Below are 230686 nucleotides of genomic sequence, written 5' to 3' on the forward strand. Positions count from 1 at the left end.
TACCTGCGGAAGTAGCACCTGCATAGTTAATGGATGCATTATTCGATACATTTTCACCCGCGTTCGGGTCACCCATAAAGTACGTTTTGTATTTAATAATATAGCCCTTACCATCGACATTTCCTAAATCTAATGTAAAGGTACCATCTGGCTGTACTTGAATATCGCTAGGACTAATCGCAGTTGCTGTACCAACGTTTTGTGATTTTCCTGTGGCATTTAACTTAATTTCTTGCTTTGTAAATGTGTTTGTTAATAGCTTTTGGTTAGCTGAAGGCGTATCCGTTAACGTAATATTACCTAGCTTTGAGTTGGATTCGTTAATCGTGACTGTCCATTCAATCGTATCTGATGTTGGTTGAGGACTAGCTGTCTTAGTAATTAACTTGTTCGCTTTATCTGTAATCGTTGCGATTGCATCATACGAATATTTACCATTATCTGGAGTATCTAAAACGGCACTATTCGTATATTTTCGAGCATCCGTACTTCCATTTCCATAAACATCATCTGAATCTTTTGATTTGTACTCTATCAAGTACGCTTCATTATTTTCTGCAGCCGTTAACCCTGTAAATGTAAGTTCATAACTTGTCACATTGCCTTGGGCATCTTGTGTAACAGATTTCACATCCCATTTAGTAGGATCTAATGGCGCATCTTTTGTTCCTCTTTCATCATTCACACCTAATTTTAAAAGATTTACAGTAATAGCATCTTTTAAACTTTGACCATCTGGAACAATAATATGGTGTCCTGTACCTAATGTATCTATTAGTTTTGCACCTTCGATGTTTTGCTTATTAATGTTAATACCAATTTTCCAAGAAAATTCTTGTTTACTATTATCGACAATTGCATTGTCTTTATAACCATTTTTACCTGTAGGCGATGTTGCGGATGGTTTATAGCTAGCATTTTTTTGTGCTTTATTATTTGTACTTGTTTGACCATCCCACGTAGCATCTGCTACATTGTCATAGCTTTGTGCCACGCCACCGTTTGATTCAATATCAAACTTTGTTTTGTATTCAATTGTTACAGTTCCTGAAGGGATCGATGAGAATGTCATTGTAAATGCTTCGTCTCCGATTTCTCCTCCATTATTAATTGTTGGTGCACTACTATTTGTAACATGGAATACTTTACTCGAACCATCCCACGATGTTAACTTATGCTTCAACGTTTTACCGCTCGCATTTTTCGTTGAAATAGTATCTGCAATGACAAAGTTTGTTAATGGTTTTTCAGCATTAATTGTTAGTTTCCAAGTAATTGTTTTGTTGACATAGTCAATTGCGCCACGTTCTTTGCTAAAGATATTTGATACAATGCTTACAGTATCTGATGACGAACTATCATCATCTAAGCGCTTTACAGTATTTGTGATACTCCCTGCATTTGCATCTGTGACAAATTCTTGATCAAACTCTGTATTATACTTAATCAAATAAGCTGCACGCGGATTAGCAGCAACATCTTTAGAAAAATCAATAGTAAATCCTTGCGCAGTATCATCACTTAATGCATAATCTGTATCTTTCGTTAACAGTGTTTCTGACGCTGCTGTTTGACCATCATCATTTAACGTTACACGATACACTTGGAAATTAGCATCATATTGTATATTGTGCTTTGCCCCATTATTGTTTGCTGGAATGGTATCAGTTAATGATTGGGAAGATTTTTTGCTAAGATCTTCTCCTAACCAGTTATACTTAATCTCCCAAGATGCTTCGTATTTATTATTCGATTTAATAGTTTTTAGTAAAGCTGGGCCATACGGGATATTTACTTGTCCTGGACTTGTCTTAGTAACGCCGTTATTTGTGAATTCTGCTGTGTTCTTATACGTCATATTGGAGCTTGTTGGATCTGCTGTAACTTTCGTTTTATACGTTAGTTTGTATGCAAAACCTCCCGCATCCAAATTGACAGGGAATGCTGTTGAACCACTGTCATAACTTACTGGCGCTCCTGGATTACTTTTGTTAATACCATTTAAGCCGATTGGATATTTCTCAACTACTAAACTACCTGCTATAAATGCATGATTTGCATCTGGCGTATCGTCTACTGTAGCACCTGAAACAATTGGTTTACCTTCTGTGTTGACCCAGACTGTCCAATCAATTTCAGCGCCATCCGCTTCACGTGTAATTGCACCGGAAGATTTAGTGATTGGCTCACCACTACCAGTAGGCTGAAATATAAACGGTAACGTAATATCTGCTTTGCCTAACACAGGCATTACTAATTCTTGATCAAGTTTAGACTCGTCTTGGAAATTGCCAAACTTGGCCATAAAATCAAATTCAATCTCTCCATCAACACCGTCTTCGATGTCACTCTCTAATGTTACGAGTATTTTACCAGCAGAATAGCTATACGAATATGTAGCGTATTCCGTAGTTTTCGAACCTGAAAACGAGTTACCTACTTGCTCAATCATATATTGTGGTAAATCAAACGTAAATGTAGAACCTACACCATAGCCCTGCGTAGGCTTCACATCAAATACATAGTTTAGATAAACTGTGTCACCTTTTTTTGGTGCAGCGTCGGCTGGAATTTGTGATGAGTTCTCGATTACCTCGCCTGTTGGACCAGTTAGTCGAATACCCGCAGATAATCCACTTACATTACCTTGCATATCACCAGCAGTTAACGCTAATGGTGCTATGTTCATAGGTGCTATTTGCGGTGTCGTTGCGTCAGTCGCCTCTTCACTTGGCTTTGCTTCACCTTCAGCACCGTCAACTTTGTCAGATTCATCCGGTGGTGTCACGGTTGAATTATCCGTGCCCCCCGTATTAGCATCTGTCCCATCAACTTCCCCTGTATCACCAGGTGTTGGCACTGTTGCATCCGGATTACCGGTGTCACCAGGTGTCGGTACTGTTGCATCTGGATTGCCTGCGTCACCAGGTGTCGGCTCTGCTGCATCTGGATTGCCTGTGTCCGGCGAATTAGAAGTAGTTTCACCATTTCCAGCTTCAACTGCTGGAGGTACAGAAGAACCTGTATCTTCTGCAAATACGGAAATCGGTGACAGTACCGTTTGGAACACTAGCAACAATGTAATGATTGCTAAATTTAATTTTTTCATGTTTCTCTCCCTTTTTAAGTTCAGAGAGATCCCTTAAAGTGTTTGCGGACGACATGTAAGTTTTCACACTATGCGAAAACTTTGCTACAAACATTCGGTTTGCCCCTCTTCCCCTCTAATAACGTGTCGTCTCATTGATACATAAGAACCTTTCATCACTCGGTACACATACCGTTTTTGTATCGAAAACTGGTGTGTGGCGCCTCTGCTGTATAGAATGGCCTCACCCCCTTTTGGTTTTCATTCATTATAAGAAATGATTCTAAACAAATTCTAAACATTGCCATTTTTTTCATTAACAATTCCTATATTAATGACATCTTCACTAATCGAATATGTATTTGTGCACAAGAAAAAGCACTAAACCGTCACTATTTTTTAGTGAGTTTAGTGCTTTTGTATTACTTATATAAAATAAGGCGTTTATATATAACCAAATTAGATAGATTTACACTTGATTTTTAATGTATTTGTAATAACTTTATAATTTGCTGTTTCACTGATGCTTGTGTACTAGAATCCTCTAATATATCAAGTGGAAAATATACTTTATGATCTCGTTTCATGCGTCCTGAAATGGAATCAACGATAATAGATTCGCGTGATAATTCACGTAATTCTCCGTTTTTCATTTCTAAAAAGATAGGGACTCGTACTTCTTCCTCACCTGGTCGATAAAAATCGTAAGGGAGATCTGCCGTTGTATCATGGACAAGGTAGTAGTCTGGATTGATGTCTGCTTGTTTAAATAACGCTTGTAACTTTTGATATTTTTCTAGTTCTACTCCTGGATCTAAATCAATGTATTGGAATAGCTTACGATTCACAAAACGGCGACTTAAATCACTTAATATCGCATCATCCTCTTGCATCCATAATTGAAAATATGTAAACAGAATACTTTCATCTAGGGCAAGGTAATCTTCCAACGTAATCGTATTTTGGAAAAATGCCAAAAAATGTGTAGGCTCATGCTTAAACTTATAGCCTGCATTACTTAATTGCTTCGCTCGCTTTAAAATATTATTCAAAATTACTTCTGCACTTCGCGATACAGGATGGAAATAGATTTGTAAGTACATTTGATAGCGACTCATAATATAATCTTCTACAGCATGCATGCCGGTTGCTTTAATTACTACTTGATTTTTACGTGGACGCATTACGCGTAATATACGTTCCATATCAAAATGACCATAGCTTACACCTGTAAAATAGGCGTCACGTTGTAAGTAATCCATACGATCCGCATCAATTTGGCTTGATATTAAGCTAATGACTTGTTTGTTCGGATACGTTTTTTCAATTACTTGTGATACTTTTTCAGGAAAGTCGGGTGCAACTTTTTTTAGCACCGCATGTACTTCCGTATCCCCAAGCAAAATTTGTCTTGTGTAAAATTCATGATCTAACTCAAACACATTTTCAAATGCATGTGAAAATGGACCATGTCCTAAATCATGTAATAGGGCTGCACAAAGCACTAGCAGTCGCTCGTCTTCATCCCAATCAGGGCGACCTACAAAAACATCATCGATAATGCGACGCACAATTTCATAAACACCAAGTGAATGACTAAAGCGACTATGCTCTGCTCCGTGGAATACTAAAAACGTAGTGCCTAGTTGGCGAATTCTACGCAAACGTTGAAATTCTCTTGTTCCTACTAAATCCCAAATAACTTGATCTCGTACATGTACATAACGATGTACAGGATCTTTAAATACTTTTTCTTCTTGTAATTTTGCCTTTGCATAATGTGTCATTTGTACAGCACCTCCATTTCATCTTTCTTCTATTATATGCAAACATTATAGAACTAGCATAGAGATTACACTGTAATTATAGAGACTATCAACCTAATTAAACGTAATTTCCACTTCATACAGGTTATTATCGTCCTAAAACAAACAAAAACTACCTTCAGCCGTGTGAAGATAGTCTTTTATTACTTATTTTTTAATTTAGCTAAAACTTTTTCCATTAGTTCTTCTTCCGTTAATGCAGCAACAGGGCGACTATTTACAAATGTAAATGTTTTTTTACGACCTGGGCCACAATAAGAGTGACAGCCAATTTCGATGGTTGCATCAGGATCGATTTCCTTTAATTTTGGAATTAACGTTTTTAAGTTAACGGCCTGACATTCATCGCAAACTTTAAATTCGTTTGCCATTTTGTCAACAACCCTTTCTATATAGTATTTTTCAATAAAATTATCTAATGTCCGCATAACCTTCACATATTTAAGTATGTAGCATACGCACAAACCTACAATCGGTATTGTATCGTATTATTCCCCTTGTATTCAAGCATAATTCCTTTCACATAGATGAATAAAAGGTTAAAAGATTGGTCATGCTAGACATAAATAAAGAAATTCCAAATAAAGGTGGGAGGATTTTATAATGAGTAAAGTAAGACAAGATGCTTGGTTAGAAGAAAATGATGAATTGCTAGCAGAGGCAGTAATTCGTCACGTAACGGAAGGTAGTACACAATTAAATGCTTTTGAAGAAGCTGGTGATGCGTTAAATCGTACGGCGGCTGCATGTGGTTTCCGTTGGAATGCAGTTGTTCGTAAAGCTTATGAGGAGCAACTAGCTGAGGCGAAAAAAGAAAGAAAAGAGAGAATGCGAGTGTTGGGTGCACCAGCAAGACGTCGTTCCACAAATATGTTTACAATAAATAATAGTGATACAGATAGCAAGTCAATTCCTCTATCTGCCCTATCACTTGATATTGTCATAGCATATTTACTACGTTTACAACATTCTGGTGAAATAGGTAATGAGTCTTCAAAATGGAGACAACTTGTGCACGTAACATCCGAGGAAAATAAAAAGCTAGAGAAAACAATTGCTCAGCTTGAAGAAGAAAACCGTGCAATTCGCAAAGATTATGAGCAGTTTGTCCAAATTATGAACCGCGCTAGACGCCTTGTAACGCTAGATGAAGAGGAAGAACGTATTGCTCCGGTTTTTAAAATGGAGAAAAACGGAAATCTAGTTATTAGTGGTCCAACCTATCAAAAAGAAAATGGCGATGTGCTTAGTTAGCACCATCGCCTTTTTTGCTAGAAAATATGATTACATTTACTTCAACGCAAGCATTTTGGCATTTCGCTCTAATACCCGTTGTAAATAAAATGCATATAATGGTAATTCTTCATCATAAAATGGCTCTAACCGAACTTCTTCAGCCATTGTATGCAGCATTTGCTGTAAACGAATGACTACGTCTTTGACTGTTAAAGAGGCATCCACTAATTCACTTAACGAAGCCATTACATCTGGTAGTATTTGAGGATACGTAAATTTCGTTACCTCTCCTTGTAAACTTTCAGCGTAAAAATCACGAATTAGTGCCGCACGCTCCGCTCCGCTTCCTTCAATACATAAATAAATTTGCACTGCTACACCTTGTCGTAATCTTCTTTGGGAAATACCTGCAAATTTCTTGCCTTCAATACTTAAATCATAGGAACCTGGGCAATAGGAGCCGACTATTTCATAGGCTTCGATTTTATCAGCAGCTTCAGGAAATAGTGCTTTAATCAACGCAACCATGACATCATAGCCATCATTAATGCCTATGGCTGTTGTTTGTTCAGATAAAACAACTGATATATTTAGTATCCCTTCATCTAACACAACGGCAAGACCACCTGAATTGCGAACAATGGGATGATAGCCTCGCTTCTCAAGCAACTTCATGCCTTGCTGTACATAAGGTAATCGATGATCTTGAATGCCAAGTACCACCGAAGCATTATGTACCCATGTACGAATAGTCGGTGGTGATACGAGCTGTCCTACCAATTGACATAATGTATCATCTGTTGCAAATGATTCAAGGGGGCTGCTATTTTTCAAGCTAATAGATTGATCATAAAAACGCCAAATCGGCTGTTGTAAATTACTGTTCATGTATTTTAAAGCTCCTCTATTTCCATCATCTCTTCTCTTTAGCATACATCATCCATAGATGGTGTCAAATTGGTGAAAATCAGTCATGAATTTAGGGATTTTGTACAAACTATGATAAACTAAATTAAGAATGATTTTCACTTATAAAGGAGTGCTTTGCATAATGAATGAAGCAGCAATTACATTAGACGGTTGGTACGCTTTACATGATTTCCGCTCAATTGACTGGGCTTCTTGGAAACTTGTGTCCGCAGAAGAACGTCAAGCAGCAGTTGAAGAATTTATTGCTTATTTAGAAAAGTTAAATGAAGCAGATGTTGCTAAAACAGGTGCTCATGCTTTCTACGCGATTGTTGGTCAAAAGGCCGACTTTATGATTATGACATTACGCGAAACAATGGATGAATTACAAGAGCTGGAAGCGGAATTTAATAAATTAGCTATTGCTGATTTTACTATTCCTACATATTCTTATGTATCTGTTGTTGAGCTTTCAAACTACTTAGCTGGCGAATCAAACGAAGACCCATACCAAAATCCACATGTCCGTGCACGACTATACCCGGAACTACCTCGTTCTAAGTATGTTTGCTTCTACCCAATGGACAAGCGTCGCCAAGGGAATGATAACTGGTATATGCTATCAATGGACGAGCGTAAGTCATTAATGCGTTCTCACGGTATGATTGGTCGCGGCTATGCTGGTAAAGTAAAACAAATTATCACTGGTTCTGTAGGTTTTGATGACCACGAATGGGGCGTTACATTATTTGCAGATGACGTATTACAGTTCAAAAAACTCGTTTATGAAATGCGTTTTGACGAAGTTTCTGCTCGTTACGGTGAGTTCGGTGAATTTTTCGTCGGTAACCTACTTGATAACGAAAAATTGGTTAATTTCCTATCAGTTAAATAAAAAAACGCGAGTCCATATCGAATGGGCTCGCATTTTTTATACTTCATTTTCCTCACTGTATTCAGATTCTACTATTAAAATAATGGTATGAATAAAAAATCCAATAAGAATCATGAAAAATACTAAATACCAATCATATGGCTGATCATAATACTCAGCAATTCCAACAGCCATAAATGCACTTGCGATAATGGCTACAAACATACCGAAAATACGCATTGTACTACTCCTTTTTATAAAAACAATAATCAGTTTCACTTTAGTATGTCACAATGCATTTTCAATATACTTGCAAATCATAAGTTTTTTCACATTTTTTCGCAAAAAGATAATAAAAATTTTATCGCATTATTCAAGTGGGAAGAACAAATACATCTTCTTGTTAATTGTACTGAGGCTGGGACAAAACTAAAAAAAATTAAGGAGCAGAGGAAAGGGATTCATAAATTTTTGGTATATGGAGACTTAGCACACTTAGCTATTCTTGCTTTTGCAATAAATAAAAAATTAGAAGTGTTCACTAGTTGTTGGTAGCGGAGGCGGTGACTCCTGCGGGACAGCACAGAACGTAAGACGCGGGCATTCCGCGCGATAGCGAGGGTTGCGGCTTACTGTGCTGAGCGGAAAGCACCACCGAAGCGGACAACAACGGCGCAGCAAAAAAGTGTTAGATTGACTGCCATCAATTTAACACTTTTTCTCTTTTGTACCAGCCTCTTATGAATGGGACATTACGTAAAGCATTAAGAGCTTTCATCCTTCACTTTTAAAATAATAATAATCGTATTTATGAAAAAACCTACCAAGATTATTACTATAAAAAGATACCAATGGAGGGGTTGACCATAGATATTCCCAAGCAAAAATGCGAGCACTGCACTTACTAAAATTGCAACCCAAACACCTTTCTCCATCTCTCGTCACCTCACATGTATTCATACACATGCAATTTTCTCTTATAATCCCCTAATGTAATGTTTATTTTATCTTTACCCCATTGAATATAGTAACTATCGTAAAACCACCTTTTATTGACGGACTCCCCCGTTATTACTAATATATGCTTCATCATTTTGATTTGTGAATTTCTTTCTTATCAAAATTGAACATGTCTACAATACCTTCATGCATATACTGTTTGCGAGGAGGTTTGAAAATCGCTGTAATAAAGACGAATGATGCACAAACAGCTTTGCTTGCAAGGCTTATGCGTGCGGAAGCTGAAGGCGAAGGTGAATTAGGCATGCTGATGGTCGGCAATGTTGGCGTCAATCGTGTACGAGCAGATTGTCTAGATTTTGGTGATATTCGAACACTGGAACAAATGGTTTATCAACGACCAGGGGGGTTTGAAGCAACAACAAAAAGTTATTTTTATCAACGGGCACGTGAACAAGATCTTCGATTAGCAAAAAGGGTTATTGAAGGTGAAAGATTTCATCCGGCTACCCGCTCTCTGTGGTTTTTCCGACCTGCGGGTGACTGCCCTGCACAATGGTATGGACAGTGGAATACAGGACGTTTCAAATCGCATTGCTTCTTCTCTCCAACGGAAGAAGATTGCCCTCAAATTTAAATGAAAGAAGGTTGATACTTATGATGCCTTACTATTGGACACCGACAACACAGCAACAAATGACGCCTCCTCCAGTGACGCTTCCAAGCGGACGGCCACCTGGACGTGAGGAATCGTATATTGAAAACATCTTACGTTTGAATCGAGGAAAACCTGGTACTTTCCACTTTTCCTTCGAACATGCTGTTGAGCAAGGGAAAAATACCAAGACTGTACGAGGTGTTGTAGAAGCTGCGGGTCGGGATCACGTTATTTTACGAGAAATCAAATCGAATCATCGTTTTTTATTCCCAATGATTTACTTTGATTTTGCTGAATACGATGAGGAAATGTCTTATTTCAATCAAAATCCATAACTGAAATGAGGTTAGAAAAAAAGAAAAAGTGTTAGATTGACGCAATCAATCTAACACTTTTTTGCCGCGCAGTTGTTATCCGATTCTACAACTACCAGCAACTATTCATTTTCTTCTGATGTTTTTTGTAAATATTGTAAAGTCGCTTTTCCTAATGTTTTTGCTGCAATGAGCATTGCACGTTCATCAAAATCAAAGCGGGCATGATGATGTGGATAGGCTGTTTGCCATTCTGGCTTTTTGGCACCTGTAAAGAAAAACGCACCAGGCACTTGTTCAAGATAATATGCAAAATCCTCCCCAATCATAAACGGCGGACATGTAATGACATTTTCCACCCCTGGAATTTCTGCCGCAAGCTGGGCAACAAATTGGGTTTCATTTGCATGATTATAGACAGGAGGATATCCTCTTGTATAACGATATTCATAACTTGCTCCGAAGGCAAGACAAGTAGCTTTTAAGACTGCTTCAAGCTCTTGTTCCATTTGTGTACGCACCTGCTCCTCAAAAGTTCGTACTGTACCAGTTAATGCCACTCGTTCTGCAATAACATTAAATGGATTAATGGCTTCAAAATGCCCAATTGTCAAAACTGCTGATTTTAATGGATCTATTCGTCGAGCGACTAATTGCTGGGCATTGATAACAAATTGAGAGGCTAGTACAACCGCATCAATGGAATGGTGTGGTTCTGCACCATGGCCTCCTTTTCCTTGAATAAGAATTTCTGCTTTATCGGCGGCTGCCATTATCGCTCCCTCTCTTACTAAAATATCCCCAAGTGGTGTTGGAGCCCATAAATGTGTCCCAAAGATTACATCGACCCCATCTAGGCAACCATCTTCAATCATCGGCTTTGCCCCGCCTGGTGCAACTTCCTCCGCATGTTGATGAATAAACACAACATTACCTACTAGGTCATCCTTCATTGCATTAAGCGCTTTAGCCAACCCAAGTAAAGTAGCTGTATGTCCATCATGTCCACATGCATGCATTTTACCGTCGATTAATGATTTATAAGGCACATCATTTTCTTCTTGAATAGCTAATGCATCAAAATCAGCACGTAACGCTACTGTTTGTCCTGTCTTTGCACCGCGTAACGTTGCCACAACGCCTCGTCCACCTACTTGTTCCCGTACTTCATGCCCTAACGCTCTATGAAAAGCTGCTATGTATGCAGGTGTTTCCACTTCTTCAAAAGATATTTCCGGATACTGATGTAGATGACGACGAATTGCTACCATCTCCTCATAGCCATCATCCAATAACGTAAATAATTTTTCCATATACCATTAACCTCGCTTTCTACTGTCGTTCCTTTTTTTAGTAATACTAGTGTACCCTACAAATCCTTACAAAAACAATAGGAATTAATATAATGAAAATGCTGTTTCTATTGTGGAAAGACGTTCTATTGATAAAAAAATAGTATGCCAGTTTACCTAGCATACTATTTTAAAGTTTAGGGACATACCCTCGTTACATATTTTTTATACAAATAACTGTGAGGAAAAATTCATTTATCATTTTGCATGTTTTAACGCACTAACGATAATTAGCACCCAACCAGCTAAAAATAACACACCACCAATTGGTGTAATTGCCCCTAATACTTTAATGCCACTTACCGCTAACACATATAAACTTCCTGCAAAAAAAACAATACCTAAATTAAAGAAAATACCTGCTAACTTTAATTGTTTTACCTCACCTAGTAATTTAGAGCTCATTAAAAGACCGATGACTAGCAGACCTGTAGCATGGAACATTTGGTATTGCACAGCTGTTTCCCAAATGCTAAGACCGTATTCATCTACAACATCTTTTAATGCATGTGCACCAAATGCACCTAGTGCCACTGCTAAAAAGCCATGAAGTGCACCTGTGACAATAAATTTTTTCATCGTTATTTACCCTACCTTTTTTCTAATACTCAATTTTTTAGTCTAATGTTGCCAGCACTAATTAAAAATCAAAGATTGAATCACCATTTGCACCATCATCATGTTGGATTTTTGCGGTATATAAATTGGATGGCTTTTGTTCAGTAGCTAACATTTGCGGTATAGGTTTTGACTGAACATTGGAAGTTTCAATAGGTAAATCCAGCACTACATCGCATAATGCCCGAATAGCTGTCAGTGCTTCACGCATTTGCTGTTCATTCGTTGCATTTTTTACACTAGCTAATTGTTTTTCAAGCTGCTGTATGACAGCTTCATATGATATCATTGCGCTCTCTCACCTTCTGCTTTTGGCACGAATTTTAGGCAGTTCATACCAGACGATTGTTTAACAACAACTGATGGCATTTGCTTCGTTTTAAAGCTATATGCCACACAAGCACGCGGTGTTTGCGGGTCCCACGTTACTTTGAAATATTGACATTTAAAACAATTTACCTGCATCGCTGTGCCCCTCTTTCTTCTATTATAAACTGTACCATGATTTTTCTAGTGTATAAAGCAAACGATTTGTGCCACTTTATACTAAACACCAATCAATCGGTTGCTCTCCCCACGCCAGTAATTGTGCATTGACTTGTGAATACGGTTTGCTACCAAAAAAGCCTCTATATGCACTTAATGGACTCGGATGTGGCGCTTCTAAGATGACATGTGGGGTTGCGTACTGATGAATTATTTGCTTTTTACGCTGCGCAGGCTTGCCCCATAGCACAAAGATGATTGGTTTTTGTCGTGCTGCAAGTTTATCAATAACCGTATCCGTAAACTGTTCCCAGCCTTGCTCCTTATGGGAGTGAGCTTGTCCTGCTCTTACTGTCAGCACTGTATTTAAAAGCATTACACCCTGCTCCGCCCATTTCGTCAAGGTGCCATGCTGTGGTATTGGACAACCAATATCATCTTGTAATTCCTGTAGCATATTGCGTAAGCTTGGTGGATGTGGGACATTGGGCTTTACAGAAAAGCTTAGACCATGCGCTTGATTCGGTCCATGGTACGGGTCTTGTCCTAAGATTACCACTTTTACATCATGATAAGCTGTGCAATAAAATGCATTCATAACATCATGCATTGGTGGATAAATGGTCTGTGTCGAATATTCATGGGCCACAAATTGACGTAAACGTTGATAATATGGTTTTTCTAATTCTTCTGCTAGTATTGTTTGCCAATCATTTGGGAATACTTCTTTCATTGAAATGCCCCTTTCTTTTATTTACAACGGTACAAAAAAATAACGTGTTATTCAAGTTTCAATTGATACTGACCATATAAAAATATTGATTTCTGACTATTTTTACAGAATCAGATTAAGACTATACTAAACGGTAGATTAAACTATTCTTTCATGAAGGAGATCTTTCACATGGCTCTTAAAAAAACTTTAACAATCGCAGGTTCAGATACATCTGGCGGCGCAGGCATGCAAGCCGACCTTAAAACTTTCCAAGAACATGGCACATACGGGATGGTGGCATTAACAGTAGTTGTGACAATGGATCCAAATGGATGGACACATAATGTAACGCCATTGCCAACAGAGCTTCTTCAAAAACAAATTGATACAGCATTATCAACAGGCATTGATGCAGTAAAAACAGGAATGCTTTCAACTGAGGAGATTATTCGTATAGCTGGTGAGGCAATCGCCAAGTCTGGTACTTCAAATGTTGTGATTGATCCTGTTATGGTATGCAAAGGGGATGACGAGGTTTTAAACCCTGGCAACACTGACGCTATGATTCAGCACTTGCTACCGCTTGCTGCCGTGACAACACCAAACCTTTTTGAAGCTGGACAATTAGCTGGTACAGGTACACCAAAGTCAATTGATGAGATGAAAACAGCGGCCAAAAAAATTCATGAACTAGGTGCAAAAGCAGTTGTCATTAAAGGCGGAAAAGCATTAGCAACTGAAAAAGCAACAGACTTATTTTTTGATGGTGCAACATTCTACTTATTAGAATCAGAAAAAGTCGCTTCTACGTTTAACCACGGTGCAGGCTGTACATTCGCTGCTTCTGTGACAGCTAATCTTGCCAATGGACTATCTGTCAAAGAAGCTGTAATTGAAGCAAAAGAATTTGTATCGGCTGCCATCGCACATGGTTGGGCGTTAAATGATTATGTAGGACCAGTTATGCACGGTGCTAAGTCTCGATTTGGTGCTCCAGCAGTTACTGTAACTGAAATTTAATAAACCGTAAAAAAGAAAAAGAGGCTAGGGCAAAAGAGAAAAAGTGTTAGATTGATGGCGGTCAATCTAACACTTTTTTGCTGAGCAGGAGTCACCTCCTTCGCTACCAACAACTAGTGAACCCTTTTAATTTTTTATTATTTATTGCAAAAGCAACAATAACTAAGTTAGCTATGTTCTCCATATAGCAAAAATTTATGAACACTTTTCTTCTGTTCCTTAAATTTTTCTACTTATGTCCCAGCCACTTTTTTGCGTAAATCGGTAGACGCTTGCCGAAAGGTTTACCAGCGTTTTTTTCTAGCTTATCAGCGATTTATGAGCTTTTACCAGCGTTTTCTCGTCGCTTACCCGCGAAGTACTGGCTTTTACCGGCGTTTCCCCTCTATTTACACTTTACATGTAATTTTCCATCAGTTCGAGCCGATAATCCCATGGATCATTCATGGATATAAAACTAGCTAATGCCTTGCTTTCTTTTTTGCGCTCAGCCCGCACTTTTGCTCTTTCAGAAGCAGTCTCGTGCAATTTTGTTTCCTCAACTGTTTCAGGTATAACGCGTGGTACTGCAGCAGGCCGATTTTGTTCATCTAGTGCTACAAAGGTTAATAAAGCAGTGGCTGCAACTTTACGTTCACCTGTTTTTAAATTTTCGGAGATGACTTTCACAAACACCTCCATCGAGGAAGTTCCAGTCCATGTTACATATGACTCAAAATAGACAGAATCTGTAGGACGAATCGGATGTAAGAAATCGACCGAATCGGTGGAAGCAGTGACACAATCTCTCCGACTATGCTTAGCAGCGGAAATTGATGCGACCTGATCAATATCGCTCATTAAACGACCACCAAAAAGAGTATTATGATTGTTTACATCATTCGGAAAAACACGACTTGTCCGCATAACCCTTGATTCCTTACAAAACTTATAATCTTTTATCACATCAATTCCCCCTATTACTTTTTTCTACTATAATGCAATATATTTCTAAAAAAAGCAATTAAATTATCTGAATATTACAATACTTTACATTTGCATAATAAAAGCGGACAAGATACCGTAGCACAACACATGCCATATATTAGCTGTATATGGGAGGGAGACGTATGAAAAAACATAAATCTGAGGAGACAACTGAAGAATCACGCTTGTTAGCTGGAGAAATAACATCTTCTAAAATGGAAGTAATCGCTTCAATTGTATTAACCCTCGGGTATTCACTATCCACCCTCGCAACGATATTAGCGTTACAAGAGGAAGAGGAAGATGCGCAATTACTCGCTTCCAATTCACAAGATCAAAATCAACAATTTAAACAAATGTGTAAACAACTACAAAATGTTAATAATCGTTTAGAATCCATTGAAAAGAAACTTAATCGTTTTTAAAAGAGACATATCTTACTCCCACACGCTCCGCGATTAACCTTAGGAAACTTTAAGAGCAATCTGATTTTGATTCCCATTATTGCAAAAAAACCACAATTCTCCGTCATAAAAGAGAATTGTGGCTTTTTTACTATACTATGATAATGAGCTTTCATGTCTTCTTTGCACGCTACAGCCCTATACCAGATGGAGAAGGACGTCATCTATTGTACCAAGATAGAAATCGTTTTTGTCTAGCTTATATTCCCCTTCTGCATGGTGAACTGTCACTCTACGTGTGAAGAAGTCAAATATGCAACATCTTTTCGTATTGTGAAACCGCATACAAAATAAAACGACACTTTTTGTACAAATTTGCTTTCACACTTTATATATTGATACATCGCAATAACTTTTTCAAGAATTTTGCTTAAAGAAATTGCAAGGGAATTATAGCCATTTTCAATCCCTATTTCTATCCAATTTTCAAACACTCCACAAAAGAACCCAACATAAATTTGTCATAAAAAGGACATTCAATTTCCCTTTATGACCTTTTTTGACTATACTTAATAAAGAAATAATCGAGAGGAGTGTTAAGATGCAAGAAGTACAAGTAGAGACGTTGCAGGAATTATTGAATTCTTTCGCCAACAAAGACGTTTATATTCATCTTGAGACGACAAACGGTTCTTACGCAGCACACTACGATGAAAAATTTTTTAATGCTGGGGCTTTTATTCGTAATGCCAAAATTAATTACGAACTGGCTAAAGTAGTGGATGACTCTCCACATCGTGTCGGTTTAAAAATGGCACATGGTTGGGTTTATGCTCAAGGTATTACACATTATGAATTAGATGATTTAGGCCGTTTGTTAATGGCTGGACTAGACTATTCAGGTAAATTGGCGATAGCACTGGAAATTAGCGAAACGCCATTTACTTATTAAGGGGGACGACTATTTGAATTTACAACCACAACGTCATATTTTAATTGTTTACCCTCACCCAGATGATGAGGCTTTTTCAGTTGCTGGAACGATTGCCTATTATACTAAAAAGATGAATACACCTGTTACATATGCCTGTTTAACATTAGGTGAAATGGGTCGTAATTTAGGAAATCCACCATTTGCTACGCGTGAATCGTTGCCAGAAATACGCCGCAAGGAGCTTGTCGCTGCTGCTGACGCTATGGGCATTCAAGATTTACGTATGCTAGGCTTACGCGATAAAACAATTGAATTTGAAGACGACGAAAAAATGGTCAAGCTTGTAGAAGGTTTAATTGAAGAATTAATGCCGTCGCTTATTTTTACTTTCCTTCCTGGCTTCGCGGTGCATCCTGACCATGAAGCAACTGCACGGGCCGTTGTAGAGGCTGTGCGTCGCATGCCTAAAGCAGCGCGACCTCAAATTTTTGGCTGCGCCTTTGCTAACGATACAATTGCTAAAAATGGTGAACCACATGTCGAAATCGACATCCGTGAAATGAAGATGGATAAAGTAAAGGCTTTACAAGCGCATGCTTCTCAAACTGGTTGGATGATGCAAGAAACAGAAAAACGCATTGATGACGGCGAGCCAATGAGCGAGAGCTGGCTGAATGTTGAAAAGTTCTACATTGTTAACCCTGATAATTATGTAAAATAATACAAAAAAGCGGTTGTAACCTTTTAAGGCACAACCGCTTTTATTTAGCTATTTTTAATTTATTAAACACATGGATAATCATCGTCAAACCAAAGGCAATGACTAAAATAATAAAAAATAAATAATGCGGTACATATATACCAAATACAGTCACTAACATTTTAAGCGCAATAATCCCAATTATGATAAATGCCGTCGCCTCAAGCTCTGGAATTTTTTCGATAATAATTAAAAATAATCCTGCAATTGTTCGCATCATTAATATACCAAGCATGCCGCCTATTAATAACACCCAAACCTGATCAGATATTGCAAAGGCAGCAAAAATGGAATCAACCGAAAACGCAATATCCATTAGCTCTACAGAAATAACAGTAGCCCAAAATACGCCAAATATCCGCACCATTATTCCAGACTTTTTTACTTCTTTGACACTGTCCTCTTGTCCTAGTTGTAAAAAATGCGCAATACTAATCCACCCTAAATACAACGCTCCCAACACTTTAATAAACCAAAACTCTACTAAATACACGCCAATTCCGATAAATAAAAAACGGAAAAAATAAGCCCCTAGCATACCATACATTAACGCCCGTTTACGTTGCTTATCGGGTAAATGTTTGACAAGTACCGCTAGTACGAGCGCATTATCTGCCGACAGTAATCCCTCAATGACAATGAGCGATGAAATTAATCCCCACGATACTGGATCTGCTAATACTTTTTTCCACATATCCCAATCGAAAAATTGCATATATGTAGAAAGTATCCCATGAATAATGTCCAAATGCTTACCCCCTACTTGTCCTAAACTAATATATGCTCGGCGTTCTTCGTTATGAAAGTTTCTCCTTCTGTCATTTTTAAAAAATTTTTGATAATTCAATTTCTAGAAAACTCGAACAATAGACGTTTTTTCTCGAACATCATAAATTATGCTACTTCCATGTAATAAGATAAGAAAATGGACACCGAAAATTTAGAATTTACTAAAAATTTATAACAAAAATCGAAAAAAATATGCTATCATAGATGAATGTTTTACACGTAAAACGGAGGATGAATACTATGGAAGTTGCTGACACTAAAACAGTGCAAGTAGAGAATATCTTAATTGCACATCACTTTTTAAAAGATGTAGTCGTGCATACGCCACTACAGAAAAACGATTATTTATCAGAGAAATACGGAGCTAATATTTATTTCAAACGTGAGGATTTACAGCATGTTCGCTCATTTAAACTTCGCGGTGCTTACTATAAAATTAAAAAAATCGAGGAAGAAGCACGCATTAACGGCGTTGTCTGTGCCAGTGCGGGAAATCATGCACAAGGTGTTGCTTATGCCTGCGCACAGTTAAAAATTCAAGCGAGCATCTTCATGCCTCAAACAACCCCAAAACAAAAAATCGACCAAGTGCGTATGTTTGGCCGTGATTACGCTGAAATTATTTTAGCAGGAGATACGTTTGATGATGCTGCTGAAAGTGCAATGGCCTACTGCGAAGAACAAAGTAAAATTTTTATCCACCCATTCGACGATTTTGACGTCATCGCTGGACAAGGCACAGTTGCTGTTGAAATTATGAATGACATGGAAGAACCAATCGACTATGTTTTCGGAAGTATTGGCGGCGGTGGATTAATGTCAGGTGTTTCAGCTTATGTGAAAAACCTTTCCCCAAACAGTAAAATTATCGGTGTAGAGCCAGCCGGTGCAGGCAGTATGAAAGCTGCATTTGCAGAAGGTGGCGCAGTGGCACTCGATTGGATTGACAAATTCGTTGACGGTGCTGCCGTAAAATGCGTCGGTCACCACACTTATGATGTTTGTCGCCGTTATTTAGACGATATCGTGCTTGTTCCCGAAGGAAAAGTATGTACAACCATATTAGATTTGTACAATAAACACGCGATTATAGCTGAACCCGCTGGCGCATTATCAGTTGCTGCTCTTGACAGTTATAAAGAAGAGATTAAAGGCAAATCTGTTGTAGTTATTATTAGTGGTGGTAATAACGATATTGGGCGTATGCAAGAGATTAAAGAGAAATCTTTAATTCACGAAGGATTACTATACTACTTTATCGTAAGTTTCCCTCAACGTGCAGGTGCACTTCGTCAATTCCTAACAAGCGTCCTTGGACCAAATGATGATATTACAACTTTTGAATATACGAAGAAAAACAATAAAGAGAGCGGTCCTGCATTAGTGGGTATCGAGCTAGGCAATCGCGATGATTATGAAGGATTGTTAAAACGCATGAAAGAGTTTGGTTTCAACTACAAAGAAGTAAATAACGACATCCAATTATTTGGCCTACTCGTGTAAGGGTCTTTGAGGGCTACTAAAAGGAAAATAGCGCACTAGAAATAGTTCTAGTACGCTATTTTTTATAAGTGCCAGGCACTCAAACAATTCTGAATTCTGACATAACGAAGCTCCCTAGATTACAGCATGGAATTATTAACAGTAGCATAGACCCACAAAACAAATAAGAACAATACGAGTCCTAGAATACAAAATCAAAATACAATTTTTCTTGCAAGAGAATCCTCTTTTAACCTAAAATCATATTTGTTTGCATTTTGATATTTCGGATCTATATAGCTAGACTTCTCATCACTTTTTGAGGCTTTTTGAAATTTAGGAAAAGATGTATATTCTTTCTCTTTCCATATCCAAATACCCGTTTCTCCTTTTTCTTTATGGAATACATTCTTTTGTAGTTTATTTTTTTGATTGGCTGTAAAATAGTTGGAGATAAAAATCCGCGATGGTCCAGCGGTTAAAACATTTCTTTCTATCACATTGTTTTTTGTATCATATTGTAATAATAGCTGTCCCCCATCTAGCCCCTTCGTGTCATTTCGATAAAGAATATTTTGAGAGATAGTAGAATTAATCGTACCTCCCCGATTTTCATCATACCCACCAATCGATATCCCAGTGTAAAAGTTTTCATAAATAATATTGTTTATTATTTTAATGTTATCAGCGTATTTTTTAGCATGCTCAGAAGTTGCTTCTATTCCAATATCACTTTTATAAACGGTATTCTTTTCAATGGTTATATTTTTGCCACCATCTACATAAATTCCGCCAGCAGCATAATCTTCCCCATAAGCTGGATTGCCATAAGAGGATATTTCATAAACTATATTATTCTTTACGATGCCATTCCGTACAAAGTCCACTTTTTTATCATTTGAAATGCCTTCATAACCAATTAGGTCAATTCCGATATTATCAATACGGCGAACTATATTATTTTCTACTTTAAAAACGTCAATATTGCCATTTAGAACAAGAGATTCACTTGCCCCTAGTTTCAAATCTTCCAACGTATTATTTGAAATATTTATATCTTTCATTGTGCCAGTCCCGTATATAGCAATCCCATGGCCATTCCCATCATCTGCATGGGTTTCAATGCGCTGCACATGATTATTGTCTAGTGTAATATGGCTACTAGAACCTGTTACATAAATCCCCATTATTGTTTCGCCTGCTAAATCAGTAGATAAATCCTGGATAGTTAGTCCACTGATGGTCACGTAATTCTTATTATTTATCACCACTAAGGCTACATCCTCTTCAACATCCTTCAAGTCCTTTCCACTAAGGACAACCTTTTCCTTGTTGTAGGATTTAAATGTAATTGGTTTTGACTTGGTGCCACTATGTTTTACGACAAGTTTTTCATGATAATTTCCTTTTCGTATGAGGACGGTAGTACCGGCGCTTGCTTCTAAAGCCGCTTTTTTTAATGTACGAAATGGCTTTGATTTTGTACCAACATTATCATCATGTCCATTTGTCGCAACGTAAATAACTTGATCCTGCTTATCTTCATTATTGTTTAAAACAAAGACAATCACCATAGCAACTGCTACCAAGAGGATAAAATAAAATTTTTTCATCAAATCATTCCTTATTGAATATATTTCATAACTTTAATAATACAAGTAACAGGCACCAAAACAATTCAGAATTTTCACTAGCACAATAAAAAACGCCCATACCTATGTATGGGCGTTTAATCATTAACCTAGCAATGCACGGTCAGAATTCATTTTTTCACCGCGAATGCGTTCGAATTCAGCCATTAAATCAGGAATTGTCAGTTCATGTTTGCGATCCTCGCCGACCTCCAAGATAATCTGACCTTTATCCATCATAATAAGACGGTTTCCTAAATCCAATGCTTGTTGCATATTGTGCGTGACCATTAGCGTCGTAAGATTGTCCTTTTCAACTAAATGCTTCGTAATACGCGTAATAAGCTCCGCACGCGAAGGGTCAAGCGCTGCGGTATGCTCATCTAGCAATAGAATGGATGGCTTCGTAAACGTAGCCATTAACAGTGATAATGCCTGACGCTCACCGCCCGAAAGCAAGCCAACCTTTGCGGATAAGCGACTTTCTAAGTTTAAGCCTAGCTTTTCTAATGATTCCTTAAAAAATTGTCGACGTTTCTTATCAACGCCAATACGTAGACCGCGACTTTTGTTTCTTGAATACGCAAGTGCTAAGTTTTCTTCAATCGTCATAGTCGGTGCTGTTCCCGCCATTGGGTCCTGAAACACGCGACCAATGAAATGAGACCGTTTATATTCTGGCAAACTTGTGACATTATTACCGTCTATTAATACGGAACCAAAGTCTGGTGTTAACGCACCAGAAATCATATTCATCATCGTAGATTTACCCGCACCATTACTGCCGATAATTGTAACAAAATCGCCTGGTTTTAAATGTAAGTTTATTTCAGCAAGTGCAATTTTCTCATCGGGTGTACCTTCATTAAAAATTTTATTAATACCGTCTAATTTAAGCAAGGCCTTTTCCTCCCTGCTCTACCGTTTTCACTTGCGAACGTTCTGCTGCCCGTTTTGCTTTGCGCTTTCGTTCTTTGTTTTTTTCGACAAACTGAGGAACGACAAGTGCTAAAATAACAATAATAGCCGTAATGAGTTTCATATCACCTGAATCAAGGAAATCGACGCGCAATGCTAACGCTAAAATAATGCGGTAAATAATAGCACCAGCGATTACAGCCAATGTAGTACGCATAATTGTTTTTGTACCAAAGATGGCTTCCCCTATAATAACCGAAGCAAGACCGATAACAATCATACCGATCCCCATACTAACATCCGAAAACTTCGAATATTGTGCGATTAAAGCTCCAGAAAATGCGACAAGTGCATTCGAAAGACCAAGACCAAGAATAATAAGCGTATCTGTATTCGCAGAGAAACTACGAATCATACGTTTATTATCACCTGTTGCTCGAATAGCTAGCCCGACTTCTGTTTTTAAGAACCAGTCCGCAATAAATTTAATTAAAATCGTGATGAGTAAAACTACAATCAACGTACCCCAAGTTGACGGTACTTGCTGAATGCCGATGCTTTTTAATACGTTATTTAATGCCGCATCGATACCTAAATTACTCCAAAATGTTTGAAACTTTGAAAACAAGGTTTCAGAGTTTAATAATGGAATATTCGGACGACCTATCGTATTTTCTGCAGTTAACCCCATGATGCGTAAGTTAAGCGAATACAAGGCAATCATCATTAAAATCCCTGATAATAGCGGATTAATCTTCCCTTTTGTGTGAAGAATTCCTGTCATACATCCTGCAATAAATCCAGCAACAATTGCCACTAAAGTCGCTAAGATTGGGTGGTAGCCAAGCAGAATCATTGTTGCTGCCGTAGCCGCCCCTGTTACAAAGCTTCCATCAACCGTTAAATCCGGAAAGTCTAACACACGGAATGTTAAGTAAACACCGAGTGCCATAATTGCATAGATGATTCCTTGCTCCACTGAGCCAAATATTGCTGTAAACATTGTTGAATCATCTCCTAAAAATTATCGTATCAATTATACCGAGCCGTCATTGCGCCAAGATGTTATCTAGCTTGTTCAAAAGCTTCTCTTAAAATCTGTAAAATTTACTTGGAACTCAAATCTCTTATTGATAAACGTAAAGATTGTCTGCTTTAACAAGTTAAAATGAAGAGAAAGCGGGGATAGTTCTCCCCCGCTTCAGCTCAAATGTAACATGACTTATGCATTATTTTTCTAAAAGCTCTGCGCCCCAAGAATCTTTAATTTCAATCCCTAATTCATCAGCAACTTTTTTGTTCACTACTAATTTTAAGTTTTGTGGATATTGAGCTGGTGTATCAGCAGGTGTTGCTTCACCTTTTAAGATTTTGACAGCCATTTGACCAGCTTCATAGCCGATATCATAGTACTCAAAGCCGTATGCAGCTAAGCCACCACGTTCTACAGAATCAAGCTCACCAACAATAAGCGGTAATTTATTTGCTTTTGCTACATCAATAACAGATTCTAATGCAGAAACAACTGTATTATCCGTAATAATATAAAAAGCCTCTACTTTACCAATTAACGATTCAGCCGCTTGTTTAACATCCGCTGAAGTTGCAGCTGAAGCCTCTTTTACTTCAAGACCTTGTTCAGCCATCACTTTTTTCACTTCTGTTACTTGTGCTACTGAATTTTGCTCACCAGCATTGTAAACCATACCGACGTTTTTAGCGCCAAGTTCTTTTAATAATGCTACCGTTTTAGAAATCGTATCAGGATGTAAATCAATTGTTCCCGTTACATTTTTCCCTGGTTTGTCCATCGAATCAATTAACTGCGCGCCCACTGCATCTGTCACAGAAGTAAAGATAATTGGAATATCGCCCGTTGCCGTAGCTGCTGCTTGTGCAGAAGGTGTAGAGTTAGCAAAAATTAAATCTACGTTTGCACTTACTAGGTTATTGGCAATTGTTGTATTTAAGCTGTTATCACCTTGTGCAATTTGTGCATCATATTCCACTTTTAAGCCAGAATCCTCAATCGCTTTTTTGAACCCTTCTGTTGCAGCATTTAAAGATGGATGCTCTACAATTTGAGTAATCCCGATTTTATATGTTTTTTGATCTACACTACCGCTCTCACTTGCACTATTTTTTTCGTCACCTTTTGCATCTGATGAACTAGAACTACCGCTACCACAAGCAGCAAGCAATAATAATAATCCAAATAATAGGAACGAAAGCTGTTTCATATTGCGCTTCACAAATAATCCCCCCGACTAATACTCTATTATCTATCACACTTCACTCGAGCAAAGTGTGAATGTATCGCTATATTATCGTTATTATCGCTATTCGTCAACAACATTATGAATGTTCTGACTTTTAAATTTGACAAAATATTTTACTTTTTCACTTAATTTGTCGCTTTAAACCGCTAAACTACTACATTTCTTAATTTATAATTCTTTTGTAATATAATAATAATTGTATGGCAATTTTTCGAAAGTTAAAGGTTGCCTTCATAATCCAAAAATCGATAAGAGCATAATAGAATTTGGGACAAAAGAGAAAAGCGTTAAATTGACCGCAGTCAATCTAACGCTTTTTTACTATATCGTTGATGTCCACTTCGGATGGTGATTTCCGGGGGCACACCGTAAACAGCAAGAATGCGAGGTGTCCTCATCTTGCATTGAGTGCACGTCTTGCCTTCACTGCGCCATTTAATTAACTACTTACAGATTCAATAGTAGCAAAAATTTGCGAGTAAACATCTTGAATATTCTGTTTCTTTTCCAACTTATATCTCCATGTATGTTCTTTAATTTTCTCATCAGTTCCTAAATCGAGAAACCCTGTTGCGACATTAGCAGTGTCAACATCAATAATATCATCATACTGAACACCTTCATTGACAAATGGTACATGTACTTTAGTCGATTGCATAAAAAATGTAGGAATTTTTAACGACCTATAAGCAGCTACATATTGGTCATCATCTGCTTCATGTAAAAATTCTTTCATAATCATAATGGCATCTAGCTCTTTAGATAGGGATTCCGTATTATTTTTTAACTTCTCAAAAGTAATATCTTGAAAATCTACATTTTCTTCCCTTACTTCTGGAATCGCCCCAATTACCCCAATTTTTAAATCCCGCCCTTGGTAAATTCCAAATTCTGTATTGTTACACCCAACGAGACAGATTAAAACCCAGATAAGCAAAGATGCAATTTTCTTCAAACGACATCCCTCCAGTTACGGATAATATCATTTTACTTTATCCTATCTAATAACCTAACACACCCCGTTTTGTCCTTAAGATTGTTAATTATGCATAATATTACTAGTTGAGGCAACCGAATAAGTAGCACTAAAAACTGTAGTAACTCCAGCAGTGCCTGTATGTGTAGTTGATGTAGATTCATAAAAATTTCCATTCACTGTATAATAAAAGTGACCATTGTATAATTCAACTACTATTGTACCTTGAAAAGATATTGGGTTTGCACGAAACTCTTGAAGAAGTGGTTTCGTATTTGTATCTATATATTGCGCACCACCACGGCACAACACATTCAGATACACAAGAAGAGTTGGTTTATAGGATCTATTTGGAATTGTTACTGGTGTACTTGTAGCTAACCATCCACAAGACGGATTTGATGTAACAGACCTTGCTATTGGCTTAGCTTGTGCTAAACTATCTGACATTGCCTGGTAAGCTTCGTCTAAAGAAACACCTTTTTTTCTGCATAATGTTCAGCGACTTGTTCATCAGTTAGTTCTATCGTAATTTCTTCACCTGAGCTTAAGATTGCATCCAACTCTGCCTCACTCATATTTTTCCCATCTATAATTATGTTTGAATTAGTTTCATCATTAGCCTTTACATCTGAATCAATTAATGAAAAAAAATCAAAGGAAATAGTGTGAGTTTAAGTATCCTCATCTTGCTTTGCGCCCCTTTTTCCTTTTTCAAATTCATCTTAAAATTATTAAGTCCTCTGAATGGTTGCTATAGCAAATTTGAATATACTCGAGTTAATTTAATTTTATCGAGAACAGTACCGACATTTCAACCGACATTTTTTCTGTCGGTACACCCGTTCTTTATCCTTAAAAACAGGAAATTTTTACATCCCACACAAAAGATGAAATACTACGAATATTCGTGCTATATCTATTTTTCATAGAGCTATTTACAAACCCGCACCATTACTGCTATGATTGCACTTGCTTTACGTGGTTCGTAACCATCCCACGAAAAAAAACTAAGGAGAAATGAATATGAAAGTGAAATTTTTAGCAGCAAGTGGCATTATTGCCGCGCTCTATATTGCTGTTACAATGCTCGTCGCACCATTTGGTTTTACAGAGGTGCAATTCCGCGTATCGGAAATTTTTAATCATTTAGTTGCCTTTAACCCTCGCTTTGCCGTTGGGATTATTATGGGTGTGTTTATTTCAAATCTATTTTCACCACTTGGTGCCTATGATTTAGTGTTTGGCGTTGGACAGACAATGATTACGCTTGGCTTGTTAATTGTGATTTGTAAATTTGTCCAAAATATATGGGCGCGTTTAATCATAAACACATTTTTATTTACATCCACAATGTTTATCATTGCCTTCGAGCTGAACTTAGCATTAGAATTACCATTCCTGTGGACATGGTTAACTGTCGCAGCCGGTGAATTTGTTGTATTAGCAGTCGGTGCACCGATTATGTATATGCTCAACAAGCGCCTAAATTTCAAAAATATGATTTAATAGACGAGTCTTTTCGATTCGTCTTTTTTTTACTTTCGGGCGCACTCCCCCTGCTTTTCCTCTTACAATTAAGGCTACAAAAGTATTTTTTCTTTTTCTTGACACTATTCTGAAAATATATTAAAATTTTTCAATAATAAATGTGTAGAAGAAGAGGAGTAGCAAGCAATCGTACTTTTAGAGAGCTGATGGTTGGTGCAAATCAGTAGTATGGACTTGTGAATGGACTTCGGAGCAGCCTTACTAAAATAAGGCCGAACTAACTCCCCGTTACAGGAGTACAAGCGCGCATTTTTGCGAATAAAGGTGGCACCACGGTTACTCGTCCTTTTTATAGAGGATTGGAGTGACCTTTTTTTATGGAAAATTTAGAATAGAGGAGTCGAGAACAGATGGGTACAGCAGTAGAGCAAAAAGGATATTTTGGTGAATTTGGAGGCAGCTTCGTTCCTGAAGAGCTTCAAAATGTATTAAATATTTTAGATGAGAACTTCCAAAAATATAAAGATGATGAAGCGTTTAATCAAGAACTAGACTATTATTTCCGTGAATATATTGGCCGAAAATCGCCACTGTATTTTGCAGAAAATTTAACGAAGCAACTTGGCGGCGCTAAAATTTATTTAAAGCGTGAAGATTTAAATCATACTGGTTCACATAAAATCAATAATGTACTAGGTCAAATTTTACTTGCAAAACGCATGGGCGCTAATCGTGTTATTGCTGAGACGGGCGCAGGTCAACACGGTGTTGCAACAGCAACTGCTTGCGCTATGTTTGGCATGGATTGCACAGTCTACATGGGACTAGAAGATACAAAACGACAAGCATTAAATGTATTCCGTATGGAGTTATTAGGTGCTAAAGTTGTTGCCGTTGATAAAGGCCAAGGTCGTCTGAAAGATGCCGTAGACGAAGCATTTGCTGATTTAGTAGAAAACTATGAAACAACTTTCTATTTATTAGGCTCTGCAGTAGGACCGCATCCATTCCCTTCGATGGTGAAACATTTCCAATCAGTGATTAGCCGTGAGAGTCGTGAGCAAATTTTAGAAAAAGAAGGCAAACTCCCTACAGCAGTTCTTGCATGTGTCGGCGGCGGTAGTAATGCAATCGGTGCATTTGCAGAATATATCGCTGATGAAGGCGTTCGTTTAATCGGTATCGAACCAGAAAAAGCAGCAACATTAAATGAAGGTACTCCTGGTGAATTGCATGGTTTTAAATGTTTAGTATTGCAAGATGCACAAGGTAATCCATTACCAACATATTCAATTGCAGCTGGTCTTGACTACCCTGGGGCTGGCCCTGAACATAGTTATTTAAAAACAATTGGCCGCGCTGAATATGTAATCGTATCAAATGACGAAGTGCTAGAAGCATTCCAAGTACTTTCAAAAGTGGAGGGAATTATCCCTGCGCTAGAGAGCTCGCATGCTGTAGCACACGCTATAAAATTAGCACCAACACTATCACCTGACGAAAGTATTATTATTAATATTTCAGGTCGTGGAGATAAAGACGTTGAACAAGTATTCAATATGTTAAAAAATAAAGCTACACTATAAATTACTTTTTTACATTCAGATGCGTTCCGCGTGCACATGGCAAGCCACAACTCGCATCATATCGATAAAAAAGACAAAGCAGGCTTGGACAAAAGAGAAAAAGTGTTAGATTGACTGCCATCAATCTAACACTTTTTTGCTGCGCCGTTGTTGTCCGCTTCGGCGGTGCGTTCCGCTCAGCACAGTAAGCCGCAACCCTCGCTAATGCGCGGAATGACAGCGTCTTACGGTGTGTGCGTTCTAAGCAGGAGTCATCGCCCTCGCTACCAACAACTAGTGAACACTTCTAATTTTTTATTTTTGCAAAAGCAAGAATGGCTAAGTTCCCATAATAGCAAAAATTTACGAACACCTTTCCTCTGTTCCTTAATTTTTTTTAGTTATGTCCTAGCCTCTTTTCCTATTACACAAGCATATTTAGCTTCGGATAAATTTCCGCTACATTGTCACGTAACTTAGCTTTTAAGAACTTTCCTACAGATGTTTTTGGGATTTCATCTAAAAAGACAATATCGTCTGGCACCCACCATTTCGCAAATTGACTTTCTAGAAATGCTAGCAATTCTTCTTCCGTTGCTGCCATCCCTTCCTTTAAAACGACACAGGCTAGTGGACGTTCTTGCCATTTGGCATGTGGAATTGCAATAACTGCTGCTTCAAATATAGCATCATGCGTCATTAGTGCATTTTCCAAATCTACAGAAGAAATCCACTCACCACCAGATTTAATTAAGTCTTTTGTTCGGTCAGTAATTTTAATAAAGCCGTCCGCCGTACGAACCGCAATATCTCCTGTAAATAACCAGCCATCTCGGTAGGCATCTTTTGTACGCTCATCTCGATAATATTCATGTGAAATCCACGGACCACGTAAACGTAATTCGCCCATGGTCTCACCATCCCATGGCACTTCTCCATGATCATTAATAATACTTGACTCAATCCCAGCCATTGTCATTCCTTGCGTAGCACGAGCTTCAATACGTTTTTCAATTGGCCATTCTTCCATCCATGACATATAATTTGATAACGCAACGATTGGCGTTGTCTCCGTCATCCCATAAACAACGATGTATGGAATACCGTATTTTTCTTCAAACGTACGGATTAAACGTGTTGGTGAAGCTGAACCACCACAACAAATCGCGCGAAGCGAACTGATATCTCGCTCACGCTTCTCCTGCTCTTGTAATGCTCCAATCCAAATGGTCGGCACACCCGCAGTCAATGTCACCTTTTCTTGCTCCACTAAATCTAAAATCAAATCAGAAGTAAATTGAGGCCCTGGCAGTACTTGTGTTGCACCGACATTGACACTCGCAAATGGCAATCCCCAAGCATTTGCATGAAACATTGGCACAATTGGCATCACAACATCGCGCTCTGAAATACCCATGGAGTCGGACATACTTAGCATCATACTGTGTAACACTAAGCCACGATGTGAATAAACCACCCCTTTTGGATTTCCTGTTGTGGCACTTGTATAACACATACCAGCAGGTGCTTCTTCCTCTAAATCATCTGGAAATTCGAAGTTTTCATCTGCAGCAGCTAATAATTCTTCATAGGATATAGCATTAGGTAACGTTGTCTCTGGTAACGTCTCTTCATCAGTCATAATAATATAATGTTTTACTGTTTTTAACTCACTAGCAATATTTTCTATGATAGGGAGCAAATCAACATCAATCATTAAAATCTCATCCTCGGCATGGTTAATGATATAAATTAAATGCTCTTCAGATAAGCGAATATTCACCATATGCAAAATGGCACCAGAACATGGCACTGCAAAATACGCCTCTAAGTGGCGATGCTGATTCCACGCGAAGGAACCAATCTTTTTCCCCTTTTCCATCCCCAGCTTTGTCAGCGCATCTGCTAAACGACGCGTCCTTTTCGCCCATTCTCCATATGTTAAACGGTGAATTTTATGTGCACTTGTACGCGACACGATTGTCTTTCTAGCGAAGTAACTCTCAGCTCGCTTAAAAAAGTTTGTTAATACTAATGGTGTTTGCATCATATTACATCCATCCCTTCTTCTAAGTGAATTCCCCCAAACACTTGTAGAACATCTATGTATTCTTTAACAGAATACTATTAATATTCTGAATATGATTATATTAGAAAATTAATCATTATGCTATATATTCCAAAAATTTTCTTTTTTATACTCTGTTTTTCTATCCTGTTTTTTATTGAATAGTGCCACGTCAACAAAAAACAGGTAAAGAAAAACAATGTCGTTTCTCTTTACCTGCGTTAATTTATTTTCATTTGAAAAAGCTTTTATTTTTATGAAATAGCCTTCTTTTGCAGTTTAATTTTTAACTTCTCCAACATATCGATAGTCATCTTGGCTAAATCATATTCTGCTTTAAAGCCCCATTCATTTTTGGCTGCATCAACATTGATAGAATTTGGCCAACTATCCGCAATTGCTTGACGAATCGGATCGACGTTATAATCCATTCGGAATTGTGGCAAATGTTTTTTAATTTCGGCTGCAATTTGTAATGGTTCAAAGCTCATCGCAGTAATATTAAATGCATTGCGATGAATTAGTTTACTACTATCAGCCTCCATTAAATCCACAATCGCTTGTAACGCATCTGGCATATACATCATATCCATATACGTTCCTTCTTGAATATATGATGTATACTTCCCTTGTTCAATCGCTTCGTAGAAGATTTCTACGGCATAATCCGTTGTACCACCGCCAGGAGGCGTTACATAAGAAATCAATCCTGGGAAGCGTACACCACGTGTATCTACCCCAAAACGATTGAAATAATAGTCACATAATAATTCTCCCGCGACTTTATTTACACCATACATCGTTGTTGGACGCTGTAATGTATCTTGTGGCGTATCATCCTTAGGTGTTGTTGGACCGAATGCACCAATAGAACTCGGCGTGAAAAATTGTAACTTCAACTCACGCGACACTTCTAATGCATTCATTAAACCACCCATGTTTAAATTCCAAGCAAGCAATGGATTTCTTTCTGCAGTTGCAGATAGTAGTGCAGCTAAATGCATCATCGTATCTGCACCAAAATCCTTAGCTAAATCATGCATCCTTTGTCCATCCGTCACGTCCAGCACTTCGAATGGCCCCTTTGTATGTTCAAGCTTTCGTATATCTGTAGCTAACACATTGTCCTCTCCATAAATACTACGAAGTTTTTCTACTAGCTCAGAGCCTATTTGACCAAGAGCACCTGTAACCATAATCTTTTCCATTTCTCCAAACCTCCACATATGAACAATTGTACTTCTCAGGAGTACAATATTTTATACTGAAACATTGATTTAATAACACTTCTGATGCATTTCATTATAATGTGTTCATATAAAAAATACAACAACAATCTATACGAGTTTCAAAAAAGGACGTAAATTTCCTTGTTATCAGTATATGGTTTTTGATAAATCTTGTGCTGTCTCACAACACAAAAATACATTTGTACTTTCCAAAAATACAATAATCTATTTTTCATAAAAAAAGAACCTCTTTACACATACATAAAGAGGTTCAACTTTTTTTCTTGTTCCATTAAATTGAAAAACGTTTAACAGCAATTTGCAACACCTTTGAAACTTTTCGTAATTCTTTAATCGTATGATGAAATTGTTGCTGTGCATTTAATTGATCTGTCGTTAACTTCGCTACATGTTTAGTCGAGGCTGCATTCGTATCTGAAAGAGCTGTTAACATACCTGCATCTTCGTTAACCTTCTTTGTATGTTCAGCTATATCTTGCACTGTCGTCGATACTTCTACAATATATGGCTGAATGATATTGACCTTTTCTAATATTTGATCGAAGCTTGTTGCAGTTTCTGACGTTACATTTACACCTTTTTCTGTAGCACTTAGTACACCTTCCATCATCTTTACAGCGTAGTGAGAATCGGTTTGGATATTTTGTACAATGGACGTAATTGTCTGAGTTGAATGTACTGTTTGCTCAGCTAGTTTACGTACTTCGTTGGCGACGATGGCAAACCCTTGTCCGTGTTCGCCAGCTCTCGCCGCTTCGATGGATGCATTTAGCGCCAGTAAATTGGTTTGGGCAGTTATTTTTTCAATCACTTCAACCATATGGTCGATTGTAGAGGCTCTTTCCACTAGTTTAAAAATAGCTATATTTGATTTTTCAACAGCGCGCTTTATGGCTTGAATTTGGGTTAAATTCGCCTGTACAATATCTGTACCACTTTCTGCTTCACGGGCAGTCTCATGTGCAAAGCTCTCTACAAGCTGCACTTTTTCTAAGACAATCTGTACACCGTTTAATACTTCTTCTAATGAGGCAGAATTGGACGCTAATTTACTAGTAGATGCAGTGGTCAAATCTGCAATACTTTGCACATCCTTTGCTATTTTTACTGTAGCTGTAGAAGATCGCTCCGAGGATTCTTGTAAATTTTCCGTCATTCCTGCAACCTCTTGCGCACTATTTGTAACCGTATGTAACAATCGCTTTACTTCTGTTGCCATCTGATTATATGACAATACAACTTCTCCGAGCTCATCATGCGCCACATAGCTCGCATTGGCTGTAAAATCACCTTGTTCTGCACGTTTTAATAGTGATTTCAATTGACGTGTCGGTACATTAACAGCCTTCGTTGCGATGAAACCAATGAAAACGACTAATAGTACGACAAATGTACAAACACTCCCCAATAACCAATAACCAAATTGCACATCCTTTTGGTACGCTTGTTGCTGTTCATCAGCTCTTTGAACTAAATAACTCTGCGTCTCTTCTAAAATTGCATGGCTTTGTTGGCTAACCGGTAAATAGGACTGCTCATAAAACTGCTGCCGTTTTTGCGTATTTAACTGTTGATAACTTTCAACTAATTCTATCTGCTGTGAGAATACCGAATTATACTTCTTTACTTGATGATTCATTTTTTTATCAATTACTATTTTTTCTAAATTACTTAAAGGCTGTTCAATATTTTTTAGTATAGCTGCCATCTCTTGATATTCGCCACCTGAATCCATTAAATAATCCAAGTGTCGTTGCGCTTCCTCAAGCTCATTAAGCCATCCAATCGGTACAAGTGCCTCGGTATAACTTTCGCTTGCATGCCATGACATTTTCCGTAAATAATCCACACTAAATATACCTAGTAGGACATTCGATAGTACACAAACAATCATGAGTACAAGCAGCTTATCTTTTACCTTAATATAACGAAAAAAATGCATTATTTTCGGCTCCTTCTCCAACTATTACCATTAATCATAGTATGGAGATATAAAGCTAGTGTTATGTTTTTGTAAAATTTTCTAACAGAATTATAGAACATTCGATTCTTTAATAAATTCGACACAATATAAAAACTTGCGCAACCTTCTTTACATTCTATCGTTTACTATTAATAGATAATTTTTACAATTATGAAGGAGAGGTGTTTGACTGTTGCAGTTAAAAAAATTAGATAGCAGTTTAGCAATAAGTCTATTGTTGCTAGGTATTACTAGTTGCCTCTTCGTACACTCTAGCAGTACAGCGTTTGAACAGTATGCAAGTTTGTTTATCATAAAGCAATTTATCTATTATAGTTTGGGCTTTTTAATGATGTATGGTGTAGCAACACTTGATATTGAGCAACTAAAAAAAATCGGCTGGCCCTTTTATTGGGTTATAGTAGCGCTAACATTCGGATTATTTATCGCACCTGAAAGCATCGCGCGCACCATAAATGAAGCAAAATCTTGGTATCAAATTCCACTTTTAGGGTCGTTACAACCCTCTGAATTTTTGAAGTTCGCATTTTTAATTGTTGTCAGTAAAGTGATTGTCGCCCATCAAGCAAAATATGTGCGTCCTTCCTTTTTATCAGATATGCGATTGCTATTGATGATTGGCATCATTACACTTCCACCAACACTCGCTGTATATAAGCAACCAGATACAGGCATGGTTATGTTATATATGGCGATGATATTACCGATGATTTACTTTTCAGGTATCCAAACAAAATTACTCGTCATTTTCACAGCTATTCCTGTGACCATCGTTAGTGCAATCGTTATTCTCTATGTAAAATTTAATGATTTTTTTACACAAAAAATACTAAGTAAGTTATCTGGGCATCAAGTTTCCCGTATTTACGGGTGGTTACAACCCTATGAATATACGGATTCCTCCTTTCAAACTAGACAAGGCTTTATGGCCATCGGTACAGGGGAATTTACTGGTAAAGGCTATTTACAAAATAATGTCTATGTTCCAGAAAAGCATACAGATTTTATTTTTTCTGCCATCGCTGAAGAATTAGGATTTGTTGGTGGAGCCTTTGTCATTACATTATTATTTTTTGTAATTTATCGTATTGTTCTTATTACAGTAGAAGCAAAGGATCCATTTATGACCCTTATGGGTGCGGGTATCTCCAGTTTATTAGCATTCCAAATTACACAAAATATTGGCATGACGATTGGACTTTTACCTGTAACCGGTGTAACGTTACCGTTTTTAAGTTACGGAGGTAGTTCACTACTATCAAATTTCATGTTAATGGGTATTGTTATGGTTATCCATAATTCTTATAGCGGGTATATGTTTAAAACCTCACAAGTTTAGGAGGACGCATTTATCGATGAATACTCATGTAAAGAAGCGAATTGTATTATTACTTTTCCTGACAGGAGGCGTGTTGTGCATACTCATTCTTCGCCTAGCCTTTCTGATGCTTTAAAAGCTGTCCTGAAAGCCCTTGATAGCGACTTTTAGAGACAGCTTTCTTTGTACATAATTATATTTTTTTAATATTTTCAATAACAACTTCAATTATTTTATCTAAATCATGTTGGACAATATTAAGTGGTGGTGATAGCGTTAGAACATTGTTAAACCCTGCTACTGTTGCACCATTTTTCCCTATTATCACACCCTGCCCTTTGCATGCAGCAATGACGGCGTTCACTTTATCCACTGGTAAGGGCTCTTTTGACTCTTTATCTACGACTAATTCAATTCCTATTAATAAGCCTTTACCACGTACATCTCCAACATGTGGATGTGTTTTCAAAGCTTGCTGAAGTGTTTGAAGTGTACTAGCCCCCACTACCTTGGAGCGCTCGAATAATGCTTCTCGCTCTAGAATTTCGATATTCTTCAATGCGACAGCACAGGCTACAGGAGAGCCACCAAATGTATTGACATGGCGGAAATAACCGTATGCATCTGAACCTGTAAACGCCTCATAAATTTCGCGTTTCACTGCCGTTGCTGATAATGGTAAATACCCACTTGTAATACCTTTAGCCATTGTAATAATGTCAGGCTTCACCCCATAGTTCATAAAACCAAACGGCTTTCCTGTGCGACCAAATCCACAAATGACTTCATCGACAATCATTAATGCCCCATGTTTTTGACAAACCGCCTCGATGCCCTTCATGTAATTTTCCGGTGGCATGATTACACCACCACCCGTAATAATTGGTTCTAATATCATCGCAGCAATTGTATCGCTAAGTTCCCATGTCATCAACTTATCGACAGCCTTAACACTTGCTAGCTCAACTGGAGCTGTTGCATCATTTTCTGGATCTCGATATTGGTCTGGTGGCGCGACATGAATAAATCCTGGTGTTAGCGGTTCATATTTATATTTTCGTTCTGCTTGCCCCGTTGCAGCTAAAGCTCCAAACGAACTTCCGTGGTAAGCCCGATAGCGTGAAACAATTTTATAGCGCGCACTTTGCCCTTTCTGCTGATGGTATTGGCGGGCAATTTTAAATGCCGTTTCATTTGCTTCAGAACCACTATTCGAAAAGAAAATAACATAATCGCCACCAAGCATTTGATTAATCTTTTCAGCTAATTCAACTGCAGGTAAATGCCCTTGCGATAGAGGTGCATAGGCGTTTTTCATCATCTGCTCATGTGCAACATCTGCTAATTCCTTCCGTCCATAGCCTGCATTGACACACCATAAACCTGCCATCGCATCAATGTATTCAATACCTTCCGTATCAACGATTCTTGCCCCATCCGATTTCTCTACTACATAAGTGGCTTGCGGATTATAAGGCTTCATTGAATGCCAGACATACTGTTCATCCTTTTTTAATACGTCACTCTTCAGATTTGTTTGAACCATTTACATGCACCCCTTTAATTTATAATGTTGTTCCATTATTAAAGCAGTTTGTATTGTTCTAGCGAATATAAAAAACGACCTGATGTCACCCCTTTTTCAAAATTACACTATTTCTTACAAAAAATTTTACAACTTTTAGCAAAACGAAGGAATAGACAACTTGTATAATTCTATGACTTTGTTTTTAACATAATGTAAAATTAGAATAAACTTTCTTTAAAGAATATATTTCGTAAACTACTAGCTAAATATTCACAGTTGTCGTAAGTTACTATTTTTTATGCAATACTTTGAGTGGAGGGCTACGATGAGTCAATTTAAACTTCAAGTGAAGGATGTATTAAAAAATGAACATTTTCAAAGTGCAGAGGTCATTGCAGGAAAAGAAGGATTATTACGCATTGTTAAGTGGGCACATGTTATTGAAATTGTGCAAGTGGATAATTTCTTAGCAGGGGACGAATTAATTTTGACGACGGGGATTAGTTTACAGCATCATCTTGAGGACTTTATCTTTTTCGTCGAGATGTTAATTAAAAAAAACTGTGCAGCACTGTGCATAGAATATGGCACTTACTTACAGACAATACCTGAAGCTATACAATCATTGGCCAATCGCCATGACTTTCCAATCATTGTATTTCATGAGACAGTGCCTTTTGTTCGGATTACACAGGATTTACATAGCCAAATTATGAATCAACAATATTTCATGATTTCTTCATTAGAAAATTACGCACAAACGTTAAACAAAAATGCCCTTCATGGACAAAGTACTGATGACATTTTGCAAACAATTTATCATACATTACGTACACAAATCATTTTTTCCATTAAAGACCGAGACGTTATCTTTTTCCCAAACATGCCTCTAGCGAAACGACAGCAATTATTAACGTTGCCACAATCAGCGCCACAATTTAAACATGCACCTATTTTTATTGTTGATCAACATTATGCCGATTTGACCCTTTATCGAACGGATGGATTATTTTCTGAATTTGAATTACTCATTTTAGACCGCACAGCAACGGCGCTCGCACAGCTTTTAATGCGTGAGTTCTATATAGAAGAAAAAAGAGATATTGAGGATGCCACTATTTTAGCAGATTGGATTGATCACAAGCTGACGAAAGAAGAAATCTATAAATTTATCGTATCCCATCATGCTAACTTTACACACTATAGTAACGCTGTCTTTATTTTATCGTCGCCTTATACAATGATGAAAGGTCAAGAAGATATTGTTTATAGCAAACTTTACTATAGAAATTTATTTGAACAAAATGGTTTTGTCCCCTTTTTGTTCGAGCGAAAGAGCTACGTTGTATTTATCTTACTCCACACTAAAGATTGTAAAGCGAGTCGTGATTTATTAAATTCGATCTTTTCTACGCTCCAGACAACGGATTTTTATAAAAAGCAGCAAGCACAGGGCTATCAACTAGCTATCGGTAAGATTGTGGCGGATGTCGAGGAAATTCCGAAGAGTTATCAAACCGCTTTGGAAACATTATATATTTGTCGCAAAGTTCAAACGACATCATTTTTTTATGATGACTTACATTTATATTACCTAATTTATAAATTACAAATGCAAGTAGACTTGCAAGAAGTCATTCAGGATTATTTACAGCCTGTGATTGAATATGATAAAAAATACAACAGCAAGCTATTAGAAACATTGCAAGTCTACTTACAAACGAATGGCTCGAAACAACAAACAGCAAATCAATTGTTTATCGTGCGACAAACACTCTATCATCGCCTAAAGAAGCTTGAAAATTTGCTAGGAGAAAATTTCATGAAAGGGCACAATCGGATTACACTTGAGTTTATGCTTCTAGCCCATTCGTTAATTGAAGATAAGAAATGAAATTAGTCAGAATTGTTCGGGTGACTGGCACCACAGCAGGCATCTTGCGGCTTACGTTACACGCGTTCCCATAGGGGTCTTTGTAAATTTTCAGAATTGTTTAGGTGACTGGCACATGCTATACAATCCTGGTCTGCGGTCATCGTACACTGGAATTCTGCCGCGCACTTCATCGACAATTGAAAAATCAACATCAATAACTGCTACTTCTTCATCGTCTGCTCCAATCCATAACACTTCTCCCCAAGGTTGAATTACCATGGATTGCCCATTGAAGTTTTCTACTTTGTTGGCAATACGGTTAACCGCAATGACGAAGCATTGATTTTCAATCGCGCGTGCCTGCAATAATGTTTTCCAATGGTCAATACGTGGTGTTGGCCATTGGGCTGGCACGAATAACACCTTTGCGCCTGTTAATGCGTGCGCTCTCAACCATTCTGGAAAGCGAATATCATAGCAAATAACGCCTGCCGCCTCAATATCTCCTAGTGCAAAGCGATTCATTTCATCGCCTGCTTCTAAAAATAGATGTTCATCCATCAAACGGAATAAATGTGCCTTACTGTATTCGCCAACTAGTTTTCCATCTTTATCAAACGTATACATCGTATTGAAAAATTTATCGCCCTTCTTCGTTGCCACAGAGCCCCCGACAATATGTACGCCAAGTTCCATTGCTAAACCTTGTAAAAATGCTTTCGCTCGTTCTCCATCCACATCTGCAAGCTCAGGTAATTTTTCAAGCGCGTAACCTGTATTCCACATTTCTGGAAGCACAATAATTTCTGCACCTAATGTTGCAGCCTCACGAATCTTTTCTTCAGCCCTTGCAAAATTCTCTTCCACTTTGCCAAATCCTACATTTAATTGAATACAACCTATTTTCATTTTTCATTCCCCCTGTGTAAAAAATAGTTTTTAAATTCGAGGTATAAATAGCTTTAAACATTTCCAAAAGCGCTGATCCTACTACCGCTTTTCTACTGTTCATTATACTACAGTTAAAAGTGCACTAATTTAGATTTTTTGCACAATTAGTCGATTAAGCTAACTAACAGGCTCCAATTTTACTTAGACCCACTTACACTAAGAATGTATTTTTTTAACGTATGTACGGTTGAAGAAAATCAAATCCGGATATCTGTTACTGCCCTTCCATTTTTAACGTTTAATGACAATAACCATGTTTATTGCTATATTTAATACATACAAAAACGACAGATTTCTCGATATTATACGAAGGAAGGTAACATCATTTATGGACAGTACATTAATCGCTTTTTTGCCTCTTTTAAGTTTATTCATCTACATAGCGCCCGTGATTTTTATTATTTGGTTTCTCCTTAAATTTCTTAAAGTACAACAGGAACAAGTACAAATTCTTAAACGTATATCTGATAAGTTAGATCAACGCTAAAAGGATGGGATTTCCCATCTTTTTTAGTTACTCTTCTATTTTTTAAAATACATATCAGTAAAATTTCTCTTTTCGTAATGACATACTTTTCTTCTATATACAAAGGGGAATATGGCTTTCCAATAGAATAAAGCACTATATTAAAAATGCTAAATGGAAAGAAGGCGTATGATGAAAAAGAAAACAATAATTATCGGGTCTGTATGGCTATTCGTTGCCCTTCTATTACTAGGAACCTATAAATTAATGAATTCTAGAACCTATCAGTTATTCGGGAATATAACTAAACAAGTAGAGACCACTCAAAAAGTGGTCGCTTTAACTTTTGATGATGGCCCAGCAGAAAACGTCAACATAATATTACCGCTATTAGCTAAGTACAATGCTAAAGCTACCTTTTTTCTAATCGGTGAAGAAATCGAAAAGTACCCTGAAGAAACAAAAAATATTGCAAAAGAAGGACATCAAATTGGCAATCACAGCTATTCTCATCATCGAATGGTTTTCAAAAGCCTTTCTTACTACAAGGCAGAGATTGAAAAAACAGATGTATTAATTCGAAATGCTGGATTTAACGGAGAAATCGATGTTCGTCCTCCGAATGGCAAAAAATTAATCGGACTTCCTTATTACCTAAATAAACAGCATCGAGACACGATTACTTGGAATCTCGAACCTGATAGTTATTTCAATACAGTTTCAGACAAAGTAAATGATGTAAAAGAAAATATTAAGCCTGGGTCGATTATTTTGATTCATCCAATGTATGATGACACAGACAAAGTACGTCAAACAATCGAAGGCATTTTACAAGCACTTTCAAATAAAGGCTATACATTTATTACCGTAAATGAACTGCAAGATATATAACATAAAAACAGCGTTAGTTTTGAACTAATCTTCTTTTCTAGCCTGCAATATAGTGAAGCGCAACTTATTTAGCTATCTAGGGTCTAGACAATCAGTTGAAAAAGTACTAGTATTTGCAACATATCTACAATAATTATTATATTCTGAAAAAGGTGAACATTCATGGAATTATCTAAAAAACTACAACAACTCCCTACTCAGTTTTTTGCAGCACTTGTGCAAAAGGTCAATGCGGCATTAGCAGAAGGACGAGACATTATTAATCTTGGGCAGGGCAACCCTGACCAGCCAACCCCTCCTCATATTATTAAAGCGCTACAAGAAGCGGCGGAAAACCCTCAGCATCATAAATACTCTCCATTTCGTGGTATAGCCGAATTACGGCAAGCTGCTGCTGATTTTTATAAACGCGAATACAATGTAACAATCAATCCCGATACAGAAGTTGCTATTTTAGGTGGTACGAAAATTGGACTTGTTGAGCTACCAATGGCTGTGCTAAACCCTGGTGATACAATGTTATTACCTGACCCTGGGTATCCCGATTATTTATCTGGAGTGGTCTTAGGAGAAGTTCAATACGATGTCATGCCACTTTTTGCGGAAAATAACTTCTTGCCTGACTATGATGCATTGTCCGACGAAGTAAAGGACAGAGCTAAGCTTCTTTACTTGAATTACCCTAACAACCCTACTGGTGGAACAGCAACGCTTGATTTTTTTGAAGAAACTGTACGTTTTGCTAAAGAACAGCAGATTATTGTAGCACACGATTTTGCCTATGGTGCAATTGGCTTTGATGGCAATAAACCTGTAAGCTTCTTACAGGCGGAGGGTGCCAAAGAGGTCGGCATCGAGCTATATACATTATCAAAAACTTATAATATGGCTGGCTGGCGCATCGGTTTTGCAGTCGGTAATGCTCAAATTATCGAAGCGATTAATCTTATTCAAGATCATTTATTTTGTAGCCAATTTCCAGCAGTTCAACAGGCAGCCGCTGTCGCTTTAACATCTTCACAAACTTGTGCACAAGAGCTTAGTGCGACATATGAGCGACGTCGTAACGTATTAATCGAAGAAGCACAGCGCATCGGTTGGCAAGTAACAGCGCCAAAAGGCTCGTTTTTTGCATGGCTCCCTGTTCCCTTAGGCTATACGAGCGAACAATTTGCCGATTTATTGCTCGATAAAGCTGATATTGCAGTAGCGGCTGGCAATGGCTTCGGGCAGTTCGGCGAAGGTTATGTACGTGTCGGTTTACTTGTAAGTGAGGAACGCTTACAGGAAGCGATTCACCGTATAGAAAAACTTAATCTGTTTAAACAATAATTCCACAATACAAGAAGCACCCGCCATATGACGAGTGCTTCTTGTTTCATTTTATTTACGATTTTTCATCCATTCTGGTTTCCCAAAGCCTTTGAAGTCTGCATCAATAATTTCTTCAAATTTAGCTGATTCTACAATTTCCACTAAATCCTTTGATAATTGCGAATCTTTATTCTCTGCCTTTACTGCGATAACGTTGCGGAATTGGTCAGGCATATTTTCTAAAAATACAGCATCTAGTAAATCTAATCCAGCCGCTAAAGCAAAGTTACCAGGAACTCCTGCTAAATCAACACTTTCTACTGTACGTGGAAGTGCTGCCGCCTCAATCGGTTGGAATACTAAATTTTTGTCGTTTTTCACAACATCTTTTTCTGATGCTTTTAATTCTTCGATTTTAGGATCAATCTCGATTAAGCCTTGTTCTTGCAATGATAACAATGTACGTGCTGCATTAGAAGGGTCATTGGCAATAGCCACTGTCGCCCCATTTGGAATTTCATCAATCGATTTATATTTGTTTGAGAAGAAGCCCATTGGCGCTGTCGGCACAATAATTAATGGTTCTAAATCCATGTTGTTCTGTTCTTCAAAGTTTTCTAAGTAAATTGTATGCTGGAATAAGTTTGCATCAATATCCCCATTATCTAAAGCTTTGTTCGGTTGTACATAATCGCTGAATTCTACTAATTCTACTTCATAACCCTTTTCTTCAAGTTGTGGAATAATAGCTTTTTTCAGCATATCACTATAAGGACCTGCTGTTGCACCTAATTTAATCGATTTGCTTTCCCCTGCTGCATCTGAACCTTTTTTTGAATCTGCTCCTTTGTCGCTTGCGCCACATGCTGCTAAAACAACAGCAAAGATGATTGTCAAAAATGCTAATAACGATTTTTTCATCTTATCAATCTCTCCTCTTTTTATCTTTTATCAATTGATTTTGCAAACCAGTCACCTGCAATTTGTATCGCTTGCACGAGCAAAATGAGTATCGCAACGGTAGCAATCATAATTGTATTATCATAACGGTAGTAGCCGAATCGAATGGCTAAATCACCAATACCACCACCACCAACTACACCTGCCATTGCAGAGAAAGCTACTAAACTAATCACCGTGACTGTCACTGCTTGAATAATGCTTGATTTTGCTTCAGGAATTAAGACATCCTTAATTATCATCCACGGCGTTGCTCCTACTGCAATAGATGCTTCTATTACCCCTTTATCAATTTCTCGTAACGACGTTTCCACTAAACGTGCAAAAAACGGAATGGCTGCAACCGATAATGAAACACTCGCTGCAATGGGTCCAATTGTTTGTCCCACAAGCAACTTCGTCAACGGGAATAAAGCAACCAATAAAATGATATATGGAATCGAACGAATCAAGTTCACCGCAAAGCCAAATACGCTTTTAATCAATCGATTTTCCCAAAACAATCCCTTATCCGTAACGAATAATAAAATACCCAGTGGTAGGCCTAATACAATCGACACAGATAAGGAAATACCAATCATAATAATGGTTTCTTGAAAGGCCTTTAATAGATCTGGAACCATATCTATAAAATGTGTAACATCAAACATGCAAAACCACCTCCACAATCGCACCACGTTCGGTCATATAGGCCCTAGCTTTCGCTAACTCGCTTTCCTCACCTTGTAGCTCCATTAAAAAAATACCCAGTGGTCGCTCTTGAATGTACTCGATTGTGCCATGAAGGAAATTCCCTTTTACCTCAAAACGTTGCATCGTATCTGAAATAACCCCTTCACCTGCAACATTTCCTTTGAATAAAATTTTAACGATTTGACCCCGTACATCTTTTAGAATTGTTTTTGGAATATCAAAAGATACAACACTACTAATAAACTCCTGTGTTAATATTTTTTGGGGACTGGCAAAAATATCATACACGTCCCCTTCTTCTATCACTTTTCCGTCCTGCATCACAGCCATACGATTACAAATTTCCTTCACAACATCCATTTCATGTGTAATAAGGATAATTGTAATGCCTAACTTTTTATTTATTTCCTTTAATAATCGTAAAATTGACACTGTCGTTTTTGGATCGAGAGCTGATGTTGCTTCATCGCATAGCAACATCGCCGGATTGTTTGCTAAAGCTCTAGCAATACCTACTCTTTGTTTTTGACCACCACTAAGCTGTGCAGGATAAACATCTCGTTTTTCTGCTAAACCAACCATCTCTAGTAGCTCATCCACTCGAGCAGGAATCGCATTGGCTGGCATACTCGCTGCTTTTAAAGCAAAGGCAATATTTTCACCAACTGTTTTTTGACTGATTAAATAAAAATGCTGGAATATCATGCCGATTTTTAAACGGGCTAAACGCAGTTCATTTCGGGATAGCTTCGTTAAATCCTTACCATTTATTAATATTTCACCACTAGTAGGTCGTTCTAGTAGATTTATACAACGCAGGAGGGAACTTTTCCCTGCCCCCGAATAGCCTACAATACCGAAAATATCACTACTATTAATTGTTAAGGATACATTATCTACACCAACAACCTCTTTTTTCTTTACGCTATAAACTTTTGATACATTACGAAATTCGAGCATATTGTTCTCCTTACTCAATTATTCAATATCTAAAAACCTACTATTCTAATATGTTTTATAGAATAGTTTGAATTATGTTATTTGTCAATCTCTTTCGACAATAAGCTTATCCCTCAATATCTAATTTCCGTTTAAAACGATGAATATTGAGCAATATCTCGAAATTTCACAGTAAAACTAACAATGCAAGAAAAAAAAGAGCACTATTGTTCAAATTGAACAATAGCGCTCTGTCTTTATTATTTAATTACACCTAGTTCACGACCTATTTTTTCGTAAATCGCCAATGCATTGTCTAGCATTTCTTTTGTATGAGCCGCTGTCGGCATATTACGGACACGCCCAGTGCCTTTTGGAACAGTTGGGAAAACGATAGATTTTGCATAAACGCCTTCCTCAAATAAACGACGTGAGAACGCTTGGGTTAGCTTTTCATCCCCAATAATACATGGTGTAATCGGTGTTTCAGAGTCACCAATATTGAAGCCTAACTTCGCTAATCCTGCTTTTAAGTAGTCGCCATTTTCCCATAGCTTATCATGTAGCTCTGTTGAGTCAATAAGCATTTGCACTGCTGCTGTAATGGCCGCAACATCGCCTGGTGGTAATGCCGTTGAGAATAAAAATGGACGAGAACGTACTTTCAGCCAGTCAATTAAATTTTTCTTACCAGCTACATAACCACCGACTACACCAATTGCCTTTGACAACGTGCCGATTTGGAAGTCGATTTCTTTTTCAAGCCCGAAATGTTTTACCGTACCTTTGCCTTTGCCTGTCACACCTGAACCATGTGCATCATCGACATACGTAATTAAATCAAATTCCTTGGCAATTTCTACGATTTCAGGCAGTTTGGCAATATCCCCATCCATTGAGAATACGCCATCTGTAATGACCATCACTTTATTATACAAACCTGATTCTGTCGCTTCTTTTGCCTTTGCGCGTAAATCCTCCATATCCGAGTGATTGTAGGCAATAATTTTCGCGCGCGATAAGCGACATCCATCAATAATCGACGCATGGTTTAATTGATCTGATAAAATCGCATCGTTTTTATCCATAACAGCTGAAATAGCCGCCATATTACAGTTGAAGCCCGATTGATAGGAAATCGCCGCTTCCGTTCCTTTAAATTCAGCGAGCTTTTCTTCTAATTTAACGTGTAGATCGAGCGTGCCGTTAATTGTACGAACAGCCCCTGCGCCTACACCATATTGTTCTGTTGCTTCTTTAGCAATTCGCTTTAATTGCTCATTTGTTGCTAAGCCGAGATAGTTATTAGAGGAAAGATTGATGAGATGCTGACCTCGAACCTGAATAATTGGTCCATTTGCGCCTTCTACTGCGTCAATTTCATTGTATAAGCCTTGATCTCGTAAGGCTTGTAAGTTTTCATCTAAAAATGCGTTTAGTACTTTAGACAAGAGTATCATCCTTTCTACAATTCATTTCTTCTCGGCGTCATAATATTCGGATTTTAGTACATGCATGCATTGTAAAATCCAAGGCTTCAGCCAGAGGCATTCTCTTCATTTAGCTGGCTTTTGAACATCTTTGCAACTAAGGGGTCACTTGCATCGATATTTCTTGAGCAATTAGCTATTAATTGAAGATCGACTAGTCTACCCATAGTGTAGCATAAGCGTGCAATTAGAATAAATTACTTTGCTAATCTTTCAAATAAAGGTGCTGTTTTTTCACGCCATATCGCAGTCGATACACAATGATCCATTAGCTGGCGAATCGTTTTCTCCGCTTCAGCATAACGCGTCGTATAGCCAATTGCATCTTGCATGGCGCTTTTATATTTCACACGGATATCTTCAATTTGAGCTTCGGCTTGCTCTGATAGCTTACAATGCTGACCCATATCAAAAATTTCATCGCCTAATCTTCCATCCTGTGGATTAAATACATGCGGTTCTGTGCTATCAAATATACAAAAATTTAATTCTGGTATGATGACCATATCCACTGATCCAGCATCTAAGCCACACCAAACAATTTGTGCATCTAATCCCCTTGCATTTGCTTCATCAGCCAATCCTTTCATTAATGAAGATTTACCTGTACCGGGCTTCCCTTTAATCATCAATCGTCTTGTTAAATTTTTTGTCATGCTGTCTACTGTATTTTCTGCTCCACGAGGTGTAAGTGTTCCTAATAATCGGTGTGTACGTCGGCCTGTTTTATTTAACACGATGGATTGAAAAATAGTTGACTTTAAACGGGCAACTTGTTCATCTAACGCTTGCCAATCCATGCAACTTTGCGTGACTACTTCCCAGTCATCATGTATTTTTTTTGCAATTTCAAGCATTGTAATACACTTCTCACGCCACAAATCTCGCTCTTTTATCGCAGCAGCCAACTTTTCACCTATTTTTTCAAGCTGTTGTTCTTCTAGGCAATCATAAAAGGACAGCACGCGATGCTTCGTACCAAGTAAAGTTGGTTCAATGCCCCATGTTGAAGTCCAAATAAAAAGTCGATTACAACCTCTAACAAATACTCCCTCTATTACGTTCTCTAACAATGCGTGTTGAAACCACTCTACTGCAAAGCCCTGTTTTACATAAAAATAACCAAGCTCCTTCAGAAGCTCTGACCCTTTAAACGTTGATGCGCCTTGCAGAACGTAAACAAGTTCTGCTTCGTCCATCATTTCTTTATATAAATGTTTGATTCCTTGCCCTGTAAGTGCGTGTCCAAAATAGTAGGTCACATTTCCGTTCAATGTCGCTCCTCCTTTTTTTATGCCATGACAGTATATGAACTATCACAGAAAAAAATGAAAGGGAGCTAGCTCTAATTGTATGAGAATTGTGTGAGTGCCTGACACTAAAAAACTATCCAAGATTATTCTTGGATAGTTGTAATTGGTGCCAGTTGCGCCTTTGTTACGGCGAGTAAATCATCTAGTTGTATATGCATTTGCATGCCGATTTTTCCTGCACTTACAATAATACTTCCTTGCTCCCGTGCAGATGCATCCACAACCGTCGGATACAGTTTTTTCATGCCGACAGGTGAGCAGCCACCACGAATATAGCCTGTATAACCTAGAAGCTCCTTTACTGCTAGCATCTCAATCTTCTTCTCTCCAACTACTTTAGCCGCAGCTTTTAAATCCAATTCTTCCGCAACTGGAATGACAAAAACAAATAGCTGTTGAGCGCTTGCCTTTGCGACTAATGTTTTAAAGACACAGGACACAGGATGACCAATTTTTTCAGCCACTGAAACCCCATCTACTTGACCATCACCTGTTTCGTATTCCAATACATCAAATTGTATTTTTTGCTGCTCTAATAGTCTAATCGCATTTGTTTTCGTATGCTTTCCCTTTGCCACAGTCAATTCCCCTATCTACACCATTAAGCTGTCATTGAAAACAACGCGTTATCCCCAAAAAGATAACCGTTTTTAGCCATTTTAATGTGTGCTGCATATGTTGCAGACGCCAGTTTAAATGTTCGTGCCTTCAACGCCTCTTCATAACTCTTACCGAAAATTGTATCTGCAAATGGGTCCAATTTCAATGCCTTCGCAAATCGCTCTGGCACCTTTACATCTACCATTTCCGTAACATAAGCTGGTTCTAGAGGCGCTTCTTCCAGCTCTAGTCCATTTAACATTGCCTGAATTTGTTGTATTTGAGTATCTGCACTATCCGCTACACGTAAATCCTGTGAAGATGGGGCAGTTGGCGCAAGTGCAGCACTTCGAACCTGCTGTAAAATTTGCAACGTATCAACATCACCACTATCTTTATCAAGTGCAACAATCGATGAATCGTCTAATGCTATAGATCCCTCAGCATTCACTTCTGAAGGCAATAACGAGTCATCAGCCTCACCGCCAACTGCTTTATAAGCTTGCTCATGTGCTCTTACACTTTTCTCTGCTTGTTGTAAGTCTTGAATCATAGCTTGTTGTTGTGGCGTTACATCTTTCGCTTCTTCTTTATGTTGCTCATATAAATCTTGATCTGTGCGTCCTAATAAAAGATTTTCGAGCTCTTGCAAAATGGGATTTTTTTTCGGTTGGAAATACTGTGCATTTTTACGATAAGCATCACCAGCCTCTTTACGCTGAAGAATCTTTTTTCGATTATAAAAGGCTGATTGTCTTTCTTGTTCTATTACATTTGATAGTTTCATAATATCACCTCGACTTTCTTTTTTAATATGCAAGTTACATCGTAAATATGAACAATTCACTCATAACGATTTTTATTCGAACAAAAGCATTCTGTACTCTTATTATCGGAATTTTCCATTATAAATTCAAGTACAAATTGATACTAACCTCCTAAAGAAACAATAATCCAATTATCATATAGGTAAAAAGACACTACATAAATCCATTTTTTCAGTGAACATTCCATTTCTTTATTACTTTATAATTTAGTTTCAATAAATTTTATCACTTTAAACACGTGGTAAATAGTGTAAACGTAACAATAAAAAACAGCCCATACATAAACGGACTGTTTTTTCTCTTCTTTTTTAAACGTTTCTTTTTGGAAAAATGAGAATACATTTGTAAGCTAAGTATCCAAACCAAGCGCCTAGCGTATTTAAAATCAAGTCATCGACATCCGCAGAACCTACCCTGAATATAAACTGGACTGTTTCCACAGCCAGGCTTGAGAAAAAGCCTGCGCAAACTACAATCCACACCTTCCGAAAGCGCTTTGATAGTAATGGTAACAAAAAGCCCATCGGTGTAAATATTAACAAATTGCCTAATAAGTTTAGGATAATTAAATCTAAATTAAAATATTGGGAGTAGTTGATATAACGTAAAATCGTTTCAAACGGTATAAAATTTGTCGTTACGCGCCAGCTACTATAATCAAATAAACCAATTTCACTTAAAGAATTTTCGCCTCGGAACAAACTAACACTGACATTCACTAAGCGATTAATGACTAATTTGTAAAAGGCGATAAATGTGTAAAAGCTGAAAAATACCCAGCCTATTACTTTAAGCTGTATGTAATACGTATCAATCCACGCGCGATATGGTAATGGTAGCTTGGCATCATCTTGAATACTAGGTATATTATTTTTTACCATGCTAATTCACCCACTTCCTCTTATCCATCCCATATTTTAATATGTCTGACCATCTCCATGCAAGAGGTGAAATATATCAAAAAATGCACACCAGCATGAACTGGGTGCATTTAAGTAAATCCTCTTAGACAGGATTTACACCATGTTTTCGTTGTGAAAATAACAAGTATTTTGACATATACAACTCCAAACGTGTTTCAAGTGCTCTACGTAAGTCATTCGGCTCAATGACATCATCAATAATTAGCTCAGAAGCTAAGCGATAAATGTCAATTTCCTCTTGATACTCTTTCCGTTTTTCCGCAATAAAGCTAGCTTGTTCTTCTTTTGGCAATTCAGCAATTTTATTGGCATATACTGCATTTATCGCTGCCTCTGGACCCATAACCGCAATTTGTGCGCTCGATAAGGCAATACAACAATCCGGTTCAAAGGCTGGGCCTGCCATAGCATAGAGTCCCGCGCCATACGCCTTGCGAACAATTACAGTTAGCTTTGGTACAGTTGCCTCACTCATGGCAAAAATCATTTTGGCACCATGACGGATAATACCCGCCTTTTCAACTTGTGTGCCAATCATAAAGCCAGGCACATCTACGAGGAAAATAAGCGGTATATTAAAAGCATCACATAACGAAATAAATTTTGCCGCTTTATCTGCCGAATCGTGGAACAATACGCCACCCTTCACACGTGGTTGGTTAGCTATAATCCCTACTGATTGTCCATTAATGCGCCCAAGCCCTGTTATTAATTCTGAAGCAAATAATTTCTTTATTTCACAAAATGAATCTTCATCAATCAATCGATCAATTAACTGATACATATCAAACGGCGAGTTCTGATTTTTAGGTATTAAGTCTTCAATTGATTTTTCAAAAGAAGCTGGTGGCTTTGGTGCTTCAACTTTGCTACGCTCAGCATAGTTATTTGGAAAATAGCTCAAGTATTTACGAGCATAAGCAATCGCTTCCTGCTCTGTTTTTACAAGCACGTCCCCACAGCCAGATACGGAACAGTGCATTTTCGCGCCACCCATTGTCTCTAAATCTACCTTTTCACCAATCACCATTTCCGCCATACGCGGTGACCCTAAATACATGGAAGCATTACCTTCCACCATCACCACAATATCAGAAAATGCAGGAATATAAGCGCCACCTGCTGCTGAAGGCCCAAACAACAAGCAAATTTGTGGCACTTTACCAGAAAGCTTCACCTGATTGTAGAAAATACGGCCTGCGCCACGACGCCCTGGGAACATCTCTAGTTGGTCTGTAATACGCGCACCTGCCGAATCGACTAAATAAAATAATGGACAATTTAGCTTCTCTGCCGTTTCTTGAATACGAATCATTTTTTCGACAGTTCGTTTTCCCCAAGATCCAGCTTTAATGGTTGAATCATTGGCTAACACACATACTGTACGACCATGGATTTTACCAATACCCGTAATGACACCATCTGCCGGTAAATCACCTGCTAAACAGTTTGCGTACAGGCCATCCTCTGATTGAAGTCCATCATCTAATAATAATTCCAAGCGCTCTCGGACAAATAGCTTGCCTTGTTGTGCATTTTTATCGTGATATTTTGGCAAACCCCCTGCTAAAATTTGATCTTTCATCGCATTGGATGTTTTTTCTGTAGAGATATTACTCATGTTCCATTCCCCCTTTGCAGTCCATTACTTCCCTAAGTATTGCGGTGCTCTTTTTTCTTGGAATGCTTGTAAGCCCTCCAAACGATCTTCAGTTGGAATAAGTGCACTATAGGCCAGTGATTCAATTTTCAAGCCTGTAGCCAAATCTACTTCCATCCCATTATTGATAGCATTTTTTGCCTGAATCAATGATAGCGGCGCATTTTTCGCCATATCCAGTGCAAGTTGAAGCGCTCTTTCCTGCACTTCATGCCCCTCATAGACATATTCCACAATACCAAAACGCTGTGCTTCCACGGCATCGATTCGACGTGCTGTATAAATGAGTTCCTTTGCTTTTCCAATGCCGATAAGTCGCGGTAAGCGCTGTGTTCCTCCTGCCCCAGGAATAATACCAAGAGAGGTTTCAGTAAGTCCCACTTTTGTATGTGTAGCTGCTACCCGTAAATCGCAAGCTAAAGCAAGTTCTAGCCCGCCCCCAAATGCAACGCCATTTAACACGGCAATCACAGGTTGCGCCAATGCTTCAACTTTAGCAATTGTTGTGCCGATTTGTTGCACAATTTGTTTTACTTGTCGGTCGGACATACCATTGCGTTCTTTTAAATCAGCACCTGCACAAAACGCCTTTTCTCCTGCACCTGTTAGTAAAACAACCCGCACTACTGGATCAGCATTTATTTTATCTAGTGTCGCACTAAGGTCGTTTAGTAATTGTACAGACATGGCATTTGCAGCTTCGGGTCTAGAAAGTGTAATAAGCCCGATATTACCTGGTAATACATCAAATTGAACGAGCTGTTGTGTCACGTGACATTCGCACTCCCTTCATTACGAACAATTGCCATTTGCTTAGATGCAACGTCCTTCCCTAGCCTCTGTTCGATAAATCGTACAGCATCTAGCAACTTTTCCATGTTAACGCTGGTTGCTATGCCCATGCCGTCTAATAGATACAGCAAATCTTCTGTGGCAACATTGCCGGTTGCCCCTTTTGCATAAGGACAACCTCCTAAACCACCAAGGGAACTATCAAATTTTGTAATCCCCATTTCTAAGGATTTCGTAATATTGGCAAGTGCTGTACCACGCGTATCATGAAAATGCATGGCAAATTTTTCAACCGGATATCTCTTTAACAGCTCTTCTAAAAGATACTCAACTTGTGTCGGTACGCCGACGCCAATTGTATCCCCTAGCGATATTTCATCAACGCCCATTTCTAATAATTTGTCTGTAACTTGTAAAACCTTTTCTGGGTGTATGTAACCCTCGTAAGGGCAACCAATTACTGTTGAGATGTAACCGCGTACGTGCTTGTTTGCAGCCTTTGCCCCAATAACTACTTCCTTTAAAATCGGCAATGTTTCAAGTATCGTTTTGTTAATATTTTTTTGGTTATGACTTTCACTTGCCGACATAAAAATGCTTGCTTCATCAATACCCGCTTGCAATGCACGTTCTAGTCCTCGCATATTCGGCACAAGGGCTGCGTACGTTATATCTTTTTCTCGTTTAATCGCTTGCAACACTTCTACCGCATCTGCCAATTGTGGAATCCACTTCGGATGAACGAAAGACGTTACTTCTATATAATTTAATCCCGACTGACTAAGTAAATTGACTAGCTGTATTTTATCTTCAGTTGCGATGTGTACCTTTTCATTTTGCAGGCCATCACGAGGACCAACTTCCTTCAACGTAACATGCTTCGGTAATTGCATAGAAATGCCTCCCTATTCAATTTCTAAAATATCATCATCTACGTTAATAAAATCGCCCTCATTCGCGATGATTTTTGTGACAATGCCATCCTCTTCAGCGGCAATCGGAATCTCCATTTTCATCGACTCTAAAATCGCAACATCTTGCCCAGCTGTCACCTTTTCTCCTTCTGCCACTACGATTTTCCATACTGTTCCTGCCATGCTTGCTTTTACTGTTGCCATATTAACCCCTCCAAATTGTTAATGACTGTATTTAAGTGCTTAAATCACACTTACATCCATACATTGATTATCATTTTGTAACGCACGCTTACTCAATCTACGCTTTGCATAAGCTACTCAGTATGAAAACATCTTTTCGTCATCTCGTACTTTAAAGCACACATGACGAATGCTCATATCTTATTTTGTTTCTGTTAATTGTGGTAAATAGAATTCCTCGACAAATTTTGTTGTTGTATGCCCTTGTAAAAATTGCTCGTGACTGACAGTTTTCAAAAGCATCGGTATATTTGTTTGAATTCCTTCAATTTTATATTCTTTTAGTGCCTGTATAAGGCGTTGACATGCAATTGTCCGCGTATCTCCCCAAACGATTAATTTACTAATCATTGGATCATAGAAAGGAGTTACCGTTGTGCCTGCTTCTACACCGCATTCATGTCGAATGCCTTCACCTATTGGCAATACCAGTTCTGTAATTTTGCCTGGAGACGGGAAAAACGTTGTAGGGTTTTCTGCATAAATTCGTACTTCAATGGCATGCCCCTGTTTATCAATGCTGTCACGCGTAAAGCTCACTGACTGTCCCGCAGCTACTTTCAATTGCTCTTCCACAAGATCTAGTTTTGTTATTTCTTCTGTGACGGGATGCTCGACTTGCAAGCGTGTATTCATCTCTAAGAAATAAAAATTTTGCTCTGCATCGACTAAATATTCAATTGTTCCTGCATTGATATAACCGATGTGCTTCGCCGCCTGTACAGAAGCTTCTAACATCCTTGCTCTCGTCTCTTCAGAGATGAATGGAGAGGGAGCTTCCTCCACCACTTTTTGATTGCGTCGTTGAATGGAGCATTCTCGTTCAAACAACGGAACGACATTGCCTTTGCTATCTGCAATAATTTGCACTTCCACATGATGTGGATTCGCAATAAAACGTTCCATATACATCGTGCCATCACCGAAAAATGATTGTGCACGTTTCTGATTACCCTCGAATGCTTTTGCGAGCTCTTCTGCATCTGCCACCAGTTGCATGCCGATGCCACCACCACCAGCAGAGGCTTTAAGCATAATGGGATAACCTAAGCGTGCAGCGATTTCAACTGCTTCTGTTACATCTTTAACAGGCGCTTCTACCCCTTCTACAATCGGTACACCCGCAGCTTTCATCGTTTTACGCGCTTCTAATTTACTGCCCATTGACGCAATCACAGTTGCACTTGGTCCAATAAATACGAGTCCTGCCTCCGTACAACGTTTGGCAAAATCAGCGTTCTCTGATAGTAAGCCATACCCTGGATGTATGGCATCAGCACCGCTTTCCTTGGCGATTTCAAGAATGCGTTCAATATTTAAATAGCTTTGTACAACAGGTGGTTTACCTACGCAGTATGCTTCGTCCGCATCTTTGACGTGTAAACTTTCTGCATCCGCCTCGGAATAGATCGCAACCGTTAGAATATTTAATCGCTTACATGTGCGTATAACCCGTCTAGCAATTTCACCACGGTTGGCAATTAATACTTTTTTAAACATTATGTTGCCCCCTTCCTATTTCACCTTCACTGCTGCCAAAAATTCTTCGCGTAGCTTAAATTTCTGTACTTTTCCTGAAGCAGTCATTGGGTAGCTATCGATAAAGAAAATATGTCTTGGAATTTTATGTTTAGAAATTTTATCGCGACAAAATGCTCGAATTTCTTCTTCTGTCGCCTGTTCCCCTTCTCGTAAAATAATCCATGCTGCCGCTTCTTCTCCATACTTAGGATCGGGAACACCAGCGACCTGCACATCTTCAATTTTTGGGAACGTGTATAGAAATTCTTCAATTTCACGTGGATATAAATTTTCTCCACCACGAATAATCATGTCCTTCAAACGACCTGTTACTCTGACATAACCATCCTCATCCATCGTCGCTAAATCACCCGTATGCAGCCAACCGTCTTGATCGATTGCAAGTTGGGTTTCTTCTTGGTTGTTATAATAGCCTTTCATCACATGGTAGCCTCTTGTACAAAGCTCACCTTGCTCGTTTATCGGCGCTTCCACATCTGTACCAGGAACAACAATTTTAACTTCTAGATTTGGTAATGCTCGACCTACTGTCTCTACTTTTAAATGGAATGGATCATCTGCTCGTGTTTGTGTAATAACAGGTGAAGATTCCGTTTGACCATAACAAATGGTTATGTCAGTCATCCCCATTTTTTCGATGACCGCTTTCATGACTTCGATTGGGCAATTAGAGCCTGCCATTACGCCCGTACGCAATGTCGATAAGTCGTATGACGAAAAATTCTGCAAATTCAATTCACTTATAAACATTGTTGGTACACCGTGTAATGCTGTACATTTCTCTTTTTCAACTGTTCGTAACACTTCCGCAGGTGTGTATTCTTGCACTGGGATCATTGTTCCACCACTTGTCGTAATGGCTAGTGTACCGATGACACAGCCGAAACAATGGAAAAATGGCACAGGAATACATAAACGATCTGCTGAAGTTAGACGCATACATTCAGCGATGTTAACGGCATTATTAACTAGGTTGTAATGTGTTAACATAACACCTTTTGGAAAACCCGTTGTACCTGAAGTATATTGAATATTAATGACATCATCATAATGTAATGAAGCCTGTATTTGATCTAATTGTTGCTCTGTTACTTGCTTTGCAGATGTCAATACATCTGACCAATTCAGGACACCTGGGTACTTTGTCTCGCCAATTAAAATAACATTTTTTAATAGAGGTAGTCGCTTCGATTGCAAATTACCTGGTTCACAATGTTCAAGCTCAGGACATATTTCTTGGAGTGTATGAATAAAAGAATGGTCACGAAAATTTTCGATTAAAATAATCGTCTTTGCATCGGATTGTCTTAGTAAATATTCCAGTTCATGGGCACGATAATTGGTGTTAACAGTGACAATTGGCGCACCCATTTTTCCTGTACCAAACTGTAACTGTACCCACTCTGGAACATTTGTTGTCCACACGGCAATATGGTCTCCTTTTTCAATTCCAAGGGCCAGTAACCCCCTTGCCACTAAACGACTTTGCTGGTTTAACTCCTCATAAGTCAACCGCAAGTCTCTGTCTGCATACACTAGCGCTTCATGTTTAGGATATTTTTTAGCCTGTTCATCGAGCAATTGACCAATTGTTTGATACACAAGTTCTGCCATGAAAATCCCCCTTCAATATGCTATTTAATTTTTAACAGCCAATTAGACGAGAAATAACGAGACGTTGAATTTCAGATGTTCCTTCACCGATTTCCATTAACTTAATATCACGCAAATGACGTTCTACATCATATTCCTTCATATAACCTGAACCACCATGAATTTGAATGGCTTGATTACAAGTACGGAAGCCCATCTCAGAAGCAAATAATTTCGCCATCGCTGCCTCTTTAGCAAATGGTTTTTTCTGATCTTTAAGCCACGCTGCTTTATGTACTAGCGTACGAGCTAGCTCAATTTCCATTGCCATATCTGCCAACTTAAACTGTATTGCTTGAAACTTGGCGATTGGTGCCCCAAACTGCTCTCGTTCATTGGCATACTTTAATGCTTTTTCATATGCAGATTGTGCAATGCCGACTGATAGCGCAGCTATGGAAATACGGCCACCATCCAATGTATTTAAAAATTGACTGAATCCACGTTTTTCGTCCCCTAATAAATTCGTTCTTGGTACGCGAACATTTTGCAAAATAATTTCACAAGTATTGGAACCACGCACACCCATCTTGTCATAATTACAATTGATTGTGACACCAGGCGTATTCGTTGGCACAATAATGGATGAAATGATTTTTTTGCCATCTTCACGTTTACCTGTTACTGCCGTGACAATAATTTGGCGCGCATGACCTGCATTGGTAATCCAGCATTTTTCTCCGTTAATAACGTAATCATCACCATCTATAACTGCTGTTGTACGGGTACCGCCAGCATCAGACCCCGCATTAGGTTCCGTTAAGCCGAAAGCACCTAATGTTTCCCCTTTCGCTAAAGGAACAAGCCATTCACGCTTTTGCTCTTCCGTACCAAAATTATAAATAGGAGCGGCGCCTAAACTTACTGCTGCTGCATAGCTTAAACCCGTACCACCACACGCACGTCCAATTTCTTCAACAGCTATTGCATAGGAAACCGTGTCTCCTCCAGAACCACCATATTCCTCTGGAAACGGGATACCTAATAAGCCTAGCTCAGCCATTTTTTCAAAGCTTTCTATTCTCATTGTTGATGTCTCGTCGACTTCACGAGCATAAGGTTTAATCTCTTTCTCTGCAAAATCACGTACCATGTCTCGAATCATCGCTTGCTCTTTCGTTAGTTCAAAGTTCATTCCCATTTCCCCCTAATATCCAATTTGCCATAGCGGAATTCATTCAGACGACAGTTACACAATATTTAGACCGACTAGTCGGTCTGTACTAAACATTAATAAAACCAGCTTGTTCTTCTGGCTTCATCTTTACCATAAATTGAGTTGCTTCTTCCATAGCTTGGTCTGTCACAATTGCTCGTAATATCATATCTGTAAATACTTCTGTAATTTCCTCCATTGTTAACGGACCCGTTTGTTTAAACCACATATATGTCCAGTTAATCATCCCTACAATGGCCATTGTTACAATTGTACAAGGCAATTCAGCACGAAAATCCTTTGTCTGTTGCCCTTCTTCAATCACCTTTTGTAAAATATCCCGATATTGGTCCCGCTTCTTATGAATGATTGCACTATATTCTTCTGATAAAGAACGGCTTTCCTCATAAAATACGGTAATATGAGATTGGTATACATCAAACACTTGGGTTAACGTTTGAAGCATTGCACATAAGCGTTTAATCGGTGTATCGTATTTGTCATAAGCTTCCTGTGACTGTTTAATCACATAGGAAATAAACACGTCATGAACCTCATACAACAGTTCATCTTTCGATTTAAAATTATGATAAAACCCACCTTTTGATGCGCCAATATACTCCACAATGCGTTCAACTGTTACATTGTGATAGCCATCTTGCTGAAACAGTACTACAGAAGCATCTACAATTCTTTGTTTTAACGTTTTTTTTACCATAGGCATCTATCATCCTTCTTTTATAACACTTACCCCTTTGTTCCCTATAACTAGGACTAACATTTTCTTAATTTTCCTAATTATAAAAACTATGACACTCTAAATATAGCATCACAAAAAATCACTGTCTAGTTTAAAAAAGAATTTTAATGACATTAAAAAGAAAATAAACTACATTAAACAGAATAAAATAATGTACCACTTTCACAAAACACATACAATAACTGTATGCACACCATTTAAAATTCATTACTTGCGTGCCAGTCACTCAAACAATTTATAAAAAATACCTCGAGGCGTTGGTGTCGATGCCGAAAGTAGCACGCTGATATAACCTTATACAAACAAAACCAGCAAAACATCTTTCCGATGTCCTACTGGTTTTGTTGAAGTCCCTCTTGAATTGTAGCTAGTTCAACGTGATTGCAAATTCCGAATTCGATGCACCAGCAAATACAACCGTTCCGTTCTTCGGCAGTTTTACTTTGTTATTGCCATTTACAACAGTAAAATTAATACATAATCCCTTGTCATCATACACCGCAAACGAACTATTTGATGGCAACTCCACCGTCATCGTTTTCCCTGCTAACGCTTCCGGGATTGTAAACCAGCTCGCATGTCCATTTGCTTGTAGTGTAACTTTGGATGATTGGCTTGCATCAAGCGGTTTTAAGTTGGATTCACTTACGTATAAAAATCCGGACATCTCTAAATATTCATCGTCACCTTCTGTATAGAAACGGGTTTCCGTCGTATCACGTCCACCCATCACAGGTATTTGGAGCTGATGCATCGCCGTGTTAGGACCTGTAATTTTACTGCTTCCCCAATAGCCTTCCATCGCTTCCTTGCTATTAATTTGGATAGGCACGATTGGTGCAAAATATAGCAAAGAACTAAATTTCTCACTCACAAGATAAAACTTGACACCTTCTCGCTTTGCCCATGCGGCAGCTGTTTCCTTCGGTAGCACATTGTCTTCAAGTTTCTCGGCTACATAATGCGTAATCGCTATTTGCCCTAAATCTGGCAGAGACGAATATGTGCTTTCCTTCAAATAAGTTCGTCCATTCTTCTCCGTGACGAAGTTAAGCTTGGCGGTACCATTCTCATTCATAAAGCTTCCATCGGCAGTATATATATATTTTTCTTCTGGATTAGTTGGCAAGATTAGTTCGTCATTCTTCGTAATTTCTATTTTGAAATGACCGGAACTATTGCCGTAAAAACCTGCATTCTTCGCTAGATCTTCAGGCATTTTGTCCTTGACTGGCTTGCCAAAGGATTTACTCGGCTTGATGTCCTTAATTGTGCCCTTCTCTTTAAGCGCAGCGAGCAGTATTTCAGTCGCCATTAGTTGATTTGTCATGCTGCTACCGCCAGATGATAACACAGCCATTGCCATCTTCTGTTCAGGAAGTACTACCAGTGAAGCATGTTGCAATCCCGTGTCGCCGCCTTTAGCCAAACCTTTTATCCCATATTCACTAAATGGATATAGTTTCACACTATCCCAACCAAGACCATAGTTGATAATACTATCTCCATCCTCTGGCCACATTCCTTTTTTATATTCCTCTTGCTCCATCGCCTGAACTGCCTTGTCAGAGAGGATTCCTTTTCCCTGTCCCATAAATATTTGTGAGAATTGCACAACATCTTCGGCAGTGGAAGAAATCCCTCCCGTACCAATCACATTCACTGATTCAGGTGGAAGCTGTCCTTGATATGTTGGAAAATAAAGTCCTGCCCGCTTATCATTTTCCCATTCGTCCTGTGGCGTTTTCGTATGATTTAGCTTTAAAGGTTCTGTAAACTGTTGATGGATAAATTCCGTAAAGCTCATACCGCTGACTCTTTCGACCATTATCTCGGCTAACGTAAAACCGTCGTTGCAGTATACTGAGAACGCGCCAGGATCAGCCTTCAATTGTTGGTTGGATAATTGGCGTAACAAGTTATCATGGGCATAAGTATCATTATCGTTAAATAAAAAAGTATTAGTAAACGTACTACCTTGCAAGCCAGAGGAGTGGTTTAATAGCATACGTGGCGTAATGCTTTTGTAACGCTCATCTTTCATCTTGAAATCAGGAATATAGTGGACAACAGGTTCATCCAAATCGACTTTTCCTTCATCGACCAATTTCATAACAGCTGCAGTTGCATACATTTTACTGACTGAACCAATCCCGTATAAAGTATCTTTAGTCAGCGGCAGTTTCCCTTCCATATCATTCTTGCCTGTCTGACCTGACAAAACAAGTTTACCATTATCAATTAGCGCATACTGCACGCTAGTCGTCTCATAGGAATTCGTAAGTAGCGCAGCCTTCTCTTCCGCAATCTTTTTTAGTTCTTGACTAGCTAATTCTTGGCTAGCCACAACCGCAGTCTGACTGTTAGAAAACGCCAACGCCCCAGTTGGTAGACTTATTGTTAATGCTAATGTAGCGGCTAACACCGCAGATAGTTTATTTTTCATAATTGCCCCCTAAGATAAGTAATCGATTTCATTGCTTCTACCTTGTTTAGCAGTATAGCTCAACTAATCTAGATCAGAACCTCTCCTTCCAACTAATTTGGTAAATATCCACAGCAAATCTGTTATACACAAGATAACACAGTTTTGTTATTACAGTCAAATATTTCTATTAATATAAATATCAAACAAAAAATCTCTCCACTATAGCGTGGAGATGATGTTAATTTTCTTATGTCCTCCGTTCACATAGTCTTTAAGTGCGGTGATTAAAATAACTGTTAGTGGAGAGAGTTGGTGTTTGAGAGAAATTGAAGAAGAACTAGCAGAAAAATGTGGACTACAAACTTCTTATTGAAAAGAAATGGAGCGTGGAGCTAAGAATATTACTTTACTAACGTTAGGCAAAATTCCTAAATACGGATTGGGGGGACGGAGATTTTCTACAAAATGCCCTCGAACATTGGTTAGGGAATTTTATTACTAATAATTTGTTGTTTCTACCTTTAGGTACATATAAAATATATAGCTTAATCCTAAAAAAATATCTCCCTGTTGGATAAACAGATTAATCTGGCTATCCAACAGGGAGCAAATCAAATGCATGCATTTCATTAAGAGCGCTACGTTAAATAGCGATTCTATGCCTCGTTTAGCTGCTTTGTTAGCGAGTAATATTCTATCTACCAGAAAATAATAGACCAACGATATTCTGCAAAGATTTATTTTTTACATCGAGAAGCTTCTGGTTTAGGTCAATTTATTAGTGGTACCGATATTGAAACATATTTGCCAGAATGAAAACTAAATTTCTACTAGTTAACAGTCTATGGGCAAATTCTATTGAATTTGCCTATAGTCCTAAATCTTCCGATGATTTAATTATCAGAGTTAAAGCCTTTTAATAGATCTGCAAACGGATTATTCAAAGGTTCTTCTTCTTTTGCTTGTTGTTTCAAATACTTTTGTACACTTCGCTTATCCACTTTTCCGCCACCTTCTTTTTTGCGACGAGCTTCAAAGGCAGATAATTTTTCACGATGTCCGCATTTGCATACGAAGATTTGACCATCGCCTTCACCACGTAACTCTAGTTTTTTCTTACATTGAGGACAACGAGCGTTCGTTATGCGAGCTACATTTTTCTTGTATCCACATTCACGATCTTGGCATACAAGCATCTTACCTTTCTTACCGTTCACTTCAAGCATTGGTTTGTTGCAATCAGGGCATGATTTCGTTGAAATATTATCATGCTTATACTTCTTATCGCTTGATTTGATTTCTGCAACTATTTTTTTCGTGTGTTGCTTCATTTCATTGATAAATACTTCTTTCTTCAATTTCCCTTTTGCAATCAACTCCAACTTTTGTTCCCATTCAGCAGTCGTTGCAGGTGAGCGTAATTCTTCAGGCACTAAATCTAATAGCTGGCGACCTTTTGAGGTAATATAAATTTCTTTACCGCCTCGTTGCTCAATCATAAAGGAATTAAAAAGCTTATCAATAATATCGGCACGCGTTGCTACAGTACCTAATCCCCCCGTTGATTTTAAAGTATCGGCTAACTGTTTATCATTACTCTCTAAATACTTTGTCGGGTTTTCCATCGCAGATAGTAATGTTGCTTCATTAAAACGTGCTGGAGGCTTTGTTTGACCCGTTGTTTGTGAAATTAAATGAACTTCTAATGTTGTGCCATTTTCGATTCGAGGGAAAACTTGCTCTTTTAAGTCGTCATTCGATTCCTCATCATCAAAGCGGTTTTCATATACTTCCTTCCAACCAGCTACAGTGATTGTTTTTCCTTTTGCAACAAAATTTTCATCACTAATTTTAGCGCGTAACGTTAATTGTTCAAATTCATGTGCTGGGAAAAATACCGCTAAGAAACGTTTTACAACTAAATCATAAATCTTACGTTCTTTATCATTAAAGTTTGCGAAATTTACGTATTCTTCAGTTGGAATGATCGCATGGTGATCAGAAACTTTAGCATCGTCTACAAACGCTTTAGTTGCTTTTATAGGTTTAGATAAAATTTTATTAGCAAACGGGCGGTATTCGCCAATTCCGCATGCTTTTAGACGTTCTGGTAACGTTGCTACAATATCGCTTGAAATATAACGTGAATCAGTACGAGGATACGTTAATACTTTATGTTGCTCATATAGCTTTTGCATAATATTTAAAGTTTCTTTCGCAGAGTAACCAAAAATTTTATTCGCATCGCGTTGTAATTCTGTTAAATCATACAGCCCAGGTGCAAACGATTTTTTAGGCTTACGCTCTACTTCAATTACCTTTGCGTTGTTGTTACCAAGTTTTTTAACGATGGTATCGATTTTACCTTTTTCAAAGCTACGGCTATTGCCTTTTGCATCTTGCCAAGTAAGTTTTAAATTATCTTTTGTTTTTGCTTCAATACCGTAATATGTTTGAGGTTTAAAATTTTTAATTTCTTCTTCGCGAGCTGCAACCATGGCAACAACAGGTGTTTGGACACGCCCGCAGTTTAATTGTGCATTAAAACGTGTTGTTAAAGCACGTGTTGCATTCAATCCGATATACCAGTCAGCTTCACTACGAGCTACAGCAGCATGATATAGATTTTCATAATTTTTGCCTGGTTTAAGATTGTCAAAGCCCTCTTTAATTGCTTTGTCGGTTACAGAAGAAATCCATAGACGTTTGATTGGCTTTTTAGTGTTTGCTTTTTCAATAATCCAGCGTGCTACTAATTCGCCCTCTCTCCCAGCGTCCGTAGCTACAATTATTTCTTTTACATCATTTCGAGTTAGTTGCGATTTCACCGCATTATATTGTTTACCTGTTTGCTTCATTACAACCAATTTCATGCGTTCCGGAAGCATTGGTAAATCTTCTAAATTCCATGTTTTATACTTCACGTCATATGCTTCTGGGTCCGCTAATGTTACAAGATGTCCCAGTGCCCACGTCACAATATATTTGTCGCCTTCTAAAAAAACATTCCCTTTTTTTGTACATTTTAGTACATTTGCGATGTCACGCGCAACGGATGGTTTTTCGGCAATTACTAAACTTTTTGCCATATTTTCATACTCCTTTACTTACATCTGTCATGTTAAATATACCACAAGTAAAGCGTTATATTTTTTTAGCCACTCTTACTTAGAAGTCCTACTAAGGTGATGAGTGGAATTTTCAAAAATATTAAAGAATGATTTTAAGTATGCATAGGAAGGCTGCTAGTTTATCAGGAGCAGCTAGGCAGTCTAGTTTAACGACAATTTTCATATGAAAATGTAGTTTCACATTGCAAACAACTGGTTCAATATTCAATGGGCTGTAGAGGAAAAGTTGTGTGAAATGATTAGTTGCGTCTTGAATTTTATTTTTTTCATCTAGTAAAATGTACATAAACTAGTAAAACTTTTAACTGTTGCATCATTCATCGTTCCATCCCTCATATTTGCCTATATTGTATTCCTTTAAGGTTTTATAATTAAACATTTACATAAAAAAGTATTTTTAAAACTGCATACTCCTATTCCCTTAACATATATTGAATTGCCATAATATTCTCAAAATTATGAAGGAGGAGAAGAAAATGCAAGCTCAAGACTTTAGACCACGAAATGTGATTATTATTACGATTATTGTTGTTTTGTCACTTATTATTGGTCACGCGATTTATGTAGATTATATTGATGTTTCTTCATATGTAAATGAAATCGTTGAATAAGTTCTAAGGTATTCCATTGGATTGTGTAAAACTGAATCAAGTGAAGCTTGTGGCAGTCATTAATATGTAAGTGGAATCATGCCATAAATTTATATAGTAATAAAAAGAAGAATCTGCATAGCACTCTTTACTGTTACGAGGAGGGGTATAGGCAGATTCTTTTTTCAACACTGTTGGGAGTTTATAGTGCTTTCGCGGGTAAAATGCTTTACTCCGCGAGTATTTCTCTCCCTTTCGCGGGTAAACACCTTTACTCCGCGGGTATTTCTCTCCTTTTCGCGGGTAAACCTCTTTACTCCGCGGGTATTTCTCTCACTTTCGCGCGTAAACCTCTTTACTCCGCGGGTATTTCGCAACCAGTCATTTGTGTAGCTGTTTGCGAAGATATTGTTGATGGTCAAGTATGCGTTGATCGTTTGGTTTATGGTGGCGTGCTGCTTCATTGTGTTCATAGGCATTTTCATAAAGCCGTAATCGATCATATAATAGACTTAATTGATAATGCGGTATCCATGTTGAGTATGCTCGTTTGTAAACGCCAATAGTGCAAGGCGTTACTTGTAAAGCTTGGGAATACCAATAAATTGCTTCCTTATTTTTCGATTGCGCCATAAAGTGTTGGCCGATTCGACAGCATGTTTCCGGTTTTGGTTGATCATACAATAATGATTGAAAAACAGCCTGTGTCGCATTCTTGGTATCTTGTAATTGCTCATAGCAATCTGCTAAATTTAAACAAGCTTGAACTTGGGCCTCAGATGTTTCGAGTGCTGTATCTAAAAATGTATGATAGTGATTAATTGCTTCTAAAAAACGGCTGTGTTGTTTTAATTCATTTGCATAATGGAAAAAATCTCTTGGCGCAAATGTATATCCGTCTGCTATTAACCGCTCATATATGCGTAGATTACGAGCTGTTTGTTGCTTTACTGGTACATGCACAACTGCTACATCACTTTTATAGATGTTACCTGTTACATCCAAAAACTCATGCACTGCTCCCCGCCACTGATAATGACGTGCTCGCTTTACTAATCGGTATTTTTTTTCACTCGTTGCGACAGTCCCATCCGCCTCTAGCGTTACAACATAATCCATTGAAACTGCATCGATGCTTGGATAAAGAAATTGCTTTAATTGTACTAACTTTTGCTGATGTTCAGATGTGAGCACATCATCTGCATCAAGCCACAAAATATAATCTTTCGTTGCTTGCTGGAAGGAAAAGTTCCGCGCCTTTGCAAAATCATCGCACCACGGAAAATCAAAAATTCTAGAGGTATAGTGCTGTGCAATATCCTTTGTACGATCAGTTGAGCCAGTATCAATAATATTGATTTCATCCACTACATGTTGGACGGAATCTAAACATCTTTCGAGCAAGCTTTCTTCATTTTTGACAATCATACATAAACTAATCGTTATCATTAGGACCCTCCTTTATGTAAGTAATATATGCAGGCTAGAAAATTTGCACGCTGTTATCTAAATGCACAAAAAAAACGAACGGCAACTGCGCCGCTCGTTCTCGCATTTATAAATATTGTGCTCGCCATTGTGGCTGCTCTTGGTCTGTAAGTTGCTGTTCTAGCTCTTCGTCCCATTTATTTAACAAAGTATTCCATACACGAACGTAGATAATATCTTGTTCCTTATCGTAAAGAAGAAATTCTAGACATGGAATATCATTGATTTGTTTCGCTTCTGATGTCACAATGGTTTCGATTATTTTCTGCGAGCTTGATGCTTCTTCCTCTCCCTGCTGTAAAGCTATAAGCAACATTGCCTCATCAAATTGTTCTTGCTGCTCTGCCTCTTTATCAACATAACGATAAGGAGCTGGCAACTCATCAAATTCCTCTATATCGTCTTCTCCAACAGGGAGAATCGCTTGGTGGCATGGACTAAATAACAAAGTCGCTGTTTCGACTTCTAACTCCTCTTCGAAAATGCCACGTACCAACTGTTGTTGTCCTTTAGGGGTTAATGTATAGAAGCCCTCTAATTGCTCGATAAGACGCACGCGAGACATTAATGATACTAAATCCTCAATAAACAGTGGGTCTACTAGTAAAAGCTCACTTAACTCCTGCACATTTTGAAAATTCGCTTCCTGCATGCTTATTAACAGCATTTGCATCAAGACATCCATCGTAGAGCGACGAATCGGCTCATATGTTACCTCAATGGTACGAATTGGAATGCACCAATCCGTTGCCTTTACTATTTTGACATGACGATTTTGTTGTAACTCTCTCATTAAACGTTGCTGTATTTTCAACACCCTACATCACCTGTCCTTTATGATTACGTAAGCCATTGTAGGATTTCACCGTTGTTAAAAGATTGCTGTACATATCACGTGTATCCTGATGTTTCGCACGTTTTGCAAACATATCAGCACTTCCGACAAGCATTAACAGTTCTCGCGCACGAGATAGCGCGACATTTAACCTGCGATAATCTCTCGCAAAGCCAATGTCTCCTCCCTTTGGCGTATTCCGCACCATACTCACTAAGATGACATCCATCTCCATCCCTTGGAACTTATCGACAGTGCCCGTTCTAAATTGGAGATGTGGTAACTGTAATTCCTGTTGGAGAAGGCGATTAATTTTCTTCACCTGCTCGCCATAGAAGCTAATAACGCCTACACTTTTCTGTGCATCCTGTGGTATGCGACCAGCCTTTTTCGCTTCCATTACAGCACTATTTAAGTCTGTTAAAATACTGCGGATTGTTTGTAGTTCTCCTTCATTATAACGACTTGTGCCACCCTTAACTTGTTCCTCTAAAAACGGTCTTTCCGCTGGCATATCAATCCATAGCAAATGATCATCACGACCGACAAATTGCCCTTCTAAGCCATGGTCACGGGCTGCATCCGAATCTGGTAATCCACATTGCAAGCCGTTTTCTTCCTTAGCGTAAAATGGTGTAATGCTGTGCATGATTTTTTCATGCATACGATACTGCAATGCAAGCATTTGCTTATGTGTTGAAGGTAGGTTATTAAATAATCGCTCAAATAGCGACTCACGAAGCAAGCTTTTCAACTCTTGCGCCCCATCAAAATTAGGATTTTCTTCTAGCATTCCTTTCAATGTTTCCTCCAACGTATCATCACCAAGCAACGGAGGTAATTGATGATGGTCACCCACTAAAATAATTTTTTTGCCTTTTAGCATTGGTAATAATAGCTCTGGCGGTGTAGCCTTCGATACTTCGTCGATTATTACAACATCAAACGTTGGATAGTTCTCCATAAACTCCTTGCTTGCCGAAGCAACGCATGTTGTGCCGATTACGTTGGCATGACGCACATACAATTTACGAATTTCATCTAAATCATATTCCGTAGCGTTTTGTAGCTTATCGCGCCATTGCTCTTGTAATTTCTTACGTAGAGGTAACTGCTGTTGTTTTCGATGTAGCTCTTCTAAACTTTCATTTGCTGTTTGAATAGCTTCCTTCACTTCTTCTAATGTTCGCTCTGGTGTAGCTTGTAGCAATGTTGTTAAAGCCGTTAGTTGTTTTTCCTTTTTTAGTCCTTCTATATTAATAGCTTTAATTTTTTCTTCTAATTGCGCTAGCTCTTCGTCAATCTCTTGTAAGCTTGCCTTAGCTGTTTGATGTGCCGCTCTTTTCGGTAAGAGCTGTGTATTTGCTTGTTCAACAGCCTGAAGCTGCTGACGGGCTGTTTTCACAGAGGATTGCGTTGTAGTTACGAGCATTTTCAACTGCTCTACAGATTCTTCTGGCATAGTCTCAGCTTGGAACGTATTTGCAAGTTGTTGTAAACGCTCGGTATGAGCTAAATACGGCTGCAATTGACGCTGCAAGCTTTGTACATCGAAGCTTGTAATTGCACATTCTTGGTGTATTAAACTCGCGATATTTTTGCGGAGCGACTCAAATTCACGATCTTTATGCTCCTGTTGTTGGCGAAGTGCCATCCCCTTTTGCCACACAAAATCGCGACGCATATACAGTCCCAGTAAATAGCTTTCTAACTGTTCCACTGACGGTGTTTGCCCTTCTTGAAATGAGGCATTTAGCTGTCCAAAAACGCCGTTTAAATTTTGTAGGGAGAACGATTGAACAGGCTGTTGACGACTTTTCGCAAGCGCCCGCTCTTTCCCATCAGGTGAAACCGACGCTTCAAGTTTTGCAATCGCTTTTTGTAGACGCGTATTTATGGTTGCCCATGCTTCTAAATCTTTCGCATCCTCTAAATGCTCTAGTCGTCGAATTTGCTGCGCTAACACAGGTGAAGGTTGAACTTGATAATGCTGTAAAAACCGTTGGATACGGTCATAGGTTGTTAATGAAGCGATATAATTTTGACTTTCCTTCATGAAAAGCAATCGCTTATTTTCTTGTTCATATTTCACTTGAATATCTTGAAACTGGGTTGTGAGCTCTTGTTTTTCTACAAGTAATTCTTTATATTGAATAGCCGCTTGCCATTGCTCTATTTTGATGGTGTTGTCTTGAATCGTTTGTTGTAACTGTTCAGCGGATGCGTATTCAGCTACTATAAGCTCCTGTGATTGAATAGCGGACTCTAACTGTGCAAGCTGTTTTTCATAATGCTCTTTTTGTGCTTCACTCGCTTCTTTTTCCGCTTTTGCCGTTTTTAACTCTTTTTTAAGCGATTGAATTTCTTTTTGTAAAATGGGTTCGTCGATTGCCGCTTGCTCCTTAGCAGCAATTTCCTTTGTTAGTTCTTCTAGCCACGCTTGCAATTTCGTTAGCTCATCAGTTGTTTTACTTATACTCGCTTGTAATTCTTGTTCACGTTCAGTAAAAGCCGTAATTTCTTCTTCAACAGCAGCTAATGTTTGCTCACGCCAATGTAGGGCAACATTTTCCTCAATGAATTTTTTCCCCTCTTCTTCAATACTTTCTGTTCGGCCATATCGTAAAATACGAATTTCTTGATTGGAGAGAAGTCTTCCTAAGGCATTATCAACAGCTAAGTTTGACTGTGAGGCAACGAGTGTTTTTAAGCCTGCTTTTACGTTTTGCTGGCAAATCTCTGAAATAACCGTTGTTTTCCCTGTTCCAGGGGGCCCTTGAATAACATACAAATCTTCTACAGATAACGCGCCGATGACAGCTTTCCGTTGATATTCATTTAAATTATTATGAAACTCAATATCTTCACGAAGCTTTGCTGTACGGACAGTCGGACGCTTTTCAAATAAAATCGTTTCTAAGCTAGCATTTACTGCTTCACCTTTTTCAAGCTTTGTAAAGCCGTTACGTAAGCGTCGAATTTGACTTAGTGTCGCAAAATTACTAAAGCTTACTTGTTTTGAGCGCAAATTTAGCTGGTCTTTGCGTGCTTGCTCCTGTGCAAAAGGCTTTAAGTCAACTTCCACTGTTTGCTTACCCGCATTCGCTTTTAACACTTGTCCAATTTCACCACGTACCCCTTGGATGCTCACACTTAAACCTTCAAGTTGCTTCCATTCCTTCGCTTTCACATAGGGACATACTAGTGTTAAACGTGAAAAATCTTCATTATAGTAGCTTTGTTTAAAGTCCGTATGAATATCATCGATCGTCGCATCACGTTCTTGAATTTTTAAATAGCCTTCCCAACTTGCAATACGCTTTTTCACATATTCTGTCCGTTCCTCTGCAATCGGTAACTCTCTAATTTTCGTGTGAAGATCAAGCGGGATACCAGCCCCATTATTGGGCTTTGTGACAAATTGCAGTGCCGCTGGTAAACGACGATTCGTACTAATTGGACCACGCATATGTACAAAACGTATATTTGTTGCTAATAACCCTTCCACTTTTAACACACAATCCATAATCGCTGTTTTTCCGGCCAATGTACTGTCTAACTTTTCATTATGCTCTGCATTAAAATAAATCGATAAAAACGTTTCGCCAATTGTTTTTGCTTTTCTTTTTTCAATATAGACGGTCAAAGTTTTTTGTAACGCAAAAAAGGCATGCTCATTTGCTGAGCATTCCTCTACCGCCTCCTTCGCCTTATTCGTCAAAATTAAATTACAGCGTTGTTTCTCTAGTAAAGCGATGTTCTGCATGAGCTGCCCTCCCTTCCGAATTCACTAAAGTACTATTTTATCATATCGTAAAAGGATTTCTGAAAAGAAAAATCCCCTGCACAGTGATTTCCTTCCACTGCACAAGGGACTTTATAATATTGCAAAATTACGCATCAGTGTGACTCTTGCTCGTCATAACTGTTTAGGAACAGTACTTACCTTTGTTTAATGTTGGTCTATTGTTTCTTTCGGTAATGATTTACTCATTTCACAGTACTGGACAAAAACGCGAGCCATTTCACGTAAACGATTATGAACATCCTCGTCTACAATTTTATTGTCTGCATCAAAATGTGATGTATGTGTATAGACATAGTTTGGTGTTACAAGCGCACGGAAGTAGTCTAAAATTGGTTTTAGTTGATTTTCAACTACTAAATGGTGCTGATATGTGCCACCATTCGCTACGATAGAAACAGGCTTATAACGCATCGTTTTCGGATGTAAGAAATCAAATGCATTTTTTAACACACCTGGAATTGAAGCTTGGAAAATTGGCGTAGCAATAATATACGCATCCGCTTCTTCAAATTTTTGTATCATTTTTTTCATATCATCATTTAATGGTGAACCATCGACAATTTGATGCTTATATTCACTAAAATGCATAATTTCTAAGTCGAAACTAGCATCGAATTCTTTAATATAATGCTCTACTTGCTCTAAAATAGCACCAGTTTTACGCCCAAACATTGTGCCATCAACGAGTAAAATTTTCATATTCATTTTGCCTCCACATTCATCTTCTACAATAATATTGTAACAAATGAATAGAGTCACGGGAAGAATTGTAGCAGTCAAAACATGAAATTCAGTCTTTAGGCGGAATGATATGAAAGGTACCTATTTTTCATTTTTGCGATGAAATGTTACCTCTTTGTCTACTACGCTTTCCTCCACTTTAAATTTATCTCGATTAATGATAACCTCTCGATTTACCTTGTCCGCTTCAGATACATCTGCACCTTTTCGCTTTTGCCAATTAAATAGCTCCTCACGTGCAAACTCTTCGTGAACCACTTTTGGAAAATCCATTGTAGCTAGCTGTTGGGAAGGATAGATGGTCACTGGTTGCTTCTTGCCATGTAACGCAATAACAAGCATCGCTTTTGCCACCTGTGAAGCATCGATAGCACGCATACGTTTTAATGGTCCTATTAGCAAAGGTTTAGCAAGCTTTAACACCTTTTCCCCAGCCTTCTCACCAAAACGAAACTCATCTCGTTGCCCTACTAACAGAGATGGACGAATAATGGATAAGCGTTGCATACCTAGCTCTATTAAAGCTTGCTCCAACTTCCCCTTCACCCGATTATAGTAAATTTTTGACCGTTCATTTGCACCCATTGCCGTTATAACAAGCAAATGGGGAATCCCTTGTTTTTTCGCTAATGAAGCAATAGCTAGTGGAAATTCAAAATCCACTTTTTCAAATTCTTCACGGGAGCCTGCCTTTTTGATAGTAGTACCTAAACAACAATATAACTCATGAGCAAATTCAATATCCTTTTCTTCTAGTGTGTCAAAGTTACGAATCTTGACCTCTAACTTCGGGTGTTCATAGTGAAGCTTTCTTCGCGCAATAACGATGACCGAAACGTATTCATCATTTTCACATAACTGTTCTATGAGCGAGCTTCCCGTTAACCCAGTGGCTCCCACAACAATTGCCGAACGCATACCCAATCTCTACTCCTCCTATCTGCCTTAACATAGACGGTTACTAGATATGTATAGTATGAATAAGAATATAGCTTATCCTCTCTATTATTCATCGGTATGACAAACGCCATTTTTGAAGTTTAACTACATACTTTCTTTATCTAATGTTAATTTTTACACATACTTGCCCATTTTTCACCATAATTTAAATAGACAGATGAAAGGATGGGATACATTTGCAAAACGAAACACAAACAATAAAACCGAAAAAATCGATTGTTTTCATAATTGAAAGCTGTATTGATAAAGGGCTGTATCCTTTTGAACGGGTTGCAACATTGGCTAAGTTGCTTGTGCAAGAGGACGTTTTCATATTCGTCAAAACCCCTTCTAATGATGGGATTCAAATTTTAATGCATCACAATCTTTCACCAATACTATTCGATCTTTTTGACGAATTACCTAAGCAAATCAAAGCCATACAGCCTGATTTAATTGTCAGGGACGGTCGTAACTCCGAAAGTTGGCAAGTGGAAAGTTTACGACCATTCTGTAAAACGATGATTCATTTTGATGATTTTGGTGATGGTGGCCAAGCCTGTGATTGTGTGTTACTCGCACTCTATCAAGAAGTGAAAGATTATTTTCCATCTCATTATATTGGTGGCAGTTTTGCCTTTGCATTACCAGAAGCCTATCAACATACGGAATCATTACCTGATGTTAAAGTCTCTGAAAACCCTCCTCATATTGTTGTTGCTTTTGAGGATGGGGACGAGCATAACTTAACATATCGAACTCTTCGCCACCTAACCCAGCTACAAATCCCACTACAAATTACAGTAATGATAGATGATAGCTATCGCCATGCGACGGATGACTTGCAAATGATGGTACTTAGTCGTCGTAATACTGCCCTATTGCGTGATAAAGACGCACTTCTCAAATTGTTACCCAAAGCCGATGTCATTATCTGCAATGCGAACTATACACCTTATAAAATTGCTTCTTACGGTGTGCCTTGTATTACACTTGCACAAACGGAGAACGAGCTATTACATGCTTTTCCTCGTGAGCATAACGGCTTTATACACCTCGGTCTCGGCCGTAAGATGAAACAATCACAAATACAAAATGCGGTGATGGAGTTTTTATTGCATGAGGCTCGTAGTGAGCGGGCTGTAAAAAAACAGCGACAGCTGAATCTCGCAAGTAATAACCAAACATTGGAATCATTATTACTCGATTTCGCTTATGATCGACATAATATCGCTTCAACTTAGTGATTCTTTTAAGGTGAATATGATACAATATATTAGAATTTTTCACTTCTTTTCCCCTTGCTTCTAGTTGAATGTAGGCTAGAATTTTCAAGGGAGTTTAAAGCATCAGTACCCGATTGATTTTAACAATTAAGCGGTGGAGGGATGATAAAACCTCCATCGCTTTTACACGCATTGGTAATACAAATGAAACGATAAAGGAGCGACAAACCATGCCAACAAAAAGCGATATTGAATATCAAATTAAAGAATTAAAAATGGATTATATGAATTTACAAGGCGACATTGAAAAACTTGAATCTACAGGCCATAATGACCAAGTCGCTAAAGCAGAGCAACGCCTAGCTAACATGGAAACAAAGCTAGCCGAATTAAACAAACTACTAGCAGAGCTTTAATATTTTGCATATTGCAACTGTATGTAATAACAGTCGTACAGCGAATCTATCTACACAAGACGTAATCGAAATTATGGAGGAACAACCTATATGGCAATATTAACAGTTGAAAACTTAGGTCATTCGTTTGGTGACCGCACACTTTTTAAAGATGTTTCTTTCCGTTTAGTTGAAGGCGATCATATTGGTCTTGTCGGCGCTAACGGAGTTGGAAAGTCTACTCTAATGGGAATTATTACAGGGCAAACAATTCACGATGCCGGAAAGGTTGAATGGCTACCTGGTACACATTATGGCTATTTAGACCAACATACTGTGCTGACTGCTGGACGTACTATGCGCGATGTATTGCGTGATGCCTTCCTCCCTCTATATAAAAAAGAAGAAGAGTTAAACGAAATTACAAGTAAGATGGCTGAAGCGACACCTGAAGAATTAGAAGAGTTACTAGAACAAATGGCAGATGTTCAAGATGCACTTGATGCTGGTGATTTTTATTCACTCGATATGAAAATCGAAGAGGTTGCACGTGGTTTAGGTTTGGATGCGATTGGACTTGAACGTGATGTAGCTGCCCTGTCTGGTGGTCAACGTACGAAAGTATTACTGGCAAAGCTTTTATTAGAAAAGCCAAAGGTATTATTACTCGATGAGCCAACGAACTATTTAGACGAAGAGCATATTACATGGTTAAAAAACTATTTAAAAAACTATCCACATGCTTTCTTATTAATTTCCCATGATACGGAATTTATGAATGAGACTGTAGATGTGATTTTCCAATTAGAGTTTTCAAAACTGACTCGCTATACAGCTACGTACGAGAAGTTTTTAGAGCTAGCTGAAATCAATAAACGTCAACATATTGATGCATATGAAAAGCAACAGGAATTCATCAAAAAACAAGAAGACTTTATCGCCAAAAATAAAGCGCGTTACTCTACAACGGGTCGTGCTAAATCTCGCGCGAAGCAGCTTGATCGTCTAGAACGAATTGACCGTCCTGAAACAGCAGTAAAACCTGAATTTGGTTTCAAAGAAGCTCGTACACCAAGCCGTTATGTAGTGGAAGCTGAAAATTTAGTCATCGGTTACGATAAAGACAAGCCTTTACTACCACCACTTTCATTTATGATTGAACGCGGCGAGAAAATTGCCTTAGTCGGTATGAATGGTGTTGGTAAATCTACATTATTGAAAACGATGCTCGGTAAAATCAATCCGCTAAGTGGTACAGTTATTCGCGGGGATTATTTAGCCCCTTCTTACTTTGAACAAGAAGTAAAAGCAGATAAAATTACACCGATTGACGATGTCTGGAACGCCTTCCCATCCATGGAACAGGCACAAGTACGCGCCGCATTAGCACGTGCTGGATTAAAAACAGATCACATCACTCGCCCACTTAATTCTTTATCTGGTGGTGAGCAAGCGAAAGTTCGTTTATGTAAACTCATGATGGAAGAAGCCAACTGGTTACTATTTGACGAACCGACAAACCACTTAGATGTCGATGCAAAAGAAGAATTAAAACGTGCTATGAAAGAATTTAAAGGCACAATCGTACTCGTTAGCCATGAACCTGATTTTTATGAAGGTTTAGTAACGAAAGTATGGAATGTACAAGACTGGTTCACATCTGGTCAACAAAGCTAAAGTGCAAAGCTAAAGTGCCAGTCACCCACACAATTCAAAATTGTGTGGGTGACTGGCACTTCCTCTAAACTTACATCATTGTAAGCTTATTTAATGAAACTTTTCCCTCTTCCCAGCGTATATTTAGTATAGATTAAAAAATATCATATTCTCTTAAAAGTTTTTTAAATAACTATTGATTTATATATAGCTTACTAGTAAGATATATGTATAACCTATTTAACTTACTGATAAGCTATTCATAAAATATAATCTAACAAAGAAAGCGGGGAATGAAGAATGACAGTTACAATTTACTCACAAGCGAGCTGCTCTTCATCCAGAAAAGCATTAAAATGGTTAAAAGAACACAACATTGAATATAAAGAAAAACGTATTACATCACATCCTCTTACACTTGCTGAATTTAAAGAAATTTTAAGCATGACAGAAGATGGCACTGATGAAATTATTGCTACAAACTCTAATGATTTTAAAAATCTTAATATTGATATTGATCAGCTTTCTATTCAAGAGCTATACGCGATTATTCAGGCGCACCCAAGAATGTTACGTAGCCCTATCCTTATAGATGAAAAACGTATCCAAGTTGGGTACAATGAGATGGACATTCGTCGTTTTATTCCACGTAAAGTACGTGCTTACGAGTTAAACGCGATGACAAGATTGGCTCAAGAAAGTTAAAACTGTTTTGGAGATGACCTTATATGGATCAAGAAAAACAACAAGCCATTACCTCATTATTTGAAGTTGTCTCTTCTATCGAGCGTAAATGGGCAAACGAGTGGAATAATCATAATGTACTCGGCTTTTCAAAATCCCATATTTTAATTTTAGACTACTTATCGCAGGAGGGACCAAAGCGCCCTTCTGCTATAGCTGAGCGCTTAAAAGTTACAACAGGTGGCGTCACGGTATTAACGACCAAACTGATTAATGCTGGCTTTATCGAAAAAACACAGCACGCTACCGATCGCAGAGCCTCGCAATTAGTTATTACGACCGAGGGTGAAGATATCCTTGAAGAATCACGTCAACAAGTTAGCGAAATTATTAACAATATGTTTGGCATGCTGTCAGCAGAAGAGCTGCAAACATTACGTGATATTTTTGCCAAGTGTTTACTAACTGTCGATACTAATCGTCAAGATTAAATTTTCAGCTTTGTATAGAAACACGAATAAGGATGTATTGCAAATTATTGTTTGCAATGCATCCTTATTTTGATTGGCCGAACGAATACTTCCGTCTAAGTAGTTAAGATAGTGCGACCAATTGTTTTTATTACGCTGGTAGCACAGCCTCGACGATTGACACATCAGCCATAAGCATTTCTTTTAGGCGAGCTTTCGCACGGAATAAACGAGATTTCACCGTCCCAATAGAAACTTTCATAATAGTAGAAATTTCAGCAAGTGAATATTGGTCTATGTAGAAATACCATAAAGTTTTTCTATAGATTGCATCTAACTGTCCCATTTTATCCTGTACTAGCTTTGTCACAATTTCTTTTTCAATTTTTTCTTCTGTTGAAATTTCATTATTGGGAACCAAATCTAAAATCGGTACGTCTAATGTTTCAGGTTGGTTCATCATGTACTTACTGCGTCGTACTTTTTTTCGATAGCGATCTCTAAATGTGTTCATTGTAATGGTTGTTAGCCAAGCTTTAATATGTTCTACTTCGGCAACGCTATCTTCGTAGCGTACGACTTTGACCCAAACTTCTTGCATCAGATCTTCTGCTTCTACATTATTACGAGTAAGTTTCAAACATAAATGGTATATATAACGATTATATTCCTCATATACGCCTTCTAATTTTTCATTCATTGTGTATTCCTCCGCTTCTTGTTCTTGCTTCTATACACATTCTCGCAAAATAATGTATTACACTCTATCGTATTGGCTTTCAATTTCATTACAATCGTGTAAGCTTAAATGCTTTTACTTGTAATATTCGTAAAAAATGTTTTACTACTATATCTCTTTTATACGGAAAAACCTATGAAAACCCTTCCAAATTCAAATTTACATAGTCGCATTTAATTATTGTAGGCTTAATATTACTTTTGCTTACATAAAGATTTGTTTATAACTAATAGCGAAGCTTTACACAGTACCTTTATCACTATCATCAAGATATACAAAAAGCTCTTAAAAGGTATTACCCGCTTTAAGAGCTTTTTAAGCTATTTATTGAAAATCTATAATGATTTTTAATGCATGCTCATCCGCCGCATTAGCAAAAGTTTCGTAAGCTTCCATCATGTCGTCAAATTTATAGCGATGTGTAGCTAACCTTTCTGGCTTAATCTTCCCTGTTTCTAACGTTTTTATTAGCATCGGTGTTGTGCTTGTCGATACTAAACCTGTGGAAATTGTCACGTTGCGAATCCATAAATCTTGTAATTGCAAATCGACAGGTTTACCATGAACACCAACATTAGCTAAACGACCTCCTGGTGATAAAATTCGCTGGCAAATATCGAATGTTGCAGGATAACCTACAGCTTCAATTGCTACGTCAACTCCACGACCATCTGTCATGTCAAATATTTTATCAATTGCAGCTTGGGCATCACGTGAATTGATTGTCTCTGTAGCACCAAATTTCTTGGATTCTTGTAAACGATTATCATCGAGATCAATCATTATAATTTTTGAAGGAGAGTAAAATTGGGAGGTTAATAGTGCTGACATTCCAATTGGACCTGCACCTACGATAGCTACTACATCGCCTGGTGACACTTGACCATTTAATACGCCAATTTCCAAACCCGTTGGTAAAATATCAGAAATCATAACAGCAGCATCATCGGATATTCCTTGTGGAATGTGGTATAGAGAGTTATCAGCATGTGGAATATGAACATACTCTGCTTGTGTTCCATTGATTAAATGACCTAAAATCCAGCCGCCATCTTCACAATGAGCATATAAAGATTTTTTACAATAGTGGCATTTACCACATGACGTCACGCATGAAATAATTACTTTATCGCCTACTTTAAAGTTTGATACGCCTGCCCCTACCTCTTCAACAATTCCAATACCTTCGTGACCTAAAATTGTCCCCTCTTTAACAGCAGGTACATCGCCACCTAAAATATGCAAATCCGTACCACAAATAGTTGTTTTCACAAGACGCACCACTGCATCGCTATCTTTCACTACACGAGGTTTGTCTACTTCACGTAATTCCTTTTTACCTGGTCCTGCAAATACTAGCGCTTTCATTTAGAATTCTCCTCTCTCAATAGATTTGTAGACTTAATATACTTTAAATATAATTAATTATTCAGAAAACGTCAATTAACTGGACTCTTTTTAGTTAATTTTTATAATTTTTTAGAGACAAAAAAGCCTTCTTAAATATCGCCATTTAAGAAAGCTCTCGTATTCGCATTATGCTCATTTATCTATGGAAGCATGGCCTCGACGCAATCGATATTGTGCACCCGTTAAAAATGGCACCATCGCTTGTAAACATGCATCATCATATAAATACTCTTTAAAAACAATTGGTGGTACTAACAGCTCTTTTTCTTTACAAGCTTCTTTACAATGTTCAATAAACGCTGGTTGTAGGCTAGTATACAAAACTAATGGCATTGGAAACTGGTCATACGCTTTCTGTATAGCCATTACCATTAAGTCTTCACTTAGTAATTGATCGAAGCTGAAGCCTGTTATTTTCTTTGTATGAACATCTATAATAGACGCCATATAAGCCCATCCTTGATGCCAAGTTGGTACGTAACTTATATTGATTACCCACTTTTCGTTAGCTTTTGTCGTTTCAAAGCCTACATTTACTATTGGTTCCGGAACTTCTTCTACATGTGCTTCCCTTGCCTTTTTTAATACGCGCTGGACCTTCCGCAAACTCCCTTGAAAGCCTCGCATTTTCAATATTTCATAAAGCTGTGCACCATTATAAAGCTGCCCATCTTCGATAAATATTTGTTCAATTTCCTCTAATAACTCTTCCGATGCCGACTTTCTTGATGACTGTTGCTTTTTTTGCAACCCACTATAGTAAGTACTTTTGGGCAAGTCTAATAGCTCACAGAGTACTTTAACAGCATGTTTTTTACTTTCCCGTTCTATATAATCAATTACATCTGTATCATCTAATTGGCTGCGAATATGGTAATAGCCTTTTTTAATATATCGACCTCTTGTTTTAATCGTTCGTTTTCTTTTTGAACGGTTAATACTTCTGCCTTCGTCATGTCAGTGACACCATCAACTGGTGTATATAACTTTATCCATTTATAAATGGTTACTTCAGATATACCATATTCGCTTGATAATTTACTGACAGCGGTGCCGAGGCGATATTGTTTTACAAGCTCTAATTTAAAGTCAGATGAATATCGTTTATTCCCCATACAACTCCCCCTTTTTTCTCCTATTTATAATAGTTGCTTGTCATAACAATGTCTAGGTTGCTGTAACATGAAAGGGGTTTTGTAGTTGTTGTGTTGCTATAACTGGGTTCATGTTTATACAAACACCTAAATCAAATAGTGCAGTTAAAATTTTTTTGAACGATTATTTGATAGCTTTGTCAATCGCAGCATCGAGCAAACCCACACATAATTATTTTAAATTAAATACATTTTGATTAATCATTTTATGAAAATAATAATCCATATCTTCAGCAGTTACACTTTCTCTATTCTCCAGCCACCACATAGTTAATTTTTCAATGGCCCCTGCATAAAACGTTATGACTAATTCTTTCGGAATCGAAGAATCCTTGAAAAGTTGATACATTTCATTTCTCTCTTCCATTTGATTATTTACATTCAGTGTGTTTATGTATTCTATAAATTGGCTATCCCCCATTTGTACGGCTAAAATTCCCCCTAACACTGGATGATCTAATAGCTGTTCAATCACTGTAAAAGGCTTTGTTACTCGATCATGAATAGGTATTTTTGCTATTTCTTCCCCTAATTGTTGAAGTCCAACTTTTAATAAATCATTTTTATCTTCAAAGTGTTTGTAAAAGGTTGTACGATGCACCATAGCACGGTCACATATTTGATTGATTGTAATTGAAGTATATTTTTGTTTATAGTCCGTCATCAGTTCATACAATGCCTGCCATAATAATTTATGTGTGCGTCTAATCCTCAAATCAATTTGTTCTTCATTATTTTTCATCTACACTTCTCCTATTTTGTTGTTTATCTATACATGTAAAATAATCTGATTCTTCCTAAATATAATCGACATATTTATATTAAATTACATACAGTAGTTTATCTATTGTCCATAAAAATTATATGAAAGCGAAGGTAATCATACATGAGCCTATCATCTACGAGTCCTGCTAACCCTAAGATTGATCTTAGAAACATAAAACAAGGTCCGATTGTTTTCGCATTAATATTAGGAGCATTTGTCTCCTTATTGAACGAAACATTGCTTGGAAATGCTTTACCGATCTTAATGAATGAATTTAATGTAACAGCGTCTACGATTCAATGGCTTACTACAGCCTACATGCTAGTTGTAGGTATTTTAGTACCAATAACGGCTTTATTGCAGCAATGGTTCACTACAAGACAGATGTTTTTATCCGCCATGCTAACATTTTTTATAGGAACTTTAATAGCAGCCATTTCTCCATCTTTTTTCTTTTTATTAATAGGTCGAATAATTCAAGCCTTTGGTACAGGCTTAATGCTTCCTCTATTAATGAATACTATCTTAACAATTTATCCATCTGAAAAACGCGGAACTGCAATGGGATTAGTTGGTCTTGTTATGCTCCTTGCACCAGCAATCGGCCCTACTTTATCAGGTGTTATTGTTGACTCTATGGATTGGCGGTGGCTATTTTATATCGTTATTCCGTTAACTATTCTGTCAATCCTTATTGCATTTAAATATCTACAAAATGTAACAGAACTCAAGAGACCTAAAGTTGATTATTTATCTATTATATTATCGACATTAGGTTTTGGTGGTATTGTATATAGTTTTAGTGCTTCTGGTGACCTGGGCTGGTCAGATATAAAAGTGCTATCTTCAATAATAATTGGCGTTTTATCATTAATCTTATTTTCTATACGTCAGTTAAAAATTGAAAATCCTATATTAGACCTGCGAGCGTTTAGCTTTCCGATGTTCACTTTACCCGTAGTGCTAATGTTCATCGTTATGATGACCATGTTTTCTACTATGGCGTTGTTACCTATGTTTTTACAAACAGTATTATTAGTAACAGCTTTTAAATCAGGATTACTCATGCTACCGGGTAGTATTATCAGTGGGATTATGGGCCCAATTTCAGGTAGACTATTTGATAAATATAGAGCTAAGGCAATTATTATCCCTGGGATTATGCTAGTAACCATTGGCGTATTCTTATTTACAACGAACAATGCAGATACATCAATTTGGAAAATTATTGTCATGCACAGTTTACTAATGGTAGGTATTATTTTTGTTATGACGTCCCAAACATTTGGCCTAAACCAATTAACACCTAATCTATATCCGCACGGCACCGCAATTTTCAATACTTTATCGCAAGTTGCTGGCGCAATTGGTACTGCTTTAGGGATTTCTAAAATGTCTTCTGGTACATCTGCTTATATGGAAGAATCCCTTGATCCAACCAATCCAATTGAAAAAATAAATGGCCTAACTGCTGGATTCCAAGATGCATTTACGATGGGATTATCTTTAATACTTATTGCTTTAATATTATCCCTGTTTATAAAAGAACAGAAAAAGAAGGCTAGCTGAAAAATCTCTAAGTTGGTTTTAATAAAACATTAGAAAGCATTGCTATAACAGGATTCCCCCACCACATTATGCTATACTATTTCTATTATCGAAATATTGAAAGAGGGATGAATGTATGACGCAATTACAGACATTAAATGCTTATTTTGCTGAACATCGTGAGGCGCACTTAAATGAATTAAATGAATTTTTACGTATTCCAAGTATTAGTTCATTATCTGAGCATAAAGGCGATATTCAGCATGCCGCAGAGTGGCTAGCTGATGCCTTCAAGAAACTCAACTTAGAAAACATTTCTATCACTCAAACTGCTGGTCACCCTGTTGTTTATGCTGACTGGTTACATGCAGAAGGCAAACCAACTATTCTATTTTACGGTCACTACGATGTACAGCCAGTTGATCCATTACATCTATGGGATAGCGAACCGTTCAACCCTACGATCCGTGATAACAAATTATTTGCACGTGGCGCAAGTGATGATAAAGGTCAAGTGTTTATGCACTTAAAAATGATTGAAGCACTATTTGCAACGACTGGTACTTTGCCAGTGAACGTAAAATTCATCTATGAAGGTGAAGAAGAAATCGGTAGCCCTCATCTGCCTGCCTTTGTTGAAGAACATAAAGAAAAATTAGCAGCTGATTTAATTTTGATTTCTGATACAGGTCTTTATGGCCCTGGTAAACCAGCAGTATGCTATGGTTTACGCGGTCTTACAGGCGTACAAATTGACGTGCGTGGCGCAAAAGGCGATTTACACTCAGGCCTATACGGTGGCGGTGTACAAAATGCCATTCATGCACTAGCAGAAATTTTAGCATCCTTCCGCGATGAACACGGTACAATCCAAGTAGAAGGTTTCTACGATAAAGTATTACCATTAACGGAAGAAGAACGTGAAGCTTATCGAGCACTAGGCTTTGACGAAGACTCCGTAAAAGAGGAAGTCGGCGTATCTGAATTGTTCGGTGAAGCAGGCTATTCTTATTTAGAGCGTACTTGGGCTCGCCCAACGTTAGAAGTAAATGGTGTATTCGGTGGATTCTCTGGTGAAGGCATTAAAACTGTACTTCCTGCTGAAGCTGGTGCAAAAATTACTTGCCGACTAGTACCAAATCAGGAGCCAGAAGAAATCGTTGCTTTATTAAAAGCACATATCGACAAACATAAGCCTGCCGGTGTAGACGTAACGATTTCAGAATTCGATAAAGGCCGTCCATTCTTAACACCATTTGATCATCCATTTATTCAAGCAGCCGGTCGTTCCTACGAAAAAGTTTATAATGTACCTACCGCTTACACACGTGGTGGTGGTTCGATTCCAATCGTTGCTGCCTTTGATGAAATTTTAGATTTACCAGTTGTTTTAATGGGCTTTGGTCTATCGAGCGAAAACTTCCATGCACCAAACGAGCATTTCCATTTAGAAAACTTCGATAAAGGTTTACGTGTATTAGGAGTCTATTTATATGAGGTTGCAGCACTAAGTCAATCGTAAACAACACAACTTATCCGCGATGTACTTTGCTTTACCCGCGAAATACCCGATTTTACCCGCGCTTTACTGCGGTTTACCCGCGATAATAAAAATCCCCTCGCCATCTGGCAGGGGATTTTTCATTTGTTTATTCACCAAAATTCGTTACAAACTGTGCTGATGTTTTTCGTTCTTTGCCTTTTGGTACTTCATCAAAATAACCGACCTGTAACATCGCTATTACACGTTCACCTGGCTGTACTTTTAATGCTTCACGGAATTTAGGATTATCTAAGAAGCCTGGTGTTTTCCAGCAAGAGCCAATACCTTTATCCCAAGCTAACAGCTGGATATTTTGAATAAAAATACTCGCTGCTGCGTAATCTTCTAAACGCTCTTTTTGACGTGCATCCTCTGGCACAATAACAAATGCATAGCCACCAGGCAATGTGAATTTTGCCATTTGCTTCGCTAAATCTTCACTCGAAAGCTCCTGCCATTTTGGAACAGCTAACTCTCGTAATAGCTGATGAAGTGCAACTAAATCATCATCGCAAGCAATAACTAAACGCCACGGTTCGCGATTACCATGGTTCGGTGCCCAGACAGCATCGTCAACAATGCCCAGTAAATCATCACGTTTCACCAATTGCCCATTAAACTTCTTAATTGAACGGCGATTTATAATTGCATCTCTTACCGATAAAAATTGTTCGCTCATTTTTTTCTATCTCCTTCTAATAATAGTAGTATATATCATTATTCTTCATTTCTATCTCCAACATTATCATAAAATGATGAGCTTTAAAACTGCTAACACTCTAAGCAAAACTATCATCTATATGATAAAAATAATAGGTCATATTTGGGGTATACGCCGTAGAATCCTGATAAAAATAAGCCCTATTAATACTATCTGATGTATGTGCATTGACATAGGGAATTCCATTTTGAATACTCGTAACAATGACCGAATGATCAATTCTGCCATCTCCTTGAAAATCATAAAATATAACGTCCCCAATGTCTAATTGTTCTGCCGTTTGCACGCGTGTTGCCTTTAAACCCGTTTTTGAGCCCTCTAAATACCATCTTAGAGAATGTGCCACAGACCAGCTAAAGCTCCAGTTTCCTTGCTGAATCCACCAGCCCCTTTCCCTATTTGGTGCCCCTCGCATCGGTGCTCCTCCAGCAAGTAAGCACTGTGAAATATAATTCGTACAATCGACATCAAAATTCGGAAATGCCGGATTACGACTATTCCACCATAAATTCGCATATTGTACAGCTGCCTGTCTGTTATACATTTTGGCCACGCTCCCCCTCCTTATGTCCATCATATGACTCCATCGTTCGTTCTATTAATTAGGCGATTCAACGCAAAATTGCTGAAAGCGGTCACATTAGGCGCTATCTTTTCCAATTTCAAGATAGTTTTTGCTACAATAAGATTAAACAAATTGGCATTTTTTTATTTTACGAACAGAAGGGATGTTGAATGTGAAGCAGCATGCTGAGAAAGAAATTTTACAGCCTACTCTTTTATGCGATAAAAAAGGGAATTTAAATCCAGCTGCTATTGGATTTGCACGAAAACCTCTCATAAATAGCAATTTAAGCGGACATATCCTGCGTAAAAAGAAATGGAACTATTGGTGCATCTATGGCGATGAGATTTTATTCTCCGCAACGATTAGTCATCTCGATTACGCAGCTGTGTGCTTCGTGTATTTCCTTGAATATGAAACTCAGCGCTATTTTGAAAAAACAATAACAGTTCCACTCGGTGGCAAGCTTAAAATGCCAACGCATGTACTAGAATCCGTATCTTTCACGAATAGTGAAATGACAATTGATATGACCTATATTCAAAACGAAACACATTTATCTGTTTCAATCCCTACTTTTGATGGCGATGCCTTGCGTGCCAATTTAATTATTCAGCATCCACCTTCAGACGAATCGTTAAATGTCGTCATTCCTTGGAATCGTAGGACATTTCAATTTACAGGAAAGCATCATATTCTTCCTACTTCAGGAGAAGTAATTATCGGCAACCGCCACTTTACGTTTACCCCTGAAGAAAGCTTTGCTGTACTTGATTATGGACGTGGTGTTTGGCCACGGGAAGCCACTTGGAATTGGGGCATGGCCTCTCAACGTGTTCGAGGTAGACGCATCGGGCTCAACTTAGGTGGTAAATGGACAGATGGTACTGGCATGACTGAAAATGCTGTTTTTGTGGATGGGAAGATGACAAAAATACACGAAGATTTGCTGTTCACTTATGATCGAGAGGATTATATGCAACGATGGACAGTCAAAACAAAATTTTCAAATCAAGTATCTCTAACATTCTCTCCATTTTTCGAACGGGTTGCCGCAACTAACGCAAAACTTGTTAAATCAGAAGTACATCAAATGTTTGGTTATTATGATGGAACGATTTTATTAGATAATGGTGAAACATTAGTTATTAAGCAAATGCTAGGATGTATCGAAGAACATCAAGCAAAATGGTAATAACTATTTCCCATTTCAACCTAAAACACAAAAAAATTCGCCCTCTTTTCGCCATCGATAAAAGAGTGTCGCGAATTTTTTTGTTTCCTTTGGAGTCATTAGTTGTCGTTCAGCAAAGGGTAACTTTGTTAATCTTTATTGATTCCATCTAGTATAGCTTCTGGGTCATCTGTAAATAGGGCTTGTATGCCGAGCTGTTGCAATTGCTGTGCATACTTAACATCATTAACGGTGTAAACACGCACGGTTGCCTCTTTCTCTAGTGCTGTTGCTATAGGTTTCCTAAATGCAGTAGGTAAACTAACATGAATCGCATTAGCAGGAATGGTTGCTGTATAGGTTGTAAAATCGACTAAAACCTCCGCAAATAAAGCAGCCGTTTCAATGTATGGCGCCATCTGATATACAGTTTGCAGCGATTCATGGTTAAAGGAAGAAATAATGACCCTCTCCGTCATTTGGTGCGTCGCTATTTCCTTTAATACAAGCGCCTCAATTCCTTCGTAAGGAAAGACATCCGTTTTTAACTCAATATTGATACGATGGTGTGTAGCGACAAAAAGCTCTAAAACTTCACCTAATGTAGGAATACTTTCACCTTGAAATTGTGCTGCAAACCACGAACCATAATCATATGCACGCAGTTGCTGAAGTGTAAAATCTTTTACATAACCAGAACCATTAGATGTTCGGTCAATTGTTTCATCATGAATCACTACAAGCTCACCATCTGCGGTGACATGAACATCCAATTCAATACCTGCAATTGGTAGCTTAGATGCTGCATAAAAAGCGGCTTTTGTATTTTCGGGATAATGAGCTGAAACGCCACGATGGGCAAATAAATCCAAATGCAAAACCTCCTTCTACTCTTTACTTCATAGTATAACAATAAGCTAAATAGAACGTTTACACTTGATAGGTAAAATTTTGTATAGTAGTATGAGAATCTACTTAAAATTGTAAGTACTTAGGAGGTGCTAAAAATGACTGCACAACACCCGGATTTTCAGGCTGAGTTAGAGCGCCTTGCATACACGCAAAATTATATGCAACAGATTTTAAATGAATCGCAACGAGACCTGCAATCTGCACAAGAAAATATACGAAAGTCTATGGCGGATTTAGATTATCTAGATTCAAGTTTAAGTTATTTAAACATTTTAACAAATGCTCGTTTTTTTGAAATGGCTCGCAATCAAAAAGAAGGTTTAGAGGCTGTACAAAAAAAGCCTTACTTTGCCCGCATTCACTTTCAAAAAACGGGCGATCCTGAAGAGTTTTTGTATATCGGAAAAACATCCTTATTTCATCGTGAAACACATGAACCTATTATTGTCGATTGGCGTTCGCCTGTAGCAAATGTCTATTACGACGGCCGTCTTGGTGATATGGAATATGATGTTCGCGGAGAAGTTCATAAAGGACATTTATTTGCCAAACGACAATATAAAATTGAAGATGGCGTATTGCTCGATATTCGGGATATTGACTTAACAACAAATGATGAATTACTACAAGAAGCATTGGCAGGAAAAGCAGATGTACGCTTAACAGAAATCGTCTCTACTATTCAAAAAGAACAAAACGATATAATACGCGCTCATCTGCGTCAGCCAATTATTGTCCAAGGTGCTGCCGGTAGTGGGAAAACAACGATTGCTTTACACCGTATCTCGTACTTCCTCTATACGATGGGCGAACATTTTAATCCTGAGCAGCTCATGATTTTAGCACCGAATAAGCTTTTTATTGATTATATTGGAGATGTCCTCCCAGAGCTTGGTGTTGATAAAATATGCCAAACAACATTTGCAGACTATGTCCTTGCCGCAACAAAACTAAAGTTAAAGCTACGCAATCCGAATGAACAATTGGAATCACTCGTAATAGGCGGTGCTGATCAGCCAACTGCTTGGATTTCTGAAGTGAAGGGCTCCCTTTATTATCGCGATATGATTGAACGATATTTACAAAAAATTGAATTGCAAATAGCTGAACAATTCGAGGATGTCTATATTGAAAAATATCGTATAATGCGGGCTTCACATTTAAAAAAATTATTCTTATATGAATTTTCTTATATGCCGATTGAAAAACGGTTAGCCCATATTAAAAAGGTACTTGCAAGTCATGTTCGGCAAAAGAAACAAGCCGTCTTAAATACGTTGCATGCAAAATACGATGAAGCCCTTGGAAAAGCGCTCAATGGTATTCGTGATGCTGAGAAACGAAAACACATTGTTACAAAATTTATCGATGAACGCGATGAACGTTTACCCGCCATTGAAAAGGAAGCAAAATCTACCGTTGCTGTCTATATGCGCCGCTTTACAAAATATAATGTAAAAACAGTCTATCGTACGCTGCTAACGAATGCTGAACTATTAGCAGAAATCGCACCAGAATGGCATTATATGGAACAACAACAATTTTTACAAGCACACGCTAAAGAGCAATGGATGTTAGAAGATTTAGCTGCCCTCTATTATTTACAAGCAAAGCTTAAAGGGATTGCAGATGAATGGAAAATGCGCGTTGTCTTTATCGATGAAGTACAGGACTACAGTCTATTCCAGCTAGCCGCTCTAAAAGCAGGGCTAGAAACGGATATGTTTACAATGGTAGGTGATTTAGCACAAGGAATTCATAGCTATCGTTCCCTAACCGCTTGGGAGCCTGTGCAAAATTTATTTCCCCGCGCTAGCTTTAGAACACTTCAAAAAAGTTACCGAACAACCATTGAAATTATGGAGGTCGCTAACAAAATTTTAATGCAAATGGATGAGCAACTGCCATTAGTTGAGCCTGTAGTCCGTCATGGAGATGCTCCAACATTTGTACAGGCAGCTTCCTTTAATACGCAGCAAATTAGAGAAATTTTTGCTTCCATTAGAGCAAATGGGCACCAATCAATCGCCTTAATTTGTAAAACTACGGCTGAAGCCAAATCAATGCAACAGGCTTTAACGAATGACGCGATTCCTTGTCAACTTCTCACAGAAGATGAATCGATTAATCAGCAAGTATTACTTGTTGTACCAAGCCATTTAGCAAAAGGTCTTGAGTTTGATGCTGTCATTGTTGCTGCCTTTGATACGCCCTTCTTTGATTCGAAAATTGATAGAAAATTACTTTATGTGGCATTAACTCGTGCCATGCATGAGCTATATTTAATTGGTCCTACGAAAAAGGCATTTCTATTAGAAAATTAAATAACACAATAAAAAATAGCACAGTAGGATACAGTCCCTAACATGCTATTTTAGCAGTTGGATAGCCGTGCTCATTCATAACGATTAAATACATACTGTAAAAATTATTTATGGCGCGGTGGTAATCTGTAAAACTTTCCTTTCGATAAATAAGCTTTCACAACCTTCCACCATGAGCGAGGTGCTTCCCTCGGAGGAGACTTTTTTTTCGGCAATGCTGGCATACGCATGACAACGCCCCCTTTCTTCATCCTTATTAATACTATATGGGCATAGTACACATTTATGATAAAAAGGAGGAATATAACAGAAACTTAAACTTCTTAGCAATAAAAAGGCTGGGACATAAGAGAAAAAGTGTTAGATTGAACCTAATCAATCTAACACTTTTTTGCTATGCAGTTGTTGTCCGCTACGACGGTGCTTTCCGCTCAGTACAGTAAGCCGCAACCCTCTGCTTGCGCGCGGAATGCCCGCGTCTAACATTATGTGCTGTTCTGAGCTGGAGTCACCGCCTTCGCTACCAACAACTAGTGAACACTTCTAATTTTTTTAATTGCAAAAGCAAGAATAGCTAGGTCTCCATATAGCAAAAATTTATGAACAGCTTTCGTCTGTTCCTTAAATTTTTTTAGTTTTGTCCTAGCCTCTCTTTACATTAATTTTTCACATAATAGTCTAGTTGCTGTGCTTTCATAAAGCCTGCCTTCTCATAAACAGAAAGAGCTTTTCTATTCTCGATTTCTACATCAAGCATAACAAATTTAGCGCTTTGTTTACTAGCATAGTCTTTTGAAAAGGATAATAAAGCTGTACCGATTCCTTGCCCTTGATACTGAGGATGAACTGCAAGTGCTGTCACCCATTGAATTTCATTTTCTTCTGCTGTGGTCACCGTACCTACAACGTGACCATCTTTATGTGCCACCCATAGTTTTCGGCCATGCGTTGACGTATTAAAGTCGATTAGCTCCCCCGATTCTGATGGCAAATCCCCAAACGCATCACTATATATAGCGATTAGTTCAGTCTGCTCCCCAGCGTATGGGGCAATTTGAATATCATCTCGAAGTTCAACTGGCTCTGCTTTCGTTTCCAATGTTGCTTCTGAAAAACTGTATGAATAGCCAAACTTTTCGATAAATGTATGCCCGTAAGGAGAGCCATCAATAACAACTGCTAACTGACCTTCTGCTCCTCGCTCTTCTAGTCCAGCTTGTAACACATTGACTAAAGCTGTTCCAATTCCTTTTTGGCGATAAGCTGGTGTCACTACTAACGACCATTCATACGTATGCAGCCCCATCAAATCAATGGCACTTGCAGCACCTACTAATACATCATTGTCATCTTCATAAGCAAGCACCATAAAACCTTTCGATTCAAAAGAACCTGCCGATGGTATATTCATAATCGTTTCATATACACGATAATCGTTTAAAGTTGCTTCTTCACATAATATTTTTAATTCATTCAATGTTTCCCCATCCAAAGGGAATGACACTGTAATCACTGAAATGTTCATTGTTTACTCCGTTCTTATATCAGACTATTGCCCTATTGTAGCAAGAAAGAAAATAAACTGGCAACAAATTATCATACCCGTTTCTAATAATCAGCAATTTTACTTCCAATACAGAATAAATAGAAAGATTTGTACTACTATAGGTCTTTAAAATAAATGAAATTTACTAGAAGCTATTAGTTATAAATCATTATATGGCTTCTCATCCTAAGAAATCGGATAATTACATTTATTGTAATTATTATAACATTAATACAAATAAATTACATTAATAAAAGTACTAAATTTCTACAATAAATTATTATACAACCATTACTATTGGCAGGTGCTTCCAATTAAAAAAGAGCGATTTCTAGAAAAATCGCTCTACAATCAAACTTATCCTACTTTCGTTTACCAGTAATTTGCGGTTCTTTTCCACCGCCATAGTTCTTCCAAACATTACTCTTCTAAATGATATGCGGAGGCGCTTAGCATCTGGGCGTAAATGCCCCCAGATTCAATTAATTCTTGCTGTAAACCTGCTTCAACTAGCTCACCCTTCTGCATAACGAGTATGACATCTGCATTATGCACAGTATTTAATCGATGTGCAATGACAAAGCTTGTGCGTCCTTGCATCAGTCGGTCAAGTGCCTCTTGGATTGCTAATTCTGTTACGGTATCAATGCTGCTCGTTGCCTCATCAAGCAATAAAATTTTCGGATTAGCAATCAGTGCCCGTGCAATGGATAATAATTGCTTTTGCCCTTGGGAAATTTCACGACCATCTGCTTTGAGAACAGTATCATAATTATCCTTTAGTTTCATAATAAATTCATGCGCATTAGCGAGCTGCGCCGCTTCTATAACTTCCTCATCACTAGCATCTAAACGGCCATAACGTATATTTTCCCTTACTGTAGTTTCAAACAAAAAAGGGTCCTGTAATACAAAGGCCATTTGGGAACGGAGTGCTTGCCGTTCAATTTGTTGTACATTTATACCATCAAATAGCACTTCGCCCTTCGTCACCTCATAAAATCTAGCAATTAACTGTAAAATCGTTGTTTTCCCTGCACCAGTTGCCCCTACCAAAGCAACCGTCTGCCCTGGCTCAACCGTAAAGTTAATATCTTTTAGTGTGTAAGATTCCTGTGCCACATCATATTTAAAAAACACATGTTTGAATGTTACCTGTCCTACTAATGGATGATTCTTTGCAGTAGACATTTCCATTTCAGACTGTTCATCGAGTAATGAAAATACACGCTCAGCTCCTGCAATAGCTGAGAGTACTGTATTAAACTGATTCGCCAAATCATTTAATGGTCGTGTAAATTGGCGAGCATATTCTGTAAAAATTACAATTACACCTATTGATACATGACCGTAAAGTGCAAGCACCCCACCAATACCCGCAACAATCGTAAAGCTCATATTATTTAAAAAGTTCATGACTTTTGGTATATATCCAGAGTACGTCTGTGCCCAAAAGCCTGTTCTTTTCAAACGTAAACTTTTGTCGCGAAATTCTGCTTTTACACGCTCTTCCTGTGAAAAGGCCTTTACAATTCGCTGTCCAGAAATAGTTTCTTCAATCATGCCATTGAGCGCTCCCATTGCTGATTGTTGCTCTTTAAATAACGGAGCAGTTCGACGTGTAATCCAGCGCATTGCCCAAAACATAATTGGAATAATTGTCATTGTTAAAATCGTTAACAATGGGCTCAAGCTTAGCATGATAATAAGCGTGCCCCCAAGCGTTAAAACGCTGGAAAACACCTGTATAAAAGAACTATTCAAAGTAGAGCTAACCGCTTCAATATCATTTGTCATGCGACTCATTAACTCGCCATGTTGCCGTCTATCAAAAAACGAGATAGGTAACTTTTGAAAATGAGTAAAGACACTTGTTCGCAGCCTATATATCGTCTGTTGGGCAATCCCAATCATCCAATAATTTTGTAAAAATAACGAGATAGCTAAAAGCACATAAATTCCGATTAACAGCGTAATTTTACTGCCTAGTCCATTGAGCTCGCCTTGCATCACATATAGATCGATTATTTTGCCGACTATATACGGTCCTAATAGCGCCAAAAGTGAGCTGACCATAACAAGGAATAGTACGATAACTAATAACATCCGTTGTTCATCGACAATTTTCCATAGACGCCATAATGTACTTTTCCAATCTGCTGCTCGTGGCCCTTTCTTTTTCTTTACAACCTGTTTTACATCATCTTTCGATAAAATCGGCTCATAGCCAAAAGGTTTTTGGAAAAATCCCATTATTTCACCTCCTGCTGGGAGATAGCGATTTTTTGATAGAGCTCAGAAGTTTGCAAAAGGTCTTCGTGTGAACCATAGGCAACCACTTTACCCTCGTCTATTAACAAAATATGATCTGCACCTTTAGCCGTACGAATTTTTTGTGTGACAACGAGCATCGTTGCACTTTCTTCACTAAGCGCATCCCATAGTGCCTGCTCTGTTTTAACATCAAGTGCACTTGTACTATCATCAAGCATTAATATATGCCCTTTTCTTAATAGTGCCCTCGCAATCGATAATCTTTGTTTTTGACCACCTGATAAATTAACTCCCTTTTGCCCAACGCGCGTATCATAACCACTCGGGAAGTCTTCCACAGATGCATGGATTTGTGCCTGCATCGTTGCATTTAACACTTCGTCCATTTCCGCTTTCGTATCCCCCCAACGTACATTATCAGCAATACTACCTGTAAATAATAAAGATTGCTGCGGAACATAGCCTATAATGTCGCGTAGTTCTTGCAAGTCCCATTGTTGAACATCTTTTCCTTCGACATATATCTGTCCTTCTGTCACATCATAAAAACGAGGAATAAGCTGTAGTAATGTCGATTTACCAGCACCAGTAGCCCCCATAATGGCTAATTTTTCACCTGACTTCACTTGAAAACTTACGTTGGACAAGACGGTCGCATCAGTACCTGGGTATTGGAAGCTGACATTCTGAAATACCAGCTCCCCTAATTTCAGGTCACTAGATGCCCCCACTATCGATGACGAAGTACTTTCTACTTCATTGTCAACAGCCAACACCTCTGTCATGCGTTCTGCTGAAGCTTTCGCACGGGCATAAAAAATAATAATAAAAGCAAACATTGAAAACGAACCTGTGATACGCATTGCATAGTTGACAATCGCTACAATATCTCCAAGCGGTGCTGTCCCTGTAGCAACTTGCTTTGTACCAAACCAAAGAACTGCCAATAAACTCATGTTCATTACGAACAATAAGACCGGCATAATATATTCCATCGTGCGCAGTGCTTTAACAGTATCCACCTTCAAATGTGATGCCACCTGCTCAAAACGTGAAGCCTCATATTTTCCACGTAAATAAGCTTTCACGAGGCGCATTGCTTGTAAATTTTCTTGAAGCACTCGATTTAATCGGTCTACACGCTTTTGCACTTTCCCAAAATAAGACACACCTTTTGCAACCATAAAAATCAGGAAAACAAAAATGATTGGTGCCCCAATAACTAAAAACAATGCTAGTTTTGCATTTACAACAAATGCCATAACAATGCTCCCCACAACAGCAAGTGGTGCTCGGAGCATAATACGAAGGCTCATAAACAACACTGTTTGAACTTGTGTGACATCATTTGTTAGCCGAGTAATGAGCGAAGCTGTAGAAAATTTTTGATACGTAGCCAATGTAAAAGATTGTATTTTTTCAAACAAAGCATTACGCAAATCAAAAGCAAAGCTTTGCGCAGTATGTGATGAAAAATATGAATTAATGACACCGGCTAAAAAGGCGATAAAAGATAAAATAAGTAATACGGCTCCCCATTGTATAATCATCTGTTGATTTTGAGCACGTACACCATCATCAATAATTTTGGCCATAATAAGCGGTTGAATCAGCTCTACGAATAATTCCATAAGCATCAAACATAATGCAATAACGGCTGTCCACTTATAAGGTTTTACATACGAAAAAATTACTTTCACATTCTCTCCCCCTTGTTTGAGAAGAACTAGTATTCTATAAACCTAGTCAAAAACACCTATACAAATAATATTTTTATGCCTTTTCTCCTGCGATTGATAGCCATGTTACACAAACAAGCATAACGAAAACTCCCACTAATTGCCACAATCCAAGTGATGTACCAAATACAATAACTGAGATCACCATCGCCGTTAACGGTTCGATACTTGATAAGATACTTGTCTCTACAGCAGTAATATACTTCATGCTACTTAAAAATAGAATGAAGGCAACTGTGCCCGTAACGATTAGCGCCAGCATTAAACCTGTAATTTTGAAATCTGTAAAAACCGTCCACTGATTGGATTGCCATACACGACTTACTATACCTAACGTCACACCACCGATTAGCATCCCCCAGCCTACGACAAGGAGCACATTCCACTCTTTCATCAGACGTGCGGGATACAATGTGTAAAAAGCAAACGTTAATCCAACTGCTACTCCCCACAATAAGGCTTTATTACTAACTAATAAAGATTCAAAAGAAGCGTTCGTTAGTAGTAGAAATAAACCGAGTAATGTGCCTATAATACCTAATACTTGATATTTAGGTGGCCATTTCTTTAAACTAAGAGATACATAAGCAACAACAAATATTGGCGCTAAAAATTGTAGTAACGTGGCTAATACAGCATTACTTTCATTTATCGCTCCAACGAAAGCATATTGCACTCCGAGCATTCCTACAATACCAAAGGTTATAAGCTGTCTACTCCAAAATTTTTGTTGCCATATGCTAAAAATATCTTTACCTGTTAACAATAAGTATGTAAGTAGAAAAATACCTGCAACCGATAGACGAATTGTCAACATAAAAGAAACTGTCAATGCTGTATGATTGAGTAACCATTCCATTAAAGGTCCTGTTGCTCCCCACAACATCGCTCCAGTGATAATAAAAAGTATACCTTTTAATCGTTCCATTCAATTCCCGCTTCCTATATACGTACTAAAAACTGTTATTTTTCTTCAAAACTTTTCTTTAATTTCGTTAGAAAAGTCCTATTTTTTCTCATTATCAAATATTTACAATTATATTCATAATGACTAATTCCCGATAATTATCTATAATATTAGTATATATTGATTACCCAAGGAGATCGAATACTCATGAGTCTTATGCATAAATCATTTACGATAGATGAACATTATATAAATTCACTTCCTTTTCCTGCAATTGTCATAAAGCAAAATGGACAAGCAACAATTTCGGGAAAACACGCTGAAGAACTATTTGGTTTCTCAGTTACTGACATTACAGGACATACTACTCCATCCATACATGAAAATCTACTAAGAAATCTTTCATCTGAGACGTTTCAAACGATTTTACACAATACAGAAAGTACATATATAGATAAAGTTCAAGTGTACACACATTCTGAAGAAGAAATCTCTTCAGCATTGCTGGCAAAACCATTTATTGAACAAGGTGAACACCTTATTTTAATTATGTTTATGTTACCAGAGTTAATGATTAATTCTGTTTCAAACAGCAGTACATATGTAGACTTAAAGCAAGGTTTAGACTCTACATTTATGACAGTGACTTTGGATCGTGATGGCTTTATATTAGAGTGTAATGCAGAATTTTTAAAAATTAGCCAATGGACACCAAAGCGAGTAATCGGCAAAACTTTCTGGCAACTATTCCCTGAAAACGAAGCGAGTGAAAAAATTACAAATACGATATGGCGCAATTTGAATAATGGCCATACGTGGCAAGGGGAAATCGAGAAGGTTACGAAAACAGGGCAGTCCTATTGGGTACTTCTCACAGCTATCCCAACTTTTAATTTAGAGGCAAATGAACAACAGTTTATTTTAATTGAGAAGGATATTACAAAATCTAAGACCATTCAACACCAACTTGAAAAAATTGCTTATATCGATACAGAAACAGGCTTAATGAATGCCCACCGTTTAGAAAAAGTGATTACAAAAATGATTGAGGAAGAAAAACACTTCTCCTTCGTCTATTTAAGTATCGATAAATTTTATACATTAAAGGAATTACACGATCAACAAATCAATCAAAGCCTAATTATCGAATTTACAAACCGCATCAAAATGTACTTCCAAGACAGTACGATGGCTCGTATTAACGAAAATGATTTTGTTGTCATTACGCCATTAAGTGAATGGTTTATACAAGGCTTCTTGTCCTATTTACAACAGCATCCAATCTATAGCAGCAATATCGCAGTACCTATTTCAATTAGTGGTGGTATTACACGCTACCCTGAGGATCAAACAACCTTCTCTCAACTAATGAAGGCCTCAATCGCAACGATTACGAATGTGCGTGAAGCAGGTGGTGACAAAATTGTCTCCCTTTCAAAAGCAACACATAAAGCATTAAATCGAAAAGCTTTAATTGAAAAACGTCTGCTACAAGCGCTAGACCAGAAAAACCTAAAAGTACTTTATCAACCACAAGTTGACATCTATTCGGGTAAAATTACAGCGGTAGAAGCGCTCGTTCGTTGGGAAGATGAAGTGATTGGTGTCGTTTCACCAGATGAACTAATTCCAATCGCTGAGGAAACGGGTCTTATTAACAATATTGGATCGTTTATGATAGAAAAAGCTTGCGAGCAAGCACTTATTTGGAAGAAGGCTGGTCATAATTTAAAAGTGGCTATTAACTCATCTGTGCGTGAATTCCGCGATAAAAACATGGCCAAATCCATTCTTGATATGTTAGCCAAAACAAATTGCCCTGCCAATCTCATTCAAATTGAAATTACTGAAAAATTCGCATTAGAAGCAGAAGCTGCTACCTTTATTACACAGCAAATGCGAAAACTTGAAAACGAAGGGATTGCTTTTGTTTTAGATGATTTCGGTACTGGTTATGGTTCATTCCGATACATGCAAATTTTACCAATCGAAACATTAAAGATTGATAAAACATTTACTAGTTCGTTATTAAAGTCCGAAAAAACACAAAAGCTTATGCATGGCATGGTACAGTTAGGAAAATCTATGGAGTTAAAAGTGGTAGCTGAAGGCGTTGAAACAGCCGAGCAAGCTGATCTATTAATCACTTACGGCTGCGATGCTATTCAAGGTTTTTATATTAGCAAACCTGTTACACCAGACGAAATCGAAGCATTACTTATAAAATAAATAATGTGATAAAAAGCTGTTCCGAAGTATCCAACACTTTCGGAGCAGCTCTTTTTATTCACCATATTTTATATAATGTAAAGTGATACTTTATTTTCGATAAGTTCTTTGCAACTTCGACTTGCTTGAGCGGATAGCACGAAATACAAATTGCATTAGGACCTCTGCAAACACTAAGCCCATCACGATTGCACCTGTAATTAAAAACGCCTTCAGCCCATATTGTAAGCCCTGTAAATAATCATCTTCCACAACATTACGCATTGCATTGTAGGCCATCCCCCCTGGCACAAGCGGAATGATTCCTGCCACAATAAAGATAATCATCGGCATTTTAAAGCGGCGTGCATATAAATGTGCAACAATTGCAATGATAAATGAGCTGAAAAACGAAGCGTCTACAACATCCAATCCCTGCTCAGTCAAAAGATAATAAATCATCCAGCCAATCACACCAACAAAACCACAATGAAACAAGGTTTTTCTTGGTACATTAAAAATAATCGCAATACCTGCTGTTGAAAAAAAGCTCACAATTAATTGTGTAATTATATCCATCTCTTCCGCCTCCTAAAACGATAGGATGACGGCAATCGCTGAACCAATAGCAAAGGCTGTTAAAAAAGCCTCTGCTCCCTTTGCCATCCCTGACATAAAATGACCTGCCATTAAATCCCTTACCGCATTGGTGATTAAAATACCTGGCACTAGTGGCATAACAGAGCTAATAATAATTTTATCGATTTCTGTACCATAGTTAAACTTCACTGCTAAAAAAGCAATAACGCCAATAATTAACGAAGCCGTAAACTCCGAGAAAAATTTCACTTTTGTTAAATGATTCATTAGAATAAGAGTAAGAAATCCTAGCCCACCTGCAATAAATGCTGTAGGGAAATCAGACCATCCACCCTTAAACATAATCAGAAAACAGCCACTAGCAAGTGCTGCTGCAAATATTTGTATATAAATTGGTAAAAAATAATTTGTTTTTTGTATCGACTTTAGCTCGTCATAAGCGTCTTCTAATGATATTATGTGAGATGTGAGTCTACGAGATACTGAATTTACCAAGGATATTTTTTGCAAATCTGTAACCCTACTGGAAATAGAAGTGATTCTCGTCGGCTGTGTCTTGCCTAACGAAAAAATAATACCTGTAGGTGTAGCATAACATTGCGCATCTAGCATATTTTGAGATTGTGCCATACGCAGCATCGTATCTTCAACACGATATGTTTCTGCACCACTTTCAATCATAATTCGCCCTGCAAGAAGCAAGCAGTCAATAGTAAGTTCATTATCCACTTCACGTGATAGCATTCCAGTTATCTACCTCCTTCAAAAGGTTCCTTGCATATAGTAACGAACTGTAAATAAAAACTCAACAAAAAATCTTCGATATTATCAATTATATTTTGTCATAATTGTATCTGTCGCTAAATGATACAATGCCTTCAGTACAAAATCCATTATCCGTCGAATTTCATTGAGCTAAAATGTGCAAAATACAGTTTGCTTTGAACGAGTCTTTTATAAGTTCTTGTCGTGATAGTTTTTAAACACTGTTACATACTATTTTTTATTGTATTTCTATTAAATTCAACAAAAACTTTGTAGATTTCTACAACTTTTCCGTTGACTCGCACGTCTGATTTTATAGAAGAATAATTATAGAGAGGAGCGTACCAACATTGATTCAGGAACGCAGAAAAAAACGCGGCCCTATGATTGACTTTCTGTTAATTGGGCTTATTGTTACATTAATATCCATCATCCTTGTCATTGTATTGTCTAAGGACCATTTTAAATTCCAAAAAATCAGTGCTTCCAAAGACACAAATAGTGAAGCAACTAGTAATCTATCCACTGAAAACTCTGCGTTTCCAGGTATACGTATTACATCTGACGTTTCTAAAGATAAACGCACACCTTTTGCCGTTCACTATCCACAAACAGAAAGTGAAGTTTTTAACGATGTCGTACTGCAGTATATAACAAAGGCAAAAGAAGACTATCTGTTATCTATGAAAAAAAATAAAGATAAAAAGGCAACAGGTGAGCTTACTATAAATTTAGAGACTTTCCCATATCAGGATCACTATTATTCTTTTGTCTTGACGAAAATGCTGTATTTAGGCGGAGCAAATCATGTCGTCTCCACTAAAACATTTTTCTTTAATAATGAAACAGGTGAAGCAATCAATATCCAAACATTATTACAGAACGACAACAATAACCTGACAACTTTAGCAGCCTATGTTCGCAAAGACTTACAGCAAAATCTTGAGCTAAAAGATCAACTCAATAATGATGAGCTACTGAAAGTAACTGAGCCGAAGTGGGAAAACTTTAATCGATTTGCTATTATCGATGATTCAATCCATTTTTACTTTGATGAGTACGAAATTGCCAGTGGCGCAGCAGGTGCACCTATAGTGAAGCTTGCTCTTTCACTTATTAATCCATTACTAGCATCTGATTTTCAAATTGCTATGGAAACAATGGAACCTACAAAGCCTGTTTCTCCAGGAGATCCAAACGCCAAACGTATTGCATTAACGTTTGACGACGGTCCACATCCGAAAGTAACCGAACAAATTTTAAATACGCTCGATAAATACCATGCGAAAGCGACGTTCTTTATGCTCGGAAGTCGAGTGAAACACTATCCTAATATCGCGAGAGATGTTCTCGCACGTGGTCATGAAATCGGCAACCATTCTTGGAATCATCCAGTATTGACTAAAATGCCAATGGAGCAAGTTTTAAAAGAATATACGTCTACTGCAAATGAAATTGAATTAGCGATTAATCAAGGCGCAACTGTTTTTAGACCTCCATACGGCGCTACTAATGACGACATCAATGCGAAAATACCTGTTCCTGTAGTATTGTGGAGCATTGACACTTTGGACTGGAAACATCGTAATTCACAATTATTACTGACATATATTAAAAAAAATATGCACAACAATGCCATTGTGTTAATGCATGATATTCACCAATCAACAGCAGATGGACTTGACGCTGTATTAGCCTACTTACAGAGTGAGGGCTATGAATTTGTGACTGTCTCTGAAATTCTCCCTTATCGTGAATAGCACGAATAGAAAAAGTGTTAGATTGACCGCAATCAATCTAACACTTTTTTGCTATGTCGGTGTTATCCGCCTCACCACGCACACGCTAGTTGCCTCTTACGTTGTGTGCGTTCTAAGCAGAAGTCACCACTCGATTTAATCTATTATTTAATAACCAGTGTATCTAGCGCTTTGAAATCTTTTAATTGGTAGCTCTTTACTTCATTGCGAGCAACGGTGTATAAAGTATCGCCAACATAGACAACACGTTGTACAACTTGCTCCCAATTCTCATATTGCTCATTTGTCTTTCCATTTATAATATTTCCTTTTAGCACAATGCCCTTCTCTGCTGTAATTTCGTAAATTTGTGCACCCTGACCTTGGTAGACTATCTCATCGCCTTTTCCTTCTTCATAAAGCACGACTGGGAAGCCGAAGTAATGATAGTCTTTATTGCGGAATAAAGCTTTTGGATTGTATTGTACATCAGAATAAGAGCCTTTACCGCCTATTTTAACGGTAGATTGCTCTTTAGGATTTTTAAAATCTGTCACATCAAACAAGGACATTTTCATATTCGTTGACACTGTGAAATTGCGTTTCGTATAAGCATCATAACGTTCTTCCGTATCATAACCAATGCCTATTAAGTGTGTATCATCAAGCGGATGTAAATAATTGCTATACCCTGGAATTTTCAATTCTCCTAGTATTTTTGGTTTTCGTGGATTAGCTACATCAATAACAAATAGCGGATCCACTTGCTTAAACGTTACGACATAAGCTTTCTCCCCCATAAAGCGGGCAGAATACACCTTTTCCCCTGGTGCCATATCCTTTACTGCACCAATTTCTTTTAAGTTCTCATCTAATATGAACAGATGGTTACGAGAAATATTTTTTTCATCCCACGTATTTCCTTCAGTCGTCACAATGCGGAATTTCCCGTCATACTCATCCATTGAATATTGGTTTAACACGGATCCTTTCACTTCACTCGTACCTACAAACTTCAAGACCGTTCCATCTAAGTCCCACTTAAACACTTGTGTATCATTTGATTGAGGCATCCAGATTCTATCCTTTATACCTCCCATTGGCGTTATTTGTTTATCGTCATATTTTGGTGTAGTTAAATAGAGGGCATCTTCTGACATATAAAGTCCACTACTACCACCTAAATAACCTTTCGTACTCGCTGATGTTTTGGCACCATTTTTTAAATCAATTGCTGTAATTAAACTATATGAGCCATCCATCGTGTTTGGTAAAATAGAAATTTTCTCGATAGCTAAGCTTTTGTATTCCTTACTTACTACACTATCATACGTTTTAGGTTTTAAATCTGGTTTACTTCCCTCTTGAAGTATCCAATAATTCGGATGCATGTTACCAATTAAATACAACGTATCATTCGTAATACGTATATCCTGTAAAGAGCCCTCCTGTGCAACTTCCCGTATCACTTTGGGATTTTTCGGATTTGAAATATCATAAAAAGTTGCCGTTGACATACTTGTGCCTGCTTGCTCAATATATTCTTCTCCAATAGCAATTAATAGCTGATCGTATAATGCTAATTTTGTAATATATTGGGATTCCTTTTGTTTAATTGTCGTTGCAAGTTTCAAATCTTGGGGATTATTAGCGTCAACAACCGTTATACTTTGATCTTTTATAGCGTAAATAAAGCCATCTTTAACAACGACGATATCCCCCTCCTCGACACCTTCTACTTGGTTGTTTGTTGTAGAAGAATTATCTGCAACTGGGGCACTATCTTTACTACTAGAAGCACTATCTTCAAGGACGTTTATTTCTGGTCCTCTATTTCCATTTGCCACAACGGCTTCAAAATATTGTTGTAACTCTTTTTCAGATTTAACAGCCTCTATTTTGTCAATAACAGTAAAGGCAATATCATGCGATGTTGCTTTCAATGTACTATAAGCAAAAGCTTCCTTTTGCACATGTAAGCGGTAACTCCCAGCAGGAAGGTTACTGACAAAAAGAGATTTTTTATCTTCTCCTAATGTAATCGTTGCCGTCACCTTTTTGCCCGATTCATCCGTAACATAGACATATTCATCTGTTACATTTTTTAATGTTTGTGAAAAGGAAGCTCGCCAACTTTGCGTTGTCATTATTGTACTTGCTGCTTTAGCTTGTGCCTCTGGGGAAATCATCAATGTAAAAATCCCTGGTAAAGCAGCTAAAACGATAATCATGAATATAGCTAGCCATTTACTTCTCATTATTTTCCACTCCTTCATATTACTTGTTTTATAATTAGACTACTAAAAGGTTATAAAGTTACATTACATGAAAAATTTTCATAAAAAATAAAAGTGACTACCACCAAATTCAGAATTGTTTCGGTGCCTGGCACCATAACAAAAGACATCTGGAATAGGTCATCCGGATGCCTTTTGTACAATAAATTTAAAATATCTGTCGTTTACTCATCAAATGGCCATTTCGGTAACATTTGGGCTAATGGCTTATCGTTTCTTCGACCAAGCACATAATCTGCTTGCATAATTGTATGGATTTCTCGTGTACCTTCATAAATAACGGGCGCTTTCGAGTTACGTAAATAACGCGCTACAGGATAATCATCCGAATAGCCGTACGCACCATGAATTTGCAGCGCGTCATCAGCCGCCTTATTGGCAAAATCACATGCCTGCCACTTCGCCAAGGACGTTTCTCTAGTATTACGAATACCTTTATTTTTCAACTCGCCAACCCGATAAACGAGCAGTCGGCTCATTTGATAGCCCGCTTCCATTTTGGCAATCATCTGTCCGACAAGTTGATGCTCGCCAATAGGCTTCCCAAATGTCTCTCGTTCATGGCAATATTTCACACTTGCCTCAAGACACGCTTGAATAAGCCCAACTGCGCCTGCAGCCACTGTAAAGCGACCATTATCTAGTGCAGACATCGCAATTTTAAAACCCTCTCCCTCTTCTCCTAAACGATTTTCAACTGGAATGCGTAAGTCTTCGAAAAAGAGCTCACCTGTATTGCCAGCACGAATACCGTACTTGCCCTTAATCGCCTTAGAAGTAAAGCCAACCATGGAGCGTTCTACAATAAAAGCACTGATACCGTGGTGCTTTTTTGCTTTATCTGTGTAAGCAAAGACAATAAAATGATCTGCTATATCACATAAGGAAATCCATGTTTTTTGCCCATTTAACACATAACAATCACCATCTCGTATGGCTGTTGTCGTCATGGCTGCTACATCCGAACCCGCACCAGGTTCAGTCAGCCCAAAAGCCCCAATCCGTACCCCCTTCGCCTGTGGTACAAGGTATTGCTGTTTCTGCGCCTCGGTGCCCCATTGCATTAACGTCATACTATTTAACCCGATATGGACGGATACAGCTGTTCGAAAGGCCGTATCCCCCCGTTCAAGTTCCTCACATACAATGGCTAGTGCGTTATAATCCATGCCGCTACCACCGTACTTTTCTGGCACGCAAACACCCATTAGTCCGAGCTCAGCTAGTCTTGACCAAATGCTTGTATCAAAACTTCCTGCGGCGTCCCATTTTGCAATATGTGGCATTATTTCATCATCCACAAACTGGCGTACGGTTTTTCGTAAGATTTCCTGCTCCGTTGTAAAATCGAAATTCAAGGACTTCACCTACCATTTCACAATCATTGCAGACTTATGTGATGTTTCTTTAATGACAACACCGCGCTTCGCCATTTCTTTAATATACGTCTCCCCTGGAACAATCGTTTCTGGAGCAAACACGCCACGTTCTGTAATCGCGCCATCACCAATCATTTGGGCAACGACAGAAATTGTATTCGCTGTTGCACGAGCCATCGCTGTTTCATTATTCGTCATATCTTTACGTACGACCATTTCGTATTCATATGTGACCTGCTGTTGCGCCTTTTCTCCTGAAACAATTACTCGTAATAACACCGCATCAGGCTTTGTTCCAAGTTCAAGCTTCTTCTTAAGCGCCTCCCTGACAACAGCTCTAACAGGCACTTCTAGGTTATCGACTTCTACATTATTACTTGCATCTAAAAAGCCTAAATCAGCTAGCAATTTAAACTTTTCTGCATGCCCTTTATATCGAATTGTCTTATATTCTAATGTGTGGACATTTGGGAATGTCTTATAAAGAGTGGATATACCACCCGATGTATAAAATGCCTCAAGCACACCAAAATCATCGAAATAGATAGGCTCAATCCCTGATAATGATGGGACTTCTTCAAGTTTCCCCTTTTGAATCATTTTAGAAGGCTCTGTATAGTGGTCAAATACACCATCCAATGAAAAGACACGTGTATAGTGCAACGGTGGCTTCGGCTCTGTTGGAATACCTCCTACATAGAGTTTAATAGATTCCACTTCATCTAGTTTTGTTGCGCCATAGCCCGCTAATATATTGACCATACCTGGAGCTACACCTAAGTCAGGAATAAGTGTCACACCTTTTGCCTTTGCTTCTTCATGTAAAGATAAAATCTTATCCGTTACACCGCCAATATGCCCCCCTAGATCGACAGAATGGACACCGGCTTCTATCGCAGCTCGTGCTACACGTTCATTGAACGAATAGAACAGTGCATTGACCACAACATTACCTTTCGCAATAACCGATGTTAAAGAGTCATCATTTTCCGCATGAAGCTCTACGACTTCAACTTTATCTGTCTTTAACGTCTCAACAAATTGTTGGGCTGTCTTTACATCAATATCCCCTAAAATGACCTGTTCCACTTTACTATTTTTTATTAAATCACGAGCAACCTCTTTCCCCATCAATCCTGCACCTAATACAACAACTTTCATCAAGAACATCCCCTTTCATTGATCTGTTACTTTGTATCGATTTGTGCTCTTTGTAATTTACCGCTGTAGTCAACGTAGATGCTCTTCCATTCTGTGTAAACGTCCAATGCTGCCACACCGGAATCTCGATGTCCATTCCCTGTTCCTTTCGTTCCGCCGAATGGCAAATGGATTTCTGCACCTGTCGTACCTGCATTGATATAAACAATACCTGTATCTAAGTCGCGTTGAGCGCGGAAAATCGTGTTCACATTTTGTGAGAAAATAGAGCTTGATAAGCCAAATTTCACACCATTATTGACTTCGATTGCTTCATCTAAATTTGCAACTTCAATAAGAGAGACGACCGGACCAAAAATTTCTTCCTGTGCAATAATCATATGAGGCTTTACATTTGTAAACAATGTGGGCTCATAGTAAAACCCTTTATCATAAGGTGCTTCATTTAAAATTTTGCCACCTGTTAATAAGGATGCACCTTCTTGTTTACCAATCTGTACATAATGATTAATTTTTTCTAATGCCGCTCTATTAATGACTGGACCGATTTTCACAGTTTCATCCAAACCGTCTCCAATTGTTAAAAACTGCATTGCTTCTAATAGACGATTTTCTAATTCTTCTTTTACATCTTTATGCACAATCACACGACTACATGCTGTACATCGTTGACCAGCGGTGCCAAATGCACTCCATAATATCGCTTCTGTAGCGAGCTGCAAGTCTGCATCCTCCATTACAATGACAGCATTTTTGCCGCCCATCTCTAGCGAAATTTTCTTTAAATGTTTGCCGCCAAGTTCCGCCACCTTACTTCCTGTTGAGGTAGAGCCGGTAAACGATATGACTTTTACATCGGGATGCTCTATTAGCGCCGTTCCGACAGTTGGCCCTGTACCAAAAACAATATTTGCTACTCCTTTCGGTAAGCCAACCTCTTCAAAAATTTTCCCCATTTCATAAGCCATCATCGGTGTTTCATTTGATGGTTTCCAAATAAATGTATTGCCAGCGACAATTGCAGGGAAGGATTTCCACGTAGCAATTGCCACTGGGAAATTCCAAGGAGTTATTAACCCTACTACGCCTATTGGTGCGCGTACACTCATAGCAAATTTATTGGCAAGCTCTGACGGTGTCGTCTCTCCAAATAACCGTCGACCTTCACCCGCCATATAATAAGCCATATCAATTCCTTCCTGTACCTCACCTCTAGCTTCTTCAATCACCTTACCCATTTCTTTTGTTAAAACGGTCGCCAAATATTCTTTCTTGTCTTTCATCTTTTGACCGATGGCATATAAATAATCTGCACGCTTTGGTGCTGGCACAAGTGCCCAACTTTTTTGTGCTGCCTTCGCTACAGCTACCGCTTCCGTCACTTCATTTGCAGTTGAAAGTGGTATTGTTGCTAAGTGCTCTCCGTTTGCAGGATTCGTCACTGCTATACTTTGTAAATGCGAATGTGTAACCCATTTACCACCGATATAGTTTTTAATCTCCATTACACACACCCCCTGATATATCTATGATGCCTTGGCTTCTTTGAACATGTCGCTAATGCTACAGAAAATATCCGTCGCTCTCGCCCTCTATGTGTACTGCATTATATATATGCAGATACAAAATGCCAAAATTCCGAATTTTCATAACAAAGATATGACTCGAATAATAATTTCGAAGCAATGTTAGGTTAAAATATCGGTGGCACTTGCCAAAGGCTTTATCTTCATTTCCAGTAATTTTAACTAGATGATGATACTTTCACCACTAGTAGTAAAACAACTGACAAAAGATAAATAATACACATTCTAGTTTTTTATATTCGACATTTTCTATCTTAATCCCTTTTTTTCTAAAATTATTAATTATGTAATGAAACTATCCTGCATAATAATCGTATACAATAACAACAAATGATATTGGAGGAATTACACGATGAATAACCATGAGATCGACTACAAAGTATTTGGGGATGACATGCAATATGTGCAAGTTGAACTTGATCCGCAAGAAACGGTGGTAGCAGAAGCTGGCGCCTTAATGATGATGGATGATGCGATTCAAATGGAGACAATTTTCGGAGATGGTTCGAAAGGCAATGGCCAAAGCGGTCTTATGGGGAAATTACTCGGCGCAGGGAAACGTCTAGTAACTGGTGAAAGCTTATTCATGACAACATTTACAAATAACGGTACAGGGAAACGTCATGTCTATTTTGCGTCTCCGTACCCAGGTAAGATTATTCCAATGGATTTAAGTCAACATAAAGGGAAAATTATTTGTCAAAAGGATGCTTTTTTAGCAGCTGCTAAAGGCGTTTCTGTTGGTATCGAATTCCAGAAAAAAATTGGCGTAGGCTTCTTCGGTGGTGAAGGCTTTATTATGCAAAAGCTTGAAGGCGATGGTATGGCTTTTGTACACGCTGGTGGGGCAATTCATCGAAAAACGCTACAACCAGGTGAAGTTTTACGTGTGGATACAGGCTGTTTAGTGGCGATGACTTCTGACGTTGATTATAATATCGAAATGGTTGGCGGCGTAAAAACGGCACTATTCGGTGGAGAAGGTATCTTCTTTGCAACTTTACGTGGCCCTGGTACTGTATGGGTTCAATCATTACCATTTAGCCGATTAGCAAGCCGCGTCTTCGCTGCAGCACCGATTTCACAAGGCGGTGGCGGACATTCATCAGGTGAAGGTGGTATCGGTGGTCTATTTGATATGTTCAATAAGTAACTAGCCAAATAGGTCTTAGGCTTTTCTTTAAAAAGGCTGGAACAAAAGAGAAACAGTGTTAGATTGACCCCAATCAATCTAACACTGTTTTGCTATGGCGTTGATGTCCGCTACGGCGGTCGCTTTCCGCTCAGCACAGTAAGCTGCAATCCTTGCTTTCGCGCGGAATGCCCGCTTCTTATGTTTTGTGCGTTCTTGCAGGAGTCGCCACCTCGCTACCATCAACTAGTTTTCACTATGTTTTATCATTGCATGGTGATTGGATAGCGTTTTATCCGCTAAACTTTTTTATATCGCTTTTGTTTCTTCCCTTAGCCATACTTGTTCTTCTTCGTTTAAATAAGGAGCTAACGTAGTGTATACCTCTTGATGGTAATGATTTAGCCATTGCTTTTCACTTTCTGTTAACATGTCTTGATTGATACCTGCTAAATCAATAGGACAATACGTTACTGCTTCAAACTTCATAAATTGACCAAATTCTGTTTTCTCATCTTCTACTACTGACATCATATTTTCAATTCGAATGCCATACTTACCTTCAAGGTAAATTCCCGGTTCATTCGTAATAATCATGCCTTTTTCTAATGGCACATGATTGGTATGGCGGATGCTTTGTGGCCCTTCATGAACATTCAAGAAAAAACCTACACCATGGCCTGTGCCACATTTATAATCCAAGCCATACTGCCAAATTGGTTGTCTTGCTAAAACATCTAAATTAGCTCCTGTTGCACCGTACAAAAATTTCACTGAGCTTAATGCAATAAACCCTTTTAACACTAAAGTAAAATCTCTTTTTTGTTCATCCGTAAGACTTCCTAAAACAATTGTCCGTGTAATATCTGTTGTTCCATCATAATACTGTCCGCCTGAATCAATTAAAAATAGACCTTCATTTTTCAGCGTATATTGTGTTTCTTTATTAGCTTTATAATGCATCATCGCAGCATGGTCTTGATAACCTGCAATCGTATCGAAGCTAGGCCCTACAAATCCTTCTTGCTCTCTTCTGAAATTTTCTAATCTTTCTTCTGCAGCAATCTCTGTAACTTCTTCTTTATCTACAACGTGTTTTAACCATTTTATAAATTTCACCATAGCTAAACCATCTTTTATTTCACACCATTTTAGATTTTTTATTTCCACCTCATTCTTAATCGCTTTTAAGTTAGTCGTCATGTTAGGACTTTCAATTTTCGTTACATGACTGTTAATGGCATTATACAATCTAATATTGGTTTTATTTGTATCTAGACTAACAGTATCTCCGCCCGAAAGGTTTGCTAAAAAAGTTTCAATTTCATGATACTCCCTTAACGCAATACCTTCCCCCTCCAGTTCCAATTTCAGCGCAGTAGGGACCTTGCAAGAATCAATAAATAAATAACATGTATGTTCTGCTACGATGACATTCGCTATAGCCACTGGATTGTTCGGTACATCTGCTCCTCTAATATTCAATAGCCATGCAATATCATCAAGAGAAGTTAAAATATAATAATTCGCTCCTTGATTTTTCATTTCTGCCCTTACTTCATCTAATTTCTCCGCACGTGATTTTCCAGCATAGTTAACGTCATGACTAAAAATCGTTCCTTTAGGAATTTCTGGTCTATCTTCCCATAACTCACCAATTAAATCTTGATTCATTTTGAATAAGATTGCCTTCGCTTTTAAATCTTTTTCCATACTTCTAACCATATCAATTGAAAAAACATTTCCATCAAAGCCAACATTGCTGCCTTCTTCAAGAACCTCTGCTAGCCATTCTGTATAAGAAGGCACCCCTGGATCCATCATTCTAAATAATCTAATACCTGAGTTTTCAAGTTGCTTGTCAGCTTGAATATAATATCTGCCATCTGTCCATAAACCAGCATCATTTAAAGTAATGACTACCGTCCCTGCCGACCCTGTAAAACCTGATAGCCATTCTCTACCTTTCCAATGTTCTGCTACATATTCTCCTTGATGTGCATCAAAACTTGGAATGATATAAGCATCCAGTTGATGTTTTACCATGAGCTCTCTTAACTTTTCGACTCTATCTTTACTATTCATTACGAATACCTCCATTTTCTTTTACATGCATTTTTTTATTTTCACGATCATACAGCCATAAGACCAATGCTATACTAATAGACCCTGCAGTCAGTTTTGCTACTATAAACGCACCTAGCATTTCCGGAGCTACTTCTGATACAAAACCAAATTGACCCCCAAATACAAATGCTCCACTTACGCCAAAAGCCGTACATACCACTTTTCCTTTAGGGTTCATATCCTTATATGTTCCAAATATTAATAGATTACTAGCTAAATTTCCGAGAAGGCCCGCTACTGACACAGCATTTATGCCAACTTTCTCTCCTAATGCTTTAAAACTTTTTTGGAAAATTGCACTTAGCATGGCTAGCATCGGATATGCTCCCGCTAAAATAAATGCAATTTTTCCTACTATAATAATCGATTCAGATAGCGGTGCTAATCCTGAAACAAGCTTTACACCAAATATCACGTCAATGCCTTGGAATAGTAATCCAACAGTACTTAACGTCACTATAAACTTTCCAAATAGATTAAAAGCTTTTATAAAAACATGTGGAGCCTTGAGTAATCCGACCCCTAACATAATAGTAAAAACAAATATAGGAACCAGATTCCATACAAGTAGAATGATATTTATTTTTTGCCATAAGCCTGCTACAAGACATCCAATTGGTATAGTAATAATGCCAATTAGCACACCTTTAGCAAAATATTTTTCATCCTCTTTAGCAAGCATCCCTAACGCAACAGGTATTGAAAAACTAACGGTAGCTCCTAAAGTAGATGCAATAATAATTCCTGAAAATGCTCCCATCTCATTTGACAAAGCAAGCTTTTCAGCCATTTGAAAGCCTCCCATATCGACAGCTAGAAATGCTGCTGGAATAATGGAAGGGTCCAGATGAAATACTTTACTTATTGGACTAATTTGAGCGGATAAAAAATTTGTTAATACAGGTGCTAAAGACAGTATTCCTATCATACCAAGCCCTAATGCCCCCATCGTTTTTATGCCTTCCTCAAATTTTTTGCCCAATTTCAAATGATTCCCAGTAATATAATCAATCCCACCGATTACAAAAAAAGAACCAATTAGGTATAATACAAATTTATCCATTCCCATTATCACTTTCTATAAGCTTTATTACTGCTAGCTGTAGTGTACATCCTACTATTTGAAAAGATAATTAGGTGTGTTAACAGCGATAAGCTTAACCTTTTTATTAGTGTAATTCGCCCAATTGTGAGAGATAGTTGAGTCCATATGAACACAATCACCAGGATACACTTCATGTCGATTACCATTTATGTAAACGGTTAATATACCTTCTAAAACGTAAATAAACTCTTCGCCCTCATGCTTATAAGATAAAATTTCTTCATCTTGCTTTTGCGGTAGAATTTCGATAAGCCTTGGAACAAGTTGTTTATTTTCCAAGTTGGTGCTTAAACTATACTTAATAAATCCACCTTCTACGGCTTCCATTATTTCTTGCTCATAACTCCTTAAAACGATATCTTTCCGCTTATGTGGATAATCAAAAAAATATGTTAAATGGACTCCCAATATTGTAGCTAGCTTTTCAAGTGAATCGACTGCTATCGTCGTAAGTCCCCTCTCTAATTGAGACAAAAACCCAACAGATAGTTCGCTTCTTTCACTTAACTCTTTCAAAGTAATACCTTTGTCCGTCCTCAATTTTTTTATTTCCATCCCTATATTCATCATCTCACCCCTATTTTTCATATTTGTGAATAATATAATATATATCAATCTTATTCGCAATAAATTGTGAAATAAATTCATAATAATGAAATTCATCTTCTAGCATTTCATTAAATATCCCATATAGTGTCTGCACTATCAATCTATAGGCACAAAAAAAGGCGCTTGATCCATTTAGATCTGCGCCTAGATTTATTTACTTTCTATGAGCCAAGCTCCATTCGTTAATCGATTCTATTTGAAAGTGGCTTACCCTGCCCATATGCCATTAGTGCATTGACATTAAGCATTAGCATAGCTGTTCTTGTCTTTAAAGATGCACTACCAATATGCGGTAATACAACAACATTTGGTAGGGTTAATAGTGGATGATCCAATGCAACTGGTTCCTGTTCAAAAACATCTAGACCAGCAGCCCATAGCTTGCCATTTTTCAAGGTGTTATAAAGGGCATTCTCGTCAATAATACCACCACGAGACGCGTTAATTAATACCGCATCTTCCTGCATTAAGGCAAGCTCCTTTGCACCAATTAAACCGACCGTATCTTTATTATAGGGTGTCATAATCACAACAAAATCAGATTTTGTTAAAAGCTCTTCAAGTGATGCATAGCAAAACCCATACATTTCTTCTGCTTCATGGCGACGTCTACGGTTATGATATAAAACTTTCATATCAAAACCTTTTGCTCGTCTTGCAACAGCCTGCCCAATCCGCCCCATTCCGATTATTCCAATTGTTGCGCCTGATACATCTTTTCCAACTAATTGCATAGGGTACCAGCTTTGCCATTTACCTTCACGTAAATAACGCTCGCTTTCTGGTATTCTACGTGCTGTAGCTAGCAATAAACCGAATACTAAATCAGCCGTCGTATTAGTTAACACACCAGGAGTGTTTGTTGCCATAATGCCTCTTTTACGTAATGCTGGCACATCAATATTATTAAAGCCCACTGCTAAATTTGTCACAAGTTTTAAATTGGGGGCGTGTGAAAGCAATTCCTCATCGACTTGATCCGCTATCGTTACCCACAAAACTTCACAGTTTGCAACGGCTGCTAAAAGTTTTGCGCGAGGTATAACGGTCTCCTCTTCCTCCCATTGTTCAATATCATAATGCTCCTCTAAAGGCTCGACAAACTGAGCCGGGAATTTACGTGTAATAAACAATTTCTTTTTCATCATCCAACACCCCTTATTCGTTTCCCCATTTTGCCTATAGCGTAACACTAATATGGGAAGGTCACAAGCAAGCTTTTACATTGATTTTCCCCACTAAATCCCTTTTTAAAAAGCGTTTTATTACTTTTTCATTCCATCCTTCTTTTTAGTAAATCTATCCTTCTGTTCAGGCATTCTATCCGTTTGCTTCAAAAATATCCCATCTAAATTCCGACAGTTCTAGGCAAAAAAATCCCTTTTGTTGTACCTAGCTCAAAATAATATTAAAAGGCATCAAGTAGTTGAACTTAATACCTTTAGTCATGTTTATGCTTTTTTATAGAAAATGAATTTTATATCCAATTGTTAATTGTAGTAAAATGCGGTGATTGTGCTACTTTAAACGTGCAGCAAAATGCTACGTGTTCCGTTAGAAATCTTTAATGGTCGTATCTAGACGACTCGCAACTCGTTCTAATTCCTCGGAAGATTCTCCAATGGATTCAATGACAATCGCCAATTCCGTTATTTGACTTCCGACATTTTGAAAGTTGACAATAGAGCCTTCCACCGAGCCGGATATTGCGTCAAAGGCTTTTAATGAATTCAAGTTTTGCTCGATACTATTATTAACAAGCACTTGAATTTCTTGAATGGCTTGTACAACGTGTTTTGTAATCCCATTGGACATACCGATTAACTCCGCAATTTGCTCTACAGATTCTTTCGTTTGGTCTGCCAGCTTACGCACCTCATCTGCGACAACTGCAAAACCTTTTCCATGTTCTCCAGCTCTTGCAGCTTCAATTGCTGAATTCAATGCTAGTAAATTGGTTTGTCCAGAAATGTTTTTGACCATTTCAATAACATTATTTATTTTTGAAGAGGAATGATTGAGTTCCTCCACCATCATTGCCATTTCAATCGTTTTATCATTGATTTTGCCTGTTTGCTCATTTAACAATACGATTTTCGAATAGCCTTCAGATGAAACCTTTTGCATCATTTTAGCCTCATCGATACTTTCTTTTAAGTATGCATTCACTTGCTTTGTGCTAGAAATAAGCTCCATTACTGACTCATTTGTATCATGTGACTGTGCCTCTAATTGCGTCGAAATCCCACCCACTATATCCTTTACATGTGTCCGTACACTCATTCGTTGCTCTTCTATTAAAGAATTGGAGTAGTTATTATATTCTTCTAGTACAATCTGTTGTTCGAAATTACACATTTTACTTACTGCATCACAATACTTCTCTTCTTCTTCTTTAGACAAATATAAATTATAAACAGTCTTGCGCAAAGATTTTTCTAAGTTTTGAAACGCAGCTAAATACCATTTGGGATATAAGTTAATCTTTACATGCATTTTGCCTACATTTCGCCTTTTTTCTATAAAGGCATTATCTATTCTTCCTTCAAACATTTCAATTATATGGTGGCGAAGTGTTTGGCGAAGGCGTTCACTCGAACTGTACTTTTGAATAACATCCCGTAAAGTCGGTACACTCTCAACAGCCTTATAAAATGTTTCAACAATATCCACAACATTTTGTTCGATATAAGGCTTTAAACTTTTTATTAACTGCAAGTCCTGTTTTGTGAGATTGACAAGGTGTAACTGTAGCAAACGTTCCTGATCTTGAATAATTACACCTGTATTTGACACATCATTCATAACAATTGTATTTTGCTTAGGTCTATTTCTAAATTGAAACATCTCTCCACCCCATAAATTAAAATATTATGTCTATTCTTTTTAAATGTTAAAACCTATTAGCTAAAATAAGTATTATGATCTTTTCTATTATTGATTATAAAGTGTATGTAATAATAGTTACAATAGTTCGGTAAATTTTATCTACTATACCACGATTTTACACTAATTTCACCCTTTTTATATATCCATATACCTAATAACTTTTATATTTATTATTATCAATTTGACAATAATAATGTTTAAGTAGTACTTATTCTAAATAAAAAGTTGTAAAATCAAAAAAAAGCCACTCATTGTTGTGACAAATGAGTGACTTTTTAATTACATAAATATAATAACACTAAGAATTGCTGCTAACACTAAACGATAGATTGCAAATGGCATTAGTTTTACTTTTGAAATAAGTGCCAAGAAAAACTTAATGGATAATAATGCGAATACAAATGAACTGATAAAACCAACTACATAAAACCCTAAATAATCCATTGAAAGCGTATCCCAGTTTTTCAATACTGATACAAGACTGGCACCTGCCATTATAGGAACTGCCATAATAAATGTAAAATCAGCAGCTACACGGTGACTAATCCCAAAAAGAACCCCACCTGAAATTGTTGCACCTGAACGAGAGAATCCTGGCCATAACGATAAGCACTGTACTAAACCAACTTTAAACGCCATGCCATAAGAAATCTCATCTAATGAATTAACTTTTGGTCTTCTTGGAGCCAATTTATCAGCCGCAATCATTAAAATTGACCCTGCAACTAATGCATAAATAACATGCTCTACTTTAAATAAATGGTCATCAATAAAATCTTTAAAAGCAAAACCTAGCACTACTGCTGGTAACATACCAACAATCACGTGCATTAAGTTAAAACGACCCGTCATCGATTTTGACTGTCCATCAATATTATAGAGACCAACTAGACTTAGCATACGCTTCCACATGACCACGATAACCGCTAAAATTGACCCTAGCTGAACAACAATTTTAAACGTATTAGCTGGATACTTTCCTAAAAACTCTTCTGTCTTCAACCACATATCATCGACAATAATCATATGACCTGTAGATGATACTGGTGCAAACTCTGTCATTCCTTCGACAAAGCCTAAAATAAGTGCCTTTAATAATTCTATTATCTCCACATTGTCACCTTACCTTTTAACGTTATTCTACTTTTGTTCTACGCGGGGGAATCAGAGCTTCCGCAACATAAAGAAATGCCACAAATGATAAAAAGGCTCTGTGTACGTTCCATTGACAATCACCTAGACTACATTCTTTTGTGCCCACGATATTTGAAAGACTTAGCTTTAAGCGATTTTTGCGCACACCAACTTATTATAAGCTACTCCTTTTTCTTATACTACCTCTTTTACTGAAAAGTAATATCAACTACCCATAGCTCAGAGCGACTGCCGATGCGCATTGGTGGTCCCCAAAATCCAAAGCCCGATGAAACAAGTGTATGCATTTGTCCCTTCAGCTTATAACCATAATCTAGTTCAAATACACGTGCCGTAATATACTGATTCGGCCATAGCTGCCCTTTATGCGTATGTCCAGACATATGAAGGTCTACCCCTGTACGCGCAGGTGTTGTCAAATCATCTGGTGTATGATTCATAACAAACCAAGGCAACTGGTCGCTCAATTTCAAAGCTTCAAGATGTTTCCTTTCTTTATTCGTTTTATCTTCTTGGCCTGTTATTATAAACGCATTGTTCACTCGAATTGTTTCATCTCGCAAAATTTTAACACCAGCTTTTTTCATTTCTTCTACAAATTCGGGAATTTTCTTTCCGTAATATTCGTGATTACCAAGTACTCCGTACACACCATAAGTCGCTGTTAGCTGTTTCATTACTTCAGCCATTCCCTCTTGAACAAACCATTTTGGATCATCATCCACAATATCTCCTGCTAAAAAAACCACATCTGGCTCCGCTTCATTTGATAACTTAACAAAACGTTGTAAATGCTTTTTGTTTGATAGCACGCCTAAATGAAAATCCGATGCAACGACAACACGCATCGAGGATAGCTCACTATCCTTTTGAGGCATTACAATATTTAAATGCCGGACAACTGGAGAGTATGCAAAATAAGAACCGAAAACCCATAATATAAAGAACATAGCAACTGCTAAACTACCAATTATGCGAATATTATGAAATGGCGTTAGCCACATTACAAGCTGTACAGTTAAACATAATAACAAGCCATATTCAAATATAAACATCCAATAGTTACCGATAACTGAAAATACGCGTAAAGACTCATGTAGCCTGCCGATAATAATGCTAAAAGAAACAATATAAAGTATGAGCCAATAAAAAATGGGATAGTGAAACCAATTCATTGCGTCAAGCCATTGCTTGATGCCCCAGCCCAAATAGAAAGTTAAAGCGCTATATATACTTATAACAACAAATCCTACAACAATTTTTGCCATATAGTAGTCCTCTTCTTTCATATATTCATTGTGATTATAGCATTCCATATAAGAATCGTATTTTTAAAAGCACTTTTATTTTGCACTGTATTTCAGTAACATTATAGATGTACTAGAAAATTTTTGCATAAACGAGCTAATAAAGGGGTGTTGTCTCAATGGGGAAGTACAAATTTGAATCAACTGAGCATGAGTTATTCCGTAAAACATTACGTAAGTTTTTAGCTGAAGAAGCAGAGGTACACTATGATCAATGGGAAAAAGATCACCTTATTCCACTAGAGTTTTGGCACAAGCTCGGACAATTAGGTTATTTATGTCCTCAAGTTGAAGAAGCGTACGGGGGCCTCGGGTTAGATTTCAGCTTTGGTGTTATTATTCAAGAGGAGTTAGAACGCGTAGGTTCAAGCCTGATTGGTGTCGGTTTGCATAATGATATCGTTGTGCCGTATATCGAGGCATATGGAAGCGCTGCGCAAAAATCGCGTTGGCTTCCAAAATGTGTAACAGGCGAGACGATTACTGCGATTGCTATGACTGAACCAGGAACAGGCTCCGATTTAGCCAATATCCAAACAACGGCTATTCGCGATGGCGATTATTTTATTGTCAATGGTCAAAAGACTTTTATCACAAATGGTATTCATGCAAATTTAGTGGTGGTTGCCGTAAAAACAAATCCTCATGCAGAGAAAAAGCATCGAGGTATTAGCCTTATCGTGATTGAGGAAGAAACACCAGGCTTTACAAAGGGACGCAAACTTGAAAAAGTAGGGATGCATGCACAAGATACAGCTGAACTATTTTTTGAAGATTGCCGTGTCCCAGTAGAAAATTTACTCGGGGAGGAAGGAAAAGGCTTCACCTATATGATGGAAAAGCTCCAACAAGAGCGTCTAGCTGTTGCAATTGCTGCCCAATCAGCAGCAGAAGATATGCTTGCTTTGACGGTTGATTATGTGAAATCACGTCAAGCTTTTGGAAAATCCATTAGTGACTTCCAAAATACGCAATTTAAAATTGCTGAAATGGCCACTAAAATAGAACTTGGCAAAACTTTTTTAGAATCCTTAATTGAAGAGCATATTGCGGGTCAAGATGTTGTGACAAAGGTCTCTATGGCGAAATACTGGATTACCGAAAATGCACGCGACATAGCAGCCCAATGTATGCAGTTACACGGTGGCTATGGCTATATGGAAGAATATAAAATTGCAAGACGTTATCGTGATATACCCGTAATGTCAATCTACGCAGGCACAAATGAAGTAATGAAAATGATAATTGCCAAAAATATAGGCTTATAAAAGCATTGTCGCTCCGAGCCAATGTGACTAGGACAAAAGGAAAAAGTGTTAGATTGCTTTAGTCAATCTAACACTTTTTTTGCTATGCCGTTGTTGTCCGCTTTGGTGGTGCTTTCCGTTCAGCGTAAGGCGCACCCCTCACTAACACACGTCGAGCAATCCTTCACTATAATCAATAAAGCTTCTCTCATATGAGTGGATATTTTACCAACACAGCTCCTTTGGCAACGTATTTCTCCAAAGTATTTCTTATCGCAGACGCTTTGAAGGGGAGGGAGTTTAATGTCACCGTAACATTTTTTAGCATAGGAGGAGGATAGGATAACTAGCAAGTTTACTAGTTGATTGGAGTGGAAGGTGCGACACTCCTTCAGGAACAGCACGAGCTGAAAATCCATTTTTTGTGGCGGATACTACAAAAATTAGTTGACGCAGTGCCTGCGGAAAGGGAGCGCTTGGAACGGAAATCAACGCTTTACCAAAATTTAAGCAGCGGCAAATAGATATGCCGCTGCTTTTTTATACTGCTGGAATTCGTACAATTACTTTAAATAAATCTCCATCTACTTCTATACTCATACGCGCTCCGTGCAAATCAACAATAGATTGCGCAATGGCTAAACCTAAGCCTGAGCCTTCTGTATGACGCGATGCATCAGCTCGCTTAAAGCGTTCAAACAATTCATCAGCATTTTCGCTTATTTCATATTTCGCAACATTTTTCACCGTGAATTCAGCATCACCATTTGCCACTCTTTTTAACGTAACATAGACACGTGTACCTTCTAATGCATATTTCAATACATTGACGATTAAATTATCAATCAATCTCCACCATTTTTGCCCGTCCACATAAGCGTAAATCGGCTCATTCGGCATTGTCATACGTAAGTCTAAGCGTGCCTGTGATAAATCCTCTTCATGCTCTCCAACTGCTTGCTGTACAAGCTGTGTGACATCCACACGACTTCGATGGAGCTCAATATTGCCACTCGCCATTTTGGATACTTCAAACAAATCCTCGATTAGCACTTTTAAACGGTCTGATTTTTTATCGAGAATATGAATATACTGCTTACGCTCCTCGTCCGTAATATCTGGATTTTTCAATAAATCCGTATACGTAATGATTGAAGTTAAAGGCGTACGTAAATCATGGCTAACGTTTGTAATAAGCTCTGTTTTTAAGCGTTCACTCTTTGCCTGCTCATGCATTGATGTACGAACACCTTCACGTAAGTGATTAAGATTTTCGGCATGAGCTGCTAATGGGGATTTCCCCTTCACTTTTACATCTCGATTAAGTCGCCCTTCTGCCATATCCTTTGTATCTTTCATAATGCGATTTAAATAGCCCATTTTAGATAGGAAGACAACCATTGCTGGGATACCAACAATCCCACAGATGCCGAATACCATAACCGGAAATCCTCCGCCCATAGAAACACTCGCAACAAAACTACCACCACCAAAAAAGGCAGCTGCGACCATGACAATCGAGTTTAGTGCGATTGATCGATTTAAAAATAAATCAGTCATGGATTCTCCAATTCCCCATAAATAACTGTCTTGTGCATGTTCACTTAGCTTTTCAACAGTATTAACGCGACCATATAACCAAATAACTTGCACGAAAAACGCAACACCAATAATGATCAAAATCAATGCTTTAAAAGCAAAGTCAATTAAAAAACGCACATAATTGTATTGATACATATATTCAATTGCTTCAAATGCAGCATATGAAGAAAACCAATAGATACAACCTGTAATAAACAATATGACAATTTGGATATCAATGCGAAACTTCGCTAGAGATTCTTTTTCTTTTAGTGCCCCAATCGTTGGCAGCAATTCTTTCCGCCCTTTCCAAGCAAAGAATGCCGCGATAAGACTTGATATCCAAATCATAAAGAACATATATTGATTGCGTTTAAATCGGTCATAGCCTTCCATAATTGCTGCGGATTGGGCTGCTTTTTTAGAAATCGTAATCGTCCCAGTGTAATCAGTCATTTCATTTAATACGTCGGATTCGATGTATACATCTGAACCGTATAATAAATTACTTGAATTGTTACTAATACTTCCTGTTCTTATTGGCGGTTCTATATATGTTTTTTTGTATACATTACTGTCAGTAATATTTCCTGAACGATAGGTTTCACCATTTTCATCTGTTAATTCATAAGAAAAATAATTATAATTTTTCGCGAAATCTTTTGCTTCATCTTTTACAGATTTTATATATTTATCAATAAGCGCGCCCTTTTGCGCCACAATTTTCTTACGAACATATTCATCATCTTCAAAGTTTTTCGTAATATCTTTTATTTTGGCATCTTGCTCATTTTCAAGCTTTGTCTTTAAATCATTGGCATTATTATCAGCTGCTTCTTGAATACGAGACTCATATTGACTTTTTATATTGTCGATTTGCGTGCCGAGTGAGCCATAATAATTTCGATGTTCCTCAATTTCATTTTGCGAAACTGTAATCTTGCTCTTCAATTCCTCTGCGGTTGGTATATTTAACGCGAGCGGTCCTATTTCTGCTAGGAAATTGTCCAGTTCATGTTGAAATTTTTCAGATTGAAAATAAGATTTCCCTACATACTGATAACCAATTTTTGAAAATGTAAACACACCGAATATAAACCACGTTAAACAAATAATTGTAAGAAGAGGTTTCCAATTTTTCATCATGTTTTTAACGCTCCTCTAAAAAATTTTTTCAAAAAACTGTAGCATTTCGGAGGAGCGAGCATTGACCATTTGATAGGCATAAATACCGAAATAAATTAGACCGATTACACCTGCCACAAACCCTGCTATCGTGGCATACTTTTCTATTTTATTTTTCCATTTTATAGCCAACGCCCCACACCACCTTTAAGTAACGTGGATTTTTCGGATCCGCTTCAATTTTTTCCCGTATTTTTCGAATGTGGACTGCTACAATATTTTCTGCATTATAAGCTTCCTCATTCCAGACACGTTCATAAATTTCTCGAATCGAAAACACACGCCCTGCATTTTTCATTAATAATTCTGTAATTTTGTATTCAATGGGTGTTAAGCGAACTGGTTCGCCTTCTAACACTACTTCCTTGGCATCTTCATCTAGCACTAAACCATCAATTTCCACCTTCGCAACCCCGTCATGATACGTCCCAAGTTGTACATAACGACGCAATTGTGATTTAACACGCGCCAACAGCTCTAGTGGATGAAATGGCTTTGTTACGTAGTCATCTGCCCCAACAGATAACCCATGAATCTTGTCTCCATCTTCAGCTTTCGCACTAAGCATAATAATTGGAATATTGCGTTCTGCTCGTATTTTAAACGTTGCAGTGATACCATCCATATTGGGCATCATAATATCTAAAATAATCAAATGGACTTCATTGTTTTCCAGCTTTTCAATCGCTTCCACACCATCTGCTGCCTTAATAACATGATAGCCTTCATTTTTTAAGTAAATTTCAATACCATCACGAATATCTTGATCATCATCTGTTACAAGAACTGTTAACTTCGTCATGATATACACCTCGCTCTCAATTAATAGTGTACAGTTTAAATCTTAAAAACCAACTAGGATAAAAATGAAGAATTTCTTAAGCTTTTACCTATTGTTCATCCTTATTTATTTTTTCTTCCAGTCAATGTTAGAACCACAATTCCTCCAAGCAACATGGCTACACCTACCCAAGATGTTGAACTTAGATGTTCTCCAACTAGCAATACCCCGAGCATAGCGGCAGTCAATGGCTCTGCAAGTGACAACGTTACAGCAGAGGACGAGCTAATTTTCTGGAGCCCACTTAAAAATAATAAATACGCTATGCTTGTACACATAACGCCCATAAAAATCATTGTCCATAAATTTTGCATCTCTGCAAGCCAGCTAAAGCCACTACTGATAGAAAACGGTAATAACAATACTGCACAAATCGAAAATGTCATCGCCACTGCAGGCAATGCTTCCTGCTGCGCCATTAATTGTTTACTCATATTTGTGTACACGGCAAAAGATAATCCTGCACAAACGGCTAGCCCAACCCCGCCTAAATGAATAGCACGATCACCACTATTGATGAATAATAAAATACAACCTGTAATCGTCATGATTGTGGCAATATCCCATATTTTAGAGGGGCGCGTTTTCCAAAATAACCACTCTAGTACGCCTGAAAACATAGGAGCACTCCCAATTGTCACAACGGTTCCAATCGCTACACCTGTTAAACGGATGGAAGTAAAAAAAAGACCTTGGAATAAGGCAATACTTGCGGCCGCTAATATTGTCCATTTCCAGGACCATGTCCGAAAAGAGATTTTACGTAATAACACGGCTACGACAAATAATACCCCCCCTCCAATTGCTGAACGAATCGTCGCTACAGCGATGGGAGATACACCTTTATCTAAAAAAGTTTGTGCTGTCCCTGTCATTCCCCATAAAATAGCTGCTAGAAGAACAAAAAAATATGGATAGACCATTGCTTATCCCTCCTGCCTATAACACGATTACTACTAACTATACAGATTTATCCAAAATCAAACAATTCCCAATTTCCTTTCCTTACATTAATCCATCATTATGCTTTCCATTCGAGAGAAGGTATAATAGGTACATCAAAAGGAGCGACCGCTTATGTATAAAACTATTGAAGAAACAGCCATTGATCTTGGCATGCCAGAGGAGCAAGTACTACGACTTGTTTATGAAGGACGCATCCGTTCCATATATGATGGTCATCAATTACTAATTAACAATGCACAATTTAGCACCTATTTTGAACAACTAGAACGGATAAAAGAAGAAATTGAAATTTGGCGTAACACACCCATTCCTGAAGATATCGACGTTAAAGATGAAGACTAAAGACTAAAAGTGCCAGTCACCCAAACAATTCAAAATTGTTTGAGTGACTGGCACCACATACTTAAATACTTACAACGAACCCAGCGCGTTTTCCGATAATTTCAGCGTAGTCTTCCACCATCACGCTTGCTGTTGGATACATGCCTGCACCTGGTCCTACCAATGTTAATGTACCAATATAGTTTGTTTCTAGCGCAACCGCATTATTAACATCATCTACTGGATAAAGTGGATGCTCTTTATCTACTAGTTGTGGCCCGACTTTTGCCACCACTTTACCGTTCGCTAATTTCTCCACTTCGGCTACATGGCGATAACGTAAGCCTTTTTCACAAGCATCTTTCACCTGTTCAGCAGAGATACAGTCAATACCAATTACTTCAACATCAGCCCAATCTGGTTGTTCACCAAATGCTAATGCACTTAAAATCATTAGCTTTTTAAAAGCATCTTGACCAGACACATCATTATAAGGATCTGCTTCTGCATATCCTAAGTTTTGTGCTTCTTTTAAGGCTTTCTCGAAGGACCAGCCTTGAGCACGCATTTTTGTTAAAATATAGTTTGAAGTACCATTCAAAATACCTTGAATTCGACTCACATCGTTTACAAGCAAAATATTTTTCATCGTTTTGATAACAGGCACACCACCTGCTGTAGTTGCTTCAAAGCCAACGAAAACACCATTTGCCTTTGCAAGCTCCTGTAACTCTAAGCCACGTTTGGCAAACATCACTTTGTTCGCTGTAATCACATGACATTTATGTTCAACCGCACGCTTTAAATAGCCAAATGCCGGCTCTTCATTGACAATCGCTTCGAATACAACTTGCATGCCAGGCTCTGCCAACACTTCATCCATACTCGTTGTCATTAAGTGAGCTGTGCCCGGAACACGTTCACGACTAGCATCCGTTACTAATATTTTTGCTACTTCTAACTCAATGCCTAATTTATGTTTTAGCTCTTCACGCTTTTCATTTAAAATATGATAAATCCCTTGACCTACAGTTCCAAATCCTAAGATCGCTGCCTTTATAGTTGCCATACTTGATTCCCTCCAACGTACATTTCTCCAGTTTTCTCTCTATATAAAGTTTGTGCCTACAAGCACATATTCAAATAATTCAAAATTTAACCTAAAGAAAATTGTAACGCAAATAAATCCATTGCACAAGAAAAATCTTTCTAGGATGGACATTTGTTTTCTCTAGGCGTGCAAAAGAAATCGGTTTCATTGCCTTTATTATACGTTTTTTTTATAAATCTATAATTTTTGAACAAATATTGACGATTCTTTTATAAAAAAAATGCCTTTCTTCTATTATATATGTACGAAGATACTACCTATAGAATGGCTGTCTTGAAAAGTCGAAACAAATTCAACAAATAACTTAGCACAACAAAAAGCTCATTCCCTATAGCAGTAGAGAATGAGCTAAAAAATATAAGGGAAAGTTAACTTGCTAGTAAAAATAATCGATAACGATATTGTGCTAAAGCTGATTGTACTAGTTTGATTTCTTCCTGTGTAAAGTTCGGTATGGCATATGTGCGCTCAATTAGTTGAAATGACCCATATTGTAAGTAATACTCTGTCGCAGGTAGCGCGATATGGTCTGTACCATGAACTTTATACTCTTCAAAAACTTCTTTTACAGTATAGCCTTCTTCTTTAGCATATACGATTTCTTCAAAAGCACTATGTCCAAAGGTTTGTTGCCATTTTGATTCAACTGTCGAAAGTAAGTATTGAATGGCCATATTATTTACAAAATGATGGCTTTCATTTAATTCATATATAAGATAAGCAGTTACATTTTGTGCACGATAAATATTTGCCATTGATAACACTCCTTTTTCGATCAGTTATGGAAAGCGAGAGTAGCTACTGGCTATGTAGCTACCCCCTTTCATGTATATATTCAAAAGTGGGGGAGCACTTATGAAAACAAGTTAGTTGTTTTCGCCTAATGAATGGCGGTGAAAGTTTAGTAACATCAACACTTTGTTCAAGGTTGGTAGCCTTTCGAACGTTTTACTTAATCCCTAGTATACAGCATGGCATTAACTAAGTCAACAATACTTATAAAATTACTAGGTATTATTTATAAAAAATTTCTGAAAACTCACCAAATGAGGTAAGGATTAATGTAGCAACGTTATACGCATTACCAAATGAGGCTTTTCGAATGAGAAAATACGTAAACGCTACAACATACATCTTTGTTTATCTAAATAGGTTATGCTTCTACTTTTTGTTCAGTAGTTGTTACTTGCGCAATAGCTTGTTCTAAATCTGCAATAATATCCTCAACTGCCTCTAAACCGATTGATAAGCGAATGAGCGACTCGGAAACGCCAGTTTGGATTAATTCCTCAGCAGATAACTGTTGATGAGTTGTAGACGCTGGGTGAATAATTAGTGATTTTGCATCGCCTACATTTGCTACGTGTGAAAATAATTTTACGCTGTCTATTAATTGACGGCCTGCTTCTCGTCCACCTTTAATGCCAAATGTAAGCACTGAACCGAAGCCATTTTTCAAATATTTCTTCGCTAAATCATGTGTAGCAAAATCTTCTAATCCATTATAGTTTACATACTCCACAGATGGGTGGTTACGTAAATATTCTGCAACTGCTAATGCATTTTCATTATGTTTAGGAATACGCAAATGAAGCGTTTCTAAACCTTGTAATAAGTTAAATGCAGCATCTGCACTTAATGTTGGTCCAAAATCACGTAGTAATTGCACGCGCAGTTTTGTGGCAAATGCAGCCGCTGCCGTATCAATACCGTATCGTAATCCATGATAAGATGCATCAGGTTCTGTAAATCCTGGGAATCTACCTTGAGTCCAATCAAATTTCCCCGCATCCACAACTACACCACCTAAAGTTGTACCGTGACCGCCAATCCATTTTGTCGCTGAGTGAACGACGATATCTGCACCGAAGTCGATTGGTGTTGAGCCATATGGTGAAGCAAAAGTGCTATCAATAATTAAAGGTAAACCGTTGTCATGTGCAATTGTAGCTACTGCCTCTACATCTAGCACTTTTAAGCTTGGGTTTCCGTAAATTTCAGCGAACACTGCTTTTGTCTTTTCATTAATGGCAGATCGGAAATTTTCAGGATTTGTTTCATCTACGAAAATTGTTTTAATACCGTAGTTTGGTAGTGTATTTGCTAATAAGTTATATGTTCCTCCGTATAAAGAACTTGCTGCTACGATTTCATCCCCTGCTCCTGCAAGATTTAAAATTGAAAATGCGATAGCTGCTGCACCTGATGAAAGTGCTACTGCTGCTGTACCGCCCTCCAATAAAGCGACACGTTTTTCAAAAACATCTACAGTTGGGTTTGTAATACGTGTATAAATATTGCCCGCTTCTTCTAATGCGAAAAGACGTTGCGCATGAGCAGTGTCTTTAAATACGAAAGCTGTAGAACGGTACACCGGTACAGTTCGAGAGCCTGTCACTGGGTCTGGCTCTTGGCCACCGTGTAATAGTAAAGTTTCTGGTTTAAAATTCGACATGTTTTCTTCCTCCTAAATGGGTTTTTACGATGGTACCGGAGATGAGGAGGATTTATGTGAGAAAACAAAAACCCCCTTCAGTTAAGAAGAGGGTTGCGGTTGCAAGTTTTCCTCCCCTTATCTGCCAGATCCAAGTAAGAATCTGTAGGAATTAGCACCTTAGCAAGTTCGTCACTCGCTGGTTGCCGGGCATCATAGGGCCTATCCCTCCGCCGCTCTTGATAAGAGTATGTGATTCAATTTCCATCGTTGTTACACAGTATAAACATAGACTTTTTTTCTGTCAACAGTAAAATTTATTTTTTTCTGAAACTTCTGTCTGCTCCTTTACGTAATAAGAACACATACACTATATAAAAATGTAGTTTGAAAGGAGTATTTTTATGGTAAAAGCCATGATTATTTTTATTATTATTGGTTATCTAATCGGCTGTATTCATGGCTCTAAAGTGGCACAGTTTCTATCTGGAGTAGATTTAAAAAAGACTGGCCATGGCAATGCGGGTGCCTCAAACGCAACGCTTTCTCTTGGATGGAAATACGGCATATTAGTAGCACTTATAGATATAGGTAAAGGCGTTGCTGCCGTACTATGCGCACTTTACTACTTTACCTCCAATGCTTCACAATTTACTGAAGTACAAATGTGGTTATTAACCTATGCTATAGCTGCTAGTGTAATACTAGGTCATAACTTCCCGTTCCATATGGGCTTCAAAGGCGGTAAAGGAACTGCATCAATCATAGGCATATTGCTCGCTATTGATTGGAAAATTGCATTATTTGCACTTATGTTATTTGTCATTTTATCTTTAACAACAAATTATTTAATCATTGGTGTGCTTGTATTTTATATTGTTTTTTGTACAGCAACTTACTTATGGATACCTGGTATTGGACCAACAATGATTGCAATTGTTCTTTTTGGTATCGCGCTTATGTTGCATATTGAAAATATTAAACGGCTTATCCAAGGGACAGAGCCTAAAGTAACATCTGCCTTTAAAAAATAAACTTAAACAAATTAAAGCCTTGAGAGACAACAAACAAACTCTCAAGGCTTTTTTATATCATTATTTTGCAAATGATGGATCTTGCATTGTACCGTTCTTAGCTAAATTGACATGCCAAGAAAGCGCTTTTTCTAAAATATGTGGTGTATGGTGGCCGCCTGTTGCCTCGTTCGCTTCGTTAAAGTACGCCCATAATTGTTCCTTATAATCTGGATGCGCACAGTTTTCAATAATACGTCCTACACGCTCTTTCGGTGCTAAACCACGCAAGTCTGCAACACCTTGTTCTGTGACAATAATATCTACATCATGTTCTGTATGGTCTACATGCGAAACCATTGGTACGATACTAGAAATTTTACCGCCTTTTGCATACGATTTCGTCACAAAAATACCTAACCGTGCATTACGAGCAAAATCACCAGAACCACCAATCCCATTCATCATTCGTGTGCCAGAAACATGAGTTGAATTTACATTACCATAAATATCTAGCTCAAGCGCTGTATTTACAGAAATTAAACCGAGTCGACGGATAATTTCCGGATGATTAGAAATTTCCTGTGGACGTAATACTAATTTATCAGCATATTTTTCAAAATTTCCATAAACACGGTTTCCTACCTCTTCCGATAGGGTAATAGAAGTAGCAGATGCAAAGCTTACTTTTCCAGCATCCATTAATTCAAAAACAGCATCTTGCAGTACTTCTGAATAAACTTCTAAATTCTCAAACTCGGAATCTTTGAAACCTAGTAATACAGCATTTGCTACTGAGCCTACACCTGATTGTAACGGGCGTAAACTTGTTGTTAAACGACCTACTTTAATCTCTTCGCGCAGGAAGTTCAGCAAATGATTTGCCATAATATCTGTTTCTTCATCAGCTGGAACAATTGTTGATGGCGCATCTAAAATATCTGAAATAACAATACCTTTTACTTTGTCTAAGTCTAGTGGAATGCCAATTGTGCCAAGACGATCTGACGCATTTAGCATTGGAATTGGATCACGTTTACCTTGTGGTCCTGGTACAAAAATATCATGCACACCCTCTAATGCATCAAGCTGGGCTACGTTTAGCTCGATGATTACTTGATCTGCTTCTTGTACGAAAATCGGAGAGTTACCAACTGAAGTTGTAGGAATTAATAAGCCATCTTCTGTAATTGCAGCAGCTTCAATAATAGCAAAGTCAATCGGACCAATAATACCTTGGCGTACTAGTTCCGCATTATGTGATAAATGGGCATCAACATAAGTGACTTCTCCACTATTGATCATATTTCGGATACCTGGGTCTCCTTGGAAAGGACCACGTTTGCGAATTACACCCGCTTCGGCTAAGTATTGGTCGACTTCTGGTCCAAGTGATGCACCTGTATATACATCTACTTTGAAGCTTTCTGTTTTCGCTTTCTCCACAAGTGCAAGCGGTACCACTTTCACATCGCCTGCACGTGTAAATCCGCTCATACCAAGTACCATGCCGTCCTTAATCCAAGATGCTGCTTCTTCTGCTGTTACAACTTTGTTTCGTAACTGTTCATTACGAAGCTTTTTTGCTAACTTTTCATCCATTCCTTATTCCTCCATCCCACATTTAATTGCTTCAACTAGATTATTTGTCCTATACATCCGTACACCCACAAATGTCAAAATACAGTAGATAAATAATCTGTCGCCATACATAATTTTACACTAAAGAGAACATTTAAGCTATATCTAACAATATATTTTACTTTACGAGGTATTTTTGTCCTAGCTCAAATTATTTAAAAATAGTTTTTTATAAATGATTTTAAGTTTTTTTATTGAAGTTTATTCGATTTTAGCGAAAAAGCGTGATATGCTCTTGGTATATTTAAGGGGAAAAGGAGAATTTTTAAATGGTGAAAGAATTATTGCGTAACCACTCTTCAGTTCGTATTTACGATGGAAATCCTATTTCTAAAGAAATTATTGAAGATTTAATTGCCACAGCACAGATGGCGGCAACCTCTCACTTTGTACAAGCCTATAGCGTAATTTGGGTAACAGACGAAGCGAAAAAAGAACAGCTCGGTTTGCTCTCTGGCAATCCACGTCAATACGAAACTTCGGGTGGTGCTTTTGTCTTTTGTGTAGACTTTAAACGTCTGCAAATGGCTGGGAAATTAGAAGGTGTTGATATTGTGGCAGACTCGGCTGAAAATGTCCTCGTTGGTGTAGCAGATGTTTCGTTATTCGCACAAAACTTTGTGATTGCTGCTGAATCAATGGGCTATGGCATTTGCTATATTGGGGGTGTACGTAATAAGCCTGAGGAAATTAGCGAATTATTGAATCTACCAGATTATGTATTCCCATTGTTTGGTTTAACAATTGGCGTTCCTGCACGACGCAATGAAGTCAAACCTCGCTTACCAGTAGCTGCTGTCCTACATGAAAATGAGTACAATTGTGATAAATACGAGGAACTTTTACCAGCTTACAATGAAACAATGGAAGATTATTACAATAGCCGCTCCTCCAATCGTAAAATTGATAACTGGACAAAGCAAATGGCTGATTTTTTAATTGAACAACGTCGTCCTTTCATCAATCGCTTCTTAGCACAGAAAGGTTTTAATTGGAAATAACTTTTTCTTTTGGAGTTACTATCGTATGATAATAACTCCACTTTTTTTATATTTTGAACCCTTTTTTATAGCTTATGTAGTATTTTTGTCTTGAATGGTCTGTTAAATTCAGGTACAAATTAAACGAAAAGACTCTTTCCTTTTCCTACCTTTTCATTAATATTAATAGAAGGACCCTATCTCGAAAGGAGTTATGCAAAAATGTCTTATGTTAATAAGCATCTTGCTCGTACCCTAGAACAACAACATAAGAGAAGCGTAAGAAGTTTATTTTTAAAAATACAAGACTTAAATAACGACTGTGTACTTTTAAGAAAGAGGCTAGAACAACATATTGATATCAAACAATACAAAGAAGCTATTGCCTACGTCGATCAATTCGTTTCCTATACAACCATTTTAAATTTAAAATTTGTCACGAATACGCAGAACCTAGAAGTGGTTGTGCTACACGCACTTTTATTGGAGCATATTATAGAAAGTGAAACATCGTTCTCTTTCGAATATGAAACGAATTTGTTACATGGTTATATTCAAGAGATACTGGCATTAAATGATCATGCCTCTACACTTTTTACAAATCATAAAGAAAAAATGCACCGTTACATTGAAACGCAAACTACATAAAAAAGACGATCAAGCCAACAAAATTCATTGTGCTGATCGTCTTTTGTTTATTGTAACCCTTTAATAATTAGCGAGCGTACTGGTAAAAACTGTTCTCCTGTTTCACCATACGTAATAACTACTTCGTCACCTTCTTGTAAATAAATCGCAAGAGGCTCCGTCTCTGCACTTACTGAATAGTTTTCACCATTATTCAGTAAAAACGATACAATGGTAAAGTCACCTAGGCGTTCCTTATAAACGCGTAGTACTGTTCCACTTGCATTTTTCTCTTCTGCATTCGAACTACCTTCAACCGTACTTCCTCCACGACTAAGCGCTGTTTTATATAATTTCAACGCCTCTTTTGGTGTTGTTGCATAGGCTGAGATTTCAGGATTTGCTGCGGAAACGATAAAATAATTTTGTAAGAAGCCATTCGCATCGAGCACTGCTGTTAACCAACTTGCTTCCCCGTAAAAGTTATACAATACAGGCATTTCTCCTGCCCACTTCTTCTCAATAAATTTCTTTTCAATAATTTGTAGATTTCCTTGTGAATCCATATATGAAGCATCTTGATTTCCTGTATAATATGTCGCTTCACCAGTTCGTGCATTCGTTAATGAATAGCCCAGCATTGAATCCACGCCCTCTTTTGGACTCGTGAAGTCTGTGAAATAGTACATTTCGCCTTCCTCATTAAATATCGGACTTACATTCGATTCAGTCCCTTCATCAGAAGGTAATTTGACATCTTTTTTGCCAAACATACTATTCCAGTAACCATGCACATATTTTCCGTAATAGCTATTTTGTAAACTTACTGTCTCAGGTGAAACAGCTCCATCAATAAATGCTGGAACATCTGCTAATTTCACAATTTCAGATTTACCTGTTAATGCATCTACAAGGACAATCCCTTGTACATCAAAGCCATTTCGAGCAGATATAAACTCCCCGTAGGAACGGATATAGTACGGTTTACCGTCATCATCGATTTCCAGCTGAACATCCCCATAGAAAATAAGGAAAGGATGTTGCAAGCGCATATGACGCTCCAAATTAGCATTTAAATAGGCAGAAGGAACATATTTCATTTCCTGTGCGATAAATTTTGGGTTATCCGCTGAGTCTGTCGCACTCATTGTAAAATAACCAGGTGTCGTTTTGCCGTTCATCCATTTAAAGAAACCTGAAAATTCAACAGGTGCAATATAAACATATTCACCATTTACCTTTTGGATTTGTAAGCGTCCTAGTTCATAATAGCTTGTATTCGGTACTTGGCCGAAAGCTTTTTTCATTTTATTGCGGACGAATTTTGGTGGAACACTCGCTGGCGTTTGTGTTTCATCAAACGGCTTGATTTCAACCTCTTCTTTCATTTCCGCGGATTTGAATTTATCGTTAGCATTCCATAGCGGTGCGGACAATACATACACGCCGACGAATAAGCTTGCTAAAAATAAACCACCTTTCACTTTTCTTTCAATACCACTTGCAAGAAATGCACCACTCAAAGTGAGTAGTATAATCACTGGCCAAAAGACAAGCCAGTTAACATCAATTTTTGTAACATATAGCGTAATACCTGATGCAATAAATCCTATAACAAAGACTCCGATAAAAAAGTAGCCAATTACTTTTTTCGATTGTCCATCTTCACGCTTTTTCGTTATTAACGGTGTTAATAATACACTCGCAATAATTGCAATGACTGCAGAAGCTATCAATAGCTTAGTCATTTCGTTCACCCTCTCCTCACTTACTGTCTTCTTATTTACGGTTACATACTAAAAAAGTTTCAAACATAAATTATACGGACACTTCTTCCCTTCTACTCTTCGGTAAAACAATTCTGAATAATACAGCTTAATGACGAATAAAGGATTTTAAGCATCGATAGAGAATTTCAAAGAAAAGGGGCTGAAAAATTTGGCGAAAAAATGGTTGTTAACGTGTATCATTGTGCTTGGTCTTTATTATATTTTTTTCTTCTCGCATATTGACCAAAATGTAAAACTGATATTCAAGGTCATACCGATGATTTTGATAATCTTTATGGCGATAACCCAAAAAGTACAATCGATTAAAAAATATCAACTATTCATTATTATAGGTCTAGTTTTTTGTATGATAGGAGACTACACATTACAATGGTTTCTTATTGGTCTTACAAGTTTCTTAATCGGTCATGTTTTTTATATCTTCGCCTTTTCAGGTACTAGTGAACAGCCAGTACCAACTTGGGCAAAAATCGGATTACTTCTATATGGTGCCGCAATGACTATCTGGATTGCCAGTACCGTATTTAAATCCGGAGAAACCGTACTTACTTTTGCAGTTCTTGCTTATATTTCTATCATTTTAACGATGGGCTGGACGGCTATTCGTACAGGTTCTCCCTTTGCTATTATTGGCGCTTTATTATTTATCGCATCCGATTCCTATTTAGCGATTAATAAGTTTATCATGCCATTACCTTTTGCGCATGAGGTTATTATGATGACCTATTATAGTGCGCAAATACTTATTGCATTGAGCATCCTTCAATATTCCGAAATCCGAAGTAAAGTGGTACAATGAAAGTGCCTGGCACTCAAACAATTCAGAATTGTTTGAGTGCCAGACACCTACAAAGGAGGCTGCATATACCTATGAAAGAACAAGTAATCGAGCGATTAATTCGCTACGCAAAAATCGATACACAATCCGACTTCACAAGTGAAACTACTCCTTCCACTCAAAAGCAATTTAATTTATTGCATGTATTGAAGGAAGAATTGGCTGCAATCGGCTTAACAGACATTACACTAGATGACAATGGCTATTTATTTGCAACACTTGAAGCAAATACAGATAAAGTAGTTCCCACAATTGGCTTTTTAGCGCATGTGGATACAGCTACAGACTTCACTGGTACAAATGTGAATCCTCAACGCATCGATCACTACGATGGCGGTGACATTCAATTAAACGAAAATTTAATCATGTCTCCAACTGAATTTCCTGAACTAAAAAATTATGTAGGCCAAACGCTAATTACAACAGATGGTACAACATTACTAGGTGCGGACGATAAAGCTGGCATCGCTGAAATAATGACTGCTATGGAATACTTAATAAATAACCCTGCTATTAAGCATGGTAAAATTCGTGTAGCTTTCACACCTGATGAAGAAATTGGCCGGGGCCCACATAAATTTGATGTTGCTGCATTCGGCGCTGACTATGCCTACACAATGGATGGCGGACCACTTGGTGAGCTACAATTTGAAAGCTTTAATGCTGCTGGCGTTAAAGTAACAACAAAAGGGACGAGTGTACACCCAGGTTCAGCGAAAAATAAAATGGTCAACTCTATCACGATGGCAATTGCCTTCCAAAATGAAATGCCTACAGATGCAGTACCTGAAAAAACAGAAGGTTATGAAGGCTTCATCCATTTAATGGACTTCAAAGGAGCTATTGAACATACAGAGCTTTCTTATATTGTACGTGACCATGATCGTCAAAAATTCGAAGAGAAAAAGCAATTAATGCGAGATGCTGCTGCCAAAATACAAGCACAGTTTGGCAAAGATGCACTGACAATTTCTATCGAAGATCAATACTATAATATGGGTGAAAAAATCGAGCCTGTAAAAGAAATTGTTGACATCGCCCGTCAAGCAATGGAAAAATTAGATATTACTCCGAATACATTACCGATTCGCGGTGGTACTGATGGTTCTCAACTTTCCTACATGGGTTTACCTACACCAAATATTTTTGCAGGTGGGGAAAACATGCACGGTAAATTCGAATATGTCTCTGGTGAAACAATGGAAAAAGCAACACAAGTTATTCTTGAAATCGTGCAACTATTTGAACAACAAGGCAAGTAAGTTTAACTTTACTTCGAGCAATAAGAAATATTAAAAAAGAAAGACTTTGTAAAAAGTCTTTCAGATACTAAAATCCGCTTGGCTCCCAAAGAGCAAGGCACGATAAGCACTGCTTACGCAATGTCGTGCATTTACTTTCTTAGGAGGCAACGCGGATTTTTACTTAAACTTCAGATATTACTTTTTCTGCCAAAATTAATGACTGAATTTTCAAACTACATAAAAGTTAAGGGTGATGAATTATGAAAGAAATTGCATTAGGCATCTTAGCCTCACTTTTTTTTGCGGTGACATTTATTTTAAATCACGCGATGGAAATGCAAGGTGGTAGCTGGCTCTGGAGTGCACCACTTCGTTATTTTTTCATGTTGCCGTTTTTACTAGCTATTGTCTTTTATCGTAAAGGCTTTTCACCACTTACCAATGAAATGAAAAACAAACCAAGGGCTTGGCTTTTATGGAGCTTCGTTGGATTTGTACTATTTTATGCACCACTTACATTTGCTGCAGCATTCGGCCCAGGTTGGCTCGTTTCGGGTACATGGCAATTTACAATCGTTGCTGGTGTCCTTTTAGCTCCACTTTTTGTATCAGTAATCGCTGGAAAAACAGTACGTCAGAAAATCCCGTTAATTTCCTTACTTATTTCATGTGTGATTCTAGTTGGAATATTGCTTATTCAAGTACCACAGGCACAGTCTGCCCCAACTAAAAATCTACTGCTAGGGATTTTACCTGTAGTGATTGCTGCTTTTGCTTATCCACTCGGTAATCGAAAAATGATGGAAATATGCGGAGGACGTATTGATACATTTCAGCGTGTGCTTGGTATGACTATCGCTTCCATGCCTGCATGGATTATCATGGCGCTATATGCTGTTTTAACGGTTGGTCTACCTTCACTAAACCAAGTTCTACAATCATTACTAGTCGGGATTAGCTCTGGTGTCATTGCAACCATTCTATTTTTTATCGCAACAGACCGTGTGCGCGAACATCAAGGCAAACTAGCCGCTGTGGAAGCAACCCAATCAACCGAAATACTATTTGTCATTATTGGTGAGGTGCTACTACTTAACATTGCCTTTCCTGATCCAATTGCCCTTGCTGGACTTGGTATTATTATTGTCGGTATGTTGTTACATAGCTACTATACAATGGTACTTGAAAAAAAGAATGTGGCCCAACACACCTCCCCATCTGAACAGTCTTCATAACATATGAGGGTGCTGCTAAAAAATAAAAAGGACGGCTCATTCATCATAGGAATAAGCCGTCTAGAGATTTTACGTTCCCAAAAAATGAGGGGGGTTTTAGGAGCGCTTTATGAACTAGCAAACTTCTGGAGAAAAGTAGCTAAAGTTCACCCTCTCTACACTCATTTTGTAGAGGAGGAATAATCTTTACATTGATAATGATAATCATTATCAATTAAATTGTCAACTATTATCTTTAAATTAACTTAAAAATTTTTCAAATAATTACAATGCCTTCTTAAGTGACCTTCTGTATTGCCACTGTTTTAGCTGAAAATGCAAAAAGCAACCGATACAAAAACCAGCAATAGCAACAGATGAAGCGATGGCTACCATTGTTGTCAATACATACCCTACTACATGCCAGTTAAAGAAAAACCCAACGAATCCTCCAGCTAAACATATGCTAGCAATACTAGAATTAAATTTTTGTTGTTGGCCGTCTTCAGGTATATAGGAAGCTGGTGCTTTTTTCAAAAACAGTTTTCCCAATCGGATAATGGGATTAAAATTACATAAAACACCAAGTAAATTAGCGACTAAAGGAATGACTAATATCCAAGCAAGCCCTGTTATCCATGTCACTATGACACTTAACAAAATGGTCCATTGATTGAGTCGTACAAGTGGTCTTGGAATTGCATATGGCAATGACATTTAAAAACCTACCTTTCAGATATGTTTAATGTATTTTACTATATCGCATTCCATTTGTGAAGTAAAAATGATTAATTTATAATGGATGTTAATGATTGAAAAGAAAAGGTGATGACAGTGCCAGCTTTAACGATGGATCAAGTAAGACAACTGAATTCCTACAGTATTTATACAACAGAACCAAAACGAACATTATTTACATTAGCTGATATACATAAAGACTTTTACCATCCCGATTTTTTAAACCTTATGATGGGTATTACGGATGCGGCAACGGAAACCGCAGCTATTTCCCATTTTGCACGTCGCTATGGTATGTTTTTTGCAATGCAGCTATATATGCTTGCTGCCTATGATGAAGTATGGGATGGAAAGCCAATTGACATTCGTTTTGATGCGGCCAAGGAATTCAATAGCTTTACAGTTGCCATGTTTGTGAACCCTAATGATTGGCGTTACGTGGATGAAGATGAAAGACAATCTGTGATTGAAAAAATTTTATATGATGGGCATGTCATCGTTCAGCAATTGCGCAAAGTAACATCCATCTCTCCTTTAACCATTTGGGAAAATTTCTTTGGTTATCTACTTTGGCATTATCATCAACTGTTGTCTAACCCTGGCTTAGCAGACCAGGCAATGGAAGACATTGAGGCTTTAGAGAACCCTAAAACTTGGGCCCGTTTTTCACAAAAATCTTGGTGGGCTGACTATACTGGTGGTCAAAGCCCTACAAATTTAGTTAACGTTCCTGTCCGTAAATCTTGCTGTTTTTCAAAAGATATCCCTGGCTTACTTGCTTGTGGATTTTGCCCACTCAAGAAATAAAAAAAGCCTTTCCTCTCACACTTTGTGAAAGGAAGGCCTCCTTTTATTCCAAGCTATTTTTCATAAAGTACGAACCAGTCATTTTGTTCTTCATACATGGCAGTTCCCGTATATCCCGCTTTTAACAGTTGCTGCTGCAGGGCAGTATCTCCCATCAAAACAGCTTGTTTTTCAGTATAAACTGGTTGTTCCTGTTTTAAATCTTTATAGAAAATATATCGCAATTTATCAACATACTTAATCTTCAAGCCCTTTATGACAAGCCCTTGTGAAAATTTATCTTTTAGGCTCGGTATATTATACGGTTTAACCGTAGAGCAAACATAGTCGTAGCAATCCAAATCAATAGCGTTCATCACAACCGTTGCTAATGTTTTTTGTAATCCGTAGCCGCGATAATGTGGGGAAACATTGGATATCTCTTGATATAAAACACGATGGAACTGATCCTCTGGAATTCCGCAATCATAGCCAAGGTGATCGTTATCAATAGGTGGATTTAATAATGCTCGAAAGCCGATTAACTCATGCTCTACATATGCCCCAATCATCAAACCATTTCCTTGCAAAATGTACTCGAATTCTTCCGTCGTTAAAGGCTGTAAAATGCTTTGGTCTGGCAAAGTCTCGTAAACTTCTTGCTGTAACTTCTCAATCGCAGGTAAATGCTGAAGTTGTAATTTCGTAACATAAAAAGGCGTTTCTCCTAGCATTCCTTCATAAATTCTATCCATGTTAACGCCTCCTTAAGCTGTGACTATTGTTGAAAATTCACATAGTTCCTTAAGTACTGTTTCATCTACATCGACACCTAAGCCTGGTTTTTCTGTTAGACAAATGAACGGTACATCATAGTGTAAATTACCAATATCCTTCGAGAATTTAAGTGGACCTGTTAATTCTACACTAGTCATAATTTTTTTCGAGAATGCTACATGGAAACCAGCCGCTGAACCTACAGATGACTCAACCATTGAACCAATTTGACATTCGATACCTGCCATTTCCGCCATGACAGCTAATTTCATAGCAGGATAAATTCCACCGCATTTCATTAGTTTAATATTTACTTTATCTGCTGCACGCTTTAAAATGATTTCACGCATCTCACGTACGCCTCGAAGTCCCTCATCAATCATTAACGTGACATCAGATTTAGATTTAATTTCTACCATGCCGTCAATATCTTCACTATCAACAGGCTGTTCTAACCAATCAATATTTAAATCTTTTAGTAAACGTAAACCTTGTAAAGTTGTAGAGGCGTTACCCCATCCTTGGTTGACATCTACACGAATGGCAATCTCCTCGCCTACACGCTCACGTACCGCTTTAATACGAGCAACGTCACGTCTAACTTCCGTTCCTACCTTCATTTTAAATGATTGATAGCCCATTTCTACGCGTCTAGCTGCTTCATTTGCCATTTCTTCAGGAGTGCCAATACTTAACACGTGGGTAATCGGGAATTTCTCATGATAGCGACCGCCAAGTAACTGATATACTGGTACTTGAAGCGCTTTACCCGCAATATCAAAACATGCAATATCAATTGCCGCTTTAGCAGCAGGTACATCCTTTACGATGTGATTCATTTTATCGTGGAGTTTTTCAAAAGCCATTGGATTTTCTCCAATAATCGCAGGGACAAGTTGGTGTTTTAACACTGCATACGTACTTTCCCATGATTCGCCTGTTACATGCTCATCAGGTACCGCTTCACCATAACCAACAATGCCTGTATCTGTTGTTATTTTCAAAATGATAGAAGGCATTGTATCATAAGTAGCATAACTAATAATAAAAGGATCGATAAGTGGTAATTGGATTGCAAAAATTTCTACTTGTTGGATTTTCATTTTATATCATACTCCTGTAATTTTATAGTTGTCGTTAATATGTCGTTAATTGCTTAAAAAATATAGAAAAGGAACGATGCCTATGCCTACAAAAATAGCAATTATATGTTCTAAAGCTTTTATGAAACGTATACTTAGTATCGCACAAAACATAGAGAATATTCAATTAGAATTTTACCTTTACAATCAGCCTTCCGAAGCACCGTCATTATTAAAACAAATCAAACCATGTGATGCTCTTTTACTCGGGGGAACATTACCCTATTTACATGCCCAATCATCCCTCGAATCATTGCCGATTCCTTGGAATTATTTAAAGCAAGATGAGGTAACCATTGCGACGACTTTATTATCACTTATTGCAAATAAAGCAATTTCTTTACAAAGGGTATCTATCGATGTCATGCACCCTATCTTTGTCGATAAGGTTCTATCAGAGATAGAATATACCGGAACAAAACCATATGTTCACCCCATTTGCATTACTGAAACATCAAAACATATTTTGAAAAAACATGTCGCTCTTTGGGAAGCCAACCAAATTGATTATGTTATTACAAGCATTCATAGTGTATTTGATGAATTACAGCTACAGAACATTCCTGCAATGCGCATGTTAGATGCAAAAAGTTCCATTATCCAATGTCTTGAAGAAACGAAATCAAGATCACTGCTTACTAAATCCGAATCGGCAAAAGCAGTAGTAGGATTTTTAGCTGTTCCTGAAAATAACCAATGCGCAGACATTGTACAGCAAATTACAGCAGCGATACGTGCAACCTATAAGGAAATTACCCCTCATTATTATGAGCTTTATACAACAGCTGGACATTTACAAAATGCACTCGACATGGAAAATTTATCGCACCTAATGCAACAAATAAACACGCCCTTTAGGCTCGCCTTTGGCTATGGACACTCCATATATGAAGCTGCTGAAAATGCGACATATGCATTAAAATTTTCCAAACCATATGAAATTTATATTTTAGATGAACAAAAAAATCTTTTGGGCCCATTTCCAAAATCAGCAGGTAAACTCTCTTTAAAAACAAAAGATCCGTATATTTTACAAATGGCTAAACAGACAAGCTTAAGCCCGTTAAATATCTCGAAAATTATTCAATTTAGTAGAGAACGACAATCTTCACAATTTACAGCGCAAAATCTTTCAGAATACTTACAAGTTACTCGTCGGACTACTGAACGTATTATCAAAAAATTAGTTGACCACGGTTATGCGAACATTGTTGGTGAAGAAATGACCCATCAGCAGGGGCGACCACGTACAATTTACGAATTAAATTTTGCAACCTATTCTTAGAACTAACAAGCCCCATCACAACACTTTCCTTGGCGAACGAGCACCTCATCTCATGGTATACATCATGATTACAAAGTCTCTTCTTGCCAACAGTTAGCTGCGTGATGGGGCTTGCCCTCTTTGGCTTTACTAAGCAAAATTCTTCAGAGTATTCCCTCTATTTGAGCAAAACTCGTTTTAATTTAGTCTGCTACGACCATATTATTCATTTCATTTTCTTGCGCATCTTTTTTACGTTGGTTTGCCTCTTCAATTTCTTCTGGTGTCATCTTAACAATGGCAAATCCGACATAACCATAAATAATTGAAATAATTGGCACAACAAAGTTTAGTATTGCATAAGGTGCATATTCCATTGCGCTAACACCTAACGTTGCTAATATAAATACACCACAAGTATTCCATGGGAAGAATACGGATGTTAACGTTCCGCCATCTTCAAGCGCACGCGATAAATTTTTCGAATGCAAGCCGCGGTTTTGATATACGCCTGCAAACATACGAGAAGGTACAACAATCGAAATATACTGTTCTGAACATGTTGCATTTGTTGTAATACATGCGGCAATTGTTGAAGCAATAAGGCTGCCTGTAGATTTAGCAAATTTCACAACGACATCCATCAGTGCTTTTAACATGCCTGAATATTCTAACACCCCACCGAATGTCATGGCTACAATCGTCATTGAAACCGTATACATCATTGAATCTAAGCCACCACGATTAAAGAGCTCGTCCACCATTTCATTTCCTGTCGAAATAGCAAATCCTTCTTGTAATGCTTGAACAGCCATCGTTGGCGATCCACCTTGCACAAAAATTTGTAATAAGAATCCTGAAATAATCCCAATAATTAATGCTGGTATCGCAGGAACCTTTTTTGCCACCATGACAATAACGCCAACTGGGACAAGTAATAACCACGGAGAAATCACAAAGCTTTTTTCCATAACATCAAGCGTAGTCAGTATTTTTTCAGAATTCATGGCTACGTCAGCAAAACTTCTGCCCATAAACCCAAATGCGACAAGTGTAATGATTAATGCAGGTATTGTCGTATATAGCATATGTTTTATATGGTCGAACAAATCTGTATTTGTTAAGCCCGCTGCTAGATTTGTTGTATCCGATAAAGGTGACATTTTATCACCAAAATATGAACCTGAAATTACTGCTCCTGCAATCATCGGTGCAGGAATCCCCATACTTAAACCGATACCCATACCAGCAACACCGATTGTTGCCATTGTTGACCATGAGCTACCGATTGCTAGCGAAACGATTGAACATAATAGCAAGATCGTTACTAAAAACCAAGCTGGCGAAATTAACTTTAAGCCGTAAAAAATCATGGTAGCAACGACTCCACCACCAATCCATGCTCCAATTGTCAAACCTACTAAAATAATAATGACAATGGCTGGAAGTGCTAGACGAATACCTTTATACATCATTTCCTCTATTTCCATCCACTTAAAGCCGTGTTTTTTGGCAACAATTGCTGCCACAATTGTTCCTACAATAAGTGGCACGTGTGGACTTTGCTCTAACATAACTACTGTCACTAGCATTGTCGTTATCATTATTGCAAAAGTCAGGAGCGCCCAACTTGCACTAATATCCTTTTTCATTGTCCCATCCCCTTTTTTTGCACCCAATTATAAATTTGCATTTCATCAGTGCAAATATATTTTTACGATTTTTAGCTTAATATTCAAAAAATATAAAGTCAACGCAAAAATTTTATGCTTCTATAGCAATTCTGAATATTAAAGGGCAAAAAAACGCTTCCAAATAGCAATTACAAACCATTCAAAAACGCGTATTTTTATGCATTTCTTCCCAAAAAGCAAGGAAAAAGAGGCTCTATCCAACGTGTAGAGCTTGGATAGAACCTCTTTGAATTACCTATTCATGGATGGGCTTTTTTTCTAATACACACGCAAGAACTTTCGATGCGTCTATTAATGCACTTCGTTCAAAAGTCATTTTTGGATGATGCAGCCCAGGAACTAAATTAGCACCAATGCCAATCATTGTCGCTTTTAGTTCGGGTTTTTTGACTGTATAAAAATGAAAATCATCGCTTCCTGGTGTTGTAATTTCATCCGCCAAAAATTGCTCTCCGAGTGTTTCTAAAATAGCATTTTTAGCCATTTCAGCAGCAATTGGTGAAACCTCTGCACCAGGTGTGAAATCGACCCATTTCCAATTCATTTCAATTTCAAACTGCTGTTGTATTGATTTTAGTCCCGATTCAATGCGGCTTCGAAGTAATTCTAACTGATGATTATGCTGCGCCCGAATATCCATTGAAAAGCTAGCACTACCTGGAATAATATTCGTGCTACCACCATCCGCAATAATCTTAGTTAGTTTGGCAGAGTGTGGCTCGAATGGAGATAAATGAATGCTATTTAACATTAATTGTATTGCCATAATGACATCAATCGCATTTTTACCTTGATGCGGTCTTGCACCATGGGCATCAATACCATGTATTGTTCCATCTAAAAAATAGGCAGCACCATGGTGGATAGCAGGTGAAACCTTTCCTAAAGGCAACTCTTCAATCGGTCTCAAGTGAACACCAAATAAATGCGAAACATCGTCAACTGCTCCACGGTCAAATGCTGCACAAGCACCATTTCCCACTTCTTCAGCAGGTTGGAATATAAATCTGACGCGATGTTGCAGCGGTCGATCTTTAAGCAATAATAGCGCTCCTAGTACCATTGTAATATTAGCATCATGACCACAGGAGTGATTCGCTTGCCATTTACCATCTACTTCTTGCCATAACGCATCAATATCTGCACGAACTGCTACAATCTCATCGCCTGTACCAATTTCAGCGATTAACCCTGGCACATCACCTAATAAACGGTAAGATACGTTTAAGTCATCTAAAATAGATGCAATTTTCTTAGTTGTTTCATACTCCTTCCAACTTACTTCTGGATAATTATGAAAATGTTCAAACCATTGATACATTGATTCTTCTAACATTGCTGCACTTGTCATAACCACACCTCGATATACCTTTTTTTCTCCCCCATTATACATGAAAGCTTTTTAGAAAAGTATATATGAAATTAGTACTATATCCATTTTAAAATCATATAACTTCATAATAAAACGCTTCAACACTTCTTACTATTTTATGTAAACTTCATAAAAAGGTGACTGTACTATACTTTTATGCAATAGTAAAAGGCTGTGTTAAAAGTAGTCGTTCCACTTTTAGCACAGCCTTTTTGAAAATGCGTTATAAACTTGAAAAAAAACCTTCTGGATATTCTTCATATTGGAGTTGATTTGTTTGCTCCTCAATATTTTGGTTTGATGTCAGGAATTCTGCCTCTTGATCCATCAAATACGTTTCAAATTTCGAGTTTAATAATTGTTCCATTCCTCGTCACCTTCCTTTGTTAATTGAATTTTCTGATAATTTTATTATATACTAACTTTTTATTAAAAATCAATAAATAATACTCATTATGCATAATATATATCGATTTCATCTCTTTTTGATATAAGATATACTTAAAATAAATTCGAATAAACAGCAATGGTCATCCCTCTCCATTTTTCCATATCAAAAAAGCATCCAAGTGACTACTTTACTTGGATGCTCTTACGATTTCCTTAAGCTGTTACGCTTTTATTATCATTGTCCATACCGTTACCGCCATACTTATGCTGTGTTAAAATTTGAATCACTACAAGCACAATAAAGATTGCGAGACCTGCCCAGTCAGAGAATTTTTCAGGATAGATGAGCAATAATCCAGCTACGATGGCAATCAGACGTTCAAACCACAACACTTTACGATACCAATAGCCAATTACGCCAGCACCAATTGCAACCATTCCCGTAACAGCCGTAAAGACTACCCATAATATTTGCGGTATCGTTGTATCAATCATTAATAAAGCTGGTGAGAAAACAATCATATACGGAATAATAAATGCTGCAATGGCAAGTTTTGCAGAGTTTACACCAGTCTTAATTGGATCGCCACCTGATATTCCAGAAGCAGCAAATGCAGCAAGTGCTACTGGCGGTGTAATATCGGCAATAATACCAAAATAGAACACAAAGAAGTGCGCCGATAATAAGACAACAACTGGCACTAATTCTTGTGGTGTATTAGGCGATAATAATGCCACAATCGCTGGTGCTGCAATGGTTGATGTAATAACATAGTTTGCCGTTGTTGGAGCACCCATTCCTAAAATTAGTGAAGCAATCATAACGAAAACAAGTGTTAAAATAATACTTCCTCCAGCTAAAGCTACTAAACTATTAGCTAAACTTAAGCCTAAACCTGTTTTAACCACTACCCCTACAATAATACCAGCGCAAGCTGTTGCCGCAACTACACCAAGTGCTGTACGAGCTCCTTCAACTAGTGCATCGATAATATCTTTCGGCTTTAAGCGTGTATCTTTGTTAAACATCGCGACTGCAATGGATATTAAAATCCCATACAGTGCAGCATGCATAACAGGCGTACCTGTTAGCATCAGTATAATAATAGAAACAATTGGTAGTAACAGGTAAATCTTCTTAAATACCTCTTTACGATTTGGCATTTGATCATCACGTAAGCCTTTTAAGCCGACACGCTTCGCTTCAAAATGCGTCATAATCCAAATACCTGTAAAATACAGCAACGCAGGAATAGCAGCTGCTTTTGCAATATCCCAATATGTAATTCCACGTCCAATGAACTCCACCATTAGAAATGCCGCAGCACCCATAATTGGAGGCATTAACTGCCCGCCAGTAGAAGCAGCCGCTTCAACTGCACCAGCAAATTCTTTACGGTATCCTAGCTTTTTCATCATCGGAATCGTGTATGAACCAGATGTGACTACATTGGCAACAGAGCTTCCTGAAATCATACCTTGTAGAGCACTTGAAAAGACAGCTACTTTTGCTGGCCCACCAATTAATTTTCCAGCGAATGCTACAGCCAGATCATTAAAATATTGCCCAACTCCTGTTTTTACAAGAAATGCCCCGAATAATAAGAATACAAAGATAAATGTAGCCGATACACTAATCGGTGTTCCTAAAATACCATCTGTCGTATAAAACATCAGATTCACAATACTTTCAAAATCCTGACCTCTATGCGCCATAAAGGCTGGGAAATAAGGACCGAAATAGGCATAAATTAAAAAACATACTGCGATAATCGTTATCGGTAAACCTACCGCTCGACGTGCAGCCTCAAGCACAAGAAAAACAGCTATTAAACCGACTATAAAATCCAACTGTGTAATGGTCCCATTGCGATTAACAAGTTCTGTATAATTCAATGCCCAATATGAACCGACTACTACCGATAATAACGATAAAATATAATCAAACCATGCAATTTTATGCTTTGGCGCCTTTCTACGGGCTGGAAATAATAAGAAAATCAGAGCTAAACCAAACCCTAAGTGAATCGTCCGTTGAATGGGTGCTGTAAATTGCCCAAAAATCGCTGTATACAATTGAAACAATGAAAATGCCAATAATCCAAAGAAGATTATATGTTTCATAATGCCTGATATCGTTCGCACATTGGATTCGATATCGTATTTTTCAAGTATCGCTTGTTGCGCTTCAGCGGATATTTGTTCAAATTCTTCTTTTACCTCGGTGTTACGTTCATGCTGTTTTGTCATTTCATCCTAACTCCTTTCCATCGTTCATAAAGCGATAATCGCTTCACCTCAAATAAATAGGACTTACCCCTTTGCAAATCTTTTTTTAAATCGTATTCTTGTTCCTTGTAAACAAACACAAGGTCTAAGTCTAAATCCCCGATATAAATTGTGAAGTTTTCAATGACTTCCTTGTCAAATCGCAAAAAATATTTACCATCTCGTTGTGTTAACGTTTGATTTTCCTCAGCGTAGCCAGGCATCCCAATTGCTAAGTCTTCATACTCCATTCCAATCATTTGAATACGCTGTTCTTCTATACAACGATAATATTCCAGTACATCTGATTTATGGATAGAGTGTGTGTACCTTATACGAAAATCCTCATCAGATGTTAGTGGAATATAATGTACGATTGGATCGTCTACCCTTGTTTCTGTAAATGCGAATACCTTTTGAAGAGGAAGAAAAATAATGATGCCGAGGCATATACAACATACGGCTATTACCAAACCTATTCTCCTCTTTCGCATCACATCTGTTCCCCCACTTTAAAAACTATTCGCTATTTTGCTAGCATCTTTATGTAACAAAAAGGGGCCCGAAGCTTTACGCAATCCGAGCCCCTTTCATGTTTAAGAAAATATAAAAAACCATTATCAATGTCCAAAAATCACCTTGTTAAACCACGAGCAAATGTTCGTTTTTCAATAGCTTGGAACATGTAAAGCGATGTTGTCCTATTTATTTTCATCAAAGTATTTTTGAGCACCTGGATGAATATCAATACTGATACCATCTAAAGCTGTTTCAGCTTTAATAAATGCACCTTTAGCATGTGAAATTTTGTCTGTATTACTATAAATCGCTTTTGTCATAGCATATACAACATCTTCTGGTAAATCCTTATTCACTGCTAACATCGCAAGAACAGAAACAGTCTCTGTATCATTCGCAATACCGTAAGTACCAGCTTTTACTGTATCTTTTGCATAGTAAGGATATTTGGCAATAAGCTCATCTGCTTTACCAGCATCTACACCGATAATATTAACTTTTGTCGTCGCATTTAATGCCTCTACAGCCCCTGTTGGTGTACCAGCAGTAATAAATGCCGCATCAATTTGGCCTGATTGAAGACCATCAGTAGACTCACCAAAATCAAGATTTTGCGCTTTAATGTCATCCATTGTTAAACCATGAATTTCAAGTAATTGTTCAGCATTGGCATAAGTCCCAGAACCCGGAGCCCCTACAGAAACTTTTTTCCCTTTTAAATCTGCATATGTTTTAATACCAGAAGCTTCAGTTGTTACTAATTGAACAGTCTCTGGGTAAAGTGCACCTAATGCCGCAATCGTATCAATTTTTTTACCTTCAAACATGAATTTACCTTCAGTTGCGTAATAAGCGATATCTGTTTGCACAAACGCAATCTCACCTTTACCTTCTTGCAAGGCAGTCATATTTGCTGCAGAGGCTTGTGAAACTTCTGCTGTCGTTTTAATACCTGTTTCTGTTGTAATTAAATCAGCAAATGTACCACCTAATGCATAGTAAGTACCTTGCGTTCCACCTGTTAATAAACTTAAAAATTTTGGCTTTTCAGAGCTAGCTGTATCACCATTCCCATTTTCCTTATCCGAACCTGTACTACTATCAGATCCACATGCCGCTAAAATTAATAGCGCAATGGCACTTAATAGCATGAATAATCTAAATTGCTTTTTCTTCATATTAACCTTCCCCCTTTGGTTATAATTAAGAATCAATTTAAAATTATCAAATTTAGTATAATTATGTCAACCTATTTATAGTAAATTCAGATAATTATAATTATACAAAATGACATAAATACGAACAACACCCAATTATAATACGCTGTTATTTACCCTTCTTTTTTCTCTAATAAACTAAAAAATACTCTACTACAATAAAATATACTAGTGTAGAAATGTATACATATTGTATAAAAATATACTCCTTGCTAGCTATTTATTTTTATTACATGGAAAATAGGATGAAACTCACAACCAACTACACAACGTAGTGGTGGAGGATGCATAAGCCCCGCCCGTCTATGCGAGCAGCCTGTAACGCAAAAAACCCCCCCACAATACGTAGTGGTAGGGTGTTTCAACTTTATGTTAACAAATTAGCCAACTAACTTCCTGACTGGATTGCTCCACATGCAATTCTTGCACCTGAATTACCAGCAGGGTCTGTTTTATAATCGTCTGCTGCTTCATGGATAACTAATGAAGTACCTTCTCCATCCATTAAGGAATTTTCAGCATTCTTTTGTAATGTTACACCTTCAGCTAAGAAATTTAAATCTACCGTCCCATCTTCACCAACTTCTAAATTTGGTAAATCACCTAAATGATAACCGTTAGGATTTAATTTTCCATGCTCCTTATTTGTTGGATTAAAATGCGAACCTGCCGATTCAAACTTAGGTGCTTCACACTTCGCTACTGAATGGATATGAATACCATGTGTGCCCGCTGGTAAACCACTTAATGCTAAAGTTACTTTAACCCCATTGTCTTCTTCCTCAAAAAAAGCATTCCCATAGCTCTCATTATTTGAACCAATTACTTTTGCAGTTGCCGTTAAAGACGAATTGGCATTAGAGTTAACGGCTACTTTTTCATCTTTCTTATCAAAAAGATTGCACCCTCCGACAAAGACAGTCAAAGAAATAATTAAGATAGATATTTTTTTCATGTTATTACCTCCTCTATTTCTGATGGTACCCATCTCTACCAATAGTTATGCAATACATACCGGTGTTTTCTCATCACACCATCAAAAGGTAATATCATGAAAACTGCTTGTAACAGTAATTAATGGCTATAGTCTTTATATTGAGCGTATTCGATTGACCCCAATCAATCGAATACTTACTATGCCGTTGATGGCCAAGCATAGTAAGCCGTAACCCTATGCTTACATTTGTACTGTTTAGCAGGGGGCACCACTTGCGTTTCCATCAGTTAGTAGTGAAACCTTGTTATCGGTGCAAACTACAACAACAAAGAGGCTGGGACAAAAGAGAAAAAGTGTTAGATTGATGGCAATCAATCTAACACTTTTTTGCAGCGCCGTTGTTGTCCGCTTCGGCGGTTCTTTCCGCGGGCACACACGTAAGCCGCAACCCTCGCTGTCCCGCAGGAGTCACCGCCTCCGCTACCAACAACTAGTGAACACTTCTAATTTTTTATTTATTGCAAAAGCAAGGATAGCTAAGTGTGCTAAGTCTCCATATAGCAAAAATTTATAAACACCTTTCCTCTGTACCTTAAATTATTTTAGTTTTGTCCCAGCCTCCTTTTCTATTATGATTGAATAACACCACATGCAATTCTTCCGCCTGATTCACCAGTAGGGTCTGTCATATGGTCGTCCTCGTTTTCATGAATAACAAGCGCAGTACCTTCCCCATCCATCAAAGAGTGTTCAGCATCTTTTTGTAACGTTACACCTTCTGCCAAGACACTCATAGTTGCAGTACCGTCCTCCGCTACCTCTAAATTCGGTAAATCCCCGAGATGATGGCCATGCGGATTATCCTTGCCATGCTCTTTCTGCGTTGGATTGAAATGCCCTCCTGCAGTACCGAAATCCGGCCCTTCGCATTTCCCTACTTCATGTATATGCATACCATGTTTTCCAGCAGGTAAACCACTTACCGTAACGGTTACTTTCACACCATCAGCCTGTTCTTCAAATTTGGCTTCTCCTAAACTTTTATTATCCGAACTCATTACTTTCGCAGTGGCAGTTAAAGCAACCGAGCTATCTGATACTGATTGTTGTTCCGCTTTCTCATCCTTATCAGCGCAGCCCACCAAAAAAACACCTAAAGAAATAATAAATAAAGTTGTCAATTTCATTTTATTACCGTTGCCAAAAATCTATAAATATCTATAAATCTTGTTTAATTCCCTGTTCAACAAGTCCGATTTCGATCGCTACAAGTAACCCATCTACTTTCGTTTGATATAACTCTCCGAGGGCGTAAATTCGGATACAACGCATCCTACATATTAGCGTTATCTTGTTGGTGATATTATGCTAATTTATATTTGGCAAGATTAATACTTGCATTTAAATCCCTATCAATACATAAGCCACAACTACAACTATAAACTCGATCTTTGAGTTTTAAGTCTTTGTTAATCTCCCCACAGTGACTGCAAGTTTTGGATGATGGATAAAATCTATCTGCTACTACGAACTCAATTCCTCTAAATTTACACTTATATTCAAGTTGTCGTTTAAATTCATAATAACCTTATTTTGAGATAACTTTAGATAGATGCTTATTTTTCATCATGCCTATAATATTTAAATCTTCTATTACAACTCTGTATGGCTTGGTTTTCACTATACTTGTTGTCGTTTGGTGAAGATAATTAGTCCGTATATTAGTCAATCTTCTGTGGACTAGTCGTATCCGATTTTCAAGTTTTATAATATTTTTAGTTTTGACATACTCCTTTCCTTTTTTATTTTGTTTATATTTTCTAGTTACTTGTCTTTGTAGTCTTTTTAAGCTCTTTTCATTTTTTCTAACTACATAAGATTTATTTTTCCTAAGAACTGTATCGGCTAAAAATTCGCCTCCATTTTTATAATTTTCTTCTTGTTTTGCAAGTGTCCAATTATAGATAAATCTTGCTGTTCCTACTGATTGCCACAACTTTTGTTCTTGCGATTCACTTGGGTACAATCTAACTTTCTTTGCCAGTATCATTCTCTAGCAACTCTCTTTTGAACTGTTTTGCCTATCTTATTTGCAACAATGCGATTACACTGCAACAACTATAAAATTAACTATTTTTGTATAGATTCATTTAAACTGTATCATCCTCCTTTTTTATAGTTTATCATTTATCAGAATACTCTCGCAACTCATAACTAGGTATTTATCCTCATTACAAATAAAGGGATTTCTCATAAAAATACTGAGAAATCCCTATGTTGTATTAATTTAAAATTTTTACCGTAACTGTTCGAACACCCCAATTACGAGCTTGTCCATCAGAAGGAATAAATACATCAATTTTATTTCCTTTTATCGCACCACCAGTATCAGCAGCTATCGCTTCGCCATAACCTTCTACCCACACCTTCGTTCCAAGGGGAATAACACGTGGATCAACAGCAATCACCTTTAAATTTGGATTTGAGCGTATGTCTGTCCCGTTTGCTGTAATACCTGAACAACCTTTACAATATGCTGTATAAGCTGTTGCACGCATTGTATATGTCTGACCATTTTGACTCGCTGGAGCACTTGCTGTTGTTGTCGCTTGTTTTGTTGTGGCCGTTTTTGTTGTAGCTTGTTTTGTTGCAGGCTTCTGTGCAATGGTTTTTGCTGTTTTTGGCTTTGCTGCTGAAGCTTTAACAGCTAACGTTTCACCAACTAAAATTAAATCTGATGTGAGGTTATTCCATTCTTTTAAATCGTCCACCTTAACATTATGAACTTTAGCAAGACTGAATAATGTATCACCGGCCTCAATAAGGTGGGTGTCATCTGTCTTTTCTTCCTCCAGTATTTTTTCCATACTCAAGGTCTGATCAGGATTAATCCATATCGAATCAAATTCGTCTAACTGTTGCAACTCGGCTAAACTCAAATTATAAATAGGTGAGATGCCCCAAAGTATGTTGCTCGTCTGACCAGTATATACTCCCTTAGCAGAAGTGGTACTCCCGAACATCCCCATACCAAGAGTCAATGCTACAGCTAATGCTATTGCCTTTTTCTTCATAATAAGTAATACCTCCAGTTGTTTTATATTTCTGCAATCTGTTGCTAGCACACTAGAGAATTAGGCTCTTAAGTATACAAGCATTATTGTAGAATGCATCCAAATATCACAGGACTTGGACCTGATATTACAAATTATTACTATTTAATCAGTAAAATATACAATTTCAATCAATTTTTTCTCCAATTAAACAATTATATGGAAAATTAAGATCAAATCTCTACAATCTATTTGCATATTTTATATAATGGAAATACAGTTTTTATAGCCGATAAAGTAGGAAAGGAGATGCCTTGAACTCGATTTTATAAAGTGAACTTTGTTAATGGGTTAAACCAAACAGTAATCGAATGGGGATTCACACTGCTCTAGTTGCTGTAGAAAAAATGTGTTTAGCAAGTGAATCACTCTGTATACTTATTGCGTTTCCTCTGTTAATGTAAAATAAAGTTTTATTAACCTAATAATTACAATTTAAATACTATATGTAATACCTAAAATACAAATAGTTAGGTCATATACTAATTTGAAAGTTGGTGTCCTACTGTGATTCGAGTAATAATTGCAGATGATGAACCGTTAGCTCTTTTAAACATGGAAAAAAAGTTGAAAGAATTTGATTCAGTAGAGGTTGTTAAAGCTTTTTCAACAATTAAAGATTTGCTTGATGAGGCACCTACATTGGACTATCATGTCGCTTTTTTAGATGTTGAAATGCCAGGAATGGACGGTTTGCAAATTGCTCAAATATTAAAGGAGTGGAAGAAAAATGTCTGTATTGTTTTTGTGACAGCGTATCGAGATTATGCTGTACAGGCATTTGAAATTAATTCCTTAGACTATTTACTAAAGCCTATTTCTAAATCTCGACTTGAGATGACTATCAATAGGATACATGAACTATTCCAATTAGAAATAGCCCCCCCTACTCGAGTGCAACAGAATGAGTACTCCCTTAGTATCCAGTGCTTAGGCGGATTCACTGTTTTACATAATAAGAACATCGTGCATTGGCGAACTGTTAAAACAAAAGAATTATTTGCCTTTCTTTTATCTAATCTCAACAGCCATGTGCCTAGAGATACAATCATCGAAGCATTATGGGCTGAAACTGAATACAAAAAGGCAAGAGTGCAACTTCATACAACAGTTTCTTATCTACGTACGACTCTCTCAGCTTTAGGGTACTTTAACGTTTTACAATATGTAAACGGCTGTTATATTTTACAGCTAGAGAATTTTCAATCTGATGTCTTAGAATTAGAGCACCTGTTAAAGCACAAAGAGGAATTCGGGGAGCTAGATATAGAAAGAGCGGAGGCATTTATTCAAAACTCTCATGGAGAATACATGGCTACATTAGATTACTCTTGGATTCATAGTAAGTCGAATTTCATTCATAACCAAATTACGCTTTTACTAAATTATTTAGTTGAGCATTACAAGGCAACAAACAATGTAGAAAAAATGGAGCGTACTTTACTAGTGATGCTGGACTACAATCCTTATTCAGATAAAATCATCCAAGAGCTTCTTCAACTCTATATTGAAGAAGATAATCGTGCTAATGCAGTAAAAGTTTACAAAGACTTTAAGAAGACCTTGTTTACTGACCTAGATATTTCACCTAATCAAGAGACCATAGAATTATACGCAACAATAGCGCAAGAGTAAAAATGTAGCTGCCTCCTAAGAGACAGCTACATTTTTTGGTTGTTGAAGGTAATTAACTACTAATTCGAGAGAAATCCTCCACCACACGTATACAGTTTCTACCTGATTGTTTTGCCTCATACAATGCCTGATCAGCAATAGCTATTAACTGATTCGGGTCACAAATCGAAGAAGAAAAAACTGTAACACCTGCCGACAAGGTAACTGGACGACCACTAGGATTTTCAGCTTGCGCTTGTTTAACTCGCAATTCCTCTGCTAATTTAACGGCGTCTTCAATTGCCGTATAAGGCAAAATAATTAAAAACTCCTCTCCTCCATATCTAAAACAGCTTCCCTGAACGCTTTCCTTCATTTTGTTTGCAAAAGCTTTTAAAACCTCATCCCCCACTGTATGCCCATATGTATCATTGACACTTTTGAATTCATCTAAATCGATTAAAATAATGGCATGTGGCACTTTCTCTGCAATTAAATTACTTAATACTTGATCCATGCTTCGGCGATTCGGAATACCTGTTAAAGAATCTAATTTCAACTGGTCAGTCAATTCCTTAATTTTATTTTGTGAATCAGCTTTTACCTTTAACATGGCATCTTTCAAGTTGCTCGCCTCAGCATACCAGTCATTCACTAATTTTAAATCGTTAATTCCACAGCCCTCTTGTCCACTTTTAACAATATCTTGTAGAGGTCGAATAATTTTCAACACAAACCACAGTACCAATATGAAAACGATTGCTACTATTAACATTAAAGGAAGAAGTATTTTTTTAAAAAACACACTAACAGAGACAACACTTTCTTTTTGTAACTGACTTACTGCCTGTTCAAGCCTATCCTTAACTAAAAATTCTGTTTGTGAGTTTTGTAATGACTCTTGTACATAGATTTCAGCTATATCAGAAACTTCCTCTATAAAAGCTTCCTGTAAAGCATGGTTAGGCTGTGTTAGCATTTCACTGTAACTTTTATAACTAATCCAAATACTGATACTTGATGTAACGAGTACAACAATTATTATCATACTAACAATGACAAACGATAAATTTAACTTAAATTTCTCCACAATAGATCATTTCTCCCATTGAGATGATATTTTGCTAAAGCTATATATAATAAGTTCAATTCTCATATTAAAAGTTTTTATTTCATCATCATACGTCATACCTCTTAAAAAATACTTAACAACTAATCGTTTTAACCTCTGTAACTCAAAACACAATTACTCAAAAAGAACTAATAATGTGTGAAAATCTTCAATTTATATACATAAAGTTTTCTTTAGAGCGAAATGCATATTTTCTTTTTCTTTATTTCATGGCATGGTAAAACAATACAATCTAATATTTTAACTTACAGGAGGCTTTATATTGGCGTTGAGAAAACCTATCGTAAGACATTTGCTAGTTATTTTAATCATTTTTATCGTCTTAACGATTTTCCGTCTACTCTGGCTAGCATATTTTACACCTTCTAATAATCAACCACTTGCACAAGCAGGTGTTTTAGATATGCGCCAGCAAACTTTAACAGAAGATGAGATCTATCAAATCAATGGTGAATGGCTCTATTATCCTGAAGTGTTGTTAAAAACACCTAACAGCAATGAGACAAGCAGTTCCATCGAACAAACTGTCCGTAAAATTCCTATGCAAAGGGGTTCAGCGACAAAACAACATTTTGGTACATATCGTGTAAAAATCTTATTAAGTGCTAATGCCCATTCAAATCACCGTTATGCTATCCGAGTTCCTGCCATTTCTACTGCATCAGCGCTATATATTAACGGGAAACTTGCGGGGCAGTCTGGAGTAGTGTCATCAAATCCTAGCACTCATAAAGGACAGGCCGCACCTTACACCATATATTTCACTGCAGAGCAGTCTGAAATCGACGTCATTTTACATGTATCCAATTTTGATACTCCCTCCAATATGGTTATAGATAAACGTCTTTCATTTAGCTCTGCGTCAGCCATGATGCACCATCAGTTCATTACACAATTATCACTTGTAGCTATTTCGATGTTGCTTATTTTATTTGCGTTATTTAGCATTCTTGTCTTTCTCTTTATTTACCGCAATAAAAAAGTGTTGCTGTTCACTGTCGGCTTTCTTTTACCTTTAGCTGACGAACTTATTACTTATGATCGTTCAATACTTGATTGGTTACATTTGGATTATGTATGGTCGTTAAAGCTATCCAATCTTATTTATCTTGGTGCTTCCTATTTCTTTGTACAGTTTATTCGTGTCTTATTAGTGCGCTATCAACAAGCAAAATATTTCCGATGGTTTACAACATTGTATGCCTTAGGCGCGCTACTTATTATACTCTTACCTATTCAATGGCTACACACAGCTAACTTAGCCTTCTTTATGCTTTATGTCGTGTCATTTTTATATGTTGTTGTACTGGCCTTAAAAGAGTATATAGGAAATCAAGAAAGTTCAGCTTTTATTGCATTTACAGCTATTGGCACAACAAACGGAATTATATGGGGCCTTATAAAAATGTCTTTTGTATTAGACATCCCGTTTTATCCATTTGACTATTTAATGATTGCACTGGGCTTTGCAGGTTATTGGTTTAAACGCTTTTATGAAAATCAACAACAGATTAATCTGCTTGTTGCCAAATTACAAAAAGATGGGGAAATGAAAGATGAGTTTTTATTAAGCAATGCACAAAAGCTTTGGGACCCTATGAATAAAATGATTACTTTAGGACAAACAATTTATGATAATCCAAACAATTGTTTTGTTATGGAAGACAAGCAGAATTTAAAATATTTAATTGATATAGGACGCAGTATGTCCTTTACGCTCAATGACATCGTGGATTATACACGATTAAAAGACAATAATTTACACCTTCATAAAAAGAATGTCCGCATTCAAGGCGTGGTGTCTGGCGTATTTGATATGCTACGTTTTATTGCTGTGGGAAAACAAATTCAAATGACATCTTCTATTGCAAGAGACTTCCCTCTTGTGCTAGCCGATGAAAAACGGCTTATTCAAATTCTGTTTAATCTGCTACACAGCTCTATTAAAAATACGAACGCTAGTTCAATCGAAATTAGCGCAACAATAGAAAGAAAGATGGCTGTAATTTATATCAAACTGACAGAGTCTGGAACGAACAATCCTGATATTAATCTTCACGAACATCTCTTTTCTTCTGACAAAGGACTTTCAGATAATGAAGAAATTCATCTTAGTTTTTTGATTTCTAAGCAACTAATTGAATTACACGGAGGTTCATTACTTAATAAAGGAGCAGATTTGCTTTTTACTATACCTATTGTAGATGTCATGGAAGAGATAGAACAATTGGATGATGAGCGAACAGAGGATATTCATTTACAGGAGAATAACACGCAGTTAAAAGCTTCTGCTACTGAAAAACAGTTTAAAATTTTAATGGTCGATGATGACCCTGTAAACTTAACAATGATGCGAAGTCTATTCTCTGCTACAGAATATAATATTACAACCATTACAAGTAGTGAAAAGGCACTGGATTTATTGCGTTTACAAAGATGGGATTTAGTCATTATTGATGCAATGCTCCCTTATATTTCTGGATATGCCTTAATTGAAAACATTCGACAGCATTATACCTTGCTAGAGCTACCAATTTTATTGTTAACTGCTCGAAATAATCCTGAAGATGTGTATACTGGGTTTGCACATGGGGCCAATGATTATGTAACGAAACCCATTAATTCTTTGGAATTAAAAGTACGCTGTCGTGCGTTAATTGATTTAAAATATAGCATCAATCAGCAGCTACATTTGGAAACTGCTTGGCTTCAAGCACAAATACAGCCTCATTTTTTATATAATACACTTAATACAATTGCTTCACTGAGTACAATTGATCCAGATCGAATGATTGACTTAATGCATCAATTCGGGAAATATCTCCACGCAAGCTTCGATGTAAAGAACCTGCAACGAGTTGTACCTCTGCGTCATGAACTCGAACTCGTCCGTTCATATCTTTATATCGAACAGCAACGTTTTGGGGAATTATTACAAATTGATTGGGATATTGATGAACAAATTGATGTTGAGATTCCCCCAATTTCTTTGCAAACGCTTGTAGAAAATGCATTACGACATGGTGTATTAAAACAAAAAGGTGGCGGCACTGTTTGTATTCGAATTAAAGAGCTTGCCGATTATGTGACCGTCAGTGTAATTGACAACGGTATTGGTATGGACGCCACGACATTAGCACAATTACTATCCGATACGGATACAACGAGTAGAGGCATTGGATTACGCAATACGGACCTACGTCTTAAAAGGATTTATGGTCAAAGGTTACAAATCAAAAGCACTCCAAACGAAGGCACAACCATCACCTTCCACATCCCCAAATAATAGTAGTGCCAGTCACTCAAACAATTCTTGCAACCACTCAAGGCACAAGACGCAAAAACCCTCGCATCAGCGAGGGTTGCGGCAGTGCCAGTCACTCAAACAATTTATTACCAAAGCACTGGTTTTGCTACCATCAGCCATAACATAATCAGCAATAATACAATATATATCCATGCTTTACGCTGTAATAATGAAGCAAATTTTTGCTGATGATAGGCGGGCGTATCGAACGTGCGAATAGTTGGTTTAAAGGCTCTAGCTAAAAAGACAATCGAACCACCCATCACAAGAAATGTTAGGATTACCCACGATGTTGTCCATGGATATCCTCCACGCCACATTAATAAAATACCCGAGGCAACTAGCACATGCCCCGCGTGTTTAACGATCGTAATTGCACCTTGAAATACTTGGATATATGGTGGCATTTCAACATGTGCAGCTGTACGCATTTTCTTAACAATTACTAAAACAACAAACAATGGCCCAATCGAAAGGACTGCACTTAAAATATGTATATATAGAAGAAGTGTATAAATCGATAGCATATTGCATACTCTCCCTTTAACAAGTCTTACTCATTATAGCATTCCCCTTTGCGTTCTCTCACAATAATTGTGAATCCTTTGTAAATGCAACATGAATCATTGTTAAATTGTTTGAAATTTGAACAAAGAGGGTATGGATTATAGTAACATGCACTTATAGAAACAAAAAGGAGTGATTCTTATAGGAATTCATCAATTTTTTACAAGTCTTAATGATTTAGAACGTATTATTCGTTGCCCTGGCCGCTTCAAATTTGAAGAACATAATGTAGCAGCACATTCTTGGAAAGTCTCACAGTATGCCATGTTCTTTGCAACACTGGAAGAAATGAATGGAGCTACAGTGAATTGGAAATCGCTATATGAAAAAACCATCAATCATGATTTCGCGGAAGTATTTATCGGCGATATTAAAACACCCGTAAAGCATGCTAGCCCAGAGCTAAAACAAATGCTTGCACATGTGGAAGAAAAAATGATGGAAAAATTCATTATGAACGAAATCCCTAAAGAGTTCCAAGACATCTTTTTTGAACGCATGAAAGAAGGAAAAGACGAAACACTAGAAGGTCGTTTACTTGAATTCGCAGACAAATTAGATCAATTTTACGAAGCCTTTGCAGAATTAAAACGCGGCAATACCGACATGGAATTTGTCCACATGTATCAAACGGCACTATCGAAGCTGTTATTGATTCCTCTTCCAGCAACAGTCCGCTATTTCAGAACTGAAATATTAAAAGATGCTGTAAAAGAAAAAACACATATTGATATACAAGCGCTCACAAATGAAGTATTAGACACAAACAAATAACGTGCATGTACAAGTTTTCCGATGAATTGATCGACGGAAGGCTTTTTTTATTTCCTAAAAAAAGTCGTATAATAGGAGTGATAGGAGGGAAAATATTGTCACATGAATGTTCAATTGTAGAAGATTTACTACCTTTATATAAAGCACATGGCCTCCAAGCCGATACGACCGAATTTATTGAACAGCATTTAGCTACATGTAAATCATGTCAGCAGTTGGCCGCTACACAATTATCCACTAATCAAAACTTATCGATGAAAAGCACATTAACCTTTTTTCATCTTGTTTTTATCGTGCTATCTTTTATGTTTGCCCTTAATTCATCTTTACTTGGCAATCATAAAAGCTTCGTCATACTATACGGTCTTTTCGGTTGCCTAACTTATTTATTTTATAAAAACATTTGGATTGTCTTTGCCATAAGCTCTATACCTGTGTTCGTCTGGGCCATTATTAATAATTTTAGCAATCCACTCTATATGAAGAACTTCTCTTTTATCGATATTGGTTCACTTATAGTTGGTGCAAGCTATATAGCTCTTTTACATACTATATTTGCCCTACTCGGTGCCGCTTTTGCCATTGTTTTACGTAGGCTTTGAAATGATAAAAGCATCTCTCCTTACGAAAGATGCTCATTTATCATTTTAATTTTTAAGCTTTTTTCACGAACTCTGATTTTAGCTTCATTGCACCGAAGCCATCAATTTTACAATCAATATTGTGATCCCCTTCAACAAGACGGATACTTTTCACCTTTGTTCCGATTTTTAATGTTGAAGAACTTCCTTTTACTTTTAAATCTTTAATAACTGTTACCGCATCACCATCTGCTAACAAGTTGCCATGTGCGTCTTTTACAATGAGTGTATCTGACTCCTGCTCTGTTGCATTAGTGCTCCATTCATGTGCACATTCTGGACAAACAAAATTTGTGCCATCCTCATATGTGTATTCAGAATTACATTTTGGACAATTTGGATATGCTGCCATCTCTGCTTCCTCCCTCTATTTTTTCGATAGATAAATGATTACGCTCCTATCTTCACACACTTAGTCTGATTTCGCAAAGGTTGTTCGTATTTTTTGTTCGCATTTGTGAAAAATATATGAAACAATCCCTTATTATCCAACTATTTTTCGGCCATAACTTTTTATTTTACAACATGTGCCCATTGACTTTTTTTCATAAACCATCTTACTTGCAACTTTGTTTTGCATGCCTTATTATATCCTTAAAGGCTGCATTGTTCGTATAATATTAAGTTTTAACCTTTAAGCTGTAAAAGGGAGTTTTATTATTGGAGTTGGAATGACGGGCCTCACACCAAGGTGCATGAGGATAAGCAGGAAAACTTCTGCGAACACCCACTTTGAGGAGTGGTGGTTTAAAACTTTCTATAATAACTACGGCATACGCGGCTTTTAACTTTACCATTAGAGCCTCAAGGCTTCCAAGCGACTCACCCTTCTTTATTGGAGGGTGAGTTTTTTATGTTATTTTCTAACGTGTGCAAAAAATCTCCTGTACCATTATTAAGTGGGAAGAAAACTTATCGAACCTAAAAGACAGCAAAAAGAATGCATCGAAAAATGCGTAGAACTTTACTCAGTCTTTCAATCCTACTCAATTTAATAACTTACTTAACAAATCCGCATGCCATTCATTATGATTCTGATTGACAACTACATCTTCTTCAATGAATTTATCCGTAGACAACGCTTTTAGTGTCAACAGCGGTATTAGTGGATAATATAATTCCTCAACTTCGTAAAGGACCTCAAATGCTAAATACTCCACATTGTGCGTCTTAACTTTTTTAATAAAAACATCCCAATTTATATCCTGTGACTTAATTAGCCGATAGATATCCGTATATTTAAAAAGAGGTACATCCTTGTTATATTTTTTATCCTTATAAACGTCTACACATAAAGAGAGTAACGTATCTTCCCATAACAAAACTTTAAATTGAACCCCATCTATTGTTAATATTTGTACATTATTTAGCAATTCTTCCGTTACATCTTCTTGAAGATTACGCTCACCGAATGAATATGGAAAAAATTGAAATCTAATTTTAAATATACTTAAAAATTTCATCTCGGTGGATTTAACTAAATCAAGCGGTTTTAGGTTTTCAAGTATCCTATCCCCAGTGTCCAAATTCACATCAGCGTTATTTGGCATGTAACCAATAGACTGTAGACATTGTACGACCTTGCCTTTATCTTTATAATTCACTAACACCTTACTATCGTAGTACGGACTGTGAAGACTGTCCTTATAGATCGTTTGGCAATTTGGCAGCCCGTCTAATAAACCATACGGAATTTCTGCTCTATTTAATATTTCTATCAACTGTAACTGATGTTGTAACTGTTCATTGGCGATCTCTTTGTGCAATTTATATTCTAAATTAGCCATTGTTTTTAATTTTACATACCCGTATTCAAAGTTAGTTTCATCCACTATGTACTTTCTTATAATTACAGATACATTTGGGAAAATATGATGCATTTTTAATAGCCCTATTACTCGTACCCAATCTAAAGGCATTTTAAGTAATTGTTTTAAAGTATCAACCTCTACATACGATAAACTTTCTTTCGAGAGTAATAATATAAGATTATTTTCCCAATCAGTATATACCAATTACTCTTTCCCCTTCCATTTCCCAATAAAATTGAATCAAACTATGACAATATAAAAGGAAAAGGCACCTATAAATGTGCCTTTCTCCATAACCATTCATCTATTCAATTTATTTAACGACTAATAGAAACAAATCCATTACTAACTAAACTTTTCTTGGATAGGCGTTTCTTTAGCATTCACTCGATACGATTCTACTACTGATATACATGCTAGTATTCCAGCAATAGACATTAGAAGCCAAGCTACATTGGAACCTACAGTTGTAAACACCAAACCAAAAATTAATGGTCCGACAGCTGCCCCTAGAGAAACACCCATTTGACTAATAGCAGTTGCTTGCCCTTCTCTTCCAGGATAAGCAGCTCCTGTTACATAGTGTAGTAATCCAGCCCAGCCCCAGCCACCACCATAGGCTAGAATAGCCCCTACTACTTGTAGAGTGTGTGAAGGCATGGTTAATGCTGCTGTACCTAATGATCCAACGATAAACATTGATAGTAACAATATTTTTTCAAGCCCTCTAAAACGGTCAATTGCTAACCCAGCAAAAACCCTTACTAGAATATTTGTTATCGATGCAACTGCGGCCACCATACTAGCCTTTACTAATGTAATTCCTCCATGTGTTAGAGACGTAATCAAAAATCCACCTAAGCTATTTCCAATTGCAGCGCCTAGGCCACCTGCTATCGCCAACAACATTAAATGTCTATTTAAGCGTAGTTTTGTTGCATTTTTCTTTTTAGCATTGCCATGTTCATCATCTTTTGAATTCATCAGTAAGATTATGCCATAGAATAAAGTTAGTCCAGCAACAAGCCCGAATAGATTTCTCCATCCTATAGGCACTGCTAAAAAAGGAACAGAAAGGCTACAAAACAAAGTTGCTGCAGGTATGGCTGCTTGTTTCAACCCAAACGCAAATCCTTGAATCTTCTCCGGGCACCGTCTGATAATTAGCATATTAGTAAATGGTTGACTGTAGCCGTAGACAGCTCCCCCAAAAGCAGCGCCTACCCATAATCCAATTTCCGGATATACGAACGTTAAGAAAAGGCTGAATGCAGTAACTAGAACTGCTATACCTATTATCTTATCTATGGAATGATGGCTATTTATTTGCCTACTAATATAGGCTCCCATAAGTGATCCTAACCAATATAATGTTATTGTTACGCCTATAGCTCCAACACTAAACCCTGTATCCTTCCTTATTAAATCATTTACTGCACCTGGTAAAAATACAGGAGTTGAAGTCAAAATCGTAACAAAAACTACGGTTAGCGCTGTGAAAACACTTCTTGATGTTTTTCTTTCTGATTTATTATGCTCTAACAAGAATTTTTCTCATCTCTTTCTCTTTGTTTTCGTGTTCTGCATGTAATAGACTAATAATTTCTCGTGCAATTGCATCGGATTCACATAATGTAACTGAATTAACCCCAGGTCTAATACCCGCTGCAGTAACCCAGTGAACGCCTTCAGTTGGAACACCAAAAGCAAACCTTCTTGCATGCTCTTTGCCCTCACCGTCTAAAACTTTGTTAAGAGGTCTACTTACAGCTAATCCCCCTGTATCATAAATCAAACCATTGCAACTAGGTATTTTATAAGTTTGACATTGGTTTGTTTTTAACAAATAGGACATTAATGGATCCGCATTTCGCTTTAAATTTGTCTCAGGAAGACGTGCTTCAATGAGGGCCTTAGCCTTTATACCACTATTGTTAACGAAAGGTGACACAGCATAAAATATGGATTCTTCTTCCACTACTTCTACTTTAAGTTTTGGCCCGATAATGTTAACAATTCCTGCTTCCATCAAAGCAATCATTTGTTCAATTCTAATTGCTGGTGGACCAATCGAAAAGAATGCATTTAACGGCGTATACCAATTCTTTAATTCGATTTTATACGAATCTCCATTAATACCTGCGTAATCTACGATAAGACGAATTTCATTACGTAAATCTCGTAACGCGTCTAATGCCGATTTTAAAGGACTGGTCACATTACCTCTTTTGGCCTCCTTTAAGTCTAAAGAAAGATAATGAATTAACCAATCATTAAATTCTTCGGGATTATCATAAAAATGATTTTTGACAGGATTAGCAAGCGTTTCCCAATCCCACATTAAATCATCAGGAATGCCAAAGTCCTTTAAAATGCTTCTCTCATGTTCACTTCCATAGGAATAGAGACTATATTTAGCCTGAAACTCCTGTCCAGCATTCAAACCTGATTTCTCTTCAATGATTGCCTTGTAATAAATCGTTTCTATTTCTTTCGCAATAAGTGGCCATACATCATTTTTAAAATCTACGGCTTGTCCGTCTAGCGTTTGGTTATGAAAATTCTTAATCACCTCTGGAGTGATATATATTGGTGTGTGTCTGCCTGATGCACCCTTCTCATTTTCACCACGAGCGTGATATGGAATACCTCTTCGAGAACCTGCATAGATGATAGGCTCTTCCCCTGAAGCTTGGTATACTAATTTGTTTCCTGTTCGTATGAATTGCCCGCCTCTTCCCTGTGTAAACAGTGACATGTAATCGAAGAAATTCAAACCGAGTCCCTTTAAAATAACAGGCTCTCCTGCTTTTATGCACTCTAATGAAACATCGGCTGGATTACTCGGGGTAATATAGATCATTCCCTTTTCAGCTGCGATTTTTCTTAATTTCTCTTCTTCTGGAGATAAACTTACCGGTGTATGACCTTGCGCTAACACGACAGCGTCCACTCTTAAATGAACATTATCCTTTTCAAGCTGTACAATCTGGCTTCCATCATATGCATCATCAATCGCAATAGCTCGTGTTTGATGAGTATATACCATGACGTTACTTGGCATAGTTAAGACAACTTCTTTAAATACCCATTCCAAGTAGTGACCATAAAAGGCACGTGTAGGATAGGAATCTGGTTTTAATTCTTCTGCCTCTCTCATGACTAATTCGCTATATTCCAAATTAGCATTCGCTATCTTTGTTAAAGACTTAGCCCATTCATACAAACAAGGACCTTGCATAATAGGACCTTCACATTCAACACTAAAATCCGTAAACAAAGTAATTTGAGAAGCTACTGTGTTCATCAATAACGTTTTCGACTGATTTGTTCTCCACACTTCGCCAGAACCTGGAAGGAAAGGGTCTATCATATAAATTTCAATTTTACCTGCATAAGAGTCTTCTTTAAAATTTGTACGAAGTCTTTCTAACACAGAAAGTCCTCTTGGTCCGCAACCTACTAAAGCAATTCTAAAAATATCTTTTGTCATTTTAAAACTCCTTCTAATAAATTTATAATGACCAACCCTGTATATTAGCTAAAGTCATACATGATTTGTGTTTACTTGCAGCATTAATGTTTTTATTAAATCTGCCGCTGGAAGAGATTGAGCAAGTTTATAGCCCTGTCCAGCCCATAAAGACATGTACTTTGGATTATCTGACTGAACAGCCTCTTTTCTTAATTTTTGTGTCATATAATGAACTTGTGGATACGCAGCGGGTGCTTCCTTGTCATAAGTGGATAGAAAATAATTTACTAACCCTCTTGCACGCCTGCCCGTAAATGCACGTGTAATATGAGTTGTTGTATAGTCCGAATCCGTTAAAGCTTTTCTATATACTGGATTCGTCCCACTTTCTGGACAAAGGAGAAAAGCGGTACCTAATTGAGCAGCACTAGCCCCTGCCCCTAAAACAGCAGTAATCGTACAACCATCCATAATCCCTCCTGCCGCTATAATAGGAATATCGATTTCCTTTTTCACGATACTTATAAAAACGAGTAATCCATACTCTTCGTGAGGTTCCATATTATTTGAAAAGGAAGCTCGATGTCCTCCCGCCTCAATGCCTTGCAAACATAATGCATCGGCACCCGATTCATTTGCTATTTTTGCTTCTTCTAAATTTGTAACGGTAACAATTACGAAACTTCCATTTTGCTTTAATTCTTTTATAGTTTCAGTAGACGGACATCCAAAAGTAAAACTTACAACAGGTATTTTTTCTTCTTTGATTAAGTCAATTTTGTTATGCCAGTCATCATCATCCACGATTGGATCTCCAACTGTAGTTCCTAATAGTAATGCTTCTTTTTCTAACTTCGCTCGATAGTCGTCCACATTACAATTATCATTGATTTCATTTAGGTTAGGGACAAATAAATTTACACCAAAAATATTAGAAGACAAATTACGAAATTCTTGAATATCTTTTCTTAAATCTTCAGTTGTTTTGTATCCAGCAGCTAGAAAACCTAATCCGCCTGCATTGGATACCGCTGCGGCAAGAGCTGGCGTCGATACCCCTCCCGCCATAGGAGCTTGTATAATTGGGTATTTTAATTTATCTAACATACCGTTCTCCTTTTCATCGATGATTTAATTTTTCGAAAATTAAATTTGTTTTTTTAGAAACTCAGGACTCTTCTCAAATCGAATACCAGTTAGAAGTAAGCCTGCGCCTACTAAAACTACACTGGCTGCACCCAGTAATACAGCATCATAATTCTGAGTGGCAGTTGAGATAATTCCAGCAATTGATGGCCCAATCATTTGTCCACCTGCATAGATAGATGTAAGAATGCCAATAATCCGACTACTATTAAATGGACTCATTTGGCGTGCTAATGTTGTAGCAAGGGTTGTGATTCCCATAAAAGTGGCCCCAAATAATAGAGCACTTAAAACTACCCCTATTTGAGATACCCATAAAGCTGGTAGCGCTATTCCAAAAGCTTGCAGTGTCATTGCTAACACCAAGGATTTAACAAATCCAATTTTTTTAGCTAACTCTGACCAGATAATACAAGATGGAATTGCAGCCAATCCAACCACCATCCACACTACGGTAGCATCACCATGAAAGCTCGGTATTTCTTTCGCGATAGATACAATAAATGTACCTGTCACAATATACCCTAACCCTTCTAATCCATAAGCTACAATTAGCCAAGGAATCCATTTTAAAGGAGGTACACATAGAGCACTTTCTTGTTTACTAGTTTTCTCAAAAGACAGTGGTTCGTCTTTCATGCTAATCCAAACTATCAAAACTAGTAGCATACTAACACCGGACAAACCTAACCATACGCCTTCCCAGCTGTATAAACGATTTAATATGGGTATCAGTAAACTTGATAAAAATATGCCCAGCCCTACTCCACCATAGAAAATGCCAGACCAATTCAATTTATTTCTGATAGCTAGTTTATCTAGCACAATGCCAGAGGCCATCACAAAAACAATAGCGCTGGAAATACCGGATATAAAACGCAACCCATACCAAATAAAATAAGATTGAAATAAACCCATACTAGCTGTTGTTAGAATACTAATAACCAGACTCAACCTTAATATAAACGTTCTATGTTGCTTTACAGGAATAACTCCTACTAAAAATGCCCCAAGTAAATAGCCTGCATAATTACTTGTAGCAAGATAACCCCCTACTGCATTTGAAAACGAAAGATCACTTTGCATCAGTGGAAGAATTGGCGTATATGCAAACCTGCCAATTCCCATAGCAACGATTAAAGATAAAATACCGCCTAATAAAAAAATAGAAGAATGTTTAAATAAAATCACACCCCTTGTAAAATCATTATATAAATATCATAACTTTTTTTTGAATTATAGTATAATTCAGGTAAGTGATAGTTACCATCTTTTATTTATATAGCTAAATGGAGGGTTTACTTATGGACTTACATGCTTTGAATATTTTTAAATCTGTTGCCGAAAAAGGGAGTATTTCGCAAGCCGCTCGTGATCTTAATTACGCACAATCCAATATCACTACTAAAATTCAACAATTAGAAAACGATCTTCAAACCACACTATTTTACCGGAATAACCGTGGCACTACCTTAACTTCCAAAGGGAAGGTCTTATTAACATACGCTGAAAATATCTTTAATTTAATAGAAGAAACAGTCAAGGTGATGCAAGATAATCAAATTCCACAAGGCCCATTATCTATAGGCTCTATGGAAACAACTGCTGCTGTTCGCTTACCATCCCTACTATCGAAATATCACCACGAATATCCAAATGTAGACTTGAATTTAAAAACAGGGCCAACTCAACAAAATATTCAAGGGGTTTTGCATCATGAACTAGATGGGGCATTCGTTGCTGGTCCTATTGACCACCCAGAACTAACTCAAAAGACTGTTATCGAAGAGGACTTGGTACTAATTACAGATACTGTTCATCCTCCTTTGTCATCTATTAAAGATATCCAAACAAGGACGCTACTAGTGTTTCGAAGTGGCTGCACTTATCGGGCAAAACTCGAACAATGGTTGCATGATGAAGGAATTACACCAAATAAAATAATGGAATTTGGTACACTTGAAGCAATTCTTGGCTGTGTCTCTGCAGGGTTAGGCATAAGTATGCTCCCCTATTCTGTTATAGAAATGCATTTACAAGCTGGGACAATTAGACATCATTCAATCCCAAATCCTTATGGAAAAGTTGAAACAATATTCATCTATAGAAAGGACACATTTATACCTACATCTTTAATTAAATTTATGGATATGTTTTGTGAGGAGAGAAACGCTTTTCAACATCCTATTTCCGTTCAATAATCAGAATAGTCAGTTTTAAATAACTAAAAAAATAATAGCATTAATTTACAGTGCTGTGCCTTATGTATATGGATATTTCCAATGAAGCTAAGCATAAAAATAGTAACGGCTTATGCGTCTTTTATCCCCTCTTACATTTATAAAGCATCTTAACCTATTTGGCTAAGATGCTTTTTTAATACATGTGTACAAGCGTAGGCACTACTTTGCATTGATATAGTAGACGAGATGATCAGTCCATTCATCGTCCTCATAGATGAAGCCTTTTCTCGTGCATTCATAAACCATTCCAACACTTTCTGCCAACTTTATTGATGCATTATTATCAAGGTTTATATGCGCTTCGATTCGATGATAATTTAATTTCTCAAACGCTAGCTCAATCGCTGCCTTTACAGCCTCTTTACCATAGCCCCTTCTCCAAAAGTGGTTATGGATGGTATACCCGAATCTAGCCCATTGAAATTCTCTCCTCATAATTGTTGAAAAATCGATAACACCAATATGTGCATTATCCTCTTTTCTAAACACACTAAATACATAAACATTGTCATCCACAGCCATCTGATAATGTTGAGTGACTAACTCACTAAACCATTCTTTTGTACAAATACCCATGTCTATTTTCCCGTCATCGTATTTATGCTGAGAAGGTAAACGATTTTCATATTCAGTAAGCCAAGAAGAATAATCATCCTCTTCTATAAATCGAATAACTAATCTTTCTGTTTCCGTTCTTATCTTATGCAATTGAACACCTCGTCTAAAAATATTCCCCACTATTCAATAGCATATTCTACATAATGGAAATATATCCTCCTTAATTAGCGGCTGTATGGCCCTTTTAAAATTTTCCTAACTACTAAACGATAGGCAACATAAGATAGAAGTTCTCTGTAGTTAACATAAAAAATAACAGCACCCTAATATTTAACGATTAGGGTGTTGTTTAAAAGCCTCATATATAAAATGGAACTGACCCCAATAGATATAGACAAATAAAAAAAGCATCTTCGATTGAAATCGGGTATAGATACCCAAACTTCAATTAGGAGGTGTTTTTTCTATGGGAACAAGAGTGAGTTATCCATATGATGTAAAAATGAAAGCGATTGAGATGCGATTAGCAGATGTACCTATCAAACAGATTTTATTGGAATTAAATATACGTCATAAAACACAGGTGGAAACATGGATGCGTTGGTATAAAAATGGCGAAATCAATCGTTTGAAACAACCTGTAGGGGTATCGGCAATTTCTAAAATCAATGGCCGTATTCTTTAATAAAATATTATATATTCTGTTCCTCGTTAGCTTCCCATTTAGCAATTTCCTCTCGAACACGGGGGGCAACCTCTGTCCCGAGCAATTCGATGGCACGCATTACTTGATGATGTGGCATTGTACTTAACGGCACATACATCATAAAACGTGTAATCCCTACATGCTTACGCAAATGAATGATTTTTTCAGCGACTGTATCTGGATCACCAACATACAATGCTCCTTCAAAACTCCTTGCAGCATCAAAGCTTGAACGGTCATAATAAGCCCAACCTCGCTCTTTACCAAGCTTATTCATACCAGCTTGCGTAGATGGGAAAAATGTATCTGCTGCCAATTCTCTGTTTTCCCCTATAAAACCTATCGAGTGAGAACCAACCTGAAGTTTAGATACATCATGTCCGGCACTTGCTGCTGCTTTCTTATATAACTGTACAATCGGTGCAAATTGCATAGGGCTTCCACCAATAATTGCTAGCATAAGTGGCAACCCTAGTAGGCCTGCACGGATGGCAGAATCTTGATTTCCACCACTACCTACCCATATAGGTATAGAATTTTGAACTGGTCTTGGATACACACCTAAATTATTTATTGAAGTTCGATGTCTGCCCTGCCAAATTACTTTTTCCGATTGACGAATTTTGAGCAGCAAGTCCAAATGTTCTTCATACAATTCATCATAATCGTTCAAATTATAGCCAAACAACGGAAATGACTCAATAAAAGAACCTCTCCCCGCCATTATTTCTGCACGTCCATTTGAAATGCCATCAAGTGTGGAAAAATCTTGGAAAACGCGTACGGGATCAGCTGAAGAAAGCACAGTTACGGCACTTGTAAGTCTTATATTTTTTGTTTGCGGTGCCGCTGCCGAGAGAACCATCGCTGGAGAAGAGGCAGCATAATCCTTCCTATGATGTTCACCAACGCCAAATACATCCAGCCCTACTTGGTCCGCAAGAATAATCTCTTCGACCACTTCACGTAATCGTTGTGCATGACTAATCACTTCACCACTATAAACATCTGGCTTCGTTTCTACAAAAGATGTAATACCAATTTCCATTAAAATCTCTCCTAATCTAATTAAATTGAAAGTAAAAGTAGTCAGTACCTTTATAGTAGTACTCTTTTGCTAGTAGCTATCTTACAGCTATCCAATCTTTACTCGACTACTTATAACCCAAAAAAGCAGAGCAAAAGCGCTCACAGAAGCACCAAGTGAAGAAACCCCTTCCCAGCCAAAATGTGCGTATATTTGAGTCGAAGCAATTGATCCAGCTGCACTACCAATAGAATAGAAAATCATATATCCAGCAGTAAGTCGACTCTGTGCTTCCCTACGCAATGGAAGAATCATCGTTTGATTCGTGACATGTATTGCCTGTACGGCTAAATCCAGTAGCACAATGCCAACCACTAATGCAAATAATGATTGTTGTAAATAACTAATAAACAACCACGAAATTAACAATAGTGTTAATGCAATACCAGTAGTTCGTTGTCCATAACCTCGATCGGCAAGTTTTCCCGCACTTGCCGCAGCTAATGCTCCCGCTACACCAACTAGACCAAATGCTCCTATTGCGCTATGAGATAGAACAATGGGCGGCGTACTAAGTGGCAACACTAGCGAAGTCCATAAAATACTGAAATCCGCAAAAATCAACATAGCTAACACAGAACGAACACGTAATGTTCTTTCTTGCCTTAACAATGTGAATGTTGATCTAATCAACTGACAATAGGTTATAGATTTCACTTCACGTTCTACATTAGGCAACACTTTAAAAAATAAACTAGCTAACAAAAGCATGATGGTTGCAGAGACAATAAATACCGAACGCCAACCCGCCAAATCTGTTAAAATACCGGCAAAAGTCCTTGCTAGCAGTATGCCAATCACTATTCCACTTGTTACAATGCCCACGATACGCCCTCGTTCTGTAGGAGAAGCAATGTTCGCCGCAAACGCCACGAGCGTTTGTGTAACAACTGCAAGAAGACCTACCAACGCCATACCTACAAAAAGTATTGCACTCGAAAAGGCAGTCCCTACTATAATCAGCGCTATTGTGGATAATAGCATCTGGCCAACAATAAGACGTCTTTGATTTAACAAATCTCCAAGCGGAACGAGTAATAGTAAACCGATTCCATAAAAAATCTGTGTAATAGTAATCACTAAACCAATGAAGGAATCGTCAATACCAAAGTCATTCGATAATTGATCGAGTAATGGCTGAGCAAAATAAATATTGGCAACAGAAATTCCACAGGCAGTTGCAAACAACAATGCCATAATGCGAGACATAGATGATTGTTGTTGGCAATGAGGATTTGATTGATCCTCCATATTTGTCTCTGTTTTGAACACACCTATCCCTCCAATCACAATAAGTTTACAAATATAACATACCGAACGGTACGATATAATTTATTGGTAAATATAGCTTAAACACTTTTCCAATGTCAATAACTTTGTTTTACAAAATAAAGTTTTGCATGAAATAAAAGGATGTGGTTTGACTAATAAAGCAGGTAATCATATAATAATTACATACTGATTGGTATTGAAAAAGAATTATCATTGCAGTATTTAAATCATAAATAATCAAAATTTGAAGAGGAGTATTTTTAATGGCAAGAACCCGTGAATTTGATGAGGATCAAGTTTTAGATGCAGCTATGCAGTTATTTTGGGAGAAAGGATATGAGGCTACCTCATTAAGTGATCTTACTTCTAGAATGGGGATTCAACGTCCTAGTATTTATTCAACTTTTGGTGATAAGAAAGAATTATTTGAAGCAGCACTTCGCAAATATACAATGACTAGGGCATCCGATATTCGGACTACTCTTCAGAGCCACTCCTCTGTAAAAGAGGCATTTACTATTTTTTTTACTGATATCATTAATGACGAATACGCAGAAGAGCTTAGTAAAGGTTGTTTTTGTATTAATACAATGGTTGAACTAGCGCCACATGATGAGCGTTTTGAAATCTTAACCAGAGAACATCAAATGTATCTAACTGTCATCTTTCAGGAGACGATTGAACGAGGAATACAAACTGGGGAGCTAGAAGCCAACACAAACGCAAAATCTTTAGCACAAGCACTTATTGTCTCATTAATTGGTATAACGGTTATGATGAAATCTCGCCCTCAACGTTCTTTTATTGACAATGCTATCGCCACAACTCTTACATTACTTAAGTAAAAAGATACAATATATAACTTTGAAAATTAGAACGTTGTAACTGAGATTAAATTCTTTTCTTTCTATGGCCACAAAGGCGCTATCCCCTGATAGCTGCCCTTGTCCCACAAAAGTCTACATGGATTTTTACGTTACATCAAACAGGCGAATTACGACATATTTAATTCATCAAAACTTAATTTTTTTCTACACGCTTTCCATTAACAAAAAAAGATAATACAAGTCCAATAAGAGCAATAGCTGCTATAAAGAAGAAAGCATATTTTGTTCCTTCTGCAATTAACTCTAATAACGAGGCATTTTGGAACTGTTCCATATGTTTGTTTTGTCCACTAACCATTAATGTAATGGCTAAAGCAGTTCCTATTCCCCCTGCAATTTGTTGTAATGTGCTCATGACTGCGGCACCATCAGCGTATAATTCACGTGGCAACTGATTTAATCCGTTTGTTTGTGCCGGCATAATAATCATTGATATTCCTATAAAGAAGATTGTATTTGCCAAAATAATTTGCCAAACAGGTGTATGTGCGGAAATCGTAAAAATAAATAGTAAACTTGCACTGAACGTTAACAGAAAGCCCAATGGCAAAAATTTTTTAGCTCCAAACTGATCAAAAAGTTTCCCTACTACTGGTGATAAAACAGCATTCATTGCACTACCCGGTAGAAGAATAAGACCTGCTACTGTAGCACTGAATAGCAATGAACCTTTTAAGTACATTGGTAGCAAAATAGCGGTAGATAAAATTAACAGCATACCGCTAAACAATAGCAATGTTCCTAACGTAAACATCGGATATTTGAACGTCCGCAAATTAATCATAGGCTGCTTCATTTTAAATTGGCGAATAGCAAATAGGATAATTGCCACTAATCCCACAATAAAAGGTAGATATACCGTGGCTGAAGCAAATGATTTTTCTGAAACGGTACTTAAACTGTAAATGAAGCCTCCAAACCCAAGTGTTGATAAAATAATGGAGAAAACATCAATCGCTGGTTTTGTAATCGTAGATACGTTATCGATTTGCTTTAACCCAGCTATCACTAGTGCTGCGTAAAACACAAGGCTAATCCAAAAAATATAAGACCAATTCAACGAGTCTACAATTAAACCTGCCAGTGTCGGTCCAATCGCTGGTGCTGTTGTAATAACAAGACCCATCAAGCCCATAACCGCTCCTCGTTTATGAATTGGAAAAATTAACAAAATGACATTCATCATTAAAGGTAGAATAATACCTGTTCCAAATGCTTGAATAATACGACCTATTAATAAAATCGGAAAGTTTGGCGCTAAAGCTGCTAAAATCGTCCCCAAAATCGAAAAAATTAATGAACCCACAACTAACTGTTTTGTTGAAAACCATTGAATAAGAAGAGATGAAACAGGTACTAAAATACCAATTGTTAATAAATAGCCAGTAGTCAGCCACTGTGCAGTTGCAGCTGACACTGCAAAATCAGCCATAATATTGGTCAGTGCCATATTTAAAGCTGTCTCACTAAACAGTCCTATAAAAGCCGCAAACATAAGTACAAAAGCCATGCTTTTAGGTTTATGTACTGGCACAACTTGCATTGATGAAGCCATAAAATACTTCCTTTCTTTCTCCACGATTAATTAGACCGGTCTATATAATATTAACAAAAGAAAGACCCTTTTTACTTTGAAAGCAATAAAGGGATCATTTTGTTAATTTGAATTAAAGGTTCACTCGATTTTTTTGTTACACATAATGTAATGCCGCCTTCAATTAATGCACTTATTGTTTTGCTAATTAAGAAAGCACGCTCCTCACTATATCCACTAACTTTTAATTTCTCAAAGTAAAGATTTCCCCAAATTTCAAAGGTTTCTTCACAAGCCTGACGTAAATTCTCATTTACAAATGCTGTTTCCATTGCGAGTAATCCCATTGGAACATTTTTCAATTTAGATATTGGATCGATGTCATGAAAAATTCCCGAAATATTTTCTATATGGAATTGAAATGCCTTAGCTGGATCATCATAAGCTGCTAAATTTTGCTCTATTTCTGCTGCAATTCTTGTTGCCGATAAGTTAATCGCTTCAACAGCTAATTGTTCCTTACCATTAGGAAAATGATAATATAAAGAGCCTTTAGGGGCCCCACTCTCCTGAATAATTTGACTCAAGCCAGTAGCATGGTATCCTTTCAAATGAAAAAGCTCTGTTGCAGCTTCCAAAATTTTTTCGCGAGATGATTTTTTGCTAGACATAGGCTGTACCTCCCTTAAAATTATAACGAACGGTCTACATAATAATATAAGTCTTTTTGAATGTTGTCAATTTGATTAATGCTGAATTTCACAAAGAAGCACTCCAAATTTAGAGCATGTCTACAATTTCTTTGGCAATTTCATCAAGTTCTTCTGCGATTTCATTTTGCGTAGGGGTTTGGGCAACTCTTATTAAATACTGTTTAAACTGAACTTGCGACTCTACAGGTAATTTAATAACCAAAAAATGCAAAATAAACCACTTCCAGTTATCATCATTTGAAGATAATATCGCTTGCACATGAGAGACAATTTCCTTAGGGAAAGTTAATAGTATCTCCACCACGCCAGAAGCAACAGGCCAGTTCATATCTTGCGTATATTCGAGGAGGTCTGGCAGTAAAGGTTCTAATACATTTCTATCTAATTTTTTTAGTTTTTCAACCTTATCAACATCGTATATATTTAAAGGGAGATAATCTTCATACCCTTCCAAATCCAGCACCTCCTTGTTTTTCCTTGGTTAACACTCTATTAAAAAACTACGCTACATTAGTAGGACCTTGCTTACTAAGCAATCTTATAAATAACTGACCTAGAATATAGATACTTGAGACAAATATCATAGCACCGTTTTTGCCAAAAGGTTTAAACCAACTGCCATCATCCAATATAAAAAAATGACCCAATACTAATGAAATAACGAGCATCATAATATTTAAACTAAAAAACAAAGGTAAATTCATTTTTCTCGTTAATAGACCTATAACGACTATGCACACTATAAATATAGGAAATAAGAAATCCGCGTCCTCACTATTAAGATAAAAATGATATTCATAAAAATAAAAGAAAAATGGAACTGGAAATAAAGACATTATACTAATAATAAATTTTTTCATTTATATAAACCTCACTATATTGAACAAATAAGGAAATCAACATTTAGTGTAATTTTACACCAGAAATTGGTTTTTTCATATATTTAATAATTCTTATTTAAGACTCTATTATGTGATTCTCTACCCTCTTTTCTACTTACTTTAGGCAAAAATAAAATGCTGACAATCCACCCTAAATACAAAGGGTATTTTAATATTTCATTTGTTGAATACCCTAATAAATAAGGTAAATGATTATACCGGTTATATACAATCCCAATCCTATTTTGTTCAACATAAGTCACCCCTTCTTTTCAAGAACAAAATGTTTTGTTAATTATAACACCGCCTTTATTATACCATTTATTTACATATATTAATTTATGCAATATTGCTCACATAGCATTTTATTTAGATAACCGTTCGTTCAATAATTGCTTACAGTTGTCCGTTTTTTACGTTTGTGTTATAAAAAACTAAAAATAGAGTAGGAGGAGATTATCATCAAATTAAGAGAAGAATACACTTGTCCGTTAGAATTAGTACAAGATATGATCAAAGGAAAATGGAAATGTATTATTATTTGGCGATTACGGCTTGGACCCACATCTCCATCTAAACTAAGACGGGATATTAAAGGAATCACTGAAAAAATGCTGTTAGAACAATTAAAAGAACTAATGGATTTTCAATTAGTCGATAAAGAGGAATACCTTTCCACATATCCACTACGAGTGGAATATAGCTTAAGTACAAAAGGAAAAGAAGTATTAAAATCATTAGAAATTATGCAGCGATTAGGTATTCAATATCTCGAGGAGAAACAAATAATAGGTAGTCGTTAAATAGAGTACCCTTACAAAAAAGTGGGTAATTTACGATAGTTTTTTCTCCATGTTATCATGACCTCAACAACAACATATGGAGGTAATAACCATGAAGAAAAAATTTATACTATTCCTATCCATCCTTTCACTGTTAGCTATAGGTATACTAACTGGATGCAGTAATTTAAATAAAAATACTACTGAATCCACAAAAGAAAAATCATTTGTCGTAACAAGTACTGGTATAGTAGATGGCGTTATTCAAGATCAATATGGACAACTAGGAGATTCCTTTAACGAGCATGGCATGCCGACTTATTCATTACCATTAAAGTTTGAAAATGCACCAAAAGAAACTGTGTCATATGCGTTAGTTTTAGAAGATAAAGACGCTTTCCCTATTAGCCAAGGGTTCTCTTGGATTCATTGGACAGCAGCTAATATTCAAAAAGATGAACTGAAAGAAAACGAAAGTCAAACAGCGACTGATTTTGTCCAAGGCGTAAATAGTTGGATAAGTCCTCAAGGAGGTAGCCAAAGTGCAAAACTCTCTAGCTTTTACGGGGGGATGGCTCCGCCCGATAAACCTCATACTTACGAGATTCATGTCTATGCATTAGATACGACCGTCGATTTAGAAAATGGATTTTTACTGAATGAACTCTATCATGCTATCGAAGGGCATGTGTTAGCTGACTACACTTTAAAGGGTACTTACCCAAATAAGTAATTACTTATTATCCTAATTTATCTCAACATTATCTCAATTTAATTTCAAATAAGTCCGGGACTGTTCGATTTTTTGAGTCTCTGGACTTTTTTCTTTGCTCCTAGTAACATTGTTTTAAGAACAAATTGATTTGGTTTTCTACGTTAAATCACTGAAACTTTAGCCAGCTATAGCAACAATTTAGACAAAAAGAGCTTGGCTAATAATTTTTTTGTTTTCATTACTGAAACAATATAGGATATACTTTTATAGTCCTGTTATTGGCACGTAAAATAGAAAGTTAATTTCAAGAAAGTTTTATTGGAGGTTTATTATGAATTACAGAATTATTAACAAACAAGTATTTGAACAAGCACAGCTTCGTTCGGTTTCAGATGTACCATTCACCGAAGAAGAACTTCAACATGGGATGAAAATTGCCGTCTCTAAAGCAGATGATACTTTAGCTTTATATTTACTAGATATCGAAGGTCATAGAAAATTTGAAGTTCGTTGGGACGATTCATCAGAAATTTTCAACGGTTGGTATTCAGCATGGGATAATTTCTCTTGGTGCCTAGATGTAGTAAGCAAATAAATAGCCTTGTGGAATAATATCAACTAGAAACGAACATTCTTTTGTTTTCAGTTGATATTATTTTATTTAACTAGTATTTCTCTTTAGAATAAAGGATTTCTCATTAAACTATTTAGTAGCAGCATTTGCAACTTCATAACAGTAAATTTCTTGAAGGAGTGATATGATGAAATTTTTTAAGAAGATTACATTTATCCATCCTATAAGAAAGTACATACATGTCATACTAATCATTTTCATGTTTGCTCTTGTCGTTCCTGCTGGATTCGATCCGCTATATTTAAATTTAATCATGGTCCTTTTTGGACTCGTCATATTAAATCGTGGTTTTGATTACAAAGGAACGGACACTAAAGCTTATTACAAATGTTTGTATATGGGCGTAGCGATGTGTTTATTATTTATTGTTTTATTTATTGTCCAATTTATAAAAAATGGATAACATATGTTACGCATGCCTCTCACTTTCCGATAGTCAGTAATGCACAGAAGATGATTTTCTTTCATTCGTTAGAAAAAATACTTTAACTCCCTGTCCCTTTGTATAATTCATACGCAATTTGAACATATATGGAGTAACAAGGGAGGAATGAACATGAAAAAACTACTTTACATGTTAGTACTATTCACGCTATTGTTATCAGCCTGTGGAAAGAATGCAGAACCGAAGGAAGCAGCAGTGAATCAAGAGACATCTGTTAAAGATATTGTGGGCGCAACCGTTAAAAATAAATTTACTGTAGAAGAAACGAAAGGTATTGTTACTATTTCGATTCAGGATACAGATGTCAGAGAAGGTTCAAAAAACCAAATGCTAAAAGATTCAGGGAAAATATTTGCAGAGATGTCGAAACTAAAAAGCGTAAAAACACCTTCGATTATTTGGTATGCCCCATTAACAGGTGCTAATAGCAATGAAGAAATGACCGAAGTATTAAGCATTTATTTTAATGAAAAAGATTTTAGAACTGTCAATTGGGCCGACTATTCTCGATTAAATATAGAATCCATTGCTACTGAATATAGGGAAAACCAAGCATTAGGAGATTAAGCATTCAGAAGCGAGTGCAAAATGGAAAAAGTGTAAGATTGACTGCCATCAATCTTACACTTTTTTGCTCTGTTATTGTTTTTCGCTATGGCAATTGCTCCAAAGGGTACTTCTATGCCCGTACTCGCTTGCGTGCAGTATGCCTGCGTCTATTTTTATGCGTCAATCTATGTAATGATTGCGTCGCTTCATTGGCCTCTCAACCGCTTCAGACCTCTAGACAATCAAAACATTCATTTATATGCCCATTGTATTCATTAATACAATACGCCAGCCATCCGGATCTTCAATTGTTACACCTTTTTCAGCCCAATAAAGATTTTCAGGCTCTACTTCTGGATACCCCATCTGCGCCAAACGTTGCGCAATTCGTTGGATTGTTTCAATATTTGGCATATACAACACTAGAAGATTATCTTTTGTCGGTGCTGGACACGGACTCCCCTCAATATGCTCGGTAAACTCCAAATGATAATTAGCATTTGGCAGGCCAATCATAATGCCATCGTAGCCTTGATGGCCTGAAAAAGAACCTATTTTTTCTAATCCTACCCCTTCACAATAAAATCTTTCTATTGCTGCTAATTGATTTGTAGGTCTTGCAACACGAACTTGTACAACTTCCTTTGTCCAATCTTTCATTGCCATCTCCCCTTTCAGAACCATTATATACTGGAAAAACTTGAGAGTAGAACGGTCAATAGTCTGAGATTTTAGCCGATTGCCAGATTATATTTGCTTTTTGTAATGGTGATTCCTTTTCTAAGTAATATTGTTCTGCCATCCAATATCTCTGTTTATACTTCTTCAATATTGCTAATTCATCGCCTATATACGAATCACGCTTTAGTACTCTTTCTTTCCTAATCTCTAAAGAGCATTCTAAAAAAACCGTATAATCATAAAATTGTTCCCACTCATGGCGCTGGAGAAAGACTCCTTCTATTAATAAAATACTATTTGGTGGAAATACGCTTTGCATATTTATGATAGTATTCGTTTCCCGATTATAAAAAGGAAGCGTTAGCTCCTGATAATCTTTATGTATTTTGGAAAAGCAATATTTTATGTACGCTATATCCCATTGTAAGTAATAATATTCGTACCATTCTTCATAACCCGTATTATAGCGTTTTTCGCTTTCTACAATGTAATCGTCAATATGTAACACATGAATCGTACATGCATTTTCTAGCATGCTCACTAACTCTTTGACAAAGGTCGTTTTTCCTGCCCCACCTAATCCGTCAATGGCAACAATAAATGGCCTTGCTCCTCGATCCGAACTGCAATATTGTTTCATTATTTCGTTTGTAACCTGCTGTAGGCAAAGCAATTCTTCACTCTCCTTAAAATTCAAATAACCAGCTTACCTTCACAAGGTAAACTGGTCTCTTATTAATTAATGGGATAAAGCAACATTAAATGAAGCAGCCGTTTTCGCTTTTACCTCTTCCAATGTCACACCCTCTGCTAATTCGATGAGTTGCATACCTGCATCTGTAAAATCGAATACAGCCAAGTCCGTTATTAATCTGTGCACGACACCTTTGCCTGTTAACGGTAGCTCACACTGCTTTTTAATTTTTGATTCTCCATTTTTATTGACATGCTCCATCACCACGATAACTCTTTTCGCGCCGACAACAAGGTCCATAGCACCGCCCATGCCTTTAATCATTTTTCCTGGAATCATCCAATTCGCTAGATCCCCAGTTTCCGAAACTTCCATACCACCTAAAATTGCAAGATCAATATGCCCCCCACGTATCATGGCAAAGGAATCAGCGCTATCAAAAAAGGATGCGCCTGGCACGGCTGTCACCGTTTCCTTCCCTGCATTAATGAGGTCAGGGTCTACCATACTCTCCTCTGGATAAGGGCCAATGCCAAGAAGGCCATTTTCAGATTGTAATAACACCTCGTAGTCAGCAGGAATAGCATTGGCAATAAGTGTTGGGATACCAATACCTAAATTGACATTCATACCATTTTCAATTTCTTGCACTGCTCTATTCACTATTCTATGTCTTGTATCCACCATCATGCTTCCTCCTTTTTCACTGCCAAACGCTCAATACGTTTTTCATATTTGTCACCGAGTAAGACACGTTGCACAAAGACACCTGGTGTGTGGATATGATCTGGATCTAGTTCGCCCACTTCCACAATTTCTTCTACTTCTGCAATTGTAATTTTGCCAGCCATTGCTGCTAACGGATTAAAATTACGTGATGTTTTTCTATAAATTAAGTTGCCTAGCTTGTCTGCTTTCCATGCTTTGACAAGCGCAAAATCTGCAACAATCCCTTGTTCTAAAATATATTCTTTGCCATCGAAAACCTTTACTTCCTTGCCCTCCGCAATAGGCGTGCCAACCCCTGTCGCTGTATAAAATCCTGGAATACCCGCTCCACCAGCTCGTAGCCGCTCAGCTAACGTTCCTTGTGGCGCGAGCTCTACTTCTAACTCGCCGTTTAAAAACTGCTGTTCGAAAATTTTATTTTCGCCAACATAGGAAGCAATGATTTTTTTTATTTGTTTATTAGCTAGTAATAATCCTAATCCCCAATTATCCACTCCGCAATTATTGCTTACAACGGTTAAGTCTTTTGTTCCCTTTTGTTGTAATGCTGCAATTGCCTTTTCTGGAATACCACATAAACCAAATCCCCCAACTGCTAACGTAGCACCTTCCTTAATATCTGCAACGGCTTCCTCAAACGAATGCCACACTTTCCCGTTTCCCATATCGAAACCCCCTAAAATTGCTCGTTTATTAAGAAAAATTCTACATCATTCTTGTTTTATAAGTAAAGGAATTAATTGGAATGTTATTTATTCTAAAATCGAATAACTGCATTGTTACTATGTTTCTTCCGATCGTATTGTCTTTAATAATTGCTTTAAAGCATAAGATTGATATGTATTTTTTTTCGTAATAACGCCAAGGCGCCAAGGCATATGATAGTTCTGTAACGGTATAATTTTTACATTTTGATTCGTTTGCTTTGCCGCAATAGAATAAGGCAACAGCGTTACACCCAAATTTGAAGACACTAACTCCACGATTAAATCCCATTGTGAGCTTTTGTATCCGATAATCGGCGTAAATCCAGCACTTTTACAGGATTTAATCACATAATCATGCAACGTAAATTCCTCTGTAAAAATAATAAACGATTCATTTTTTAAATCTTGTAATAAAATAGTATCCTGCTGCGCTAAAGGATGCTGTTCATTTATATAGACAAAAAACTGATCTTCCACAAAAGATTGCACAACAAATTTTCGCTCGTCGGTAGGTAAAACGACAATCCCCATATCCACTTCACCATTTTCCACTAAAGTGCCTATTAACTTCGCTCCACGTTCCACTAGCTCTAAATGAACATTTGGATATTGCTGATGAAACTTACGAGCAATTTCTGGGAAAAACAACGTGCCTATCAGTGGTGGAATACCTAATTTTATAGTTCCTGTTTTAATATTTAACAAGTCATCTAGCAATATATGCAAATCATGGACTGAGCGCATAATTTTTTGTCCTTGCTTATATACAATATGTCCTGCATCCGTTAACTCTACATGTCGTGTGGACCGATTCAATAACTCGACGTGAAGATTATCCTCTAATTTTTTTATGCTCTTACTTAATGAGGGCTGGGATACAAAGGACTCACTTGCTGCTTTTGTAAAACTTCCGTATTCCACCACATCCATAAATGCCTTTAAATCACGTAATTCCATTTAATGACCCCTTATTTATTCTTATTTGTTATAAAAAAAATTCTAAAAGTGTTTATTAGTAATAAATTCTACTCCTTATCTTTTAATCCTTCTTGCAAAACGTAACGGGAATAAATTCAAGAATGATAAGGTTTTCTTATATGTTCGATAATATTTAAATAGCTAATTTCAGGAGAGCTGTTCCAATTCTTTATTTCTATTTTACGTTTCATTTACTGTCTTTCATACCATTTTTATCTTTATTTACAAGCCACCCTATGTAATATTAGGAATAAGGGATGGTAGAAATAAAAGGGGGTTTACTAGATTGAAAACGTTAACAAAACTATCGAATGCTATTATGGAAAAGTATTTGCCTGACCCATACATATTTGTCACTATACTCACAGTACTAGTGTTATTATTAGGGGTCACACTAACAGATTCCTCTCCATTAGATATGGTTACTTACTGGGGAGACGGCTTTTGGGAGTTATTATCCTTTACTATGCAAATGGTCATTGTTTTAGCTGCTGGACATATTTTAGCGAATAGCCCTGTCTTTAAAAAAGGCTTGTCAGCAGTCGCTAGTAAAATTAAAACGCCAAGCATGGCAATTATAATTGTGACATTTATTTCATTAATTGCTTGCTGGATTAACTGGGGATTCGGACTAGTCATAGGGGCACTTTTTGCAAAAGAAATTGCACGTCATGTTAAAAAAGTGGACTATCGTTTATTAATTGCCAGTGCTTATTCAGGATTTGTTATTTGGCACGGAGGTTTAGCAGGTTCCGTTCCATTATCAATTGCAACGGAGGGGCATCCTTTTGCAAATATTATGAGTGTAATCCCAACAGACGTTACACTTTTCTCTACATACAACTTATTTATTGTCATTGTCATTGTTCTGACATTGCCATTATTTAACCGTTGGATGATGCCAAAGGAAGAGGATGTCGTAGAAATTGAACCTTCTTTATTAATTGAGGAAAAAATAGAGCTGCCAAAAGCTGAAAATCATTTTGCAAGCCGTTCAGAGCGCAGCTACATTCTAACAATATTAATTGGTCTTATCGGTGTTATTTATTTAATTCAGCATTTTATTACAAAAGGCTTTGTTTTAAATTTAAATGTTGTAAATACGATTTTTATTGTACTGGGAATTATTTTTCATGGTACACCGCAGCGTTTTCTTGCCGCTGCCCAAGATGCAATTAAAACAACAACAGGAATAGTATTCCAATTCCCCTTTTACGCCGGTATTATGGGGATGATGACCGCTTCTGGCTTAGCGGCGGTATTTTCTGAATGGTTTGTCAACATTTCAAACGACCATACTTTCTATTTATTCACATTTTTCTCTGCGGGGCTTGTCAACTTTTTTGTACCTTCTGGCGGTGGCCAATGGACGGTTCAAGCACCCATTATGTTAGATGCTGCAACGACTCTAGGTGCGGATTATGCCAAAACGGCTATGGCTATCGCTTGGGGAGATGCTTGGACAAATATGATTCAGCCATTTTGGGCCCTCCCAGCACTCGCAATTGCAGGTTTAAAGGCAAAAGATATTATGGGATTCTGTTTATTTATCCTGATCTTTACAGGAATTATCATTAGTATCGGACTGTACTTCTTCTAGTTACTATTGAATTTTTTAGAACCTCACAAAGAGCGTTAATACCGTTCTTGTGGGGTTTTTTGGTTTAGTTTAAGACCTAAGTAACCATTTTATTTTTTATAATGTCGATATATTAGACTAGTTGAGAGTTTTTTGAGAGTTTCATTTCCTATAATCAAATAAGAAATTTGTCATAATTTATCAAAGATTGGAGATAGCACAGATGTTGAAGCAATTGCTTGAAAATCGTACCGTTAATTTGGATTATATGGGTTTCTCATTTCAGCACCACGTATATGAACTACAAAATTGTGTAGAAGTATTAGGAATTGAAGCGAAGTGGCTACAAGTTGAAAATAATCAAATTGCAGTGGCTTATATGGACGATAATAGTATTTTTATAAAAAGTATGCACTACGGGAAAACAATGATGAAGTTAACAGATGGTATTCATGAAGCAAATGTACATCTATCTGTTTTACCTTCAGGAGAGATAAATGTAGAAGTTAAGCCTTACATAGGAAATGCTAATATTGTATCTGTTTATTTCCGAGCAATTTTAGCAGATACTGCGATTGCCATTGATTTAAAAGGGGCACTCAAAAATTTCCTCATTGCTAATCGGTTTATGAACGATGGGGACAGTATTTTGGAAGTACACTATCAATCCATGCATCCCAATGTCTTAAAAGATTCTTATGCAGGTAATTTTGTATTAGGTTGTCATCCTATGGGAGGTTCCATTACAAATTGTAATGAATATGCTTTGGCTAATCGCATAGCCAATTTAAAATTTACAAAAATCGTTATTTTACAAGATGGCGCACACAAAATTATTGCCTTAAAAATGTTATTATCTTTCGTCATTAGCAATCGAATTTTCGTTAATAATGAGCTATCAATGGACTCTCATCTGCCGTTGTTTTAATTATGCTTTCGGATGGGCTTAATTGCTTCTGTTAGGATGTTCATTATTACTGTTAAAAAGACAAATAGTCTTCAGCGACGTGTAGCTGTCAATTGCAGCATGTACAGAAAATGATTTGCGTGCAGCCCCTCTCTCTATACAGAGGGAACGTCATTATAGCTACACCTATGTTCTATCAAATTATATAAAAAGGAATTTTTTTGATGCTGATTTTTTTAATACTGTTTTGTGTCGTAATCATAGGAAGCTATTTGATACGGAAAACGCTGCATATTAGAAAGTGCCGAAAGGAAAAGAAAAAGGTTATGGAGGAACGGCTTAAGCACCTTATTTTTACGAACACTAAGCAGCCACAAAAATAATTTTAACGTACTTTGTTATAAGCAAATATTTTTAAATACGAGCTATACTTTTTATTTCATTTCTCATTAGTTTAGTGTTAAACTATCTATTGTTATTTAAATGAAGTTATATTGAATATGATTTATTTTTATCTGTCAATATTCTGTTTATCACTCATTCTAGGAGGAGTTATGTATGAAACGTGTGGAAAATAAAGTAGCGCTTGTTACTGGCGGCGCGTCAGGCATCGGTTTATCCGCAGCAACTTTGTTAGCGAAAGAAGGAGCAAAAGTTGTTATTGCTGATTTTAATATTGAAGGAGCAAAAGAAGTTGCAGCTTCTTTAGTAAAAGAAGGTTATGAAGCATCCGCAGTGTTCTTAGATGCAGGTGATGCTCAATCTATTGAAGATGCAGTAGAGTTTACGGTTGCACAATACGGTACTATTACCGTTCTATTTAATAATGTTGGTTTAACAAACTTACAAAAAGATTTAGATGTTGTAAATATCGATTTAGATGAGTGGGATCGTCTAGTAAATGTAAACTTAAAATCAGTTTTACTAGGTAGCCGCTTTGCTATTCCTCATATGCAAAAAGCTGGTGGTGGTTCTATCATTAACACAGCTTCTATGGGCGCATTTGCAAGTGACCAAATACGTACAGCTTATGGTACGACAAAAGCTGGCGTCGTTCACTTAACTAAATACATTGCCACTCAATACGGTAAAGATAAAATCCGTTGTAATGCGATAGCACCAGGGTTAATTTTAACACCTGCAGCTAAAAACAACTTACCACAGGATTTACTAGATATTTTCACAAAATACAACGCCCTACCATACAATGGTGAAGCTGATGATATCGGCTACGCAGTAGTGTATTTAGCATCTGACGAATCGAAATTTATGACTGGTCAAACACTTCAAATCGAAGGTGGCCATTACATGGCAAATCCAACTATTGCAGATACAAATATTTGGGCTGCAAATCTACAAAAATAATTACCTTTTTAACTGATTGAACTAGCTTAAAATTGCTATTCGTGTTCAAATTTATCGATATTTATATCCTTGTTGTCTCAGGCTGTAGATCCATTCCGAAATCCGGAATTGTCTACAGCCTGTTTTAATTGTTTGAGTGCCTGAAATTGTTTGAGTGCCTGACACCTAACCCTTTTCTAAGGCTAATTTAATGCCGAAGCCAATTAAAACGGTTCCTGTTAGGCCTTCGATTACTGCCTTTGTCATAGGCTTCTTCATAAAAGCACTAATTTTATCTAATAAATAGACATAGAAAACAAACCATAAAGCGGTTAAAGCAGTATAAATAAGCCCCATTAGTAGAAATGGAAAAAATGTACTGTTAGAACCGTCTACAAATTGCGGTAAGAACGTTAAAAAAAAGACTGCTACTTTTGGATTTGTAACATTGGTTAAGAAGCCTTGTTTAAAGCAAGATTGATGCGCATATTTGTTGTCAATTTGCGTTTCTTCATCGACAACGGATGACTGCACGGGCATCTTTTTTAACGTCCATAACGTCTTGGCACCTAAGTAACATAAATACACTGCTCCGACGTATTTTAAAATCGCAAATAGATAGGCTGATTTTACAATTATCGCTGATAGACCAATAACCGCCGCTAATGTATGAATAAATAATCCACAGCAAGAGCCTATAATCGTTTGTAAGCCTCCTCTTTTATTGATTGTTAATGTATTTTTTGTCGCAATAGCTGTATCAGGTCCAGGCAAAATAATTAACAAAATACACATCAGTAAAAACATCGGTATATTTTCCATGCTAACTCCCCCCATTCGTCTGAAAATTATAAAAATAATTCTATCATACGTAATCTGCTTGAAAAAGGGGCGGACTTCAAAATCTGTTACATTCTAATTAATTGACATATAACCATTAGGTGTTATATATTCATAACACCTAATGGTTATATTCTTAAAATAGAGGAGACTATATGATGTCAGAGCAACTGCAAAATATTGTGAAAACTGTTACGTTCAACGCGCCAATCGAGAAGGTTTGGGACACTGTTACAGATGCTAAAAAACTAGGTTCTTGGTTTATGCACAATGATTTTAAACCAATAGAAGGGCATGCATTTACACTCCAATCACCCTTTGGCCCATCGCCCTGTAAAGTTGAAAAAGTAGATGCACCACATTTTGTCCGTTTTGCATGGGATACTGATGGGTGGTTTGTTACATTTGAGTTAAAACAATCTGGAGAGCAAACAGTATTTACATTAACTCATGGTGGCTGGAAAGAAGCATCTCATCTAATTCCAAAAGCAAACATGCCTGCTGACGCTGTTCGTCAAAATATGGACAATGGTTGGTCGATGCTTGTTGGCAAAAAATTAAAAGAGACTGTGGAAACTGCATGACGCAGCTTGCAAACAAGGTTGATGTTTTTCAAGCAATTGCTGACCCGACAAGACGTCATGTACTACAACTATTAGCATCAAGCGATAAACCCATTGCACTAATTGCTGACCACTTTACTATTAGTAGAACTGCTGTCGTCAAGCATCTGCACGTTTTAGAACAAGCCGAGCTAGTATCCGCCCAAAAGAAAGGGCGAGAAAAAATTTACACGTTACACACTGATCGGTTAAAAGAGATTGAAGACTGGTTACAATATTTTGACTTGTTTTGGAATAATAAATTGGCGCAGTTGCAACATATTATTGATAACGACGAATAGCGCAAAACTTAAGCCGCTGGGACAAAAGAGAAAAGGTGTTAGATTGATGGCAGTCAATCTAACACCTTTTTTGCTGCACCGTTGTTGTCCGCTTCGGCGGTGCTTTCCGCTCAGCACAGTAAGCCGCAACCCTCGCTAACGCGCAAAAATGCCAACGTCTTACGCTGTGTGCGTCCTGAGCAGGAGTCACCCCTTCGCTACCAACAACTAGTGAACCCTTCTAATTTTTTATTTATTGCAAAAGCAAGAATAGATAAGTTCTCTATATAGCAATACCTTTCCTCTGTTCCTTAAACTTTTTTAGTTAAGTCCCAGCCTCTTACATGTTTTTATCTCATATAAAATAATCCACCATTCACAATTTCAATTTTAATTTTTGCATCATATTGTTCTTCTAATGCTTTTTTCTCAACCTCATAACACTCCGGCTTTTCCTCTACATCTTCATAAAAGTAGTCTAAAACACGCTGGTCTCGTTGCCATCTCTTTTTTGCTTGTTCAGCCCATGTATGGTCATCCTGTTGAATAATTGCATCGATTGCTTTATCCAAGCGTTGAAGTGCACGTTCTGGCTTAATAATATGTTGTACATAAAATGCGTTTTCAGATTGTGTGCTGTCCCAATCAATACTATTTATTGCTTCATGGAAATTATTATTTATCGTTCCTGTCAGTAAGTTAATACCAAAAGAGTACAGCATTTCTTTCGTTCGATCGCAACAATACGACACTTTATAATTTACGCCAAGCCATGGGGTAAGCAATACTTGCCCTATCTCTGCATCCACTTTTTGAAACATTTGAACAAAGGCTCCAAGCTCTCTTGTTGCTTGAAATATTTGATTGAGCCTGGGTGAGCCAAAATGGACAACTTCCCCGATTACCTTTCCTGACATTGCATTTTGCTCTGTAATAAAGGTAACTTGTGCAGGGTTAGGTTCGCCATTGGTTGCTTCTACATATTGCCAGTAAAAAGGGCGGTTCATAATTCTTTTATCCATAGCAATCGTTAATTGTACTGTTAAATAATGCTCATCCTCAAAGACCATATCACATTCATTTTCTAAGAAAAATTGTCGTAAATAATTATGAACTTGTTGTGGATACATGCCCTCTCCCCTTACAATAATTTCATTCACTTAGGCTTTCATTCCCGCCGAAAATGAAGTACATCTTGGACATTCAAACTTCATTAGCAACAATGCACTTCTACCAAAGCAAATTTAGACGGTTTTTTTGAAATTCGTTAAAATGGCATCTAGGTCGCCAACTACCTTTTCAAACACATCAATTTTTGTATGCAGCAATGCTAAAATATCTATTTCAATCGTATCTTCTACTGCAAGATTATAAATATGAACGTCATGTTCTTGACCTAGACGATGCACACGACCTATGCGTTGTTCCAGCTTCATTGGATTCCAAGGCAAATCGTAATTAATTACGTGATGGCAAAATTGAAGGTTAATCCCCTCTCCCCCTGCCTCAGTTGCAATCAGCACTTGCGCTTTTTCCTTAAATACGTGTTTCATGTAATCCCGCTTGTTTTTATTGAACTTACCATTAAATAAAACACTCGTAATACCGTGTGAGTGTAAATACCACTGCAAGTAAATTTGCGTTGCACGATACTCTGTAAAAATAATGACTTTATCTTTCGCTTGTTCAATAATCTCAAGCGTTTTTTGGGCCTTCGAGTTGACTTCTAACGCCATAACTTTTGCTAGAATTTCTTCTAACGCTTCACGTTCAGCACTGTTTTCAAGCATTTTAGATAATGTAAGTGCAGTCGCCTCTTTACTGCTGCACATTTCCTTTTGCAACGTAATTAATGAAAAGGAGGCTGTAGATGTTAGCGTACCAAGCAGGTGATACACTTCCATTTCTTCAGGGCTAAAGTGAATTGGCACAATTTGAACACGTCTATTAGTCCACTCAATGCCTGTATCCTCCCTTCGATTTCTTACCATCACTTGATTGACTAATTCTTTTAAATAGTCATCATGCTGTAAATCGTGCTTGCTTGCAGAAAATGCAGACTGGAACGTTTCATAATTACCAAGATGACCTGGTTTTAGTAGCGAAATAAGATAATAAAGTTCAAAAACATCATTTTGAATAGGAGTTGCCGTTAGTAATAAGCAAAACTTCTTCTTTAATCCTTGTACGAAATCGTATATTTGTGTTTTATGATTTTTTAATTTATGCGCCTCGTCAATAATAATCATGTCATAATCTTGCGCATAAATAAGTTCTTTATGTGGGCTTTTTTTGGCGGTATCCATGCTCATAATAACAATATCGTAACGCTCAATTGGGCAATTTTTTTTATACGCCATTGCGGGAATGTGGAATTTTTGATTCAATTCTTCTATCCATTGGTTAATCAGAGATGCTGGTGCTAAAATTAAAGCCTTTTTTACAAGCCCTCGTATCAAATATTCCTTTAAAATAAGACCTGCTTCAATCGTTTTACCAAGTCCCACCTCGTCTGCTAATATCGCTTTCCCATTCATACGTTCAATAACGGTTTGCGCTGCTTCTAATTGATGGGCAAGTGGTGTTAGTTTGGGCAAAAATTTAGGTGCTTGTAAACCAGTAAATTCCGGAATTAAATTCATTTTCACAATTTCATAGTTCATTTTGTACAAAGTCCAACTATGCCATTTTTCAGCATTATTTAGCCTATTTAAAAAGCCTTCTTGCCAATCGGACGACCTCTCCACTATCATGATCATCACCTCATGCTATTATTTCTAAATTAGGTTGTCCAAAAAAGAAAAAGCTATGACCATTATTTATAGGAATATCTCAGTAAGTAAGACAATCTTTTAATCGAATAAAACCAACCCTATTTTCTAGTCTTCGTAAAAAATACATATTTCCTTTGATTTTTAGTTCTATTTTCAAATTTTTCGAAATAAATTTACATTTATAGGATTAATTAATATTCTTTAGTAGAAATAAGCACACAACTTTTCACTAGATTTTAGTAATTGCTTTGGAAGACGGAAATTTTTGCTAGAATAACAAAAATACAAATGTTGAGGAGAGGGTTCCATGTCAACTAATAGTCTTTATCAAAAAAATTATTTTAATCGTTTAGGTGAATTCGCTAACCTTTCACCTGAATCGTTTCATGCCTTTGTTAAATTCGATACACTCGCTTTAAAGGAAGGGAAATTATCAGCTAAATTAAAAGAGTTAATCGCCATTGCTGTGGCTCATACGACAGGTTGTCCCTATTGCATTGAATTGCATATTACACAGGCTAAACAAAAAAATGCTTCAAAAGAAGAGGCTAGTGAAGCTATTATGATTGCTACCGCACTCAAGGCGGGTTCTGCTCTAGCCCACGGGGTCAATGCCTTAAACGCCTATGATGGCAATACGGATGAGGAACTATATAAAGAACAGTATTTTTTACGAATTAAAGAATTTTCTACTCTACATTCTAGCGCCTTTAACGCTTTTATTGACTTTGATACAAAAACAATGAAGGACGGGCTATTAACAGGATATGAAAAAGAACTCATTGCTATTGCTGTTGCCCATACTACAGGTTGCCCTTATTGCATTTCTCTACATGTCCAAGCAGCAAAAAAATTAGGCGTTTCCAAAGAGGAAATTGCTGAGTCTATTATGGTTGCTACTGCATTAAAGGCGGGTTCTGCTTTAGCCCATGGTGTCAATGCCTTAAACGCCTACGATCAAGTAGCCCTTCTTACGTAAAATATTTAGACTGTTTGTTAAAAGAGCAAGAGTGTTAGATTGACCGCAATCAATCTAACACTTTTTTTGCGGTAATCGATATTATTCGCTAAGGTAACGCGCTTATAAATTCAATGTTTTTTATTAAATGTACGCTTTAAATACTTTTTGTTACACTATTGGAAAAAGAGGTTACTATGAAAAGAAAAAAAATCTTTATTCTACATGAAATTTACGGTGTAAATGATTTTATAAAAGATCAAGGACAAACATATAGTGATTCAAATACAAACGTAGAATGTATTTCTCTGTATTCCAACGGCAAAGTATTTTCATATAGTCAGGAAAAGGAAGCTTATCAATATTTCACGCAAGAAATCGGCTTTGATCGCCCACTTGAACGACTAACACTTCTTCTATTGGAAGCAAAAGTACAATATGATGAAGTGGTTTTAATCGGATTTAGCGTCGGTGCAACATTGGCATGGAGACTCTCTAACTTACCAATTCATCGTATTATTTGTATTTACGGCTCAAGAATACGTCAATACTTAGACGTCCATCCTACATGTCCAACATTGGTCATTTTACCTAGTCATGAAAAAAGCTTTGATGTGAATGAATTGAAAAAGGCAATAGAGCGATTGCCGTTTGTACAAACTGCTCAATTAAGTGGGAAGCATGGCTTTATGGACTACAACAATTCAAACTATTGCAACAATAGTTATTTACAGGCGCAATCTGTCATTCATTATTTTTTACATAAGGAACAGCTATAAGGAGTGCTTAGCATGAACCAAAATAAATATATTGAAATCGAACCTTATATTGAATCAGGAAATATTATTTATCCAAGCTTTCAATTTCCACTGCAACCAGACTGTATTATTGGCATTTATACTGACGTTGCTAAAATCAAGCCCTTAATGGAATGGTTTTTAAAACAACCTAATTGTTATACTTGTTTGCGAGAAAGTGCTTTATATGAGCGCCTGACAGTGATGGAGTATATTCAATTTTGTTTGAAGCTTTATACAATTCCCTTGCACAATAAAGACGAAATTTTAAAGCTTTTAACACTTACCGAACACAAAAACAAAAAAATCAATAAACTTCAAAACGGTGAAAAGCAACGTTTAAAACTGCTTCATACATATCTTAATTCAGCACAAATTCAAGTAATCGAGGAACCATTTCAAAATCTAGATGAATTTTCAAAGCATAGCGTACAACAATTACTTGCCGCTCTACAAAAAAAAGAAAAAACCATTATTTTACTTTCAAATAATTTGGAAGACTTGATTATTTCGAGTGACGAAATATATAGATTAGATGCATTAGGTTTACATGCACTGGATGTAAAAGAGGATGAAATTGAAACAGTTTCCACACCAATCGACAATGCACCTATCCGCTTTGATAAAATCCCAACAAAGAAAAATGACAAAATCATTTTATTTAACCCACCAGAATTAGATTATATTGAAAGTGTGGAAGGCGTTGTAAGCGTATATGTTGCAAATGAAGCCTATCCTTGCACACTATCTCTTAATGACTTAGAACAGAAATTGACACCATTCGGCTTTTTTAGAAGTCATCGTTCTTATATCGTTAACCTCCAAAAGGTGCGTGAAATCATTACTTGGACCCGCAATAGCTACAGTCTTGCGTTAAATAGCAATGAAAAAACGGTTGTCCCTTTGTCGAAAAATAAACTTGCTGATTTAAAAGAAATACTCGGAATATAGTAGATTTCCCAGGAAATAAACGACTCCTGTCAGCTTAATATTTCTCCCTTGAAGGTCATTTTTCCGCCTTTCACCTGTAATTTAATGTCTACTTCTCCATCACACTGTAAAGTTAGGTTAACAACAACCACAGGAGGTTTACACATGGAGACAGTTATTGATGTACAACATTTAAATAAGGTGTTTAATAGGGAAACTGCCTTACAGGATGTTTCTTTCACGATTAAAAAGGGTGAAATATTCGGTTTTCTTGGCCCAAGTGGCTCGGGCAAAACGACGACTATTAAAATTTTAACTGCACAAACAGAAAAAACTGCAGGTGATGTTTCATTATTTAATCGCCCTGTTAGTGAAATGAAGAGCAGTCAAAATCGTCAACGCTTTGGCATTTTAACTGATAATAGTGGACTGTATACGAGACTTTCAATCGAGGAGAATTTATTACTCTATAGTAGTTTATATCAATTGCCAACTTCAGCAGTAAAAGATGCATTAGATTTTGTGAACCTTTATGCAGAACGTAAAAAGAAAATAAGTCAACTTTCTAAAGGGATGATACAGCGTGTGACATTAGCTCGTGCTATTATGCACAAGCCTGAATTATTATTTTTAGATGAGCCAACTTCAGCACTTGACCCTGTTAATACGCAACATATTTACAATGGTTTACGCAAGCTAAATGAGCTCGGGACAACAATCTTTTTAACAACACATGATATGAGTGAAGCAGAAATACTTTGTGATCGAGTTGCCTTTTTACATCAAGGTAAAATACGTGCGATTGGTTCACCAAAGCAATTAAAAAAAGAATTTGGAGATGAAACCATTACGGTCGAATTAACAAATGGTCACTACGAAACGATTCAAAATGGCGAACAGGATGCACAAAAACTATATGATTGGATGCAATCGAATGCAGTTGCACGTCTATACACAAACGAGCCAACTTTAGGAGATATTTTTATGCAAATAACAGGGAGTGATTTAATATGAACATGTCATTTACACGTATTCAAGCAATTTTTATGAAAGACTACAAGGAATTCTCACGAAATTATGCAGTATCTGTTATGGTTTTTTTACCCCTTATATTAGCGTTTGCTTACAACAAGATTGGCACGAGCAGTATTGATGCATACTTTTTACCAATCAACTTAGTATTCGCAGTTGTAACTGCCTATGTACAATGTTGTTTAATAGCTGAAGAAAAAGAAAAAAATACGCTTCGAAATTTAATGCTATCTCCTGCCTCACTGGCAGATATTTTAATAGGAAAAAGCTTGTTCGTCTTTATAGTTACCGTTGTTGTAGTTAGTTTGGCCATTTTCCTTGTTGGTTATGAGCCTGCCAATCTTTTAATCCTAGCAATTGCCCTATTGCTCTCTACCGTATTCTATATTGCTTTAGGAACATTATGTGGATTATTTGCCAAAACGATTATGGAAGCATCCATCATCGTGATGCCCGTGATGTTTATTTTCTCCTTCGGACCGTTTGCCCTATCACTGGCTTCTGCCTACCCAATTTTAGAATTGGCGAAATGGCTACCAAGCTCACAGCTAGTGCTATTAGCAGAAGCTTTAGAAGGTCCCTACACAATGATGGATTGTATTATTCCAATCGTTACGATTACCGTTTGGTCGTTGTTAACATGGGGAATCACAGGATTTATTTATAAAAAATTAAATTAGGTGTCAGGCACTCAAACAATTTAAGTGCCAGGCACCCAAACAATTTCACTTACTTAAAGTAATTGTTGTTCAAGTTGTTCGATTTCTTGTAATGTATCTGCATACCAAATACCAATAAATCGCGATGCTACTTTATTTTCAAAATAATCCCCATCATAAAAGGATAGTGGCACTAGAACACCTTGTTTAATACATTGCTCGATCGTTTGAAAAAATGATGCATTCTCCTCTACACCTTTTGATGCGTAGGAAGCAAATTTATTAACCGGTTTGCCTAACGCTTCATGAAACATAAGCATAGATGTCGAGCCGTTTTGACGGAAGTTTAAATCAATCGCTTGCACATCTCCTGCTTCTGTTACGATTAAATCAAATCCCGCAACACCCACAAAGCCTTCTGCTACTCCACGCTCCATTATATGGCGTCCTACTTCAATCACTTTTTCTGGTACTTTCTCTACAATAACATTTCCTTCATAAATGCCATTGTCATCTGTCATTTGTTTAGAAGCACCCAAATATTGTATACCAAGCGCTTCTGAATAGACGAACTGGCAACTATAATTATCCTTTGCTTGCAATAACTCTTCAATAATAATACTTTCTGTCCCATTCATTCGGAATTGACGTAAACCTTCTGTGAGCTCATCCTGATTCTGGCAAATAATAACACCGTATCCACCAGAAGTGGGCGAATCATCTCCAGGCTTAAGTACAACAGGTGGCTTCCAATTTTTCATTGCATCCGATAATTTATACAGCTCAATGTTTAATCGGCTTGGCACGTATTTACTGTCAATTAAATGATCAATGTAAGCTTTCGTATTAAGCTCATTAAATTTCGCTGCATCCATCCAATAACAATTTCGATTCATATCTTCTGCATCATGTAAATACTGACAAACAATCGTTTTTCCTTCCGCACACCATACATCCAATTGTGCTAAATATTCTTCTTGCGTTTCATACGTATACGGTTGCTCTATCCAAGCTAAACCAGCTACATCGTGTAGCTTTTTAGCTTTTGCTGTTTGTGTTGCACGGTGCACTAAAACAGGAATATCTGCAATGGCTACTTCCCTTGAGGTTAATGCATCTAGTTTATGACAATCATCCATCATCCATGGATTATCGCTATATGGTGTACGAGGTGTATAAACAGCATTGTCACCATATATTTGTCGCAATGTTAATTTTGGCTTCAACATACTAGTCCCCCACTTTTCAAAAATAGATTTTAAATAATCTACCCTTGAATAACTAAAACCACACTTTTTTTGACAAAAACTAGATTATTAGACTACTAATCATCCATTTTTTTACTGATTTTTAATAAGTAAGAGGAAGAGTTAATGTATTTTGAAGTTACTCCATTTCTAACAATATTTCTAAGTGTGCCTTTACTTTTGGCCATTCTTGTAATGTAATGCTATACATCACTGTGTGCCGCGTTGAGCCATCTTTACGAATCATATGATTGCGTAGAACCCCCTCTTTTGTAGCTCCTATACGTTCGATTGCCTTTTGTGAACGTAAATTGTCATGATCTGTTTTAATTTGAACTCGTTGTAGACCAAGTACTTCAAAACAATAGGTAAGTAATAAATATTTACAATTCGTATTGACCGCAGTACGCCAAAATGAAGGAGTAAGCCAAGTAGTCCCTATTTCTAACCGTTGATGCTTGCTATCTATATCCATAAAACGAGTTGAGCCGATAATTTGTCCTGATAACTTATCCACAATGACAAATGGATACTCCTTCATGAGGCTTTTGTTAGACAATGCATTTTCCACAAAGTTATGCACATCACTTTCATCCTCAATCGTTGTGGACATATACGACCAAATCTCTGGATAACTGCCTGCAGCCAATAGCGCTGGACTATCCTCTCTCACTAAAGGTCTTAATAATACAACGTTATTTTCTACCATGTTAAATTTCATTGTCCTTCACTCCTTTTTTCATTATTAAACAGGATTTTTGATATGATGAATATAACCAATTTTCAAAATTCCAACCATACCAAGGAGCTGTGAAATGAAATGGAACTAGCTATCTCCTTTATCGGAAATAAGCCTAAATATGCACAGATTTATGAAAACATTAAACATGCTATTCTTTCGAAAAAGCTTCTAGCCCATGAACAATTGCCTTCCAAACGAATGCTTGCAACAACATTACATGTTAGCGTTCATACAATAAAAGAAGCCTATGAGCAACTGCTTGCAGAAGGTTATATTTATAGTAAAGAACGCTCAGGCTACTACATTGCGCAATTGGAGTTTGAATGGCTCCAACCATTACAAACAGAAAAATCCGCTTCATTGCCTATGACCGAACAATCAGTAACCTATGATTTTAGTAATGGTCATGTGGATAAAGACACGTTCCCCTTCTCCATTTTCCATAAGTTAATGAAACAGCATTTTACTATTAACAGTTTATCAACAAGCCCATGGCAGGGAGAAGCAGCTTTACGACAGGAAATTGCCAAGTATGTTGGACGCTCCAGAGGTATTCATTGCGATCCATCACAAGTATTTGTCTATAGTGGTACACAAAGCCAACTGCAAGCATTATGTCATTACTTTGGTCCACAAACGCATGTTGGCTTAGAGGAACCTGGGTTTAAACGTGTGAGGGCTACGCTACAGCAATGTGGTTTACCCATCTATCCGATTACTGTGGATAACTTAGGCGTAACGGTACCCCAAAAGGCTATTCACATGTTATACACAACGCCAGCTCATCAGTTTCCACTGGGGATGGTTATGTCGGCTGAACGACGTGTAGCACTATTACAATGGGCGAACTTAAACGAGGCATTTATTATAGAGGATGATTATGATGGAGAATTTCGTTATAAAGGGCTTCCGATTCCCTCCCTAGCAAATATGGATCAACTACAGCGGGTCATTTATTTTGGGACATTTTCAAAAACATTACTGCCGTCTCTCCGGATTAGTTATATGATTTTGCCTCAATCACTCATTGCATCATTTTCTAGTTTTTATCAGGAACAAAAGTCCGTTGTGTCAAAAGTAGACCAGCTTGTACTAGCTGATTTTCTTGGACAAGGGCTATTTGACAAACATTTAGCTAAAATGCGTACGATTTATCGAAAAAAACAGCAAACGCTACTAGCAGCTATTGCTAATCATTTCTCCAATGAATTTAAAGTTATAGGCGAACACGCTGGTCTACATATTATTGTGAAACTACCAAAAAGATTATCGGAACAAGATGCTCTTCATCTTGCTCATACAGTAGGCGTTAATGTTTATCCTTGTTCGACTTCATTTCAATCCCCTCCTGAACATGCGATGATAATTATTGGCTATGGAGGATTGTCACTAGAACAAATTGAAGAAGGTATTTCCTTACTTGCTTCTGTATGGCATGCCTCTTAATCATTATTCATTAATGTTTATGCATGTACTTGAAACTTTTTAAACTAAATAACGTATTCTAACTAAATGCATTCACAAGGGGAGTAGATAAATGGAGAATCGAGAGCAATTAATAAACTATTTACAAGAAATTGAAGCGTGGGAGAAAGACCAAAAAGGACTATGGTTTTGGGAGAGATTAGGGCGCATTCCATTTAAAATTTTAGATAAGATGACCCCTGCCTTTATTCAACAAAAACTAGCTTTACTTGTCGATGAGCTAGGAAGTTATATTCAATCTGGTGGAAAATATTTAATTAATGAACAAATGATGATTCAAAAAATCCGTAATCAGCCTTCGAATCCTAATATATTTGCAATCTCTGATATCGGGAATATTCCTTTAGAGGAGATGATTGCTCTTAGTGACAAGCTTCAAAAAGAACGCGTGAAATTAGCAACAGTACAAGGTGCTTCGACTGGTTTTGGTGGTATTTTCACATTGGCGATTGATATTCCTTTTATATTAGGAATGGCTTTAAAAACATTGCAAGAAATAGCCATTATCCATGGCTACAATCCGAATGATAAAATGGAACGTATTTTCATTGTGAAATGTCTACAATTTACGTCAGCGGATATTGTGGGTAAAGAAGCTATTTTAGAAGAGCTGTCCTCCATACACGACAACAAAAACGCATCAGAAACGATGATTTCACAGCTACAAGGTTGGCAGGAAGTATTTTTCACGTACCGCGATCAAATGGGCTGGAAAAAGCTCTTCCAAATGGTACCGATTGCAGGCATGATTTTCGGAGCATACGCTAATAAAGGCATGATGCAGGATGTTGCGGAGACAGGCATCATGCTATATCGAAAAAGAAGAATATACGAAAAACTAAATTAGTGCCAGTCACTCAAACAATTCTCACACAATTTAGCAAGAGCCAGGGAAAGGCTCTTGCGGTGCCAGTCACCCAAACAATTCTTACACAATTTTAATTAGGATTTTTCCTTGATGTTGACGGCTCTCCATAAAGGTATGTGCCTTTTCCATATCCTCTAAAGCAAACTCTGCTGCTATAGGCACTTGAAAACTTTCATTCTGTAATAATGAAAATATTTCTGGAGCTACTTGTTGCAATAATTCCGGCTTTAAAGCACGCGTCGTTCCTAAGCTAAAGCCTTTTATATTGCGGCAACTACTATGTAAGTCAGCTGTTTTTATTTGACCCACCTGACCGCTACTGTTACCAAATTGCACAAGAGTACCATATGGAGCTAAGCAACGGAAACTTTCTTCGGTAATGGCTCCTGCAATCGAATCAAAGACAACATCGACACCAAGACCATCCGTATATTCATTCACTTTGGCACTAAAGTTTTCATATGTCAGAACATGATGTGCACCTAGCTCATAGGCAATGGCAGCTTTTTCTTTAGTGCTAACAGTACCTATTATTTTCTTCACTCCACGCCTTTTTGTCATTTGAATAAGCATCGTTCCGACTCCACCTGATGCAGCATGAATTAAAATACTATCGTCTGTACCTAGTTGTGTAATTTGATGTGTTAACATATAAGATAAAAATAAAACAGTCGGTATAGCAGCTACCTTTTTAAGAGGTACGTCATTTGGAATGCGAAACACTAGCTGTTCATTTGCGACGACATATTGCGCATATGCACCATTTTTTGGGAAAGCAATCACTTGGTCTCCCTTTTGAAAACCACTGCTATCATCAAAAACCTCTTCTATAACACCCGCAACATCTAATCCAAGGATCATTGGAAAATTCGCTTTCGCTTTATTGCCCGTTCTATTTTTGATATCCGCAAAATTAACACTTGTATAGGACGCCCGTATTAGCACTTCCCCTTTGGAAATCGCTGGTTTTGGACAATCCACAAAAGTTAATACGGAGGGTGGTCCAAAAGCATTTATTGTAACAGCCTTCATCATTATCCCCCTTCCTGTTATAGTAAAATTATAACTTACTTTACATAAAAGAGTTACCATTTTTCAAACCAATAGGAGGAATGATGATGAAGGCTAGAAAAGATATTTATAACGGTTCTGCTTACAATTTTTTTAATATGAATAGTGACAAAATTTGTTTTATGTTCTGTGGTACAGGCTACAACTATGACAAACCCTTACTACATTACGCTACTTCTTTGATGCTTGACTTCGGTTATGATATTGTCCAAGTATGTTATACATTTGAGCAACAGTTGTTCAACAAGCCGCCAAACGTTATTTCTGAAAAAGTCTTTAACACTGTGGATTCTATTGTGACCTATTATTTACAAACAAAAGCTTACAAAGAAGTTGTTTACATTGGAAAATCGCTAGGAACCATGCCAATTATTGATTTTTATATGCAACAGAAGACCGTTTTACCTTCTCGTTATATACTATTTACACCACTGCTAGCCTTGGAACATACTATGCAAAATTTAATCCATCGACATTCCTTTTTAGCTATAGGAACAGCTGACCCTCACTTCACAGCGGAAAGACTAAATCGACTAACTTCTCATCAGCTTACTATTGTAGAAGATGCAAACCATTCACTTGAAATAGCAAACAATACATTAGAGTCGATTAATACCTGTCACACTATACTAAACGAGCTCAACATTTTTCTTCAAAACGGTAGTTCTTTCTAAAGAACGCCAGATGCGTAAAAGGCCTAAGAGGTCGTGAATAAATGCTGTTAAAGCATATTAAGACTGCAGTGTTAAAACACCGTCTTCCATGCGGTACACTCGGTCACAGTAAGTTAACATACGCTCATCATGCGTTACCATGATAGCCGCCTTTTTACGCTTTTTAACCTCATTAGAAATTAGCTGCACAACTTCGAAAGCACGCTTAGAATCTAAACTAGCTGTTGGTTCATCTGCTAAAATCACACTTGAATCATTCATAAAAGCTCGGGCTATTGCTACACGCTGACGCTCTCCCCCAGATAGCTCATTTGGGAATTTTTTAAGCATTTTTTCTAGTCCTAAATCTGCCAACAGTTGCTTTGCAAACTGCTGATCAGTACTTGATACTTTACCTGCCATTTTTTTTACTAGCAGTAGTTGATCTAGTACATTTAAATAAGGAATTAGGTTAGATGTTTGTAAAATAAACCCTATTTCATTTAGACGGAATTTAGCAAGTTCTTTCTCCTTTAGCGTCTCAATTTTTTTACCATTGACGATGACACTACCTGAAGAGGGCTGTAACAAGGCTCCAACTGCCGATAATAATGTACTTTTGCCTGAACCCGATGGACCAATAATGGCTACTATTTCACCTGCATCTACTTCCATTGACACATTGTTAAGAGCTGTAATTGTTGAACTGCCTTCGTCATAGGTTTTTGTCATATTTCTCACTTCTAAACGTTTCATCTACTCCACTCTCCCTAATGCTGTTAATGGATCTACTTTAGATACTTGGCGAACACATACAAACGAACTTAACACACTGATTAATAAAAGTGCGAAACCGTAAAGTACAACAAGGGTAGGGTCTAAATTAAAAGGCATGTCTTCCGGGAAAACTAGTGCTGTTAAATATGTAAGCACTACGCCTACTAAAATACCTACTAAAGAAATGACAAACACTTGGGAAACAATTGCCTTTGTGATAAAACTATTTTTTGCACCAATGGCTTTCATTACACCAAATTGTTGTGTCTTTTGAATCGTTAAAACATAAAAGAAGACCGCGATGACAAACGCAGAAATAGCAACGAGAAACACTAACATCATGACAATCGTCCCGTTTTCTTCCATATATCCTGGCATTCCATTAATTGCCTGACTTTTCGTTGCGGTTTCGATGCCCCCGATTTTTTCACTAAAATTCTCTGCATCTAAGTTAGGTGCCTGTATCGCTATCGCATTTACTACATCTTCAATGCCGTTATTGGCACCTGGTGCAGCAAATTGATAGGCTCTCCATTGTTCTACTGTGCTGAATAGTACTGGTAAATGGTTATATGTTTCGTTTTCAACAAAGCCGACAATTTTTAATACAATTGTGGAACTGTCCACTTTGATTTGGTCACCAATTCCATAGCCTTTGTCTTGTAACGTTTTATTGGCTAAAACGCCATTTTGAATGTTTTTATCTAACTTCTTACCTTCTATTACTTTGGGTTCGATAAACGACCCAGGTTCAATCCCTAGAAGTGCAATATCTGTTTTTTCATCGATACCCTTCTTAGAAACAGCCGCCATTGCAGAGCCAAATAGTGCACTATCTTCTACTTCACTTTGTGCATCAATCTTTTCTTTTAAAGATGCGGAAATTAACGATTTACTAAATTTTGAACCTGAACCCTCCTCGTATACTACATAATGCGCATCTAGATTTTTGATAGAAGCTGCACTTAATGTCGAAAGTCCATTTCCAAGCCCTGACAAAATAAACGTTAACCATGCTATTAATACAATAATCATTGTAATCATTGAGTAGCGTAACTTTGCATGTTTAATTTCTTTTAAAGCTAAAAACATCGATCGTTTCCTCCTATTATTTTTATAAGTTACACATGTGTCACTTTTAAATAAAAAAGTACACATACGCAACTAGTATTATACTCATTAGTTACACATGTGTCACTTATTTTTACCTCTCACACCGTTTAAAATTAATAGTTTCGTAAAGTTAAAAAACTGTACTTCATCCATTTGACTATGATTTGGAATATTAATACTCTGAAAAATAAATCCAAGGACAAGATCATTAGGAATATCAGCATCCACAAACCCTTCTTTTTTTCCTTGTTGGACGATACGCATTAAAGGTCCATACATATTAAAATGCATCGCTGATAGCTTTTCTTTTTTTTCTTGCATGTGAGGTTTATTGGTTGTTGAAATAATTTCAGCAATACCTAATAGTAAATGTAAATCCTTTGAACGAAAAATACTATGCAATAACTCGTCTAATTGGTCAAGATAAGATAACTCCGCAGGAATTGATAATAAATCTTTTACACTTTTATCCATCTCATGTAACATAAAATCCATCAGTAGTTCATCTTTATTTGTATAGTATTTATAAATGGCAGCTCTTGAAACTTCTAATGATTCAGCTAGTCGAGCAATCGTAAATCCTTCATAGCCAACAGCTAATACCAATTTTTTCGATTCCAAGAATAAATCGAGCGTACTAAACTTACGATCGCGGCCCATATATTCCTCACTCCCTACACGAATTGTTGGATACTTTTAGCATACGCTACAATTAAATAGTTCACAATAATTACGGTACTTTCTATTAGTGAAATAAACACTAGAAAATAACTGCACAAAACTAAAACACCCCGTTAAATGTTAGTTTTCATATTAACATCCACTATTAAAATTAGTACACCAAGCCGAATAACGTTTTTGCATACTAAACTTATATTTACACAAAGACCCCTAAAATTTTATCTTCTAAACTTAAGCGTAGATTTTAAACATTTCGAGAGCAAAATAATAATATATGTGTTTAATTTTCTTTATAATTTATACAAAAAAGTGTGCCAAGATGAGTAAATTTATAAAGATATTTTTATTGGTATTTTTATATCTCTATATGGTTTTTTATTTAGGGTATTATGAATTACAGCCTATCTTCTTTCTTGCTAGTATTTTGTTTTATCTAGTCGCATAAGTAGTTAATTCAGCAGAAATTTCACCTTTTTTTATTAATGATTTCCGATATTGAAAAACAAACGTTAGGGCATACTTTGAATGGCTAATACGAATTAGCCCTCGCGTAGATTAGAGTTAGACACTTTAATTTTACACAAAACTTTTTACATATCAAAAGCTAATTAAAATCTATTGGAGCTAAGTTTGGAAACTATATGGCATCTACCAATTAAATTCAAATGACAAATTATTCTAAAATAATATTTCCCAAAAATTTTAAACATTCTTCTATTGATTGCTATAAAGGCAGTAATAACAAGGATCAAAAAACCTGTTATTACTGCCTAATTCATTGTTATGCTATGTTATCTTATTGATATGATGGCTATTACTTACGTTAACACAAGATAAATCATCTGAATATAAGTATGCATACCAATGTATATACTATTTTATTTATGTGTTAGATTTGCCTTATAATTTAAATAAAAAAAGGGAGTGACAAGATGAGCAAATTTGTAAAAATATTTGTTGTGGTATTTTTATATTTCTATATGGTGTTTTATTTAGGATATTATGAATTACATCCTATCTTCTTTCTTGCTAGTATTTTATTTTTTCTAGTTATCATTCTTAGTTTTCGATTTAAACAACACTATATCGTTAATATTCTGTTTATCCTTGCCCTTATTAGTCTTGCCATGATATTTGCAATATCATATCATTTTGAAATAGGTATTTTCTTATTTTTTTTATTAGTCATACTATTATATATTTATTGTCTTGTACTTATTTCAAATCAGAAAAATCAAAATAATCAATGAATAGAGGGGCGTTTAAAAAAGAGTCTCATGGAGACTTTTTTTATCTAGGAATATTATAAAAACCATTAACACAGTTATTATAATAATAGAACCATTGACCAATAGCCCAAGCATTAGCTGCAAGTGCTACAGGACCTGCAATATTCTTTAAGATGATTTGTGCTGTTTTCCAAGAAAGTAATGTACCTATAGCTAATCCACCACCGCTGAAGGCACTTATTAACCACCCAACAAGAGTTCCATTTTCCGTAGATCTTAAACTGTCAACATTTCGCGTATAGTAATTATATGCATTTCTATCCTTTGGAGACCCTGTTGTAATATTAACTGTACGTGTTTTTAGATTTGCATAATCTGCATAACCTATATTCCTTATATGATTGGTTGTATAACTAATTCCTAAAACGGATACCAACGATCTATTAGAAGTTATATAAGCGCTAGAAGCAAATCGGGAATTCGTGAAATTCGTTGCTGCGAAGTTAGTATGGTTGAACATTATTGAATCTTCTTGTTGTGATAAGTCTTTGAAATCAATTACATCTTGTTCAATTATTTTATCATCCTCTACTACAGTGACGAAATGTTGCAAAAGCTCATTTGTTTCCTTATTAAATACTTTGGTGTCAATTTCTTGGGTATCTTCATCAACTATTTTTACTGTCTCAATGTAATGGATTTCTTGACCACCTACTTTTACAATATATTCAGATCGTTCTTCTGTATCAGTAATAATTTTGAAATTATCAGAATAATAAGTTAATTCTGAAGCTAAAGTTTTTGTAGTTGGGGTCGCAAATGCTAAAGTACTTATTACTAGAGTAAAGCTTAATAAAGTAGAAACAATTTTTTTCATCTTATGTAAACCTCCTACTAAAATACTTTAATGAGTATATTTTAATGTAAATAATATAGATAAGTAAAGAAATATGATAGAAAAGAACTACAAAAATAGAATCCTAAAAAGTTTTATTTTTGGTAAAAAATATAAAATATTGTGCTAGCACAAGTGGAGGCAGGAAGTGTAAGAGGGTTTTAGCACTCTTACCGAACAAATCAATAGTATCTATTCTATAGCAAATAAATATTGTAAGAAAAAAACCCTTACAACTGTAAATAGTTGTAAGGGAAACGCTATGCTTAGTATGCTAAGCCGAATAATGCTTTAATGTGTGTCAGATAGCGAATGTTAGACGCTTCTTTCATAAGTGTTGCAGGTAGACCTTTAAGTTGTGTGTTGCTAGCACCAATAGTCGCAACTGCATCTTTACGTCCTAAGCTTGCAAGTGTACCAGAGTTAACTGCAGAGAATGTTTTCATCTCTTGGTTTTTGTATTGTGCAAATAAATTGTATCCTGCACATTCACCCATTTGCCAAGCAACTTGTGCAGTTGGCGCATAAAGTGGACGTCCGCCGTCAGCTGGTAATGCCACAGAAGCATCTCCGATTACAAATACATCTTCGTGTGATGTAGATTGTAGGAATTCGTTGATTGTTGCTTTGCCACGGTCAGCAGCAAGGCCTGATTCAGCAACGATTGGAAGTGCAGCTACACCACCAGTCCAGATGAATGTATTGGCAACGATTGACTCACGGTCTTTAAGTGAAATAACGTTACCATCAACACCCGTTACTGGAGTACCTGTGATAAATTCTACACCGCGTTTTGTTAAGCTTTCCGTTGCACGTTCAATTAGTACATCTGGAAGTACTGGTAAGATTTTAGGACCAGCTTCAACTAGCTTAATTTTAAGATCTGCAAAGTTTACACCGTGTTGTGCTGCGATTTTTGGGAAGTTGTCCACGATTTCACCAACAAGCTCAACACCTGTTAAACCGCCACCGCCAATAACGATTGTTGCATCTGCTTCATCTTTAGATTGTGCATATGCTTTAATACGATCTTCAATGTGTCGGTTAATTTTGTTTGCATCGTTAACAGATTTTAGTACCATTGAATTTTCTTCTAATCCTGGGATACCGAAGAAACCAGTTTGACTACCTAAAGAAACAACTAATGTATCGTAAGATAAAGTGTAACCAGTATCTAGGTCAACCTTTTTAGTATCTACATTAAATTTCGTTACTTTAGCGATTTGTAAATCAATATCTAAACCTTTAAAGATTTTTTTAAGCGGTAGCGCTACTGCACCTTCTGCAATAGTACCACCAGCTAAACGGTGAAGTTCAGTGATGATTTGGTGCGTTGGGAATTGGTTTACTACTGTAATTTTAGCTTCATCAGCTGATAAATACTTACGCGCTGTTAATGCAGTTAATACACCTGCGTAACCAGCACCTAAGATGACGATTTCTTTTGACATGATTAATTAATCCTCCGTCCTTACGAATTGAATATATCTCGAACTTTATTTTGATTTACGTTCAGCGTTAACTTGTAAAAATGCATTAACAAAACGGAAAACATTTTGAACTTGTGGGTCTTTTAACATTTTCACAAGACCAAATAAACCGATGACTTCTTGGCTTTCAGAAGCGCGATCTTTTGCTTCAATAGCTGTAGCTGCAAGTTGTTTAGCCGATCCTACTACTGGTCCAGCCATTTCTGTTACAGCACCAACAGTATCACTTTTTAACACTTCGTCGGTTGCAACTGCTTGCGCAAACTCATATGATTTAGTTAATAACGTCATCATTTCAGTTAGCTTTGGTAATTGTTCAACTAAAGTTGTTAGAGATTCTTGCACCTCAGGCTTTAATAGTTGGTCTAGTACATCTAATTGTTCTTGACTCACAGTTAATTGTTCAGACTGTGCTTGGTTATTCGTTTCTGACATTTTGAACTCTCCTTTGCCGTCACTAATACTATTTTTTATATTGCCTCCATGTAAAAAAGACCATTAAGCGATCTTCTTAACAGTCGTTACAGCGGATATCTTACATTCACCAGTCACAAGGGCTGGAAAGCGAATTTCATGATTTGTTACATATTTTCCATTTTGCACAAAGCGCATCACAATTCCATCCTTATCTTATCTTGGTGACATTACATCATCCATTATAAGACTGTTTGCGCATTATTTCAATCAACTATGGCACAATCTTTGAAAAATAGTTTAATGGTAAACTATTTTTAGCAGTCTGTACTCTTTTTCTGTTCTTTTTGGAAGAAAAATCAATGTTAACCATGCGATAAAACAACTCAAACGCCATAAATTATGTTATTAGCTACAATTTTTCTCACTTTTCGATGGATAACCAAAAGAAAGCAATAATTTCTTTTGACGCCAAAGATACTGTGTCAAAAAGCCTTTTTCCTTCACCATCTTTAAAGTAGCCCACTGACATTAGCGCCATAAACGTATGGGCAAAAAATTCTGCATTCCCTTTGCGAATTGTCCCTTTTTCCATCTCACTTTGCATCGCTCGCTCAATCGTTTTATACATCTCATTTTCAGAAGCATGTACTTCTTTCAATTGCGTTTGTGATAGATTGATGGTCGCCTCTCGCATAAAGTTCTTCATATCAATATCAACAGTTGCTGATAAATGGACTTCAATCAGTTGCTCTAATCGATCTCTAAATGGAATCGGTTGCTCTAAAATTCGTTCAATATGATGTCTAATTCTATGCATCATTTCAACTAAGGCCGATGTATATAAATCCCCTTTAGTTGGGTAGTAGTAATAGATAGTGGCTTTTGTAACATTACAGGCTTTGGCAACATCATCCATGGACACGTTTTTGTAGCCATCCTTAATAAACAGCATGGTCGCTGTTTCTAAGACAATATCTTTTGTAGGTTTAGCCTTGTCATCATGGCGAGGTCTTCCTAGAACACGCGGTGATTGTTTCAACAAGATCGCCTCCTTATAATGTGTAGTACTAAACATATTATAACATATCAATACTTCTGTATTGATTAATTAACCTTCTAGTATATATAATTAGTGTACATTACATGAAACGGAGGTTTTCTAATGAAAAAACATCCACTTGAGCAATGGGGCTCAATGGTAGCCAGTAAAAAAGGGCGTTTTCTTGCACTTGGATGCTGGGTATTACTTGTTCTCGTCCTTTCGTTTGCTTGGCCGCAAATTAATAGCATCGAAAGTGAAACGGGTAAAAACTTGCCTGACACCGAGATGTCCGAGCAAGCAGCAGCCATTATTGCTGAAGAATTCCCAAATGATGCAGGTACACCTTTATTACTCGTTTGGCATAGAGAAAGCGGCCTAACACCAGCTGATTTTGGAGCTATCCAAAAGGTTTATGCAGAACTAAATAGCAACCCTTTAGAGCATCAAACATTAGTTCCACCATACGATAAAATGCCACCACAGGCTTTATCAGCATCTGCATCTGACAACGGTTCTACAATTGTCACACCTGTTTTCTTTGAAAAAGATGTTGCCACTGATGTTTTACAAGAAAGTCTAGATACATTATCAAAAACAATGGATTCAAACAATGTTCAACTGGATCAAGAATTATCAAGCGACGCACTACATGTTCGCTATTCTGGACCAGTCGGTATTGCAACGGATGCTGTTAGCTTATTTTCACAAGCTGATGTAAAACTAATGATTGCAACCGTACTGCTTGTATTAGTGTTATTAATTCTAATTTATCGTTCGCCATTACTTGCCATTATTCCTTTAATTGTTGTAGGGCTTGCCTATGGTGTTATTAGTCCAACACTCGGTTTCTTTGCAGAGCAAGGATGGATTGACAAAGATTCACAAGCTGTATCCATCATGACGGTTTTATTATTTGGTGCTGGTACGGACTATTGCTTATTTTTAATTTCAAAATACCGTGAAATTTTACTTGATGTTGAAGATAAAGCGACAGCGATGAAGCTCGCTGTAAAAGAGTCGGGTGGCGCTATTATGATGAGTGCGCTTACCGTTGTTATTGGTTTAGCTACACTTAGTCTTGCCCATTATGGCTCATTCCAACGCTTCGCAGTGCCATTTAGCTTTGGCGTATTGGTAATGGGCATTGCTGCGCTAGTTGTTTTACCAGCAATCCTTGTGATTATAGGGCGAGTAGCCTTTTTCCCATTCACGCCACGTACAGAAGAAATGGCAAAAGCAAAGGGCAAAAAACAGCACAAACCTTCTCATAAAGTGAGTCATAAAATTGGACATTTTGTAACGCATAAGCCATGGATTGTTATTGCAGTCACTGTCTTGCTCCTTGGTGGCTTAGCGGCCTTTGTACCACGCATTCAATATACTTTCGACTTATTATCTTCTTTCCCAGAAGATATGCCATCACGTGAAGGCTTTACTTTAATAGAAGAGAATTTTTCACCTGGCGAGTTGGCACCTGTTCAGCTAGTAATTGATACGCAAGGCTCGGATGTTAATTTACAACAACAGCTTACAAAAATTCCATATATCGATAACGTGTCTGATGTACAAATTGGTACGAAAAATAATTCGATACAATTGTATGAATTATCATTGAATGCCAATCCGTATGCACAAGAGTCTTTAGAGCATATTCCAGAATTGAAAGCTGAAGTTGTTAAACTTCTTAAAGATTCTGGTATAAAAGATGCTGACTCACACGTATGGCTTGGCGGGGAAACAGCAAGCCAATATGATACAAAGCAAATTACCGAGCGCGATGAATCTGTTATCATGCCGACAATGATTGCTTTAATCGCATTATTATTATTTGTATATTTACGTTCAGTAACAGCAACTGTTTATCTGCTTGCTACAGTTATTATTTCTTACTTTGGTGCGCTTGGTGCGGGCTGGCTTATTTTGCACCATGTCATGGGTGCAGAGGCAATTTCAGGCTCTATTCCGCTATATGCCTTTGTATTTTTAGTTGCACTTGGCGAGGATTATAATATTTTCATGATTTCTGAGATTTGGAAGAAACGAAAAACGAAGGACCATTTAACAGCGGTAGAAGAAGGCGTTGTGCATACAGGTAGTGTTATAACATCCGCAGGGCTCATTTTAGCAGGTACGTTCGCGGTACTTGCTACATTACCAATTCAAGTCCTTGTACAGTTCGGTGTTGTAACAGCAATCGGTATATTACTGGATACGTTTATTGTACGACCTTTACTTGTACCTGCCATTACAACGGTGCTCGGCAAATATGCATTCTGGCCAGGAGCGCTCTTTAAAAAAGGTCATTAAATGGTGACAGGCACTCAAACAATTTAGCATTTAAAATCCCACCGACAGTATGATCGGTGGGATTTCTTTGTCTATCTTAATTTGTTGGTTTTTTTAAATCCATCGTAGCTGCTGCACTTTCAACTTTTACACGTTTTAAGAAGAACGCTAGTATTAGTGCTAGTACCGTCACAAAAGCAGCGATTAAGAAAGAATGTGTAATGCCGTCTAGTAAAGCTGTTTGCATAATTTGCTCTTTCATTTGTTGCATTTGCTCCGCTGTTGGTGCAACACCAGATTGAGCTGCATGTGCTTTAGCCTCTGCAATTAAATCTTCTGCTGTTGATTTTGTACGGTTATTCATAAATGTAACTAATACCGCACTACCAATAGCTCCAGCTACTTGTTGCAAAGTATTATTAATAGCTGTACCATGTGGATTCATCATCTGTGGTAATTGGTTTAAACCATTTGTCATAATTGGCATCATAACCATCGACATACCAAACATCCGAATTGTATACATCGATACGATAAATGTATAACTAGAATCCATCGCTAATTTCGTTAAGCCGAAAGTAGCCATTGTTGTTATTGTTAGACCGATTATCGCTAATATACGCGGTCCAAATTTATCGAAAAGTTTACCAGTAATAGGAGACATAATCCCCATTGCAAGGGCACCAGGAAGCATCATTAAACCTGCTTCGAATGGTTCAATCCCACGAATTGATTGTACATACGCAGGGGTTAAAATCATCCCCGAGAACATCGCCATTGAAACGATTACGGAAATCGCAGAACTTAATGCAAACATAGGATATTTGTAAATACGTAATTCTAATAAAGGCTGATCCATACGTAGTTGTTTAAAGATGAAGATAATTAAAGCAGCAAACCCTACTATAATCGTACCGTATACCCAAGGACTCGACCATCCTTTGTCACCTGCCGTACTGAAACCGTATAAAATTCCACCAAACGCTACTGTTGATAATAATACAGAAGGAACATCTAAGTGTACTTCACGTGTTTCCATTACATTGTCTAATTTCCAAATACCAAATAGTAGACTAATAATGGCAAATGGTATAATCATTTGGAACAACATACGCCAATCATGATGTTCAACGATATAACCAGATAATGTCGGACCTATTGCTGGTGCAGCGATCATAACTAAACCGAAAATACCCATTGCCGCTCCACGTTTTTCTTTTGGGAAGCTAGTTAGCATGACGTTCATTAATAACGGTGACATACTAGCAGCCCCTGCCGCTTGCACCATACGCCCTGCAAGTAACATGCCAAAGTTTGGAGCAAAGCCAGCCATAATTGTACCTATCGTAAAGATAGACATCGCCGTAATAAATAAATGTCTATTTTTAAAGCGCGTCACAAAGAATGCTGATGCAGGTACTAAAATACCGCTGACCAGCATATATCCAGTTGCAAGCCATTGTACCTTTGCATACGTAATACCAAAATCTTTCATGATTGTTGGCAACGCAACATTTAACAATGTGTTGTTAAGAAAAGCAACAAAAGCACCCACGAACAAAATAGCAATCATGCCATAAGGGGGCTTTTTCATTGTTAAGTCATTATTCATTTATATCCCTCTATTCTCTCTTGTTGTTTACGATAAAACTTATTTTATACTCGCAGTCTACTTTTTTCAAGAATTAAGATTAATAAATTTCAAAACGTTGATATAACAGCGTTTACATTGTAGAATACTAGTATAATAACTTTAAAAAGGTGAGGTCATGAATAAAAGAAAAAGACAAATAATTACTGCAGCTCGGGAACTTTTTATAGAAAAAGGATTTTTAGATACGTCCATTAACGATATTATTAGTGCAGCCAAAGTTTCAAAGGGCACTTTTTATAATCATTTTGTTTCTAAAAATGAATGTTTAATTGCCATTTTAGATGAGGGGCGTGAGGAGGCTAGTAATCGTCGACACGAGCTTCTTTATGGAAAGGATCCTACTGATTTAGAAATATTAACACAGCAAGTGGCAGTGTTAATGCATGTCAATCGCGAGCATAACCTCGTACAAATTTTCGAATCGATTTTCCATTCACGGGATAGTGAACTTAAAAAAATCCTTTTGAATTATCACTTACAAGAATTAGAATGGCTTGCCAATCGACTTGTCCAAGTTTTTGGTGAAGAAATTAGACCGATGAGCTATGAATGTGCCGTACAAACATTGGGGATGGTGAACCTTTCCTTACGTGCAGTCCTAATAGCGGACTACAAATATATAAACCGCGAAGCCATTGTACGAGTAGCATTACGCAATATAAGTGTCATTATACCAACTATGCTTGAATCCAATGAAGTCCTTATAAGTGCTGAAATGTTTAACGCAATACAAAACGTAATTAATTATCAACAAGTAAGTAAAGATGTCGTCATTGACCAATTAGCAGGCTTTACTAAGGGACTGTCAGAGGATGACACGCTTGAAGGTTTTGAATATGCAACATTTCTTTTAGAGGAATTGCAGCAACAAAAACCAAAACTCTTTATTATTGAATCCTTGCTCACCCCTTTCAGAAAAGCATTCGTTGGAACGGAACATGCTGCTGAAGCACGTGATATTGCCAATAGTCTATGGCGCTATGTAAAAATGCAACAACCATCAGAGCAATGTAAAAAGTAATCAAAAACCCCCGATTAGCAATGCTAATCGGGGGCTTTAGTGGTGCCAGTCACCCAAACAATTTTAACGATTTACTTTACGGTCTTTCGGGCCTACCCAGAAGCCAATTATAATACTTAAAGCAACCACTAGAAACGGTGCATAAAAAATAATAAATTGATTCACTGTAAAACCTCCTATACGTGATGATTCCGTTTACCACAAGCATAATCACGATCAAATACAAACCATTTCATCACTAAATAAAGTGAAGGTATGAGTAAAACAAGACCACCAATAAAGGCAATGACCAATGCTATCGCCATCGATTCATTTGTAAAACTATCATGAACCGATAAATATGGGTACAACAAGTAAGGATAATGAGAAATGCCATAGCCGAAAAAGGCGAAGCCAAACTGTACGACCAATAATATAACGGCTAGCCCATATTTTTTCTTAACGCCTAAAAGGATTAGAGTCATGATAAAAAGAACACCTGACATGGCGAATAGCCACCATAAATTCAGCATATTTTCATAGTGCGCAGTATTGTGCCCCTTTAATTCCACCATAATCCCGATAACACTTGCAACAAGTGGAGTTGACCAGCCAAGTGCATATTTTCTCATTAAATCGGAAGCGTGTTCATCGTTCGCTCTTTTACCGTACCAAGTTAAAAATACTGCGGAAATATACAGAACCGCTACAACACTTAACAACACGATTGACCAAGTTAATGGACTAGTAAAAAGTTTCGCAATTTCCAAATGAGGCTGATCCTTTACCATTGTTACGAATCCACCCTCGGAAATCGTCAATACAATGGAAAGGGATGCTGGAATAAATAAACCAGTGACACCGTACATTAGCTTATAGCCAATGTGTCCACTTTTTGCACTATAAGATTCAAATGCATAATAACTGCCCCGAATTGCAATTAAAATTAGAGAAATACTTACGGGTACTAGCAAAATTGTGCCATAATAGTAAGCTGATTGCGGAAAGAAACCAACAATACCTACAAAGAAAAAAACTAAGAAAACATTTGTAATTTCCCACACTGGTGATAAATAGCGTTTTATCACTTGTGATAAAATATGATCTTTCCCAATCATGACACTATAGGCATTAAAAAAGCCTGCCCCAAAGTCAATAGATGCAACGATGACATAACCAAAGAGAAATAACCATAGTACAGAAATGCCCAAAACTTCTAAGCTCATGGTTCTTCACAACCTTCAACTAATTTATGTTCTGCAAGTTCACGTTCAATTGGATTGTCACGGAACATCCGAATAAGCGCTATGATACTACCAATTGCTAAAACGATATATAAGCCCGCAAATAGAATTAACATCGTATCTACTTGCCCACTCGTAGTCGCACCTTCCGATGTTTTCATGTACCCTCTTAAAATCCATGGTTGTCGCCCTACTTCAGCTAACCACCAGCCCGCTTCTATTGCAATAAGTGCAAGTGGACCACCTGCAACAATTACTCTTTTAAATAGTTTAGACGAAACAAATTGCCAATTTCGCCATTTACCCAGAACATAAACAGCTGCCACTACAATTAATAACGTGCCAATCATCACCATTACATCGAATAAATAGTGAATATAGAGTGGTGGTTGTTCATCTTTCGGAAATTGATCAAGCCCCGTCACTTCTGCAAACGGATTATTATGCGCTAATACACTTAAAGCATAAGGTATTTTAATAGCGTATTTTATGTCTTCTCCATCCAATACACCAAATAAAACAAGGGAAGCGTCTTCTTCCGTTTCAAAATGCCATTCTGCTGCTGCTAATTTTTCAGGTTGATATTCCGCTAAATATTTGCCTGAAAAGTCTCCTACTACAAGTGCTGCCAGTGAAAAGACTAACCCTAATTTCATTAGTAAATACAGCGCTTTTTTATGATATACGTGCGCAGACCCTCGTAGCATGCGATAGGCAGCAATGGAAGCTAATAAAAAAGCTGCCGTCATATAAGATGTTACTAAAACGTGCGCTACCTTTGTCGGCATTGCCGGATTAAACATGGCTAGTACGGGCTGAATATTGATTAGCTCCCCATCCACAATATCAAATCCTTGTGGTGCATTCATAAAGGCATTCACGATTGTAATAAATACTGCTGACATAGAAGCACCAATGGCTACTGGTACTAATAATAGTAAATGTCTCTTCGGATTTTTGAAGCGATCCCATGTATACAAATACAACCCTAAAAAAATGGCTTCAACGAAAAAAGCGAACGTTTCCATAAATAGTGGTAGAGCAATAATTTGACCAGCTAATTCCATAAAGTTTGGCCATAATAAAGAAAGTTGCAAGCCAATTGCAGTTCCTGTCACAACGCCAATTGCTACTGTAATAACAAATCCACGTGCCCAACGTCGAGCGAGTAATAAATAATGCTCATCATTATTTTTAATCCCAACCCATTGAGCGATCATAATCATCAGCGGTATACCAACACCAATTGTTGCATAAATAATATGGAAAGATAATGTTAATTCGGTTAAGGCACGGCTCCAAAATACAGCTGAATCATTCATATTTATACATCTCCTAGCTACTAAATATTCTCCCGACAAATGACATCAACATTATCCCAGCTATTACAAAACTAATAATGATTAACTTTTTTTCTTGGGATTTATATGCAATACGATTTTGTTGTTTATTTACCACACGAATCAACCCATTGATTCCTCATAAAATTGCATCTCCTTTTTCTTCTATGCCACCAGTATAAGCAACCCAACTTTTTAGAAATATAGGGGTTTTCCACTATAAAAAAACGACATTGACAACTTTGTGAATAGCATGACACTTTCTATTTACATTAAAAAAGATCACTCCAACAACGAGTAATCTTCTTCATTCATATTTTGTTTGTGGCATTATCTAATGAACAGTCCCACTCCAAATAATTAAAAAACCGCTAAGAAGCATGAGCCTCTAGCGGTTTTTTAATGGTTAGCTTGTATGATTAAACATTGTTAGCATAAGGGCAATTTTTCAAGAAATTTTAATTCAAAGATAGTACCATTATTATCTGAATGAACGCATATTGTTCCATTATGCAAATCAATCAGTTGTTTCGTAATGGCTAAGCCAAGACCTGTGCCCGTTGCATCATCTGTTGTATTTGTACCACGATAATAGCGTTCAAAAAGATTGTCTAATTCATCTTGTGGAATACCTGGACCTTGGTCTGTAATCGTTAGCTTAATGCCTTTGTCTATATTTTGAGCCTCTACAAGAACCTTCGTACCTTCTGGTGTGTATTTTTTAGCATTGGTAATTAAATTATCTAAGATGCGCTTTAATAAAAGCTCATCTGCTTCAAGCATTACGTCCCCATATACTTTGATTGATACTTGCTCATCTGCAAATTGGGGTAACCATGTGGCAAGTGCTAATGATACTTTCTCGAGCTGGATTGCTTTATTCTTTAATTGATAAGAATACGTTAAATCTTGTATAAGTAAATCCATATAGTTGGCTTTTTCACGCATTGTATTCGCAAATATTCGCATCTCTTCTTTCGTCCATTCATACTCTTCGGAAGCAAGCATTGTAGAATACCCATAAATCGAGCTTAATGGTGTCTTTAAATCATGCGACAAACCCGTTATCCATTCCTCTCGGAGTTGCTCGGATTGCTGAATTTGTCTTTCGTTGGAAGCAAGACGTTCAGATAAATGATTAAGCGATTCATCAACAGGTTGGAATAACTTAAATTTCCTTTTCAATTTACCTGTCTTTTGATGATGGATTTTATTATCACTTACTTCCCTATAATCGAACTGCGTTAGTCGTTCAATACGAGAGATTACATATACAAGGGGCCGTACAAATTGACGTGAAATGCTCATGGATAACAAAATAATTCCTACCAACAAAATACTATGCCCGCCAAAAAATATAGACACAAATAAAATCATTGCTTTATTAAAAGGCTCTTCAAATGGCTTATAGGAGGGGTTTGGCATACGTACTATTAGCGTTGAACCATCTTCTAATGACGTACTTTGCCTAAGCTCGGCCTGCTCAAAAATATCATATTTTTCATCTAGCAACTGCGGCTTATGCAATTTCTTATAATGCTCCCCGATTACCTTTACACGATTCCAACGCTCATTATAAATTTCAATCGCAATCTGATTAGCTTGTAAGCGTTCGAGTAGCTCCGAAGGGAATTCTTTCTTTTCACGAATCACCTGCAAGACCTCATTGAACATAGGCTGCAAAGGCGATGTAGGTAAAAACAACAAATAGTATTTGGGTATTTCCCACGTATGCATGCCTGGACGTTTAAGCGCCATAATTTCACGGTCCGTCATGCTACACAGCTCACAACTATCCCCTGTATAATCGACAATTTCCATGGCATTGTTCAATAAATATAACTGCCCTACATTTTCCTCTGCGCGTTTTTCTAAGAAATCGGCTATTTTTACGGATTTACCATTTTTCACAATTGCATTATCTTCGATTTCAAAAGAACTCATCGTATGGATGTTATCACCGACTCGTTCATTTATAAAAAGTCCAAAAACCACTAAACTAATAATGAAGCCCAAAATGATAAGTAAATAAAATATGATAAAGTAGGATACAAAACGCAGTGATAATTTCCCTGCCGGCTTCATACTTGATCATCTCCAACTAATTTATAGCCAATCCCTCTCACCGTAATAATGCAAGTTGGTTTACCAGGATTCCTTTCTATTTTTTCACGTAACTTGCGAATATGAACCATTACCGTATTATCGTCAAATAAAAAATCGCCCCACACACGTTCATAAATTTGTTCTTTCGATAATACTTGCCCCTCGTTTTCACATAAATACTTCAATAAGTAAAATAAACGACCGCTAATCAATTCCTTTTTTCCGTCTACAGTTATTTCTGCTGCATCTATATCAAAAGTAAAACGGCTACATGTGTAAACGTGACTTCCAGATACATTCTTTTGCTTCATATATCGAGTAAATTGGACTTTTACCCTTGCTACTAGCTCAAGCGGATTAAACGGTTTCGTAATATAATCGTCTGCGCCATTCATAAACCCTCGAAGTTTATCTGCATCACTGCTCTTGGCTGTTAAAAAAAATAGCGGTGCATCACTTTGCTTTCGAATAACTTCCGCCAAATCAAGCCCACTACCATCTGGTAGCATAATATCTAATAAGTAAAAATCAAAAACATTTTGCTCGATCGCTTTTTTCCCATCTTCTATCGTCGTGCATAACGTAATGTTTACAAAACCTTCTTTTCTTAAAATAATTTCAATCATTTCCGCAATGGCACGTTCATCCTCTAACACAAATATCGCCGCTTCTTGCACCTTGTCACCTACTTTTAAGATTACTTTAAGGTAGTCGTTAATTCACGATAAGCTTTCCCAACTACACTATATATAAGTTAACCAATAAAGGAGTTAAAAGGCAATGACAGCACATCGTGTACGCTTCATCGATGCAATGCGTGGATTTAGTTTATTTGGTATTTTAATGGCCAACTTGCTCATTTTTCAGTATGGAATGTATGGCAAAGAAAAGTTAGGTGATCTTTCCTTTCTTGATACAGGAGCTTTATATTTTGTAAAAATATTTATCGAAGGCTCATTTATGCCGATTTTCACTATATTATTCGGCTATTCCCTTATTAAAATGATACAGTCCGTTCGCAATAAAAAAGGCAAAAGTCGCTGGTCTATTTTACGTAGAGCGATAGGATTAATCGTTTTAGGCGGACTTCATGCAACATTTTTATGGGAAGGTGACATTTTACTGTTTTATGGATTTATTACATTATTTTTAATTCCATTTATAAATCGCAAACCAAAAACATTAGTTATTTGGGCTAGCGTATTGTTTGTATTAACAACCGCTTTAACTTATGGTTCAGATGAAATATCCGCAAAAGATGACAAAGAAATGGCCGTATATATTGATAAAGCAAATACTACCTATGCAAATGGCAGCTATCAAGAAATTTTCGACTTTCGATCAAACGTCATGCCTCCTGACATAGATGACCCAGTTATGATTTATATAATGATTTTATTTGCACCGTTATTTTTTGCACCATTATTTCTTTTAGGTATGGGGCTAGCGAAAAATCATGCCTTTGAAAATATGCAAGATGAAAAGAAATGGTATATCCTCGGCTCATTATTTGTTCCAATAGGCATCACTTGTAAAAGCATTAGTTTTATCGATAGCCCATTTTCTTCTATGTTGCTCGTAGGTGGCTCAATGGTGTTAGCAGTTGGTTATATTTGTTTGGCCGCTCTACTATTTCATTTCCGACCTATTCAACGTCTGTCTATCGCTTTTGAAAGTGTGGGGAAATTATCGCTTACCAATTATTTATTACAAACGGTGATTTGTACGACCGTGTTTTACGGTTATGGACTAGGTTTATTTGGCAAATTGGGCGTGTTTGGCGGCGTTATTTTGGGAATTGCAGTATATAGCTTGCAATGCATTTTAAGCATTGTTTATTTAAAGAAATTTAAACGAGGCCCATTTGAAGCGTTGTTACGTATGTGGACAAATTGGTCTTGGACTGGACGCATTAAACAGAAAGGGAGTATGTCCTATGAATAGTGAAACGAAAGAAGATTTCTCAGACACTTGGTGGTTTCTTGGCATTTGTGCAACAGCAACTGTAGTCTTAACAATTTTTGCATTTTAAGCGTCATTATTTTCTTGGGAACTACCGTAAAATAAATAAATACATGGCATCACACCTGCTAGATTTGTCATTCGTGTTCATACGTCCCCTGCTGTATACTTGATACATACAAACAGCTTAGGGGGCGTTTTAGTGCTTCAGCGAATGATTATAACAGGCTATAAACCACATGAACTTGGCATTTTCAATGATAAACATCCTGGTATCTCCATTATCAAAAAAGCTTTAGAAAATCGCTTGAGAAATCTTTTAGATGAAGGTTTAGAATGGGTCATTATCAGCGGACAACAAGGTGTTGAAACATGGAGTGTAGAGGTTGTCTTAACATTAAAAGAGGAATTTCCTGACTTAAAATATGCAGTTATCACACCATTTTTAGAGCAAGAAAAAAATTGGCAAGAAATGAAACAAGAAAAATATTTGTCACTAGTAGCACAGGCAGACTTTGTAACGAGTGTCACGAAAAAGCCGTATGAGGCTCCTTGGCAGTTTACAGAGAAGGACAAGTTTATTATTCAAAATTCGGACGGTTTGTTACTTGTTTATGATGAAGAAAACGAGGGCTCTCCGAAGTATATCAAGCACTTGGCAGAAAAATATATGGAAACCCACGACTATACGCTTCTAACCATTAATTCCTATGATCTTCAAGTAATCGCAGAGGAAATGCAACAGCAAGATTGGTAGATTACCCTATCCCTCCCCTACAAGTTACATTTCTTCATTCTTCACTATAGATAAATATTGATATAATTTTCTGACAATTTTATAATAGAGAGAATAGTTAGGAATCTTGAAAGGAGCTGTTGACATTTGAATAGAAAAATCGAAATGACCCTTGAGTCTTCACCAGTGAATGTCTCACACGATACGTATCGCCGAGAGTGCCAGTATACGCGAGGAATTCATATTGAGGAACAGGAGTTTAAAGCCATTTTAAACTCGATGTGCCACGATTCGCGCCTATATTTTGATTTTCACAATCCACGTAAAGAGGTGAAAAAGGGAACTTATTTAAATGGACACTCCGGTTTAGCACGAAATATTTATGATTACTATAAAACTCATTACAACATTGAAGTAACTGACATTATAAACGGCAAAGACTTTTATGTAAAAATTATTTAACTGGGTGCCAGTCACTCAAACAATTCTCAAACAATTATCCTGAAAAACAAAAACTACACCATTACTTGTCTAGCAAGTTAGGTGTAGTTTTTAGTTTGCCAATTAATATCTTATTTCCACAATCCGTTTTGCACCATTTTTTCTTTATTACGGAAAGCAACTAAGACAGAAACAATATTCATGATTAACATAATTACAATAATATATAAAACAGCTGTGTAGCTTCCTGTGAAATCAAAAATATAGCCATACGCTGGAAGTGCAATAATTCCCGCTACTGCCAAACCGATTGAAACTGTCGAATAGATTTGACTGTAATTTTTATTACCAAATAAAGCAGAAGTAATAGCAGGCGCTAATGTTCCTATACAAGCTGTGACAAATCCGAAAAGACCAACAGCTACAACGATCGCAATTGTACTTTCAACAAAGAAGAGCAATAAAATCATAGACACTAAACCAATAGACATGGCGATAACAGTCGTATTTTTAGCACCAATTTTATCAATTAAATAACCGAAAATAATTGACCCTAACAGTACACCAACCATTAAAGCAGCCATCACATTACCAGTAAACTTCACACTAAATCCTTGATTTACAAGGTATGTTGGAATATGGATTGAAAAACTTGCTATTGATGTAATAATGAAGAAGAACAGAATTAACAATGAAAATGACAACGATTTTTTAGCATCCGCAAACGAGATTCCCGTATTGCTAGTATCCGTTTCTACTTTCTTCTCTACATTGTTATTGTCCACTGCACCATAAGGTAATAGCCCTTTTTCTTGTGGTGATTTTCTTAAAAATAGCATAATTGTTGGAACGATAATAATAATCGCTGCAACACCTACAATAATATATGCACTTCTCCAACCTTGAGTGGCAATTAAGTTACCAATTAAAGGTTGTGTAAACGCCCCGATTAAACCACCAGAAGCAGTAATAATACCTAATGCTAGTCCACTGCGTTGTTTAAACCATTGATTGACTAAAACAGGTCCTGCCAATACTGTAATTAATACGCCACCAACAGCTAATGGCATTGCAAGGATATACCATCCCCATACAGAGCTCATCATACCAAATAAAGCAAATGCACCCGCTTGTAAAATAATTGCAATGCTAAGTAACATACGTGTATCATACTTCGCCATTAACTTCCCGCCAATCGGTAAAAATACCATTGTAACGATAGATGAAATACTTAGATATAACGTTAAATTACCCAGACCTACACCAATGTCTTCAGATACTGGTGATAGGAATAGTCCTGCCGAACTGTTTAATCCTGACTTTGCTAAACCAACTGAAATACATAAACCTAGTAATACTAGCCATGCAAAGTGAAGCCTTTTCTTATTAGCACTCATTTCTCTATTTCTCCTTTTATATAAACGACTTTATTTTACACAAAACGTCAAATTTCGCCATTTGGATACCAATTGGCACATATGCAATGATTGAAAAGATATTTTGTTATATATTTGCATTACTTAACTTGTCCATTAGCTTAAGCTATTGCACATGATTCAAGTAAGAACTACTTCATAAAAAGAATGAACGGCTTCCTTGTTTAAAGAACAAATGCAGAGGAATCCTTGTACATAGATTGTCTCCAAAAAGCTACTACTTTCTTTTTATTAAGTCTGCGGTAGCTTACTTGTCACAATTCTGCAAGCGAATTCGCAGTTGACCATTTATCCTCTAAAACCGCGCTGTATTAGACTTTATCCTGCTTTCTTGCCACATAATCACCTCCAATAAATGTGAAACTTTTGTGACCTGCAATTTATTTTAACATTAAACTGTTTAATATTAAATTAATTAATTTCACAGAAAATTTATTTATTGAACGAGAAATACTTGCCATAACATTTTCCCTCTAATTGAAAATTTATTTTTGCAATTTCAATATTGATTCCGTAGGTAGTTCTAACTAACATCGGTAAAAATTGAAAATAATTCTTTACTACTTCCAGTTAAAATAACTATAATCAATCTTAATAACTAGTTTAAAGGTAAACAATCCCCTTAATTAGTGATTAATTACTATTTTAAAATAATAAATTAAACAGGAGGTCTTTAGTGCAATATGATTGAACAATTAAAATTAATGGACTTGAAAAATAAAAACAAGCTGATGCTTTTCACTTATTTAGCTTCGACAATTTTAGGTTTACTCGGTACATTATCTTTAAAACCGGATTTTTGGATTATCTTTTTCTATAGTGTTCAAATAATTTTTTATCCTTTGTTATACATAGTCAGTAATCGATATAAAAAAGAGTATGTCTTCCCCTACTTGATAGTAATCATTATGAATATCTTTAATATTAGTTTAGTTATGATTTATGGTGGGGAATTATCCACTGCTCTTTCTATATTTTTCTTTGCTATCTTCTCTGCTGTTCAATTTAATGCCAAAATATTTAGCATCGGCTATAGTTTAGGATTTATAACGCTTGGTTTAATTTATCTCTTCCCTAAACCTGAATTTGCTAGTGAAAAAATGACTTCTTTTGTTATCATTTATTTGTTTATTGGATTTCTGTTAACAATCTTAATACGTATGAATCAAAATCAATTTAAAAAGTTACAAGCTTATAGTGAAATCGCAGAAGCTGATGCAAAAACAAAAGAAGAACATAAACTTCATTTAGAACGGGAAATCGCTATTATTGCTGAAAGCATTAGTAAAATTAACGAAAAAGTTCAATTTGGTTTAAGATCGCAAGAGGAAATTCAACTAGCCATGAATGAAGTTTCATCAGGGAGTATGTTACAAAGTGAGCAAATATCTAAAATAGCGGACAGTGCACAAAGTAACTTAGCAGCAATCCATTCTATGAATGACATAACAGTTCGTTTAATAGATGACTCTATTCAATCTAGAAACTTAGCGGTTGAAGGACAAAATAAAATAAATCATCTTACAACAGAGATGAATAGTCTGCAAAATGTGATAACCAACTTAAGTGATAACTTTAAAACTTTAACGGAAAAAATTGAAGAAACAAATCAGTTTGCCAATGATATTCAACAAATAACAGAACAGACAAATTTATTGGCATTAAATGCTTCTATTGAGGCTGCTCGTGCTGGGGATGCTGGAAAAGGATTCTCTGTTGTGGCGCAAGAAATACGAAATTTAGCGGATTTAACGAATAATCTTACTGTCAAAATCAGTGAAAATTTAACGGATGTCAATACAACGAATAAATTAGCACAGGTGAACATGACAAAAAGTAGCGACACATTGCATCAAAGTGTCGAATCTACAAAGTTAGTTAATTCAAACTTTATTCAATTAAGCGATATTTTACATTCGTTAAAAATAAAATTTAATGAATTTGAGCATTTATCAAATGAAGTAGCTGTGAACAGCAAAAATGTTGACTCGTCGACAAATGATTTTGCTGCCATTATTGAGGAAGCCACTGCCACCTTACAACAAATGAATGCATCAATTGAAAACATCACAGCTGACAACCATATTATTGCAAAGTACATTGATGACACCGCCAAAAGCACTGAAAACATAAAAAATACTTATTGACTGTACAAAAGAGAAAAAGTGCTAGATTGACTTCAATCAATCTAACACTTTTTTGCTATGTTTGTTATGTTCGAAACTTATTTTTACAAGCCTATAAGTCCGAAACTTGTGCACTAACCGCTTTATTATTATACATTTCTGTATCCAACTCTTTCGTTACACGTGCTGTGGTAACACCTGCTGTCATTGACCCACTTACATTTAGAGCCGTACGCCCCATGTCGATTAATGGCTCAATTGAAATCAAAATACCGGCAAGTGCAACTGGTAGGTGAAGCGCTGATAGCACAAGGATAGCTGCAAATGTTGCACCACCACCAACACCTGCTACACCGAACGAACTTATTGCTACCACTGCAATAACTGTAATGATAAATACAGGATCAAGTGGATTAATGCCGACAGTTGGTGCAATCATAATTGCAAGCATTGCAGGATATACACCAGCGCAACCGTTTTGACCAATTGATAAACCAAATGAACCTGCGAAGTTTGCTATCCCCTCTGGTACACCAAGTCTACCAGTTTGCGTTTTAATATTCATAGGTAACGTCCCCGCACTTGAACGTGAAGTGAAGGCAAATAACAGTGTTTCAAGTGATTTTTTTAAATACGTAAACGGATTTAGACCGCTTAATGAAATAATTAGTAAATGAACAAGGAACATAATAATTAACGCAACGTAAGAAGCAATAACAAATTTACCTAAGTTGTAAATTGCCCCAAAATCAGATGTTGCGACCGTGCGTGCCATAATGGCTAAAATACCATATGGTGTTAAGCGTAAAACAATTGTCACAACACCCATTACTAATGCATGCACTGCATCAATGCCTTTTTTAATGGTTGCAGCCATCTCACTATCTTTACGTGCGACACGTAAATAAGCAAAACCTAAAAATGCTGCAAATATAACAACCGCAATTGTAGATGTTGAACGAGCACCTGTTAAATCAAGGAATGGATTCGCTGGGAATAATTCTATAATTTGCGTTGGTAAATCAGGTGCAGTCATGCCCGTTGTCTTTTCTTCTATATATGCCCCACGCTCTGTTTCAGCGTCTCCTTGCATAATTTGAGTAGCATCTAAATCAAATATTGTAGCCGAAAGAATCCCTACTGCGGCTGATACTGCTGTAGTACCGATTAAAATTGCTAAAATTAAAGCGGCCATTTTGCCAAAATTTTTGCCAATTGTCATTTTCGTAAAGGCAATCAAAATAGAAATAAATACTAGAGGCATTGCCACCATTTGTAACAGTTTCACATAACCCGTACCAATAATGTTGTACCAAGATGTTGTCTTGGTTAAAACTTCTGAGTCAATACCGTAAAACAATTGCAGCCCTAGACCTAGTGCGATACCTAAACCTAGACCAGCAAAAACACGATTTGAGAATTTCACGTGTTTTTTATTCATAATAACTAAAATTCCAACGCAGGCAAGTAACAGTGCTACGTTCAGAATGACTTGTAAAGTTGACAATAGAAAGCCTCCTAAGATGTTTTATTAGAATGTAAATCGAATTATATACCTATAATACCTATTATTCAAGTATGTTTTATTAAGATTAAGATTTTTAAACATGTAAGCGGTTCAATTTCTTTGATTTAACAATTGAAAAGGACTAAAATCAAATTAGTTTAATAGTAAACTTATATTGAAAGAGGGGAATAATTATGGGTAAATTGCAAAATAAAGTGGCTATTATTACAGGTAGTGGAGCAGGAATCGGTAAAGAAATTGCGCGTAAATATGCACAAGAAGGGGCAAAAGTTGTTATTGCTGACTTCAATGAGGACGCATTAAATGCTACTGTGAATGAGTTTAATGAAGCTGGTTTTGAGGCATTTGGTGTCAAAGTAAATGTTGCGGTAGAAGAAGATATTCAAAAAATGATGGCTACTACGGTGGCTCATTTTGGTCGTATAGATATTTTAGTCAATAATGCCGGAGTTGGTGACAATATGCAGGCGGCGGCAAATGTTGAAGATGCGGTTTGGCAACGTGTGATGGACATTAATGTAAGTGGTGTGATGCGAGCTATTCGACAAGTATTACCAATATTTATTGAAAATGGCGGTGGAACAATTGTCAACATGGCTTCCATTGCAGGATTAACAGGCGGCCGCGGTGGACTAGCTTATACTACAGCGAAACACGCAGTTGTAGGTATGACAAAAAATATTGCCTCCCACTACGGTTCACAAAATATCCGTTGCAACGCAATTGCACCTGCACATGTAGAAACTGGCTTTGCAGCAGCCATGACGAATGTAGATCCATTTGGTATGCAACAATCTGTACGCGGTGTGCAACTTATGCCAAAAGCTGGTCAAGTTTCAGATATTGCTAATATTGCCCTATTTTTAGCTTCTGAAGATTCCGGCCTTATTAACGGTGTCGCTTTAGCGGCAGATGCTGGCTGGAGTGCTTACTAATAAAAAACCTACCTCGTTTATATAAGACGAGGTAGGTTTTTATGTTGTTCGCGGGTATATTACTTTATTTCGCGGGTATTTCCTTCTGTTCCGCGGGTAAACTACTCTATTTCGCGGGTATTTCCTTCTGTTCCGCGGGTAAACTACTCTATTTCGCGGGTATTCCTCTTTGTTCCGCGGGTAAACTACTCTATTTCGCGGGTATTTCCTTCTGTTCCGCGGGTAAACTACTCTATTTCGCGGGTATTCCACTTTGTTCCGCGGGTAATCCACCCTGCATCTTAAAAATTTAATGTATAAGGTAGGTTGCTTTGTCATTAATTAAATAACAGCTTCCACATATCTTTTTGCATTCCTTTTTTAATCGTGCTACTGCATCGGATAGTTGGTCAACTGAAGTAAATTGCTGGTATTCATTTGTAATAACAGCAATAGATAACGAAGTACATGTAAAACGCTCTAATTTTCCAGTCCTATTAGGAACTTGTAATTTTACTAAATCCTCTAGTTCATAAAAATCAATAATTTGCGCATCAAACTCTTCTATAATCGTTTGACAGATGATTGCGACTTCATAGTGTGGGAGTATAGCAACAAAATCATCGCCACCTATATGCCCTAAAAAATCTTCTCCAGCTGCAATATTTCTTTTGAGAACATCTGTTAAATACAGTAAAATTTTGTCTCCTTTATTAAAACCATAGGTGTCATTATACGTTTTAAAGTGATCCAAATCAAAATAAATGAGACTATATTTTTCAAGATGTAATGCAGCTTGTAATTTTTCTTCTATTAATTTATTGCCAGGTAAGCTTGTTAGTGGGTTTAAAAAA

General features: G+C 37.2%; 203 protein-coding genes, 1 other RNA gene, 3 pseudogenes, 2 riboswitches and 1 other annotated feature (2 of these 210 running past the window's edge). Of the genes and pseudogenes, 71 read left to right on the forward strand and 136 right to left on the reverse strand.

Annotated features, from left to right (window positions below):
• The 3 genes from FC748_RS14790 to FC748_RS14800 form a co-directional block, all read right to left on the reverse strand.
• On the reverse strand, positions 1–3109 hold the 5' portion of the coding sequence (locus FC748_RS14790; protein ID WP_108030631.1) for a collagen binding domain-containing protein. It extends 2366 nt beyond the left edge of the window; 3109 of the gene's 5475 nt are visible here — the first part of the coding sequence; the start codon lies at positions 3107–3109; the stop codon falls past the left edge of the window.
• Between the two features lie 461 nt (positions 3110–3570).
• The gene (locus FC748_RS14795; protein WP_024362845.1) at positions 3571–4875 is read right to left on the reverse strand and encodes an HD domain-containing protein; all 1305 of its coding nucleotides are present in this window, start codon (positions 4873–4875) and stop codon (positions 3571–3573) included.
• A gap of 182 nt (positions 4876–5057) precedes the next feature.
• On the reverse strand, positions 5058–5285 hold the full coding sequence (locus tag FC748_RS14800; RefSeq protein ID WP_024362844.1) for a YuzB family protein: 228 nt from the start codon (positions 5283–5285) through the stop codon (positions 5058–5060).
• A gap of 232 nt (positions 5286–5517) precedes the next feature.
• On the opposite strand from FC748_RS14800, the gene FC748_RS14805 reads away from it, so the two are divergent.
• Entirely contained in the window at positions 5518–6168 is a 651-nt protein-coding gene (locus FC748_RS14805) for an RsfA family transcriptional regulator (protein WP_108030632.1), read from the forward strand.
• A gap of 36 nt (positions 6169–6204) precedes the next feature.
• On the opposite strand, the gene lipL is transcribed toward FC748_RS14805, so the two are convergent.
• Complete coding sequence (gene lipL / locus FC748_RS14810; protein ID WP_108030633.1) at positions 6205–7038, reverse strand: octanoyl-[GcvH]:protein N-octanoyltransferase; 834 nt, start codon at positions 7036–7038, stop codon at positions 6205–6207.
• A 163-nt stretch (positions 7039–7201) separates the two neighbouring features.
• Here lipL and hemQ point away from each other — a divergent pair, with 163 nt between their 5' ends.
• Entirely contained in the window at positions 7202–7954 is a 753-nt protein-coding gene (gene hemQ, locus FC748_RS14815) for a hydrogen peroxide-dependent heme synthase (protein ID WP_024362841.1), read from the forward strand.
• 36 nt (positions 7955–7990) lie between these two features.
• Here the strand turns inward: hemQ and FC748_RS14820 are convergent, their stop codons facing one another.
• On the reverse strand, positions 7991–8173 hold the full coding sequence (locus tag FC748_RS14820; RefSeq protein ID WP_025218558.1) for a hypothetical protein: 183 nt from the start codon (positions 8171–8173) through the stop codon (positions 7991–7993).
• Between the two features lie 988 nt (positions 8174–9161).
• Between FC748_RS14820 and FC748_RS14825 the strand changes: the two genes are divergently transcribed.
• Both FC748_RS14825 and gerQ read left to right on the forward strand, forming a co-directional pair.
• A complete protein-coding gene (locus FC748_RS14825) occupies positions 9162–9530 on the forward strand; it encodes a cell wall hydrolase (protein WP_370510652.1) in 369 nt (122 codons plus the stop codon).
• A 20-nt stretch (positions 9531–9550) separates the two neighbouring features.
• Complete coding sequence (gerQ, locus tag FC748_RS14830; RefSeq protein WP_024362836.1) at positions 9551–9886, forward strand: spore coat protein GerQ; 336 nt, start codon at positions 9551–9553, stop codon at positions 9884–9886.
• Between the two features lie 101 nt (positions 9887–9987).
• Here the strand turns inward: gerQ and FC748_RS14835 are convergent, their stop codons facing one another.
• The 5 genes from FC748_RS14835 to FC748_RS14855 all read right to left on the reverse strand — a co-directional run bounded on the left by FC748_RS14835 (position 9988) and on the right by FC748_RS14855 (position 13054).
• Positions 9988–11178, reverse strand: coding sequence for an amidohydrolase (locus tag FC748_RS14835; protein ID WP_024362835.1), 1191 nt, complete (start codon positions 11176–11178; stop codon positions 9988–9990).
• Positions 11179–11415: 237 nt separating this feature from the next.
• On the reverse strand, positions 11416–11796 hold the full coding sequence (locus FC748_RS14840) for a DUF423 domain-containing protein (RefSeq protein WP_024362834.1): 381 nt from the start codon (positions 11794–11796) through the stop codon (positions 11416–11418).
• 61 nt (positions 11797–11857) lie between these two features.
• A complete protein-coding gene (locus FC748_RS14845; RefSeq protein ID WP_024362833.1) occupies positions 11858–12124 on the reverse strand; it encodes a YwdI family protein in 267 nt (88 codons plus the stop codon).
• The gene (locus FC748_RS14850; protein WP_108030635.1) at positions 12121–12300 is read right to left on the reverse strand and encodes a uracil-DNA glycosylase; all 180 of its coding nucleotides are present in this window, start codon (positions 12298–12300) and stop codon (positions 12121–12123) included. Before FC748_RS14850 ends, FC748_RS14845 begins: the two co-directional genes overlap by 4 nt.
• Positions 12301–12376: 76 nt before the next feature.
• Entirely contained in the window at positions 12377–13054 is a 678-nt protein-coding gene (locus tag FC748_RS14855) for a uracil-DNA glycosylase (protein ID WP_024362831.1), read from the reverse strand.
• Between the two features lie 171 nt (positions 13055–13225).
• Here FC748_RS14855 and thiD point away from each other — a divergent pair, with 171 nt between their 5' ends.
• The gene (gene thiD / locus FC748_RS14860; RefSeq protein WP_024362830.1) at positions 13226–14056 is read left to right on the forward strand and encodes a bifunctional hydroxymethylpyrimidine kinase/phosphomethylpyrimidine kinase; all 831 of its coding nucleotides are present in this window, start codon (positions 13226–13228) and stop codon (positions 14054–14056) included.
• Positions 14057–14452: 396 nt separating this feature from the next.
• Here the strand turns inward: thiD and FC748_RS14865 are convergent, their stop codons facing one another.
• Positions 14453–15001, reverse strand: coding sequence for an acyl-CoA thioesterase (locus FC748_RS14865; protein ID WP_024362829.1), 549 nt, complete (start codon positions 14999–15001; stop codon positions 14453–14455).
• A gap of 164 nt (positions 15002–15165) precedes the next feature.
• Here FC748_RS14865 and FC748_RS14870 point away from each other — a divergent pair, with 164 nt between their 5' ends.
• From FC748_RS14870 to bshB2, 3 genes are all read left to right on the forward strand, one after another.
• On the forward strand, positions 15166–15447 hold the full coding sequence (locus FC748_RS14870) for a hypothetical protein (protein ID WP_024362828.1): 282 nt from the start codon (positions 15166–15168) through the stop codon (positions 15445–15447).
• Between the two features lie 580 nt (positions 15448–16027).
• Positions 16028–16378, forward strand: coding sequence for a YojF family protein (locus FC748_RS14875; RefSeq protein WP_024362827.1), 351 nt, complete (start codon positions 16028–16030; stop codon positions 16376–16378).
• Between the two features lie 13 nt (positions 16379–16391).
• Entirely contained in the window at positions 16392–17081 is a 690-nt protein-coding gene (bshB2, locus tag FC748_RS14880; RefSeq protein ID WP_024362826.1) for a bacillithiol biosynthesis deacetylase BshB2, read from the forward strand.
• 40 nt (positions 17082–17121) lie between these two features.
• Here the strand turns inward: bshB2 and FC748_RS14885 are convergent, their stop codons facing one another.
• The gene (locus FC748_RS14885; protein WP_025218555.1) at positions 17122–17868 is read right to left on the reverse strand and encodes a MeeY/MeeF family manganese export membrane protein; all 747 of its coding nucleotides are present in this window, start codon (positions 17866–17868) and stop codon (positions 17122–17124) included.
• Positions 17869–18149: 281 nt separating this feature from the next.
• Here FC748_RS14885 and ilvA point away from each other — a divergent pair, with 281 nt between their 5' ends.
• The gene (gene ilvA, locus FC748_RS14890; RefSeq protein WP_024362824.1) at positions 18150–19412 is read left to right on the forward strand and encodes a threonine ammonia-lyase IlvA; all 1263 of its coding nucleotides are present in this window, start codon (positions 18150–18152) and stop codon (positions 19410–19412) included.
• A 194-nt stretch (positions 19413–19606) separates the two neighbouring features.
• Here ilvA and FC748_RS14895 read toward each other — a convergent pair whose 3' ends face one another.
• The 6 genes from FC748_RS14895 to FC748_RS14920 form a co-directional block, all read right to left on the reverse strand.
• A complete protein-coding gene (locus tag FC748_RS14895; RefSeq protein WP_108030636.1) occupies positions 19607–21004 on the reverse strand; it encodes a right-handed parallel beta-helix repeat-containing protein in 1398 nt (465 codons plus the stop codon).
• Positions 21005–21127: 123 nt separating this feature from the next.
• Positions 21128–21922, reverse strand: coding sequence for an ABC transporter ATP-binding protein (locus tag FC748_RS14900; protein WP_108030637.1), 795 nt, complete (start codon positions 21920–21922; stop codon positions 21128–21130).
• Positions 21915–22943 carry an ABC transporter permease gene (locus FC748_RS14905; RefSeq protein WP_024362821.1) on the reverse strand — a complete coding sequence of 343 codons (1029 nt, stop codon included), beginning with the start codon at positions 22941–22943 and terminating at the stop codon, positions 21915–21917. The genes FC748_RS14900 and FC748_RS14905 overlap by 8 nt, the downstream gene beginning before the upstream one ends.
• Positions 22944–23169: 226 nt before the next feature.
• Entirely contained in the window at positions 23170–24192 is a 1023-nt protein-coding gene (locus tag FC748_RS14910) for an ABC transporter substrate-binding protein (protein WP_024362820.1), read from the reverse strand.
• A 466-nt stretch (positions 24193–24658) separates the two neighbouring features.
• Positions 24659–25174: a hypothetical protein gene (locus tag FC748_RS14915; RefSeq protein ID WP_108030638.1), complete on the reverse strand. Its 516-nt coding sequence runs from the start codon at positions 25172–25174 to the stop codon at positions 24659–24661.
• Positions 25175–25258: 84 nt separating this feature from the next.
• A complete protein-coding gene (locus FC748_RS14920; protein ID WP_108030639.1) occupies positions 25259–25645 on the reverse strand; it encodes a hypothetical protein in 387 nt (128 codons plus the stop codon).
• A 525-nt stretch (positions 25646–26170) separates the two neighbouring features.
• Positions 26171–26215: riboswitch (PreQ1 riboswitch) on the forward strand.
• 6 nt (positions 26216–26221) lie between these two features.
• Between FC748_RS14920 and FC748_RS14925 the strand changes: the two genes are divergently transcribed.
• The gene (locus tag FC748_RS14925) at positions 26222–26704 is read left to right on the forward strand and encodes a QueT transporter family protein (RefSeq protein WP_024362817.1); all 483 of its coding nucleotides are present in this window, start codon (positions 26222–26224) and stop codon (positions 26702–26704) included.
• A gap of 136 nt (positions 26705–26840) precedes the next feature.
• Positions 26841–27037: a binding site (T-box leader), on the forward strand.
• A 59-nt stretch (positions 27038–27096) separates the two neighbouring features.
• A complete protein-coding gene (gene trpB / locus FC748_RS14935) occupies positions 27097–28272 on the forward strand; it encodes a tryptophan synthase subunit beta (RefSeq protein ID WP_025218550.1) in 1176 nt (391 codons plus the stop codon).
• Between the two features lie 403 nt (positions 28273–28675).
• Here the strand turns inward: trpB and FC748_RS14940 are convergent, their stop codons facing one another.
• The 3 genes from FC748_RS14940 to FC748_RS14950 all read right to left on the reverse strand — a co-directional run bounded on the left by FC748_RS14940 (position 28676) and on the right by FC748_RS14950 (position 33511).
• Positions 28676–30301: a long-chain fatty acid--CoA ligase gene (locus tag FC748_RS14940; RefSeq protein ID WP_108030640.1), complete on the reverse strand. Its 1626-nt coding sequence runs from the start codon at positions 30299–30301 to the stop codon at positions 28676–28678.
• A 272-nt stretch (positions 30302–30573) separates the two neighbouring features.
• Entirely contained in the window at positions 30574–31527 is a 954-nt protein-coding gene (locus FC748_RS14945; RefSeq protein ID WP_108030641.1) for an L-threonine 3-dehydrogenase, read from the reverse strand.
• Positions 31528–31840: 313 nt separating this feature from the next.
• Complete coding sequence (locus FC748_RS14950; protein WP_024362813.1) at positions 31841–33511, reverse strand: HAMP domain-containing methyl-accepting chemotaxis protein; 1671 nt, start codon at positions 33509–33511, stop codon at positions 31841–31843.
• Positions 33512–33725: 214 nt separating this feature from the next.
• Between FC748_RS14950 and FC748_RS14955 the strand changes: the two genes are divergently transcribed.
• Positions 33726–34892, forward strand: coding sequence for an FtsW/RodA/SpoVE family cell cycle protein (locus FC748_RS14955; protein ID WP_238600195.1), 1167 nt, complete (start codon positions 33726–33728; stop codon positions 34890–34892).
• A gap of 172 nt (positions 34893–35064) precedes the next feature.
• Here FC748_RS14955 and FC748_RS14960 read toward each other — a convergent pair whose 3' ends face one another.
• Positions 35065–36417: an aspartate aminotransferase family protein gene (locus FC748_RS14960; RefSeq protein ID WP_024362811.1), complete on the reverse strand. Its 1353-nt coding sequence runs from the start codon at positions 36415–36417 to the stop codon at positions 35065–35067.
• Between the two features lie 307 nt (positions 36418–36724).
• Between FC748_RS14960 and FC748_RS14965 the strand changes: the two genes are divergently transcribed.
• The gene (locus FC748_RS14965) at positions 36725–38293 is read left to right on the forward strand and encodes a PucR family transcriptional regulator (protein ID WP_108030643.1); all 1569 of its coding nucleotides are present in this window, start codon (positions 36725–36727) and stop codon (positions 38291–38293) included.
• A 90-nt stretch (positions 38294–38383) separates the two neighbouring features.
• Here the strand turns inward: FC748_RS14965 and FC748_RS14970 are convergent, their stop codons facing one another.
• Positions 38384–39184 carry a carbon-nitrogen family hydrolase gene (locus tag FC748_RS14970; protein WP_025218545.1) on the reverse strand — a complete coding sequence of 267 codons (801 nt, stop codon included), beginning with the start codon at positions 39182–39184 and terminating at the stop codon, positions 38384–38386.
• A 700-nt stretch (positions 39185–39884) separates the two neighbouring features.
• Between FC748_RS14970 and FC748_RS14975 the strand changes: the two genes are divergently transcribed.
• Together FC748_RS14975 and FC748_RS14980 are read left to right on the forward strand one after the other, a co-directional pair.
• Complete coding sequence (locus FC748_RS14975; RefSeq protein ID WP_108030644.1) at positions 39885–40583, forward strand: polysaccharide deacetylase family protein; 699 nt, start codon at positions 39885–39887, stop codon at positions 40581–40583.
• Positions 40584–40745: 162 nt separating this feature from the next.
• Positions 40746–41915, forward strand: coding sequence for a pyridoxal phosphate-dependent aminotransferase (locus FC748_RS14980; RefSeq protein WP_108030645.1), 1170 nt, complete (start codon positions 40746–40748; stop codon positions 41913–41915).
• Between the two features lie 51 nt (positions 41916–41966).
• On the opposite strand, the gene FC748_RS14985 is transcribed toward FC748_RS14980, so the two are convergent.
• The 18 genes from FC748_RS14985 to FC748_RS15070 form a co-directional block, all read right to left on the reverse strand.
• On the reverse strand, positions 41967–42818 hold the full coding sequence (locus tag FC748_RS14985; protein WP_108030646.1) for a MetQ/NlpA family ABC transporter substrate-binding protein: 852 nt from the start codon (positions 42816–42818) through the stop codon (positions 41967–41969).
• Positions 42819–42838: 20 nt separating this feature from the next.
• Complete coding sequence (locus FC748_RS14990; protein WP_025218541.1) at positions 42839–43507, reverse strand: methionine ABC transporter permease; 669 nt, start codon at positions 43505–43507, stop codon at positions 42839–42841.
• A complete protein-coding gene (locus tag FC748_RS14995) occupies positions 43500–44510 on the reverse strand; it encodes a methionine ABC transporter ATP-binding protein (protein WP_108030647.1) in 1011 nt (336 codons plus the stop codon). Before FC748_RS14995 ends, FC748_RS14990 begins: the two co-directional genes overlap by 8 nt.
• A 239-nt stretch (positions 44511–44749) precedes the next feature.
• Positions 44750–45949 carry a glycine C-acetyltransferase gene (locus FC748_RS15000; RefSeq protein WP_193768800.1) on the reverse strand — a complete coding sequence of 400 codons (1200 nt, stop codon included), beginning with the start codon at positions 45947–45949 and terminating at the stop codon, positions 44750–44752.
• 227 nt (positions 45950–46176) lie between these two features.
• Positions 46177–47253 (reverse strand): nucleotide kinase, encoded by a 1077-nt coding sequence (locus FC748_RS15005; protein WP_108030649.1) that lies wholly within the window; start codon positions 47251–47253, stop codon positions 46177–46179.
• Between the two features lie 122 nt (positions 47254–47375).
• A complete protein-coding gene (ybaK, locus tag FC748_RS15010) occupies positions 47376–47870 on the reverse strand; it encodes a Cys-tRNA(Pro) deacylase (protein ID WP_108030650.1) in 495 nt (164 codons plus the stop codon).
• 23 nt (positions 47871–47893) lie between these two features.
• The gene (locus FC748_RS15015) at positions 47894–48679 is read right to left on the reverse strand and encodes a putative metalloprotease CJM1_0395 family protein (protein ID WP_108030651.1); all 786 of its coding nucleotides are present in this window, start codon (positions 48677–48679) and stop codon (positions 47894–47896) included.
• A gap of 348 nt (positions 48680–49027) precedes the next feature.
• Positions 49028–49600 (reverse strand): VanZ family protein, encoded by a 573-nt coding sequence (locus FC748_RS15020; protein ID WP_025218538.1) that lies wholly within the window; start codon positions 49598–49600, stop codon positions 49028–49030.
• Positions 49601–49724: 124 nt separating this feature from the next.
• The gene (locus FC748_RS15025; RefSeq protein WP_108030652.1) at positions 49725–51263 is read right to left on the reverse strand and encodes an acyl-CoA carboxylase subunit beta; all 1539 of its coding nucleotides are present in this window, start codon (positions 51261–51263) and stop codon (positions 49725–49727) included.
• Between the two features lie 24 nt (positions 51264–51287).
• The gene (locus tag FC748_RS15030) at positions 51288–52073 is read right to left on the reverse strand and encodes an enoyl-CoA hydratase (RefSeq protein ID WP_108030653.1); all 786 of its coding nucleotides are present in this window, start codon (positions 52071–52073) and stop codon (positions 51288–51290) included.
• Positions 52070–52987, reverse strand: coding sequence for a hydroxymethylglutaryl-CoA lyase (locus tag FC748_RS15035; RefSeq protein WP_024362796.1), 918 nt, complete (start codon positions 52985–52987; stop codon positions 52070–52072). Before FC748_RS15035 ends, FC748_RS15030 begins: the two co-directional genes overlap by 4 nt.
• Positions 52988–52999: 12 nt before the next feature.
• Entirely contained in the window at positions 53000–53212 is a 213-nt protein-coding gene (locus FC748_RS15040) for an acetyl-CoA carboxylase biotin carboxyl carrier protein subunit (RefSeq protein ID WP_107896025.1), read from the reverse strand.
• A 180-nt stretch (positions 53213–53392) separates the two neighbouring features.
• Positions 53393–54751 carry an acetyl-CoA carboxylase biotin carboxylase subunit gene (locus FC748_RS15045; RefSeq protein WP_108030654.1) on the reverse strand — a complete coding sequence of 453 codons (1359 nt, stop codon included), beginning with the start codon at positions 54749–54751 and terminating at the stop codon, positions 53393–53395.
• Positions 54752–54766: 15 nt separating this feature from the next.
• Complete coding sequence (locus FC748_RS15050; protein ID WP_108030655.1) at positions 54767–56407, reverse strand: AMP-binding protein; 1641 nt, start codon at positions 56405–56407, stop codon at positions 54767–54769.
• 31 nt (positions 56408–56438) lie between these two features.
• Positions 56439–57581 carry an acyl-CoA dehydrogenase gene (locus FC748_RS15055; RefSeq protein WP_024362792.1) on the reverse strand — a complete coding sequence of 381 codons (1143 nt, stop codon included), beginning with the start codon at positions 57579–57581 and terminating at the stop codon, positions 56439–56441.
• 88 nt (positions 57582–57669) lie between these two features.
• Entirely contained in the window at positions 57670–58320 is a 651-nt protein-coding gene (locus FC748_RS15060) for a TetR/AcrR family transcriptional regulator (protein WP_024362791.1), read from the reverse strand.
• A 409-nt stretch (positions 58321–58729) separates the two neighbouring features.
• Positions 58730–60808: a serine hydrolase domain-containing protein gene (locus FC748_RS15065; RefSeq protein WP_137102308.1), complete on the reverse strand. Its 2079-nt coding sequence runs from the start codon at positions 60806–60808 to the stop codon at positions 58730–58732.
• Positions 60809–61683: 875 nt separating this feature from the next.
• Positions 61684–63879 (reverse strand): DNA topoisomerase III, encoded by a 2196-nt coding sequence (locus FC748_RS15070; RefSeq protein WP_108030657.1) that lies wholly within the window; start codon positions 63877–63879, stop codon positions 61684–61686.
• A 518-nt stretch (positions 63880–64397) separates the two neighbouring features.
• On the opposite strand from FC748_RS15070, the gene FC748_RS22440 reads away from it, so the two are divergent.
• Positions 64398–64532: a hypothetical protein gene (locus tag FC748_RS22440; protein ID WP_255313808.1), complete on the forward strand. Its 135-nt coding sequence runs from the start codon at positions 64398–64400 to the stop codon at positions 64530–64532.
• Positions 64533–64892: 360 nt separating this feature from the next.
• Here the strand turns inward: FC748_RS22440 and FC748_RS15075 are convergent, their stop codons facing one another.
• The 5 genes from FC748_RS15075 to FC748_RS15095 all read right to left on the reverse strand — a co-directional run bounded on the left by FC748_RS15075 (position 64893) and on the right by FC748_RS15095 (position 72301).
• Entirely contained in the window at positions 64893–65960 is a 1068-nt protein-coding gene (locus FC748_RS15075; protein WP_108030658.1) for a glycosyltransferase family 2 protein, read from the reverse strand.
• 106 nt (positions 65961–66066) lie between these two features.
• Positions 66067–66816 (reverse strand): hypothetical protein, encoded by a 750-nt coding sequence (locus tag FC748_RS15080; RefSeq protein ID WP_108030659.1) that lies wholly within the window; start codon positions 66814–66816, stop codon positions 66067–66069.
• 1 nt (position 66817) lies between these two features.
• Positions 66818–70600 carry a DEAD/DEAH box helicase gene (locus FC748_RS15085; RefSeq protein WP_108030660.1) on the reverse strand — a complete coding sequence of 1261 codons (3783 nt, stop codon included), beginning with the start codon at positions 70598–70600 and terminating at the stop codon, positions 66818–66820.
• 186 nt (positions 70601–70786) lie between these two features.
• Positions 70787–71341 carry an NADPH-dependent FMN reductase gene (locus FC748_RS15090; protein WP_024362785.1) on the reverse strand — a complete coding sequence of 185 codons (555 nt, stop codon included), beginning with the start codon at positions 71339–71341 and terminating at the stop codon, positions 70787–70789.
• 123 nt (positions 71342–71464) lie between these two features.
• Entirely contained in the window at positions 71465–72301 is an 837-nt protein-coding gene (locus FC748_RS15095) for an NAD(P)H-binding protein (RefSeq protein ID WP_108030723.1), read from the reverse strand.
• 218 nt (positions 72302–72519) lie between these two features.
• Here FC748_RS15095 and FC748_RS15100 point away from each other — a divergent pair, with 218 nt between their 5' ends.
• The 5 genes from FC748_RS15100 to FC748_RS15120 all read left to right on the forward strand — a co-directional run bounded on the left by FC748_RS15100 (position 72520) and on the right by FC748_RS15120 (position 76774).
• The gene (locus FC748_RS15100) at positions 72520–73566 is read left to right on the forward strand and encodes a PseG/SpsG family protein (RefSeq protein WP_024362783.1); all 1047 of its coding nucleotides are present in this window, start codon (positions 72520–72522) and stop codon (positions 73564–73566) included.
• Between the two features lie 212 nt (positions 73567–73778).
• Positions 73779–73964, forward strand: coding sequence for an SE1832 family protein (locus FC748_RS15105; protein WP_024362782.1), 186 nt, complete (start codon positions 73779–73781; stop codon positions 73962–73964).
• A gap of 90 nt (positions 73965–74054) precedes the next feature.
• Positions 74055–75620, forward strand: coding sequence for an ABC-F family ATP-binding cassette domain-containing protein (locus FC748_RS15110; RefSeq protein ID WP_108030661.1), 1566 nt, complete (start codon positions 74055–74057; stop codon positions 75618–75620).
• A gap of 279 nt (positions 75621–75899) precedes the next feature.
• The gene (gene spx / locus FC748_RS15115) at positions 75900–76304 is read left to right on the forward strand and encodes a transcriptional regulator Spx (RefSeq protein WP_024362780.1); all 405 of its coding nucleotides are present in this window, start codon (positions 75900–75902) and stop codon (positions 76302–76304) included.
• Positions 76305–76327: 23 nt separating this feature from the next.
• Positions 76328–76774, forward strand: a complete 447-nt coding sequence (locus tag FC748_RS15120) for a MarR family winged helix-turn-helix transcriptional regulator (protein ID WP_108030662.1) — start codon at positions 76328–76330, stop codon at positions 76772–76774.
• Positions 76775–76904: 130 nt separating this feature from the next.
• On the opposite strand, the gene FC748_RS15125 is transcribed toward FC748_RS15120, so the two are convergent.
• The 5 genes from FC748_RS15125 to FC748_RS15145 form a co-directional block, all read right to left on the reverse strand.
• Entirely contained in the window at positions 76905–77453 is a 549-nt protein-coding gene (locus tag FC748_RS15125) for an RNA polymerase sigma factor (protein ID WP_024362778.1), read from the reverse strand.
• Positions 77454–77816: 363 nt separating this feature from the next.
• Entirely contained in the window at positions 77817–78860 is a 1044-nt protein-coding gene (locus FC748_RS15130; protein WP_025218525.1) for a zinc-dependent alcohol dehydrogenase family protein, read from the reverse strand.
• A 174-nt stretch (positions 78861–79034) separates the two neighbouring features.
• Positions 79035–79679, reverse strand: coding sequence for a hypothetical protein (locus FC748_RS15135; RefSeq protein ID WP_108030663.1), 645 nt, complete (start codon positions 79677–79679; stop codon positions 79035–79037).
• Positions 79680–79756: 77 nt separating this feature from the next.
• The gene (locus FC748_RS15140; RefSeq protein WP_024362775.1) at positions 79757–80017 is read right to left on the reverse strand and encodes a transposase; all 261 of its coding nucleotides are present in this window, start codon (positions 80015–80017) and stop codon (positions 79757–79759) included.
• Between the two features lie 211 nt (positions 80018–80228).
• The gene (locus FC748_RS15145) at positions 80229–80798 is read right to left on the reverse strand and encodes a TetR/AcrR family transcriptional regulator (protein WP_108030664.1); all 570 of its coding nucleotides are present in this window, start codon (positions 80796–80798) and stop codon (positions 80229–80231) included.
• Positions 80799–80942: 144 nt separating this feature from the next.
• Between FC748_RS15145 and FC748_RS15150 the strand changes: the two genes are divergently transcribed.
• The gene (locus tag FC748_RS15150; RefSeq protein WP_108030665.1) at positions 80943–82391 is read left to right on the forward strand and encodes an MDR family MFS transporter; all 1449 of its coding nucleotides are present in this window, start codon (positions 80943–80945) and stop codon (positions 82389–82391) included.
• Between the two features lie 115 nt (positions 82392–82506).
• The gene (locus FC748_RS15155) at positions 82507–83892 is read left to right on the forward strand and encodes a dipeptidase (RefSeq protein WP_108030666.1); all 1386 of its coding nucleotides are present in this window, start codon (positions 82507–82509) and stop codon (positions 83890–83892) included.
• A gap of 127 nt (positions 83893–84019) precedes the next feature.
• Here the strand turns inward: FC748_RS15155 and FC748_RS15160 are convergent, their stop codons facing one another.
• Positions 84020–84592, reverse strand: a complete 573-nt coding sequence (locus FC748_RS15160; protein WP_024362772.1) for a nitroreductase family protein — start codon at positions 84590–84592, stop codon at positions 84020–84022.
• Positions 84593–84692: 100 nt separating this feature from the next.
• A complete protein-coding gene (locus FC748_RS15165) occupies positions 84693–85187 on the reverse strand; it encodes an amidase domain-containing protein (protein WP_024362771.1) in 495 nt (164 codons plus the stop codon).
• Between the two features lie 184 nt (positions 85188–85371).
• Here FC748_RS15165 and FC748_RS15170 point away from each other — a divergent pair, with 184 nt between their 5' ends.
• Positions 85372–86394 (forward strand): DUF2804 domain-containing protein, encoded by a 1023-nt coding sequence (locus tag FC748_RS15170; protein ID WP_069512923.1) that lies wholly within the window; start codon positions 85372–85374, stop codon positions 86392–86394.
• 128 nt (positions 86395–86522) lie between these two features.
• On the opposite strand, the gene FC748_RS15175 is transcribed toward FC748_RS15170, so the two are convergent.
• The gene (locus FC748_RS15175; protein WP_108030667.1) at positions 86523–87245 is read right to left on the reverse strand and encodes a glycerophosphodiester phosphodiesterase; all 723 of its coding nucleotides are present in this window, start codon (positions 87243–87245) and stop codon (positions 86523–86525) included.
• 135 nt (positions 87246–87380) lie between these two features.
• Here FC748_RS15175 and helD point away from each other — a divergent pair, with 135 nt between their 5' ends.
• On the forward strand, positions 87381–89609 hold the full coding sequence (helD, locus tag FC748_RS15180; RefSeq protein ID WP_107896040.1) for an RNA polymerase recycling motor HelD: 2229 nt from the start codon (positions 87381–87383) through the stop codon (positions 89607–89609).
• 104 nt (positions 89610–89713) lie between these two features.
• On the opposite strand, the gene FC748_RS22445 is transcribed toward helD, so the two are convergent.
• The 5 genes from FC748_RS22445 to FC748_RS15200 all read right to left on the reverse strand — a co-directional run bounded on the left by FC748_RS22445 (position 89714) and on the right by FC748_RS15200 (position 96096).
• On the reverse strand, positions 89714–89839 hold the full coding sequence (locus tag FC748_RS22445; protein WP_255313807.1) for a hypothetical protein: 126 nt from the start codon (positions 89837–89839) through the stop codon (positions 89714–89716).
• A 428-nt stretch (positions 89840–90267) separates the two neighbouring features.
• The gene (locus FC748_RS15185) at positions 90268–91134 is read right to left on the reverse strand and encodes a GNAT family N-acetyltransferase (protein WP_108030668.1); all 867 of its coding nucleotides are present in this window, start codon (positions 91132–91134) and stop codon (positions 90268–90270) included.
• Between the two features lie 441 nt (positions 91135–91575).
• On the reverse strand, positions 91576–93408 hold the full coding sequence (locus FC748_RS15190; RefSeq protein WP_108030669.1) for an ABC transporter ATP-binding protein: 1833 nt from the start codon (positions 93406–93408) through the stop codon (positions 91576–91578).
• Entirely contained in the window at positions 93408–95129 is a 1722-nt protein-coding gene (locus FC748_RS15195) for an ABC transporter ATP-binding protein (protein WP_108030670.1), read from the reverse strand. Before FC748_RS15195 ends, FC748_RS15190 begins: the two co-directional genes overlap by 1 nt.
• 73 nt (positions 95130–95202) lie before the next feature.
• On the reverse strand, positions 95203–96096 hold the full coding sequence (locus FC748_RS15200; protein ID WP_024362764.1) for a DMT family transporter: 894 nt from the start codon (positions 96094–96096) through the stop codon (positions 95203–95205).
• A 186-nt stretch (positions 96097–96282) separates the two neighbouring features.
• On the opposite strand from FC748_RS15200, the gene FC748_RS15205 reads away from it, so the two are divergent.
• The gene (locus FC748_RS15205; protein WP_108030671.1) at positions 96283–98304 is read left to right on the forward strand and encodes a bifunctional diguanylate cyclase/phosphodiesterase; all 2022 of its coding nucleotides are present in this window, start codon (positions 96283–96285) and stop codon (positions 98302–98304) included.
• A 90-nt stretch (positions 98305–98394) separates the two neighbouring features.
• On the opposite strand, the gene FC748_RS15210 is transcribed toward FC748_RS15205, so the two are convergent.
• Both FC748_RS15210 and FC748_RS15215 read right to left on the reverse strand, forming a co-directional pair.
• On the reverse strand, positions 98395–98862 hold the full coding sequence (locus tag FC748_RS15210; RefSeq protein ID WP_024362762.1) for a threonine/serine exporter family protein: 468 nt from the start codon (positions 98860–98862) through the stop codon (positions 98395–98397).
• Positions 98863–98874: 12 nt separating this feature from the next.
• Positions 98875–99627, reverse strand: a complete 753-nt coding sequence (locus FC748_RS15215; protein WP_024362761.1) for a threonine/serine exporter family protein — start codon at positions 99625–99627, stop codon at positions 98875–98877.
• 371 nt (positions 99628–99998) lie between these two features.
• On the opposite strand from FC748_RS15215, the gene FC748_RS15220 reads away from it, so the two are divergent.
• Positions 99999–101408, forward strand: coding sequence for a polysaccharide deacetylase family protein (locus FC748_RS15220; RefSeq protein WP_238600196.1), 1410 nt, complete (start codon positions 99999–100001; stop codon positions 101406–101408).
• Between the two features lie 143 nt (positions 101409–101551).
• On the opposite strand, the gene FC748_RS15225 is transcribed toward FC748_RS15220, so the two are convergent.
• The 4 genes from FC748_RS15225 to FC748_RS15240 all read right to left on the reverse strand — a co-directional run bounded on the left by FC748_RS15225 (position 101552) and on the right by FC748_RS15240 (position 107729).
• A complete protein-coding gene (locus FC748_RS15225) occupies positions 101552–103645 on the reverse strand; it encodes a beta-propeller domain-containing protein (RefSeq protein WP_024362759.1) in 2094 nt (697 codons plus the stop codon).
• Positions 103646–103848: 203 nt separating this feature from the next.
• Positions 103849–105042, reverse strand: a complete 1194-nt coding sequence (locus FC748_RS15230) for an acyl-CoA dehydrogenase family protein (protein WP_108030672.1) — start codon at positions 105040–105042, stop codon at positions 103849–103851.
• Between the two features lie 9 nt (positions 105043–105051).
• On the reverse strand, positions 105052–106224 hold the full coding sequence (locus FC748_RS15235) for a saccharopine dehydrogenase family protein (protein ID WP_024362757.1): 1173 nt from the start codon (positions 106222–106224) through the stop codon (positions 105052–105054).
• A gap of 26 nt (positions 106225–106250) precedes the next feature.
• The gene (locus tag FC748_RS15240; RefSeq protein ID WP_024362756.1) at positions 106251–107729 is read right to left on the reverse strand and encodes an aldehyde dehydrogenase family protein; all 1479 of its coding nucleotides are present in this window, start codon (positions 107727–107729) and stop codon (positions 106251–106253) included.
• Between the two features lie 433 nt (positions 107730–108162).
• On the opposite strand from FC748_RS15240, the gene FC748_RS15245 reads away from it, so the two are divergent.
• Positions 108163–108963 (forward strand): TIGR00266 family protein, encoded by an 801-nt coding sequence (locus FC748_RS15245; protein ID WP_024362755.1) that lies wholly within the window; start codon positions 108163–108165, stop codon positions 108961–108963.
• A 288-nt stretch (positions 108964–109251) separates the two neighbouring features.
• On the opposite strand, the gene FC748_RS15250 is transcribed toward FC748_RS15245, so the two are convergent.
• The 7 genes from FC748_RS15250 to FC748_RS15280 all read right to left on the reverse strand — a co-directional run bounded on the left by FC748_RS15250 (position 109252) and on the right by FC748_RS15280 (position 118095).
• Complete coding sequence (locus tag FC748_RS15250; RefSeq protein WP_108030673.1) at positions 109252–111027, reverse strand: aminopeptidase P family protein; 1776 nt, start codon at positions 111025–111027, stop codon at positions 109252–109254.
• Positions 111020–112132 (reverse strand): ethanolamine utilization protein EutH, encoded by a 1113-nt coding sequence (gene eutH / locus FC748_RS15255; protein WP_108030674.1) that lies wholly within the window; start codon positions 112130–112132, stop codon positions 111020–111022. The genes FC748_RS15250 and eutH overlap by 8 nt, the downstream gene beginning before the upstream one ends.
• 54 nt (positions 112133–112186) lie before the next feature.
• Positions 112187–112741: a helix-turn-helix domain-containing protein gene (locus FC748_RS15260; protein WP_108030675.1), complete on the reverse strand. Its 555-nt coding sequence runs from the start codon at positions 112739–112741 to the stop codon at positions 112187–112189.
• Between the two features lie 224 nt (positions 112742–112965).
• Positions 112966–113928 (reverse strand): 2-hydroxyacid dehydrogenase, encoded by a 963-nt coding sequence (locus tag FC748_RS15265; protein ID WP_024362751.1) that lies wholly within the window; start codon positions 113926–113928, stop codon positions 112966–112968.
• Positions 113929–114337: 409 nt separating this feature from the next.
• Positions 114338–115630: a globin-coupled sensor protein gene (locus FC748_RS15270; protein WP_108030676.1), complete on the reverse strand. Its 1293-nt coding sequence runs from the start codon at positions 115628–115630 to the stop codon at positions 114338–114340.
• Between the two features lie 321 nt (positions 115631–115951).
• Positions 115952–116785, reverse strand: a complete 834-nt coding sequence (locus FC748_RS15275) for an undecaprenyl-diphosphate phosphatase (protein ID WP_024362749.1) — start codon at positions 116783–116785, stop codon at positions 115952–115954.
• Positions 116786–117015: 230 nt separating this feature from the next.
• Positions 117016–118095, reverse strand: coding sequence for a metallophosphoesterase (locus tag FC748_RS15280; protein ID WP_108030677.1), 1080 nt, complete (start codon positions 118093–118095; stop codon positions 117016–117018).
• A gap of 158 nt (positions 118096–118253) precedes the next feature.
• Between FC748_RS15280 and FC748_RS15285 the strand changes: the two genes are divergently transcribed.
• Positions 118254–119402 (forward strand): acyl-CoA dehydrogenase family protein, encoded by a 1149-nt coding sequence (locus FC748_RS15285; protein ID WP_108030678.1) that lies wholly within the window; start codon positions 118254–118256, stop codon positions 119400–119402.
• Positions 119403–119921: 519 nt separating this feature from the next.
• Here the strand turns inward: FC748_RS15285 and FC748_RS15290 are convergent.
• The 4 genes from FC748_RS15290 to FC748_RS15300 form a co-directional block, all read right to left on the reverse strand.
• Complete coding sequence (locus FC748_RS15290; protein WP_108030679.1) at positions 119922–122108, reverse strand: MFS domain-containing histidine kinase; 2187 nt, start codon at positions 122106–122108, stop codon at positions 119922–119924.
• A 15-nt stretch (positions 122109–122123) separates the two neighbouring features.
• Complete coding sequence (locus FC748_RS22135) at positions 122124–122279, reverse strand: hypothetical protein (RefSeq protein ID WP_162832719.1); 156 nt, start codon at positions 122277–122279, stop codon at positions 122124–122126.
• Entirely contained in the window at positions 122257–122949 is a 693-nt protein-coding gene (locus FC748_RS15295; RefSeq protein ID WP_024362745.1) for a response regulator transcription factor, read from the reverse strand. Before FC748_RS15295 ends, FC748_RS22135 begins: the two co-directional genes overlap by 23 nt.
• Positions 122950–123050: 101 nt before the next feature.
• Positions 123051–123911, reverse strand: coding sequence for a DMT family transporter (locus FC748_RS15300; protein ID WP_108030680.1), 861 nt, complete (start codon positions 123909–123911; stop codon positions 123051–123053).
• A 154-nt stretch (positions 123912–124065) separates the two neighbouring features.
• Between FC748_RS15300 and FC748_RS15305 the strand changes: the two genes are divergently transcribed.
• Positions 124066–124296, forward strand: coding sequence for a MerR family transcriptional regulator (locus FC748_RS15305; protein WP_108030681.1), 231 nt, complete (start codon positions 124066–124068; stop codon positions 124294–124296).
• Between the two features lie 61 nt (positions 124297–124357).
• Here the strand turns inward: FC748_RS15305 and FC748_RS15310 are convergent, their stop codons facing one another.
• The 3 genes from FC748_RS15310 to FC748_RS15320 form a co-directional block, all read right to left on the reverse strand.
• Complete coding sequence (locus tag FC748_RS15310; RefSeq protein WP_024362742.1) at positions 124358–125344, reverse strand: homoserine dehydrogenase family protein; 987 nt, start codon at positions 125342–125344, stop codon at positions 124358–124360.
• Between the two features lie 410 nt (positions 125345–125754).
• The gene (locus tag FC748_RS15315; RefSeq protein WP_024362741.1) at positions 125755–126141 is read right to left on the reverse strand and encodes a hypothetical protein; all 387 of its coding nucleotides are present in this window, start codon (positions 126139–126141) and stop codon (positions 125755–125757) included.
• Between the two features lie 398 nt (positions 126142–126539).
• Complete coding sequence (locus FC748_RS15320; protein ID WP_024362740.1) at positions 126540–127841, reverse strand: O-acetylhomoserine aminocarboxypropyltransferase/cysteine synthase family protein; 1302 nt, start codon at positions 127839–127841, stop codon at positions 126540–126542.
• 114 nt (positions 127842–127955) lie between these two features.
• A riboswitch (SAM riboswitch) is annotated at positions 127956–128069 on the reverse strand.
• 155 nt (positions 128070–128224) lie between these two features.
• Between FC748_RS15320 and FC748_RS15325 the strand changes: the two genes are divergently transcribed.
• Positions 128225–128854 (forward strand): glycerol-3-phosphate acyltransferase, encoded by a 630-nt coding sequence (locus FC748_RS15325; RefSeq protein ID WP_024362739.1) that lies wholly within the window; start codon positions 128225–128227, stop codon positions 128852–128854.
• A gap of 60 nt (positions 128855–128914) precedes the next feature.
• Here the strand turns inward: FC748_RS15325 and FC748_RS15330 are convergent, their stop codons facing one another.
• The gene (locus FC748_RS15330) at positions 128915–130435 is read right to left on the reverse strand and encodes a succinyl-CoA:acetate CoA-transferase ScpC (RefSeq protein WP_024362738.1); all 1521 of its coding nucleotides are present in this window, start codon (positions 130433–130435) and stop codon (positions 128915–128917) included.
• Between the two features lie 308 nt (positions 130436–130743).
• On the opposite strand from FC748_RS15330, the gene chrR reads away from it, so the two are divergent.
• Both chrR and FC748_RS15340 read left to right on the forward strand, forming a co-directional pair.
• Positions 130744–131475: a class II chromate reductase ChrR gene (gene chrR / locus FC748_RS15335; RefSeq protein ID WP_108030682.1), complete on the forward strand. Its 732-nt coding sequence runs from the start codon at positions 130744–130746 to the stop codon at positions 131473–131475.
• Between the two features lie 201 nt (positions 131476–131676).
• Positions 131677–132102: a hypothetical protein gene (locus FC748_RS15340; RefSeq protein WP_025218501.1), complete on the forward strand. Its 426-nt coding sequence runs from the start codon at positions 131677–131679 to the stop codon at positions 132100–132102.
• A 47-nt stretch (positions 132103–132149) separates the two neighbouring features.
• Here the strand turns inward: FC748_RS15340 and FC748_RS15345 are convergent, their stop codons facing one another.
• On the reverse strand, positions 132150–133829 hold the full coding sequence (locus FC748_RS15345) for a hypothetical protein (protein WP_024362735.1): 1680 nt from the start codon (positions 133827–133829) through the stop codon (positions 132150–132152).
• A 190-nt stretch (positions 133830–134019) separates the two neighbouring features.
• Here FC748_RS15345 and FC748_RS15350 point away from each other — a divergent pair, with 190 nt between their 5' ends.
• The 3 genes from FC748_RS15350 to FC748_RS15360 all read left to right on the forward strand — a co-directional run bounded on the left by FC748_RS15350 (position 134020) and on the right by FC748_RS15360 (position 137188).
• Positions 134020–134670 (forward strand): lysoplasmalogenase, encoded by a 651-nt coding sequence (locus FC748_RS15350; protein ID WP_024362734.1) that lies wholly within the window; start codon positions 134020–134022, stop codon positions 134668–134670.
• 71 nt (positions 134671–134741) lie between these two features.
• A complete protein-coding gene (pepT, locus tag FC748_RS15355; RefSeq protein WP_024362733.1) occupies positions 134742–135971 on the forward strand; it encodes a peptidase T in 1230 nt (409 codons plus the stop codon).
• A 242-nt stretch (positions 135972–136213) separates the two neighbouring features.
• Positions 136214–137188, forward strand: coding sequence for a DMT family transporter (locus FC748_RS15360; protein WP_108030683.1), 975 nt, complete (start codon positions 136214–136216; stop codon positions 137186–137188).
• Between the two features lie 264 nt (positions 137189–137452).
• Here the strand turns inward: FC748_RS15360 and FC748_RS15365 are convergent, their stop codons facing one another.
• Positions 137453–137884, reverse strand: coding sequence for a DUF4395 domain-containing protein (locus tag FC748_RS15365; RefSeq protein ID WP_024362731.1), 432 nt, complete (start codon positions 137882–137884; stop codon positions 137453–137455).
• A gap of 117 nt (positions 137885–138001) precedes the next feature.
• Between FC748_RS15365 and FC748_RS15370 the strand changes: the two genes are divergently transcribed.
• Positions 138002–138712 (forward strand): Fe-S oxidoreductase, encoded by a 711-nt coding sequence (locus FC748_RS15370; RefSeq protein WP_024362730.1) that lies wholly within the window; start codon positions 138002–138004, stop codon positions 138710–138712.
• A gap of 53 nt (positions 138713–138765) precedes the next feature.
• Here FC748_RS15370 and FC748_RS15375 read toward each other — a convergent pair whose 3' ends face one another.
• Complete coding sequence (locus FC748_RS15375; protein ID WP_024362729.1) at positions 138766–139446, reverse strand: hypothetical protein; 681 nt, start codon at positions 139444–139446, stop codon at positions 138766–138768.
• A gap of 12 nt (positions 139447–139458) precedes the next feature.
• Entirely contained in the window at positions 139459–140571 is a 1113-nt protein-coding gene (locus FC748_RS15380; protein ID WP_024362728.1) for a mandelate racemase/muconate lactonizing enzyme family protein, read from the reverse strand.
• A gap of 82 nt (positions 140572–140653) precedes the next feature.
• On the opposite strand from FC748_RS15380, the gene FC748_RS15385 reads away from it, so the two are divergent.
• On the forward strand, positions 140654–141895 hold the full coding sequence (locus FC748_RS15385) for an HTH domain-containing protein (protein WP_024362727.1): 1242 nt from the start codon (positions 140654–140656) through the stop codon (positions 141893–141895).
• 182 nt (positions 141896–142077) lie between these two features.
• On the opposite strand, the gene nhaC is transcribed toward FC748_RS15385, so the two are convergent.
• The 11 genes and pseudogenes from nhaC to FC748_RS15430 form a co-directional block, all read right to left on the reverse strand.
• Positions 142078–143526 (reverse strand): Na+/H+ antiporter NhaC, encoded by a 1449-nt coding sequence (gene nhaC / locus FC748_RS15390; protein ID WP_024362726.1) that lies wholly within the window; start codon positions 143524–143526, stop codon positions 142078–142080.
• Positions 143527–143803: 277 nt separating this feature from the next.
• Positions 143804–144919 carry an amidohydrolase gene (locus FC748_RS15395; RefSeq protein ID WP_025218494.1) on the reverse strand — a complete coding sequence of 372 codons (1116 nt, stop codon included), beginning with the start codon at positions 144917–144919 and terminating at the stop codon, positions 143804–143806.
• 244 nt (positions 144920–145163) lie between these two features.
• Positions 145164–145307, reverse strand: coding sequence for a hypothetical protein (locus FC748_RS22140; protein ID WP_162832718.1), 144 nt, complete (start codon positions 145305–145307; stop codon positions 145164–145166).
• A 236-nt stretch (positions 145308–145543) separates the two neighbouring features.
• Positions 145544–147580 carry a TRAP transporter permease gene (locus FC748_RS15400; RefSeq protein WP_024362724.1) on the reverse strand — a complete coding sequence of 679 codons (2037 nt, stop codon included), beginning with the start codon at positions 147578–147580 and terminating at the stop codon, positions 145544–145546.
• Positions 147577–148071 carry a DUF1850 domain-containing protein gene (locus FC748_RS15405; RefSeq protein WP_229388318.1) on the reverse strand — a complete coding sequence of 165 codons (495 nt, stop codon included), beginning with the start codon at positions 148069–148071 and terminating at the stop codon, positions 147577–147579. Before FC748_RS15405 ends, FC748_RS15400 begins: the two co-directional genes overlap by 4 nt.
• Before the next feature lie 228 nt (positions 148072–148299).
• A complete protein-coding gene (locus tag FC748_RS15410; RefSeq protein WP_024362722.1) occupies positions 148300–149295 on the reverse strand; it encodes a TAXI family TRAP transporter solute-binding subunit in 996 nt (331 codons plus the stop codon).
• Positions 149296–149722: 427 nt separating this feature from the next.
• Positions 149723–150289 carry a superoxide dismutase family protein gene (locus FC748_RS15415; RefSeq protein ID WP_024362721.1) on the reverse strand — a complete coding sequence of 189 codons (567 nt, stop codon included), beginning with the start codon at positions 150287–150289 and terminating at the stop codon, positions 149723–149725.
• A 611-nt stretch (positions 150290–150900) separates the two neighbouring features.
• Positions 150901–151413, reverse strand: a complete 513-nt coding sequence (locus FC748_RS15420; RefSeq protein WP_227665399.1) for a superoxide dismutase family protein — start codon at positions 151411–151413, stop codon at positions 150901–150903.
• Between the two features lie 221 nt (positions 151414–151634).
• Positions 151635–152156: pseudogene (locus tag FC748_RS15425) on the reverse strand (RNA-guided endonuclease InsQ/TnpB family protein); the annotation flags it as partial.
• Positions 152157–152198: 42 nt separating this feature from the next.
• Positions 152199–152321: pseudogene (locus FC748_RS22600) on the reverse strand (helix-turn-helix domain-containing protein); the annotation flags it as partial.
• Positions 152322–152553: 232 nt separating this feature from the next.
• Complete coding sequence (locus tag FC748_RS15430; RefSeq protein ID WP_024364657.1) at positions 152554–153345, reverse strand: 3D domain-containing protein; 792 nt, start codon at positions 153343–153345, stop codon at positions 152554–152556.
• A gap of 546 nt (positions 153346–153891) precedes the next feature.
• Here FC748_RS15430 and FC748_RS15435 point away from each other — a divergent pair.
• Positions 153892–155019, forward strand: a complete 1128-nt coding sequence (locus FC748_RS15435) for a response regulator (protein ID WP_024364658.1) — start codon at positions 153892–153894, stop codon at positions 155017–155019.
• Positions 155020–155071: 52 nt separating this feature from the next.
• On the opposite strand, the gene FC748_RS15440 is transcribed toward FC748_RS15435, so the two are convergent.
• On the reverse strand, positions 155072–156088 hold the full coding sequence (locus FC748_RS15440; RefSeq protein ID WP_108030684.1) for a GGDEF domain-containing protein: 1017 nt from the start codon (positions 156086–156088) through the stop codon (positions 155072–155074).
• A gap of 304 nt (positions 156089–156392) precedes the next feature.
• Here FC748_RS15440 and FC748_RS15445 point away from each other — a divergent pair, with 304 nt between their 5' ends.
• Positions 156393–159416, forward strand: a complete 3024-nt coding sequence (locus tag FC748_RS15445) for a hybrid sensor histidine kinase/response regulator (protein ID WP_108030685.1) — start codon at positions 156393–156395, stop codon at positions 159414–159416.
• 107 nt (positions 159417–159523) lie between these two features.
• Here FC748_RS15445 and FC748_RS15450 read toward each other — a convergent pair whose 3' ends face one another.
• A complete protein-coding gene (locus tag FC748_RS15450; RefSeq protein ID WP_025218487.1) occupies positions 159524–159964 on the reverse strand; it encodes a hypothetical protein in 441 nt (146 codons plus the stop codon).
• Positions 159965–160136: 172 nt separating this feature from the next.
• On the opposite strand from FC748_RS15450, the gene FC748_RS15455 reads away from it, so the two are divergent.
• A complete protein-coding gene (locus FC748_RS15455; protein WP_029747446.1) occupies positions 160137–160778 on the forward strand; it encodes a YfbR-like 5'-deoxynucleotidase in 642 nt (213 codons plus the stop codon).
• A gap of 95 nt (positions 160779–160873) precedes the next feature.
• Positions 160874–161380 carry a zf-HC2 domain-containing protein gene (locus FC748_RS15460; RefSeq protein ID WP_038509369.1) on the forward strand — a complete coding sequence of 169 codons (507 nt, stop codon included), beginning with the start codon at positions 160874–160876 and terminating at the stop codon, positions 161378–161380.
• Between the two features lie 52 nt (positions 161381–161432).
• Here the strand turns inward: FC748_RS15460 and FC748_RS15465 are convergent, their stop codons facing one another.
• Positions 161433–161771: a zinc ribbon domain-containing protein YjdM gene (locus tag FC748_RS15465; RefSeq protein ID WP_108030686.1), complete on the reverse strand. Its 339-nt coding sequence runs from the start codon at positions 161769–161771 to the stop codon at positions 161433–161435.
• 243 nt (positions 161772–162014) lie between these two features.
• Here FC748_RS15465 and ssrS point away from each other — a divergent pair.
• Positions 162015–162207: non-coding RNA, 6S RNA (gene ssrS, locus FC748_RS15470), on the forward strand.
• A 198-nt stretch (positions 162208–162405) separates the two neighbouring features.
• Here the strand turns inward: ssrS and FC748_RS15475 are convergent.
• From FC748_RS15475 to FC748_RS15495, 5 genes are all read right to left on the reverse strand, one after another.
• Positions 162406–163434 carry a nucleotidyltransferase family protein gene (locus FC748_RS15475; RefSeq protein WP_108030687.1) on the reverse strand — a complete coding sequence of 343 codons (1029 nt, stop codon included), beginning with the start codon at positions 163432–163434 and terminating at the stop codon, positions 162406–162408.
• A gap of 141 nt (positions 163435–163575) precedes the next feature.
• Positions 163576–164775, reverse strand: coding sequence for an MFS transporter (locus tag FC748_RS15480; protein WP_108030688.1), 1200 nt, complete (start codon positions 164773–164775; stop codon positions 163576–163578).
• Complete coding sequence (locus tag FC748_RS15485; protein ID WP_025218434.1) at positions 164762–166723, reverse strand: FAD/NAD(P)-binding protein; 1962 nt, start codon at positions 166721–166723, stop codon at positions 164762–164764. The genes FC748_RS15480 and FC748_RS15485 overlap by 14 nt, the downstream gene beginning before the upstream one ends.
• 54 nt (positions 166724–166777) lie before the next feature.
• Positions 166778–167812, reverse strand: coding sequence for an NAD(P)H-dependent flavin oxidoreductase (locus FC748_RS15490; RefSeq protein ID WP_024360904.1), 1035 nt, complete (start codon positions 167810–167812; stop codon positions 166778–166780).
• 39 nt (positions 167813–167851) lie between these two features.
• Positions 167852–169042 (reverse strand): YbfB/YjiJ family MFS transporter, encoded by a 1191-nt coding sequence (locus FC748_RS15495; protein ID WP_229388304.1) that lies wholly within the window; start codon positions 169040–169042, stop codon positions 167852–167854.
• 113 nt (positions 169043–169155) lie between these two features.
• Between FC748_RS15495 and FC748_RS15500 the strand changes: the two genes are divergently transcribed.
• On the forward strand, positions 169156–170052 hold the full coding sequence (locus tag FC748_RS15500; RefSeq protein ID WP_024360902.1) for a LysR family transcriptional regulator: 897 nt from the start codon (positions 169156–169158) through the stop codon (positions 170050–170052).
• Positions 170053–170253: 201 nt separating this feature from the next.
• Here FC748_RS15500 and FC748_RS15505 read toward each other — a convergent pair whose 3' ends face one another.
• Positions 170254–170802, reverse strand: a complete 549-nt coding sequence (locus FC748_RS15505) for a GNAT family N-acetyltransferase (RefSeq protein ID WP_024360901.1) — start codon at positions 170800–170802, stop codon at positions 170254–170256.
• Between the two features lie 316 nt (positions 170803–171118).
• On the opposite strand from FC748_RS15505, the pseudogene FC748_RS15510 reads away from it, so the two are divergent.
• Positions 171119–171298 (forward strand): annotated as a pseudogene (locus tag FC748_RS15510) (IS3 family transposase); the annotation flags it as partial.
• 46 nt (positions 171299–171344) lie between these two features.
• On the opposite strand, the gene FC748_RS15515 reads toward FC748_RS15510, so the two are convergent.
• Entirely contained in the window at positions 171345–172406 is a 1062-nt protein-coding gene (locus tag FC748_RS15515) for an LLM class flavin-dependent oxidoreductase (protein ID WP_024360900.1), read from the reverse strand.
• A gap of 87 nt (positions 172407–172493) precedes the next feature.
• Positions 172494–173717, reverse strand: a complete 1224-nt coding sequence (locus FC748_RS15520; RefSeq protein WP_420798350.1) for an MFS transporter — start codon at positions 173715–173717, stop codon at positions 172494–172496.
• 263 nt (positions 173718–173980) lie between these two features.
• On the opposite strand from FC748_RS15520, the gene FC748_RS15525 reads away from it, so the two are divergent.
• Positions 173981–174562, forward strand: a complete 582-nt coding sequence (locus FC748_RS15525; protein ID WP_024360898.1) for a TetR/AcrR family transcriptional regulator — start codon at positions 173981–173983, stop codon at positions 174560–174562.
• Positions 174563–174737: 175 nt separating this feature from the next.
• On the opposite strand, the gene FC748_RS15530 is transcribed toward FC748_RS15525, so the two are convergent.
• The 3 genes from FC748_RS15530 to FC748_RS15540 all read right to left on the reverse strand — a co-directional run bounded on the left by FC748_RS15530 (position 174738) and on the right by FC748_RS15540 (position 177305).
• Positions 174738–176159 carry an MDR family MFS transporter gene (locus FC748_RS15530; RefSeq protein ID WP_108030690.1) on the reverse strand — a complete coding sequence of 474 codons (1422 nt, stop codon included), beginning with the start codon at positions 176157–176159 and terminating at the stop codon, positions 174738–174740.
• Positions 176160–176230: 71 nt separating this feature from the next.
• Entirely contained in the window at positions 176231–176809 is a 579-nt protein-coding gene (locus tag FC748_RS15535; RefSeq protein ID WP_025218425.1) for a TetR/AcrR family transcriptional regulator, read from the reverse strand.
• 109 nt (positions 176810–176918) lie between these two features.
• Positions 176919–177305 carry a DUF5071 domain-containing protein gene (locus FC748_RS15540; RefSeq protein ID WP_024360895.1) on the reverse strand — a complete coding sequence of 129 codons (387 nt, stop codon included), beginning with the start codon at positions 177303–177305 and terminating at the stop codon, positions 176919–176921.
• Positions 177306–178241: 936 nt separating this feature from the next.
• Between FC748_RS15540 and FC748_RS15550 the strand changes: the two genes are divergently transcribed.
• The 5 genes from FC748_RS15550 to FC748_RS15570 all read left to right on the forward strand — a co-directional run bounded on the left by FC748_RS15550 (position 178242) and on the right by FC748_RS15570 (position 180875).
• The gene (locus FC748_RS15550) at positions 178242–178535 is read left to right on the forward strand and encodes a winged helix-turn-helix transcriptional regulator (protein WP_227665397.1); all 294 of its coding nucleotides are present in this window, start codon (positions 178242–178244) and stop codon (positions 178533–178535) included.
• A gap of 91 nt (positions 178536–178626) precedes the next feature.
• Complete coding sequence (locus FC748_RS15555) at positions 178627–179247, forward strand: YbhB/YbcL family Raf kinase inhibitor-like protein (RefSeq protein ID WP_108030692.1); 621 nt, start codon at positions 178627–178629, stop codon at positions 179245–179247.
• A gap of 313 nt (positions 179248–179560) precedes the next feature.
• Entirely contained in the window at positions 179561–179824 is a 264-nt protein-coding gene (locus FC748_RS15560; RefSeq protein ID WP_024360891.1) for a hypothetical protein, read from the forward strand.
• 166 nt (positions 179825–179990) lie between these two features.
• The gene (locus tag FC748_RS15565; RefSeq protein ID WP_025218421.1) at positions 179991–180266 is read left to right on the forward strand and encodes a hypothetical protein; all 276 of its coding nucleotides are present in this window, start codon (positions 179991–179993) and stop codon (positions 180264–180266) included.
• 153 nt (positions 180267–180419) lie between these two features.
• Positions 180420–180875: a hypothetical protein gene (locus tag FC748_RS15570; protein WP_024360889.1), complete on the forward strand. Its 456-nt coding sequence runs from the start codon at positions 180420–180422 to the stop codon at positions 180873–180875.
• Between the two features lie 237 nt (positions 180876–181112).
• On the opposite strand, the gene FC748_RS15575 is transcribed toward FC748_RS15570, so the two are convergent.
• The 5 genes from FC748_RS15575 to FC748_RS15595 form a co-directional block, all read right to left on the reverse strand.
• Positions 181113–181517, reverse strand: coding sequence for a VOC family protein (locus tag FC748_RS15575; protein ID WP_036204622.1), 405 nt, complete (start codon positions 181515–181517; stop codon positions 181113–181115).
• Positions 181518–181572: 55 nt separating this feature from the next.
• The gene (locus tag FC748_RS15580; protein WP_238600198.1) at positions 181573–182211 is read right to left on the reverse strand and encodes a kinase; all 639 of its coding nucleotides are present in this window, start codon (positions 182209–182211) and stop codon (positions 181573–181575) included.
• Positions 182212–182277: 66 nt separating this feature from the next.
• The gene (locus tag FC748_RS15585; protein WP_274519752.1) at positions 182278–182919 is read right to left on the reverse strand and encodes a 3-oxoacid CoA-transferase subunit B; all 642 of its coding nucleotides are present in this window, start codon (positions 182917–182919) and stop codon (positions 182278–182280) included.
• Positions 182919–183626: a CoA transferase subunit A gene (locus tag FC748_RS15590; protein ID WP_108030693.1), complete on the reverse strand. Its 708-nt coding sequence runs from the start codon at positions 183624–183626 to the stop codon at positions 182919–182921. Before FC748_RS15590 ends, FC748_RS15585 begins: the two co-directional genes overlap by 1 nt.
• 117 nt (positions 183627–183743) lie before the next feature.
• Complete coding sequence (locus tag FC748_RS15595; protein WP_025218418.1) at positions 183744–184625, reverse strand: LysR family transcriptional regulator; 882 nt, start codon at positions 184623–184625, stop codon at positions 183744–183746.
• A 307-nt stretch (positions 184626–184932) separates the two neighbouring features.
• On the opposite strand from FC748_RS15595, the gene FC748_RS15600 reads away from it, so the two are divergent.
• From FC748_RS15600 to FC748_RS15610, 3 genes are all read left to right on the forward strand, one after another.
• Positions 184933–186246, forward strand: a complete 1314-nt coding sequence (locus tag FC748_RS15600) for a short-chain fatty acid transporter (RefSeq protein WP_108030694.1) — start codon at positions 184933–184935, stop codon at positions 186244–186246.
• 202 nt (positions 186247–186448) lie between these two features.
• A complete protein-coding gene (locus tag FC748_RS15605) occupies positions 186449–187153 on the forward strand; it encodes a hypothetical protein (protein WP_024360882.1) in 705 nt (234 codons plus the stop codon).
• 537 nt (positions 187154–187690) lie between these two features.
• Positions 187691–188497 carry an SDR family NAD(P)-dependent oxidoreductase gene (locus tag FC748_RS15610; RefSeq protein ID WP_024360881.1) on the forward strand — a complete coding sequence of 269 codons (807 nt, stop codon included), beginning with the start codon at positions 187691–187693 and terminating at the stop codon, positions 188495–188497.
• 165 nt (positions 188498–188662) lie between these two features.
• Here FC748_RS15610 and FC748_RS15615 read toward each other — a convergent pair whose 3' ends face one another.
• Positions 188663–189298, reverse strand: coding sequence for a LysE family translocator (locus tag FC748_RS15615; RefSeq protein ID WP_024360880.1), 636 nt, complete (start codon positions 189296–189298; stop codon positions 188663–188665).
• Between the two features lie 176 nt (positions 189299–189474).
• Here FC748_RS15615 and FC748_RS15620 point away from each other — a divergent pair, with 176 nt between their 5' ends.
• Together FC748_RS15620 and FC748_RS15625 are read left to right on the forward strand one after the other, a co-directional pair.
• Positions 189475–189900 carry an SRPBCC family protein gene (locus FC748_RS15620; protein WP_108030695.1) on the forward strand — a complete coding sequence of 142 codons (426 nt, stop codon included), beginning with the start codon at positions 189475–189477 and terminating at the stop codon, positions 189898–189900.
• Entirely contained in the window at positions 189897–190220 is a 324-nt protein-coding gene (locus tag FC748_RS15625) for an ArsR/SmtB family transcription factor (protein WP_024360878.1), read from the forward strand. The genes FC748_RS15620 and FC748_RS15625 overlap by 4 nt, the downstream gene beginning before the upstream one ends.
• A 329-nt stretch (positions 190221–190549) precedes the next feature.
• Here FC748_RS15625 and FC748_RS15630 read toward each other — a convergent pair whose 3' ends face one another.
• Complete coding sequence (locus tag FC748_RS15630) at positions 190550–191329, reverse strand: YqhG family protein (protein ID WP_108030696.1); 780 nt, start codon at positions 191327–191329, stop codon at positions 190550–190552.
• 114 nt (positions 191330–191443) lie between these two features.
• The gene (locus FC748_RS15635) at positions 191444–192958 is read right to left on the reverse strand and encodes a DEAD/DEAH box helicase (protein ID WP_029747050.1); all 1515 of its coding nucleotides are present in this window, start codon (positions 192956–192958) and stop codon (positions 191444–191446) included.
• A gap of 322 nt (positions 192959–193280) precedes the next feature.
• Between FC748_RS15635 and FC748_RS15640 the strand changes: the two genes are divergently transcribed.
• The 5 genes from FC748_RS15640 to FC748_RS15660 all read left to right on the forward strand — a co-directional run bounded on the left by FC748_RS15640 (position 193281) and on the right by FC748_RS15660 (position 197370).
• Positions 193281–193952 carry a carboxymuconolactone decarboxylase family protein gene (locus FC748_RS15640; protein ID WP_024360875.1) on the forward strand — a complete coding sequence of 224 codons (672 nt, stop codon included), beginning with the start codon at positions 193281–193283 and terminating at the stop codon, positions 193950–193952.
• A gap of 176 nt (positions 193953–194128) precedes the next feature.
• A complete protein-coding gene (locus FC748_RS15645; protein ID WP_108030697.1) occupies positions 194129–194710 on the forward strand; it encodes a dienelactone hydrolase family protein in 582 nt (193 codons plus the stop codon).
• A gap of 12 nt (positions 194711–194722) precedes the next feature.
• Positions 194723–195679, forward strand: a complete 957-nt coding sequence (locus FC748_RS15650; RefSeq protein ID WP_108030698.1) for a LytTR family transcriptional regulator DNA-binding domain-containing protein — start codon at positions 194723–194725, stop codon at positions 195677–195679.
• Between the two features lie 144 nt (positions 195680–195823).
• The gene (locus FC748_RS15655) at positions 195824–196672 is read left to right on the forward strand and encodes an ABC transporter ATP-binding protein (protein WP_024360872.1); all 849 of its coding nucleotides are present in this window, start codon (positions 195824–195826) and stop codon (positions 196670–196672) included.
• Positions 196669–197370: an ABC transporter permease gene (locus FC748_RS15660; RefSeq protein ID WP_108030699.1), complete on the forward strand. Its 702-nt coding sequence runs from the start codon at positions 196669–196671 to the stop codon at positions 197368–197370. Before FC748_RS15655 ends, FC748_RS15660 begins: the two co-directional genes overlap by 4 nt.
• A gap of 53 nt (positions 197371–197423) precedes the next feature.
• Here the strand turns inward: FC748_RS15660 and ldmS are convergent, their stop codons facing one another.
• Positions 197424–198578 carry an L-aspartate--L-methionine ligase LdmS gene (ldmS, locus tag FC748_RS15665; RefSeq protein WP_238600199.1) on the reverse strand — a complete coding sequence of 385 codons (1155 nt, stop codon included), beginning with the start codon at positions 198576–198578 and terminating at the stop codon, positions 197424–197426.
• 157 nt (positions 198579–198735) lie between these two features.
• Positions 198736–199317 carry a GNAT family N-acetyltransferase gene (locus FC748_RS15670; RefSeq protein ID WP_108030700.1) on the reverse strand — a complete coding sequence of 194 codons (582 nt, stop codon included), beginning with the start codon at positions 199315–199317 and terminating at the stop codon, positions 198736–198738.
• Positions 199318–199416: 99 nt separating this feature from the next.
• On the opposite strand from FC748_RS15670, the gene pdxR reads away from it, so the two are divergent.
• Together pdxR and FC748_RS15680 are read left to right on the forward strand one after the other, a co-directional pair.
• Positions 199417–200784, forward strand: coding sequence for a MocR-like pyridoxine biosynthesis transcription factor PdxR (pdxR, locus tag FC748_RS15675; RefSeq protein ID WP_108030701.1), 1368 nt, complete (start codon positions 199417–199419; stop codon positions 200782–200784).
• 91 nt (positions 200785–200875) lie between these two features.
• Positions 200876–201670, forward strand: coding sequence for an EcsC family protein (locus FC748_RS15680; protein ID WP_108030702.1), 795 nt, complete (start codon positions 200876–200878; stop codon positions 201668–201670).
• Positions 201671–201751: 81 nt separating this feature from the next.
• Here the strand turns inward: FC748_RS15680 and FC748_RS15685 are convergent, their stop codons facing one another.
• Entirely contained in the window at positions 201752–202726 is a 975-nt protein-coding gene (locus FC748_RS15685) for a quinone oxidoreductase family protein (RefSeq protein ID WP_244311202.1), read from the reverse strand.
• Positions 202727–202809: 83 nt separating this feature from the next.
• Here FC748_RS15685 and FC748_RS15690 point away from each other — a divergent pair, with 83 nt between their 5' ends.
• Positions 202810–203436, forward strand: a complete 627-nt coding sequence (locus FC748_RS15690; protein WP_238600200.1) for a hypothetical protein — start codon at positions 202810–202812, stop codon at positions 203434–203436.
• 57 nt (positions 203437–203493) lie between these two features.
• On the opposite strand, the gene FC748_RS15695 is transcribed toward FC748_RS15690, so the two are convergent.
• From FC748_RS15695 to FC748_RS15725, 7 genes are all read right to left on the reverse strand, one after another.
• On the reverse strand, positions 203494–204171 hold the full coding sequence (locus FC748_RS15695) for an ABC transporter ATP-binding protein (protein WP_108030705.1): 678 nt from the start codon (positions 204169–204171) through the stop codon (positions 203494–203496).
• Complete coding sequence (locus FC748_RS15700; RefSeq protein WP_108030706.1) at positions 204172–205284, reverse strand: ABC transporter permease; 1113 nt, start codon at positions 205282–205284, stop codon at positions 204172–204174.
• Positions 205285–205386: 102 nt separating this feature from the next.
• Positions 205387–205965 carry a TetR/AcrR family transcriptional regulator gene (locus FC748_RS15705; RefSeq protein WP_108030707.1) on the reverse strand — a complete coding sequence of 193 codons (579 nt, stop codon included), beginning with the start codon at positions 205963–205965 and terminating at the stop codon, positions 205387–205389.
• Positions 205966–207276: 1311 nt separating this feature from the next.
• The gene (locus tag FC748_RS15710) at positions 207277–208092 is read right to left on the reverse strand and encodes a hypothetical protein (protein WP_108030709.1); all 816 of its coding nucleotides are present in this window, start codon (positions 208090–208092) and stop codon (positions 207277–207279) included.
• Positions 208093–208376: 284 nt separating this feature from the next.
• The gene (locus FC748_RS15715; protein WP_024360862.1) at positions 208377–209561 is read right to left on the reverse strand and encodes an NAD(P)/FAD-dependent oxidoreductase; all 1185 of its coding nucleotides are present in this window, start codon (positions 209559–209561) and stop codon (positions 208377–208379) included.
• 45 nt (positions 209562–209606) lie between these two features.
• On the reverse strand, positions 209607–210035 hold the full coding sequence (locus tag FC748_RS15720; RefSeq protein WP_024360861.1) for a helical membrane plugin domain-containing protein: 429 nt from the start codon (positions 210033–210035) through the stop codon (positions 209607–209609).
• 403 nt (positions 210036–210438) lie between these two features.
• Positions 210439–211056 carry a TetR/AcrR family transcriptional regulator gene (locus FC748_RS15725; protein WP_036204619.1) on the reverse strand — a complete coding sequence of 206 codons (618 nt, stop codon included), beginning with the start codon at positions 211054–211056 and terminating at the stop codon, positions 210439–210441.
• A 123-nt stretch (positions 211057–211179) separates the two neighbouring features.
• Between FC748_RS15725 and FC748_RS15730 the strand changes: the two genes are divergently transcribed.
• Positions 211180–213366 carry an MMPL family transporter gene (locus FC748_RS15730; protein WP_108030710.1) on the forward strand — a complete coding sequence of 729 codons (2187 nt, stop codon included), beginning with the start codon at positions 211180–211182 and terminating at the stop codon, positions 213364–213366.
• A 76-nt stretch (positions 213367–213442) separates the two neighbouring features.
• On the opposite strand, the gene FC748_RS15735 is transcribed toward FC748_RS15730, so the two are convergent.
• Positions 213443–214957: a DHA2 family efflux MFS transporter permease subunit gene (locus FC748_RS15735; RefSeq protein WP_025218403.1), complete on the reverse strand. Its 1515-nt coding sequence runs from the start codon at positions 214955–214957 to the stop codon at positions 213443–213445.
• A gap of 157 nt (positions 214958–215114) precedes the next feature.
• On the opposite strand from FC748_RS15735, the gene FC748_RS15740 reads away from it, so the two are divergent.
• Positions 215115–216020, forward strand: coding sequence for a TetR/AcrR family transcriptional regulator (locus FC748_RS15740; protein ID WP_024360857.1), 906 nt, complete (start codon positions 215115–215117; stop codon positions 216018–216020).
• Between the two features lie 63 nt (positions 216021–216083).
• On the opposite strand, the gene cydS is transcribed toward FC748_RS15740, so the two are convergent.
• The 5 genes from cydS to FC748_RS15760 form a co-directional block, all read right to left on the reverse strand.
• On the reverse strand, positions 216084–216185 hold the full coding sequence (gene cydS / locus FC748_RS22575) for a cytochrome bd oxidase small subunit CydS family protein (protein ID WP_371830855.1): 102 nt from the start codon (positions 216183–216185) through the stop codon (positions 216084–216086).
• Positions 216186–216196: 11 nt separating this feature from the next.
• Positions 216197–217225 carry a cytochrome d ubiquinol oxidase subunit II gene (locus FC748_RS15745; RefSeq protein WP_108030711.1) on the reverse strand — a complete coding sequence of 343 codons (1029 nt, stop codon included), beginning with the start codon at positions 217223–217225 and terminating at the stop codon, positions 216197–216199.
• On the reverse strand, positions 217222–218565 hold the full coding sequence (locus tag FC748_RS15750; RefSeq protein ID WP_024360855.1) for a cytochrome ubiquinol oxidase subunit I: 1344 nt from the start codon (positions 218563–218565) through the stop codon (positions 217222–217224). The genes FC748_RS15745 and FC748_RS15750 overlap by 4 nt, the downstream gene beginning before the upstream one ends.
• Positions 218566–219012: 447 nt before the next feature.
• Positions 219013–220668: a sensor histidine kinase gene (locus tag FC748_RS15755; RefSeq protein WP_024360854.1), complete on the reverse strand. Its 1656-nt coding sequence runs from the start codon at positions 220666–220668 to the stop codon at positions 219013–219015.
• Positions 220665–221366, reverse strand: coding sequence for a response regulator transcription factor (locus FC748_RS15760; protein WP_024360853.1), 702 nt, complete (start codon positions 221364–221366; stop codon positions 220665–220667). The genes FC748_RS15755 and FC748_RS15760 overlap by 4 nt, the downstream gene beginning before the upstream one ends.
• Positions 221367–221469: 103 nt before the next feature.
• Between FC748_RS15760 and FC748_RS15765 the strand changes: the two genes are divergently transcribed.
• From FC748_RS15765 to FC748_RS15775, 3 genes are all read left to right on the forward strand, one after another.
• Entirely contained in the window at positions 221470–222633 is a 1164-nt protein-coding gene (locus tag FC748_RS15765; protein WP_108030712.1) for a DUF418 domain-containing protein, read from the forward strand.
• 220 nt (positions 222634–222853) lie between these two features.
• The gene (locus FC748_RS15770) at positions 222854–223408 is read left to right on the forward strand and encodes an SLOG family protein (RefSeq protein ID WP_107897030.1); all 555 of its coding nucleotides are present in this window, start codon (positions 222854–222856) and stop codon (positions 223406–223408) included.
• A gap of 126 nt (positions 223409–223534) precedes the next feature.
• On the forward strand, positions 223535–223849 hold the full coding sequence (locus tag FC748_RS15775; protein ID WP_107897031.1) for a hypothetical protein: 315 nt from the start codon (positions 223535–223537) through the stop codon (positions 223847–223849).
• A gap of 110 nt (positions 223850–223959) precedes the next feature.
• Here the strand turns inward: FC748_RS15775 and FC748_RS15780 are convergent, their stop codons facing one another.
• Positions 223960–225225, reverse strand: a complete 1266-nt coding sequence (locus FC748_RS15780; RefSeq protein WP_024360849.1) for an MFS transporter — start codon at positions 225223–225225, stop codon at positions 223960–223962.
• Between the two features lie 722 nt (positions 225226–225947).
• Here FC748_RS15780 and FC748_RS15785 point away from each other — a divergent pair.
• The gene (locus FC748_RS15785) at positions 225948–227411 is read left to right on the forward strand and encodes a methyl-accepting chemotaxis protein (RefSeq protein WP_108030713.1); all 1464 of its coding nucleotides are present in this window, start codon (positions 225948–225950) and stop codon (positions 227409–227411) included.
• A 91-nt stretch (positions 227412–227502) separates the two neighbouring features.
• Here the strand turns inward: FC748_RS15785 and FC748_RS15790 are convergent, their stop codons facing one another.
• The gene (locus FC748_RS15790; protein ID WP_024360847.1) at positions 227503–228897 is read right to left on the reverse strand and encodes an L-cystine transporter; all 1395 of its coding nucleotides are present in this window, start codon (positions 228895–228897) and stop codon (positions 227503–227505) included.
• 194 nt (positions 228898–229091) lie between these two features.
• On the opposite strand from FC748_RS15790, the gene FC748_RS15795 reads away from it, so the two are divergent.
• The gene (locus FC748_RS15795; protein WP_107897034.1) at positions 229092–229853 is read left to right on the forward strand and encodes a glucose 1-dehydrogenase; all 762 of its coding nucleotides are present in this window, start codon (positions 229092–229094) and stop codon (positions 229851–229853) included.
• A gap of 289 nt (positions 229854–230142) precedes the next feature.
• Here the strand turns inward: FC748_RS15795 and FC748_RS15800 are convergent, their stop codons facing one another.
• Positions 230143–230686, reverse strand: the 3' portion of a protein-coding gene (locus FC748_RS15800; protein ID WP_108030714.1) for a GGDEF domain-containing protein. The gene runs 407 nt beyond the window's last position; the window shows 544 of its 951 coding nt (coding positions 408–951); the start codon falls outside the window, past its right edge — the gene reads right to left on this strand; its stop codon occupies positions 230143–230145.

The organism is Lysinibacillus sphaericus, from assembly GCF_005217585.1.
GTDB classification, from domain to species: Bacteria; Bacillota; Bacilli; order Bacillales_A; family Planococcaceae; genus Lysinibacillus; species Lysinibacillus sphaericus.

Coding starts and splice junctions, on each gene's coding strand:
- FC748_RS14870 (WP_024362828.1), top strand. CDS start 15,166: ATGAAAAAACATAAATCTGAGGAGACAACTGAAGAATCACGCTTGTTA.
- FC748_RS14925 (WP_024362817.1), top strand. CDS start 26,222: ATGAAAGTGAAATTTTTAGCAGCAAGTGGCATTATTGCCGCGCTCTAT.
- FC748_RS22440 (WP_255313808.1), top strand. CDS start 64,398: ATGCAAGCTCAAGACTTTAGACCACGAAATGTGATTATTATTACGATT.
- FC748_RS15145 (WP_108030664.1), bottom strand. CDS start 80,798: ATGAAAAATAATGAAGAACAAATTGATTTGAGGATTAGACGCACACAT.
- ldmS (WP_238600199.1), bottom strand. CDS start 198,578: ATGTTGAAGCCAAAATTAACATTGCGACAAATATATGGTGACAATGCT.
- FC748_RS14850 (WP_108030635.1), bottom strand. CDS start 12,300: ATGCAGGTAAATTGTTTTAAATGTCAATATTTCAAAGTAACGTGGGAC.
- FC748_RS15625 (WP_024360878.1), top strand. CDS start 189,897: ATGACGCAGCTTGCAAACAAGGTTGATGTTTTTCAAGCAATTGCTGAC.
- FC748_RS15635 (WP_029747050.1), bottom strand. CDS start 192,958: ATGATCATGATAGTGGAGAGGTCGTCCGATTGGCAAGAAGGCTTTTTA.
- FC748_RS15325 (WP_024362739.1), top strand. CDS start 128,225: ATGGTAAAAGCCATGATTATTTTTATTATTATTGGTTATCTAATCGGC.
- FC748_RS15360 (WP_108030683.1), top strand. CDS start 136,214: ATGAAAGAAATTGCATTAGGCATCTTAGCCTCACTTTTTTTTGCGGTG.
- FC748_RS15695 (WP_108030705.1), bottom strand. CDS start 204,171: ATGAAACGTTTAGAAGTGAGAAATATGACAAAAACCTATGACGAAGGC.
- FC748_RS15160 (WP_024362772.1), bottom strand. CDS start 84,592: ATGAGCGAACAATTTTTATCGGTAAGAGATGCAATTATAAATCGCCGT.
- chrR (WP_108030682.1), top strand. CDS start 130,744: ATGGTGAAAGAATTATTGCGTAACCACTCTTCAGTTCGTATTTACGAT.
- FC748_RS15765 (WP_108030712.1), top strand. CDS start 221,470: ATGACAGCACATCGTGTACGCTTCATCGATGCAATGCGTGGATTTAGT.
- FC748_RS15570 (WP_024360889.1), top strand. CDS start 180,420: ATGAAAAAACTACTTTACATGTTAGTACTATTCACGCTATTGTTATCA.
- FC748_RS15610 (WP_024360881.1), top strand. CDS start 187,691: ATGAAACGTGTGGAAAATAAAGTAGCGCTTGTTACTGGCGGCGCGTCA.
- FC748_RS14960 (WP_024362811.1), bottom strand. CDS start 36,417: ATGGTTCAAACAAATCTGAAGAGTGACGTATTAAAAAAGGATGAACAG.
- gerQ (WP_024362836.1), top strand. CDS start 9,551: ATGATGCCTTACTATTGGACACCGACAACACAGCAACAAATGACGCCT.
- FC748_RS15040 (WP_107896025.1), bottom strand. CDS start 53,212: ATGGCAACAGTAAAAGCAAGCATGGCAGGAACAGTATGGAAAATCGTA.
- FC748_RS15780 (WP_024360849.1), bottom strand. CDS start 225,225: ATGAGTGCTAATAAGAAAAGGCTTCACTTTGCATGGCTAGTATTACTA.
- FC748_RS15280 (WP_108030677.1), bottom strand. CDS start 118,095: ATGGCAAAAATTGTTGTAGGATTTGTTGTTATAAGTATATATAGCGCT.
- FC748_RS15640 (WP_024360875.1), top strand. CDS start 193,281: ATGTCAACTAATAGTCTTTATCAAAAAAATTATTTTAATCGTTTAGGT.
- FC748_RS15650 (WP_108030698.1), top strand. CDS start 194,723: ATGAACCAAAATAAATATATTGAAATCGAACCTTATATTGAATCAGGA.
- FC748_RS15340 (WP_025218501.1), top strand. CDS start 131,677: ATGTCTTATGTTAATAAGCATCTTGCTCGTACCCTAGAACAACAACAT.
- FC748_RS15050 (WP_108030655.1), bottom strand. CDS start 56,407: ATGGCAGAACTTGTGTATCAAACAATTGGTCAATTGCTCGATGAACAG.
- FC748_RS15125 (WP_024362778.1), bottom strand. CDS start 77,453: ATGAATGAAAAATTAGAAGGCGTATATGAGGAATATAATCGTTATATA.
- FC748_RS15530 (WP_108030690.1), bottom strand. CDS start 176,159: ATGGCTTCATCAATGCAAGTTGTGCCAGTACATAAACCTAAAAGCATG.
- FC748_RS14920 (WP_108030639.1), bottom strand. CDS start 25,645: ATGTCAGATAGTTTAGCACAAGCTAAGCCAATAGCAAGGTCTGTTACA.
- FC748_RS15035 (WP_024362796.1), bottom strand. CDS start 52,987: ATGCAATTACCGAAGCATGTTACGTTGAAGGAAGTTGGTCCTCGTGAT.
- FC748_RS15620 (WP_108030695.1), top strand. CDS start 189,475: ATGTCAGAGCAACTGCAAAATATTGTGAAAACTGTTACGTTCAACGCG.
- FC748_RS15185 (WP_108030668.1), bottom strand. CDS start 91,134: ATGAACATTTCAGTGATTACAGTGTCATTCCCTTTGGATGGGGAAACA.
- FC748_RS14970 (WP_025218545.1), bottom strand. CDS start 39,184: ATGAAAATAGGTTGTATTCAATTAAATGTAGGATTTGGCAAAGTGGAA.
- FC748_RS15785 (WP_108030713.1), top strand. CDS start 225,948: ATGATTGAACAATTAAAATTAATGGACTTGAAAAATAAAAACAAGCTG.
- lipL (WP_108030633.1), bottom strand. CDS start 7,038: ATGAACAGTAATTTACAACAGCCGATTTGGCGTTTTTATGATCAATCT.
- FC748_RS15605 (WP_024360882.1), top strand. CDS start 186,449: ATGTTGAAGCAATTGCTTGAAAATCGTACCGTTAATTTGGATTATATG.
- FC748_RS15305 (WP_108030681.1), top strand. CDS start 124,066: ATGTATAAAACTATTGAAGAAACAGCCATTGATCTTGGCATGCCAGAG.
- FC748_RS15320 (WP_024362740.1), bottom strand. CDS start 127,841: ATGTCGAATTTTAAACCAGAAACTTTACTATTACACGGTGGCCAAGAG.
- FC748_RS15660 (WP_108030699.1), top strand. CDS start 196,669: ATGAACATGTCATTTACACGTATTCAAGCAATTTTTATGAAAGACTAC.
- FC748_RS15015 (WP_108030651.1), bottom strand. CDS start 48,679: ATGAAACTATCAAATGTAATAGAACAAGAAAGACAATCAGCCTTTTAT.
- FC748_RS14965 (WP_108030643.1), top strand. CDS start 36,725: ATGAGTCAATTTAAACTTCAAGTGAAGGATGTATTAAAAAATGAACAT.
- FC748_RS15585 (WP_274519752.1), bottom strand. CDS start 182,919: ATGGTGGATACAAGACATAGAATAGTGAATAGAGCAGTGCAAGAAATT.
- FC748_RS15290 (WP_108030679.1), bottom strand. CDS start 122,108: ATGATGAAAAATTGGAAACCTCTTCTTACAATTATTTGTTTAACGTGG.
- FC748_RS14845 (WP_024362833.1), bottom strand. CDS start 12,124: ATGATATCATATGAAGCTGTCATACAGCAGCTTGAAAAACAATTAGCT.
- FC748_RS15310 (WP_024362742.1), bottom strand. CDS start 125,344: ATGGCAACTATAAAGGCAGCGATCTTAGGATTTGGAACTGTAGGTCAA.
- FC748_RS15710 (WP_108030709.1), bottom strand. CDS start 208,092: ATGAAAAAAATTGTTTCTACTTTATTAAGCTTTACTCTAGTAATAAGT.
- FC748_RS15590 (WP_108030693.1), bottom strand. CDS start 183,626: ATGGGAAACGGGAAAGTGTGGCATTCGTTTGAGGAAGCCGTTGCAGAT.
- FC748_RS15690 (WP_238600200.1), top strand. CDS start 202,810: ATGAAGGCTAGAAAAGATATTTATAACGGTTCTGCTTACAATTTTTTT.
- FC748_RS15215 (WP_024362761.1), bottom strand. CDS start 99,627: ATGCTATCACGTGAAGTGGATAATGAACTTACTATTGACTGCTTGCTT.
- FC748_RS14905 (WP_024362821.1), bottom strand. CDS start 22,943: ATGTTTACAGCAATATTTGGCTCAGTGGAGCAAGGAATCATCTATGCA.
- FC748_RS15750 (WP_024360855.1), bottom strand. CDS start 218,565: ATGAATGATTCAGCTGTATTTTGGAGCCGTGCCTTAACCGAATTAACA.
- thiD (WP_024362830.1), top strand. CDS start 13,226: ATGGCTCTTAAAAAAACTTTAACAATCGCAGGTTCAGATACATCTGGC.
- FC748_RS15375 (WP_024362729.1), bottom strand. CDS start 139,446: ATGGATAGAATTTATGAAGGAATGCTAGGAGAAACGCCTTTTTATGTT.
- FC748_RS14995 (WP_108030647.1), bottom strand. CDS start 44,510: ATGCTCGAATTTCGTAATGTATCAAAAGTTTATAGCGTAAAGAAAAAA.
- FC748_RS15065 (WP_137102308.1), bottom strand. CDS start 60,808: ATGAAAAATAAACTATCTGCGGTGTTAGCCGCTACATTAGCATTAACA.
- FC748_RS15655 (WP_024360872.1), top strand. CDS start 195,824: ATGGAGACAGTTATTGATGTACAACATTTAAATAAGGTGTTTAATAGG.
- FC748_RS15615 (WP_024360880.1), bottom strand. CDS start 189,298: ATGGAAAATATACCGATGTTTTTACTGATGTGTATTTTGTTAATTATT.
- FC748_RS15090 (WP_024362785.1), bottom strand. CDS start 71,341: ATGAAAATTTTACTCGTTGATGGCACAATGTTTGGGCGTAAAACTGGT.
- FC748_RS15680 (WP_108030702.1), top strand. CDS start 200,876: ATGGAGAATCGAGAGCAATTAATAAACTATTTACAAGAAATTGAAGCG.
- FC748_RS15735 (WP_025218403.1), bottom strand. CDS start 214,957: ATGAATAATGACTTAACAATGAAAAAGCCCCCTTATGGCATGATTGCT.
- FC748_RS15045 (WP_108030654.1), bottom strand. CDS start 54,751: ATGTTTAAAAAAGTATTAATTGCCAACCGTGGTGAAATTGCTAGACGG.
- FC748_RS15715 (WP_024360862.1), bottom strand. CDS start 209,561: ATGTCAAAAGAAATCGTCATCTTAGGTGCTGGTTACGCAGGTGTATTA.
- FC748_RS15075 (WP_108030658.1), bottom strand. CDS start 65,960: ATGATAACGATTAGTTTATGTATGATTGTCAAAAATGAAGAAAGCTTG.
- FC748_RS22445 (WP_255313807.1), bottom strand. CDS start 89,839: ATGCGTATGCCAGCATTGCCGAAAAAAAAGTCTCCTCCGAGGGAAGCA.
- FC748_RS15670 (WP_108030700.1), bottom strand. CDS start 199,317: ATGAAATTTAACATGGTAGAAAATAACGTTGTATTATTAAGACCTTTA.
- FC748_RS15490 (WP_024360904.1), bottom strand. CDS start 167,812: ATGTTAGATAAATTAAAATACCCAATTATACAAGCTCCTATGGCGGGA.
- FC748_RS15205 (WP_108030671.1), top strand. CDS start 96,283: ATGAGTCTTATGCATAAATCATTTACGATAGATGAACATTATATAAAT.
- FC748_RS14980 (WP_108030645.1), top strand. CDS start 40,746: ATGGAATTATCTAAAAAACTACAACAACTCCCTACTCAGTTTTTTGCA.
- FC748_RS15330 (WP_024362738.1), bottom strand. CDS start 130,435: ATGGATGAAAAGTTAGCAAAAAAGCTTCGTAATGAACAGTTACGAAAC.
- FC748_RS14800 (WP_024362844.1), bottom strand. CDS start 5,285: ATGGCAAACGAATTTAAAGTTTGCGATGAATGTCAGGCCGTTAACTTA.
- FC748_RS15235 (WP_024362757.1), bottom strand. CDS start 106,224: ATGAAAGTTGTTGTATTAGGTGCAGGATTGATGGGGAAAGAGGTTGCT.
- FC748_RS14975 (WP_108030644.1), top strand. CDS start 39,885: ATGAAAAAGAAAACAATAATTATCGGGTCTGTATGGCTATTCGTTGCC.
- FC748_RS15055 (WP_024362792.1), bottom strand. CDS start 57,581: ATGAACTTTGAACTAACGAAAGAGCAAGCGATGATTCGAGACATGGTA.
- FC748_RS15020 (WP_025218538.1), bottom strand. CDS start 49,600: ATGGTAAAAAATAATATACCTAGTATTCAAGATGATGCCAAGCTACCA.
- FC748_RS15240 (WP_024362756.1), bottom strand. CDS start 107,729: ATGGAGATTAAAAACTATATCGGTGGTAAATGGGTTACACATTCGCAT.
- FC748_RS15700 (WP_108030706.1), bottom strand. CDS start 205,284: ATGTTTTTAGCTTTAAAAGAAATTAAACATGCAAAGTTACGCTACTCA.
- FC748_RS15225 (WP_024362759.1), bottom strand. CDS start 103,645: ATGAGAAGTAAATGGCTAGCTATATTCATGATTATCGTTTTAGCTGCT.
- FC748_RS15720 (WP_024360861.1), bottom strand. CDS start 210,035: ATGTCAGAAACGAATAACCAAGCACAGTCTGAACAATTAACTGTGAGT.
- FC748_RS14945 (WP_108030641.1), bottom strand. CDS start 31,527: ATGGAAAAGATTATGGTTACAGGTGCTCTTGGTCAAATAGGCTCTGAG.
- FC748_RS14950 (WP_024362813.1), bottom strand. CDS start 33,511: ATGCATTTTTTTCGTTATATTAAGGTAAAAGATAAGCTGCTTGTACTC.
- FC748_RS15740 (WP_024360857.1), top strand. CDS start 215,115: ATGAATAAAAGAAAAAGACAAATAATTACTGCAGCTCGGGAACTTTTT.
- pepT (WP_024362733.1), top strand. CDS start 134,742: ATGAAAGAACAAGTAATCGAGCGATTAATTCGCTACGCAAAAATCGAT.
- FC748_RS14855 (WP_024362831.1), bottom strand. CDS start 13,054: ATGAAAGAAGTATTCCCAAATGATTGGCAAACAATACTAGCAGAAGAA.
- FC748_RS15105 (WP_024362782.1), top strand. CDS start 73,779: ATGCCAACAAAAAGCGATATTGAATATCAAATTAAAGAATTAAAAATG.
- FC748_RS15190 (WP_108030669.1), bottom strand. CDS start 93,408: ATGGGATTTTTCCAAAAACCTTTTGGCTATGAGCCGATTTTATCGAAA.
- FC748_RS15730 (WP_108030710.1), top strand. CDS start 211,180: ATGAAAAAACATCCACTTGAGCAATGGGGCTCAATGGTAGCCAGTAAA.
- FC748_RS15415 (WP_024362721.1), bottom strand. CDS start 150,289: ATGAAAAAAATATCTATCTTAATTATTTCTTTGACTGTCTTTGTCGGA.
- FC748_RS15400 (WP_024362724.1), bottom strand. CDS start 147,580: ATGACAAAACAGCATGAACGTAACACCGAGGTAAAAGAAGAATTTGAA.
- FC748_RS14820 (WP_025218558.1), bottom strand. CDS start 8,173: ATGCGTATTTTCGGTATGTTTGTAGCCATTATCGCAAGTGCATTTATG.
- FC748_RS15465 (WP_108030686.1), bottom strand. CDS start 161,771: ATGGCAGCATATCCAAATTGTCCAAAATGTAATTCTGAATACACATAT.
- FC748_RS14985 (WP_108030646.1), bottom strand. CDS start 42,818: ATGAAAAAATCGTTATTAGCATTTTTGACAATCATCTTTGCTGTTGTT.
- FC748_RS15565 (WP_025218421.1), top strand. CDS start 179,991: ATGAAATTTTTTAAGAAGATTACATTTATCCATCCTATAAGAAAGTAC.
- FC748_RS15535 (WP_025218425.1), bottom strand. CDS start 176,809: ATGTCTAGCAAAAAATCATCTCGCGAAAAAATTTTGGAAGCTGCAACA.
- FC748_RS22140 (WP_162832718.1), bottom strand. CDS start 145,307: ATGGAACAATTATTAAACTCGAAATTTGAAACGTATTTGATGGATCAA.
- FC748_RS15120 (WP_108030662.1), top strand. CDS start 76,328: ATGGATCAAGAAAAACAACAAGCCATTACCTCATTATTTGAAGTTGTC.
- FC748_RS15410 (WP_024362722.1), bottom strand. CDS start 149,295: ATGAAGAAAAAGCAATTTAGATTATTCATGCTATTAAGTGCCATTGCG.
- FC748_RS15795 (WP_107897034.1), top strand. CDS start 229,092: ATGGGTAAATTGCAAAATAAAGTGGCTATTATTACAGGTAGTGGAGCA.
- helD (WP_107896040.1), top strand. CDS start 87,381: ATGACTGCACAACACCCGGATTTTCAGGCTGAGTTAGAGCGCCTTGCA.
- FC748_RS14895 (WP_108030636.1), bottom strand. CDS start 21,004: ATGAAAAAATTTTATTTTATCCTCTTGGTAGCAGTTGCTATGGTGATT.
- trpB (WP_025218550.1), top strand. CDS start 27,097: ATGGGTACAGCAGTAGAGCAAAAAGGATATTTTGGTGAATTTGGAGGC.
- FC748_RS15285 (WP_108030678.1), top strand. CDS start 118,254: ATGGGGAAGTACAAATTTGAATCAACTGAGCATGAGTTATTCCGTAAA.
- FC748_RS15560 (WP_024360891.1), top strand. CDS start 179,561: ATGAATTACAGAATTATTAACAAACAAGTATTTGAACAAGCACAGCTT.
- FC748_RS15450 (WP_025218487.1), bottom strand. CDS start 159,964: ATGCTATCGATTTATACACTTCTTCTATATATACATATTTTAAGTGCA.
- FC748_RS15265 (WP_024362751.1), bottom strand. CDS start 113,928: ATGAAAAAGAAATTGTTTATTACACGTAAATTCCCGGCTCAGTTTGTC.
- pdxR (WP_108030701.1), top strand. CDS start 199,417: ATGGAACTAGCTATCTCCTTTATCGGAAATAAGCCTAAATATGCACAG.
- FC748_RS15085 (WP_108030660.1), bottom strand. CDS start 70,600: ATGCAGAACATCGCTTTACTAGAGAAACAACGCTGTAATTTAATTTTG.
- FC748_RS15025 (WP_108030652.1), bottom strand. CDS start 51,263: ATGAGTAATATCTCTACAGAAAAAACATCCAATGCGATGAAAGATCAA.
- FC748_RS14840 (WP_024362834.1), bottom strand. CDS start 11,796: ATGAAAAAATTTATTGTCACAGGTGCACTTCATGGCTTTTTAGCAGTG.
- FC748_RS15155 (WP_108030666.1), top strand. CDS start 82,507: ATGACGCAATTACAGACATTAAATGCTTATTTTGCTGAACATCGTGAG.
- FC748_RS14805 (WP_108030632.1), top strand. CDS start 5,518: ATGAGTAAAGTAAGACAAGATGCTTGGTTAGAAGAAAATGATGAATTG.
- FC748_RS15365 (WP_024362731.1), bottom strand. CDS start 137,884: ATGTCATTGCCATATGCAATTCCAAGACCACTTGTACGACTCAATCAA.
- FC748_RS14825 (WP_370510652.1), top strand. CDS start 9,162: ATGCGTGCGGAAGCTGAAGGCGAAGGTGAATTAGGCATGCTGATGGTC.
- FC748_RS15260 (WP_108030675.1), bottom strand. CDS start 112,741: ATGAATATAGGGATGGAAATAAAAAAATTGAGGACGGACAAAGGTATT.
- FC748_RS15525 (WP_024360898.1), top strand. CDS start 173,981: ATGGCAAGAACCCGTGAATTTGATGAGGATCAAGTTTTAGATGCAGCT.
- FC748_RS14835 (WP_024362835.1), bottom strand. CDS start 11,178: ATGGAAAAATTATTTACGTTATTGGATGATGGCTATGAGGAGATGGTA.
- FC748_RS15630 (WP_108030696.1), bottom strand. CDS start 191,329: ATGTATCCACAACAAGTTCATAATTATTTACGACAATTTTTCTTAGAA.
- FC748_RS15130 (WP_025218525.1), bottom strand. CDS start 78,860: ATGAAAGCGCTAGTATTTGCAGGACCAGGTAAAAAGGAATTACGTGAA.
- spx (WP_024362780.1), top strand. CDS start 75,900: ATGACAGTTACAATTTACTCACAAGCGAGCTGCTCTTCATCCAGAAAA.
- eutH (WP_108030674.1), bottom strand. CDS start 112,132: ATGGATAAATTTGTATTATACCTAATTGGTTCTTTTTTTGTAATCGGT.
- FC748_RS15140 (WP_024362775.1), bottom strand. CDS start 80,017: ATGGGGAATAAACGATATTCATCTGACTTTAAATTAGAGCTTGTAAAA.
- FC748_RS15755 (WP_024360854.1), bottom strand. CDS start 220,668: ATGAAGCCGGCAGGGAAATTATCACTGCGTTTTGTATCCTACTTTATC.
- FC748_RS15550 (WP_227665397.1), top strand. CDS start 178,242: ATGATCAAAGGAAAATGGAAATGTATTATTATTTGGCGATTACGGCTT.
- hemQ (WP_024362841.1), top strand. CDS start 7,202: ATGAATGAAGCAGCAATTACATTAGACGGTTGGTACGCTTTACATGAT.
- FC748_RS14990 (WP_025218541.1), bottom strand. CDS start 43,507: ATGTTTGATGTTACACATTTTATAGATATGGTTCCAGATCTATTAAAG.
- FC748_RS15300 (WP_108030680.1), bottom strand. CDS start 123,911: ATGGTCTATCCATATTTTTTTGTTCTTCTAGCAGCTATTTTATGGGGA.
- FC748_RS15315 (WP_024362741.1), bottom strand. CDS start 126,141: ATGGCAAATATTTATCGTGCACAAAATGTAACTGCTTATCTTATATAT.
- FC748_RS15250 (WP_108030673.1), bottom strand. CDS start 111,027: ATGAATAGTAAAGATAGAGTCGAAAAGTTAAGAGAGCTCATGGTAAAA.
- FC748_RS15485 (WP_025218434.1), bottom strand. CDS start 166,723: ATGACAAAAGATATTTTTAGAATTGCTTTAGTAGGTTGCGGACCAAGA.
- FC748_RS15705 (WP_108030707.1), bottom strand. CDS start 205,965: ATGGGCCGCGATCGTAAGTTTAGTACGCTCGATTTATTCTTGGAATCG.
- FC748_RS14795 (WP_024362845.1), bottom strand. CDS start 4,875: ATGACACATTATGCAAAGGCAAAATTACAAGAAGAAAAAGTATTTAAA.
- FC748_RS15430 (WP_024364657.1), bottom strand. CDS start 153,345: ATGAAGAAAAAGGCAATAGCATTAGCTGTAGCATTGACTCTTGGTATG.
- FC748_RS15060 (WP_024362791.1), bottom strand. CDS start 58,320: ATGGTAAAAAAAACGTTAAAACAAAGAATTGTAGATGCTTCTGTAGTA.
- FC748_RS15295 (WP_024362745.1), bottom strand. CDS start 122,949: ATGACGAAGTTAACAGTTCTTGTAACAGATGATGATCAAGATATTCGT.
- FC748_RS15555 (WP_108030692.1), top strand. CDS start 178,627: ATGAAGAAAAAATTTATACTATTCCTATCCATCCTTTCACTGTTAGCT.
- FC748_RS15150 (WP_108030665.1), top strand. CDS start 80,943: ATGAGCCTATCATCTACGAGTCCTGCTAACCCTAAGATTGATCTTAGA.
- FC748_RS15095 (WP_108030723.1), bottom strand. CDS start 72,301: ATGCGTTCGGCAATTGTTGTGGGAGCCACTGGGTTAACGGGAAGCTCG.
- FC748_RS15395 (WP_025218494.1), bottom strand. CDS start 144,919: ATGACAAGTGCAGCAATGTTAGAAGAATCAATGTATCAATGGTTTGAA.
- FC748_RS15110 (WP_108030661.1), top strand. CDS start 74,055: ATGGCAATATTAACAGTTGAAAACTTAGGTCATTCGTTTGGTGACCGC.
- FC748_RS15270 (WP_108030676.1), bottom strand. CDS start 115,630: ATGTTTCAATTTAGAAATAGACCTAAGCAAAATACAATTGTTATGAAT.
- FC748_RS15210 (WP_024362762.1), bottom strand. CDS start 98,862: ATGGATATAATTACACAATTAATTGTGAGCTTTTTTTCAACAGCAGGT.
- FC748_RS15645 (WP_108030697.1), top strand. CDS start 194,129: ATGAAAAGAAAAAAAATCTTTATTCTACATGAAATTTACGGTGTAAAT.
- FC748_RS15345 (WP_024362735.1), bottom strand. CDS start 133,829: ATGACTAAGCTATTGATAGCTTCTGCAGTCATTGCAATTATTGCGAGT.
- FC748_RS15200 (WP_024362764.1), bottom strand. CDS start 96,096: ATGGAACGATTAAAAGGTATACTTTTTATTATCACTGGAGCGATGTTG.
- FC748_RS15685 (WP_244311202.1), bottom strand. CDS start 202,726: ATGATGAAGGCTGTTACAATAAATGCTTTTGGACCACCCTCCGTATTA.
- FC748_RS15575 (WP_036204622.1), bottom strand. CDS start 181,517: ATGAAAGATTGGACAAAGGAAGTTGTACAAGTTCGTGTTGCAAGACCT.
- FC748_RS15380 (WP_024362728.1), bottom strand. CDS start 140,571: ATGAAAATCCAACAAGTAGAAATTTTTGCAATCCAATTACCACTTATC.
- FC748_RS15500 (WP_024360902.1), top strand. CDS start 169,156: ATGGACTTACATGCTTTGAATATTTTTAAATCTGTTGCCGAAAAAGGG.
- ilvA (WP_024362824.1), top strand. CDS start 18,150: ATGGAAGTTGCTGACACTAAAACAGTGCAAGTAGAGAATATCTTAATT.
- nhaC (WP_024362726.1), bottom strand. CDS start 143,526: ATGAAAAAGGATATTAGTGCAAGTTGGGCGCTCCTGACTTTTGCAATA.
- FC748_RS15000 (WP_193768800.1), bottom strand. CDS start 45,949: ATGATACTCTTGTCTAAAGTACTAAACGCATTTTTAGATGAAAACTTA.
- FC748_RS15070 (WP_108030657.1), bottom strand. CDS start 63,879: ATGGCAAAAAGTTTAGTAATTGCCGAAAAACCATCCGTTGCGCGTGAC.
- FC748_RS15515 (WP_024360900.1), bottom strand. CDS start 172,406: ATGGAAATTGGTATTACATCTTTTGTAGAAACGAAGCCAGATGTTTAT.
- FC748_RS15745 (WP_108030711.1), bottom strand. CDS start 217,225: ATGAGCTTAGAAGTTTTGGGCATTTCTGTACTATGGTTATTTCTCTTT.
- FC748_RS15595 (WP_025218418.1), bottom strand. CDS start 184,625: ATGGAATTACGTGATTTAAAGGCATTTATGGATGTGGTGGAATACGGA.
- FC748_RS14940 (WP_108030640.1), bottom strand. CDS start 30,301: ATGATGCAAACACCATTAGTATTAACAAACTTTTTTAAGCGAGCTGAG.
- FC748_RS14875 (WP_024362827.1), top strand. CDS start 16,028: ATGCAAGAAGTACAAGTAGAGACGTTGCAGGAATTATTGAATTCTTTC.
- FC748_RS15245 (WP_024362755.1), top strand. CDS start 108,163: ATGAATAACCATGAGATCGACTACAAAGTATTTGGGGATGACATGCAA.
- FC748_RS15385 (WP_024362727.1), top strand. CDS start 140,654: ATGCCTACAAAAATAGCAATTATATGTTCTAAAGCTTTTATGAAACGT.